The organism is Paraglaciecola sp. 25GB23A (genome assembly GCF_040012495.1).
Taxonomy (GTDB): Bacteria; Pseudomonadota; Gammaproteobacteria; order Enterobacterales; family Alteromonadaceae; genus Paraglaciecola.
This window is the reverse complement of the sequence record NZ_JBDYKM010000003.1, coordinates 115,344-346,029: the sequence shown is the minus strand read 5'-3', so window position 1 is coordinate 346,029 and position 230,686 is coordinate 115,344. Positions and strand designations below refer to the sequence as shown.

Below are 230,686 nucleotides of genomic sequence, written 5' to 3'. Positions count from 1 at the left end.
AAGATATCTCGAGTGTTTTCCCCCAGTCAGGAGGTGGGGCTGCAAACTTTTCAAGCTCTGGATTATCTGCGAATGGCTGAGAAAGTGCCACTAGATAGGTTTCAAATAAACTGAAATCCCCTTGCTCTGCTTTATCAATGACTTGTTGAGCTAAATAATTACGTAATACAAACTTGGGGTTATATTGCTTCATACTTGCACTTCGTTGCTCTTGCGGCCAATTTTGCTCAGACAATGTATGCGCTAAACGCTGTGCCCAGCGGTCAAAACGTGTTCTATCAATAAAACTATCTCGTAAACTGCTAACGCCAAGCTTAGGCTCAAAATCACATAAGAGCCTGAAGTAGACACTATAGTCTTTTTTCTCGCTTGCCAACATATCTAACCATTCATTAATGATGGCCGAATTATCAACATTATTTGGCTTTAAACCACATTTAGCCCGCATTATATGGCCATACTCAGTTAATAGATGCTGTTCGTATTGGTTCAAAACTTCAGTAATTTGTTGCCGACTTAAATAAGGGCTAAAGGCCATTGCCAAGGCATTCAAATTCCATAAGCCAACACCGGGTTGGCTATCAAACGAATAACGGCCTTGTGGATCTGAGTGATTACAAATGTAATTAGGTTCGAAGTCATCCAAAAATGCATAGGGACCAAAGTCGAAGGTAATACCATGAATAGACATGTTGTCAGTATTCATCACACCATGATTAAAGCCAAAAGCCTGCCAGCTGGCAATCATTTTTGCCGTGTCTTGGACAATCCTGCTAAGCATAAGAGCATATCGGTCTGGGCTATCTGACAATTCTGTAAAGTGGTATTTAAAGCTGTAATCGAATAGGTGCTCGAGTTTGTCAAGCTGTTGACTATGAAAGAAATATTCAAAGTGGCCAAAACGTAAATGACTCTGACACACTCTGATCATCATAGCCCCATGTTCTGATTTCTCACGATAGACCATCTCATCACTGGCGATTAGACATAGAGCACGTGAGGTTGGGATACCTAAATGAAATAGGGCTTCACTTGCTAGATATTCGCGAATAGTAGAGCGCAAAACTGCTCGGCCGTCAGCAAATCGAGAATAAGGGGTTTGTCCCGCACCTTTTAGATGCAAATCCCATCGCTCTCCATTAGGAGCGATGACTTCGCTTAATAATACGCCGCGTCCGTCACCTAAGTCGGGATTCCAATGACCAAATTGGTGGCCGCCATATTTTTGCGCGACTGAATGTTGATTTAAGGGGCTTGCAGCACTAAAAAGGACCTTTAACCACTCATCATGTGTATGCCATGGCAGACCTAATTGATCTAACAATGATTGATTTATAGTCACGACTCGCGCATTCTTTAAGGCCTGAGGTAATACTGGTGTCACCAACTCACTCAGTTCATTTGCGTAGGAATGGTCTAATCTCATTGTGTTTTGCTTTCCCAAGTAGTGTAACTAAGTGCCCAATAACCAAAAAATTAAGGTCTAAGATGATATTACATAAAAAATTAACGTTTATCGCCGCTATAGTGGCCAGTACTTTTTTTCCTACTAGTGCGTGGTCGGCCGATATTGAGGCTGGTAAAACAAAAGCGGTCACGTGTAATGCCTGCCATGGTAGCAAAGGGGTCTCGATGATCCCAATGTATCCTAATTTAGCCGGCCAAAAAGAGCAGTATTTAGTTCTTCAATTAAAAGCGTTTAGGGATGGTGAACGTAAGAATATGCAAATGTCACCTATGGCCAGTGGCTTGAGTGATGCTGATATAGCAAATTTGTCGGCTTATTATGCCAGTTTAGATCCGAGTGGAAAATAACATCGCTAAAAACACTAGTACTAGGGTAATACATGACTCAAATGGATGAATTTAAGGCCATTATTGGCTTTATAGTTGAACTTGAAAAACTAAAAACAGTAGAAAGACGAATTAAACCTCTAGGTTTAAACCGCTTTGAGAACAGCGCAGAACACAGCTGGCAAATTGCTTTGTTGGCTCTGACATTAAGTCGTTACGCTAGTGAGGCGGTGAATGAACTTACCGTAGTCACTATGCTGCTATTGCATGATGTGGTAGAAATCGACACAGGCGATAAGTTCGCTTACGACGCAAATCACGATGACTATGCAAATGAACATGCTGCCGCAGTGCGTTTGTTTGCCTTATTGCCAGACGAAACAGGCGCTCGCTTTTTGGCTTTATGGGAAGAGTTTGAGCAGGCCAGCAGCCCTGAAGCCAAATTTGCAAAAGCCATAGATCGCTTGATGCCCATAATACAAAATTTGCATAATGGTTGCCAAAGTTGGCTTGAACATCACATTACCGTGAAACAAATTTTGACTAAAAATGCAGCGATAGAAAATGCTAACCCACAATTATGGGCGTGGGTAAAAGAGCAGGTTAATGAAAAAGGCTTAGCGGTAGGCTTAGCGCTTGAGTAGTGGCCGCTTTGGTCTGTTTTGAACTGAAATGCGTAAACATGAATATTAAAGATTAAAAGGAAAATTTATGATTGTCGTCCACCATTTAAATAACTCTCGTTCACAGCGCATTTTATGGATGTTAGAAGAGCTTGAATTGCCTTATGAAGTCAAACGCTATCAAAGAGATGCGGTGACTAATCTGGCACCCAGAGAATTGAAGCTCGTTCATCCGCTCGGTAAATCGCCTGTTATTAGCGATGGCGAGATAACGGTTGCTGAATCAGGGGCGATAATAGAGTATCTAGCCTTCACTTATGGCCAAAAAAATATGCTACCCCCCCAAGGAACGGAGGCCCATAGACAATATACATATTGGTTACATTTTGCCGAAGGTTCGCTTATGCCACCTATGGTGGCGAAATTAGTGTTCGATAAAGTGCGAACTAACGCTAAGCCGTTTTTTGTTAAAATGATTGCTAACAAAATTGCAGATAAAGTGATGGGCGGTTACTTTGGACCCAATATCACTGCAAATATGCAATTTATAGAAGAGCACCTAGCAAACAATCCGTGGTTTGCCGGAGATCAAATGACTGGGGCAGATATTCAAATGAGTTTTCCTTTGGAAGCAACAGTAGCCCGTGGCGCTGCTCTACAATATCCTCACATCGCCGCTTTTGTTAAAAAGATACATAGCCGAGCAGCCTACAAGGCAGCTTTGGCCAAGGGCGGCCAATACGATTACAGCTAAAGGGTTGGTGATTATCAAAGCAACTTTGCATAGTATTTGCGGCTTATTTGGCCGCAAATATTGCCTCTGACGATTACCTCTTTTTAATCTATCTCGCCATCCCCATCACCATCAATTTCAAACCCTTTTTCAAGCATTTGTCGGCGGGCTTCTTTGGGAATGTGCTGATCGTTGTCTTTACCTAAATCATCATCATCTGGCAAAGGTTGCCCAGTAAAGGCATGTAAAAACGCTTCACACAATAACTCTGAATTTGTCGCATGCCGCAAGTTATTAACCTGACGACGGGTGCGCTCATCGGTTAAAACTTTCAAAACTTTGAGTGGAATTGATACTGTCACCTTTTTAACTAGCTCACTTTTTTTACCGTGGTCAGCATAAGGATGAATATATTCGCCATTCCATTTTGTTGAATTTGCCATTTTTACTCGCTTTTATCTTTCTTATACGCGGAAATTCTAACTAATACGGGCTAAAGGTCAATGATAGACTGCTAAACATCTTGACGGCTTTACGTACAAAGTTTAGTTTAGACGTCTAAACGGCTAAATATTATATTGGAGTTAACATGGTGTCATATGCACAAGGCATAGATGCATTAAATCAGTCTTTATCAGAAGTGAAGGGGATTAATGTTTCGTTTGAGTTTTTCCCGCCTAAAACAGATGCCATGGAACGCACTTTGTGGAAATCAGTAGAACGTTTGGCGCCTTTAAAACCGGCCTACATGTCGGTTACTTATGGTGCAAACAGTGGTGAGCGCGATCGGACTCATGATGTGGTAAAGCGTATTCAAGCAGAAACCGGGATCGCTGCAGTGCCTCATTTGACTTGCGTCGACGCAACAAAAGAAGAGCTAATTCAGATAGCCAAAGACTATTGGGCAAGCGGTATTCGCAAAATTGTCGCTTTACGGGGAGATTTACCTCCTGGCGTAGAGAAACCGCAGTCCTATGCATCAGATTTAGTGAGTTTACTGAAAAGTGTTGCAGACTTTGATATTGCGGTTGCGGCATATCCGGAGAAACATCCAGAAGCGCCAAATAGTCAATTTGATTTATTAAATTTAAAACGCAAGGCGGATGCGGGAGCAACTGAGGCTATTAGTCAGTTTTTCTTTGATGCTGAAGTTTTTTTACGTTTTAGAGATCGTGCTGCCGCCGCAGGAATTGATTTAGATATTGTGCCCGGTATCTTGCCTGTAACAAATTATCAAACCTTGCAACGCTTTGCGGGTTTCACCAATGTGCATGTGCCTCAATGGTTACATAAAATGTATGATGGCTTGGATCAAGACGACCAGACTACACGCAATCTAATGGGCGCCAGTATCGCCATGGACATGGTTAAGGTATTGGCAAAAGAAGGAGTGAGAAACTTCCATTTTTATACTTTAAATCGCAGTGAGTTGAGCTACGCAATTTGTCATATGCTTGGAGTAAGGGCTGACAATTAGTTACACTATCGTTTGTTTCATACAAGTTCGCCACAGGCATTGGCAAATCAAACAAGCAGGATAGTGAGAATTAATGGTAAATGTAATTCTATGGCAGGATAAACTGAAACAGGCCGCTCGACATATTGATGCCGTATTCCGTTTGTTTATAAGCCATTGTGCTCAGGATAAGATTACCGTTTCGGCCGGTCATTTAGCTTATGTTTCACTACTGTCTTTAGTGCCATTTATTATGGTTTTTTTCACTATATTATCGGCTTTTCCTGCTTTCGCTGAAGCTCGTGGTGACTTAGAATCTGTGATATTTGGTAACTTATTGCCCCAAGCAAGTGAGCAATTACAACAGTATATGGCCAAGTTTATTGGTAACGCGTCTGGAATGGGGGCGGTGGGTATTGCATCACTTGTGGTGGTGGCTTTACTGCTCATATCAAATATTGATAAAACCTTAAACCTGATTTGGCAGGCGAAAAGTGAACGTCCGATGATATTTACCTTTGCAATTTATTGGATGGTATTGACCCTAGGACCCCTGCTAATAGGCTCAAGCGTGTTGGTGAGCTCTTATCTTGTCAGTTTAGCCACGTATGCTGACGAATATACACCGGGCTTAGCCACTATTTTACTTAAAACAGTACCGTTTCTGGCATCGATTAGTGCATTCTTCTTGGTTTATATGTTGGTACCCAATAAACGGATTAAACCTCAATATGCTTTTACAGGTGCTTTTTTCGCAGCTGTTTTATTTGAGCTGTCTAAAAAAGCTTTTGCATTTTATATTACAAGTTTCCCTTCCTACCAATTAATCTATGGTGCCTTAGCTGTTATCCCCATTTTGTTTTTATGGGTCTACTTATCTTGGATTGTGGTGTTGGTAGGTGCTGAATTGACTCACGTACTTGAAGTATATTTTTACCAAGAGCCAGAAGAGTTATTCGAAGAAGTGAGCAAAAAGTAAGTTTTGCTCACTTCCCTTGCTTGTTACTCTTTTTGCATATTGGCAATAAAAGTATTTGACTCTTTAATGGCTTTATTCATTTCAATAATCAATTTTCCGATATTATTTTTAATGCCATTGAACTCACCTTGCAAGGCGCCAATCGCATTAGCATTTAAGTTATGTTTTAAATACAACACGTTGTCTCGCAAAGCATTGAGCACTGGCGGCATTTTTGCCTCTGCTTTGCGCATAGCTGTCAGTAGGCTTTTGTAGCGTTTTTGCGTATCCCGCAACTTAGCTTGGCTGTCTCGTTTTAAAGTAGCATTAGAGTACTGTTCAAGTTCGTCTTGCCACTCGGTAAATAATGCTTCAGCAACACTTTCAACTTTATCAATTCGTGCTCTCACCTCCGATGCGGATGCCTCACTGGCTTCAAACTCATTTTTCAGCGCGTCATAAACGCCTTGTAACTCACCACCATCAAACTTTATCAGCAAACTTAGTTGTTCAAGGGCAGAGCTAAACTGCTCTTGAGCCTCCTCTTGCGAGTCTTTTGCATTTTCAACACGGTCAACCAATATGTCACGTTTTTCAACCCCCACTTTTTCCCATGCTGCATAATAAGCACTCTGGCAAGAAGAGAGGCAAAGGAAAATACTAATGACGATAAGTTTTTTCATGTTTATGCCTTAAATCGAGCTGCGTCAATAATGGCCCAAATATGGAAGATAAAACCGAACAAAGCCATAAAAAATAATATGCCTGTTGCGGCCAGAGAGTAGTTTACTGTAACCAATAAGAAGAACAGAATTGCTGCTAGAATTCTTCCTTGAACCAACTGGCCTAAGCCAGGAATAAAAAAGCTACAAATTGCGGCTAATACGTTTCCACCTGAACCTTGTCCTGCCATTTTTTAACTCCTAATGTGTTTTTGGGCTGGTATTTCTTAGTTAACTTAAATCATAATCGTTGAATTGACAAACCTGAAGTGTAAATTCCTATGAGCGAACTTTATCCTGCGATAAAACCATATGACACCTTAATGTTGTCTGTCAGTCACGGTCACACTCTTTTTGTTGAGCAGACCGGTAATCCAAAGGGAATACCAGTACTATTTCTGCACGGTGGTCCTGGCGCCGGTATGGGCCAAGATTATCGGCGTTTTTTTGACCCACGCCAGTATCGAATTATTGGATTTGATCAACGAGGCTGTGGTCAATCCAAACCCTTTGGTTCAATTCAAAATAATAGTAGTGAGTTACTGGTCGAAGACGTATTTGCTATACAGCAACACCTTAAAATTGAGCAGTGGCTATTATTTGGTGGTTCGTGGGGTTCCACACTTGCTCTGCTGGTGGCAATCGCTAATCCAAAGGCAGTCAGTGGACTTATTCTAAGGGGAATATTTCTAGCTCGACAACAGGATTATGACTGGTTTTTAGCCGAGACAGGAGGGGCTGCACAGCTCTTTACCGATTATTACCAAGAATTTTTGCAGCCAGTAAAAGACCAGTTGAGACACAGGAGTCTAGTTGAGGCTTACCATGATCTATTTGTCAGTGACGATGAAGTCAGCAAGATGGCCGCAGTGAAAGCGTGGTACTTATGGGAGGCTCGGATTAGTCGCTTGCATGCTCAATTTGAAGAAGAGCACTTGATTAAAGACGTGCATGGTGCAATCAGTTTGGCCATATTGGAATGCCATTACGTGAAGAATCAGTGTTTTATCTCTGAAAATTTCATTCTAAATCAGGTGGATAAGATTAAGCATATTCCGACCAACATTATTCATGGCCGTTACGATAGTGTTTGTAAACTCGAAGCCGCTTATAGTCTTCATCAAGTAATGGATAATAGTCAATTGACTATCGTGCCTGAATCAGGCCACAGTGCATTTGAAGCTAAAATTGCTGCAGCCTTGTGTATTGCCACAAAAGCCATGGCCAACTTTTTACTGGAAGCAAAATGAAAGGGTTAATTCAGCGGGTAAAACATGCCAAGGTAGAAGTGAATGGCGAGCTTGTTGGTGAAATTCAACATGGTTTATTAGTATTGCTGGGAGTTGAACTGCATGACACTCAACAAAGTACTGAAAAATTATGTAAAAAAATACTCAATTATCGTGTTTTTGCCGATGAATTTGGCAAGATGAATCTTAATGTTCAACAAGTACAAGGGCAGCTACTCATCGTTTCGCAATTTACCTTAGTTGCAGATACTCAAAGTGGTAACAGACCCAGTTTTTCCTCTGCTGCTCCGGCAGCCTTAGGTAAAAAGATGTATGACTATTTTGTCAGTCTGGTAAAGCGCTCCCCCATAGTTTGTCAAACAGGGGTTTATGCCGCTGACATGCAAGTATCTTTACAAAACGATGGTCCTGTGACCTTCATGTTACAAGTATAATTTGCCGAACAACGATTATTAGGATTTAATGTTCGGCTAGCTTTGCTCCATCTGGGGCCTAGTAGATTGCCATATAAGAGAATTTAGGAACTATGTATAAAATTGAGACGCCGATTAGCGAAGCAGATTTTGCACAGTACTTTGAAATGCGTTGGAAAATGCTGCGTAAACCTTGGAACTATCCACTAGGTTCAGAAAAAGATGAATATGAGCAGGTAAGCCAGCATCGCATGATCCGCAACCAAGTGGGCGAAGTGGTCGCAGTTGGTCGTGTGCATATGAATTCATCTGATGAAGCCCAAATACGCCATATTGCGGTGGAAAAAGAATATCAAGGAAAGGGCTTAGCTAGTTTAATTATGGCCTCACTTGAAGCCGTTGCTCGAGATGAGGGTGCTATTAGACTGGTAACTAACAGCCGTCAGATCTCTATACCGTTCTTTGAAAGTGCAGGGTTTGAAATTGAGCGAGAAGCGTCGAATGAGTTCGGCAAATTAAAGCGCCAACAAATGGTAAAAAAGCTAAGTGCGCCGAATACCATACTTTTGCACCCTAAATGGTGTAAATCGCTGCAAAGTACCTGGTATGAAACCATTCCAATTAGCGAACAAATGGGGATTAAAATTTATCAGTATTCGGGTAGGACTTTAGAGACTAGAGCGTCACTTAATAAGAATATTAATCTGCATGGCACTATGTTTGCGGGGAGCATATTTTCGTTAGCCACACTAACCGGTTGGGGCATGATTTACTTGCAGTTGAAGGAAAAAGGTTTAGAGGGGGATATCGTATTGGGAGATGGCAATATTCATTTCCATAAACCTATTACCATGCAGCCCCGAGCACTATGTAATGTAGAGTCCTTTAGTGGCAAATTAGATGGCTTAGTCAAAAATAAAAAATGTTTTATAAAATTACAAGTTGCCATTTTAGACGGCGATACGCCTGTAGCTGAGTTTTCTGGTTTGTTTGGTGTGTTACCTATCGTTGATGACAACGTCGAGCAAGTGAATTAAAAAGATTAAGTAGAATTCTTCAGACATAAAAAAGCACGCTTAATGCGTGCTTTTTTATTAGTCAATCATTTAACGATTAAGCCGCTGCTGACATCGCGCTTTGTAACTTTTTCATCGCATTTTTTTCTATTTGACGGACGCGCTCAGCGGAAACTTGATATTTTTCAGCTAAATCTTGTAAGGTGATTTTATCATCAGACAACCAGCGTGTTTGAATAATATATTGGCTGCGCTCATCTAAGGTTTTAATCGCAGAATAAAGTTTACCTGAAGCATTTGAATCCCAATTGGCATTGACCACATCAGATTCAACATCAGCGCTTTTATCTTCTAAGAATTGAACGGGTGCAAAAGTACTGCTTTCATCTTCATCAGCTGATAGGTCAAAAGCCTGATCTTGACTACTCATCCGAGCTTCCATTTGTAGCACTTCTTTGGTGCTTACACCTAAATCTTCAGCAACTTGTTGCACTTCGGCATGAGTAAACCAGCCTAAGCGCTTTTTATTTTTGCGTAAATTAAAGAACAACTTGCGTTGTGCCTTTGTAGTGGCCACTTTAACAATGCGCCAATTTCGCAGCACAAACTCGTGGATTTCAGCTTTAATCCAATGCACAGCAAAAGAAACTAATCTCACGCCCATAGTCGGGTCAAAGCGTTTGACTGCCTTCATCAAACCGATATTGCCTTCTTGAATTAGATCTGCCTGTGGCAAACCATAACCTGAATAGGACTTGGCGATGTGGACGACAAAACGCAGGTGAGACATAATTAGTTTTCTAGCCGCCTGTAAGTCGTCATCTTGCTGCAAGCGCTCGGCTAAGCCACGCTCTTCATCCGCGCTGAGCATACTGATACCACTTACTGCCTGAACGTAAGTTTCGATGCTTCCAGTCTGCGGGACTGTCAATGTCAATGTGCTTAAATCTGAACTCATAATAACCTCGTATTACACAATGGGCGCTAGCTTATCAAAAAGCTGTTAATTGTGCGACCGTAAATCTATTGTTTACCTGCCTAATAGACCGTGGAATTTGTAAAAAATTGCATCTACGCTGATAAATAGTGTTTTAAAAACGATTATCAACCTTTGAAGCCAAATATAAAATTCTAATAACCCTTTTTTTACGTTAATCTGGCAGCTAAAGTTCACTCGATGGAGAACATTGTATGTTTAGTTATGTTGCTCGCCAAGCCATTTTGGACAGTAAGAAAAATCTGTATGCGTACGAACTACTTTTTAGAGAGGGTGAGCAGAACTTTTTTCCCGATATTAATCCTGATGAAGCCACTTCAAAAATATTAACTAACAATCATTTAGATATCGGTCTGGAAGATATCACCGGTGGTAAACTGGCTTTTATCAATTTTCATCAAGATACCTTGCAACACCGTTTTCCTACATCTTTGGATAAAAATCTTGTTGTCATTGAAGTTGTCGAAACAGTACAACTAACCCCTGAGCTGGTTCAGGCATGCATTAATATTAAAGAGATGGGTTATAAGTTAGCCCTTGACGATTTCGACTTTGCTCCTAAATGGGATGTTTTGTTGCCCTATGCAGATATTGTGAAGGTCGATATTGTTGAGTGCGATCAAACATTGATGCGCAGTAATATTGACAGGCTTAAACAAGCTAAAATAAAACTAGTAGCAGAAAAAATAGAAACGTATGAAGAATTTGAAGAGTATAAAGCCTTGGGTTTTGACTACTTTCAAGGCTACTTTTTTGCTCGCCCTGAGGTGGTTAAACAAAAAAGTATCCCAACGAGTAAGCTCGCTCTCATTGATTTAGTTTGTGCCAGTGCAGCCACTGACTTTAACTTAGCCAGAGTCAATGACATTATAGAGCGAGATGTCTCTTTGTCGTACAAACTACTGCGTTTTATCAATAATCCTTTAATTAACAAAAGTAATAAAATTAGTAGCTTACGCCATGCTCTAAATTATATGGGCGAAATTGAAGTCAAAAAATTTATTGCTCTCGTTGCCTTGGCTAATTTAGGTGATAGTAAAACAATTGAATTACTTCATTTATCGTTGATGCGTGCTAAGTTTTGTGAGTTAGTCGGTAAAGCGAGGAAACTCGCCGACAATCCGCCAACTGGCTTTTTACTTGGTTTATTTTCTTTGTTAGATGCAATTTTAGATATTAAAATGCGCACTGTTGTGGAAAAACTGCCACTGGGTGAGCAATTGAAAGGCGCCTTGTGTGGCGAAAAAAATGAACTGCAAAGCTATCTGAGCTTAATTAAAGCTTACGAGGTTGGTTATTGGCAGAGTATTACCCGAGATGCCCAAAAGTTAGATATTGAACTAGCTATGACACAAGGCTTTTACAATGAGGCAATAAAATGGGGACATGCCATGAAACAACTTATTAAAGATTAGTTTTAAGCCTAATATGCCAACTTGTTTGAATATTTATTGAACAGTTTGTAGATTTGATTTGCTAGTTTGCGATACTATTTTAGTTTAAGTGATATCGTTTTCCAAAAGCTATTGAGCTAATGGTGTAACTCGGTAGCTAATAAAATAAATACTCATATTTCATAGGAAGATCATGTTTGCGTTTATCGCTCGGCAACCGGTTTTAGATAGAGAAAAAGAAGTTTTTGCTTACGAACTACTTTTTCGGGATGGAAAAAATAACTGCTATCCTGATATTGTCAGAGATGAGGCCACGACAAAACTTATTGCCAGAAATTATTTGACACTGGGTTTGGACGATATTTCTTGTAACAAGAAATCGTTTATTAATTTCCAAGCAGAAACTGTCTTACACGGCTTCCCGCCTAATCTTGATCCTGAAAACGTCATTATTGAATTATATGATGGTGCTTTTAGTCACGATAGTTTGTTGAGTCTATGCAAACATGTGAAAAATATGGGCTTTAAGTTAGCGATTGAAGGGCACCGTTTAAATCAAAAATGGAATGACTTTGTTCCTTTTATTGACATGGTTAAAGTGAATACCACAAAAGACGATTACGATGGTATTGCCAAAACAGTCAGTATTTATCAAGATTCTGATGTGCAGTTAATTGCCGAAAAAATCGAAACACAACAAGACTTCGCCATTTACAAAGAAATGGGCTTCGATTACTTCCAAGGCTACTTTTTTGCTCGCCCAGAGCTAACTAATCAAAAACATATTCCTACCTCTAAACTCACTTTAGTTGAATTAATGGGCGCCAGTTCTAGTACCTCTTTTGATATTGATAGCATCAATGGAGTGATTGAGCATGACGTCGGTTTGTCTTATATGTTGTTGCGTTTTATCAACAATCCGGCCATCAATAAACGTTATAAAATAACCTCACTCCGCCATGCATTAAATTACATGGGTGAAGTTGAAATTAAGAAATTTATTGCTCTGCTTGCCTTAGCTAATTTAAGTGATGACAAACCCAGCGAACTGATTCATCTATCGTTGGTTAGAGCGAAGTTTTGCGATTTGGTCGGGGTTGAGAAAAAACTTGGGTCTAACCCACCATTAGGTTTCTTAGTCGGTTTATTTTCGCTATTGGATGCCTTACTTGATCAAGATATGAAAACATTAGTGGAGAAATTACCGCTAGTTGATGAGGTTAAAGTGGCGCTATGTGGTGGTCAAAACGATTTATCTATGTATTTGCTTTTAGTTAAGGCCTTTGAGAGTGGTAACTGGCTCAAGGTTATTCGTATTGCGAAAATTTTAGAGGTCGACCAAAAACGTTTACACAGTCTGTTCAATGAAGCGATTGTTTGGGGTAATGGTGTAAGGAAATCTATTTCTCCACACTTTCCCGAAAGTAAAGCCTGATCCCTTCAATTTGAAACCACTTTAAAAGTCTGTGAAAGGCGCGATGAACCAATTTATTAAAGATTATCTTGTGGTCGCACAAAATGCCTCTGGGCGTAATATGAATGTGCCACTTTACCGGTTTATCGGCTCACAACCTGGGCCAAAGGTATATATTCAAAGCTCAATTCACGGCGCTGAAGTTCAGGGTAATGTGGTTATTTATCATCTGGTTCAATGGTTTAAAACCCTGCCAATACGCGGTGAAATTATTCTGGTACCAAACTGCAATCCAGTGGGGACCAACATTAAAGCCGGTGAATACACCTTGGGGCGCTTTGACCCCGTCAATGGCACCAATTGGAATAGGGGGTATTTTTTCGATGCTCAGTTTGTGCATCAATTTGCACAACAGCTCAATGAAGGTGATTCGATTGCCCAAATTAAGCAGCAATTTCGCCAGCAAATAAAGCAACAAATTCAACAAAAACTTGAGCAAGAATGGGGTTTGGGTTTAGCCCAACGTTTAAATCTGAAACTTCAACAGTTAGCCTTTGATGCAGACTATGTAATAGATTTACACAATGGCCCAGTCTCAACTCGCCATGTTTATGTGCCTGAGTATGCGCGTGCTTCAGCCCTAAAATTTAATATCCCTCATGTCATCTTAATCCCTAATGTGTTTTCTGGGGCACTGGATGAAGCCACTTTTTGTCCTTGGTGGACGCTCAGTGAGTTACTCAGCGCTCGACGCCAAGAGCCAGTTGATTTTGCTGTTGAAGCTTTTACCTTAGAAATGGGCAGTCAAGAGGTGATTAATTTTAGTGAAGGTGAATATGATGCCAAGAGTATATTGACCTATTTAAGTGCCAAAGGTTGTCTTTTGCAGGAAACTATAGAGCCACAAGCGATGCGTCGTATCGCCGTCACCTTAAACAATTATAAAATTTATTACACTCAACAAGGAGGCATTGTTGAGTATCTTGCAAAGCCAGGCGAGTATATAAAAAAGGGCGAGCTACTGGCACGTATACTTAATGTAGATAAATTAGAAGATGACCGAGCCACCACTAACATTCTTGCTCCATGTGATCTTGTTGCCATTTTGCACTTCCCTTCAGCCTCGGTGCTAAGTGGCACCCAATTGTATAAGTGCTTTACCAATTTTTTTGAACTTGAGGCGCTGGATGTTTCCTGAGTAAAGACCTATTAAGTAGGGTCGGTATCAAACGTTAGGCAGGGTATTACTTCTCGAATGTTCGTAAACCAATGCGGTTTCTACATGGCTGACTTCGCTGTGTGCGGTTATCTGGTTAAAGACGAAATCGCGTAAATGAGAGGTATCAGCAACACTCACATGCACAAAAAAATCAATGTCCCCACCCATGTGATAAATGCTCAATACTTCCGCTAGGGTTAGCCATTGTTTTTGTAGTCGGTCAACGGTCGCACGATTGTGATCTGATAATTTTACCGAAATCATCGCCTGAATATTTCCACCCAGAGTCTGTAAATTAACCTCCAGCTTTGAACCCAAGATAATATTGTCTAGCTGTAACTTTTTTATTCTTTCTAAGCACGACGAAGGAGCAAGTCCAACTTGCTCGGCAATGTCTTTGTTGTTTAAACGAGCATCTTGGTATAACAGAGCAAGAATGGCTAAATCAGTTGTGTCTAATAGACGACGTTGGTTCATCCTATTTTACCTGGACAAAACATACCAAGTATGGCGTCCCTTTTAGCACCAGTGACACTGGCTAGGCTGCCATCAAGCTTGTTATTGTGGGCGTAAGCCAACCAAGCAAATGCCATGGCCTCAACTGCATCAGGCGCAATACCCAGCTCATCTGTGGTGAACAGTTCACATTCATGTAATCGCGATTCTAAACATTCCATTAAGAACTCATTTTTGGCTCCACCACCACAAATATAAACTTGCTCAACATCAGGAAAATGTAGGATTTCATCAGCAATCGTTTGACTAGTAAACATGGCTAAAGTGGCTTGCACTTCTGCTGGGCTAACTGACTTAGCATGAGTGACAAGTTGTTGTTCTAGCCAAGTTAAATTAAATAATTCTCGACCTGTACTTTTAGGAGCTCTGGTAGCAAAGTAACTATGTCGACACAGCTCCTCGAGCAGCGTCGATGAGGGAGAGCTCTGCGCTGCCCATTCTCCCTTAAAGTCAAAAGACTGGCCTGTGTGTTTTTGGCACCACATATCCATCAAGGTATTGCCAGGGCCAGTATCATAACCGAGTACCTTACCTAAGCCTGCTTTAGGTAAATAGGTTAAATTTGCAATGCCGCCAATATTTACCACTATGCGTGATTGCTTAGGGTGACCAAATACTGCTTGGTGAAATGCAGGGACAAGAGGCGCACCCTGGCCGCCTAAAGCTATATCTTTGCGACGAAAGTCAGCTATAACATCAATACCTGTTGCTACAGCTAGCGTATTTGGATCACCAATTTGCAAAGAAAAACTATGTTCGCCAAATGGAACGTGTCGAATTGTTTGACCATGAGAGCCGATGGCGCAAACTTGTTCGGGGCGAATATAGTTGTTTTTAAGCACACTTAAGGTGGCTTGCGCGAAGACCTCAGCTACGGCTCTGTCAGCACGACCCATTAAAACTATTTCGTTAATACTAGGCGCGCACAGTGTATGTAGTTCTTCTAATAATGCCGTAGGGTAGGGGAAGGATTGGCAGTCTAACAAATGCGGGTGAAGACCAGAAAAATCTACAAGGGCGACATCAACACCATCCATGCTAGTGCCTGACATCAACCCTATATATAACTGCGACACAAACTACTCCTGTTAGTTCATCGCCAACATGATACGTTTGTTATTGTTTAGTTGTAATAGCCTTTCTTGGGCAATACTAGCAAACGCTTTTGCTTCTGATGGTTCAATGGGTAGAGCTTTAGGTAAGGCTACCGTGCGTGGGTTACGATGCACGCCATCAACTAAAAATTCATAGTGTAAATGAGGGGCTTCAGCCATACCTGTTGCGCCTACATAACCAATCACTTGTCCTTGTTTCACTTTGGCGCCATTTTTTACCGCCGTTTTAGAAAAGTGCAAATACTTAGTAACATAGGTTTCGCCATGTTGAATAAATACGTAATTACCATTAAATCGATTGTAACCCGCCTCAATCACTTTACCATCTCCGGCAGCGACTACAGGAGTACCTTTGGCAGCTCGGTAGTCTATACCATTATGTGGTTTGTAGCGTTTCTGAATCGGATGAAAACGGTTGGGATTGAAATTCGAGCTGATGTATTTGAAGTTGACTGGAGCACGCAAAAAGCTTTTGCGTAAGCTGCGCCCTTCAGGCGTGTAAAAAGTTCCGTCAGAATGGCGTATGGCAGTATAGGTTTCACCTTGATTGATAAACTGTGCGGCAACAATATCGCCATTTTCAACAAATTCACCATCGATAAAATGTTCTTCGAACATCACTGAAAAGCTGTCTCCCGCCCTCAACTCTAGAGCGAAATCGATATCCCAACCAAAAATATTAGCCAAATTCATAATCTGACTTTCACTCAAATTAGCTTTAAGTCCAGCGTTCCAAAAACTATTAAAGACTTCGCCCTGAGTATAATTCAGTCTTGTCTCAACAGGTTTTGACTCTACATGTCCAGAAAAACCATTATTTTCATTTCTGTTAATAATTAAGGTTTCAGTGGGGGAATACATATAGCTGATTGATTTAAGTTTGCCTTCATTATCAATCTCTAAACCGAGCGACTCGCCTGGCAATAAATTTATTAGCTTGTCTGCGTGGTCTTTCATTTTTGATACGCGGTAGGTTTCCTGAGGTGTCAAACCAGCACGATTGAATATTTTGGCTAAATTGTCCCCTTTTTTTACCTTAACCATTTTGCGCTCTACCGCAGAATCAAAGGCTGTTATTTGTGCTTCGGGCAGATTATCAAAGTCAACGGCTAAATCATAACGCTTACCCAATTCCAATACAGGAACGGGCGTATTCTTATAAGCACTGACAGGTTCAGAAGGAACAAAGACTAACACTAATAAAATACCCGTCAGGAAGGTTATTGTCCATTTGTGAGGTTTGGGTAAGTGTTTGAAGGAAATTTTGGCCACGAAGAAATATTACTCTGACTAACTACATTTGAGCAGAATATACTGAAATTAGGCAATTTTCTAGAGGTAGGTGGTTTTTTGACCACTTTATCTTCGATATTAACTAGATTGGCCCAGCGATAAAAATGCTCTTACCCTTTCAATGCGCGCAGTAGACACGTAAAATGCTCGGCTAATTTAAGAAATTAATGATAAATAGCAAGGTACTGAACAATGGTTGACTGGCAAAGTGCGCTAGCAGAAATTCAACGAGGTGCAGATGAGATTCTTCTGCTTGACGAGCTTGTTGTTAAATTAAAAGAAGGTAAACCTTTAAAAATAAAAGCGGGCTTCGATCCCACCGCGCCTGATTTACACTTGGGTCATACAGTTCTGATTAATAAATTACGCACATTTCAGCAATTAGGTCACGAAGTTATCTTTTTGATCGGTGATTTTACCGGCATGATTGGTGATCCAACTGGTAAAAACATCACCAGAAAACCTTTGACCAAAGAAGATGTATTAGCCAACGCTGAAACCTATAAAGAGCAAGTTTTCAAGATACTCGATCCGAAATTAACCACAATTCGATTTAATTCCGAGTGGATGGAGCAACTAGGTGCTGCAGGTATGATCAAGTTAGCTGCCAACCAAACTGTAGCAAGAATGTTGGAGCGAGATGATTTTAAGAAACGCTATGCTAATGGACAACCCATTGCGATCCATGAATTTTTGTATCCATTGGTTCAAGGTTGGGACTCGGTTGCCCTCAAAGCTGATATTGAACTGGGGGGAACCGATCAGCGCTTTAACTTACTGATGGGGCGCGAGTTGCAAAAGTCAGAAGGACAACGCCAACAAACTGTATTAATGATGCCGCTATTGGAAGGTCTTGATGGTGTGCAAAAAATGTCAAAATCATTAGGCAATTATATCGGTATTACCGATGCTCCTAACGATATGTTTGGTAAAATCATGTCAATTTCTGATGATCTGATGTGGCGATATTATGAGTTGCTCAGTTTCTTACCAAAAGAGCTTATTACTCAGTTCAAACAGGACGTTGCTGACGGTAAGAATCCAAGAGATATTAAAATTGACTTAGCCAAAGAGCTTATCGCCCGTTTTCATTCAAGCGAGCAGGCCGAGGCTGCTCATCAAGAATTTATCCAACGTTTCCAGAAAAATGCTATTCCAGATGAAATGCCGGAATTTACCCTCATGCTAGGTTCAGAAGGTTTAGCCGTTGCCAACGTATTGAAGGAAGCAGGATTAGTTACTTCTACGTCTGAGGCCATGCGCATGATCAAGCAAGGTGCGGTAAAGCAAGATGGCGAAAAAGTAGAAGATAGTCGATTGGTTTTTAATACTGCGGCAGAATATGTTTTTCAAGTAGGTAAGCGCAAATTCGCGCGTGTTTACTTGAGCTAAGCGCTCTAGCCTAAGCTTAACTTTCGTTTTGAGTTCAGGCAGACTGACTCAAAATGAAAGATTATTTGGGCTTTTTTCCGAGTGGTATATTCAAATGGCTTAAATGCATGTCTAAGGCTTGCACCGATATTCTAATCTCTCTTACCGATAGCCAAAGAGAATAGAGCAGTAACACCAAACTAAACGCAAATATGGAACTGCCGACGGTTTGATAGTCAGCATAAACCGCTAACATAGACAAAACACATAAAAAGAAACTTGCTGCACCCGCTTCTTGCATGCGTTTAATCAATATAATACGAGAACGTAAATTGGCAATTTGTGCTTGGGCATTATCGTTTTGATGTTGTAAATCAAAATTTCTGATGACTGAAGCCAAGGTTAAAAAACGATTGGTATAGGCAAGCAATAGCAGAGATATTGCCGGAAATAACATTGCTGGTGTGGTTAAAGTAATATTCATTGGGCTCAAATATAGTTATTGTTGGTCTTCAAAACAGAGTGTAGGAAGTCGATACAGCCTTTATTATTGTTAAAAATGCGTTCACTTATATGGCCTGTTATCCCCAGCGCTTCGCGAAATTTCTGTGATTGGCTGATCAATAAAGGTGAGCTAATCTGGTAAGCATCTACCACGCAACCCCGAGTTATACCAAATTGATGTGAGCCTTTAATACACTCTGCGGCCTCTTTAGTATAACCATCGCAAGCGGACAAATCGGCACAATAAGCCCAAGGCTGCACGGCCAGCGATTCAGCTAATTGACAAAAATGTTGGTCGAAGTGTTTTGCTACCGTTTCGCCAATCACACCATGAACGATGCAGAATAAAATTTGACCGTCTGTCCATATTGAGTAATGGCCATATTTATCTTGATAACGGAGGGTCCCGAGCATAGCGTCTCCAGTTTCAGGTCAAATGTTTTAAAATAAAACACTGATTGAATAAATAGCACAAAATAAGATTTAAAAACCATTAATTTTTTTACACATTGAACTCAAGCCATCAATTAAGCGTGGGGTGAAACGATGTAGTTCGTCCGGATTGACTACTAATACCGGCGCACTCAACAGTGTTGCTGTAGATTGCCAATATTGTTTCGCTTCGGCAACTGTGATGTTCATAGCCGCAATTAATAAACTGGGTTGACGGCCGATGACCTGCTCCTTACTCACTTCAGGGTAGGGGATGGGCGAGTCATCAAATATTTGTGTGGCTCCACAAATATGAATAAGTTTGCTCGCCCATGCATCCGCCCCGATGGTCATTAATGGTGCTGTCCATAAATAATAAAAAACCTGTTTTTTGCTCTGCGTGCTATATCGTTGCTTAATATCTGCTAAGGCCGAATCGTATTGCTGCGCGACTATCTGTGCTTGTTGTTCTTGGCCGATGATTTTACCAAGTTGAATAATATCTTGGCTAATGTCAGCTGGAGATTGAGGCGCTGATGCGTAAACATTGAAGCCCAGTGAAACAAGTCGAGCAAGATCTTGCGGTTTATTACCTCCTTGCCAAGCCACAATGAGATCAGGCTTGAGTCGCATAATGGCTTCGATGTCTATGCCATTATGATTGGCAACGGAAGGAAGGCTTGCCGCTGCTGATGGATAGTCACTGTAATCACTGACCGCCACAAGCTTGTCACCCGCTCCAAGTGTGTAAATTAATTCAGTAGTATGGGGAGCCAAACTGATAATGCGTTCAATGGCATTACTGTTGCTAGAAAAAATTAAACTCGTGAGAAAAAAAAGTGAGAAAAAATTAATTTTAAAGACAGATAAATACAATTACTTTCCTATGCTCAGCATCAAACTGACGATAAAACAAAGTGTTAAAAATACCCAACGAGCTTTTTTTAGCCCGTGAATGGCTCGAGTAATATCGTCTAATACAATGACGCGTGGCCCGCCACATTTTGCTAGGCGACATTTACTTTCATTGTAGTAAACAGGACCACCCAGCTCGATGCCTAAAGCGGCACCTTGTAAATTCAATAAAAAATAGCGGCTACAAGTTAGACTTGAGCCATTTTTTAATGCAGCGAAGCCCTTAATTACATTTTGACCAATAACAAAACACACTACAGCAATTCTCAAGGGGAGCCATTGAACGAACTTTAAGGCCAAACGAACAGGCTGGCCAAAGTAATTAAATTTTGCCTGTTTAGCATTCCAGCTATGTGAAAACTCGAAAAGTAATCTATAGCTAAGCGCCAGGATGCCTCCACCGATTAAATATAAAATAATTACAGTGCAATACTGCAAAGCGAAGCGCAGCATCAAACTTTCTACTGCTGCTTTAGCAATACCAAAAGGCGACAGCGTCCCCGCTTTTCTTAATACAATTGATTGCAATTGTTGCTTTGCTAAGGTCTTTTTGTCTTGTCTTAAATAGCGTTCTATCTTTTTGACGGTATCAACTATAGGTTGAAATCTCAGAGCAATAAACAACAACAAGCTATCAAAGAAAATGGGGTATTCAGATAAGTAAATAAGTACACCAAGCAAAAGCATTAGCGGAATAAGTAGTACTAGTGGTGCTAATGTTCCGGCCGTAATTTGTTGTACTTTATTGCCTGGGTTACGATTGTGCACTCGAAAAACTATGCGCTCAGCCATAAGCTTAGCAAAAGTGAGTGGATGAAACTTATCCGCTACTTTGAGTTGTTTTTCCAACAACACAACTATCAAAACAGAGTAAATTGGCAGTAGATAAATACTGCCAAAGTGGTGCATCAATTCAATCAATCAAACCGTCTTTTTAGTGTTTGTAGTGGGGCAATAAGGCAATGGTTTGCATTACTATTTGCGCCGAATGTTTAGCTGCTGTCTCTAAATAAGTTTGAAAAGACACGGTCGAAGTGACACCTGCAATATCAGATAAGGAACGAATAACCAGAAAAGGTACATTCAATAAATGGCAAGTTTGAGCTATCGCTACTCCTTCCATTTCTACTGCACTAATTCCAGGAAAGTTTTGCCTAATAGTCGCCGCCCCTTCATCACTGCCTATAAAGGCATCGCCAGAACAAATTAAGCCAGTTTCAAAACCAATATTATCAATACTTTGCATCGCTTGCTGCGCGCATTCAAGCAAAACTGCATCACTATCATATTTGGCCGGCATCCCCGCACATTGGCCTAATTCATAACCAAAAAATGTCAGATCCGCATCATGATGACGCAGTTCTGTGGCTATTACGATGTCGCCGATAATTCTATCTTTTGAAAAACCGCCAGCCGAACCGGTGTTAATTACATAATCAGGTTTGAAATCCATAACAACTAAGGTGGTTGAGACCGCGGCCGCAACTTTACCAATACCGCATTTAACTAAGGCCACTTCAACGTTACCCAATGTACCCAAATAGACGGTTAAATGTGCTATCTTTTTTTCCACAGCGCCTGAAAGAGAAGCCAGTAATAAGCTGATTTCTTCATCCATCGCACCCAATATTGCAATTTTCATCTACACTTCATTTAGTCAAATTAATCTGCCGTCAGTTTATTACGAAATAAAGTTTTTATAAACCATATGTCACACGCCATTTAAATTAGTCACTATAGTCGCAACAAATTATCTGTTTGCTCTGGTTAAATAATGGGACATGCACCATGTTTAAATATTTATTTATCAGCTTGTTATTGATTTTTTTGGTCGCTTGTCAATCTTTTGAAATGACACATTTGCGCCCGAATGAGGTATTCGCCGATAAAGATTTTATAGGCTTTGAGCAAGTGCCTATTGAAAACAGCGGTGAAATTTTCCGACTGCAAGAAGATGCTAAACTTTTTGCTAAAGCATCCATTGCCGGCGTGCGTGATCCACAAGAACAGATCAAAGCCTTAGTTAGCGCGATATTTAACCGCTCAGATTTCAACTTATTATATCGAGCTGATGCTAATTCGGTTGCGCAAACAACCTTTGAAAATAGGTCAGCAAACTGTTTGTCGTTGTCAATTATGACTTATGCATTAGCTCGAGAATTGGGGTTTGGAGCGCGTTTTCAACATATTGAAATTCCAGAGTATTGGACAAGACGAGAAGGTCAACGTCTTTTAAATTCGCATATTAATTTACAAATTTTACCCAAACAAAATAGAGCTTTTGTAGAGTTAACCAGACAGGGATTTGAAGTTGACTTTGATGCCCAAGCCATCAAAAAACATGATAAGAGAACCTTACTCAGTCAGTCGCAAGTAGTAGGACTGTTTTATAACAACAAAGGCAGTGATGCCCTTTTGCATCGCCAAGATAAACGGGCTTACGCCTATTTTCGAGCTGGGTATCTTGCCGATCCAAACCAAGCCCATTTACTGGCAAACTTAGGCTACCTTTACCGACTGAACGGTCTTTATAAGTCGGCTGAACGGGTTTATCTACAGGCCATTGAAGTGGATGAAAATAACTTAACCGCGTGGCAGAATTTAGCTTTTTTATATCGCCATACTAACCAGCACGATAAAGCCCTGACGATCTGGGCACGGTTAGCTCGTCAACGCGCCAACAATCCATTTTATCATCTGAGCTTAGGTGACGAGGCTTTTGAAAATCAGGATTGGCCAGCCGCCTTAAGCTACTATCGCAAAGCATTAACTCTGGATAAAAGTCTGCACGAAGTTTTTTTTGGTTTAGCAAAAACGTACTATGAAATGGGGCAAATTAAACGCAGCGAACATTTTTTAATTTTAGCGAGAAAAAAGTCTCGTAGCCAGGCAGAGCAGGACATTTATGCGGGCAAGATAGAGTTCTTACGACGTCGAGTCTTGGATGATTCAGCAAGTTAGAGTAGCGATTATTTGCGATGACTCAATTCGCAAAGTTGCTAATTCGATACTACAGTTTTGACAGCGATTAGGAGGTGCAGTGATGTCGTTGACTAAATTCGGTAGAGTTTGTTGTATTAATTTAACGTTTGTATTTGGACTATTGGGCTGCCAATCAGTTACTTATCGTCAAATAGAAGTTAATTCTATTTTATATGATGAGGGCTTTGCCGGTGTTGAGCAGATTAACATCGAAACTGAACAAGATATTTTTCATCTAGAAGAGGAGGCCAAAGCATTTGTTAAAAAAGCAGTAGGCAAAACAGGTAAGCCCTTAGAGCAAATAAAATCCTTAGTCTATGCCTTGTTTGACCATGCTGATTTTAATTTATTATACGACGGAAATGCCAATACCACGGCTAATGAAACATTTGTCAGCAAAGCGGCTAATTGCCTTTCTTTATCTATCATGACTTACGCTTTGGCTGAAGAAGCCGGTTTTAATACTCAATTTCAAGATGTCGATATTCCAGAGTATTGGACACGTAAGCAAGGTTTTAGCATGCTCAATGGTCATATTAATCTGCGTCTATCACCTAAATTTGACTCTAATGTTAATCAATACAGTAATAAAGGCTTCCAAGTCGATTTTGACCCACTTTCTACTCGTAATCATAAAAAACGTTTGGTAGCTAAAAAAACGGTGGTGGCTATGTATTACAACAATAAGGGGGCTGATGCCTTAGTCAATGAGCGGCTTAACGAAGCCTATGCTTATTTTCGAGCCGCCTTAATAACAGATGATGAATTTGACTCTACGGCAATTAATTTAGGCCTCTTGTACCGCTTAAAGGGGTATTTGCAGCAGGCTGAGGACAGTTATAACTATGCTTTGAATCTTAATCCCAATAACCTGACAGCTTGGGAAAACTTGGCTTATTTATATCAAACCTCAGACCGCTTAGATAAAGCTAATAGGATATTGGCTAAGGTCGAAGCGCAACGAAAAACTAATCCCTATTATTATATTAATCTGGGCGAGCAAAAGTTGGAGGCGGATCTCTATCATGAAGCCTTAAGTTATTTCAAACAGGCATTATCATTGGATAGAGAAAGTCATGAAGTTTATTTTGGTCTGGCTCAAGTCTATTTCGAATTAGGTGAACTCGATCTGACTCAACATTATCTGGAACTTGCTAGAGATTTTTCGTTTAGTCTAAGCGATGAAAAGCGTTATAAAAGTAAATTAAGTTTTTTGTCTAGTCTGCATCATACCGCGAGTCTTAACTAAGCCTCTTGCGCGGTTTGGTGGAAGGCTGCTGTCTACAAAATCTCCACCTGAGTGTAACTTAAGCTGATGGCTAGATTGCAATGGCATGAGGGATATGAGGACGCAGTGATACTTACTTATAAGATAGCGCCGACTCAGACTAAAGTCGGCGTTTATTCGTTACTACGATTATTAGGCAACGCCTAGTTCGCGTAGCCTTTCTTGTAGATAGCTTTTGGCTGTATGGCGCTCAGATAAAACAACCTGTGGATTTGGGTGCAAAAACAAGGGCAAAGAAATACGTGATTTACTTTGGTCACTGCCTTGAGGATTAATCACTCTGTGAGTGGTCGATGGAAAATATCCAGCAGAAGCTTCTTGCAACATATCGCCTATATTCACAATTAGATTGCCAAAATCACAGGGCACATCAATCCAATCATCGCCAGTGCCCTTTACTTGCAAACCAGGTTCATTTGCTGCAGGTAAGATAGTTAATAGATTAATATCTTCGTGGGCTGCCGCTCGAATCGCTTCAGGCTCTTCTGACCCCGTTAATGGCGGATAGTGTAAAATACGCAATAACGTTTGCTCACTATTTTCAACCATAGAAGACAGTGATTGGGAATACAGGGCTAACACCTCTGGTGGTGAATATTTCTCGACCCAAGAGAGCAGTTCAGAGGCTAGGTCGTTTGCTGCTTTGTAATATTCAACCGCTTGCTGTTTAAGTTCTGCTGGGCATCTGCCCCATGGATAATAATGAAAATACTCTTTGATATCTTTTTTCTTGTTACCTTTGGCTGTTTCTGACACTTGGGTGGAGAAAAAACCATCATGGGTGGCCTTGTCGTAAGCAAAGTCATTTTTATCTTCACTATTAAAAAAACTTTGCCAATTTTTATAAATTTGCGACACAACACTCTGCTCAATTGGATGGTTTTTTAATACGCCAAAGCCAGTTTTATGCAGAGATTCAACAAATAAACGATCTGCATCGGGCGCTTTATAATCAATCGCAACTAATTCCAACATGTATTATTACCTCTTCATCTAAATCTGGAATACAAAACTACAAACTAAGGAAAAATCCTGCCAAGGCGGCACTCATTAAGTTGGCCAAGGTCGCCGCTAGAACGGCTTTGAGACCTAGTTGAGCTATCTCTTTACGACGTGTCGGTGCCAAGGCCCCGATTCCGCCCATTAAAATGGCGATAGACGAAAAGTTAGCAAAACCACATAATGAAAAAATAATGATCGCTTGGGTATGAGGAGACAAGTCGGCTTGGTATTTTAAAAAGTCCAAATAGGCAACAAACTCGTTTACCACCATTTTTTGCCCGATAAAACTGCCGGCTATATTGGCTTCATCCCAAGGAACGCCGAGTGCCCAAGCAAGAGGCTGAAAGGCATAGCCCAATATCATCTGTAAAGTTAAATCTTCAGCGCCAAACATACCGCCGGCCCAGCCAATTAGACCGTTTAATAATGCGATTAGGGCAATAAAAGCCAGCAACATGGCGCCAACATTGAGCGCTAATTGCATGCCCGATGCTGCACCGCTGGCGGCTGCATCAAATATATTAGCGTATTTTTCGTCACTACCCTCTAGTTCTTCAAGCTCATTTTTTGCCGTATTGGTCTCAGGCATAATGATTTTAGCCATCAATAATCCACCGGGTGCGGCCATAAAACTGGCGGCTAGCAGATATTTCATCTCTACCCCCATACTTGCATAGCCGGCCATAACTGAACCTGCGATAGAGGCCAAACCACCCACCATAACGGCAAAAAGTTCCGAACGGGTCATCTGTGGAATAAAAGGCTTAATTACCAGCGGCGCTTCAGTTTGACCAACAAAGATATTAGCCGCAGCCGACATCGATTCTGGTCGACTGGTTTTCAGGGCAAATTGCAAAAAACCGCCAATTAAACGAATTACCCAAGACATTATGCCGACGTGGTATAAAACAGTGATCAAGGACGAAAAGAAGACAATTACGGGTAATACATTAAAGGCAAAAATAAACCCAAGTGACTTATTGCCGACAGGACCAAAAATAAAATCAATGCCCTGTTGGCTATAAGCCATGATGTTTTCAACGTACCCGGTTAATGCCAACAACATTTTTATGCCCGGTGGAAAATACAATACAAAAGCGCCAATACAGGCTTGGATAGCAAAAGCGCCACCGATAGTGCGCCAATTAATAGATTTTCTATGAGACGAAAGCACAAAAGCAATAACGAGAAGCAGCGCAACGCCAAATAAGCTGATCATATTGAGTCCTTTTTATAGTTATATTTTTGGGTATATTTTCAGTCTATGGCAATAAACTTTGTTGAATATGTGATTTTATAACATCCAACGCAATTCTATTTTTGCCACCTTGAGTCACAATCACATCTGCCGTGAATCGACTTGGCGCAATAAATTGGTGATACATCGGTTTCACCGTTGATTCGTATTGTTTTGCGACCGAGTCTAAAGTTCTGCCTCGTTCTGCTATATCGCGTTTCATTCTGCGTAACAGACAAATATCTAAGGGCGTATCAACGAAAATTTTAATATCAAACAAGGCTAATAAAGGCGGACTGGCCAATAGCATAATGCCTTCAATAATAATGACCGGCGCTGAGTTAAGTGTTTGGGTCTGTTGCAAGCGTGTGTGAGTCTTATAACAATAATGTGGATATTCAATAGGCTGCCACAGTTTTAAGGCTTTTAAATGTTCAACTAACAACTCATGTTCAAACGCCTTGGGATGATCGTAATTATTCTTCTCTCTTTCCGCCATGGGAAGATGATCTTGTGCCCGGTAGTAATGATCTTCGCGCAAGATTTGTACTTGCTTGCCTTCTTCAGAGAATTCTTTCAACAAATTCTCGGTAAACAGAGACTTTCCAGAGCCTGAAGCACCTGATATTGCAATAATTAAAGGGGAAGACATACTGCTCCAAAACGTAATTTATATAATTGCAGGAAAGATACCAGTGAACGGCATAAAAGTCAGTTTAACAGATGCAATTAAGCGCCATTTTTAGGCATTAATTTTATTCTCAAAGCAGTCTTTTGCGTTTTGCCTTACTTAATAAACGCACATTACGATTAATGGACCATTTGGTCAAGAAAAGACAAGGTGTAAATGTATAAAAGTTGTAAACACAAAAATGTATCAACTATTTACCGATAAATTCAACCAACTCAGGTTGCTGATTGATAATGGCATAATTATGCATTTTTGAGCGTGAACCTTCACCTTGGGCCTTAGGCGGGTAAAATTGTTCTTTCATTTCGGAGTTGTGTTTAAAGGCCTCGTCCAGAGCAGAGCGTATTTCACTGAGGGTTTTATCTAAGTTGGCACTAAAGTCTGGACGCTTGCGTTTTGTATGACCTAATTCAATCAAACGATAAAAATACTTATTGGCAATCAACAATAGCTCATTTGGTACTTCATTATTGTGTTTTAGATTAGGTAGGTCCGTTTGGCTGCAATAGTCGACCAAAGCGGCATAAAAGCAAAAGGGTTTGTTAGGTAGCAAAATTGGCTCACCATGGGTGCCAAATTTTATTGATTTGTCTTTTAAGTTGATAATCAGTTTTTGAATAACCGGCTCAGGGATAATGGCTTCCAACATTTTACGGTTAGACTTTTTAACAGAGGGATATTGATAACGCAATCCACTGACCAGTAGCGCAAATAATGGCGCAACTAGAGTTAAGCTTGCCCACCAATTGATTGGTATAAGCTGAACTTCAATACCGACATCTTGCTCAGGACTTTTTAATACTCTTTGCTTAGTTGCCTGACCCACATTTTTATCCTTAATACTTATGTCTTGTAAACTCACCACTAGTACCGAAGAGTCAATTTGCTGCAACGTTTCATTCATATCGTGTAAATATTGTTGAATTGATGTTGGATCTGCCGCTGTGCGAAATTTTTTGTTAGCTATTTTTAAGCGAGATAAATCTAATGCAATTCGGGTTTCAATACTGGCAATAGTGCGTTCATTGTTCAGCGTATTTTGATAAAACAGTCCAATACTAAAGGCTATTTGAAACAACAAGCATAGGCCGAGAAACAATAAAAATGCCGCAAGTTTACGGTTCATTTTGCGGACCCTTCAATTCAATCCCTTCATTGGCAAGGCAGCCAAATGAAGGGAGTTTTAAGCTACTGTAATATTGAGAATGTATTTCATCTGAGAGTTCAAATAGAGATTGTTGCAGTGCACAGAGTAGGTCAGTGTTATTGGTCGGCATTTTTAAATACCATTTACTACCACTGACTTGAGTTTCAATCGGTGTAATGTAGTTGGCTGAAAATCGCTCAGTATCCTGCACTTGCCAAAAGCTTGAAATAAGATCAACCTGACCTGAGGCAAGCAGGTCTCGCAGGGCTTCGTGTGATTTCACATAGGTAATTTGCATGTTGTCATCGCCAATACCTAACTCTGTTAGCAGTCTCTTCGGTACAATATGTCCAGAGCGGCTACTTGGATAATCGAGTAATCCTAGCCGTTTGCCCCATAAATATTGTTTAGTGAGCAGGGGTTTTTCCTTTAAAGAAAATAAGTAGGCGGAATAATCTTCATATTGAGCAATTATTTTGTAGCCATGAGTGACTTGGGTAGCAAATGCCTGCATAACGTTTTCTTTAACAAGGGCTAAATTAGCAATACCTTTACCCACATATTGCGATATTTCTTGTTCATTGTGACTCCAGTGGACCTCCACTTTGCCAAACTGGCGATTGATCACCGGATTGCTACACAAGTTGCTTAGTAATTGCCGAGCCATTGGCTGATCAGTAATAAAAGCCTCAAATTTTTCGTTATTTGTGGCAGAATGTGTCACGCAGGCAATGGATTCAGTAATTAAATTGGGAATTTCAATAATTTTTTTTTCACTATTAACATAACCTAAATAGCCACACAACAAGGCTAGAAAGGTAGTAATAAGTATAAGATGATACTTGCTTAGATAAACTATTTTTAACGCCATGGTTTTTGGATGTTTTTACCGGTTGAGCTAATTTGACCAGTTAGTCTTACTTATTGCAATAGGTAAGTTTACTGGTAAGAGTTAACTCTTTGAATTTTAAACACTATTGATAAGTAGTTATGAATGTCGATAAATGCTTTTTATTTAGTGCACGATCTGCACACTAGGCACGAGAAAATTTGCATCGTCGTAAATGAACTGATCCTTCGGTCCGAATTTTGTTGATAAGTTCCGTAAGTGTTTAACGATGAACAAAAGTTTTTTCGCTGACAGGGTTAAGTTGGTTGTTTATTGACCGGCAAAGTAATATAAATGCAATAAAAAAAACAAATAATACGCAGCACGTAAACTAATAAGATAACCACAACACTTAGGAAACACACACAATGCTAAGAAATACAAAACTCAATCGCATCGCGATCGCAGTTGCCATGTCTATCGGCATGTCGACGGTAGCGATGGCACAGGAAACCTCATCAGGTATTACCGGTAAAATCGTCGGGCCGCAGGGCGCGCCTGCTGCAGGTACTGTTGTTACTATTACTCACATCCCTTCAGGGACGACTAAAACGACTACTGTTAATGAAACGGGTCAGTTTTCTGCTAAGGGTTTACGTGTTGGCGGTCCTTACAGCATTAAAGTCGATTCTGATAAGTTCCAAGATACGACCATCAACGATGTTTACCTAAACTTGGGTGAGTCGTTTGGCATGGACTTGTCTTTGGAAAATGAGCAAGCAATGGAAAGCATAATTGTAACTGCATCAGCCGTGAGCACATCTGTGTTCGGTGATACAGGTCCTGCTGCTAACTTTAATCTAGAAGATTTAGAAAACGCGCCGTCTATTAACCGTGATATAAACGATGTAATTCGTGCCGACCCACGTGTTTATATCGATGAAAGTTTTAATGATGCAGTTCAGTGTGCTGGTGCCAGCCCTCGTTACAACAGTTTAACTGTTGATGGTGTGCGCATGAACGACAATTTCGGTTTGAACAGCAACGGTTACCCCACTGAACGTATGCCTTTCTCTTTTGATGCGATTGAGCAGGTTACAGTTGAATTAGCACCATTTGATGTGCAATACGGTGGTTTCACGGCTTGTAATATCAACGCGGTAACTAAATCTGGTACTAATGAAGTTCACGGCAGTGCATTTTTCGACTACACCAGTGATTCGTTAAAAGGTGATTCGGTAGAAGGCGAAAAACAAGATAACGGTAATTATACTGAAAAACGTTATGGTGTTAACGTTGGCTTCCCACTTATCAATGACACATTGTTCTTCTTCGGGTCTTATGAGAAGGTCGAAGGTGTGCAGTTGTACAACTACGATGCATTAGGTCGCATAACCCAAAGCGAAGTTGATCAGGTTACTGAGATAGCACAACGAGTTTATAACTATGATGTTGGCGGCATGCCAGGCAGCGCTCCAGTTGAAGATGAAAAAATCTTAGTTAAGTTAGATTGGAACATCAACGAAGATCACCGCGCAACATTTTTGTACAACTGGAACGATGGTTTTAGCTTGAGCCAATCTGATACCGGTTCTAGTCGTTTGTCTTTGTCAAACCACTTTTATGAACGCGGTGCAGAATTAACCAACATGGTTGTATCTGTTTATTCAGACTGGAATGCCGACTTCAGTACTGAAGTACGTATTGGTAAATCTGAATTAATTAACCGTCAGAATTCTTTAGATGCTGCATCTGGTTTTGCTGAAGCATCAATTAACACTGCGGGTAGCGGCACAATTTATATTGGTCCAGATGACTCACGTCAATCAAACAGCTTGAATTACGATACTGATACCTTCAAGTTTGCAGCCACTTACTACATGGGTGACCATAAAATCACTGGTGGTATTGAATACGAAAAATTAGACGTATTTAACTTGTTTATGCAACACACTGTGGGTGAATACCAGTTCAACTCACTTGCTGATTTTGAAGCGGGCAAACCTAACCGTATTTATTACAACAACTCAGCCGGAACCAACAATCCAGCTGACGCCGGTGCAACATTCGCTAATACCACCACGACTTTGTATATTCAGGATGATTTTGATCTAACTGATGATGTGCAATTAATGGTTGGTGTGCGTTATGACAAGTTCAATACAGATGATACTCCTACATTGAACCAAAATTTCCAAACTCGCTATGGTTTTGCTAATACCGGTACTGTAGATGGTATGGATTTGATTCAGCCGCGCATCGGTTTTAACTGGCGTGTTCAAGATAACCTAGAAGTATTTGGTGGTGTGGGTCGTTACTCTGGTGGTAACCCTAATGTTTGGATTTCAAACTCTTACTCTAATGATGGTGTAACCAACATTGGTGTACGTGAGAATGCAATTGCAAGTTTTGATACCTTATTTAATACAGAGCTTACAGGTCAAGGTCGACCTATCTATGACATCCCTCAAGCGATGTTTGATGCTGTTGCCAATACGTCTATTACCTCTGGTGATGGCGGCGTAAACGCAACTGACCCAGACTTTAAGATGCCTCATGAGTGGAAATTGGCTCTAGGTGGTAAATACATCACTGAAGATGACTATATATTTAGTGCAGATTTGATGTATACCAAGAAAAAAGACTCACCTATCTTGGTTGATCTTAGCTTAAGTGACTCTGGCGCTGATGCACCTGACGGTCGTCCACTTTATACCTCAAACGGTCGTTTCGAAGGAAATGACTTAATGTTGACTAACGTAAAAGGGTCTGACGGCGATTCTAAAGTGGTATCTTTTGCAGTACAAAAGGATTACGACTTTGGTCTAGATGCAAGCTTGGCCTATGCCTTTACACGCTCTACAGACGTAAGCCCAATGACCAGTTCAACAGCTGGGTCTAACTTTAATAACGTCGCTACTTCTGACTTGAATAATCCAGGTGTATATACCTCTGATTATGAAACTCGTCACCGCTTTACTTTGAGCTTAAGCTACAAGCAAGAGTTCATTGACGGACTTGATACGAGGTTTAGTTTGTTTGGTTCAGCTAACGAAGGTAAGCCAATTTCTTATACTTTCAACAATGCTAGAATGTTTAATGATTCTAATGATTACAGAAGCTTGATTTATGTACCATTGGAAAATGATCCTTTAGTTGTTTACGGTGATGATTTTGATCTTGCTGGCTTCAACAAGCTAATCGAAGATGAAGGCCTTACTCGTGGCGGTATCATGGATCGTAACTCTTCTTCTGCCGATTGGTGGGTGAAGTTTGACGTTCGTGTTGAGCAAGAGCTTCCTGCGTTTTATGAAGGCCACAAAGCAAGTGCTTTCTTGGTTGTGCAAAACTTGGGTAACTTATTGAATGATGATTGGGGTGTATTCCGTCAAGGTTCATTTGTTGGTGATGATGTCATCTCAGCAACGATCAATGACCAAAACCAATATGTTTATTCAGATTACAATGCATCTGAACAAGGTATCAACCGTGGCGCTTCATTATGGGAAGTGCGTATGGGTGTTAAATACAAGTTCTAATATCAAGCTAGTTTGATAACGCTAAAGCCGATCTTTTGATCGGCTTTTTTTTTACTGAGATTACTGCTGGAATCGTTTATGTTGAAACTATTATTATCAGTGTTGTTAGGAACGTTTATGAGTTGTGCTCTAGCCCAAACCCTGCGTATTGCTACTTTCAATGTCAGTATGGAGGCTGGAAATTATGCACCAGCCGACAGTGCGCTCAGTGGTAATGAACTTTTTGCACAGTTGGCCAGTGGTAAAAATCAACAGATCAATAATATTGCCCATATTATTCAGATAGTTAGACCCGATATTATTTTATTAAATGAGTTTGACTACACAGCAAATGACGAAAAAGGCATTAAAGCCTTTCTCACAAAGTATCTTAATGTGGCTCAAGACCAAGCCAAAGCCATAAATTATCCCTATTTTTACAGTGCAGCAGTCAATACAGGGGTGGATTCAGGCTTGGATTTAGACAAGGATGGCGTAGCTAGTGGTAAAGGTGGTGATGCCTTCGGATTTGGCCTATACCCAGGACAATACGGCATGGTGATACTTAGCCGCTATCCAATTGATAAAAACGCTGTACGTACTTTTCAACATTTTTTATGGCAAGACATGCCAGACAACCTAATGAAGACGGTCAAAAATGAGCAAGGCCAGGCTTGGTATTCCGCTGAAGCACAGAGCGTCCTGCGCTTATCGTCTAAGTCCCATTGGGATTTACCCATCGATGTAAATGGCAGAACTATTCATCTGCTGGCCAGCCACCCAACGCCGCCGGTGTTTGATGGGCCTGAAAATCGGAATGGCAAACGTAATCATGATGAAGTACGTTTTTGGAATGACTATGTAGATGTACAGAAGGCAAGCTATATTTATGATGATAAGGGCTTACATGGGGGCCTTACACCGTCTTCGCGTTTTGTGATTTTGGGTGATCTCAATAGTGCTGTGGACAATGGCGATAGCATGAAAGAGGCAATATCAGCCTTAGTTTATTCGTCTAAGGTGATTCAAAATATTCCTCATAGTGAAGGAGGGCGTTTACACCGGCCAACAGATATAGCTGCCAGCACTTATACCGCAGATTGGGGCTTGCGCGCCGATTATGTGCTGCCGTCGACCTATGGACTTAGCTTGGTGGATAGTGGCGTATTTTGGCCTGAACCTGACTCCATACTAGCACCACTGGTTAAAGACCGCCAAGCCTCGTCAGATCATCGTTTGGTATGGGTTGATGTTACCCTAGAGCAATAATAATGGAATAGGCTATATCACTTAGGTCACCTAGAAAAACGTCGCTAAACTATTTATAACGCTTGCCTTTGTGACCTCTGTGTTAATTCGTTTTAGTTTTGTTCTAGTAGCTAGTTACTAGTAAATAGTTAGTAGACTCAGACGTTGTCAAAAAGAGCTTCTACTTTTTCGCGGATTTCTTCAATTTTGGTAATGTCAGATGGGGCGATGAAAATAGTATCGTCACCTGCAATAGTGCCAAGAACCCCATCTTTTTTACCTAAAGAATCAAGTAAACGAGCAATTAATTGAGCGGCACCCGGGCTGGTACGAATGATCACCATGACATTGTTATGGACAATATCCAATACAAGCTGTTTTAAGGGGCTTTTGGCTGTTGGCATACCCAACTCAGGGGGAAGGCAATAAACCATGTCTCCTCGGGCATTACGCGTCCTTACAGCGCCAAACTTACTGAGCATTCTTGATACTTTCGACTGACTGATATTGTCGAACGCTTGCTCTTTTAGTGCATCAACAATGTCACCTTGAGAGCCAAAGTTCTCGGTGTTCAATATATCTTTGAATGCTCTAATTAACGCTTCTTGCTTAATAGTGGCCATAGCTTCCTCGATTTTTGATGGGTATTTTGCCGCATTGCTGCAGTTTAAGCAATTTGCCTGTTGTTTCAGTGAGTAATCGAGTTACAAAAAAAACAACGAGGTAGTATGATAGGCGTTTTCCCCAAGCCTTGAATATAAATTCCTTATAATCAAGGTAAATTACTTAGCAAATCGCTTTACACAGGAGAGAATTATGAAAGTAGCTGTACTTGGTGCTGCAGGTGGTATAGGTCAGGCATTGTCATTGTTGTTAAAAACACAATTACCAGCCGGTTCAGAATTGTCATTATATGATGTTGCTCCAGTTGTTCCTGGCGTTGCAGTTGACTTAAGCCATATCCCCACTGACGTAAAAGTCGCAGGTTTTGGTAAAGACAACCTAGCCGATGCGTTGACAGGATGCGATATCGTATTGATTCCTGCAGGTGTTCCACGTAAGCCTGGTATGGATCGTTCTGACTTGTTTAACATCAATGCAGGTATCGTTAGAAACTTGATTGATGCTATTGCAGACACCTGTCCTGAAGCTTGTATTTGTGTGATTACCAACCCTGTCAATACGACGGTTGCTATCGCTGCTGAAGCATTGAAAGCTAAAGGTGTATATAACAAAAATAAATTGTTCGGTGTAACAACTCTAGATGTTATCCGTGCTGAAACTTTTGTAGGCAATTTGAAAGGTTTAAATCCAGCCAACGTGCACGTGCCAGTTATTGGCGGCCACTCTGGTACAACCATTTTACCTTTGTTATCACAAGTTGAAGGTGTTGATTTTACCGATGAAGAAGTAACAAGCTTAACGACTCGCATTCAAAACGCTGGTACAGAAGTTGTCGAAGCTAAAGCCGGTGGCGGATCAGCTACTCTATCTATGGGTCAAGCGGCAGCTCGTTTCTGTTTGTCTTTAGTCGCAGCAATGCGTGGTGACAATGTGGTTGAATATACCTATGTTGAAACTAACAGCGCTGATGCGGTATTTTTCTCTCACCCAGTGCGTTTAGGCAAAAATGGGGTAGAAGAAATTCTATCTTATGGCGAATTAAGTGCCTTCGAGCAAAATGCCAAAGAAGCTATGTTAGACGGTTTACGTGGTGACATCCAATTGGGTGTTGAGTTTGTAAAAGGTAAATAAGTCGCATCTGGCTTACATAAAAAACCAGCTTATTTAGCTGGTTTTTTTGTATTTGTTTTCCTTACTACCCAACGCGAATTACGCAGCGATAGGATTACGTCCTACCGGGCGAGTAGGTTTGGCCTTTTGTTTTAACTCATCTGGCAAATTCAAAGTGCCCTGCATGATAGGCGGTTTTAATTTTTGAGGCCGTCTGTTAGGTAACTTGGCCTCAATACATTCTTTTATCTCTTGCGCTTGATAGCCAGAGCGTACTTTAATTCTGACATGAGGAATATTTGCTGCATCAAGCGAGCCCGTTACAAACCAATCTTTTTGCTTTTTATAACCCTCTTTACCATTGTCGTGCACCAGGTCTACTGCGATCACTGGCGTCATATCGTCTTTTGAACACAAAACAAAATCTAAGTAACGCGAGTTAGCTCGGTTTACGGCATTTTTGCTGGTTTTTCTGTCAGTACTTTGACGCACCGCCAAAATATCGACTAATTTTACTCGACATAAAATACGGTAATCTCTGCCCACTGCCTCTTCGATTAGCATTAAAAAGCTCCTTTCGACCGGAGTAAAAAGGCTTGGTTTCTTTTTAAAAGGAAAGGCTAGGGCAGGCTCGTTAAGTTTTATGGCCGCTACAGCCACTATGATCAGCAAAATCATTAAAATAATGACTAATTCCATTTTTTCTCCTGCTCTGCCACTTTATTGGCAACGTTAGATAGTATGAAGTTGATTTAGCAAGGAGAGTGCCAACAGCTGTATTGGCTAACGAATGGTGTTGGTGGGAGTCTATGTTGTGCAGATCTAATCGACCTTATAGGGCGGGATCCGCTTAATGCAGTGTAAAGAAAGCCTAAGTTGGCTGGCAATAAACTATAAAGTTAACGGTTATTTATCTTTGAGCAGTACGTCAATCTGACTACCAATTCCATCAGGCGAAATGACAATCGTTAATTGGCGGTCTTGATAGTTCAATAGGTTACGGCCTTTTTCCATTACGTCTTGGTTTGGTGTACCAAGTGCTTCTAGGTAAAAATCTTTAACTGCAGCTTGGTTTAAATTAGCAAAATAAGACATGCTAGCAGGTAATTCTTGATCGAAAACCTGACAGAAGCCTGCGGATGGCGCTAAGGGAAGCTCATGAAATTGAGTCGGGCATGACATTGACGTAGAGTGTGCCATAGTACTTAAGCCCGAATAGGCAATAGTGATAATAAAACAAGAAAAACAACGTAGGCCTTTGGAAAAATTAAACAAAGCTAAGCACTCATAAATAATGTTAGGTTTTACTATAGAAGCTCAGTGAAACTGCGGCAACCTTATTTGTACTTAAATAGGTATAAAGCTTTACGCTAGGGTATATCCTCAATATGAAAATAATTAAAGACTATCTGCGCCTTATTGTATTTTCTGTCGGTTTGTTGGTTGGTGTCCAGCTGCCGGCGGTAGTTGATCAATATGCTAAACGCGTCGATGCAAAGTTATTGGAATCACAGCAAAACCTAGCTGGATTTCAACAAACGGCCGAGCGTTATTTTGCTGGTGATATAAAAAAATTAGTGGCTCACTATTTAGCCAGTGACGATGTGGTGTTTAAACAAGATGCGAATAATATTCAATTTATTGTGCAACGAGTGGCTTTATTAGCAGAAGAGCTCGAACTATTGCAGCAAGGCGCATTAATCGGCACTTTTCATGTGGTGTTTAAGCATGATGATGCCATTATGCGCGAAACCTTGGCCCAGTATACCTACGTGCTTATTTTACAGCCGAGCGCCTTACTGTGGGGCATAACTATCGCTTTGTCGCTGAGTATATTGATTGAGCTTATTTTTACGGCATTGTTTAGTGTCATTAGGCGGGTGAATCGACCTAAAAAAGTGCAGATTTAAGCGCAATCTCCTTGGCTAATTTGCCTAGCGCAATGTGACCATAAAGTGAAAAGAATAAACCAAGTTAATGGGAGTATTTAATAAATGAAAAAACTGAAAATTGATATTGTGTCAGACGTTTCCTGTCCTTGGTGCATTATCGGCTATAAAGGCTTAGAGCAGGCTTTGACCGAGTTACAAGATGATATTCAGGCTGATATTAGGTGGCAGCCTTTTGAATTGAATCCGCAGATGCCGAAAGAGGGGCAGGAAATCACCGAGCACATTACCCAAAAATATGGCATTAGTGCGCAGCAAGCCGACAATAATCGTGAGATGATCAAACAACGTGGTTTAGATGTGGGTTACGCTTTTGGGCAGCGTGGGGGCGGGCGTATTTATAATACCTTTGATGCCCATCGATTGTTGCACTGGGCAGAGTCCCAAGGCAAGCAAACTGAGTTAAAGTTGGCCTTGTTCGACTTGTATTTTAAACAAGGCGGCGATCCCAGTGATCATCAACAATTATTAGATGTCGTAAAAACGCTAGGACTAGACGTAAAAGCGGCACAGAATGTTCTGGAGTCTGAGCAGTTTATTCAAGAAGTACGCGCGGCTCAGCAGCACTTTCAAAGCGCTGGGATAACGTCGGTTCCCGCGGTTATTGTTAATGATAAACATCTCATTAGCGGCGGACAACCTGCGGCCGTTTTCGCCCAGGCCTTAAAACAAATAGCAGATGAAAGTGCATAATTAAAAAGGGAGCCTAGGCTCCCTTTGATGATCTTATTTTAATGTGGAGTATCTTGATTACACGCCAATATAATCCAGTATACCTTCAGCAGCCTCTCGCCCCTCAAAAATGGCCGTGACCACCAAATCTGAGCCTCTAACCATATCCCCACCTGAGAAGATCTTTGGATTCGAGGTTTGAAAAGCAAACTTACCTTTTGCTGGAGCTCTGACTCGGCCTTTTTCATCTAACATTATGCCGAACTCACCAAACCAACCGGCAGGACTAGGCTGGAAACCAAAGGCAATGATGATGGCATCTGCCTCAAGTACATGTTCAGAGCCTTCAATCACGACTGGACTGCGGCGGCCTTGTGCATCAGGCGCGCCCATTTCAGTTTTGACAAGTCGAACACCGATGGCTTGGCCATTTTCATCGACTGCGATATCAAGAGGCTGTAAGTTAAATTTAAACTCAACACCCTCTTCTTTGGCGTTAACCACTTCTTTGCGTGAACCAGGCATACTTTCTTCATCACGGCGATAAGCACACGTAACACTGGTTGCACCCTGACGAATAGAGGTTCTGACGCAATCCATGGTGGTATCACCACCACCTAATACCACCACTTTTTTACCTTGCATATCGATAAAATCACTAGGATCTTTTTCTAAACCCATATGACGGTTAATATTAGCAATTAAGAAAGGTAAGGCTTCGTGCACACCAGGGGCTTTCTCATGGGCAAAACCACCCTGCATAGGTTTATACGTGCCCATGCCTAAAAATACTGCGTCGTATTGATCCAATAACTGTTGGAACGGCATATCCTTACCAATATCAGTATTGAGTACAAACTCAACGCCCATATCAGAAAAGATTTGTTTGCGCAGCTTGATCACTTCTTTTTCTAATTTAAAAGCAGGGATACCAAAGGTCAGCAAACCACCAATCTCTGGGTACTTATCATAGACAACAGGTTTCACGCCGTTACGCACAAGTATATCTGCACAGGCTAAACCGGCCGGACCAGCGCCAACGATAGCCACCTTTTTATTGGTTTTAACCACACCTGACATGTCAGGACGCCAGCCCATCTTAAAGGCCGTATCGGTAATATATTTTTCAATGCTACCAATAGTCACGGCGCCAAAATCGTCGTTTAAGGTACAAGCCCCTTCACACAACCTATCTTGCGGACACACTCTTCCACAAACTTCAGGCAGGCTGTTGGTTTTATGGGAAAGCTCAGCCGCTTCAATTATTTTGCCCTCGTTAGCTAGAGCTAACCATTGCGGAATAAAGTTATGTACCGGACATTTCCATTCACAATAAGGATTACCACAATCTAAACAACGGTCAGCTTGCCCTTCTGTTTGGCTTTGAGTTAACGGTTGATAAATCTCAGCGAACTCTTCCTTGCGCAACAAAATCGGCTTTTTAGGCGGATCGATGCGTTCCACATCTACAAATTGATAAACATTCTTAGCCATATAATTTAATCCTACTGCTTATTGAGCTTGCAAACGCAGCTCAGCGGTTGAGCGACTTATGTGGCCCAGCAAATTCTTAACATCACTTGTTTTGGGTTTTACCAATCTAAAGCGTGGTAATTCCTCGGCAAAATGTGTAAGTAAATTCAATGCATGTTCACTGCCAGTTAGTTCGTAATGTTGATTAATTAAACCGCGTAAATGTTCGGATAAGATAACTTTATCGCCAATATCGAGAATCTCGACCAGCTCCTTGTTAACGCGATTATCCAAGTCGTTTAATTCATCTAATATGTAAGCAAAACCGCCTGTCATACCTGCACCAAAGTTAACCCCAGTAGAGCCCAGTATCGCTACAATGCCTCCTGTCATGTATTCACAGGCGTTGTCACCGGTACCCTCAACCACCGCAATGGCACCTGAGTTACGTACCGCAAAACGTTCACCTGCTCGGCCCGCAGCAAATAATTTGCCGCCAGTCGCACCATAAAGACAGGTATTACCCATAATCGCACTCACATGAGGATCGAAGGTAATATTACGTGGTGGATGAATAACCAATTGGCCACCGGTCATGCCCTTACCTACATAGTCGTTAGCATCACCGACCAAGCGCATTTCTAAGCCGCCAGCGTTCCATACACCAAAACTCTGGCCTGCTGTTCCTGTGAAGTGAATTTGAATAGGCGCATCATGCATCGCATGGTTGCCGTGCACCATGGCAATTTCGCCCGATAAGGTTGCGCCGACAGAGCGATCCGTATTACGGATTGGATAACGTAAGTGAGCCCCTTTACCTGAGACGATAGCGTGTTTAGCGTCGGCTAATATTTGTTGGTTTAAGTCACCTTTGTCGAGCGGCGCATTGGTGGTTTGCGAGCAGAATAAACTCGTGTGTGAGCCCGCTTTAAATTTTGCCAACAAAGGACTTAAGTCCAGTTTATTTTGTTTAGCAGTTAAACCACTCAGGGTTTTTAACAACTCTGTGCGTCCAATAATATCATCGAGTTTTTGCACACCCATACTGGCCAGAATTTCACGTACTTCTTGAGCAATAAATTTGAAATAATTCATGACCATATCGGGTAAACCGATGAAGTAGTTTTCGCGCAACTTTTCATCTTGAGTCGCGACACCTGTTGCACAGTTATTTAAATGACAGATGCGCAAGTATTTACAACCTAATGCCACCATTGGACCGGTTCCGAAGCCGAAACTTTCGGCGCCCAGGATGGCGGCTTTAACTACGTCTAAGCCGGTTTTTAAACCACCATCAGTTTGTACTCTCACCTTGTGGCGTAAACCATTTTCTACTAAGGCTTGCTGAGTTTCAGCTAGACCTAATTCAAAGGGACTGCCGGCATATTTGACTGAGGTTAGTGGACTTGCACCCGTGCCGCCGTCATAGCCTGAGATCGTGATCAAATCGGCATACGCCTTGGCTACTCCAGTCGCAATAGTACCAACGCCCGGTTCAGAAACTAACTTGACCGATATAAGCGCTTTAGGATTAACTTGTTTCAAATCAAAAATTAGCTGGGCTAAATCTTCGATTGAATAGATGTCGTGGTGTGGCGGTGGAGAAATGAGTGTCACACCGGGAACAGAAAAACGCAGCTCTGCAATATAGTTAGTAACTTTATCTCCGGGTAATTGACCGCCCTCACCAGGCTTAGCACCTTGTGCGACCTTAATCTGAATAACTTCAGCATTAACCAAATAATGCGGCGTTACACCAAAACGGCCAGAAGCGACTTGCTTGATTTTTGAGTTCTTTTCAGTCTTAAAGCGCTTAGGATCTTCACCTCCTTCACCAGAATTAGAACGACCACCCAAACGGTTCATGGCGATGGCTAATGCTTCATGGGCTTCAGGACTTAAGGCGCCAATCGACATTGCTGCAGTATCAAAACGCGGAAATAAATTTTCGGCGGGTTCAACCAAGCTGATATCTATAGGGGCGTTTTCTGGATTTAAACCGAGCAAATCACGGAAGTGAGCTGGAGCCCTATCATTAACCAGAGTCGAAAAGGCTTTGTAATCTTCGTACTTGCCACTTACTACGGCCTTTTGTAAGGTCGTTACTACATCTGGGTTATAGGCGTGATACTCACCGCCGTGCACATACTTAAGTAAACCACCGTGAGAAATCGTTTTACGTTTCAACCAAGCAATACGCTGTAAATTCATCTGGTCTTGCTCAAAGTCATCAAAACCGGCGCCTTGAATTCGGCTAGGTATACCAGCGAAACATAGCTTAACTACATCTTTGTTGATGCCTACGGCTTCGAACAGCTTAGAACTGCGATAACTCGCGACGGTGCTGATGCCCATTTTAGACATGATTTTGTACAAACCCTTATTAATCCCTTTACGATAGTTTAGGGTGGCTTGCATGGCATCAATTTCGAGATCACCTTTCTCAACCATCTGTTCAATGGTCTCATACGCTAAAAAGGGATAAATTGCCGTGGCACCAAGACCAATTAAGACGGCAAAATGATGAGGATCACGTGCAGAAGCCGTTTCAACTACAATATTAGCGTCACAGCGCAGCGCTTTATCGATCAAACGCTTCTGCACTGCGCCAACCGCCATCGCTGCGGGTATGGGCAATTTGTTGGCTTTTATTTCACGATCCGACAAAATAACAAAGGTAGCACGCTTGGTTTTAACCAAGTATTCCACTTCATTACAAATACGTTCGATGGCTTTTTTCAAACCTTCTTCTGGCAAGTAATTCAAATCTACTTTTTCAGAATAGTAATGCTCTGAATCAAATTCGCGTAATTGTTTCAAATCGGTATAAACCAAGATAGGCGAATCAAACAATACACGTTGGGCATAACCAGAAGTTTCGCTAAATACGTTTTGTTCACGACCTATACAGGTAGCCAATGACATCACGTGATTTTCTCTTAGTGAGTCGATCGGCGGGTTAGTCACTTGAGCAAACTGTTGACGAAAATAGTCATATATAATGCGTTGTTTGGAGGACAATACGGCCATGGGCGTATCATCGCCCATTGAACCAACTGCTTCTTGGCCATCTTTCGCCAGTACCTTAATGATCTGCTGCATTTCTTCATATGAATAATTAAACAGCTTGTGATACGTCGCCATCATGTCATCACTAAAGACTCTTTTACCAATACTGCTTGCATCACATTGTTCGATAGGGGCTAAACGTTTGATATGTTTATTGATCCACTCCCGATAGGGATGGCGTTCTTTTAATTCGTTATCGATTTCAGTGGAGCGCCAAATTTTGCCTGTATAGGTATCTACGGCTAACATTTCACCGGGGCCAACACGGCCCTTTTCAATCACATCTTGTGGTTCGTAATCCCAAATCCCGACTTCAGAGGCCAAGGTAATTAACCCGTCTTTAGTCAATACATAACGGGCGGGACGCAGGCCATTACGATCTAGATTACAGGCCACATGGCGACCATTGGTTAATACGATACCGGCAGGGCCGTCCCATGGTTCCATGTGCATTGAGTTAAACTCGTAAAAAGCACGCAGATCGTCATCCATGGTTTTGTTATTTTGATACGCTGGTGGCACCAGTAAACGCATGGCACGGAAGATATCCATACCGCCGGCCAAAAATAGTTCCAGCATATTATCCAGTGAAGACGAGTCTGAGCCTTCAAGGTTTACAAAAGGGGCTGCATCCTGTAAATCTGGCAATAAAGGAGTAACAAATTTATTGCTTCGTGCTCTCGACCAATCACGATTACCACGAATGGTGTTAATTTCACCATTATGAGCTAAAAAGCGGAAAGGTTGAGCCAAGGGCCAACGAGGTAAGGTGTTGGTAGAAAAACGTTGGTGGAATACGCATATAGCTGATTGCATGCGCTCATCGGCTAGGTCTAAATAGAATTTAGGCAAATCGATGGGCATCACTAAGCCCTTATAAATCGACACCAAACCAGACAAACAAGCCACATAAAAATCTGGATCGGTAGTTAAGCGTTTTTCTGTTCTACGACGAGCCATATATAGGCGGCGTTCGACATCACGTTTACGCCATCCAGAGGGGGCATTGACAAATACTTGCTCAATTTGAGGCACACCCGTAGCAGCCAAGTCACCCAATACAGAGTGATCAGTTGGCACGATACGCCACCCGACAACATTGAGGGTTTCTCGCTCTAATTCTTCGTTTAATACAGAACGAGCTGCCTCAGCTAATGCCTTGTTTTGTGATAAAAATACCATCCCGACGGCATACTTTTTACTTAACTTCCAGCCATTCTCGCTGGCAATTGCTTGAAAGAAGCTATTGGGTTTTTGCATCAATAAACCACAGCCATCGCCGGTTTTACCGTCTGCGGCAATGCCGCCTCGATGTTGCATACGATCCAGTGCATGGATAGCTGTACTGACTATCTTGTGGCTTGCTTCACCGGTTGTGTGGGCGATTAGGCCGAAACCACAATTATCCTTTGAATCATTGGGATGATATAAACTCATTACCTTAACTCCTTCAATTATCGACTGGATGTAACTTATTATGTCAGCTGCTATAGAGATGGCATTTGATGCACGTTAATACGTGGAATGACTAAAAAAAGCCAACCCAAATGCCTATTTTTCGTTCGTAATTATTATTGGAGATACCAGTCGAGTATCGAATATTTATATTAAGCAGGGCATACAAAATACCGAGTCTCGATTTATAAATCAATTGCCAAGTGTGTCATTCGTAATATATTTATTTGCATGTTGCGTTTGATGCTTGATAAATCCATATAAAACAGATGCTTAGTTATTTTCATTGACTTGGTTATAAGCTATAAATAAATTAGAAATTACACTGATAAATGTAAAAAAAAAGTTAATTCACATCGAGTTAAAACAAAAATGATTTTTTGCGAATAGCATAATAATGCATAAAAAATGCATAAACTGTGTTGATTCTCGACAGTGGTTAAGCGATCTACAGCTTATTGTTCGAATATTCAGTTGTTCTGACCATTGCTTTGTTGACCCAACCCATAAACTTGCTAGCATGTCTGCCAGCAAACTTAATCCCACCAGCTTGAAGAGAGCCATTCATGCCTTTAAATCAGACTCCCGAAACTTGGGCTATTCGTTTAGCGCAAAAAATTCATCGTTTTGGTGCTATGAAAGCGAGCATACTTTTTGTGATTTTTACGCTTTTGTTCACCCTAGTGGGTTCTTACTTATTCCGTATTGCCATTAATGATCGGGCTAATATTGAAGATTTTATAAGTGCCATCTTTTTAACGATGTTAAGTGCGCCTTGGGTATTATTCTTTTTCAGTGAATTAGTTAAACAACTTGAGCAATCAAGAGAGCATTTAAAAGATGTGGTGGCTCAGCTTGAACGCTTACGTGAAGAGGATGTGCTGCTTAACCAAACTTTGCAGAACAATATCAAACAGCTTAACTACGAGATTGAGCAACGCAAAAACGCGCAGCTGGAACGAGAAAGTGTGTTTACTGATCTTGAGCATGAAATACAAGACCGCTCAGAAAAAGAACAGCAGGCTTTGCGCTTGTCAACCTTACTGCGCTCTATCATCGATGCCTCACCGGATCTTATTTACTACCGCAATGAAGAGGGGCAGTTTGCCGGATGCAACCGTGTCGCTGAGCAAATGACCGGTAAAACCGAACAAGAGCTAATTGGTTTAACTCCCCATCAAGTGTATGACGAGGAACTGGCTCGCCAAGTGGTAGAGAGTGATCACTATATTCTTGAGAATAATGTCAGTATTACCGAAGAATTGTGGCTGCGTTTTGCTGATGGTAAACGACGCTATTTTGAAATGCGTAAGGTGCCATTTTTTGGTGCTGATAATAAACGCCTGGGTTTGTTAGCCTTTGGTCGCGATATAACAGAACGTAAACAAGCAGAAAATGCAGTAGCTAAAGCCAGTAAAGACAAAACTGCTTTCATTGCAACTATCAGTCACGAATTACGCACGCCACTGAATGGTATTGTCGGATTAAGCCGCATGTTACGAGATACTAAATTAAACAGTGAGCAATATGCTTGGGTGAGCACTATTTATGCTAGTGGCATCACCTTAGGTAACATTTTCAATGACATTATTGATTTGGATAGACTAGACCGTGACCGCTTAGAATTATCTCTAAAAACCATTTCGTTAAAAGATTTTACCAGTGAGTTGGGCAGTATTATTGAATTACTCACTGATGATAAAAGTCTGCAATTTGAAGCAAAACTAATTGAACCATTGCCTGCCTTAGTCGAGGCAGACGGTACACGTTTGCGCCAAATACTCTGGAACTTATTGTTTAACGCTGTCAAATTTACTCAAAAAGGCAAAGTGTCTTTGCATATCCAAGCCCAAACAATAGACAGCAATACCAGTATGGTAACCTTTAAAGTCTGTGATACGGGCGTGGGAATTCCACAAGATGAGTTAGCAAAAATCTTTGCGATGTATTACCAAGTCAATTCCCCTGAACATCAAAGTGCCACTGGCACAGGGATAGGTTTGGCTATTTGTCAGCAAATGGTGTCATTAATGAAAGGCGATATTTCAGTCAGCAGTGTGGTGGGCGAAGGAACTTGTTTTAGCGTAAATTTACCGTTGGCAATTAGTAAAAAACCCATACAGGTTGAAGAATTAAAAGTCCTTGGTTTACAAATTTTGTTAGTTGAAGATATTGAACTGAATGTCATGGTGGCTAAAGCCTTACTAGAAAAATTAGGTCAATTTGTTGATGTGGCAATGACGGGCAATGAAGCCATTGATATGGCGCGTAACAAACAATATGACTTGATATTACTTGATATTCAACTGCCCGATATTAATGGATTTGAAGTGGCCAGTGTATTGCACAACGAAGGGCTTGTTGAGCAAACAAGCATTGTTGCTTTGACCGCCAATGTGGTTAAAACACGCCAAGAATATTTAGATAATGGTATGGATGATGTTATCGCTAAGCCGGTTAAAAAGAGCCGCATTATTGAAGTATTTAATAGTTTGTTTACCGATGAACCGACTAAAACCGCCCAGCCTTTTGAAGAACCCAAAGGCGATAAGTTAGAAGCCATTTTAGACTTAGATTTACTGCAAATGTTAGTTGATACTATCGGCCATGAAATGGTTAGAACCAGCGTCAAAGTTTTCCAAGAAAACATACCTGACTATCTCGAAATATTGCAACTCAGTTTAAGTGCCAACGAAAAGGATGAAGTCTGTTCTCAGGCCCATAAGATAAAAGGTGCAGCGGGTTCGGTCGGTTTAGCGCGGGTACAAAAAATTGCCAATCAAATCCAGCAAGGTGACCATCCAGCATGGTGGCAAAACGTGCACGACTGGGTCGAAGAACTCAATCATGCTGCTAGCCAAGACCTCCAAAAATTGATCAATTGGGTGGGCCAGCAAGATATCGACGACTAAGGTCAGTCTTCAGGTATAAAACAAATTAAAATACTGACAATTTAGTATTTTAATTTTAAAGTTTGTATATAAATACTATAATATGATTTATCGAATCGTTATTGTTAAAATTTGAGTTGTACTTATGTCTAAATTTGACCCCATTGATCATTCACATCGTCGCCGTAATCCTCTGACCGGAGATTGGGTACTTGTATCGCCTCACCGTGCTAAACGTCCTTGGCAGGGTCAGGTAGAAAAACCACAATCTACGCAAAGTCAGGCTCATGATCCTGATTGTTATTTGTGCTCAGGCAATACGCGCATCAATGGTGAAGTTAATCCTAATTACCAAGGTACCTTTGTTTTTACCAATGACTTTGCTGCCTTGATGCAAGACACACCAAAGTCTGAGCAAACAAATAATGATTTATTTACCTTGCAAGCCGCTCGGGGAACGAGCCGAGTCATTTGCTTTTCCCCTGCACATAATCTTACTCTGCCAGAATTGCCCGTATTGGCTATTAAAGGTCTGATTCAAACTTGGCAAGAGCAGGTCGCTGAGTTATCCAAAGAGTATGTCTGGGTGCAAGTATTTGAAAACAAAGGTGCTGCTATGGGCTGTTCTAATCCCCATCCACATGGACAAATTTGGGCTAATGATTTTATTCCAAATGAGGTAGCAAAAGCGGAAATAAACCAAAAAACTTATTTTGACAAACATAATAGTGCCTTGCTACTGGATTACGCCCAAAAAGAATCTGCCGATGGCAGTCGCACGGTGGTTGAAACTGAGCACTGGATCGCGGTTGTACCATATTGGGCCGCATGGCCTTTTGAAACCTTATTGATGCCTAAGTTTAAATGTGCACGTTTAGTGGATATTAGTGCTCAGCAAAGGGCTGATTTAGCCGTCGCCATCAAAGAATTAACAAGCCGCTATGACAACTTATTTCAATGTTCTTTCCCTTATTCAATGGGCTGGCATTGGGCACCTAACGACTTAAGCGAAACTGATCATTGGCAGGTACATGCCCATTTTTATCCGCCCTTATTGCGTTCAGCAACAGTGCGTAAATTTATGGTCGGTTATGAAATGATGGCTGAGCCACAGCGAGATTTGACGCCAGAACAAGCAGCCGAAAAACTGCAACAAGTCAGTAAGCTACACTACAACGAACAAGCAGGAAAATAAGCATCATGACAAGCATATTAAAAACGAGAATTAACACGCTTGATGCGGTTTTTACCGCCAGTTTTGGTTATGCGCCGGGTCGACACTTTCAAGCACCTGGTCGCGTTAATCTGATCGGTGAGCATACCGACTACAATGATGGTTTTGTATTGCCTTGTGCGATTGATTATCAAACCTTAGTCGCGGTTTCGCCCCGCGACGATATGACAGTCCGAGTTGTTGCCCTTGACTATGAAAATCAACAGGACGAATTTAGTCTTGATAGTGAAATTCTGCCTCATAGCTCACAACAATGGAGCAACTACGTGCGTGGTGTGGTTAAGCACCTTCAACTGCGTGGTATGGTCATTGGCGGGGCAGATTTAGCTATAACTGGGAATGTTCCTCAAGGTGCAGGTTTAAGCTCTTCAGCGTCCTTAGAGGTGGTTGTTGGCGAAACATTTAGGCAACTTTATCAGTTGGCCATGAGTCAGTCTGATGTGGCATTAAACGGCCAAGCGGCGGAAAATCAGTTTGTGGGTTGTAACTGCGGCATTATGGATCAGATGGTCAGTGCCTGTGGGGCCGAGCATCATGCCTTGTTGTTAGACTGTCGCTCGCTTGAGACTCAATTGATTTCGATGCCTGAGTCATTGTCTGTCATGATTATTAATTCCAATGTTAAGCGCGGCTTGGTCGACAGTGAATATAATACTCGTCGCCTGCAGTGCGAAGAAGCAGCTCGAATTCTAGAAATTAAAGCCTTACGTGACATTAGTTTAATTGAGCTACAGCGTCAAAAAGACAAAATGCCAGCTTTAGTTTATAAGCGTGCTCATCATGTTGTTTCTGATAGTGAGCGCACACTTTTAGCAGCTGAAGCATTACGTAATAACGACCTGAGTGCCTTGTCGGATTTAATGGCCGCATCACATATTTCGATGCGAGATGATTTTGAAATTACCGTCGAGCCAATTGATTATATTGTTGAATTGTTGTCGTCTTACTTAGGTCAAAATGGTGGTGTGAGAATGACGGGCGGTGGCTTTGGTGGCTGTATTGTTGCACTTATGCCTCATGCTTTGGTGGATGGGGCAAAACAATTGATAGCACAAAAATATCAAGTTAAAACCGGCATTAAAGAAGATATCTATATTTGTAAAGCCAGCAATGGAGCCGGTGAATTGTAAAAGTTAAGGCTGATGACGAATTTGTCGTCATCAGCAAAAGTAGCTATATAAAGCTTAATTTATGGTCTCGTGCGGCAGGTTTTGTAATCTTACAAGGTCATCATGTAGCCTAGTTGCCCACTGTTTGAATACCCTGCGCCAAGCGTAATTTTGTGAGGACTTATTATTACTCTGGGTTTGTAAGGATAAATCGCCAGTTATTATTGTCATATTACCGGTATTTACTTCCATTCCATCTTCAATAATAGCTAACAGTTCAGCAGTTTTTGAATCTGCAATAACGACTTGAATAGTAATGCTGCCGGTGCCTTTTTTATTTGCACTTACGCCCACGGTATCCATGCTTGAATCTTGGTATCGTTTACCATAAGGCATAAAATTAATAAGGCGAAATTCAATTGCCAAGACATTCTCACCTCCTTGATTCGTTGGCGTTAAACCTTGGCGCTCGGAAAATATTTTCAAAGCAAAGTCATCAAAGTATTGGCAAATTTGATCCATTTCTTGCCAATTAGAATCGCTCCAACTATCTACCAACTCTTGTTCCGCACTGTTATCAATTGTTAAACGGTCGAACTGCATGGGAAAAAAAATCACTTGTTTATATTTACTGAATACCGCTGGATCGGAGATAACAAAGCGGTCAAATGAACTGTCGGTAATTTGCACTAGATTAGAATCGGCAATAGCTTTAAAGTTCGCCACATTAGATTTATTGGAAGTCGCGCAGCCGGTGATTATGAGTAGAATAAGTGCAAGGTATATTTTTAACATAATCTCATCCCGAGTTTGTTGGGAGCCCAATATAACATGGGGAATTTATCGGTCTTATTATGAAATATGTTTACGTTAAAATAGAATTTCTGAAGGATGCCGTTATTCGATTAAGCGGGAATTTTTTGTTTAAACTGTGATAGGAGTACCAACAAAATACCGCCCAAAATGAGACAAGAAGATAGTAATAGATGCCAAGTAATCCCTTCATGAATAAACAAAATACCGCCTAAGGCAGCCCAGATGGGCACAGAGAGTTGACTGACTGCGGCGACACTTTTATCTAGTTTGGGTAAGACTTTATACCACAAGCTATAACCTAAACCGGAAGCAAGTGCACCGGAGGCAACACTGTAAACGAAACCTAGGAAGGTAATGTGAGTATCACCAAAGAAGTAGGCAACAAACAAAGCCAAGACACAAAGGGGAACAAGGCGAATGAAATTGCTACTGGTATCGAGCAGTGGTGATACCGATTGACTCCCTATCAGGCTGTACATACCCCACGCTATTCCTGCCACGATCATAAAGATGAAAGTCAAGCCATTGGGTTTATCTAGTTCAGGATAGACAAAATAACATAGACCCATTAGTGAGATGGCAATGCCGATACTTTCCAATACGGATAAACGTTTACCACTTAGCAGTGCAGCACCAAGCATAGTAAATTGAACTGCGGCAAAAAGAATCAAAGCACCTGTTGCTGTGCTGAGTCCTACGTATGCGTAAGAAAAACCAAGCACATAGATAAGTAAATTTACCGCCCCTTTACTGCTACCATATTGCATAAAAATTTTTGCAGAATGGGCGTTTTTAGCCACCAATAAGAGCCACAAAATAATGGCGGCTGATAAGAGCCGAATAATTGAGAAATCTAAAGGGTCAACCCATTCAACTTTAAGGGCCAATCGACATAAAATAGAATTGGCAGCAAAAGCGAGTAAAGCAATTAGGGTGAATAGAAATAGTTTTTTAGTCGACATTTTTTAAATCAGCAACCAGCTTGCGGTACCTAAAAAAGCGAAAATGCCTACGACATCGGTAATAGTAGTGAGTATTACACTGCCAGCTAGGGCCGGATCAATACGCAACTTTTTCATGATCATGGGTAAGGTAGCACCAGCGAGGCCAGCAGCGACCATATTGATTAACATGGCAAAGGCGATAACCGCCCCGAGCATTAAGTCTTGTTTCCACAACGCGATTACCGAGGCAATTAATACCGACCATATCACACCATTCAAAAAGCCGATGGCGAGCTCTTTGCTTATTAACCATTTTGCGTTACTCGCACGCACGTGGCCCAAGGCCATGCCACGTATCACCAAGGTCAGTGTCTGGTTGCCGGCTACGCCGCCCATGCTCGGCACTATGGTATTAAGTATGGCTAATACAGCCAATTGGCTAAGAGCCGCTTCAAATAAATCACTCACTGCCGCCGCCATTAAGGCAGTAAATAAGTTGACACCTAGCCAAATAGTACGCCTTTGAGTACTTTTAAAAACTGGTGCAAAGGTGTCTTCTTCATCATCTAAACCGGCCATACTCATCATGGAATGTTCAGCATCCTCACGAATAATATCAACCACATCATCAATGGTGATACGGCCTACCAGATGATTATTTTCATCCACCACAGGGGCAGACAACCAATCGTAGCGCTCGAATAAGCTGGCCACTTCATTATCTGGCATATTGACCGGGATGGCTTCTGAACTTTTTATTAATGTATGCACTTTAGTGTCGGAGGCGGCTGTGACTAAAGTAGTGAGAGAAACGCCCCCTATCAACTTATCGTCGCGATCGACCACGTACAAAGTATCAGTATTTTCTGGAATTTGACCTTTAAGACGAAGATAGCGCAAAAACACTTCAACACTAATTTCAGGACGCATGGTGATAGTGTCGGTGTTCATAATGAAACCGGCGGTTTCTTCACCGTATGACAAACCCTGCTGGGCGCGGAGTCTGTCTTGCTCATCCATGGAAGCTAGTAAATCTTGTGAAACGGCTTCCGGTAAACCACTGAGGGTTTCGACTAAATCGTCGGTGTCCATTTCCTCAAGAGCGTCAGCCAGTTTTTCTGGTAACATTTGACGGATGATGCCGTTACGCACATCTTCTGATAACTCTTCAAGCACATCACTGTATGAATCTGGTTCAATCAATTGCCAAATTTCAGTTCTTATGCGGCTGCGGCTCGACTCTAATAACAAAGCTACGTCACAGGGGGCGACACTGCGTAACATCGCTTGCACTTGCACAAAATCACCGCTATCAAGCGCCGAGTTAATGGCCTGTAATTGAGAGTTGGTGCTTTTTGCGTCGAATGTATCAGGCATAATGGTAGACAGTTTGTCCTTAAAAATGGATTGTCGAATGATATACGTTACTAGTAGAAGGATTAATATTTAAAGAGTAAACCTAGTGAGCCTAGCAACAATGTTAGTTCAGAGTGAATAGTTTAGTTGGATTAAAACATGATTATAATGATCGAACTCAGTATCACTCTTGTTCGTTAAAACGTCCGGCTATCAACGCTTCTACTGCAGCCAAGGCTTCGACCGCATCTTCCCCCTGACTGACGACATTGAGCTCTTTACCCTGATTACCCTCCAGCATCATTAAACCTAAGACACTGTTGGCCGATGCTTGTTTGTCGCCTAAATGTAAGGTCACAGTAGCGGAAAATTTGTTAGCTAATTGCACCAACTGGGTTGCAGCACGGGCATGTAAACCAAGCTTGTTTACGATGACTATTTTTTTTTCAAGTATAGGCATAATTAGTCTGTCATATCTTCAAGGTGAAGTGCTTATTGATTTAAGGTCCGGTGCCTAATTTGTACATCAGGGTGAGAATCACTAAAGGTCTTAGCTAAGGCTTCAGCCACATACACCGAGCGATGTTGTCCACCGGTACACCCAATGGCTATGGTTACATAACTGCGATTGTTACGCTCCAAATGGGGTAACCAAGTCGCTATTAAATTTTGTATTTGCCATATAAATTTAGTCACTAAGGGTTGAGAACCTAAAAATATTTGTACCGGACTATCTAAGCCAGTCAAATGTTTAAGGTCGGGTTCCCAGTGTGGATTTGGCAGAAATCGAGCATCAAATACATAATCGGCATCCTTAGGAATGCCGTACTTGAAGCCAAAGGATTCAAACACCAAGACAAGTCTAGAGCTTTTTTTACCCAAAATTCTTTCACGCACCAATTCAGCGAGTTGATGAACCGATAATTGGTCGGTATCGAGATAAAGATCGGCGCGCTCAGCAATAGGTGCAAGTAGTATTGATTCTGCTTGAATAGCTTCGGCTAGTGATTTATTTTGTTTCGAAAGAGGGTGCAGACGACGGGTTTCACTGAACCGTTTGACTAATATGTCATCACTCGCATCGAGATAAAGAATTGTCATATGCCAAGTGGATGGCAGATAATCGAGTATCTCCACCAAATCATTCGGGTCTTTGGGTAAGTTGCGTACATCGATACTGACAGCCACTTGATCATACTCGTCAACCACAGTGTGAGTCAGAGTGGGCAATAGATTGACGGGAATATTATCGACACAATAATAACCGAGATCTTCCAATGCTCTTAAGACAACAGATTTGCCAGAACCAGAACGGCCACTAATAATAATCAGTTTCATATCAGTTCATCACCTTAAATAATTCTTCATCGCTTTGAGCTGCACGCATTCGATTTAAGGTGTCTTTATCAGTGAGTTTTGCTGCAATAACTGACAAGGTTCCAAGATGTTCATTCGCCTGTTCTTCTGGAACCAATATTGCGAAAAAGATATCAACGGGTTGTTTATCGATTGCATCGAATTCGATGGGCGTATCATTGGTCATAACCACAGCAACCACTTTTTTGAGATCTTTTAAACGGCCATGTGGCAATGCAATTCCATTACCGATACCGGTACTGCCCATTTTTTCTCGGTTCATTAAACTGGCGAGTATCGTGGCCTGATCAATATCGACAATATGCTTACTCGCGATATTGCTGATAAGTTCGAGGATCCGTTTTTTACTGGTACCCTGCACTGCACATAAAGTGCAGTCAGGGTGAAGAACGTCTTTAATTTCCATTATTTACTGAGTCACTTAATGGCGTTTAGCTTTTTCCTTGTGCTTAATCACTTGTCTATCAAGCTTATCGATTAAAGCATCAATGGCGGCATACATGTCTAAATGTTCAGCATTGGCGAAAACTTCTGCGCCACTAAGGTGAAGGGTTGCTTCAGCCTTCTGATTCAGCTTTTCAACATTTAAGATGACATGTACATTATTAATATGATCATAGTGTCGTTCAAGTTTAGTAAATTTTGAATCGACATAATCGCGTAGTGAATCGGTAATTTCTAAATGATGACCAGTTAGGTTTATTTGCATATCGCCTCTTCCTTTTTTAATTTGCCTATAAAAGACTCTTACGTTGGTTAGACGGAGGGATCAATAAAGACTCCCTATATTTTGCTATTGTTCGCCGAGCCACGACTATGCCTTGGTCAGCCAACAGTTGAGCAATCTTACTATCACTCAGAGGTTTACTGGGTTTTTCGGCTGCGACTAATTTTTTAATCAATGCCCTAATTGCTGTTGAGGAGCATTCTCCTCCCACATCTGTGGCAACATGACTAGAAAAGAAGTACTTGAGCTCAAATATACCTCTGGGGGTATGCATATATTTTTGGGTTGTCACACGTGAAATAGTTGATTCATGCATATCCACCATTTCTGCGACATCATTTAACACCATTGGTTTCATCATTTCTGGACCATGTTCAAAAAAACCAATTTGCTGCTGTACAATGCAATTGGATACTTTGAGTAAGGTCTCATTGCGACTTTCAACGCTTTTAATAAACCATTTGGCTTCTTGTAAATGCGAACGGATAAATTGACTATCAGTACTATTTTTTGTGCTCTTGCTCATGGCCGCATATTGCTGATTGACATTGAGCTTGGGCAAACTGTCAGGGTTGAGTTCAACCATCCAACGGCCATTTTTTTTAGTCACGGAAACGTCAGGGATTACATACTCGGGTTCGCCGACAATAAGCGCGCTACCCGGCCTTGGATTCAGAGTTTGCAGAAGTCGCATTGCTTCACGCAACTCATCTTCTTTTAGACGAGTCTTACGCATTAAGGTACGGTAATCTTTGCTACCAATTAAGTCACAATAATCGGTAATAAGCATCTTGGCTTCAGCTAACCAAGGTGTTTCGATAGCAAACTGATTTAATTGGATCAATAAACATTCTTGCGGACTGCGTGAACCAGAACCGATAGGGTCAAACATTTGAATGCGTTTAAGTACACACTCCACTTCATCTAGTTCAATTTCTTCATCGTACAAACTAGCGAGGACTTCGTCCGCACTAATAGTCAGGTAACCTGACTCATCAATAGAATCAATAATGGCCATGGCGATAGAAATATCTGTATCACTAAAATGCGTGAGGCGCATTTGCCATAACAAGTGTTCTTGAATATTGTCGGTGGTTTCTCCCTGAAAAACTTGGTCGTCATCAACACTAAAGCTGCTTGAGGACATAGAGGGAGCTGATGACGCGCTAATGTATTCGTCCCAGGTGCTATCTAAGGGCAAATCTTGAGGAATATCATTGTTTTGTAATGCATCCCCAGTCTCAATAGTTGCAGCATCCACTTCGACCCGGTCGTTTGAGCCATCAGAACCAAAATTAGTTTCTAAAGCACTATCACCGGTGGGATTTTCGAAGGGGTCAGTTACTTCTAATAATGGGTTAGAATCTAAAGCCTCTTGAATTTCTTGTTGTAAATCCAAGGTAGAAAGTTGCAATAGCCTAATCGCTTGCTGCAATTGAGGCGTCATCGTGAGTTGTTGGCTAAATTTTAACTGTAAAGAGGGTTTCATTTACTTCTTATGCTTAGTCCGTTGGGGTTAATTTAACCGTGCGAAATATCATGCCATGCCATAGCTTTACTATAGCCTGAATTGCTCACCAAGGTATACATCTCTTACACGTTGATCACTTAATACTTCTTGTGAGGTTCCGGCAGCAATGAGTTCACCATGGCTGACGATATACGCTTTTTCGCATACATCGAGGGTTTCTCGCACATTGTGGTCAGTGATCAGCACGCCTATACCTCTATCGCGCAAATGTTGGATAATCTTTTTGATATCATTAACCGATATGGGATCCACTCCAGCAAAAGGTTCATCCAATAAAATAAATTTTGGCTCAGCCGATAAGGCCCTTGCTATTTCAACCCGACGTCGTTCGCCGCCTGACAAACTCATGCCTAAGCTGTTGCGAATATGATTAATATTAAATTCATCTAATAGTGCATCAGCCTGCATTTCTCTTTGTTCAGTTGAGAGCTCTTTGCGCGTCTGTAGTATGGCCATTAAATTTTGATATACCGTTAATTTGCGAAAAATTGAAGCTTCTTGCGGTAAATAACCAATACCTTGCCTAGCGCGCACATGCATTGGTTGCAGTGTGAGTTCCTGTTGGTCGATAAATATTTCGCCCTTATCTAAGGGGACCAAGCCTACAATCATGTAAAACGTGGTTGTCTTGCCCGCCCCATTAGGGCCGAGTAAACCAACAATTTGCCCAGACGATACTTCTATACTGACATCCCGCACTACTTGACGTGATTTGTAGGATTTTGCCAAATGGGTCGCTTTTAGAATGGCCATTATGGTTGTGGATCCTGTTCAGGAATGGTTTGGGTTTTGCTGTCTTTAGCTTCGGGCTGTAAAATCGTTATAACTCGGCCACTACCTTGGTCTTGACCTTGTGCCATGATTTGCTCAAGTTCCATGTTAAAAATAATCGAGTTGCCTTTGACACTACTACTATTTTGTTCTACTTCAGCATTCCCCTCTAGAGACAAGGTCCGTGTTTGGCGGTGATATTCAATTTTATTGGCTGTGGCATGCACCATTTTGCCATTTTCCTGACGTTGGGAATATTTAGCGGGTGAGCCCATCGCCACAAACACTTCTTTATCTTGACCTTTGCTGGCATCAATCTCCATTTCATCAGCTTGCAGCACCAATGAACCTTGAGTGATAAGGACACTGCCTTTGTAAATTGACTTTTTGGCAATTCGATCCAAGAACGATTGCTCAGACGCGATTTCGATGGTTTTAGAAAAATCATCTTTACCAGCATAACTTATGGTTGAATAACCAACCGCAAGGCTGATACTAATGCCTAGTAGTAGGTTGGAAAACGGTTTTAACATGATCAAATAACTCATATTGTTGGGTCTCAAGGTTGGCCTTAAAACCATTGCTGTTAATGACATAATTGGGCCCAGTGATATTGACATATTGGTCTGAGCTCATGGTTTTGTCACTTAAATTTATTTCTACAAACTGAGTATTAACCTTCTGAGCCAGATTATCGTCGTCAACACCTGATATTTCGACGTCTGTCTCAAATTGCAAACGTTGATCGTCGTACAAAGTACCTTCATTTGCGGTGATGTTCCAAGGTAGCCCCGTCTCAGAAAACAGCTTATATTCAGGGCGTTTAAACAAAGTAAAGCCCAGTAAATCAAAGTGCTCCATTTTCTCAGCGGAGACCTGCTGACTCATTTTTCCTTCTTTATCATACAAGGTACTTCGCATAGTCAGTGCTTGATAATTAGGCACCCATGCTTCTTCAGTTTGAGCTTTAGGCTTTATTTCTTCTTCATTCAACCAATTGGGAACACTTAAGCCGAGCGCTAATAGAAATAATAAGCTGATGCAAAGTGTTACTCTATTCATATGCTAGCACCATAGTTGGCATTCAGTTTACCTTTTGCCAGTAAAATTAAATCGCAAATTTCACGCACAGCCCCAAACCCACCACTATGTTGGGTGACATAAGTGGCTTGTTGTTTAACGCTGGGATGGCCATCGGTCACGCTAAAACATAAGTCGCTTAATTCAAACATGCCTAAATCAGGAATATCATCGCCCATGCTGGCAGTATATTTAGCTGAAATATTGAGTTCTTTCTGCAATTCAGCCAAAGCTGAATGTTTGTCTTCACAACCTTGAATAATATGTTTCACGCCAAGCGCAGTCATGCGCTGTTCAACGATATTGGAACGTCGTCCGGTAATAACTGCTACCTGCACACCAATACTTTGCAAGGCCTTTACACCGTATCCGTCTCGCGTGTGAAAGGCTTTGAGTTCTTCGCCCTGTTGTCCAAGGTAAATACGGCCGTCTGAGAATATACCGTCGACATCACAAGCTAGTAGCTTCACGCGGGAAAATAATTTCAAGGTATTCTGTGATAGTGGCCCATACAAGGTATCTATTGATGCCATTAAATAATTCCAGCCTGTAATAAAATTTGCATATTAATTGCGCCGATGGGATGTCCGGCAATATCTACCACAAATAAGGAATTAATTTTCCTTTTCTCCATGATTTTTAACACTTCTGCTGCCAACATACTAGCCGGAGCCGTCACACTATTTATGGTCATCACGTCTTTTATGGCAACGTTATGTACGTCAATTCTGGCGTCTAATACTCGACGTAAATCACCGTCAGTAAAAATACCGATCAATTCACCCTCGTCGTTAATAATACCTGCCATACCAAGGCCCTTGCGAGATATTTCTAGCAAAACTTGGCTTAAGGACTGATTGGGAGTGACCAAAGGTAATCGTTCGTCAGTGAGCATTATTTCATTGAGAGTTAACAATAATTTACGACCCAAAGAGCCACCAGGATGAGATAGGGCAAAATCATCACTAGTGAAACCTCTTGCATTTAATAGCGCAACCGCCAAGGCATCGCCCATCACTAAGGTGGCTGTGGTACTAGAAGTCGGTGCTAAACCCAAAGAGCAGGCTTCTTGTTGCACTTTTATGCATAAGTTAACATCAGCATAACGGGCTAGGGTATTGGACGCGCTGTTTGACATGGCTATGATGGGTACGCCTAAACGTTTAACCACAGGTAATAAGGCTAATAATTCAGCCGTTTCGCCAGAATTAGAAATAGCCAATAGGATGTCTTGTTCGGTTAACATGCCTAAATCGCCATGATTGGCTTCGGCGGGATGCATGAAAAAAGCGGGCGTGCCGGTACTGGCCAAAGTAGCCGAAATTTTGTGACCTATATGACCTGATTTGCCCATGCCGCAAACCACTACTTTTCCCTTGCAAGCCAATATACGTTCGCAGGCAGCGACAAAGTTTTGGTCAATATACTGACTTAGATCAGCAATAGCCTGTTGCTCTATAGCGATAACGCTTAAAGCGGATTGTTTGAAATCTCGATTAGTTGCTTGCATGTCGATTAACCAAAAAGAATGATTTGATAGGCAACAAAACAAGCCACTAAAGCGAAACCTTCATAGCGGTTTATTCGGCGTACACCTCTAAAATTAAAGCTCAAGAGTATGAGTACCACATTGAGTCCCAGCATAATATAAATGTCCCGATGAGCGGCTAATTCGTCAATGGCTCCAGGCGCAATCAAACCAGGCATCGCCATTACTGCGAGTATATTAAAAATATTAGAACCGATAATATTACCTAAGGCCATATCATCTTCGTTTTTCAGCACACCAGCAATACTAGCTGCAAGCTCAGGCAAGCTTGTGCCAATTGCGATAATAGTCAAACCAATAACCAAATCACTAAGTCCCAGTGTTTTGGCAATAATTACCGCGGAATCAACCATAAAGCTGGCACTTAATGGCAGTAAAATAAGTCCAAGCACTAACCAAAACAGGGCTTTGCCTGTGGGTACATTACTAGGTATTTCGCTTTCAGTTTCGGCAATAAGTGGATCACTGCTTTCTAGATTAAAAGACATCCAAATTAAAGCACCGATAACAGCAAAAAAGAAAACAATCAGAATAACACCCTCTATGCGACTCAAGTTTAAATCGGACAACATATAGGTTGCTAACAATGAGAAAAATAACAACACGGGCATTTCGCGCTTTAGCGCCGATGATGCAATAACCAATGGCTTTAACATGGCGGTTAAGCCCAATACCAATGCAATGTTGGTAATGTTTGAACCTATTGCATTACCAATGGCGGTATTTATATTACCGTTAAACGACGCAGTTGCGGAAACCACTATCTCTGGAGCAGAAGAGCCCATGGCTACAATAGTTAAGCCGATAATCATGGGAGAAATACCAAAGTTCTTAGCCATGGCAGCCGCACCATATACAAATCGGTCTGCGGCGAAACTGAGCACGCCTAACCAGACGAGAAAGAGAACAACTTCAAAAACCACGAACACTCACTTATTAAAAAATACGAACAAGATTGTCGCAAAATCCAAGCTTAATTCCTATGACCTGCTTATATTAATTAACTGGCAACTTTTTACTTTTCCATCGGTCTACAGATACAAGCTTAATATTGTAATCTTCTTTCGATGCTAAGTGTATGTAAATTAAGCCTATTTGCCGAGAAATCTAAGTTTAAAGTTTGATTCGATAAATTCGAATATAACTTGTTACTTTTTCTCTTTGTTATTCGGCCTTGAAAAAACGTAAAATAGTCACAATTTAGCGGGTCTTGGTATTTTCCACGTCTCAAAATTTATAGGAATCTTGTCCATTAAATGGAAAATTTGATAGAGATCGACAATTTGAGTTTTAGTCGCAGTGGGCGTTTGATTTACGACGACATCTCATTGCGCATTCAAAAAGGTAAAACCACCGCCATCATGGGCCCAAGTGGTATCGGCAAAACGACCATGTTAAGGCTTATGGGGGGACAACTTGCACCTGATAGTGGTGACATCCGTTTTAAAGGGGAGTCTATTCCACAAATGCGCCGCAAGCGTTTGTTTGAAGTCCGCCGGCAGATGAGTATGTTGTTTCAAAGTGGCGCCATGTTTACTGATATGACTGTGTACGACAATATCGCCTTTCCATTGCGAGAGCACACAACATTGTCTGAAGATTTAATTAGTACTGTTGTGCAACTCAAACTGCAAGCTGTGGGATTGCGCGGAGCCGCACATTTAATGCCTGCCGAATTATCCGGTGGTATGGCACGTCGAGCTGCACTTGCTCGTGCGATTGCTTTAGACCCAGAGCTCATTATGTATGATGAGCCTTTTGCCGGGCAGGATCCAATTTCAATGGGGGTATTGGTGAAGCTAATTAAAGCGCTTAATGATTCGCTTAAGCTTACCAGTGTCGTAGTTACCCATGATGTAACAGAAGTACTTACCATTGCGGATTACATTTACATATTGGCAGAAAGAAAAATTATAGGTAGTGGTACACCCGCTGAAATCAAAAACAGTGACTCACCTTTAGTCCAGCAGTTTTTGCAAGGGCTAGCAGATGGTCCAGTGCCGTTTCATTATCCTGCAGGTGATATTAAACAAGCCTTTTTAGGTAAAACAGCATGAATTGGTTAGCAAGTATTGGCAAGGTGACCATTGGTAAATTAAGCTCTTTCGGGCGCGCTACCTTGATGCTGTTCGGAGCGATCGTTGCCAAACCGCAATTTATCAAAAATGTGCCTCTTACCATCAAGCAAATCTATGCTGTTGGCGTTCAGTCTCTGCTCATAGTTGTTGTGTCAGGCTTGTTTATAGGCATGGTAATGGCTTTACAAGGTTATACTATTCTCGTTGGTTATGGTGCCGAAGGTAGTTTAGGCCCAATGGTCGCTTTATCCTTATTACGTGAACTTGGCCCTGTCGTTACCGCTTTGCTTTTTGCTGGTCGAGCAGGTTCAGCGCTAACGGCTGAAATTGGCTTAATGAAAGCGACCGAGCAGTTAAGCAGCCTTGAAATGATGGCAGTAGATCCCTTACGGAGAATTATCGCGCCACGTTTTTGGGCGGGCATGATTTCCATGCCCATGTTAGCCATTATTTTCAGCGCTGTGGGCATATTAGGCGGTCATGTGGTTGGCGTTGATTGGTTGGGTGTTGATTCAGGCAGTTACTGGTCAATTATGCAATCAACGGTTGATTGGGACAAAGACGTCGTTAACGGCATTATAAAAAGTATCGTTTTTGGCTTCGTTATTGTGTGGATTGCAACGTACAAAGGTTACGACTCTATTCCAACATCGGAAGGGATAAGTAAAGCGACCACTGAAACAGTGGTCTATTCATCTCTGGCCGTTTTAGGTTTGGATTTTGTGTTAACAGCACTTATGTTTGGAATTGAGTAGGAGAAAAAAATGAATTCTAGGAAAGCAGAAATTCTAGTGGGTGGTTTTGTGGTTTTAGCGTTTGCAGCAGGTTTAATGCTGGCGCTAAAAGTAGTTAATCAAAATATGTCTGGTCAGTCAGAAACATACACCTTAAATGCAAAATTCGATAATATTGGCGGCTTAAAAGTTCGCTCGGCAGTTAAGGTGGGTGGTGTTACCGTGGGACGAGTAGATAGTATCACCCTGAGCCCTAAGGATTTTACACCAGTGGTCAGTATGAGTATTTCTAAAGAGTATGATCAATTTCCCGAAACAAGTTCTGTGTCTATTCTCACATCTGGTTTGCTTGGAGAGCAATATGTTGGCTTCCAACCGGGTTTTGAAATTGAAGGTATAGAGAATTTGTCTGAAGGTGACTATATCGAAGATACCAAGTCAGCTTTGGTATTAGAAGATTTGATTGGTCAGTTTTTATTTAGTAAAGGTCAATAAGCCAATCATTGGCGAGGATGTAAAGTGAAAATTAAAATATTGCAGGCTATAGTTATCGGGGTTTCTTTGTTTTTAAACAGTGCAGCTCAGGCTGAAGAAATAAATCCGTATGATATGTTAGAGCAAGTTGCGACTAAGACTTTTAATCGAATTAAAACTGAGCATTCGCAAATTGAAGCCAATCCAGAACTATTAAGAACAGTAATGGAAGAAGAGTTGCTGCCGTATGTCGATTACAACTTTGCCGCCCTCAAAGTTTTAGGTAAGCATTTTAGAACTGTACCAAAAGAAAAAATTCCTGAGTTCATCAAGGTGTTTCGTTCTTACTTAATTACGACTTATGCCTTAGCACTGTCTTATTACAATGGCCAAGAAGTCATTTTTCAACCAAGTAAAGATGTTGGAGATGACAGTACTGTTACCGTGCGTGCAATCGTTAAGGAGCCTGGACGTCCTGATATTAATATTGCATTTAAGTTACGTAAAAGTAATAAAACGGATGAATGGAGAGCCTATGATATGGTTGCTGAAGGTATTAGTTTGTTATCGAGTAAACAAAGCGAATTCGAAAGTATTTTACGCCAAGATGGCATTCAAGCTGTGATTGATTCGATGAATAATACGATCAGTCGACCCATAAATTTAAATCCAGAAGCAAAAGGGTAATCTGTGCAGGTTTTAAAAGTTTCTAATGAATCTGCCAATGTGTTTTTACTCAGTGGGGATTTAAATCGTATAACGGTTAATAGTGCTTGGCCCAATAGTGTTGAGGAGATTAAGCAGGCTGCTGATAAACAGCCTGTGACACTTGATTTGAAAAAAATTGAGCACGTTGATACTGCTGGATTAGCTTGGGTAATGAACTTACTTCGTGATTGTTCTGCGCAAAATGTCGCTTTTACCTTGAAGCATGTGCCACAAACTTTAATAAATTTAGCAAAAATAAGCGACGTTGAAGAGTTATTACCGCTACAATGAGCGCCACTTTTTGTGTTTGAGAGGTAATATGGAAAACCAACAAATTGAAGCGCTACTTAAAGACTCACTTGGTCTTAATGAAGTGCATGTAACAGGTGATGGTTCGCATTTCCAAATTATTGCAATAAGCGACCAGTTCGCAGAGATGAGTCGGTTGAAAAAACAACAATTTGTTTATGCACCACTTGCAAGTGTCATTGCAGAGGGAAGTATGCACGCCGTCTCGATAAAAACGTTCACAGTGTCACAATGGAAACGTGAAAAATTATTTAATATGCCGCAATAAGCCGCTTTGTTTTTCCTCCTTTTTAGTCCTATTTCCTCCGTCAACCTAGAGCCTGTTTATGGATAAATTAATTATAGAAACTAGTCCACCATTGAGTGGTAGCGTAAACATTTCGGGCGCAAAGAATGCTGCCCTGCCGATATTAATGGCAAGTATTTTAGCCGACTCGACTTGTTATTTTGACAATGTTCCAGAGCTTCGAGACATCCATACTAGCTTATCCTTATTAAACGAAATGGGCGCAAAAGCTGAGCGCATGGATGGCCAATCTGTGGTGATCGACCCGAGCCGCATCAATAACTTTACTGCTTCATATGAATTAGTAAAAACCATGCGTGCCTCCATTTTAGTGTTGGGGCCATTATTAGCCAGATTTGGGCAAGCAAACGTGTCTCTGCCGGGCGGCTGCGCGATTGGTGCACGACCTGTTAATCTGCATTTGACCGGTTTAGAACAAATGGGGGCAAAGATTAATGTTGACGCAGGTTTTATTCGAGCCTCGGTAGAGGGAAGACTAAAAGGTGCCCACATCGTTATGGATGTTGTAAGCGTAGGCGCAACTGAAAATCTGATGATGGCAGCCAGTCTAGCGGATGGTGAAACCATTCTCGAAAATGCTGCCCGTGAACCTGAAATTGTCGATTTAGCCAACTGTTTAAATGCTATGGGTGCAAAAATCACCCATGCAGGCACTGATCGTATCGTTATCCAAGGGGTAGCCACTTTACAAGGTTGTCGTTATAAAGTCTTACCCGACCGTATTGAAACCGGCACTTTCTTAGTTGCTGCAGCGATGACTGGTGGGCATGTACGATGCGAGAATGCTGCGCCTAATACCCTTGATGCAGTGTTAGACAAGTTAACCAAAGCAGGTGCATTGATCACTACTGGTGACAATTGGGTTGAGCTTGATATGCGCGGTAGAGCGCTTAAGAGTGTTAATATAAAGACTTCACCACATCCGGGTTTTCCTACCGATATGCAGGCACAATTTGTCGCTTTAAATTGTATTGCTGAAGGTGTTGGCGTTATAACAGAGAATATTTTTGAAAACCGTTTTATGCATGTACCTGAATTGCAGCGCATGGGCGCACAGATTACCTTAGAAGCCAATAGTGCAGTGTGTGATGGTGCGTCTAAGTTAAAAGGTGCACAGGTTATGGCCACTGATTTGCGTGCCTCAGCCAGTCTCGTCATTGCCGGTTTAGTCGCACAGGGGCAGACTATAGTCGACCGCATTTATCATTTAGACAGAGGTTACGAGCATATTGAAGCTAAGCTTAATGGCTTAGGAGCTAATATAAAACGAGTTAATTATTAAGTCGTTGTTGCTCGATTAAATGGCTTGTAGGTGTATTGAAAACACCTACGTCAATTCCGCGACAACTATCTTTATGCTCAGCAGATTGTTGTTGCGATTGACTTGCAATTCCATGGTTTTGCCCGGAAGTGTATTGCTGATAAATTCTAGGGTTTTTCTTAGGTCATTGGCCGCCAAACTGTCTACTGACGTTTTTACTGAAACGACAATATCACCCACTTGTAAGCCTGCCGATTCTGCTGGGCTACCTGAGGTAAGTGATGTTACGAGGATACCGTCGCCCAGCGGGTTTTCTTCTCCGCCAAAACCAAGTACACCACGGGTAACCTTGCCATTGGCAATAATTTCATCCATCACTTTTTTAGCCAGTGTGTAGGGAACGGCGAAAGAGACCCCATCGACTTCTTTCACTCTGCGACGACTATCTAAGGTTTTAAAGTTGGCGTTGTTAATACCGACCAAATAGCCATTGCTGTCAACTAAGGCGCCACCTGAATTGCCCTCATTGAGCACGGCATCGGTTTGAATGTAGTCAAAATACATTGCGAGGGAGCTTTGACTAAAACGGCTAACAATACCTTGCGTAATGGTCTGGCCCAAATCGTAAGGGTTGCCAATCGCTAGTACGACATCACCTACGCGAAAATCTATTTCGTCTTGTTGAGGAATGACGTGTAGGTTATCTGCTGTTATGCTCAGAACAGCTAAATCAGTTATTGGATCTTTACCGATAATCTGCGCCTCGACTCGGCGGCCATCTTGTAAACCAACTAATATACTATTGGCATTTTCGATGACATGCTGGCAAGTCAGTATGTAGCCCGTTTCAGTCATAATAACGCCAGAGCCAATACTGATACGCTCTACAGGCTGGCGACGATTGAAGCTAACCGTATTATCGATACTTTGGCTATAGATATTCACGACAGCCGGACCCGCTGCATTAACAGCATGGTTAAAAGAGAGTTTTTCTTGAGTTATTTTTTGAGGACTAAATAAAGCCCATGAAATTTCACTGCCTTTACGTAAATCAGGTACCAATAATAAAATGATGCTTGAGACAACAACACCGATAAGAATAGATTTGACAACAAAGGAAATTGATTTTAGCACTGACAGATAATTTTATTTTTTTCATAGATGGGCGAAGAATAGCACTGAAATCAGTGAGTTGATAGCAATCTACTGATTACTATCAACTCACTATCACTTATCTTATAACTAGGTACAAAGATGAATCGCCGCGTATTACGCTCAGAGCGATGACACCTTTTGCACTATCTAGTGCGCCGCGCAAGGCTACTACGTTATCCACTTTTTGACGATTCACACCAATAATAACATCTCCGTCTTGCAAACCAATCATAGCGGCGGGTGAGCGAGCAGCTATTTCTGAAGTAAGCACACCTTGATCACCTCGTTTGGTTTTGCCATTGGTTAAAGTTGCACCTTCTAAGGCTGGATGTATTTCTTTGGCAGCCACTACCGCTTGAGTCGCATCGCCTAATACCACATTAACAGAGACTTTTTTGCCTTTACGTAATAGGCTTAACTCAATTTTGCTGCCGGCTCCCTTGCTGGCAACTTTAGCGCGGAGTTCTTGGAAACTAACAACTGCAATACCGTTAATTTCGGTAATGATATCACCGGCTTGAATACCGCCTTTTTCAGCGGCTGAGTCTGGCGATACCTCACTAACAAAGGCACCTTTGCTGACATTGAGATTCATTGCTTCGGCCAAACCTGAATCAACATCTTGACCAAGTATGCCCAATAAACCACGACGGACTTCACCAAATTCAATAATCTGATCAACTAAACTTTTCATCATATTGCTCGGGATAGCAAAACCTATGCCTACATTACCGCCGTTTGGTCCAAAAATAGCTGTATTGATACCGACCAGCTCGCCTCTCAGGCTCACTAATGCACCACCCGAGTTTCCTCGGTTGATAGCCGCGTCGGTTTGAATAAAGTTCTCATAACCCCCAATATTAAGCCCTGAACGACCCAAAGCACTGACAATGCCCGAGGTCACAGTTTGGCTGAGGCCAAAAGGATTACCAATTGCTACTACAAAATCACCAACGCGAACTTTGTCCGAATCGGCTAAAGGTAAGGCGATTAGATTCTCTGGTTCTATTCTGAGAAGCGCAATATCGCTTTGGGCATCAGCTCCCATCTTTTTAGCGATGAGCTCGCGACCATCAGTTAGGGTAACAGTGATCTCAGTGGCATTCTCGACAACGTGATTGTTGGTCACGATGTACCCTTTGTTAGCATCAATAATGACGCCCGAACCTAAACCCTTAAATGGCCGTTCTTGCACTTGCTCTTCAGGTGCACCGAAAAAGCGCTTAAACACTTCAGGTACCTGCTGGCGGGATACTTGTGTGCCCTCTACCGATATGGTTACGATGGCTGGAGTTGCTTTGTCCAACATGGGCGCCAAACTGGGCACTTCCGCTTTATCTTCCGAAAAAAACGGTAGGGCGGCATTGGCTGACGTTTGCATGGTAAGTGTTGATGTCATCACGAGACAGACAGCAAACATACGATTAACTACTTTATTCATCGATTAAAATCTCCAATTTAGCCTTAATTTAATAACACTACAGTGACTCTCTGGCTGATAAAAAAGTTCACAACCTTAATTACTGGATTTATTCTCTTTAGCTCCTGAAAACAAACCGGAACCTTGGGATGCAAAATCTAAAGGTTGAAAATCAGTAAGGGTTTTGTCTTTGCTAGGCGTCTTACTATTTTGGCGCAAGTAGGCATCAGCTTGTTCGCCAAAATAGTTAAGTGAAGTCGCTGTTTCTGTGGTGTTCAGGTTAACAATGAGCTGCTCATAATCATTAATTTGCTGGGTAAGTGCTGCCGCTTGCTGGGTCAGTTGTTGCACGGTTTGCTTAGATTCGTTAACGTGAATAGTCGCTTGTTGGATCATTAACTCCTTTAAAGTTTGCTCATTTGCGGCATCTTCATTGGTTAATAATTTTCTCTCATTGACAAACTTTGCAACAAAATAGCCAATAAGCCCACCCACTAACAGTAATAAAATACTAATCAACCATTCCATCTTAACTCCTTAACGATTAACAAATTTTGCATCAAACTCTGAAATTCATCAGATGTATTTAGTAACAAACTGTCCTAGGCCTGATTGCTCAGAAACTAGTTCATGTTGTTTTTTCACTAACTTTGCGGTTTAGGTATATTATACGCTCTGTCGTTTTAATGCGGTCATTTTATTTGTTATCAAGTATGCATTTTTGGTCAATAACGGAAGTTCAAAGGAAGTAGATTGCGCTATGTTAAATGTGAGTCCCTGGCAAAAATATCAAAATGATTTAGAGGAAGAAGGGTTTCATTACGATCCTGCGCAAGAGTATGCGGTAAAAGAATTGCAACGCTTGTATGAAGAGTTAACCCAACCAGAAAAAAAACTGACTTGGCGAGTAAAGTTACAAACTGCTTTTGGTAAGAGTTTGAAAAAGCCAAGTATCCAAGGTCTGTATTTTTGGGGCGGAGTGGGTCGAGGTAAAACCTATTTGGTTGATACCTTTTATGAATGTTTACCTTTTGGGCGTAAATTACGCATTCATTTCCACCGCTTTATGCATCGGGTTCATCACGAACTAAAGGGCTTACATGGTCAGTCTGATCCCTTAAAAATCATAGCCAAAAAACTGGCTGCGGAAACACGAGTTATTTGTTTCGATGAATTCTTTGTTTCAGATATCACCGATGCGATGATCTTAGGTACTTTGATGGAAGAATTATTTAGTCACGGTATTGTATTGGTTGCGACATCGAACATTGTACCGAATGACTTGTATCGTAATGGATTACAGCGCGCCCGCTTTTTACCGGCGATTGAACTTATTAATCAAAATACCCGTGTTGTTAATGTAGACAGCGGTATTGATTATCGTCTCAGAACGTTAAAACAAGCAGAAATTTACCACTTTCCAGCAGACGCGCAAGCTATGGAAGATTTGCATTTGTATTTTAGGCAACTCGCCCCGGAGCAGGGCGTCGAGCGGCAAAGTATTGAAATTGAAGGACGCCTAATTCCAACCATACAATTTGCTGATGGCGTAGTCATGTTCGAATTTAGAGCCATTTGTGACGGACCACGCAGTCAGTCAGATTATATTGAAATTAGTCGTTGTTATCATACTGTCTTGGTGGCGAATGTTGAACAGATGGGGCAAGCGAGTGACGATGTTGCGCGGCGTTTTATTGCTATGGTTGATGAATTTTATGAACGTAACGTAAAGCTGATTATGTCAGCCGATGTTGCCTTAGAGTTTTTATATTCAGAAGGACGACTAAGCTTTGAATTTAGACGTTGCTTAAGCCGTTTAAAAGAAATGCAATCCCATGAATATTTAGCCACTCAACATATTCCTTAACAAGTAATTACTACTGAGTATTGGTATAAATGCCGATCCCCCTTTTTTGCTTTTGTACTCTGGGCTGAAAGTGGGTAAAATCCGCGCCAAATAGTATTAAATAGCTAATTAGCAGAGAATCTTATGGGAAGAAAATTCGAAGTTCGTAAAGTGGCAATGGCCAAAACGGCCGGTGCTAAAACTAAAGTTTATTCAAAGTACGGTAAAGAAATTTATATCTGTGCTAAAAATGGTGGGGCAGATCCACAAGCCAACTTAGCATTACGCCGATTAATGGATAAAGCTAAAAAGGATCAGGTCCCTAGTCATGTCATTGAAAAAGCCATCGATAAAGCCGTCGGCGGCGCGGGTGAAGATTTTGTTCCCGCGCGCTACGAAGGGTTTGGCCCCGGTGGCTGTATGGTGATAGTTGATTGTTTGACGGACAATAATAATCGCACCATTACTGACGTACGTAATTGTTTCACCAAAACTAATTCTAAAATTGGGGCGCCTGGCACCGTAGGCCATATGTTTGACCATCAAGCCATTTTTGCCTTCAAAGGCGATGATGAGGATGCGATACTCGAAGTATTGATGGAAGCTGATGTTGATGTGACAGAAGTTGAGTGTGAAGACGGTGTTGTGACTGTTTATGCACCCCATACTGAATACAACAATACCAGAACTGCCTTGAGTGAACATAACCCTGACATTGAATTTGATGTAGAAGAAATTATGTTTGTACCGCAAACAGAAACCATTGTAAGTGGAGATGATGTAGCGGTATTTGATAAATTTATGGATATGCTGCAAGACTGTGACGATGTGCAAGACGTATATCACAACGCGACTGTGGAGCGTATCGAAGAATAAGTTTAATGAGGATTACAGCCAAGAGACTAAGCAAAAAACCGAGTAACGATTAACTCGGTTTTTTATTGTTAGTACCTAGTACCTAGTACCTAGTCTTAGTCACTTTCTGGATAAGCTAGTACAATCTCATCCAACAAACCTAAAAGTAACTTTGCTCCGGTTCCTGAAGCGATACCATCAAATACATTTTCAACATTTTTTCCTTGCTGACCCCCAGCTAAATCGCTGATAGAGCGAATGACTATCCAGTCTACGTCATTGACAAAACAGACTTGGGCGACGGCTGCTGATTCCATTTCAGTGACTTGAGCGTTATACACTCTTTGTAACCACTGACGATATTGCGCGTTATCTAAAAATACCGAGCCAGTTACGCCATTACCACCCACTTTAATATTAATAGGGTGGCCAGAAGGCATTAAAATAGGTTTGATATTTTTAATAGCTTGTTGGCTTAACTCAATTAATTTGGGAGTTGCGCTGAAATAGGGCATTTGCTGTGGCTCATCCCAGCCTTGTTTGATGACTGCCATTTCTTCTGGATGAATATAACCAAAGTTTTCGTAGGCAGGAGAGTTAGGATCTTGCTTTCTACGTTCTTTATAACTCTCTAATGCGGATTCATAATAGTCGGGTAGCACAAATTGACCGGGATTTTTCTGATCGGGATTAACATATACCGACTCGTCATGGAAATACCATCGCTCTGGAATTGCAATATCCCCTGGATGAAATTCTGGGTTAACCGCACCCGCTATACCCATCATAACAACCCGTTCAATAGGAAAGTAATCGAGGGCCATCTGGATTGTCATGGCTGCATTAGGCACACTTATGCCCGTGGTAAAGATGACTATGGGTTCACCTTTATAATGACCTAATTGATACTTTACCCCCTTAAACGTTAAGGTTTGCTCAATTTTTGCGTCACTTAATTGGCTAATAGCGGCATCTATGGCTTTTATTTCTGGTTCATAGGCAGCGACGATGGCCGTCCATTTATTTGTGGTTGAGAAGGTCTTAGGGCCATATTGTTCGACGCTTTGTGCCTTGAGTGCCGGACTCAGGGTAATCATCAAAAATAATAAGGGGCTTATAGCGTTTTTTAGTTTTGCTTTCATCTGTTTATACTTCTCATTGCTGCGACTGAATTGCCCCTTTTGGGTGCAAAGTATTAGATTGGTGCTTTGATTATTTGGTCAAGCTGACCGAATGGTCAGTTTTGGGCAATAAACCTCAAAGTAGCTCTGCTTATGATAGAAACATGCCAACTTGCGCTCAGGTTTAATTTTGAATATTTTCTTATTTGCCAATTAAGCGCAAAAATTCATCTCGTGTGGCGGCTGAGCGGCGAAATGAGCCTAACATTACCGATGTCACCATTGATGCGTTTTGCTTTTGCACGCCTCTCATCATCATACACATGTGTTTACCTTCCATAACAACCCCAACACCTAAAGCTCCGGTGACTTGTTGAATGGCATCAGCTATTTGTTTGGTTAGACCTTCTTGGATTTGTAAACGGCGGGCATACATGTCGACTATTCTGGCAAACTTAGACAAACCGAGGACTTTACCCTGTGGAATATAGGCAATATGACAGCGACCAATAAAGGGCAGAATATGGTGTTCGCACAAGGAATAAAATTCAATATCTTGAATGATCACCATTTCATCCGTATCGGCTTCAAATATCGCACCGTTGACAACAGTACCGAGATCACTTGCATAACCATTGGTCAAAAACTGCATGGCCTTAGCGGCGCGTTGAGGGGTGTCAATGAGACCGTCGCGATTAACATCCTCACCTAGAATGGACAATATTTCGCTATAATGTGTGGCTAATTTTTCTGACATGAAACACTCTCAACTAAAAAAAGCATAGTACTTGCTTGATGAAACTTCGCGATGTGACATTGGTCGCATACGAAGTTAGATCTCCTACTGTGCCACAAAAATGCGATTACATTGATTAACTAACGAACTCTTGGCTTTTTTTCTAAAGCTAAGCGCATTTCTGTTACATAGCTGTCCAATGCATATTTTGCTTGCTCATAATTCAGAGCACAATCATCTGAGTTAGGCTGCTCTTTAAGTAATTTAAAGGCATTATCCGTATTTTTTAACAATAATCTTAGTTGGTACTGGGAGACATCCATATCTAATCTCAACATAATAACTATAGGTTAATAGCAAAGTATCACAGCTTTTTGTTAACACAAAATTAACTATAACAATGCTCAGTATAAGCGCTACTTAAAACGTTTTTACTATGGCCAAACAAACTATAGCGAGCAAAACCAATACAGGTGCTTCATTTAATACTCGATAGAAACGACTTGAATGTTGGTTGTTATCCACTGCAAATTGTTTCAATAGTTTTAACAAATAAAAATGGTAGCCATACAAAGCAACAACTAATAACAGTTTGATATGCAACCAAGTTGATATTTTAAACCACGCCAAACCATAGCTATAAATAAGCCAAAGTCCAAATATTAAGGTGAGAAAGGCAAAAGGTGTGACAAACCACCAAAGACGACGTTCCATTATCTTGAACTGGTCTCTCACACTTTGGTTGTCTGTTTGAGCATGATAGACGAACAATCTTGGCAAATAAAAAATCCCTGCCATCCAAGCTATCATAAAAAACACATGTAAGGCTTTTATCCATAATATCGACATAAATGTTTATGATCCCTTGTTAATAAATCGCTTGATGTAAGTAGTTTCGCAGTTTATGCCAAGTGATCACACCAATTATATCAGCGGGTACATGGTTAAATACAAAGACGGCGCCGTCTCTTGAAGCCTGCAATATTTCATACACTTCAGCCAAGGTTGCTTGTCCGCTAACGCCCTTGATTTTAGTGTAAATTAAGGCTTCTGAATTTTTTTCCAGACTGACATTAAAATGCACCAGAGCATACTCAATATCAATATTTGAGTCAGTACAATGCACAACAGGGTGAGTTGGTGCGTCTTGTAAAAAAGCTAAAATTTTCGATTTTTCTGCGTCTTTAAACAATTGAAACTCATTATCCATTACCGCCAATACGCCGGTTTTTTGCAGAGATTCCAGCACTGGCGAAGTGGTATAGGGGAGTTTTTGATAATCTAACTGGCGGATAAAAATAGAGCTATTGCCTAAATACTGGGTAGAAGTAACGTAGGCCGGTACGATAACTAAAATCGCCGGTAGTATGAGCTCAGGGCTAAAGGACAATTCCATCACGGCAGATAAAGCGGCTAATGGGGCATGCACAACCGCCGCCATTAAGCCTGCCATACCGAGTAATGAAAAACTGCCTGTAAGTTCACTACTATCGACCATAAACAAACCCAACGGACTTGAAAGCAAAGCTCCACTTAACATACCAATGACAAATACCGGTCCCATAACACCACCCGGCACACCGAGACCGATAGCGACAATGGTGAGGATGAACTTGGCGACCAATACGGCAATTAGTACCGAATACTGTTGGTTGGAGATTAAGCTGTCTGTGTTTCCAAAATGAGCACCTAAGGCTTCAGGCAAATAGAAACCAACAACACCTGTCACCGCGCCTGCAATAAGTAGGCGTTTTATCATGTTAAAGCGGTTAAAGCCGCGAATAATGTGCATCAATGAATTATTGAATACTGAAGCCAAGCCCCCGAGTACGATACCGCACAAAATTAAATACAAATAAATCCAATGACTAAATTCATTGAATTGAATAAAAGATAACTCATGGGTGCTACCGAATACCAAACGGGTCATAACACTGCCACACGCTGCCGCCAGCATTATGGGAATAAAAATATGAATTTTGTATTCACGCAACACCACTTCCATTACAAAAATAACCGCGGCAAAGGGAGTATTAAACGAAGCGGAAATACCCGCTGCAATACCACAACCTGATAAAATACGAATACTGTTGTAAGGTAATTTCAACCATTGACCAAAAAAGCTACTACCTGCGGCACCCAAATGCACTGAAGGGCCTTCGCGTCCGACCGAAAACCCTGAGGCTAAGGCGATAGTGCCACCAATAAACTGGTTGATTGTGGTACGTGTGGGTATTTGTCCAAAATAATGTTTTACCCGATGTATAACAAAGGGAATGCCCATGCGGTAATGTTTGAAACCGGTTAGATAAGCAATGAAAATTATCGCAACGGCAGCAATAACGGGCATTATTAAACGATGTATGGGCGACAACTCTGCGAAGTTATCTACTTCAGTTAAATAGAGTAGTTGCAGCCATTCGATGCACAAACGAAAGAGGATAATAAGGGTTGCGGCGCTGATACCACCTACAATGCCTAATAAACACAGTTGAATGGAGGTGCGTGGATAAGCCAATTCTTTTCGAAACGCTTCTAGCGTTATCATGCCGTTACCATTTTCCTTAGTATGAATGGATGATTTTATCACAACATATTGTAATAATTGATGTTATGCAAAATTTTAGCTAAATGTTGATGCATCTACTCAATCATTTTGCTCCTTATTATTGACAAGGACTTTCTCATGTTGCATACCCTTAACTTTGACATTAGCTAATTTACATTGATCACTTTGCCATTTAAATAGGAAGTAAGTCTTGAACTTTTCACAATTGAAATTGAAATGGGGAGCCTTTAATTCCTATATTTTTATACTCATTACTAGCGCAGGTTTAATTTATCTCGGTTTCTGGATGGGGAACTATGTTTATAGTGAGCAACAAAAAGAAATCACCAGTTTAAAAAGTAGTTTGAACAACGTTAAAGTTGAAAATGAGAGAGTAAATAAGCAACTGAATATTTTGCAAGTTGAGTTCGATGTGCTCAACTTGGCTCAGCAGAAATATTTTACTGAAATAAAACAAGGCATAGATCGGGAAAGCACCTTACAAAAAGATCTGGCATTTTATCAGCAGGTCATGGCACCAGAGTTGACTCAGCAAGGTTTTATTATTGATGCATTTAATGTCGAAAAATCACTTAGTGATCGTTCTTATCGTTTTGAAATTGTCCTGTTGCAAAGAGATAAAATTAAAAATACCTTAAAAGGTAATCTTGATATTACCTTGGTTGGCAGTGAGGCTGGGCAGTCAAAACAATATAGTCTACATGGCTTATTAGTTAATCCTGAGCAGCAGATGACTTTTAGTTTCAAGTACTTTCAAGTTGTGGAGGGCGAGTTGCAACTACCCGAGAACTTTCAAGTTGAAAAGGTGTTGATACAGTCCGAAATATTTCAATTTAATCGCAAAAAAGGGGAACTACTTTCTAGTTTTGACTGGTTGGTGACTAATACTAGTGAATAGTTGACCAAATTACTCAAGTACTGGATAATAGGCCTATGTTTTATTATATACCAAAGAGTTGAGGCTAGTTATGTCGGCGCAAACCGCTTTTCCTATTGAATTCTCCGACGCTGCTGCCAAAAAAGTAAAGGCTTTAGTTGAGGAAGAAGAAAACCCAAACTTAAAACTTCGGGTTTATGTAACTGGTGGGGGGTGTTCTGGTTTTCAATACGGTTTCACTTTCGACGAAAAAGTCAATGAAGGTGATACAACGATCGATAACAATGCGGTGACATTGGTCGTCGATCCCATGAGCTTACAATATTTAGTGGGTGGCAAAGTCGATTATACCGAGGGATTAGAGGGCTCACGTTTTTTAGTGAATAACCCCAACGCAACAACAACCTGTGGTTGTGGTTCGTCCTTTACTGTTTAGGTACTAGTAGATAGTACCTTCAATAAAAAACCCGCTTATCAGCGGGTTTTTTATCAACTTGAGAGCTCAGATTACATAGTAATACTGGCATTAGTGCTTTCAAAAATTTTGTCCGCAGAAGCGGCTACAAAACCTCGATAGAGCTGGCCGTTAGCCATTGGGTAACGCTGAGCAAATTCATAAAAGCAGCTGGGCACGCTCAGTTCTGCATCATTTAATGTTACCGACACTTTATCTGCCATAGTTGAAGATTGGGCTAACAATACCTCTGGTCCACCTTTAATTTCACCACCGGATTGATTCAATACGAAACCTGCTTTGGTCAAGGCTAAATTTAAATCGGCTAATTCAGTAAAATGAGACAGATGATTGACACTGACGGTAAAATGGTTTGCTCTGAATCCCCAAATCGACATCCAAGCTGCATATTCAGACTCTGCCACTAAGCTTGCATAATCTGCAGATGATATCTGCCAATGGGCGCCAGAATATAAAAAGTCAGCTTGTTCAGCAGCGTCACTCGCTACCGCTTTTACCATGTTGTAGATAATTTTTTGCACGTTTTCAGGCATCTCTTCCACTAATAACTCGCTGATAAAAACCTTGGGTAATGTATCATCAGGATGTTCAAAGTGTTTAGCGACTAATTTTTTTTGTTCAAAAACATATTGACCTTGCTCGGTATAACCTAAAGCCAAAAAGTGTTGGGCCAGCTTGTGCAAATTAATATGAGCAATATTAAAGGTACGCAGGGCAATATGATCATTAATGATCGCTACTTCGCCAGCGTTATGACTTGCTTCAAATGAATTTAACAAATCATGGATCTTCTCTGCAGAAGGGGTAATTGCTACATAGTTTTGCCATAAATTGGCAAATAAGTCATTAACATTGGTATGCATAAGAGTGCAATCTCACTTTAAAATTAAATATGTAAACCCGGGCTCAAACTGCTGGGTAAGGCCACTTTATCCAATTCCACCGAAGCAACTGGATAGGCACAATAATCGGCAGCATAAAAAGCGCTCGCACGATGATTACCACTCTCACCAATTCCACCAAAAGGCGCTGCACCACTGGCGCCGGTGATAGGACGATTCCAATTCACAATGCCCGCTCTGATGCGCTGATAAAAGTGTTCATAATCTGCTTTGTCGTCTGCCAGCAAACCAGCTGAAAGGCCAAAACTGGTATTATTGGCCTCATCTATCGCTAAATCAAAGTCATCGTAGCGGATCACTTTGAGTAAAGGACCAAAATGCTCCTCATCAGGCAGGGTATCCAGAATGTTGCTCACATCAACGATGCCAGGGCTCACAAAACCGGATTCAATATCCACATGTTTTAGTTCAACTAAGCTTTTAGCACCTAGATTGAGCAATTGTTGCTGCGCTTTGACCATTAAGGCTGCGGCATTTTTTGAGATCATGGCGCCCATAAATGGCTGGGGTTGTGCGTCATATTGCCCAACTTTTATGGCCAGCGTCACTTCGATAAGTTTGGCTAAAATTGCGTCACCTTGGGCGTTGTTTGCTAAAAACAAACGTCTGGCACAGGTGCAACGTTGACCAGAGGTCACAAATGCAGATTGAACAACATCGTGCACTGCGGCATCGATATCCGTCACGTCTTTAATAATGAGTGGATTATTACCGCCCATTTCAAGGGCGAGGATTTTGCCAGGATGACCTGCATACTGTTCGTGTAATATTTTACCGGTGCGAGAGCTGCCAGTAAAAAATAAACCATCAAGACCGGGGTGAGCCGCTAAAGCTTTACCCGTTTCAACTTCACCTTGCACAAGGTTCAATACGCCATTAGGTAAACCGGCTTGCTGCCACAGCTCAACCGTACGCTCTGCAACTAAAGGTGTAAGGTCACTGGGTTTAAACACTACCGTGTTGCCAGCTAGCAAGGCAGGCACAATATGACCATTAGGCAGATGACCAGGAAAATTATAAGGCCCAAAAACTGCCACAACGCCGTGAGGCTTATGCCGAATAAAGGCTTTGCCAAGTGGCATCGGGTTTTCAGTGGTACCGGTACGTTGTAAATAGGCTTTTTCTGACAAGCCTATTTTTCCTATCATCGAGGCAACCTCGGTGATTGTTTCCCACTGAGGTTTGCCAGTTTCTTGTGAAATGGTAAGAGATAGAGCCTCTTTGTTGGCCGCTAATAACTCGCCAAATTTACTTACTATCGCCAAGCGCGCCTCAAAACCGAGTTGACTCCAGCTGATAAACGCCGAGCGTGCCGCTGTCACGGCCTGATCAACCTGCTGTTTATCTGCGCTAAGCGCTTGCCAGATAGTTACTTTTTTAGCCGGGTCAATAGAGTGAATAGGATGGCCAAGGCCAGCTAGCCACTGACCGTCGATAAAATGGGTATGATTATTCATTTTTATGTCCTGAATGTCGTTGGTGCGAAGCGGATCTCTTCACCGTTGTCTATTCCGAGGGCTTGTGCGGCCGCTTGACTGATAAAAGCAAGGTCATTTTCATCATCAATACTCAGTCGTGTGCAGACACCTCTGACATCTGCTACTTTGGTATTGATGGCAAAATATTCACGCCCTTGAACCGCTAATTTGTCATTGATCTTAATCGGTAATTTGCAACTCGTTTGGGCAGTGCGAATGTGCTTCAAATTAGCTTCTACGGTTGGACCTGCATCAAAAATGTCCACATATCCACGGCAAATAAAGCCTTCTTTTTCTAACATCTGTAAAGCGGGGCGCGTTTTTTCATGCACTTTACCAATAACCGCTTGTGCTTGCTTACTTAGCAAACTGACGTAAATAGGGTATTTGGGCATGAGTTCTGCGATAAATTGCTTTTGACCAATACCCGTTAAATAGTCAGCTGTGGGGAAGTCCATTGAAAAGAAATGTTCTTCTAGCCATTGCCAAAAAGGTGATTGGCCGTTTTCGTCACTAATACCACGCATTTCGGCGATAACCGTATCTGAAAAACGCTCTGAGTGTTCCATCATAAATAAAAAACGAAACTTAGAAAGCAATCTGCCGTTGTTACCTTCACGAGCATTTTGGCGCAAAAATAAAGTACATATTTCAGATACGCCCGTGTAGTCATTGCACAAGGTTAGTATGTCTACCGTATTGTAAATATTTAGTTCACGCGAGGCATGCACCACCTTGCTTAAATGATAATGATAAAACGCGTCATCTAAACCTACGGTAGAAGCAATACCACTTGTACCTACAACTTCTGCGGTTTCTGTTTCTTCCATCACAAACAGATAACTCTCGTCACAAGGTTCCGTAATTTCTTTAGCAAAGGAGAGTTGCGACTGCTCAATTTTGCGCTTTAATAATGCTTCATTGACCGGCAAGGAGGTAAACCCGATGCCGGATTCATTGGCAATATCAAATAATGCAGCATAATCATTGCTTTGAATTGGTCGTATAACTTTCATGTTCGCATACTCACTTGATTGTTACTTAAGCATTAACAACTTTCGCGACAGCGCGTTCAAATCGGGCTAAGCCTTCTTTGATATCTTCATCAGGAATAATTAAGGATGGCGCAAAACGTATAACATTGGCACCTGCAATTAAACACATTAGCTGCTCTTCGGCCGCAGCTACAAGAAAGTCTCTTGAACGACCAGCGAAGGTTTCATTCAGCGCACAACCCAGTAATAAACCTTGGCCACGTACTTCACTAAAACAATGGTATTTTTGATTTATCGCTTCAAGTCCTTGACGGAACACTTGCTCTTTGTGCTTGACGCCATTTAGCACTTCAGGCGTATTAATAATATCAAGTACGCGTTCAGCAACAGCACAGGCTAAAGGATTACCGCCATAAGTGCTGCCATGGGTACCTACTTTTAAATGTTCAGCAATTCTTGTTGTAGTCAACATTGCACCGATGGGAAAGCCGCCACCCAGTGATTTTGCTGTTGTCAGAATATCAGGTTCAATACCTAGGCCCATATAAGCATAAAGTTCACCTGTACGACCTACGCCAGATTGCACTTCGTCATAAATCAAAAGTGCATGATATTTTTCACATAAAGCCTTAACGCCTTTGGCAAAATCATCAGTTGGACTGATAATGCCGCCCTCGCCTTGCAGAGGCTCCATCATTACAGCGCAGGTATTATCTGACATAATTGCTTCAAGTGCGGCTAAGTCATTAAACGCAACATGATCTATGCCACCCGGCTTTGGACCAAAACCATCAGAATAAGCGGCTTGTCCGCCTACCGTAACAGTGAAAAACGTACGACCATGGAAACCCTGTTTAAAAGCAATGATTTGTTGTTTATGTTCACCGTACACATCTAAGGCATAACGACGTGCTAATTTTAAAGCCGCCTCGTTTGCTTCTGCGCCCGAGTTAGCAAAATAAACCCGTTCTGCAAAAGTAGCGTCAGTTAATTTTTTGGCTAGACGCAAGGCAGGTTCGTTGGTCAGCACATTACTCAAATGCCACAGTTTGTTACCTTGCTCTGTTAAGGCTGCTACTAATTCGGGATGACAATGCCCAAGTGCGTTCACAGCAATACCACCAGCAAAATCAATGTATTCTTTGCCCGTTTGGTCCCATATTTTAGAACCCAGCCCTTTGACGGGGATCATTGCTGCTGGATTGTAATTGGGTACCATTACTTCATTAAATAAATCGCGAGTGACATTCATAGTGCTACCTTTAAAATTGCGGCCGATTGGCTAAAAAAAAGTGCTGTAGTATTACAGGAAAAACACAGTTTGTCTTCCCCTTGAATAAGAGCAACTCCTTATATTTAAAGGCTTTCATGTAAATTTGCAGTAATAGTGAATAACTATTTAATAAGCTGCATAGAATGTGTGTCGAGTGATTATGATGAACCCTTCATTCGTCAAGTGAATGAGGGGTTTTAGCTTAAAATTGTTGGGTTTGAATGATTATGCGGAAAAAAAATTATTTATTTAGTGTAACTAAATTCAATGTGCGTATATCGGTGGTCTTTAATAACTCTAGCGCCCCCTTTGGCAGGCTTAACTCGCGGATAAATGCTTTTGCTTCGTCAACATCAATTAGGCTATTCATTTTCAATAATCGGTAACGACTATACCCACGAGCTTGTTTTAATGCCAATCCCAGCGGAGATATCTCCTTTATTTCCTCTTTACTGGCTACTTCTTGCATAGCATCAGCGATAAATACCCGTTTTAAATTCATCATTTTGATTAAGTCAGCACTGGTAGATAAGGCGTAGCTGTCTAACAATTGGTTTAAAAACTCACCAGAAGGTTCTAAACGCGATATGGCATTGTGTTGATCATGCAGTTGCGCGTTTTGTGCCTCTACCAAAGCTTCTCTTTGCACAAGGTCAAATAATCTAAAATATAATCTTACAACAACAATTGACCCCATCATTTGCAACATACCGACACTAAAGGCATTGTTCTCATCAATTTCATACAGCGAGGCTAACTTACGCGACACTATGGCGGTTGCCAGAGATTCTTCCCAAATCCTGTTTTTAATCTTGGGGTAGGGGTCGGTAATTTGAGGAAGCCACCGTCGAATCGACAAGGATAGGACTACGGGATTGAGATTTTCAATGCCAAACATATTTAAAGCAACCCGCAAACTATCAATCAGTATGGTTTTACCCTTAGTGTCTGTTCGGCGGTATTTAGGTTGATTAGCCAGTTTTAGCAATTCCTGATAGAACCACGGTATTTCGCTCGCTAGAGACTCAATGCGAGAAATAGTAGCTGCTTTTACACTTAATAAGTCGATGAGTTCAGGAATAGCATTTTCAATACCAATAACCTTTTGATAAATGTTTTCGGTATTCTTCAACTCTTCAACCAAACGCTGTTCAATTTTTATATTCAACAGGTTTAGGTTTTCTTTCAGAAAATTGATAGTTTGTTTTTGATTGAGGTCTTTTTCTCGAATTGCTTGTTTTTCGACTCTTAATAGACTCCGCACCGTTTTACTTTGCTCAATCTCTATAACGCTCAAGGTTGGCTTATCTACATTAAGTAAATTAGCCTGTGCGGTCTTAATATCTAAAAAGAAGCCATGATATCGTTGGTTTACTAGCGCTTGTATAGTAGAGATGTCAGTCATTTTATTATTATTTTTTAAAGTCATTAAAAGAAAAGTTGTCAGGCAATAAATTTTATCTAACGGGGCATTGTGCTAGAAAAGTACCTTAACTAAAAGCTTTTAGTGTCACTGAGCTTAAGAAAGTTAGCTAGAATCTGATGGCCGAATTCAGTTAGTAGGGATTCTGGATGAAATTGCACTCCCACAAGCGCTAATGAATGGTGCTCTATTGCCATAACTTCGAGCGAATTATCTGGTTCTTGGCACCAAGCGCTAATATTGAATTCTGTTCCAATGCTTTGTGTTTCGAGTATTAAAGAATGATAACGAGTGGCTATAAAACTGGGGGGAATATCTTTGAATAAGGCACTACCATTATGCTGAACCAAGGATGTTTTGCCGTGTTTAATATTCTGCGCACGGCTGACTTGACAGCCAAATACTTGACCAATCGCCTGATGCCCTAAGCACACGCCTAGCAAGGGTATTTTACCGGCAAATTTTTCTATCGCTGCCAAGCTAATACCGGCCTCGTCCGGGGTACATGGCCCAGGTGAAATAACCAAGTAGTCTGGGTTTAACTTAGTGATGCCCGTGCAATCAATCTCATCATTTCGAATGACGCGCACTTCTTGACCTAACTCAACAAAATATCGCGCCAAGTTGTGAGTAAAGGAATCATAGTTATCGATCAACAGTAACATCGGTGATTAGCCTAAAATTTCCTAGGTCGAGTGTTTAGTTTATACAAACCAGTCTTTTTGCCCTCACCACCTAAAACCTTAATTGAATCCATGTTTTGGTGGTGCAATTAATATGCAGATGATTTTACAAGGGGCGGGGTACAAAACCCACTGCTTCATAAACTTTAGCTAAGGTTGCTCCTGCTTTACTTCGCGCTTTTTCAGCGCCACTTCGCATTATTCTGTCTAACTCTGTCCTATCGTCACGTAACTCCGCATAGCGTTGTTGAATAGGCTCTAATAGTGCGACAACCGCATCTGCGACATCGGTTTTTAAATGACCATACATTTTGCCTTCATATTCAGGTACTAATGAATCGATAGAGCGGTTGGTCGAACACGAGAGCAAACTGAGTAAATTAGATACGCCGGGTTTTTCGGCAACGTCAAAATAAATGCGTGCTTGTTCATCTGAATCCGTCATGGCGCGTTTGATTTTTTTGCTAATGGTTTTTGGGGCTTCTAATAAGCCGACAAAATTATTCGGATTGTCATCTGATTTCGACATTTTTTTGGTGGGTTCTTGCAAGCTCATTACACGAGCACCAAATTCTGGGATATAGGGATCGGGTATGGTAAAAATTTCACCGTGTATATTGTTAAAGCGGGTAGCGATATCCCGAGTGAGTTCTAGATGTTGCTTTTGGTCTTCGCCAACCGGTACTTTATTGGCTTGATATAACAGAATATCTGCTGCCATCAGTGCCGGATAACTATAGAGCCCAACGTTGATATTACTAATATTTTTAGCTGACTTATCTTTAAACTGTGTCATGCGATTGAGCTCCCCCATTTGCGCATAACAGTTCATTATCCAGGCTAGTTGAGCGTGTTCGGGCACGTGGGATTGAATAAAAATGCTGCTTTTAGCCGGATCAATGCCGCAAGCAATATACAAGGCAAGGCCATCTAAACACGCTTTGTACAATTCCTTTGGCTCTTGTCTAACCGTAATAGCATGTTGATCGACCAACATATACAAACACTCGTTGTCGTCTTGCATGCCAACCCATTGGCGCAGCGCACCAATATAATTACCAATAGAAAGTTGTCCGGATGGCTGGCAGCCGCTTAGTACGATAGGTTTAGTCATAATAGCTGTATCTACAATAGTTGATGAATATTAACAAAAATTTGCTTTTGCCAAGGATAGTTCGTGGCGCATTGCTTGGATTACCTGCTGATAATTTGGCTGGTTAAAAATCGCGGAGCCGGCTACAAACATATCCGCACCCGCCTCAGCGATGCTGCGGATATTATCGACTTTTACGCCACCGTCAATTTCTAATCTGATATCAAAGCCAGATGCTAGGATCATTTGTTTAATTTGTCTGAGCTTGACCAAGCTGTGAGGGATAAATTGTTGACCGCCAAAACCAGGGTTTACTGACATCAGCAAAATATGATGCAGCTTATGCATAACATCCTCAAGACAGGTTAATGAGGTTGCAGGATTGATAACTAAACCGGGTTTACAGCCTAAATCGACAATTAACTGTAGGCTGCGGTCCAGATGTTTCGATGCTTCTGGATGGAAACTAATCATGTCGGCGCCGGCAGCAGCAAAGCTTTCTATTAAAGAATCAACCGGTTCAACCATCAAGTGCACATCAAGTTGTGCGGTGATGCCATAATTTCTGAGCGCCTTACACATCATGGGTCCAAAAGTGAGATTGGGCACGTAATGGTTATCCATTACATCAAAATGAATGATATCAGCACCTGCTGCTAATACGGTGTCAACTTCTTGGCCAAGTCTAGCTAAGTCAGCCGATAAAATTGAAGGCGCAATCAAAAATTCTTGCATACATATTCTCTTTACCAATAAAGCCTATACTTTACAGAAAAAAAGCCTTTTAACATAGAGTTAGCGGTCGCACCATTAGGGCGCGTATGGTTTAAAATGGTGCAAAAAAACACAGATTGCTCTCAATGGTTTCGCTAATGAAAAACTATAAAATAAAAATAATCCTTATAAAACAATAGCTAAAGTATTTTTTGTGCTTCAATTACAGTGTGCTATTTTTAGGCATTAGATTTGCGTTATCTGTGACATAAAACTATAAAAACAACGACAGAATCTTAAGTCAACACACTTAAAATATTATAAATAAAACTGGAGTACACATGAAAACTTTAAAATTAAGCGTTATCGCTGCATCCGTCTTAGCTGTATCTGGGTTTAGTTCGTTTGCCTCTGCTGAGGTAAGTGCTAACTTTGGCGCAACCAGCAACTATTTGTGGCGTGGTGTTACACAGACTGGCAATGCTCCTTCATTGTCTGGTGGTTTAGATTATTCAGATGAAAGCGGTGTGTATGCAGGCACTTGGGTAGGGACCATTGATTGGACTGATGAAACATCTGATGCCAAGGGTGCTGAAGTAGATTTCTATGCAGGTTATGCCGGTGAGTCAGGTGACTTTGGTTACGACGTAGGTTATATCTACTACTACTATCCATCAACAGGTTATGAAGACAGTAATTTTGGTGAACTATATTTTAACGGTAGTTTCGGCGCATTTGGATTTGGCGTGGCTTACACTATTAACAGTGAAGCTGACAACGATGCCCCTTTTGGTACAGGTGACCTATATTATAACGTGAGCTATGGTTTTGACTTACCAAATGAGTTTGCTCTTGGTTTAACTTACGGTTATTACGACTTCGATACCCCTACTAGTGAATCTGACTATGGTCATTTCCAAGTAGATTTAAGCAAAGGTGACTTTACCTTTTCTTTGTCACAAGCGGACAAAGAATCTGGCAGTGATGATACTAACTTTGTCGTTAGTTGGGGCACAAGCTTCTAATTTGCTTATTTAGCTAATAGTTCGAACCTAAAAAAACCAGTCACTAGACTGGTTTTTTTTATTAAATCTCTATGTATTGCCCATTTATGGGATTTTTTAACTGAACATGAGATGAATGGTGATACTTTTGGGTTAAAGTTGTCTTGTTGTAGTGTAGTACATCAGTATAATGCAACAAATTATGTCAAACGAAGATACCACTATGATCAGGAAGTCAAAAAAGTTGTTTCTATTCGGTGGCAGCATTATGGCTGTAATGCTTACTTATGCGCAATTTCCAAAGGATGAAGGAAGCGTATTTTGTAGTTGTTCGCAAGGCGTTGCTTTTGCCACAGAGCTCCCGATGAGCCACCCCATAAACCGATGTGCTGCAACTGGGGTTGCCCAAGTGAGTTGGACATCTTGGGTTAGTGGCCGTTCAAATTCTTACCAGTTTCACTTCTTAGATTTATTAGAGCTTTTAACTCGTCATTCTGAAGCACCCAAAAACAAGTCCGTGTCTTAAGTGATTTATGACTGAATCAAAAAAACCAAATAAACCTTCCATACTTGATATCGTGAAAAGTGTCGCTGCCAGTGCTTTTGGTGTGCAAAGTGCTAAAAATAGAGAGCGTGATTTCCAACAACAGTCTATCGTGCCTTATATCGTGGTTGGAGTTGTATTTGTCTTACTCTTTATCGCAGGGTTGATTGTGTTGGTGTCGCAAATTGTGCCTAGTTGACATAAGTGTCAATTATAAGGTTAATTTGTTTTTCTTTTGTCTTAAAAACAAAAGCGACTAATTATTCAAGGTGATACAAAGCTAATAATTCACCTACCTTATTTCGTGTCCCCCCATTTTGACTGATAAAGCGGTTAACCTGTAACTCAGTCAGCTGCGCCTCTTGGTATATTTCACGGGTAAATTGCGTATCGTGATTACTAATTAATACTGGGATTTTACGTTCAAAGGCAGTTTTTTCAGCTAATTGTGCTAATAAGCTCTGGCTGCTGATTGAAAACCCGCCACTGGAATAACTATTAAACTTGGCCGTCTCGCTAATGGGGGCATAAGGTGGATCGCAGTATATGACTGCCCCTTTTCTGGCTCGAGTGAATACCTGTTCGAAAGATTGACAGGTGAATGTAGCTTGCTGTGACTTTTCGGCAAAAAACAATATTTCTTTGTGCGGAAAGTACGGTGCTTTATAGCGACCAAAAGGGACATTAAAAATTCCCTTTTGGTTATAGCGGCATAGTCCATTGTAACCAAAGCGATTTAAGTACAAAAATATAACCGCTCTTTCATAAACATCGTTACTTTGGTTAAACTTTTCACGTAAGGCGTAATAACGTGCCTCATCGTTATTCGCCGGAACAAATAAACTGGCACTGTCTGTGATGTATTGATCTGAACGTTTTTGTAGAATTTTGTAGAGATTGATCAAATCAGGATTGATGTCATTGAGCAAATATTTAGGGTATTGAGTATTTAAAAATACCGATCCTGCGCCGACAAAAGGCTCAATGAGTTTATTCGCCTTAGGTAATTTAGCCGTAATTGCTTCAATTAAACTGTATTTACCACCTGCCCATTTTAGGAATGCTCTATTTTTTTTTAAGGCCATAGGGACTAATACAACTACCTAACAAGGAAAAGGATATACCGCGCCGAATTGTAACGAGCATCTGGCGAAACACCAATAATTTATCGCATGTTTGTCGCTATTTCCTGTTGGATTGTATTTGCAGACTTAACAAAGGGCGATTGTGCCAATAAATTAGCCGGTAGGACATCAATTGCTGCTTTGGCTGCAGCGAAACTAGGATAACTCTGCTCTAACAATAACACATGCCAACTACTACCGAATCGTTGTGTCTCATAAGTCCAAGATTGCTCGGAGATTTTTTGTTCATTAATATTTTGCTGCAGTAAGGTATTATCGGCCATCGCCAGCAGTTGAATATAGTAGGTGCCTTTCTCTAGCGTTACGGGCAGTGGTGCTTGCAAGCTTACTTTTGACTGAGTTGCTGCTCCTAGTCCGAGATCACTTGGCGCTATTTTGTCATCTACTTCGCTTATCGTTTGTGCGGCTAGGTTTTCAATGATAGTGCTTGTTTCGATTGATTGGTTTAATTCATTACTGTCATTTTTAAGCGCTAGCTCAGATTTATCCTGTAAGAATTGAGCCGACTTTATTTCAACTTGCGCAATAGCACTTTGCCAGTCAGTTACCAGCAGATCAGCCTCTGACTCTGGCAATGCTTGTGCAACAATTTCAGGTACTAGCAAAGCTGGGAGAACTTCGGCCTTTATCTCAGCTGTTTCCTGCTCGTCTTGTGCGCTTGAAATTGCAAGCTCCTTTGCTTGGGTTTCTTTTACGCTCTGTTGTGGCTGATTAACTGTAAGGGAGCTTTGTTTACCCTCTATTAGTGAGCTAAATTGTTCGGGATATTGCCAGCTAAGAATGGCAATAAACAATGATATGAAAACTAAGATAAAAGCAGCAATCACACTTTTACGTTTTAAAAAGACGATTGGCGTTGGTGGCTTTTGGGCTCTTTGTTGTAGGCGCTCAGCGAATTTTTTACGTTTCGAAGCAATAAGCTTATCAAGGTCTGAGTTTAATTCAGTTTGCAGAGAATCCGCGCTTGTGAGGGTATTGATCAGTAGCGGTTTGTCACCGGATTTACTGCCCAATAGTCGCTGGGTGTCCCGTGCCCATGGTCCTTGGGCAAATATTAATACATTGAGATGTTGTTTATTGTTGTTAAAGCGGCTTTGCAGTACTAAATCCCATAATTCTTTGACTAATTTATTGGGTAAGTTCTCCCCTTTAGTAATACTAATGATTATGGGGCCGTCATGATGATTTAAGTCGGCTAATAGTTGATTTAGGGGCCGATTAAAGTCTGCAGATTGTGTCTTGCTAATCAGTTGTTGATAAAGTTTTTCTCGGTACTTAGCAAGCGGGGTGGTAGTAACTGCAGCGAGTAAAGCTACCTCAATCTGCTCCGTTGACTGCGCAATGAAACTATCGAGTATGTTTGACTGACGAGCAACATCTGAGCTAATAAACATAAGCTGCGAAGAGTAGCTTACTAAATACTCTAATCGGTCTTGTAAATCGGATGCCGCCATAATGTTCTCATTAGTAGTCAATTAACCCCCTTGCGAACAAGGGAGAGCAATTTACTAAGACAGAACGGCGCGCAAAATCTCTTCAGAAATTTGGTTGGTGACTTTTGCTTGCCCAATACCCGTTGGAATAATAAAGTTTAATTTACCTGCCTGAACTTTTTTATCATGCCGCATGTGTTGCATGAAACTTGTGTAGTTCATCTCTTCTGGCGCTTTTACTGGTAAATTAAAACTGCGTATTAAGGCCTCAATTCGTCGGAAATCTGACACTTCAAGCCAATCCATCTTAGTAGCTACTTCACTAGCAAGAACAATGCCTGTTGCAACAGCTTCACCATGCAGCCAATTGCCGTATCCTTGCTCTGCTTCAATAGCGTGGCCAAAAGTATGCCCTAAGTTGAGTAAGGCGCGCAGTCCCGACTCACGTTCATCAATAGCCACTACTTCAGCTTTTATGGCACAACAACGTGCTATTAAGTACTGCAAGGCCTCGGTATTTTTTGCTTTTATTAGCGTTTGGTTCTGCTCTAACCAAGTAAAGAACAGGGCATCATAAATCACGCCATACTTGATGACTTCAGCCATGCCGGCAGAAAATTCGCGTTCTGGTAACGTTAATAAGGTATTGGTATCGATAAATACGGCTTGCGGCTGATAAAAAGCCCCGATCATATTTTTACCCAGCGGGTGATTAACTGCTGTCTTGCCACCAACTGATGAATCTACTTGGGATAAGAGGGTAGTAGGAATTTGAATAAAGGGTATGCCACGTTGAAAACAAGCGGCAACAAATCCGCTGAGATCTCCCACTACTCCGCCACCTAGCGCGATAAGTGTGGTGTCACGTGCTGCAGATATTTCCAATAATTTAGATGTTATTAATTCGAAGGTAGCTAAGTTTTTATGCTCTTCACCGTCGCTTATAACAATTTTGCTGACTTGGCAGCCCTTTAGTGCAGACAAAAGTAGGGGGTAATAAAGTGGTTCAACAATATTATTGGTAACCACTACCACCGTTTTCGTTTTTAGATATGGAAGTATTAATTCGGGCTGCTTTAATAAATCAGCGTTAATAAAGATGGGGTAGCTACGCTCACCCAACTCAACAGAAATTGTTGTCATAAGCGTAGCTCTCTATTTTTTTATCGAATTACAGACCAATTTTCTCAATAATCTGATTAGCAACTGCTCTTGCGCTTTGGTCATCAGTATCAACTACATAATCGGCAGCATCTTCATACATTGGATTACGTTCTTCCGCTAGTCGACGCAATACTGCTTCAGGATCGTCATTTTGTAGTAGTGGACGGCGTTTGTCTCTTTGCGTTCTGGCGACCTGTTTATCAATTGTCGTTTGCAAATAAACCACAATTCCGCGGGCTGAAAGACGGTTTCTTACCGCTTTACTAACCACAGAACCACCGCCAGTAGCGAGAACAATGCCTTGTTTATCAGTCAGGTCATTGATCACTGTTTCTTCACGTGCACGAAATCCTTCTTCACCTTCGATATCGAATATCCAAGCGATATCAGCTCCAGTGCGTTTTTCAATTTCTTGATCTGAGTCGAAGAACTCTAAATGGAGCTCATCTGCGAGATGCCTACCGATGGTGCTTTTACCAGCTCCCATGGGGCCTATTAAAAAGATATTACGTTTTTCAGCCATTTTTTGCTTTATTCACAATTATGTTTATTTAAGGGGTAGAAATGGTTTGTGCGGCTACCCTTTTATGGATTAACCAGACCTCGTTGAATTTTCGAGGGCGTGATTATCTCAGTTTTACCCCGAATTTTGCAAGCTTTGTTAATTTACCATTAAAAAAGCTGTCTAATCATACGCTTAGACAGCTTGTTTGGTCTCTTTTTATGATAAAAATTTAATTTGTAACAATAAACTATTGAGTACGTAAATTATCAGTCAATATTTTAGGTGTTACAAAAATAAGTAATTCACGTTTTTCACTGATCACTGAAGTATTTTTAAATAGGTGGCCAAGTATCGGTAAATCACCTAAAAGTGGAACTTTACTAATATCATCAGCAGTAGTCTGCTGGAAGATACCACCCAGTACAATAGTTTCGCCATTTTCGACCAATACTTGGGTGCTTATTTCTTGCGTATCAATGGCTACTGCTGGACCGGTTGATGTAGACACTGTCTCGCCGCGGGTATCTTGGGTAACAACTAAATCTAAGATGATCCGGTTGTCTGGCGTGATGTGGGGTGTCACTTTCAAACTCAATACAGCTTTTTTGAATTCTACCGAAGTGGCTCCACTTGACGTTGATTGCACGTAAGGTATTTCAGTTCCTTGTTCAATATAGGCTTCATGCTGATTAGCCACAGTAATACGTGGGCTTGCAATCACTTCGCCTTTGTTTTCCGATTCTAGGGCGGATAATTCTAAGTCTAATATGGTGCCGTCAACTAATCTTGCTACTTGTAAGCCAATTCGACCTGCTGGATTAGCCACAGGCAGATTAACGTTTAATCTGTCTGTTAACGAGGGAATACTTCCTCCCGCAATAGTTTCTGCACCTGTCAGAGAACCAGAAATACCATTGTCATCTTGTCTGTCACTGAAGCCCCAGCGCACACCAAGTTGTTCTCCAGCATTATCACGCACTGTGACCATTCTTGATTCGATAAGCACCTGTTTAATTGGAATATCTAAAGCCTTGATCAAGGCCTTTGCTTCATCAATCGATAATTGAGTATCACGCAATAACAAGGTGTTCGTGCGGTCATCTACTGCTACGGTTCCTCGCGGAGTTAATACGGTATTTTCAGCATTTTTTAGTATGGTGGCCATATCAGCTGCTTTGGCGTAATTAATTTGAATGTTGGTTGATATAAGTGGAGCGAGCTCAGCAACTTGTTGCTTGGCTTGCAGTTGTTGGGTTTCTCGAGCGGTCAACTCTTCAGTTGGAGCGATTAATAGAATATTACCTTCTAAACGTTTGTCTAAGCCCTTGATTTTTAAAATCATATCTAAGGCCTGATCCCAAGGAACGCCTGATAAGCTGATGGTCACATTGCCAGTCACAGTATCAGTGGTCACTAAGTTGAAACCGTTAACTTGGGAAATAATTTGCAATACCTGTCTGACAGGGACATCTTGGAAATCTAAAGATATAGGCTCGCCAGCAAAATTGTTATTGTCAGTGGTGACAATTTTTTCATTTATCTTTTCAATGTTAATGATCAGGCTATTGTCAGACTTTTGATGACGAAAAGTGACCTCATCTAATAGGGCAAATTCCACTTTACTGCTGGCATTTTGTTGGTAGGTTTCCAACATAGAAACGGGCGTGGCAAAGTCGATAACATCGAGTTTATAAAGTTGCTCTTTGGCCAATTGTGTGGCCGGCAACAGCAAAGTGAGTTTGTTATTAACTTTACTCAGTTGCATCTGAAATTTATTGTTGTTAAATACTAAAGTAGTTTGTGCTCCACCATTAGGCATGCGTTTAAATTGGATATCTTTTAGTTCAGAACTAAACACCTGACTTATTTGTTTGTCAGGGTCAACCAATGCAACACTCGCTTCCTGACTCACTGCACTAAAAGCGCACAAAGAAACAGCTAAGCCCAATGTCCAATTCAATAAAAGATTTTTTTGGTTTTTATAAATATAGCGTTTAGACATTTTTTTCTCCTGCCTTTGACAGCATGGTGAGAGTGGCCTGCTTTTTTTGCCAACAGCCAGCACCATCGGGCAGCATTTCAGTAAACGAAACTATGCCATTGTTGATTGAATCAATTTTCCCAAAGAATAAACCGAGGTAGTCACCCTTAGTCACTTTGAATAAACTGCCAGTATTAGATTGAATTAATGCCCATCTTTTACCGTTCGAAGTGAAGACACCCATTACGGATAAAGCGTCGATACCAAATCTTTCAAGCGCTTGTTTACTGCGAGAAAAATCGGGTTGAGGACAGTTAGGTTGAGAAACTTGTTGCACCTCTACTCCCATATTTCTTGGATGTTGAAATGGACTTCTTAACTCAATGGCTGAATAAATAAAGGTAGGTTTTGCCTCAAATTGTGGATAGGGCTCAATACTTACCGGCGTCTCTTGTTTTACTTGAGTAATGTACTGTTGTAAATCTCCTACACCAGCATTACAGCCGCAAAGAACAATGGTAAGGGCAGAAACTGCGATTAATTTCATTATTTTTACCCCTTGCCCTTAGTCGCGGTTTGCGCGGTGTCGTTATCACCTTTAGCTGTGCGATAGGTTTTAGCTTGTAATTTCAACTTCAGGGTATTCGCTTCTTGGCTAATTTCAAAATCATGCACTGTGACGATACGCGGTAAACCCGCGATTTCCGAGGCAAACTGGCCAAAATTATGATAACCACCGGTTACTTCCATTTGTATGGGTAATTCTGTGTAGAACTCTTTTGGTACTTCTTTCTGCCAATTTAGTAATCTGAATGTGAGTCCGGCTGATGTACCCACTAAGGTAATGTCGTCTAGTAATCCTGGGGTTTCATTACTGGTTGGTAAAGATTTTAACATCGAAGAAAAGTCACTTTGTAAACGAGCAAGTTGTTCTTCATAGGCACTGAGGTTGACCGCAATGCGATATTTAGCCTGATAATTCTGTTTTAACTCCGCTTCACGGTTTTGTGCCGCTTCTAATAGCGGCAATTTCGATTTAACTAAGCCGTAGTAACCGCCAACCAAACCAATAACAGCAACAAAGATCGCCACCACTGTTTTGACTTCAAATGGCCAAACTGCAACTTGTTCAAAGTCGAGGTCGTTGATTTCTTTTAATTTATTGACATCAAACTTCATTTTTTAGGCTCCACGTTTTCAGTAGAAAACTCTGGTGCGACACTCGGATTGATCGTAAAAGTTAATTTGAAATCACTGACCGCTTCGAGTGCCGATGTATCCGCTACTATGGAAGATAAGACTCCGCTACTAAATACCGTTGATTGTTCAAGCTGTCGCATAAAATCGGCAAGCCTATTATTCGACTCACTGACGCCTAATACCTCAACTTGATTACCCTTGCGTGAAAAGCTGCGAAAAGATAAACCTGGTGGCACTAATCGCACAAGCTCGTCCAAAACACGTGGCACTGCGTTACGACTTGCTTCGAGCTGCTCAATCAGAGCCATACGTTGTTCGATAGCTTGTTTGTCTTTTTTGATATTTTTTATTTTTTCAATTTGAGCATCTAAAGTCACAATCTCTTGCTCAATAAATTGATTGCGCTGTCCTTGGTTGGTGATCATCGTGTCAACAACAGTACCGACACCAAACATCAAACCAAATCCGACGATGGCGATCCCAGCTAACATGGTTAGATAATTACGTTTCTCTTCAACTCTTTGAGCCTCACGCCAAGGCAGTAAATTTATATGTGCCATGGGCTAAAACTCCTACAAGCTAATCCTGCAGCTATGGCAAGTTGCGGTGCAAAAGAGGCCAACTCAGAACTTTGTATGGCTTCTGACAGGGTCATATTGGCAAACGGATTAAACATTTCTACTTCTATGGCCAACTCACTTGCCAAGTCTTCAGCAATGGTTGACACATGACATGCCCCACCACAAATAAGTAATTTGCTCGGACGTTTAGTGCCAGTTGCACTGACAAATACTTGTAATGCACGGCTAACTTGTTGTTGCAGATTAGCTAAAAATATCGGGTAGGAATCTAATTTCCAATTATCCGGCAAACTACCTGCTTGCAGCTGCTTTTCGATATGTGAGCGTTCTTCGTTATACAAGATCACCAAATCTTGGATTAAAGAATCCATACCAAAACTATGATCTTTGGTATAGCTGACCTTGCCATCTTTAACCCAACATAACTGTAAATACGTTGCACCAATATTTAAACAACAAACACCGTCATTGCCATCAGTTGCATAAAAGTGACTTACAGCTGAACCCAAAGAATAACTCTCTACATCAACTATTTTCGCTTCATAGCCCACTTCGCCTAACAAGGTGATGCGGCGATCAACGATATCTTTGTGCACAGCACTTAGCAGCACTTCTACTTTATTGGCAGTGGTCGTACTGTTTTCTATCTCTTCAAAATCGATATAGACTTCTTCCAAGGGATAAGGAATGAGGCTGTCAGCTTCAAGCTCTATCTGTCCTTCTAATTCATAATCAGAAAGTCCTGGCTCCATGTACACAATCTTATTGAGTACAGTTGAGCCTGATACGGCTATAGCCACATACTTGTTTTTGGTTTTAAGCGCAGCCTTCACTTTTTTCAAAGCCTGACTCACTGCTTCAAAATCTTTAATTTCTCGTTCAGCAAAAGCATTGCCTATGATAGGTTCACAAGCGAAGGCCTGCAGGCTGAATTGGTCATTAGTTTTTTCGAGCACGACCGCTTTTACAAAGCGAGAGCCTATGTCTAAACCAATCATTTGTTGGGCTTTCTTTTTAAATAGGTTTGTCAACACATTCCTTTCCACAACAATAAGTTAATCATTATTGGATTATTATTACTTAAAAAACTGTTATTTATGGATCTAATAACAGTACATAGGTATAAAATGTAAGTCATTTTGTTAAATTTATCTTGGTATTCTTAGTCTGTGAAGTATTTAAAACCAGTATTAATCAGTATTTCTGTCATGTGCCTACTCGGCGTAGCCCTTGTTATGGGTACATATTTCTATATCAAAGCTGATTTGCCCAGTATAGAAGCATTAAAGGATGTTCGCCTACAAACACCTATGCGAATTTATACATTAGACGGCAAACTGATTTCTCAGTATGGCGTTAAAAGACGAATTCCGCTTAATTTGTCTGAAGTTCCGCAAAAACTCATTCAAGCCGTCATCGCCACAGAAGATAGTCGCTTCTATCAACATCCCGGTATAGATCCTATCGGCATGATGCGTGCTTTGGTTAATTTAGTTGTAACCGGTGAGAAAGGTCAAGGGGGCAGTACCTTAACCATGCAGCTTGCGCGCGACTTTTTTCTTACCCGAGATAAAACATATATTCGTAAGATCCGCGAGATAATCATTGCTTGGCATATGGAGCAACTGCTAAGTAAAGACGAGATTTTAGAACTGTATTTGAATAAAGTTGAACTCGGCCATCGTTCCTTTGGATTTGGTGCTGCCGCTCAAGTTTATTATGGTAAAACGGTTAATGAGCTAAGTTTAGCCCAAATTGCTACCATTGCTGGTTTACCTCAAGCCCCCTCGGTGTTGAACCCTATTAGTCGTCCGGATCGAGCGATTGTGCGTCGTCGTATTGTATTATTACGTATGCTTGATGAGGGTTATATTACTCAAGCCGAATTCGAAGAAGCGGCGGCAGCGCCTATTTCTGCCAAAAAACACGGGGCTGAAATTGAGTTAGATGCTCCCTATCTCGCCGATCACGTTTACAACGAAATGATTGCCTTATATGGTAAAGATGAAGCAGAAACAGGCGGGTATCAGGTCTTTTCTACAGTACCTTCGGAATTACAAATGGCAGCCCAAAAGGCTTTGCGTCGCAATCTACATGATTATGATGAACGTCACGGTTATCGGGGCCCATTGCAACAATTGTGGTTGAATGAAACGCCAGAAGAGCAACAGAAGGGTGAGAGTGACTCTGAATCCTCTGCTCCAAATCAACAATGGTCTGAGCAAGAAATGCTCGAATTACTTAATAATTACCCTACTTATGAGACTTTACAAGCTGCGATTGTGGTGAAGGTAAATCCTCAAGATATCTCTGTGTTTGATCAAAACGGTCAATACCGTACGATTGACTGGGATGGCTTGGATTGGGCCAGAGCTTATATCAACGATAATAAACAAGGGCCTGATCCTAAGGTCGCTACTGATATTGTGCAAGCAGGTGCCTTGATTTTAATCCGCCAACGCGAAGATGATAACCATTGGCAAATAGCTCAATACCCGCAGGCGAGTAGTGCGCTCATTGCCTTAAACCCGCACAATGGAGCAGTGCAATCGGTTGTGGGTGGGTATAGTTTTTATCAGAGTCAATTTAATCGAGCGACGCAAGCTAAGCGCCAGGTTGGCTCGAATATTAAGCCTTTTATTTATTCTGCTGCTTTGGAAAATGGCTATACTTTAGCCAGCATCATCAATGATGCTCCTATTACTCAATGGGAGGCTGGTACGGGGACTGCGTGGCGACCTGAAAATTCACCAGCTGAGTACGATGGGCCTATTCGTTTGCGAGTGGCCTTGACGAAATCTAAAAACGTGGTGTCAGTGCGTTTAGTTCGTGCACTTGGATTGGATACAGTAAGACAGTATTTAAGTCGTTTTGGCTTAGCCTTAAGCGATATTCCCAACGATGAAACGGTTTCTTTAGGTTCAGGTTCACATACCCCACTTGAAATAGTGACCGCTATGGCAACTATTGCCAATGGCGGATTTTTGATTCAACCTCATTTTATTCAACGCATCGAAGACGACTACGGTAAAAATCTGTGGCAAGCAAACCCAACTTATGCCTGCGAACCTTGTGATGTGGATTCATCCGAAGAGGAGTCTGCTCGCTCTCAAGACTTGAGTAATGCCGATATTGATGCCTTATTAGCCGCTGAACTTAGTGCAAATCCAGTGAAAAAAGTGCCAATAAAACGCTCAGCCCCAAGAGTCATTACTGCAGAAAATGCCTATTTAGTGGCTGAAATGATGCGTTCAGCGGTACAGATTAATGGTAATTGGGATAACAGAGGTACGGGGTGGCGAACGGCTTTATTGCTTAACCGTGATGATGTATCGGGTAAAACAGGTACCACTAACGATGTGCGGGATACTTGGTTTAGTGGCTTTACACCTGATTTAGTGGCTACTGTGTGGGTTGGTTTCGATGATAGCAATCGTCGTTTAGGTAGGGCTAGCCGCAATCAAAACTTAGTTAATAAAAATCCGCAAAAGTACAATTACATAGGCAACGCAATGGCAGAAACAGAATCTGGTGCAGTAGCTGCTCAACCTGCTTGGATACGCTTTATGCAGGTAGCCTTAGATGGCGTACCTGAGCATCAACTGCCAATGCCAACTGATTTAGTCACCATGCGCATTGATAAAAATAGCGGAAAATTGACCAATCGAACAGATAAAACTTCGATGTTTGAATATTTTAATGAAGGGACCGAACCGCAAGTCTTCGTCACAGAAAGTGAAATCGTCGAAGCTAAAGACGGTGAGAGCAATAAAAAGGCGGAAGAAGAAATATTTTAGTTAGGGTAGCAAAGGTCGGAGCTTTATCTGCTAATAAGTCGCTTATACTACAATGCTAATATTGCTCCACCTTGATAATACGCCAAGAAACTTGAATTTAGGCCAGCGAGTAGCCCACGATTTTGAAAAGTGTCTATGTAGCAGATATAGACACCTCAACTACTTTAATGAAAGTGACACAACAGGACACATCAATGACAGATAAAGCAGAAAAAAATGCTTTGTACATTCCACATGCGGGCCCCGCATTATTAGAAACTCCGCTCTTAAACAAAGGTAGTGCTTTTAGCACAGCAGAGCGGGTCGCTTTTAATCTAACCGGCTTGTTACCTCCGCGTTATGAAACTATCGATGAGCAAGTTGATCGCGCTTATATGCAGTACTCTAGTTTCGAAGAGCCGATAAACAAACATATTTATTTACGGGCAATTCAAGACAATAACGAAACACTCTACTATCGCCTGATTAAGCAGCATATTGATGAAATGATGCCAATTATTTATACCCCGACTGTGGGTGATGCTTGTGAACAGTTTTCTGATATTTACCGCAGTTCTCGAGGTCTATTTATCTCCTACTCAGAACGATATCAGATGGATGATATACTGCGTAATGCCACCAAGCGTAAGGTCAAAGTTATTGTCGTGACCGATGGTGAGCGTATCTTGGGCTTAGGCGATCAAGGTATTGGTGGTATGGGAATTCCTATTGGAAAACTGTCTTTATATACCGCGTGTGGCGGTATTAGTCCTGCTTATACTTTGCCCGTGATGTTAGATGTAGGCACCAATAATGAAAAATTGTTGGCTGATCCTATGTATATGGGCGCACGTCACAAACGTATTGGTCAAGCAGAGTACGATGAGTTCATCGAGTTATTTATTAAAGCCATTTATCGTCGTTGGCCTGAAGTCATGCTGCAATTTGAAGATTTTGCTCAAGCTAATGCGATGCCTATATTGGAGCGCTATCGCCATCAAGTCTGTTGTTTTAATGACGATATCCAAGGTACCGCATCAGTCACAGTTGGCACTATTTTAGCCGCGTGTAAAACTAAAAAAACCTCTTTGTCATTGCAAAAGGTAGCCTTTGTCGGTGCGGGGTCAGCCGGATGCGGTATCGCCGAACAAATCATCAAACAAATGTGCAGTGAAGGGATTACTGACGCACAGGCCCGCAGTCAGGTATTCATGGTTGACCGTTATGGCTTGCTGGTGGACGGTATGCTGGGCTTACGCGATTTCCAACAGCGCTTATGTCAGAGTGTCGATTCTTTGCAAGAGTGGTCATACAGTGGCGAATATCCGTCATTAATGGATGTCATTAATTGCGCCAAACCTGATATTTTAATAGGTGTATCTGGCCAAACTGGTTTGTTTACTGAACAAGTTATTCGCGGCATGAAACAGCATTGTGCTTTACCGATTATTTTTCCTTTAAGTAATCCCTCAAGGCAAGTTGAAGCGACCCCGCAGCAAGTTATTGAATGGACAGAGGGTGAAGTCATCATTGCTACTGGCAGTCCCTTTAAGCCTGTGCACTATGCTGGAAAAACTTATGTTATTGCACAATGCAACAATAGTTATATTTTCCCAGGTATTGGTTTAGGGGTTATTGCCGCTAAAGCCAGCTTGATCAGTGATGAAATGTTAATGGCAACCAGCGCGACTTTAGCCGATGCCTCACCGTTGGCAGAAACTGGACAAGGAGCCTTACTGCCGCCTCTACAAGATATAGCTGAGCTTAGTAAAAAGATTGCTTTCGCTGTGGGTAAGGTTGCTATGGCGCAAGGCCTTGCTTTAGAGGTATCAGATGAGGTTCTGCGCGAGCGCATTGAAAAACACTTTTGGATGCCTGAATACCGCCCTTATAAACGAGTCAGTATTTAACATTGTTGCTAAAAAATCCGAAATATTATTATTTCGGATTTTTTATGGATAAACCTTTATTGCAGTATTTTCACTGTTTCAATTAATGGTCTAATTGGGCTTGGGTTTTCGCCTAAGCGATAATCTAATTGGACCAATAAATTATGTTGGATTTGTGCTTGTCCACCGATGATTTGTGGCTTGTACTTCCACTTTTGTAATGCAGCAATAGAATTCTTAGTAAAAACATTCTGTGGTTCAGCCTTAATCATTTTGATATTGCTGGTACTGCCATCTTCTGTAATATCAAATTGTAGTACTACCGACCCCTCTATTTTTTGTTGAGCGGCTTCAATGGGATAGCTAGGCTCAACTCTCAAAATGGGTGTCGCTTCGTTTACTTTAGTGCTATCCACCACCTTACCTTGTTGGTTGGCCATTGCTACTGTAGTCAATAAACCTAGGCCACCAATTGCAGCGATTAATAGGTTTCGCTTTTTAATAACAGTTTGATTTTTAATGCGTTGTATACGTAATAACATAGGGTGTTTTGCTCCATATTGTGAGTAGACTGAAAGATGTGGACCGCTTGTTTGTGTGCAAAGTAATAAGGCCTTGCTGTAGTTTATTTTTTCGAGTTGGCTTCTGTTATTTAATACAGCTGCATCACAGGCGAGTTCCTGACTATTGCGGAATGCGCTATAAGCTAACCAAATAAGAGGGTTAAACCAAAAAACTGCAACAAACATTATTGCAATTAAGTTGCATAAATTATCTAAGCGGCGAAAGTGCACTAACTCATGTTGTAAAATAAGTTGCTGTTGTTGAACGGTAAATCTGCTTTGAAAATCGTCGGGTAAAATCAAGGTTGTTGGCCAAATACCTGCTATTAGTGGGGCCTTAATCAAGTTTGACTCAACTACTTTTAGTCGCTTCGGCAGGTTTATAGGCAACTGACTGGGATCAACACTGCATTGCTGACCCCGATATATCTGCCATTGGGCTTTAAGCGCAATTATTACGACTCCAGTTGCGCCTACAAACCACAAGATTTTCCAGCTGAGTAAACTTCCCGCCACATAAGATGTTTGGTTTACTTTTACAACATACTGATACAACGCCATATTATTTATAGGCAAAAGGTTGCTAGGTATGTTGTTTGCCATCAATACTAAGGGCACAAGTAACCACAAACTGTAGATGCCCTTTGCTCCAAGGAATGAGACGCCCTTCTTCTCGGCAATAAGTATGACAATCAAACTCATACTTAATATGACTTGTTGTGCCAATATCCAGTTACTCATTGTCTTTCTCCCACTGAGCAATCAAGCTTTTCAACTCGTCTACATCTTGGCGAGAAAGGCTTTCTGAATGAGCAAACCCGGCAACTAGAGGTGCGACTCTTCCAGAAAACAAGCGACTAACTAAATTACTACTTTCTTTAGCGACATAGTCAACCTTGTCGATTAAAGGGAAATATAAGTAACTACGTTGCGCTTTATCAAAATCTATAGCTTGTTTTTTTACCAATCGATTTAATAAGGTTTTAATGGTTTTTTCATGCCAATCCTTACTGTTATTCAAGCGAGCAATAATGTCACTTGCAGTGGCTGGATAGCCTTCCCACAACGCATTTAATACTTCAAACTCAGCCTTGCTAATGTCACTCATAAAACCTCCGATTACACATGTAGTCAATTGCTTTAGATTACGCTTGTAATTTTTGTTTGCAAGTTTTTTTGAGGTTTTTAATTCATAAGTCAGTGGGTAGGCAGGGGAAATATCTTTAGATATCGTTTTAATGAATATTTAAGTTCTCGGAGCGAAGACAGGGGAGGACTAGAAATAGTCAGTAAATTTCTCATTAATTTGTCTATAAAATCGATATGATAGTGTGAGGCCAATGCAGTATTAGAATGACGTGGTGAAAAAATTTGAGCAAATTGACTTGCAATAATGAGCGTAGACAAAAAGGCCGAATTAAGCCGAGTTTGCTGCTTTGGCTGGCCCTAATTTTTATGGGTTTGCCAGTCTTATTGTATTTGTTGAGAAATGTATTACTCAAATCGAGTATTGAATATTTTGCAAGTGAGCAGCAAGTGCAAATCAATTGCCTCGAGGTGGATGTCAATTGGCAATTTGATGTCCTTATTAATCGCGCATGCTTCACCACACCCAATTTTACTCTAGCATTACAAGACGCCGTTTGGATGCGCAGTAGCAAGCAAGTGATGATTAAAAACGTTCAAATTAAGCAACAGCTGCAAACCTCAGATAATAAAAAACTAACAACAAATTCAAACCCTAGCCTCAGCCTCACTGAGTTGCCTGAAAACTTACCCTTTATTCGTATTGAAAATATGAGTATTGAATCTCCCCTTTTGGCAGATACCTTACATATTAGTCTAGAGCTGCAAAACGCTAAGAAACTCACTTTGCAGGGAGATATAAATGCGTCACTGTTGCTAGAAAACAATTCTATCAATGCTCAGATAGAGTGGTCAGCTTTTGATTTAGTGCATTTTTTTCCAGCGGCAAGTCAATATGTTGCACAAGATCCTGCTTTATTCACTGACAAACTGTTGCAGGCAGCAAACATAAAAAGCACCTTTAGTTTCGATGGGCGTCTTGTACAAAGTCAGCATAATATTGATTTTAATGAACCTCTTCACTTACCCGGCTGCCAATTGGGTTTGTCTTTGCGTGGTACCACTTCAATAACTGTGTCTGAGCCACTGACTGCTCAATCAATCGAACTTGACTTAAGTACTTTAAACATTGGTATCGACTTAAGCACTTGTGAACAAAGTCCGCAATTTATGGGTGATTGGCAAGTCGATAAGTTTTTAGTGAGCCTGCCGCGGCTTGTGCAATTGAGTCCCACTGAATTAACTGTTCCTGAGGTTAACTTAAGGCAGGTTGCCAGTGATTCTGATAGTTCTTCCTTGCTTAATATACAGTTACGAAACTCAAGTTATGCTAAGCAAGAAGGCCAACTTCAAAGCGACTATAAGTTGGACCTTAAACAAAATTTAGCCATGCATTCTGCTCTAGAAGGCAAACTGCAAGCGACAAGTACAGGATCATTAGCCGTAACCTTAGCTAAAAATGGCAGTGTGTTAGACAGTAAATGGCAAATTACTGGCAGTCAGAACCAAGTGCGCTTGGATTCATTCAATGCTCGTAACTTTAAATTTGATAGTGCTGAGTTACGTTTTACTCTAGAGGGTGATCAAACTCAAGGCGTCACTCTTAATGGCAGCTTGGTAGGTCAAAATGCGCAGAAAGATCAATTTAATTTAGCTAACATCACTAACCAGTTTGATTTAAAAATAACTCCCACTTTTCAGTTTACTCTAGGTCTTGTTAATGCCGTCGACGTTTGCAAATTCGATACTGTCATGGTGACAAATACCAGCGGTAAAATGCAAGTGTCAGGGGTATTTAAACCTCTCGCAGATGCTGATTTCATCAGTCAATTTCACACGATCAAATTGAGTGGTAGCTACAATTTAAGTCAGCTACAGTCAAACGCCTTAACTATCGCTAAAATAACCAGTCAGTTCAGCCTAGAGGGGGAGCAAGTCGCTCAATTAGCCTTTACTCTAGAACACCAATTAAATGGCATAAAGAGCCCTCAGATCCAGTTGGCTAAATTCAATGGAACCTTAGAAGGAACCTTACACGAGTTAAAAAAACTAGACTTAAGTGGCCAGTCTAATCTATCGGCATTCACCTTAAACTTGAACGATAAAAAAATAAATTTTGCGCCACTTTTATTACATCATAAAGCGAGCTCAGCATTTACCTTACTGAGTACTGACTCTGAAACAGGGATAATTTTGGGTCAGCAATCTATTGCAAAAATTAGTCAAAAAAGTCGTGATATTACGCTGGATTTCGAACTACAGAAAATCATTGAAGTTCAAAAGGTCATTTCGCAGTTTCTGCCTGAACTTGAACTGACACAGGGACAAATTAGTGGAGTGGTGCAGACCAGTTTAAATACCGATAATTCGCCTTTCATGGCACTTGGTCATATTAACGTTTCAGGTATTGGTGGACACCACGGCAATACCTTGTTTGATAGCGTAACATTAACCGCCCCCTTTAAATTTGATTCAGCTGGACTTCAGTTAGACAAAACTACACTGCAAGCCGGGTCAATTAATGCGGGTATACCGATAGAACAAATAACAGCTACCCTAGTGTCCGAAAAAGAAGCTTACAAACTTGAAAAAATAAGCGGCAACATTCTAGGTGGACAGTTTGTCATGCAAAATTTGTGGTTAGATCAACGTGAACAGATGTTTGATGTGGTATTGCAAAACCTTGATCTTGAAAAAATTGTTGCTTTGCAAAATCAGCCCGGCATCAGAGTTACTGGAAAAATAATGGGCTCTATTCCGATTGAAACTCACGGCAAAAATGTCAATGTTGATGACGGCAGATTAGTAAGTCAAAACGGTGGGCGTTTGACCATCGTGCATAATCCAGCTTTTGATACCATTAAAAAGCAGCAAGCCGAGTTGGGATTTTTGGAAAACTACCAGTTTAGTCAACTCAGCAGCAAAGTTACGTTCAAACCAGATGGTTGGTTGTTTTTGGATTTAGCCTTTAAAGGCCAAAATCCAGATAAAAAACAAGCGGTGAATTTTAATTATACTCACCAAGAAAATATCTTTGCTTTACTGCGCACCCTCAGAGTGGCAAACGGTATTCAAGATAAAATTGAAAAAAATATAACTCAAGGAGGTAAGCAATGAAAAAAATGATGCTCGTGCCACTTATATTGGTTGTCGCAGCTTGTACTCACACTGTGAAGGTAGAAACTAAAGAGCCAATAACGATTAATATCAACGTTAAAATTGATCATGAAATAAGGGTCAAGGTTGACAAGGAACTAGACAGTGTCTTTAGCGAAGACAGTAACTTATTTTAATTTTTGTTTTGGAGCGTTTTCTATGAAAATCAATATGTATCGCAATATTTTGCTGGTGGTCAGTCTGTTTTTTAGCAGTCTTAGTTTTGCTTTAGATTTAGATGAGGCAAAACAACAAGGCTTAGTGGGTGAGAAAGATAATGGTTATTTAGGTGTCGTTGTCTCGCAAGCTGAGGCTCAAACTCTAGTTAACGAAGTAAACCAAAAACGTCATGAAATTTATGTTGAGTTGGCGGCTAAAAACAATATTACTGTTGCTCAAGTAGAGAAGTTGGCAGCACAGAAGGCTTACGCTAAAACTTTAGTCGGGCACTACTTATGGCTTGACGGTAGCTGGCAGAAAAAATAGTCATTCTATTATTTTACTTACACGCTAAACAGAGGGTAATAAAACCATCTGTTTAGCGTGTTTGTCGCATATCGCATATCGTATATATCTTCTGCTGACCCAAATCAATGTAGCCTGTGCTGTAATTTTTGCACAATAAGACTATTTTGCTTTACACCTTGAATTGTATTCATATGATCTGCACAGTCTCATTATGCTCAATCGCGCTTTATCGGATTTAATTATTAAGGACCTATCAGTGTTCAAGAAAACTATCACTTTAAATTTCTCTATTGGGATCTTGTTGGGAATCTGTGTCTCTCCGGCTTTGGCTGACAATACTGGAGGCGTATTTGGCCCCGTGGTTAATGAAGGCCATAGGTCTTTTGAATATCGCATTGCGATTGACCCCAATGATGCGACGGGTGAAACAAGCTTTGCCCACAGAATTCATTATCAGCAAGCCATTAATGGTGATTTCCAGTGGCGTCTAATGGCCCAAGCACGAAAAACAGCTGCATCAGACAATGATTATGACTTTATTCAAGGTGAGTTAACTTGGGAGTTGGCCGGGACCGATATGCACAAAAGTGGTCTGCGCTTTGATCTAAGATTGCGTGACGAAGGGCGGCCGAATCAAGTTGGAGTAAATTGGATGAACCAATTCACCTTGGCGAATGACTGGTACAGCCGATTTTTAGTGCTTACTACCTTGCAAGTGGGCTCAAACTCAGCCTCCGGTTTGGGCTTACAAACTAGGGCAAATATATGGAAAAAATCGTCTTATGGTGACCTTGGTGTAGAAATGTTTAGTACTTATGGCACGACTGAAAAATTTAGAGATTTTTCAAAGCAAAGCCATGCTATCGGCCCCTTTTTTCAAAGAGCTATTGGTCAAGATGGTTGGCAAATTTTTGCGGGTGTCTTGTTAGGTATCACTGATGCATCGCCTGATACCGATATCCGTTTTCGAGTAACTAAAAAGCTTTAGTTATATTTGGATTAAGGACTGAGTCATTTAGCGCTTAGCTTCAGCCATTGTCTTTTATACGCACTAGATTTATGCTATCGAGCTAAATTAACTCATTACTAGCTGACCTAAATAGGGCGTTTCCCATCGTTTAATGGTGCTTAGAATTTTGAGTCTGGCGCCAATGCAAAGCACATTTATGCTGCACTACCAAGGTGCAAAATAATGGGCTTCAGCGAGCAAAAAGCTGATTTTACTTGCTTAACTTATACGATTAAGTCTACGGTTTTTCCCTATTACAGGCTAAAAAGAAAGACTCCCAGCCTTAATTGACTTATTTAGCCTAAATTTTATGTCAAAGATGGCTTATTTCTGTCTAAAGATATTTAGTGGCTCATACTTTGCTGTAGAATAATGCAATTCACCTAATTTGACCTTGTTGCTTGCGCTAAGTAGAGATAACAAATAGTCGATAACCCTCTTTTTTGGATGCCAACTTTTTCCTGCATCCCATTTTATAGTAAACAGGATTAAATATGCGAGACCTTGAATTAAGAACCAGCCTAGACCTTTATTATCAGCAAATAAAGGCGGTTATTATTGATAAACAGCACCCTATTTCAGGCCTGTTACCGGCCAGTACAGCCATTACTAATCATGGCAATTATCAGGATGCATGGGTTAGGGATAATGTTTATAGCATACTTGCCGTATGGGGACTCGGCTTGGCTTATCGGCAACTTGATAACGATGGCGGTCGAGGAATAGAACTAGAGCAACGTACAGTTAAACTGATGCGGGGTCTATTGCGCTCAATGATGAGCCAATCAGCCAAAGTTGAGGCCTTTAAAAAGAGTCGCAATCCCTTAGATTCATTGCATGCAAAATATGATACGGCTAGCGGAGAAAATGTCGTAGCCGATGACGAATGGGGGCATTTACAAATTGATGCCACGTCGGTCTTTTTATTAATGATGACGCAAATGATTGCCTCTGGCTTAACCCTTATTTGGACAGATGAAGAAGTCTGTTTTATTCAAAATTTAGTGTATTACATTGAACGCGCCTATCGTACACCTGATTACGGTATTTGGGAGCGTGGTGCTAAATCAAACAGCGGTAGTGTCGAATTAAATGCTAGCTCATTGGGCATGGCAAAAGCCGCCCTTGAAGCCTTATCAGGCTTTAATCTTTATGGTGCGAAAGGCTCACAAAGCTCTGTTATTCATGTTGTACCAGACAATATCGCGCAAGCCAATATTACGCTTACCGCGATGTTGCCAAGAGAATCAAATACCAAAGAGATCGATGCGGCGCTACTCAGTGTGATCGGCTTTCCAGCCTTTACCGTGCCTGAGCAAGGCCTCGCCAATAAAGTGCGTGATGATATCATCAGTAAGTTAGAGGGGCGTTATGGACTCAAACGCTTCTTAAGAGATGGCCATCAAACCATGGTTGAGGTTGAAGGACGTCTGCATTACGAAGAACAAGAATTAAAGCAATTTGAGCATATCGAATCGGAATGGCCTTTGTTTTATGCCTATTTATATTTAGATGCTATTTTCCGTGATGACCGTGAGCAAGTAACTCATTATCGAGCTCGACTTGACGCGGTGTTAGTTGAGCAAAATGGCTATCTTTTATTGCCCGAACTGTATTATGTGCCTTTAGAGTCGATTGAACTTGAAAAACAAAATCCAGGTTCACAAGACCGATTACCCAATGAAAACGTGCCATTAGTCTGGGCGCAAAGTTTGTTTCTATTAGGCGCCATGTTGGAAGATGGCTTATTACGCCCAGGAGATCTTGACCCCCTGGGTCGCCGCCATACTAAACCCTTAAAACAACCAGTGGTTCAGTTGATTTTCTTGGCAGAAGATCAAGAGTTGCAACAGGAATTGGCGACGTTTGGGGTAAGTACCGAAACCTTAAGTGACATTGCACCAGTGAAAGTATGTCGACCTGAAGATATTGCTAACGTGCATGCGCAGATTGGTCGTTGTGATAGCTTGGGTTTAACTGGACGGACTTATCGAGTGCCTAAAAGTCTTACCACCAGTCGAGTATATGTATTAGGTAAGTCGAGGGTGGTATGTATTACTCCTTCTTTTATGCAACAGGCTTTTTTCCTCAGCTACGATCTCGATTTTGTGGTGCGTCGTTTTAAAAGCGAATTGCGTTATTTACAACGTAATTGGACCGGTATAGGTCGCCCAACTGTCACCGTCTTACTGACTAAACAACTACTTGATGCCGATCGCTCCTCGTTTTTTGAGTTGATGAAACAGGTTGAAGGCGGAGAAGTAGACGGTATCGCGGTCAAGCATGGTAAAATGTCACAACTTTCAGCTACCGCTACCTTAGAACGTATCGAACAATTACACAGTTATACCTTGCCCGATTTGCCACTCAATCAAATGTTAGCAACCTCTTGTCGCTTAAATGTCAGTGCTAATCATATTGCGCTGTTGCCAGCAGAGGAATTGGAGATAGATCTTTGCAGCGATCTGCAGGTCTTAGTAACTCGTTTGGCGGCGGCGAATAATATTTATGAGCAAATTGCCGTATTATCGGCACTCGTCAAATTACAAAGCTTAGATGCTCAAGTGAATGTGGATAACGGCCTGTATTTGTTGCGGGATTTGATTGAAGAAGTTTATTGCCAAGCGGGTCGTTTGCGAGTTTGGTCGGTATTGCGTGCTGCATCTGGTTTGTTAGGTAAGGCTGATGGTGATTTAGGTTTGGCGGTGAGTGCCCTGCTGGTAACGCAAAAAATCATTCAAGTCGGGCGTTCTTATAGTGATGAATCGCTGATTTCTCGCCCCCTTCATGACGATGAATTACTGCTTAAAATTCAAACCTATTGTCGCGAAGATGCTCGTGACCAAATATTAACCCAAGAAGTTCTGTTATGTTTGGGGTCCTTGATCAAGGCCCGTCCTGAGTTGTTCAGTGAGCTGTTGACCATTCGAGTGAGCCATATAATTATGTTGCTTACCAGTCAGATTGCTCGCGCTGATAATATTGCACCTGATGAAGCTTACGAATGTCTCATGGGAATGCCACCCTCAGTCATTCAAGAGCGCGTAGAAGCGGTATTAGAAAATTACCAAAGTCTCGATGACTTGCCACAGAAGATGGAGAAACTGCATGCTAAGGGAGCAACAGGGCCCTTACATTGGCAGCAAAATTTAGGTTTAGAACAACTTGCTACGCCAAGCGATGGATGGTTAGTGTGGCGACAACACCAAGGCATCATTGACCGACGTTCGGCAGCCTTTAACGAACAAATATGGTTGATTCTGCATCATACCACGGGGCTGGTTATTGGTAATAAAATGGATAAACGCAACCGGATTAACTCCAGTGTAGTGCTGAGCGACATGACCCCTGGAGAGGCGGCTTTTGCCCTACTAACTGAACATATGTTAAACAATATTCAGGCGGCCGAATACCGTCAACTGACCATCGAATCACTGACGACCATGGCTAGTTTTTTTGCACAGAACCCCAGTTTAAAAGTGGATGAGGCGATAGTGGTCGATGTAGCGATTGGTCACGCAGTGAATTTAGCTTATTTAAAGCGTTTTCCAGAGCGTGCACAAAACTATAATGAACATAAGGGCCATGCGTGGGAAAGTTTTTATGCCAGTTCGCCACAAGAAACCAGCGCGTTTATTGTGTCAGCCCTAAGTAATCTGCTAACGGTACGCCCGACAGGCATCGATCCCATGCAATTAATGGGTGAGGCTGAACCTGTGTAAGCAATCTGGGCTAATTTATTTGAAAGTGGGACTAATGCCTGAAAATCCCACTTTTCTATTTACTTAGGCTAGATTGATAAAAAAATTGCAGTAAACTACCTCACTATTTTTCTGAGCGTTAAGCTTATTTTATGCCTGATTGGTCAATACTCGCAGTATTTATTCCTACCTTCTTTTTTGTTTCCATAACGCCAGGATTGTGCATGACCTTAGCCATGACTCTCGGCATGAGTGTAGGTGTGCGGCGCACCTTATGGATGATGCTAGGGGAGATGATAGGTGTAGCAATTGTGGCCATTGCCGCTGTTATGGGTGTAGCGGCTTTAATGCTCAATTACCCGCAGGTATTTAATTGGTTTAAGTGGATAGGTGGGGCTTATTTAGCTTATCTGGGCATCATGATGTGGCGTGCAAAACGTCAGCGGTTCCATACCGAACAGCTCATGCCAATACCAAGTAATTTTACATTAGCTGCACAAGGATTTATTACTGCCATTGCCAATCCTAAAGGTTGGGCTTTTATGATTTCACTTTTGCCGCCGTTTTTAACCTTAGATAAACCTATTAGTATGCAACTGGCGGTGTTGGTTGGCATTATTATGTGCAGCGAATTTGTGTGTATGTTGGCTTATGCCAGCGGCGGTAAATCCCTGAGATTATTTTTGAACCGAGGTGATAACTTAGTGTGGCTAAACCGTATTGCCGGTGCATTATTGATTGCGGTAGGTATATGGCTGGCCCTAGGATAATTTTACTGGTAAAAAGCTACAGTTTAATAGAGAGTTAAGCCCTGCGAGGTGCGCGCAAAATATGCGCCTTAGCCCAATATTGAATTGGCCAAATAGACAGTACTTAGTTTATTATTTATAACAACACGATAAGAGATTATTCACATGAACAGATTCGTCTTAATTATTCTAGCAATATTACTTCCCCCCCTCGCGGTGTTTTTGAAAAGTGGTGTAGGCAAAGATTTGCTAATCAATGTACTACTTTGCCTTCTTTTTTATATTCCGGGCATTATTCACGCAATATGGGTTTGCACTAAGTAGTTTTATCAGAACAATAGACAAATCGTCGTAACCCTCTTTTAAGAGTGGTTAGGTCTGGAAGCTTAGTATGCTCTCTGTATTTATAATCAATAGCATAATAGTAGCGGTTGTAGTGATCGTGCATTACGAATTTTTGTACCGCATCGTTTTGTATATGCCACGTCTGAATATCAAACACAGCTATACCATTGTATTTGGTGTATTTGGGGCCTTAATTGCCCATGTTATTGAAATATGGATTTTTGCAGCTGCCTATTATTTTATGAATTTGGCTGATGGTTGGGGAAATTTGACCGGTAACTTCAACGGCAGTCTGATGGACTGTGCCTATTTCTCCTTCACCGTATTTTCCACTGTTGGCTTTGGCGATATAGAGCCGGTTGGTGACTTAAGATATTTGACCGGTATTGAGTCGTTGACGGGACTAGTGCTCATTACATGGACCGCTTCTTTTTTGTATTTTGAGATGCAAAAACAGTGGAGTAAGTTATAAGACAGCACTTGCTGTCTTGTCTTAGCCTGCAAATCAACGATAAATTTACAGCTTTATTAAGCTCAGTTATCAGCGCCAAGTAACGGTGCGTAATTGTCACATAAGGTTATTCTTGTTCTAATAGCTTAAACAAGCGCACCATCGACTGGGTCAACTTATGTTTAGGCGCCATGCTGATAAGAGGTTGTTTGACTTGATGGGATTCACGCATTTTTACTGATTGACTCAGGTACTCAGGCAATACTGGAAAGCCTTCTTTTATTAGTTCATCAATAATTTGTTTGGGCAAATTGGCATTACTCATAAATTGATTGGCAATAATACCTTCGATTTCTAGCTTTTCATTGTGATCTTCGCGAATTTCTGCGAGTTTTTGCTGAAGGCTATATAAACCTTGGCGGGCAAAATCGTCGCAGTCTATAGGGATCAAACAGCGGTCAGCAGCAATTAAGGCCGACATACTATAAAAATTAAGCGCTGGCGCGGTATCAATAAAAATATACTGATAATCTTCTTTCAACGACTCCAGCGCTTCACGCAGTTTGTAAATTTTATGACGACTGTCCAGCTCACTTTCTAATTCTGCCAGTCGAGGAGAACCGGGAATAATAGACAAATTAGCGAATTGCGTTTGCTGACAAAATTCGCTAGCGGGACGTCGACGCAAATGAAAGGTAATGCTCTGTTCAAATAAATCAGCGATACTGCTGTCTGGCTGCTTGTCACTTACATTCAGGTAGCTCGTGCTATTGCACTGGGTATCTAAATCAATGATTAAAGTACTGTAACCTTGGTGTGCCGCAATAGCTGCCAGATTCACAGTTAAGCTAGATTTGCCTACGCCGCCTTTTTTGTTAAACAATACTCTAATCATTACCTGCTCAACTACTTTTAGATTTACTCATGCTCAATGCCACAATCATAACTGGTTTTGCATACAAATTGAAAAGTCTATTTTGCCAAAAAATCAATAACGGCGGAGATCGTTTGCTGTGGGTTTTCTTCTTGTGGCACATGACCCAACTGCTCAAAAATGATCACCTCGCTGCCCGCAATATCCTTGGCAAACTGTTTTGCTAATTGCGGCGGGATTAAACGGTCTTTTTGCCCCCACATAATTAGGGTAGGTACCTGTATTTCACTTATCCGCTCAGCCATTTGGCCCGGTTGCGTTTGTTCAAAGCGTTCGGCTAAGGCTTGGCGGTTACCCTTACGAGTGGTGAGATCGAAATAACGATCAATCAATTCGTCACTAACTAAACTAGGATCGCCATAGACATTTTTAACGCTGTTTTCGACTAAACTGCGTGGTAAAAAACCTGTCATAATTTTATTGAGTACTGGCGTGCTCGCTATTTTAAAGGCCAGAGGCAGTGATTCCGATTCAAAAGGGTAACCACTGGGATCAACTAATACTAAGTTTTTAACCCGTGAAGGGTAGATCACAGCTGTTGCCCATGCGATGTAGCCGCCTAGTGAGTTACCGGCCAAAGTAGCATGTTGCACATTAAGTGAATCCAATACCTTAATCACTGTTTGGGCGTAACGTTCAATTGTATAATCATTATCAGGCGCTGGGCCAGTGAGGCCAAAGGCAGGAAGATCAAAACGAATAACGCGATGTTGCTGTTCAACTAAGGCCTGCGTCCAGCCATCCCAAGTGTGTAACGAGGCGCTCGTGCCATGCAATAAAACAATAGGGCTAGGATCATCTCGGGGCCCTTCATCTCTCAGGTGAACCTGTAAACCCTCTATATCTATAAATTGCGAAGGCGCTTTGGCCCATCGCGCACTTAGTTCAGCCACCGAACGGTCAGGTACGTTATGACTGATCCGATAGATAATCGCCGCAATCAATAGCACTACCAGAGAGACTGCACACCACATTAGCGTTTTTTTCATTGTCAAAAGCCCTTAGCCCCAGGAAACAAGTTAACTGTTTTAAACTACTGACTAAAATGTACCTGATCTACCTTAAGTCATCGATTTATTTTGTGAATAGTTGCTTATATTGATTAGAGCAACGAGCAACGAGCAACGAGCTATGAGCTTCGAGCATAAAGCTTAGGGAGAGAGACGTGCAGAGTGTTACTGTCACGCGCTGGAGCATGGCGAAGAGGGAGCTTGTTTTTAGCTCACTACTCGAAGCTGGTAACTCGCAGCTGCTTTTTCACATAACCCCACTCACAATCGGTTCAAAGGCTGTAAGGCTATCGAGTAACGCTGAGTTACCCAAACCGTGACGAGGAAATAAACTAGCAAACTGACCTTGTTCGCCGTGCAGTGCCATGTAGTTGAGTATCACAGTTTCGACCAATAAATTAACGTTATTGGCGGCCGGTGAGCTGGCGGTTTCTACCGAGGCATCACTGCGCATATAGCCAATTTGTTGATGTTTGGCCTGCTGGTCTGTGGTATTGCCTATTAGTTGTGGCGTACCGTTAGGGTTGTAAACTAAAAAGAATGAAGCAGCAGTTGAGGAGTTGTCCCCTGACCAGACACCCTTGCCACGACCATTGAGTGAGTCATCGATCATACCGTTGCTGGCAACCGAACCATCACTGCAGACATACATCATGAGCGGCACGCCTTTGCGCGCGGCATATTCTAGGCAGGCACCCATACAACGTCCAGCGCGCAGATCCCGTGATTCACCGGTGGCGCGGTCTGATGTGTGGTAGTCAAAACCTCCCATGGTAATGGTGCCGGCGCCTGCATAGCCATTAACTACAAGTTTAAGCATAGAGGCGGTTTTCTGAAATTCGCCCTCACTGGCAAATTCTTGTGCGCTAAAAATACCATTATCGCCAACCAAATCACTATCGAGTGAAGGATTCAATGTAGATGGATCGCCAAATCTATCCGTTATATCGGCACTTTTGACATACCCACAGTTAACCATATCTTTAAGCACATCATCAGTGGTGATTTGGCTATTAACCTTGCCGAGCTTCATGGCACTGATGCGTTGAATAGACTCCATCACCGCCACCGAGTCTTGTTGCGATAATAAACCCACTAAGTCACCGGTATCCACTAAACCCGTCACATCAGAAGGTCTGTCGATTTTAGTCGGACGTTTGCTGGGGTCTATCATCATAGCCGGCGCCATAGAGTTACCACCAGAATCGCTATTGCGTGAACCGATTAAGGTCAACAAACTGCCATCAGCACCTACTTTATTGATGCCATACATGGGGTTGTGAGGGTTGTTGCCTGTGTCATTTTCCGAACGTGCTGGGATCACTGCACCGTTCACATTGGCTCGATTGGTAATACTAAATTTATCCTGAATACCACGTAAAAAGGCACTATCAGCATGAAATGCTAAACCTAACTCGGTATTGATAAAGTCACTGAGTCCCGTGGTGGGGTTGGCAATGGGCGGCACCATGTCGCCAGGAATCCCCAATTTGCTGTAACCTGCAGTACTTAAAAAGTCGAGTTGACCGCCTCGTCCGCCAACTAATACATTAGAGCCAGCGATATTTGCACCGCCGGCTAAATCGAAAACGATAAAGGGGATCTTACCTGCGCCTTGCGAGGCAATGCCACAGCTGCTTTTCAGAGCTTCTAAATCGGGAGATAGTGAGGCATAGGCTTTGCCTGGATTGGCAAATAAACTCAAAATTGAGCCACTACATACGGTGCCTACACCGGCCATAAAACCCTGGGCAATAAAGTCGCGACGAGTCATTGGTTTAGCATGACAGGCGTGGCGCAAAGGCTCGTTTAGGGCAAAATGTTTTTTGTTTTTATTCATTATCTTTTCCTTTACGCCTATTGCATAGTAAGGGCAGCACTGCCCAAAGTGGAAGCACATAATGCTTTGACTATGGTTTGGGTATAATTTGCGTCACAGACTTTGCCACCAGAACAATCGCTTAATCTATCTGTCAGGGCATTGAGTTCGCTGTAAACTGCGTTGTTTTCGGGTTGGTTAGCCACATTTTGGCCGAGAATGCCTTGCATGATTGGCGTGAGAATAAGCGCTCTATCTTGAGTAGCGAAAGCGGTACTCGCGGGTTGACTAAAATCAAAACCGCTGAAAAAAGCGCTACGCAAACTGCTATTGGCCACTAGTTGGTCGCAGTATTTTATCGCCATTTGCGTAACTGCCATTTGATTAGATGCTAAAAAGCTATCTAACTTGGTGACCGAAGGTAGTTGTTGTTTTAGTTGCTCAAAGGCTGCCTTCACTGCAATGTTATTGGTAGGTACGCCAGTTGTGGCAGACATACTGGCATTTATTTCGGCAAAGTCACGGATGCCAATTTGGGCTTGTGGGATTAAATCACTACTGGCGGCGGGCGCTGGTGGAATGGCCTCTATGCGCACATTACTTTGCTCACCTAATACCTCAAAGGTTAAAAAGAACTCGTCCTGTTCTGCGCCTTTTTCTAAAGGAATAATAGTACCTAAGCGCGACAAAGCTTGGCCTTCATCGATTACATAGTCATTTTGATTGAGGTTGATATCGATATTTTTAAACACTTGACCCACAGCGGCCTCGCGACCATTAATACCTATTCGCATGCCTTTAAGCGGCAGGGTCGTAATAGCAGCAGTGTTGTCTAATGAGATAAAAAAGGGCTCACTAAATAAGTAGCTATAACTGTCGTACAAGCTGGTTTCTAATACAACATAGCTTTGCGCAATTTGGGTGATGTCGCTCACATCAAACAGCAAAAAGAATTTTTGGCCAATACCCACATCAAAGTTTTGCCTAATTTGTTGACCGTCTAGCACACGATTGTGGATGGCCACCATGCGAACTGAGCCAGCCCAAGGAAAATCACCAGACACTTCACTGCCTAATACAAAAGCATAGCTGTCGTTCCAGTTATTCATGTCGCTCGCTTCAATAGCATCACTGTCTTGGGTGAAAACTCCGTTGACGAATATTTGTCTACCATTGATGGGATCATAGTTGACCACCACATGTTGCAAACTAGCTTGTAAGTCTTCATCTGCATCAGCTGTAGATAGGGCGGGTTGACCGTTACTATCGGTATTGCCGGTGCGAACTAAGGCATTGTAGTTGTATAGGGTTTGACCTAAGGTGAAATTGCGGTTTTCCACACCACCTGAATAACTGATGATGCGCGCCGGACCTTCTTGTGTCACGTTAGCTGGCACTAACCAAGCTTCAATCGCAAATTCGCCGGTGGCGGTAATTAAGTCGTGGAGTTTCTTGCTACTACTGGTCGATCCTTGCGCCTTGCCATTAACCAGTTGAATGCCCCAACCGTTGATCCAAGAATACTCGCCATTTAGATTGAGGTTAATCGCCGGTTCAACACCGCTGGTATCAAAGGCGGTGCTGCCTGAGCCGGTTTTAAACTCCCATTTAGCGATCAGATCTTTTTCAAAGCGGCCGCCACCTGTGGCGAGGGTACCTTCAAATAAACTCAAGGCTTTGCTGTTTATCAGGCTGGCGTCTAACTGGGTAAGGTCAATACCGTTTGCCATTGCTTGGATGGCGGTAATGAGTTCATTGGCATCGCTTGTGCAATCGCTCCAACAGTTGTGAAATTCGTCACGTAGTCGACCGACAAATCTTGAGTTTGCTGGGGTATCAAGTTCAATACGGGCTTTAGCTGCCTGATAAGCTTCGTCAACATCACTTGAGGCAAAGTACGGTGAAATTGCAATGGTGGCGGAATTCGTATGACAATTAGCGCAATAAGTTTCTAATAAGGGGTATACCGTGTCTGCAAACAGCGCGGTATCGCTGGGAAAGTTTTTGTTGGCTCCGGGTTCTTTGGCTAAGGGGGCTTCTAATTGAATTTTGTTAGCAGTGTTTTCAATATTAGCCCAATTGCTGATCCACGTAGTCATGATATCTGCGCAGGCCGAAGCACTAGCTAACCAACAATTATGGCCGCCAGCTACTTTTGTGACTAAGGTGGAATCTTGCGCGGATTGTAAATTAACTAAGCTATTCGCGGCAGTATAAGCAAGGTTAATATCATCATTGCGCGCGAACGACGGACTTTGTTGATCTTGCACATGGCAGGCGCCACAGCGTTCTTTGCCACTAATGTTATCCCATAACGCCAGCTTAAATTGTTGCACATCGCCAGTAGACGCTACTGGACCAGAATATGTAATAGGACTGGTATCAAGCGGCGCAGGTGTCGGCGTTTGGGTAACTTGAGTGGTGCCACCGCCACAAGCGTTTAACAATATTGCGCTACAAAACAGCAACGATAGGTGAATAGGAGAGCGTAAGGTTGTAGTTTGAGACACCATGACTATTCTCCCTTACAATAATTGGCAGAGTCGGCAAAGACCTGTTTGATTTGATAGCCATTTTGCTTAAATGTTTCGGTCATGTCGCTTACCTCTGCTCTATCTTGCGCGTCTTGTGGGCTGCGTAAACACACATTTTCAAAGACCTTTGTCACCTGACATTGAGCAAATTGTTGACTGTTGGCTAATTCCCAGCCCATGGATTTTGCGCCACTTCCTGAGCCAGGTAAACTTTGCTCCCAGCCTAAATTATGATTTAAACCCTCACGCCAGTAGTTATTCCAGTTGTCGTTTTCAGTCACAAAACCAAAGGGAAAATTGTTGCTATTAATACGGTATTTTTCTTGTACACGACTGCCGGTTACAGGGTCTTGTTGGCCCGCTGCGAGGTATTGCAAACGGCCATTATTTCCTTCTGGATCGCCGTTAACGTCATATTGATAATTATAATAAGCAAAGGCCTGGACCAAAGGATCCATGCCCGAGTGACATCCAACACAGGAGTTATTAAAAATGCGGCTATCACCACCGGGGCTGCGACTAACATCCTGACGCACTCTATCTGGAGCGCGACTGGTGTCTTTTAAGCCTTCTAAGTCAGTGCATAATTGATTGATCAAAGTAAAACGGAACATGGCGCGATTAGTGCCATCTTTAAAAAAGGCTTTGGCGCCAGCACGTGTTGTCATTACCCCGGCAGTGGCGTCAACAGGTAAACCCATTTGTGCTGATTGAGTATCAGCCTCTAAAACGACTTTAAGGTCAAGACTCTGATCTTCCATTGCTTGGTACAAGGCATTGTTACTGACACTGTAGGCGGGCAAATTAAAAGCAGATTTGGCGACATACAGAATATCACCCGACAACAACTGCCTAAAATCGACATCGTCTCTGATCATGCCAATTACAGTGGCGGTGTAATCATTGAGGGGAGCAAATACATCGGCTTCTTCATTGGTCCAAGGCGTCACCCAATTTTTTAAAGTTACAGAATAGAAAGCAGGATCGTTCATGGCTAAGTAGGCTGCCTCACTTACCTGGCCTTGACTAATTAAGCTGGTCATTTGGTCAAGCACCTGGGCGCTCGGCGGTACGCCGGTCAAGCGGTCATGCATACGCTTGGCCTGTTCTCGCTCACCCGCTAAAGTTGGCGCTGACAAGGTTAACCCTGCAATCAACAGCATAATAGACGTTATTAGACCCATTACCCCTAACGAGCCAATTTGCTTGAATATGTTTTTCAAATTGAAGCTCCTGTGCAAATGAATAGATTAAAGACTTAATTTAGTGATAGGTAAATATATCCGGACAGCATTAGGTCTAGTTTGTAATACCTATCTATCTCAACTTAAGGTAAATGTGTTACTTAGCTTATTCAAACATGACCCAGGCCACTAGCACATATTGGACCAATAAATTGATGCATGACTTAGCAAGGTTTGAGGCGCCTTATATACTCTATATTAAGGTTTTTGCACTGCTGATATGTCAGTAATAATAGACTAATGCTTGAGCCTTAATCTTGATTGACATGGGCCTGGGGCTCCAAGTACTGACAATTAAAAGAATTAATATCGCAATTAAATGCTGTAGGTAAATAGAAACACAATGCAAATTTCTAAACAGCCCGCTAGTATATTTATACTAAATTTCGCTTTGATGCTGCTTTCAATCTTGGCTTGGGTATTAAATTCTATTACTTATGTTAGCCTAGATAATTGAGTCAGCATATTAAGCATGGCAGGATGTCAGCCTCTTTTATAGCTTGTGAATACTATTTGTTGCAGCTTAACGACAGTTTTAGTTCGTCATCATCGTTGTTAAGCTAAGCAGTGTTTCAGCTCCATCCATAATGTAAGCAACAGGACACAAGGCGCGAGTAAATATGTTGAATCCTTATTTTTCATTAAGCAAAGCCCTGCTCAGTCTAGTGATAGTCAGTGGCATGTTTGGCTGTGGTGGAGATAAGGTACTACCCAACGACCAAGAGCCTGATCCGGTTGTGGTTGATGTGCCTATCGCCTTTATTAAGCGTGTTTTGCCCTTGGATGAAAATGGTAATCTAATCACTCAAGATATGCGCCTTATTAATGAATTTGTGCCCGGCGCAGGCCTATATATCAAAGTCCGGGCCGCTGCGAGTGCCAGCGAACGGAATATAAGCGATCAAGCATTTTTCAGTGCGGATCAAATTGCCGCGGCCAGTCCTGAAAATCCACTAGCTGACTACGATGTAAAAGATTTGGAAGTCTCCTACGATGGGAGAACTCTCATTTTTGCCATGCGCGCACCTGAAATAGAAGGCGCGGATGACGACGAACAACCCACTTGGAACTTATGGCAATACAGCATAACCAATGACAGCTTACAACGAGTAATAGGTAATGATGCCCTAGCTGAGGCAGGCCAAGATACCGCGCCAGTTTATTTGGCTGATGGCCGCATAGTGTTTAGCTCAACCCGCCAGCAAGCCAATCAAGCGATTTTGCTGGATGAAGATAAACCGCAATACCAAGCACTTGATGAACGGCGTAATCAAACCGCTTCTGTGCTGCATGTAATCAATCCTGACGGGAGTGACATCAAGCAAATTTCATTTAATCAAAGCCACGACCTTGACCCTACCGTGTTGAGTTCAGGCAAGATCTTATTTAGTCGCTGGGACAACGCGGGTAACAACAATAGTTTTAATCTTTATCAGATGAACGCTGATGGTAGTGAGTTAGAAATTGTCTATGGTCGGCACAGTCACAGCAGTGAACGTTCAAGCCAAAGTTTGCAATATTCCCAACTGCGAGAGTTGCCCAATGGCAATATACTCAGTGCCTTACGTCCGATGACTATAAGCCAATGGGGCGGCGAGTTTGTTGAAATTAATATACAACAATATATCGACCGCCAAACTCCTGTTAGCGGTACAAATGCAGGTGACACTGCAGAAACAGCTGCGCTGTTTAATAACATTGTTATCGACGGAGATTTATCGGCGGGTGGGCGTTTTTCTTCCGTTTATCCTTTGTGGGATGATAGTGGGCGCATACTATTTAGTTGGAGCCAGTGCCGTGTATATGATCCTAATGCTGAAGTGGTCGAAGGACAGGCACGAGCGATCATTCCCTGTACTACTGCACTACTTGAAACTCCTGATATACAAGCGGCACCTCTGCTATATGGCTTGTGGATGTATAACCCTGATGACAATACGCAATTGGTTATCGGTGTTCCACAAGAGCAGAGTATGTATACCGAAGCACTTGCTATGCAAGCTCGTAGTTTTCCGGGCAATGCCCAACAAAGCGAAAATTTTGATGCCGAACTAGCTCTAGCTGAACTGGCTCAAGTGCATATTCGCAGTGTTTATGATTTTGCCGGTATCGATGCCTCGCCTCAAGGTATTAGTGTCTTAGCTGACCCAACACAAACCCCAGTAGCTGACAGACCCGCACGCTATTTGCGCATTGTTAAGGCGGTGTCTCAACCGGATGACAATACTCGGGATTTTAGTAACTCGGCTTTTGGGCGCAGTAGCGGTCAATTGATGCGCGAAATCATTGGTTATACGCCAATTGAACCCGATGGGTCAGCGTTATTTACCGTGCCCGCCAATGTTCCGTTGGCCTTTAGTATCCTCGACAGTCAAGGTAAACGTATTAGCGAGCGTCATCAAAATTGGCTGCAATTTGCACCAGGTGAAGTGCGCAGCTGCAATGGCTGTCATACACAAAGCAGCACGGCAGCTCACGGCCGGTTTGATGCTGAAGCCGGCAGTATTAACATGGGAGCCGCCAGCACAGGTTCACCTTTTCCCAATACTAATCCGGCCTTGTTTGCTGATTTTGGCGATACGATGGCGCAAACTGCGGGTCGCATTAACGGTGTGTTTTATCCCAATAACGATATTCAATTTAGCGATGTTTGGACTGATCCTACTTTACAAACTCCGGCTGATAGCAGCCGTTTCGCTTACGGTGATATGAATACGGCCATTCCGATTACACCCAGTTGTGCGACTAATTGGACGTCTTTGTGTCGTATTCAAATAAATTATCCACAGCACATTCAAGGGGTATTTGAATTAGCCCGTCCTGTACTAGCCGAAGATGGCCTAAGCCAGTTAGACGAGCACCGTTGCACTCGGTGTCATGCGCCAAGCGATGAGTTTGACCTCGCCCAAGTACCGGCGGCCCAACTGGATTTAAGCGGCACAGTCTCAAGCGATAATCCAGACCATCTCACTAGTTACCGCGAATTAATGTTTGGCGATAATGAGCAGGAAGTGGTTGAGGGTTTGTTGATCGATCGTTTAGTCATCGCAACCGACGCAAATGGTCAGCCGGTTTTTGCACTAGACGATCAGGGAGAATTGATTCTAGACGAATTCGGCCAGCCTATTCCAATATTGACCACCGTTGCCGTTACTAACACCATGTCACCCAATGGTGCACGTGCGAGCTCACGTTTTTTCTTGCCCTTTAATACCAATGGTAGTCACAATGGTTGGCTTAGTCCTGCAGAGTTAAAGCTTATTGCAGAATGGTTAGATATTGGTGGACAATATTACAATAATCCCTTTGCGGCGCCGCTAAATTAATGCTGCTACAGATACAAGGATATGGCTTGAATAGGCTTAAAAAAATTGCAACTTACCTGCTCTGGTTAAGCTTGATAAGTCTAACATGCCCTGCATACAGCGCAGAAGAAGCTGAGGTAATGGTTAAAGAGGCCTTTGTTAATATGCACTCTGGGCCAGCAGGTGGCTACCCTGTTATTGCGGTGGCAGCACAAGGCCAATGGCTGAGCATATTGAAAAGACGTACAACGTGGTTCAAGGTGCAAAACGAGCAAGGTAAACAAGGCTGGATTAGCCAAGCAGATCTGCATTTAACTCTCGATAGCAAGGCGCAGGCGGTGAAGCTGTCTGATGGCTCATTTGAGAGTTTTGCACAGCGACAATTTGAATTTGGCGCCATGGCAGGCTCATTTGAGGGGGTACCCAGTGTCAGTTTATTGGCCAACTGGATGGCCAGCGAAAATATTGCTTTGGGGCTTAATATTAGCCAAGCCGTAGGCAATTATTCCGAGAATCAATTGGCCATGCTTAACATTAGCCATAACGCCTTTCCAGAATGGCGACTGGCACCTTATTTTGTGCTTAGTGCCGGAAAAATTTGGACTAAGCCAAAAGGAGGCTTGGTGCAAAGCGGTGACGAAAAACGCAGTAATAACGTTATCTCTGCGGGTGTGGGTTTACGCTATTACTTAACACAAAAATTTTTGCTCAAACTAGAATATAACAGTTTATTGGTCAAAACCGACCGAGATACCAACGAGGAATTGGCACAATGGCAACTAGGTTTCGCAGTCTTTTTTTAATCCCATTGGCAGTTTTACTTGCCAGCCCTGTTTGGGCGCAAGAAGCTGACGTTATTGAACCTCAGCCACAGCGCCGCGAAATAACGGAAGCGAACATTGATACTGAAAATTTTGAAATCGGTATTGTGGCGGGTGTAATTAGTATTGAAGATTTTTCTAGCAGTGCCATTGTGGGTGGTCGATTGGCTTACCACATTAATGAAGATTTTTTTGTAGAGGCTGCTTATGAACAAGCGACTGCCGGGCAAACTAGCTTTGAGATTTTGAGTGGCGGTGCACCCTTGCTCACCGACGACGAACGCAACTATCGTTATTTCAACTTGGGTTTAGGTTACAACCTCAATGGCGAAACCTTCATTACCGACAGTTTTGTGATTAATTCCGCGGCCTTTTTTACCGTGGGTGCTGGCAGTACCAAATTTGGAGGCGATCAACGTTTTACCCTGAGCTTAGGAGCAGGCTATCGGGTGTTATTAACCGACTATTTTTCACTTCGAGTAGAACTTAAGGATCACCTATTTAACAGTGAATTAATTGGCCAAGAGAAAACCACGCATAATATTCAATATGGTCTTGGCGCCACCTTCTTTTTTTAATACGCACAACAGCACTAAGAGAACTCATTATGAAAGCAGTTAGTCATTCAAGTAAGTCCTTCGTCATTAAGTCAGGCATAGCCACCTTGTTAGTTGGCTTAATATTAACCACGCAAAACTTAGTTTTTGCAGGTGACAAACTAAGCCCTGCGCCGGACTTCACCTTAGCCAGTAAAAGTGATGGTAATGTGCGTTTACAAGAACAAAGGGGCAGTGTGGTTTTAATCAATTTCTGGGCTTCTTGGTGTGGCCCTTGCCGTGAAGAATTACCCCTGCTTGAGGCCTTGCAGCAAGATTATGCCGACCTAGGTTTTACTATATTGGCGGTCAATGTTGATAAAACACCGGCCAAAGCAGAAGTATTACTCAGTGATATACCGGTCACTTTTCCTGTGTTATTCGATCCCGATGCAGTGGTCAGCAAATTGTATGATGTGAGTGCTATGCCCACTACCGTGATTGTTGATAGAGATGGCAATCAGCGTTTATTGCATAAAGGTTATAAAAGTGGCGATGTGGCCAAATACGAGCACATCATTAAAACCTTGTTAAGAGAATAGGTCCACCATGAAAGTTCAATCCTACTTAGCTCAGATGTTTTTACGTTTTGTCACTGTGTTAATGATCGTTATCTTTGCTGCGGGATGTGCCTCAATTGAACCTTGGGTACAACCTTACGAACGCGAAAACCTAGCTGACCCGATTATGAGCATGAATCGAAATCCGGTTGCTATGAGCTATACCCATCATGCTTTTCAAGCTCGCGAAGGAGCAAGAGGGGCTGAAGGCGGAGCAGGAGGCGGTTGTGGTTGTAACTAAAATAGTCAATGTTCGGTGGCCGGCGGCTTTACTGCTGAGCCTGTGGTCAAGCTCAATGCTTTTTGCTGCGGTGTTACCGCAAGAGCGTTCTGATGCTATGTACCATTCTTACCAAGGCGGCGGCATGTCGATTGACGGGCCTTCAATTCTACTGCGAAAAAACATCGGTAGTAATGTGTCAGTAACCGCTAACTACTACGTTGACACTATATCTGGTGCATCTATTGACGTACTAGCGACAGCTAGTCAGTATGAAGAAGAGCGTACCGAACAAAGTGTTGGCGTGGATTATTTACATAATAAAACCCTGATGAATCTAAGTTATACCACCAGTTCTGAAAATGATTTTGAGGCTAAGTCAGTATCTTTTGGTTTATCCCAAGATTTTTTTGGTGATTTAACGACCTTGAGTCTTGGTTATGCGCGAGGCAATGACGAAGTAGGCAAGCGAGGCGACGATACCTTTTTAGAAGAAGCCGAGCGGCAAAATTATCGCCTAGGGCTTACCCAAGTAATAACTAAAAACATGATCCTCGGCTTAAGCTTTGAAAATATTGCTGATCAAGGTTACTTAAATAATCCTTATCGAGCGGTACGCTTTTTAGACGAAGGCAGTGCCAAGGGCTATCGTTTTGAAACAGAAGTCTATCCGAATACCCGCACTAGCAATGCCGCCGCCATAACGGCAAATTATTATCTGCCTTATCGTGCGTCGATTTATGCCGAAGCAAAGGTCTTTAGCGATACCTGGGGTATTGATGCCAATACTTATAAAATGGGTTATATCCATACCTTTGGTGATGAATGGATAGTTGAACTGCGCAGCCGTTTTTACCAACAAGACAAGGCAGACTTTTATCAAGATTTATATCAACGCAGTGAAGAATTTAACTTTCGCGCGCGCGACAAAGAAATGAGTACTTTTTCTAATATAGCCTTGGGGCTCAGTGTCAGTTATGAATTTAGGTTTTCAGCGGCTAACTGGCTGAAAAAAAGCAGTATCAACCTCGATTTTGACCATGTGAAGTTCAACTATGATGATTTTCGTAATGTACTCACAGACGCGCCGGTAGGTGACGAACCTTTCTATCAATTTTCTGCCAATATCACACGTTTATACGTGTCGATTTTTTATTAATCATGACGGACTCAGGTGCCCTTTTTATGACAATCAAACAAGCCGCAAAAAACGCCATGCAGACGGCACACACTTGGTACCCCGGTTTATCAAGCATGGTGCGCAACTTATTAGTGCTCTTGGCTCTCGGTGTCTTATTAGCGAGTCAGGGCGTCAAGGCCCAACAAAACGATGATACAAGCCAAACCTTGAGTGTGCAGGAGCAGTTGCAAGCGCTCAAAAAAGAAGTGATTGCCTTAAACCGCGACTTGTTTGTTTTAGAGGAAGACTTGTTGTTTCCTTCAAGTACCCAACTGGTGGTTTATTTAGCTATGGATGTTGGCACTTATTTTGATTTGGATTCGGTTGAAGTCAAACTAGATGGAAAAACGGTGACCCACTATTTATATACCGAAAAACAACAAGAGGCCTTAGTCAAAGGCGGCGTGCAAAAACTGCATTTAGCTAATCTTGCCCAAGGAGAGCATGAAATTAGTGCCTTTTTTATTGGCAAAGGGCCGCATGAACGCGAATACACTCGCGCGACCAGCTTGGTCTTTACTAAGTCTGCTGATGCCAAATTGTTAGAGTTGCGCATCGTCGACTCTAGTGCCAGTCAACAACCAGAATTTAGCGTAATTGAACTCTAAAATGCTTGCTCAAGTCGCAAAATTTAAGCTTTTACTGGACTGTTTTTACCCGCTTGGTGCACGGCTGTTGTCTAGCTTTGTGGGCCTGAGAGGTGGCGTAATATTGTTGAGTTGTTGTTTAACCTTGCCAGTGATAGCCGCTGACCGCATTGATAACGATGCGCCTTCCGAGCAAAAAGTGATGCTTGAAAAATACTATCAGCAGGCACTCTATGCTTATTTTCAGGGCGATGTATTAGCTGCATTGAGTCAATTTTCATTGTTAGAGCAGCGCTATCCACAAGGTTTAAAAAACATTCCAGATTATCTACGCAAGCAAGATATAGAGCCTGAATTACTGAAAGGTGCCTTAAGTCTGTCTTTCGGAATTGAAGACCAAGCTGCAGAGATTTTTCAACGCTTACTGGTTGATTATGATTCAGCTGAAAAGCGCACTCAAGCTTGGTTTTTATTGGGCTTAACCTACTACCGCCAAGAACAGTGGCAAAAAGCCTCAAGGTCGTTTGGGCAAATCAATGAGGCCCAAGCCGGTGACTATTTAGACGTGCAAAGCCATGATCAGTGGATTTATCTGCAAGCGCAGTTACGTAGCCTGCACCCTGATATGATTACAGAACAGGGCAATGTTCAAGACGCAGAGAGTGAGCAAAACTATTGGCAAGAGGCCTTATCGGCAGATTCAATTTATCATTATTATTTAAAATATAATCAGGCTCTCGCCACCCTACAAAGTGGCGATATGCAACTTGCCATTGGCCAATTAAAGGCGTTAATTGATAAACCCAAGCAGGGTTTTAGTCAATTTGTGAATAGTTGGTTTAGCCCTTTAATATCCGAATCAAGTTTGACCAGTGAGGAACAAGAGGTAGCGCATCAACAAGAAATTTATGGTGTGCTGGATAGGGCCAAATTAACCTTGGCATATGTATTACTCCAACAAGACCAACCCCAACAAGCTTATCGGGTATTTTCGCAAATTCGTCGTGAAGGTCTGGATGGCGAAGCCGCGGTATTGGGTTATGGCTGGGCTGCAGCCAAAAGTGATGAGTTGCAAAATGCGCTCGGTATTTGGCAAAGCCTAATTCAACAAACTCATTTTTCTGAATACACCTTAGAAGCCTATCTTGCCTCTGCCTACGCCTATGAAAAAGCTTATGCCCCGCGTCAGTCGGTGGCTATTTTAAAGACCGGTCTTAATCGTTTTGAGCAGGCTTTAGTTGAACTGAGTGAGACACGTCAGCAGGTTAGTCAGCCTGGTTTTTTACTGCAATTAGCACAAGATTTTGAATCTAGTCAGCCCGCGTTGATAAGCTCTACTGCCAATGTCGACCAAGATGGGGCTCTAAAACTGTTGGTGAATCAACTAGGCGTTAGTAATGAATTTCGTCATTACTTAGCGGCGCTACAACAAACCCAAACACTTGAATTGCGCTTAACTGATTGGCAACAGCGAATGGCATATTACGAACTAATGTTAGATGAACGCGAACAGCAAAAGTTACAGCGGGCCCAAGTGATGTTGCAAAACCAAATTTTTGCACAGTTACCTGCTCTGGTTGAACAACGTGATGCATTAGCACAAACAATGATTATGGCCGAACAGCAAGGTGATGCTGAAGCACTAATGGCAGCACAATATCAACAATGGGTAGAGCGATTAGATCAGGCTCAACAGCGCCTGCAAAAAATCGAAACCCTCAAGGCGCAATTGCAACAACCCGCCCTTAAAGCCGAATATGCCGAGCGTTTAAAGCGCATCAAGGGCACTTTAGTCTGGTTGGCCAGTGAAGCTTATCCTGACAATCGTCGTCAAGCACAAAAGGCCCTAGCTGAACTTGATCAATTACTCGACAAAGCCAATCAGCAACAAAAGCAATTATTGATTGAATTGCAAGGCCGCCCTGATTATGCAACGCAACGTCAACAAGTGGCGTCAATCGCTGTGCGAATTGATCGACAGCTACAAAAGAATCAAGGATTACAAAAAAGTTTAGTCAAAAAGTTAAACCAAGAGTTAACCCAGCTCATCGACCAACAGCAGGGCAAGGTCAATGACTATATCCTGCAAGCCCAATTGGCGATGGTGAGATTAAATGACCAAGCCTTGCAACAAAATCAAGCTCAGGGCACACAGATACCAGCTATAGATATAGGCCGTCCACCGCAGTTAGCGCCGACTGTAGATGAGGTGCAAACACCATGAAAAGAGTAAGTTCTAGCCCATCTTTGGCGATGGTTGTATCCAGTACATTACTCTGTTTAGCCTTGAGTGCGTGTAGCATATTCGAGCCCATTGTGGAGGTTAAACCCAAACCACAGATATCATCACAATCATTGGGTGAAACCTATTTTGCGCCTCTGCCTTTGGACAATCAGTTATTGCCTGAACCGAGCTTGCAGCAATTACGTCAAGAGTACGCTAATTTACTGCCGCGGGTACAAGACCCTGAAACTCTTAGAATTGTGCAATATCGTTTGGCAGATTTAACCGCAGTACTAGCTGAAAAACAGCTCGAGTCTGGCTTAGCCGTAAGTGCTAATGGCGAGAATATTCTGCAATCAGCGGTTAAACAATATCAAGATTTGCTGGTGGCTCAGCCCGCTAAAAACGAAAATATGGAAGTACTTTATCAATTGGCTAAGGCACATGAGCAACAGGGCCAGTTAGAGCAAAGTTATGCCATCTTGCAGCAGTTATTACGAGCCTTTCCGGCTAATCCTTATCTAGCGGAAGTGTATTTTCGTCTAGGCGAAATAGAATTTAACCGCAAGCAATATGTGCAAGCGGTAACGGCGTATCAGCGCGTTTTAGACCAAGGCTCGCAAAGTGCTTATTACGCTACCTCGGCTTATATGCTGGGTTGGAGCTATTTTAAACAAAATCAAAATAGCCAAGCCTTAGTGGCTTTTACAAGCTTGCTCGATAATAGTTTACCGAATGACATTATTGCTCAGCCAATGATGAGGCAAGTAGACAGTCAAGCGCAAATAGAGGCTCTGGGCTCCGGTGAAAAACGTTTAGTTAACGATACCTTACGCATCATGAGTTTGTTATTTTCATATCAAGAAAGCCAATATGAAAATCGGGCAGACAGCATCGTTGATCATTTCGAGCGAGTAGGGCCACGGCACTATGAATATGTATTGTACGACCAACTTGCTCAGCTGTATTTAAATCAAGGTCGTTTTCGAGATAGCGCCCAAGTTTATCAGCGGTTTAGTATCGTTAACGCAGACCATTTTCAAGCACCGACATTTGCTGTCAAAGAAATTGATGCCTATATCTTGGGTAAATTCCCTTCTTTGGTTTTACCGGCTAAACAATTGTTTGTGCAACGTTATGGTATTACAGGGCAGTATTGGACGGCGTGGGGTGTATTGCAACAAGAACGAGTCGCACCTTATTTAAACCAGTATTTGCAAGAATTGGCCAATTATGAGCACAACCGCGCACAGTTGTTAAGCGCAAAAAGTACTGAACTGGGTCAAGCTAAACAACCAGAAGTAGGGGCCAGTGCCAAGGCCAAAACTGAAGTCTCTGCCACTAGTGTTAAAGCTGATGCTAAGGCTGCGTATTTATTGGCTGCTGCTTGGTATCAAGAATTTATTCAAACATTCTATGCCGACCCTCTCAGCCCGCAAATACGCTTTAGTTTGGCAGAAGCTTTATTTTCTGCTGAGCAATATGCACAGGCTATTACCACCTTTGAAAATTATGCTTACGACACCCAAACTTTTCCTAAAGCTGCAGAAGCAGGGTATGCAGCGATCCTCGCGTATCGGCAAATACAGTTAGTGGGTGATGAAAACAGTCCGCTGAGTCAAGAGCAATGGTTAGATAAACAACTTATCAGCCAAGATAATTTTGTGGCGACGTTTAGCGATGATGTGCGTGCCTCAGACGTATTATATATTTCTATGCAACAACGTTTTAGTTTAGAGCGTTATTTATTGGCGATTGAAAATGCGCAACAGCTATTAACATGGCAACCCAGTATTTCAGCAGCACAAAATAGTGCTAGCCTTCTGGTTATTGCCCATAGTCAATTCGCCATACAAGATTACGCTGCTGCCGAGTCGTCTTATCAACATATTGTATTAGGTTTAGCCAACACTGATCCAAGCAAGGCCGATATTCAAGAAAAGCTAGCAGCAAGTATATATAAACAGGGTGAACTGAATATTCAACAGAACTACCTGCCATTAGCGGTCAATGACTTCTTACGGGTATTAGCGGTGACACCGCAAACCAGTATCAGGATCACGGCTCAGTATGATGCTGCTAACTATTTACTGGAAATGCAGCAATGGCAGCAAGCAATTGGCTTACTGGAAGACTTTAAACAGCGATTTGCCGCACACCCCTTGGCGCAAAATATTGACGATAAACTTATTTTTGCTTACCAGCAAAACGAAGATTGGCAGCCCGCCGCTAACAAGCTAATGGACTTGTGGAAGGCCTCACCGCAAAGCGAAGAAGGCCGCCAAGCCCTCTATGTGGCAGCGCAATATTTTAATAAAATTGGCCAAACTCAGTCGGCGTTAGAAGCGTATCGCGATTATGCCCACGCCTTTCCTTTGCCCTTAGCTGAGGCCAATGAAGCGCGTTTTATTTTAAGTGAAATGTACCGTGAGGAAAACGATGATGCCAAGCGTCGTTTTTGGTTACAAAAGTTGCTTGACGCCGATCAACAAGCTGCCGCCGACCCAGCAATTGGCCGCTCTGACCGCTCACGTTATTTAGCCGCGATGAGTTCCTTGGTTTTTGCCCAGGATAAGTTGACTCGCTTTAAACAAATTAAACTAAGCCTACCGCTGAAAAAGAGTTTAGCCCGCAAAAAAGCGGCGCAGAACTCTGCTCTGCAAGCGTTTAATCAGGTACTAGATTATAAGGTGGCGGATTACGTTACCGCGGCTAATTTTTATTTGGCTGATATCTATCATCAACTGGCCAAAGACTTAATGAGCTCAAGTAAACCGAATAATCTGAGCGTCTTAGAGTTAGAACAATATGAACTCTTGCTCGAAGAACAAGCCTTTCCCTTTGAAGAGCAGGCGATTACCTTGCATGAAACCAACGCTCAGCGTATGTGGCAAGGTAACTTTGATACGTGGATTCAACAAAGTTTGTTAGCCTTAGAAACATTGATGCCAGCACGCTATCGTAAAGTTGAGCAAGGAGTTGAGGTCAGCAATGAAATTTTTTAAGTCTAATTTTATAGTCATCATACTAAGTGGATTTTTGCTTAGTGCTTGTAGCAGTTTTAATCAACAAAAGACAACAGATGACAAGCTCGCCACTCAAACGCCGACGTTGAAAAGCAGTGTTGAATTGACCGAAAATCGCGATCCTTGGCAACAAAAAGCCACTGAATTGCAAGCCCTGCCCAATCAGTATTTAACACAAGGGACAACGTTTGTTATACCCCCTGTTGTGCAAAGCCAATTTGAACAAGGTATTGCCCTGATAAAACAACAAAAGCTAAGGGAAGCAAATAGGCTCTATGTTAACTTATCCCAACAATATGCGAACTTATCTGGTGTATGGGTGCAATTAGCCGATATCGCGCAGTTACAAGGTGAGCAGCAGCAAGCTATGGATTATGTGCAGCAGGCATTGAGTGCTAACAAGTTAAACTATATTGCGCATAATCGCTTAGCCTTATTGTATCGTCAGCAAGGCCAGTTTAATTTAGCCTTACAACACTACAATTTGGCCTTAGAAAGTTGGCCAGCCTTTGCTCAAGCGCGTTTGAATCGCGGCATATTACATGATTTGTACTTAGGTAATAAGAGCCAAGCCTTAGAAGATTATTCGGTGTATCAAGCCCTACTGGCTAAACCGGAACGGCAGGTAGTTGGCTGGATTGCTGATCTTGAACGACAGGTTCAAAGTCGAGAAAAAGCAGACAATGCCATATCGGGTTCACTGAAAGGAGAGCTGTAATGAAACGTTTAATGTTATCTATTATTATACTTTTTTCCGCGGTTAATGCCGCCGCCCAACAACAGGTGATTCAATTAGAAGACACCATTCGGGGGAATCAAGAACAACCAAAGGTGTTAACTATCGTACCGTGGCAGGCGCCCACTGTTAAGCAAGCTTTGCCCAGTCCGATATTACAAAGAATTAATCTTAAGTTTGTAGCCTTAGAGCGCGATGAGTTTAGTCGGCAATTGCAAGCGCTCAACCAACAACAAAATGTTAGTTATTCGAGCCAAAACTTAGATCCCTAATCAGATACCTAAGATGGCGTAAATTTCGGTATAGTGCAGTTATATTTACTCTGGGAGTTTTAAATAGACATGTTTGACGTAATCGTGCGGTTTTTTCAAGAAGGTGGAGCTTTTATGTTCCCCATCGCCATTGTATTAGCTTTGGGTTTAGCCATTGCTATTGAACGTTTCTTTTTTCTAAGTGTGGCCAAACGGGTGAATAAAAAAGCTTTTGCTCAGATGGAACCCATGCTTAATAAAAATAACTATGCCGGAGTGCTAAGCTTTGCTAGCACCGATACCGCGCCGATTAGTCGTATTATTGGTGCAGGTATGGCGCGCTTAAATCACAGTCAACGTCGCGAAGATATTGAATACGCCATGGAAGAAGGTTTGATGGAAACCACTCCTCGCTTAGAAAAACGTACTGCCTATCTAGCTACTTTGGCCAATATCTCAACATTGTTAGGCTTACTAGGTACTATCATTGGTTTGATTGCTGCGTTTTCAGCGGTCGCTACCGCCGATCCTTCAGAAAAAGCCAGCCTTTTGTCACAAAGCATATCAGTAGCGATGAATACCACCGCCTTTGGCTTGATTGCCGCTATTCCACTGCTAGCGTTTCATTCCGTCCTACAAACTAAAACCACCGAAATAATCGACAGCATGGAAATGGCTGGGGTGAAGTGTTTGAATTTATTGATTGCTCGTCACGAATTGAATACCCAGTCTCGTCAATCTGATCGCTCTGAATAAAGTCAAGTAGCGGGAGAGACTTATGGCAAGAACTAGCAGAGGGCGAGGGGCCAAAAAACCTGATGCCGAACTCGATATCACCTCGTTTATGAACTTGATGATAGTACTGGTGCCAGTGTTATTGATGATGATGGTTTTTTCACGTATTACGGTACTTGATTTGACCTTACCTGAATTAGGTGACGCCAGTGAAATGCCTATTGATATCAAAGATCAGCGCTTAGAAATTGTGGTTCGAGCCAACAACATCGCCGTGTATTACCCACAAGGTTACTTAGTAAAAGACCTGCCTTTGATTGACCAAGGCTATGACTATGCTGGGTTGCAAAACACCTTGAAACAGGTCAAACAAAACCTTTTGAGTCAAGATATTGATAAAAAAGCCGCCACCTTGCTGCTAGAAGAAGACATTCCTTATCAAGCTATCGTGGCATTAATGGATACTACCCGTTCCTATCCCGATGTGGTGATTGCTAGTGTGGTTGAAGCAGAGTTGTTTCCTGAAATATCACTGGGTGATGCACCAATCGATGGTCGCGTATTTGATGAAACGCCAGCACCAGCCATTCCTGGCGGCATTAATTAATATGTGCAGACTAGGATAATAATATGAAAAAATCTGCCAGAGCTATGCGTATGGCCCGTCATCACCAAAGAATGGCTAAAGACTCAAAACTGAGCTTGGTTTCCTTAATGGATATTTTTACCATTTTGGTGTTTTTCTTGATGTTAAATGCCTCTGATGTGCAAGTGCTACAAAACAGTAAAAGTGTTGAATTACCGCAGTCCAGCGCAAAACAAGCGGCAAAAGAAACCTTGGTATTGATGATCAACAATAATGAGTTGATTTTACAAGGTCGTAAATTGGTGGACGTAGCCGCCATTATGGCTCGTGAAGAAGAACAAATCGTTGAATTGAGCACTGAGTTAGCCTATCAAATCACCAAGTCGAGCAATGTCTTAGTGGATGAAAACGGTGAGCCGGTTGATAGAGCCATCACCATTATGGGTGACAAAAGTATTCCTTACGCCTTGTTAAAACGCATAATGCAAACTTGTGCTCAGGCCGGTTTTACCAATATCTCCTTAGCGGTAGAAAGTATTGAACAAAAAAGCCAAACTGCAACTGTAGCCAATGCTAACGGTGGTCAAGCATGAATGTTGCCTTAGCCACCGAGCAGCGTAAAAGTCTGCCACAGAATCCCTTTATTTCGGTATTACCGTGGTCATCAAGCGCGACAGAGGATAGACGTTTTAAGCAAATGTGTGGGCTGATTTTAGTCTTAACCTTAATATTGGCGGCATTAGTGAAATGGCAAGAATTGCCAGACAAACCCCGTGAAGAAAAAGAGAAAATACCGCCGCAACTAACCCGTTTAATTAAACCGGTAAAAGTAGAGCCACCTAAACCTATTGTTGAACCTAAACCTATTCCTGAGCCAGAAAAACCAGTGCCAGAAAAGCCACTGCCAGAAAAGAAACCACCCCCTCCTAAGGTTGAGAAACCTAAAGAAGTTAAAAAAATTGAACCGCCTAAGGTTAAAGTGCCAACACAGGCTGAATTAACCGAGCAAGCCAAACAAAAAGCCAAACAAAGTGGGTTGTTAGCCTTACAAGATGATTTGGCCAGCATGCGTGAAACGCCCAGTATTAATAATTTAGCCAATACCGATAGTATTAAAGGCGCCGGTACCAGTGACGAAACTCAACGAAAATTTGTGGGTAAAAAAGTCAGTGGTGCAAGTGGCGGTGTTGATACTACACAACTGAGCACTGACACAGGCTCAAAAGGTGAATTAGCAGAACGTAAAAATACTGAATACGTCGCCCCTAATGAAGGTTTAGCCTCCTTAGCTGCCCAACAAGCCAGTAATGAAGACACAGTAGTAGGCAACCGCAGTACTGAATCTATTCGTCAGGTATTAGACGCCAATAAGGGCGGTATTTATGCCATTTATCGTCGCGCCTTGCGCTCTGATGCAAGTTTGCAAGGTAAGCTAACCGTCAATATTCAAATTGAACCAGATGGCAGTGTATCGGATGTTAAATTGCTTATAAGCGAATTAGATTCCCCCGATTTGGAGAACGATTTGATTGCCAGAATTAAACTCATCAATTTTGGCCAACAAAACGTCAGCCTCACTTTACTCGACTACTCGTTTAACTTTTTACCTTTTTAGACACCGCACCAAAATTCAGTAGTTTGCTCCGTAGGTATGTTATTAACTGCGCGCAAACTATTAGTCTGTTGTAGGCGTTGCTGGTAAGGGGTGTTATTTAGCAGCGAACAAAAAGTGAATAGCGACAAGCAGAAATCTGCACTCCATCAAACTGTAAGGCAAGATAAGCGCAAAGCCATTACCCAAAGAGTCCCCTTTAATGAGACACCCATCTTTAAATTGAAAAATTTCCAATCTGAACTAAGCTTTAAAGACTAAACATAACCACGGATGGTCTGTTATGCCTCAGTCTCGAAAAAGCCAAATCAGCCTTATTGCTACTCCTTATTACCACTGTGTTTCCCGATGTGTTCGTCGTTCATTTTTGTGTGGCCAAGATATAATCACAGGCCAAAGTTATGAGCATCGGCGTGGCTGGGTAGAAAAGCGCTTGTTATTTTTATCTTCTGTTTTTTCTATTGATATCGCGGCTTATGCTGTGATGAGTAACCATACTCATGTGGTGTTACATGTGGACAAAAAGCAAGCACAAAGTTGGTCAATGAATGAAGTGCTTGAGTGTTGGCATCGTTTACATAAAGGCACATTAATAAGCCAAAAATATATTAACGGCGATAAGCTAAGCGAGAGTGAATTACTTACATTATATGAAACGGTTGACGTTTATCGTCAGCGCTTATATAGCATCAGTTGGTTTATGCGTAATCTGAATGAATACATTGCCAGAGAGGCAAATAAAGAAGACGAATGTACCGGCAGATTTTGGGAGGGCAGATTCAAGTCCCAAGCCTTATTAGATGAAAGTGCAGTGTTGGCGTGCATGGCTTATGTTGACTTAAACCCTATCAGGGCAAAGATAAGCAGTGCGCCTGAAACCTCCAATCACACCAGCATTAAAAAGCGTATTCAAACACTACTTAAGGGTAGGCAACCCCGCAACCTGATGCGTTTTGTCGGTAACCATCGACATAATATGCCTAAAGGCATTGCTTATAGCCTTGTTGATTATTGTGAGCTAGTGGATTGTACAGGTCGCTGTATTCGAGAAGATAAAACTGGTCACATAGATAGTCATCAACATCCTATTTTAGAGCGACTCGGTATTAATACTGAACAATGGCTTACCTTGACTACAGAGTTTGAAAAGCACTTCAGCACTGCCGTTGGCAGCGAAAATATGATGCAACAATATAAAAGGTGTACCCAGCATCAACGAATACGAGGTATGGGCAAAGCAAAGGCCTTATTTAAAAAAGCATAAATCTCATTAAGCAATAACTAGCTAGCATCAAGAGACTGTTAGCCCAGAAGGCTGCCTGCGATTTGCAAAAAACAGACATTTACAGTTTTGTTGTTTATCTTCGTGTTAATACCCAAAGTATTTGGCTGCTTAGTTAATAAAGTTTGCGTATCTCTAATGAAAAAATTGGATATTTAGCGGATTTTTGAAATGCCTATTTTACAATGGCTGTCTTTATTAACTGGTTTTTTGAAACACCTATTTAAAATGACTGTCTCAATTAATTCTAGAACAGGTGCAGGCATCGTCAACAAAGACCGAAGTAAATGGGCGACACGCTCTACAAGTTATGCCATAGAAGGTACTTTTTGCATAATGCGATGCAAGCTTATCAGCAACTCAATATGCGTGGTACCGACCAATGATCGATGGGCAATACAGTCATATCAGAAAACCGAGCCCCTTATTTGGCTAATGGTCTAACGTTTCTACTTGCTGCATTTCTTTTTCTAAGCGTTCACTTTCATCTGCTCGAGGCTTAACTAGGCGAGCTAAGGCCAAATATAATACCGGCGTCAAAAACAGCGTAAATAATACGGCAAAACCAAGGCCACCAAATACTACCCAGCCAATAGCGTTGCGTGCTTCAGCTCCTGCACCACTTGAGAGTATGAGGGGTAAACCACCCAATAAAGTCGATACTAAGGTCATGGTGATGGGTCTCAGGCGAATTAAAGCGGCTTTTTCTACTGCTTCACGCACGCTCAAGCCCTTGTCGCGCAATTGGTCAGCAAACTCCACCAGTAAAATCGAGTTTTTGGCGAGTAGACCGATCAGCATGACTAAGCCGATTTGCGAATAGATATTGATGCTGGTATTGGTTAAATACAGGGCAAATAATGCTGCTGCAATACCAAAGGGTACAGTTAACATCACGACTACTGCACTGTTGATGCTTTCAAATTGTGCGGCAAGTACTAGCAGGACAATAACAAAAGCCAAAACATAAGTGAGAGTGACTTCTCGGGCAGTTTCTTCATAGGCGAGCGCTTCGCCTAAAAAGACAATACCGACGTTGTCGGGCAGCACATCTTCCGCCATTTGGTTAATGATACCAACTGCAACATCGATGGGCATTTTTTCGGGTAGCTCTAAATCAATCTCAATGGCGCGGCGCTGAGCATGACGTTCTAACTCCGCAGCAACGCCTTCTTCGCGAATAGTAGCCAAGCTAGACAAGGGCACTAAAGTGCCGCCTTGTGACCCCACATATAAGTTTGCCAAATCAGATGGGTCACTAATAGCCGCACGATTTGCCTGCAATATTATGGGTACGGCTTGATCGCCCACGTTTAAGTCGGCCACGTCGTCACCATTAATGGCTGCGCGCAGGGTAGTGGCAATATCGTTGAGCGGAACGTCCAGTTCTTCGGCCCGTTGGCGGTCAATTTCTACGCGCAATTGAGGTTGAGTGGGCTGGTAAGAAATATTTGGTTTTCCAAACTCAGGGTATTCAGCCTCTAATTGATTTGAAAAAGCCACCGCGGCGGCAAAAATCTGTGCATAAGTTTGGCCCGTAAGGGCGATTTCTAAGCCCCCGCCTTGGCCCCGTAAACTCAAGCTATTGGTGCCAAAAGCACGCCCGGGTGCTCCGGGTATATTGCCTAATGGTCCGCGTATCTGCTCAATGATCTCCTGCTGGCTTTGGCTACGCTGTGACCAATCTTTGAGTGGTGCGGTTATAGAAACAATATTGGGGTCCCACTGGCCTACTACGGTATAGATTGAATCCATTTCACCGCTATCAACAAATGGTTGCAGAATGTCTTCCATTTGTTGGGCTTGGCGATCCATAAAATTAAGACCCACGCCGTCGGGGCCGCGTGCAAATACCCTGATTAAACCACGGTCTTCACTGGGCAATAGCTGGTTTTCTAATTGCCAGTACAAACTGGCGGCACCTGAAGCAGATAGTAAGCTGATAAAAAACACTAACCAAGCGTGATTTAAACTCCATTTAAGCGCTATTTCGTAGCCTTTAAGTAGAGTGTTGCCTAAGGCGGCAAAAATATGTTTTTTGTTTTTATCACGATTGGACAATTTAGCCGTTAACGCTGGTACCAAAGACAAGGCGACAAAAGAAGAAATAATCACCGCACCGGCTAATACGCCTCCAAATTCACGAAATAACCTGCCCGCAGTAGAGGGTAAAAAAGCGATAGGTACAAAAACTGCCGCCAACACGGCCGTGGTGGCCAGTACCGCAAAAAACACTTCACGGGTACCAATTACCGCTGCAGCTCTGCTACCTAAGCCCATTGTGCGGCGTCGTTGAATATTCTCGGATACCACAATGGCATCGTCTACAATTAGACCAGTAGCTAATACTAAGGCCAATAAAGTAAGAATATTGATGGAAAAACCTAATGCCCAAATAACGGCCAATACCCCAATTAACGATACGGGGATAGATAACGCGGGCACTATGGTGGCACGCCACGAGCCAATAAATACCCACAAGGTAGCCACAACTAGCAGTATTGTGAGCAATAAAGACGTTAAAACCTCTGAGACCGAGCCACGAATAAACTCGGCATCATCAGAGGTAACCTGAATTTTTAAATCAGAAAAACGTTCATCTAAAGTCGCCACTAAAGCCAGAACTTCATCAGAAATTTCGATGGTATTAGAGCGTGCTTGACGAATGATCTCTAAGCCAATGACCGGCACGCCGTTTAAGCGCACCAAGTTACGACCATCGGCAGGACCGAAATATACGTCAGCCACATCACCAATTCGAGTGTCGCCGTCGATAATGATATCTTTGACTTGTTGTGCTGTTACCGAGGTGGCATCGGCTCGCACGATCAACTGATGATCGGTGGAGCGAAAGCTACCGGCTGGCACATCAAAAGGGGCTTGGCGCAAAACACTGGCCACTTGGGATACGGTCAAGCCGTAACTGGTTAAACGCAATGGGTCGAGCATTACCCTCAGTACCCGTTGTCGGTCACCATTTAAACGCACGTCGGCAACCCCAGGAATACTTAAAAATAGCGGGGCTAAGTCTTTATCTACACGCTCGGTCATGCTTTCTAAATCAAGTTCACTGCTCGAAATAGCGAGGCTTACCACCGATTCAGCGTCATTATCAGCTTTTATTACCGAAACCTGTTCTACGTCATCAGGTAGCTCACGTTGAACTCGGCTGACTGATTCACGTGTTTCATTGGCGGCATCATCTAGATCAATACCGGGGCGAAACTCCACCACAATGCGTGAACTATTTTCTTCACTTTGCGCGCGTATGGATTTTACCCCACTGACTCTTGCGACCGCACCTTCGAGGCGGCTGGTGATTTCAGTATCGATTGTTTCTGGCGAGCCACCCGGCAGCACTGCACGAACCGTTAGCACTGGACGGTCAACATCGGGTAATTCACGCACTTCTATGGCATTAATCGCGGCAAGCCCCGCGATCATGACTAGCAGATTCAATACAATAATTAGAATCGGTCGACGAATCGACAAAGAGGGTAAGTCGTTGCTAAGTAATTGCATATTGAGTTTCATAATGTGCCCTTAGTTAGCTGGTTGGTAAGTGACTGCTTGGCCTGAACGCAAGCGCTGGATCCCTTCGGCAATAAGTAGCTGGCCTTCGGTTAGTTTGCCGTCTACTAATATTCGACCCGCCAAACGCTGCTTTATTGCTACATCGATCCGCTGCGCTTTTTGTTGTTCAACTACCCAAACATAGGCTCCAACCGCATCCCACATCAATGCTACTTCAGGAATAGACGCAAAACGTTGGCCTTCGAGCAGTAGCTCAACTCGGAAACTCATGCCGGGGCGAAACTTATCTTCTTTGTTGTCTAATAAGGCCCGTACTCTAAATGAACGACTGGCTATATCAATACGCGAATCAACCTGACTAATCACAGCGTCAACTGGGGTTTGGGCACTTAGCCACGGCCGCAAGGTTAATGTAGGTTTGCCACTGAGCATGGGCAGGGCAATTTCAGGCGCAGTAAAATTAACAAATAATTCTGTGCGATTATCTAAGGTGGTTATTGGGGTTTGAACAGTGATCCGGTCGCCTACTTCAACATCGGTAAAGCCGACAACGCCTGCAAAGGGAGCGCGTACCACTCGATCTTGTAACTCAACTTCAGCCTCTTGCACGGCTACTTTGCTTAAGTTGTAGAGAGTAATGGCATCATCTAATTCATTTTGAGGCACAGCACCTGAGGCTCTACTTTCCTTTAAGCGTGTGACGGTGCGTTTAGCGTCATCAAGAACGATTTGCCCGCGTTCTAAGGCAACTCGCTGACGACGGTCGTCTAAGTGCACTAATATTTGGTTTTTTTCGACGCGATCGCCTGGGGCAAATAACACCTCTATTACACGGTCAGCCACTGCAGGGAAAAGCACTACAGAATAAATAGCTTCAGCAGTGCCAACCGACTGAACACGCTCTCTATCATTTTCGAATTGGATGGGACTGACAATTACATTAGCTGGGGGGCTTTCACCGCGTTGTTGGGCTGACAACTGAAATGCACAGGTGATGAGTAAAAGAAACGCCATCCTGAGTTTTGGCTTTATGTTGTTTATCATTAACGTCCCTTATAAAGATTCTTTGCGCCTCCTAAGTGGAACGCTATTTAGATCGGTTTGTAGATAGAGCATATTTTGAAGTTGTTATACGCTTACAATAACAAATTTGATCAACTAAGTCGTCGATATAAGGTGAGCACTACTAACTGTTTGCTTGACTCGCGTGCTTAGCAAGGGGAAAGCTTCTTACGCAGCGCAAGGCGTGGTTCTGAGCTCAGACTTTGCTGCTATTTAAGCTATGTAAAGCAATTAAGTAGTTAGGCCATTTACGCAGACACCCATCCTAATTCCTTAATTAATGTAGAATTAAACAACGGTTCTGTTAGTTGTCAGCTAAGCAAAAAAGCTATGCTCAATCATTGTATTAATTATATTTGTTTTAGCTTGGCAACCTGCGTAGAATCCGCGACCGGAGTTGGCCAGGCAATCGTCGCTTATCGGGCATTCGTGTGTTGATAAGGGGAGGAAAGTCCGGGCTCCATAGGGCAGGGTGCCAGGTAATGCCTGGGCGGCGCAAGCCGACGACAAGTGCAGCAGAGAGGAGACCGCCTGTTGGTTATTCGTAACCAATCGGTAAGGGTGAAAGGGTGCGGTAAGAGCGCACCGCGCCGCTGGCAACAGTGTGTGGCAAGGTAAACTCCACCCGGAGCAAGACCAAATAGGATCTCATATGGCGCGGCCCGCGCTTGGGATCGGGTGTGTTGCTTGAGCCAGTGAGTGATTGCTGGCCTAGATGAATGATTGCCCTCGACAGAACCCGGCTTATCGGCCAACTCCGACTTATTGATTTTAAAGCATTTTTTATGTTTTAAAGAGTTTAGGGCTACAAAAATTGCTACAGTGAAATAAGGAATACTTATGCTTGCTGTAGCTAATTTCCCCCCTCTTTATTGTCGTAACCGACGCAACTAATTAACACTCAAACATCACTAAAGCAGATTTTCTTAAAGACTAAGACTGTGTCTCAATATTAACCGTTCGTGTCACAATTCAAATCACTGCTATTCACTACCTTAATGGTTGCCAAAATACAGTTCATTTAACTTAAATTACGCAGACACCCATTGCAATGTCATAAAATTTTTGAAAGGTATGACAATGATTACATTGGGTGTCTCATTAATTTTTTTTTGTCGTAATCGACGCAATTCATTAACACTCGAACATCACTAAAGCTGATTTTCTTAAAGATTAAGACTACGTCACAATCTTAACCGTTCATGTCACAAATCAAATCATTGCTATTTAATAGCTCAATGGTTGCCAAAATACAGTTCATTTAACTTAAATTACGCAGACACCCATTGCAATGTCATAAAATTTTTGAAAGGTATGACAATGATTACATTGGGTGTCTCATTAATTTTCTCATTTATAATCTATGATCTTGTAGGAATTTGCTCCGCAACGGAGTGGTTAGCTTTGAGCAATCGATTGACTATTTTTGATTGGAAAGATGCGCGAGATGGGTTTAGACTGATTTTAGTTTTAAAGTAAGTAGGACTAAAGTCAGTCAGATTACTCAATTATGGGTATGCGTTGCGCAAACTTTAACATAACGTTTTTTATTTAAGACTTTTCAATATTCGAAATCAGACAAGTGCTGGTCAGTGATTATCAGTTCATTGTATTTTCAGTTATCACTAGGTAGCAATGCATGACAAGCAAGAAGAACAAGCAGCCCACAGATCCGCTGAAAACTGAAAAAGTCGGCAGCGATCCTAAATTGAGTTCGAACATACCGGTAAAAGGCAGTTTCCCAGTTATTGGTATTGGAGCTTCTGCCGGTGGTTTGGCGGCGTTTGGTGCTTTTTTCTCTGGCATGCCTGCCGATAAAAGTATGGATATGGCGTTTTTGCTCGTGCAGCACCTTGCGCCAGATCACAAGAGTATCCTGACAGAATTATTACAGCAATATACGCCCATGACTGTAATTGAAGTTGAAGATGGCGTCACGGTGCAGGCAAATTGTGTTTACGTTATTCCGCCCAACCGCAACATGGCTTTTATTGATGGTACATTGCAATTACTTGAACCAGTGGCACCTCGAGGCCATCGTTTTCCCATCGATTTTTTATTTCGCTCTTTAGCCCAAGATCTGCATGAACAGGCGATATGTATAATTCTTTCTGGAACAGGAAGTGATGGTACGCTTGGCCTGCGTGAGATTAAAGGTGAGGGTGGTATGGCCATGGTGCAGAGCTTAGAATCTTGCGGTTTTGATGGCATGCTAAAAAACGCCATCGATACTGGCTTAGTAGACTATGTATTGCCGCCCGAGGACATGGCGGCGCAATTACTTGCCTTCACTGCACATGCCTTTAGCCGACCACGGGTACCTAACATTAATCCGCAACCCCAAACTGATAGTTTATTGAAAAAGTTATTTGTGTTGTTACGTGACAAGACCGGCCATGATTTTTCTGGGTATAAACAAAGTACTATTATTAGGCGCATTGAACGGCGGATGGCTGTGCATCAAATCGCAAAGCTTGATGGCTATGTTAAATATATGCAGCAGACGCCAAAAGAAACTGAGATGTTTTTTCGCGATTTGTTGATTGGGGTAACGGATTTTTTCCGCGATCCTGAAGCATTCGCCGAACTTGAGAAAGTGATCGATTCAGGCTTGTTTGACAACAAAGACAGCGGCAGTGAATTACGCGTTTGGGTGTGTGGTTGTTCTACCGGCGAAGAAGCTTATTCTATTGCCATTTTGCTACAGGAAAAGCTCGAGTCACTGTCTCATCAAGGTCTTCCTAGCGGATTTAAGGTGCAACTATTTGCCAGCGATATTAATCAACTGGCGATTGAGCAGGCTCGGCAAGGCTTTTTCTCAGAAAGTATAGCCAAAAATGTAACACCAGCTCGTTTAGAGCGTTATTTTAGTTTTGATGCTAAAACCAAGACGTATCGTATTCAAAAACGAATTCGCAATACTATTATTTTTTCTGAACAAGACGTTATTAAAGACCCACCCTTTTCTAAACTCGATCTGATCAGTTGTCGTAACCTGATGATCTACATGGGGCCAACACTGCAAAAGAAAATGATTTCCTTGTTTCACTTTGCTTTAAATCCGGGTGGTTTTTTGTTTTTAGGTACGTCTGAAACTATTGGTGAGATGACTACGTTATTTACTATGCTGGATCGTAAACAAAAATTGTATCAGCGTAAAACCGATGGTCATATCGCTAAACATCCCTCATTGGCATTGTCTTTGCCGCTTATTGCAACAGCCCGGCAGAGCAACCCAAAAGTGTTGCCATACAATGTTTCTCTGCAAGAGTTGGCTGAAAAAGCGCTACTACAACAAGTGGTTCAAGCGGGTGTTTTAGTCAACCGTAAGGGTGATATCCTCTATCTACATGGTCGAGCTGGAATGTATTTGGAGCCCGTTACTGGTGGGCTCGATTCTTATAATATCTTGAAAATGGCGCGTGAAGGCTTACAAGCTGAGTTAGTGGTCGCATTACACCAAGCGGCATTAGATAATACTATTGTGCGCCGCTCAAGTTTGCGGGTTAAAACTAATGCTCATTTCAGCACGATTAATCTAACTATCAGTCCCGTAGAGGCTGGCCTTGCTGCAGAATCTGCCAGCACGCTGTTTATGGTTGTATTAGAAGAAGCAGCAAGCCAGCTTGAAAGTTCGACAAATGTTTCTACCACGAGTGTAAGTCCCGATAGTAATGCACAGATAGTCAAGCTTGAACAAGCCTTGCTGGAAAAAGACAGCTATATTCAAAGTGTCAGCGAAGAACAACAAGCGGCCTTCGAAGAGCTTAAATCAGTAAACGAAGAGCTACAGTCGATCAATGAAGAGTTGCAATCGACCAATGAAGAACTCGAGACTTCTAAGGAAGAGCTGCAGTCGGTGAACGAAGAGCTAGCCACGACCAACGCAGAGTTACAAAACAAAGCACTTGAGTCGTCGCATCTCAGTAACGATATGAACAATCTTATCGTTGGGACCGGCATTGCCACCATATTTGTCGATTTAGAGCTTAAAATATTGCGTTTCACCCCGGGCTTAACCAAGATCATTAGTCTGATTGAGTCAGATATTGGTCGCCCCTTAAAAAACTTTACCTCAACTATAAGCGTTTATAATCAGCTAGAGAATGACTTGCAGTCGATGTTGCATAGCCTTATCCCTCGAGAGCTTGAAGTACAAACTATAGACGGTAACTATTACATGCTTGGTATGCTGCCTTATCGCACCACCGATAACCGGATAGAAGGAGCGGTAATTAATTTTATCAACATTACTGAACAGAAACAGGCAGAGATATCACTTAAAAAAGCCAACGATCAAATGCGTTTAGCAACAGTGGTGCGCGATGCCAATGATGCCATTTTACTGCAGGATCTCGATGGTAACATTATGGCTTGGAATGGGGCGGCACAAAAATTATATGGGTGGAGTGAAACAGAGGCCTTGGCGCTCAATATCGCCAAACTAGTACCCGCCGACTTACACAAGAAAGAGTTAAGTCGTATCAAGCAGTTAAGTCAAAAAGAGATTCTAGAAACCTATGAAACCAAACGTCTAACTAAAGACGGTTTGGTTATTGACGTATGGCTGACCGCCACAGGACTAATCAATAAGACGGGCGAAGTTTATGCCATTGCGACCACTGAGCGACATAATAAAAAAAGTCTAGGGCGGAAGCTTAAAGCATGACAGAGCGACCCACTCAAACGGATCAAGAGCTGCACCAACGCGCTGAACGATTGCTTGAATCCAACGAAGATGCAGACTCACTAACTGCTCATGCTTCAGATCCCCAGCGACTGCTGCATGAGCTGCAGGTGCATCAGGTCGTGTTAGAAATGCAAAATGAAGAGCTGCGCACTGCCCAGCAGCAACTAGAAGTGTCGCAGGCCCGTTATTTTGATCTCTATGATTTAGCGCCTGTTGGCTATTTGACCCTTGATAAACATCTATTAATTCAGGAATGCAATCTGTTCGCTGCCGGTATGATGGGCATGGATCGTAAGAAGTTGGTTAAAACGCCAGTCAACAAAATACTGCTAAAAGCAGACCGGATTATTTTCTATGACAAGCTTCAAGCGTGTGTTGCATCGGATATGCCCCAGCATTTTGAAATACGTCTGGTACGAGCCGACAAAGGGATTTTCTGGGGACTGCTGCAAGTGGTTGCTATGGACGAGGGCGAATACTGGTTAACGGTAACCGATATTTCCCGCAATAAACAAATACAAGCTCAGTTGCAGGAAAGTAATAGCAAGTTTAGTAGCGTTTTTGAGCAAGCCGCGGTGGGTGTGGCGCGGATAGGTCTAAATGGATCATGGTTGGAGGTGAATAAAAAACTGTGCGCTATTGTCGGCTACTCGCAACAAGAGCTCTTAAGTAAAACGTTTCAAGATATGACCCACCCAGAAGATTTAGGCATGTATCAAAACGCCTTTAATCAGCTTATTAATAATGAGATCAGCACCTACTCGAATGAAAAGCGTTGTTTAAATAGTAGTGGTGACATCGTTTGGGTCAATGTCACCATGAGTTTGGTAAAAGACAGCAATAATGCAGCGGATTATTTTATTGCCATCATTGAAAATATCACCAGCCAGAAAAACGAGGAAGCTAAGCAAATCAGCTTAACTGAGCAACTCCATCAAGCGCAAAAAACCGAAGCGATTGGCAATCTAGCCGGCGGTATTGCCCACGATTTTAATAATATGTTGGGCGTGATTCTTGGGCAGGCAGAACTGGTCATGAGCAAGTTGCCACCAAGTCATCCGCTGATAAAGCATATAGAAGCGATTACTAAAGCTGCCACTCATTCCGCTAAGCTTACTCGGCAACTACTCACCTTTGCCCGTAAACAAAACATTGAGCCCAAAGTACTGAATTTAAATGGCTCAGTATCAGCCATGATAGATATGCTGAATCGCCTGATAGGCGAGAGTATTCAATTGGCGTGGCAGCCAAGGGAAAACCTCTGGCCGGTTAAAGTGGATCCGACTCAACTTGATCAAGTCTTGGTTAATTTATGTATTAATGCCCGCGACGCGATTGCTGGCTCTGGGATCATTTCTATTAGTGTAAGCAACTGCATATTAGATGAGAACGATGAGGCAAATAAAGCCTATAATGTTCCGTCAGGCGAGTATGTAAAACTCTCTGTGAGCGACGATGGTTGTGGCATGGATCAAGCCACGATAAAGCATATATTCGAACCCTTTTACACTACTAAAGCGCCTGGTTCGGGTACGGGTTTAGGGCTGTCCTTCACCTTTGGTGCCGTTAAAATGAACGACGGCTTTATTAACGTTTTTAGCCAACCCGGACAGGGAACCACATTCAATACCTATTTTCGCAGAGTAGAGACCGTCGAAGACAGCGACCCAAAAAGCAAGCCAGCGCCAATTTCTCAGGCGACTGAAACCATACTTCTGGTCGAGGATGAGGAAATGTTACTCGAAGTTGAAACCGCTATGCTGGAAAATAGCGGCTACACAGTGCTGGCCGCGCCCTCTGGCATTATTGCCGAAGCCCTGCTTCGTGAGCACTTGTGTGAGATTGATCTATTAGTGACCGATGTCGTGATGCCTGAGATCAATGGTATCGATCTGGCCCTTAAATTAAGAGCCCTTTGCCCTCAGCTAAAAGTACTCTTTATGTCGGGCTATGCTGCCAGTGCGCTTGGCAAACAAGCTAATTTTGAACAAGGTTCTCATTTCTTACAAAAACCGTTTTCGCTTGAAGCACTGACGACTAAAGTTAGAGAGGTCTTGAACACAGAACTATAAGAGCCTCCAGTTCGATTTTTGCAATTTGTGCGCTGGTTTGGCTGACAAACTACATTGATAAGCGAGTAACACGCCTTAATTTTATTAGCACAAATGAGCACTTAATTGATGGGCCTATTAACTTATGACACAAGTTCAGAACTAATTGGCGAATAATAACAGTAGTATCGGTAGGTAAAAAAAAAGCTTCGCAGTAGCGAAGCTTTTTGGTGTATGAATTATATATACTCTAATTCATCTTCCGGTGTCATGCCCAACTCACTCAATTCTTGTCTTAGTCTTTGACGGTCATGAATGGCTTCGATCTCTCTCCATTTTCGTTTTGCTGATTTAGTTTTAGCGGAGCGGTTTTCTGTATCTATCATTGAAAATAAATCGGACTTATCCATTTGGCATCCCCATTATTATTTTTAGCGCAATAGTCACTGTATTATATTGAAATCGATGAACTTTTCCGCAGTTCTGCGATAAAAGCTCACTGCTCTTTTACCATAACTAGGCTTAGAATAGAATAGATAGTTGAATTTTTTATTAAGCGTAAGTGAATTATTTGTTACGTTAGACCGAGCTATGCTGAAAATTTTCATTCCGCAGGAAGAGGTTGATCAGTACTGGTCTCTATGCTTTTTTTCACCAGTAATAAGGCGGCTTCGTGGCGAGCATGCACAAAAGAGTGAATAGCTAAGCCTGACAAAGCCAGTTGCTCGTCACGACTGTTAACTTTGACCACTAAATTAGCCTGAGGGTAATAATCGAGTACGGCTTGGCAAATGATTTTTTTCGTCAACAAGGTATTCATGGTGATGATAACACTAGCCGACTGCTCAACCTTGAGAGACTCAAGTACAGGGAGTTTTTCTAAATGGCCAAAGTAGGCCATATAGCCCCGTTCTCGGGCAAGTAAGACGTGTTGTAAGTTGTCAGAAATAATGACGAAATTTCTACCTTCTTTGCTTAACTCACTAGCGACAATGCGCCCTACGATGGCAAAACCACAAATTATAATGTGATTGTTAGCCGCTATTGGGGTGATTTTGTCAGATTCAAAAAACTCGACCACAAAATAGGAGGCCAACTTATAAATATTATTGACCATAAAGGGTGTGATGATCATCGACAGCACCGTGACCAGGATCAGAAAACTGCCTAACTCTTCGCTAATAATATGTTGGCTGGTGGCGAGGGAAAAAATGGCAAAAGAAAATTCACCAATTTGACAAAGAGCGATAGCAGATTTAATCGCATCACTCTTGTTGGCTTTACGCCGAATAACCAAAAAAATAATCAGGGCTTTGACTAACATCGCCAACAGCAATACCGCTAAGACTAAAAAGAACTCTTGGTAAAAATAGTAAATATCGATTTTGGTGCCAATAGAGAAGAAAAACGCGCCGAGCAAAATGTCTTTATAAGAGGCGATATCCGATTCAACTTTTACATGATAATGGGTTTCAGCAATGATCATACCAGCGATAAAGGCGCCCAGTGAGTAAGTGAAACCCATTTCGTGGGCAAGCAAAGAGGCCCCGATAACAATGGATAGAACCGAGCCTAAAAACAGCTCCTCAAGTTTGGCATTAGTAGAAAAATGCAATAGCCACTCAATCAGCTTTTTACCCAGGGTAAACATAAATAAAATGACGACACAGGCTGATAACAAGGTCTTTAGCAAGATCTCCTGCATAGACAGCTCGTTGTTAGCTAAGAAGCTAATCAATAATAAAATCGGTATCACTGCTAAGTCTTGAAAAATCAGAATGGCCACCGATTTCTCGCCATAGGGGGTGATTATATCTTTTGATTTTTTCAGGTAAGTCAGCACGATTGCGGTAGACGACAAACTAAAAGATAAAGCTATAATGATGGATGAAGTGGCGTCGAGGGCAAAGATATAATGAGCAACGGGGTAGATAACCAGCGCGCTCAGTACTACCTGACTTGTACCATTAATAAATACAATTTCACGCATCTTTTTCAGTTTGGCAAAAGACATTTCTAAGCCGATGGTAAACATCAAAAAGACAATGCCAAACTCACCGATTAACTCTAAAGAACTCAGATTTTCACTGCCATTAAAATCAAAAATAGTGCTAATGATAGTGCCAGTGATGATGTAGCCAATGATGTGCGATATAGCGAATTTTTTTAAGATGATATTAAGCACAGTGGCAATAGCCAGAGAGATAAAAATGATGGGAAGAATAGAGTCCATAAACGCCGTGCAGTCCTGAGAACTTTAACAAAGTTATAACAAAAAGAGTTGGTTTTTCTGTTTAATTAGTTTTTAGATTATAAGTAGAATAAGCATTGCTTGCTACTAAGTCCAATCATTCTATTGCCCAGTCAATGTTAGCCCTCTTTGAAAAACCATATGAAATAGTCTAACGTACCCTTTGAGTTACTGGTCCTTCGTTCGGAGTGTTTTCGACTCGTAATATTGTCAGGTTAATTTATATGCAGGCACGATACTATGATCCAGTGATTGGGCGGTTTTATTCGAATGATCCTGTTGGATTCCGTGATGTGCATAGCTTTCATCGCTATGCTTATGCGAATAATAATCCATATAAGTATATAGATCCGACTGGAATGGCGTCGAGAACGGCTACTGGGAAGGAGTTTGAAAGGAAAAGGGGTAAGCAGACTGGGTGTGACGCTGAAGATAAAGCTAAAAAATCTAAAAAGCAGGCTGATGCATTGAATATTGTGTCTAAAGTTTTACCTGACCAAGATTTACCCCCACTACCCAGCAGGGGTGATCAATTTTCTCAAAGTGGTTGTGCGAGAAATGCTGTATATGAGAAGTGCAAAGCAAATGCACAAGGCTATATAGATTTGCTCGAAGGCGCTCGTGGTAAGCTTGAGAAGACACCTCTCACATTTGCTACAAAGCGATTAATAGTATCTCTTGCAACAACAAGCGCTTGTATACAGTATTGTGGATTCCCTAAGAATGGCAAGAGTCACCCTGATCCTGACTTAGTTATTCCGCCAGTATCACAGGAAATTAAAGATTTAATTGAGGGGATAAAAAATGATTAAAATATTTTTCACAACCTTTATAATATTGGGACTTGTCGTTTTTAATGTTAATGGAAATGAGCAAATAACTAGAGGGTTTCATTCTCCTTGGAACCCTCCAACACCATATTGTGAATTGGCTCAATTTCACGTTGAACTGTCGGTTCGTAATGCTGGTATGGCTGCCCAACTTACAAATGCTGGAAGCTGCAAGTATTTTAGCGGTGATACTGATACTGCAATCGAGCTGTGGGCAGAGGCTTATATTTTGGGAAGAACTGAAACCCTAAAGCCTCTTGCTAGGGTTTCAAGCCTATTAGATTCTAAAACCCAACGAGCATTAGGAATGTCACTCCTACAAGCATACAGTAAGCAAAACAGCTCCTATCGATATCAAATACCATTGTTTAAAGCGCTTCAAATAATGGCCTTCGAGCCAAAAACTAAGGCAAATAACTCGTTGGTCATCGATAATTTGGCAACGGCTTTTCAGCTAGAGGCAGATGATATTCCGTTCGAAACTTTTCAATTCATTTCTTATTTAAAAAGCATAAAGTATTTTCAGGACAACCTCGAAGAAGCTGCAAATTTGTTTTCGAAAATAGAACTTTGGGAGAAGGAAATTAAATTTTCAAATTGTTATATTTCAGAAGCTTTAGAGTTCGATATGTATAAATTGCCTTCAGATCACATATTAAATGAGTATTTCAAAGAGAAGTGTATTTCGGAAAATAATATAAAAGATTAAAAGCAGCTTAAAAAGGGCACCCAACATAATTTGACTACATTTTGCACCAATCTAAAGGGACAATTTACAGGAATTTACAAGGACTCCCATCTTTTTTTGAATCCAAAGCCTCGCCCTCGCGGGGCTTTGTTTTATCCAGCATTGGGGGTTGCAAATCCACCTCCTAAAGCTATGCTGTAACCCACTGTATTAATTAAAAATTATCATCATTAATTAGTGTTAGTAGTCCGTACTAATTTATATGCAGGCACGATACAGAATTAAAAAGACACCCATGATAACAATTGGGTAACCGAGCTTTTTTACAGTTATTGCAATGGGTGTCTGTTTAATTAGTTTGAATTAGAAAGACACCCATGATAACAAATGGATAACCGAGCTTTTTTACAGTTATTACAATGGGTGTCTATTTAATTCAGCTCTCTAAGAGAGGTAATGCATTTGCATTACCTCTCTTTTGCGCTTAAAATAACCACTATTAGCTAAGTTTAACTTGTGGAGATCACTATGCTTACACAAATTGCTTTAGAAGCAGAGTCAACATTAACAGACCGTTTCCAAACAACGGTGCCAAGCCCTGTTCGTCAGGCGTTACATTTGGGTAAGAAAGATAAGATTAAATACGTCATCCAATCTGACGGCAGTGTGCTGATGCAGCGCGTCGAAGCAGTGGAAGGTGATCCTGTGCTTGACCAGTTTTTATCCTTTTTGGCTGTTGATATGCAGAAGCATCCTGAAAAACTGCAACCACTGACGGCCAGTATGCGTCAGAGCGTGGCATCGTTGGTTGCGGATGTCCATATTGACTTCGATGCACCGCTGTCTAATGAGGACGAATAAACTTGCCTGATAATGATCCGATGGTGGTAAATGGTTGGACGCTATTCACCCATCCTCTTTTTGCTGAGCAGTATCTAGCACTCAAAGCTAAAGTAGAAGTTTTAAAGACAAAAGATCCCCAAGGTTACACCAAGAAAAATGACACTAAACGGTTAGCGGCTATTTATAAGCTGGCCTGTAATATTATTCCTCAAGACCCAACGTTACCGGATTACCGACAAGGGAAGACATTAGGCGATAATAATAAGCATTGGTTTCGGGCCAAGTTTTTTCAGCAGTACCGACTGTTTTTTCGATACCACCTCGAATCCAAAATTATCGTTTACGCTTGGGTCAATGATGAAGGAAATAAGCGAGCCTATGACAGTAAGACGGATACTTACAAAGTGTTCGCGAGGATGCTAAAGTCGGGTAATCCCCCGGATGACTGGGATGCTCTTTTAAAAGTTGCCAAGGACGCGCCATTCTCGCCTTAAATATCTAATGCCTTCTTTTTCAAAAGAAAATACTCTGGATCGTATTTCGGATTATTTTATATGCAGTCACGATACTATGATCCAGTGATTGGGCGGTTTTATTCGAATGATCCTGTTGCCACAAATGGACAATTAAGTCTGGTGATCGTGTGCATGGGTTCAATTGATATAAATATGCGAATAATAACCCTTACAAGTTTGCATATCCTAATGGCCAAGATAGTGTTAATGGAACTTTAACAAGCCATATAAATAGACGGATTTTTACAGTTATTACAATGGTGTCTGCTTAATTCTATGTCGTTCAACCACTATTTAGATGATAAAAATAGCCACTATAAATATACTGGTCCGGATAGAAAATTTATTTACTTAGCGGTTCCGTTAATAGTCGATGGCTTTATCGGAGCAGGCGCAGGAATAATAGGTGATGTAGGTTTGGCTGACAGAATGGTCGGAGCAAGTAAAAGAGTGCATGATTTGAACAATGCAGATAATTCCTCTGAGATATCGGGTCCTGAACCTTGGAAAATTGTTATTGATTGCGTTTTTTTTCGCAGTTCGTAAGGTTAAGAGGCGATAGAATAATGACAAAACTGACTATAGGCACTACTACTTTCACTGTGTTTTTGACTGTTACTGTGGTTGTATTTTTACGTTTATGTGAATATGTGCTTGTCTACTTTGGGGTTACTGAGTTTTGGATAAGTCTATTTGATGTATTAGTAGTTGCAGGTGCTATTACATTTGCATTTGGTAAATTAAATCCAAATCTGTTTAAGTAATAATCATAGAATTACCCTCAACGTCAGTTGAATCAAGGCTAACAGCTTTAGGTATAGGGAGTTTATAGCCTCATGATAAAAATAAAATGTAATAGTTGCAAAAAAAATGGGATCAAGGTTTTTGATTCTTTGTTGAATTCAGTCAATGGCAATACTCACTGCGAAAATTGCCACAGATATTCAAGTTTAAGTAAAGATGCAAAATTTCTGTACAACATATTTGAATATGTTGTTGGAGGTTTTCTCATACTGATTTCAATTTATTTTTTAAGTTTTTTGATAGCTTTATCAATTGTGCCTTTTTTTGTTTTAACGAGGCTTTTTTGGGTACCTAAATTTGCTAGAGCTTCAAATGAAAATAAGAAATTTATGTGAAACTAAGAAGTAAAAATAGGAACGGGCTTATTCTCTGTAAAAATTGGAGAATGTATTTAGGCTTTTAGTTGTTTTCAAAGTATGTGTTAATGTTGGTGTCAGAATTATAGATAAAAATGCCTTAAATGACTTTACCTAATGGGAATAGGAAGGCGCGAATTTTTAAAGCTCTTTGGAGCTGTAATCGCCACCGCAGCATCAACCCCACTTCAAGCTATCATCGTTAGCAATGATTTATACATTAATAGGGCGCTTGGCCTCGCTTATAAAAAGCCTAGCGGGTGGCATTTTCTATCACTTGAAGCCTTTGCAGACATTAAGGTAAAACAACAATTACTGGATAGTGACACAACTGAAAAGTTGAAAAGCGGAGATGATCCTATTGCGATGATCTGCCAGTACCCAGAATCTTCAGGAGTTACTTTTTCACCTTCTATTACAATTTATGTCGAAAACTTTGAGTTGTTGGACGGCGAAAATTTACAGGAACTTGTATCAACTCTGGCTGACACATACTCAAAAGCGTTAATGAATTATAAATTTGTGGTGCCACCACAACTATTATCCGTATCGGGATGTGAAGCATCTGAGTATGTATCGACCTTTATTCATCAACAAGAAGATAAAGAGGCTCTGTGTAGGCATAGATCGATTGCAATTATTCGAGACAAACAAATGTATACAGTTAATATGTTTGATTATCCAGCCCTAGGCAGAACTGTTGATCAAGAATATGTTGAATTCAAGGAAGCTTTTAAGCTGGTGTGATACTTGGTTACGTTGAATCCAAAGCTTTCCAGTAGCGGGACTTTTATCACCAATGAGTAATTTCGGAATTGAAGAGACAGACATAATAATAAATTGGTAATCAAAATCTTTTTTTGCAGTTTTTACAATGGGTGTCGCCTTAATTAGTAATATGGTAAACGACGCTTTTGCTCCTAATTCAGGTTTAACAGTATCGATGCAGCCTTTAACCAAAGATCTTGGTCAATTCGATCCATTAAAACCAAATGGCATTATACTTATTGATGTTCTTTTGGCTGCTTTCCAAGATGGACAGAAGGGTGCCCAAATCCTTCTTGACTCAACTGTTGAACACAAAGTTGTTCACGCACTTGATTTTGCAAATGGTGATAATTATAAAAAGGATGGCGGAATCGAAGAAGGTAAAGAATATGAAAAAGCTGTATATGGTTCAGATCTTCGTACTTTTAGGGAAGCGAGAGACTATGATAACAAACAGGATTAAAATGAAGTTACTTCTAATAATGTCTTTAGTTAGTTCTTGTTGTTTTGCAAGTGTGACATCTGGACTTAAATTAGAACTGAGTAAAATTACAGATTCTGAAATTAGGGTCTCTTTACTTAATAATTCAGCTATGAGTGTCTATATGCCAACCATACTTGAATATGAATATTATCTTTTCTTTAAGTTTAAGGGGGGCGTTGAACCAATAAATTTAGGAGTAGATCACAGTCGAATAGATACTAATTGGGATTATGTTAGACTTCAACCTAATATGAGTGTTTCCCAAAAGATTACATTGCCTGAATGGTATAAAATACCTTATGGAGAATGTTATCATTTATGGGCAACTTATCAGGTTCCACTTATTGAAAACGAAAAGCTTTGGGATGGTATGTTTGGGAAGGGGGTGACTTTTTGGAGCGGGAAGATAGATTCTAATAAAATTGAAATTTGTTTCTGATGCGATAGACAATATGCCTTCCAAAAATTTTGAGTTTCTAAGTATAACTTAGACTCCTTCTTTTTTTAAGCCCCTCCAGTTATCTGGTGGGGCTTTTTGTTACCAACCTAAAGTTCGAGCTGAACCGATTTGAATCCAACCTACATCGCCTCGCCCTCGCGTTTTTTTAGCAATTAAAGAGACACCCATGATAACAAATGGGTAACCGAGCGTTTTTGCAGTTTTTACAATGGGTGTCTGATTAATTCTCGCAGGTAGCGGTCACCGCGCTTGGTAATGCCGCCCATTTTATTCATGTTGCCGGAGGCATGTTGTTTTGGCGTCAGCCCCAACCACACGGCAAACTCTTTGGGGTTATTGAAGGCTTGGCCTTTGTCGATAGAGGCCAACAACGCGGACGCATTGATAATACCAATGCCCAATTAAAGAGACGCCCATGATAACAAATGGGTAACCGAGCGTTTTTGCAGTTTTTACAATGGGTGTCTGATTAATTCTGACTCGAATCATTATTGAGCTACACTGCTATCGTGTGTTGAAACTGGCTTGGTCTTAAATGGATAAGGTTATGGATAGAAAATTTTTTAGTAATACTTTAGTCGTCATTATCTTTTTTTCTATTGCTGTTATAGCGACAGCGACATCAGCGCTGGGAAAAGAAATAGACCATGATTTTTTTTCAAATAAGTTGCAAGAATCCAGACATTTAACAGTGACCTTGCCTGAAAATTACGCTGATAACTTGGGGGTGACATATCCTGTTTTATATGTGTTAGATGGTAGGCAGCAACTCCCACATACTGCCGGTATAGCCAAAACATTGCAGGTCTATGGAGAAATGCCAGCCCTTATCATTGTCAGTGTTGATAGTACAAATAGAATGAGAGATTTAACACCAAAAATGTTTCCGGGTGTCGAGAATTCGGGTAAAGCAGATGCTTTTTTAAGCTTTCTTGTCGAAGAGTTAAGACCCTTTATAGATCAGAATTATAAAACCAATAATTACAACATGTTAGCTGGCCATTCACTGGGTGGTTTATTCGCTACATACAGTTTAATCGTCGACCCTGACGCTTTCCAAGCAAGATTTGCGTTTAGTCCAAGTTTACGATTTCTCGGTCCAGAACTGTTCAAAACGCTAAATAGTGTCGTGGCAAAGAAGCGAACGAGTAATGTGTATTTTTATATGAATGTTGGTGCAGAGCAGGCCCGAGTGCTTGATGCGTTTCACACGGTTACAACTATTTTAAACGATTCGTCGGAAAAATTGAGTTGGACAGCAGATGAGTTACCTGAGGAGACGCACTTTACAACACCTATAATAGGTCAATTCAAAGCATTCCGGCATTTATTTGGAAACTGGAAATTAACTCTTCCTCTTGTGGAGCAAGGCATTCCTGCGGTAGAGGCGTTCTATCAATCGCTTTCTAGCCGATTGGGATATGCCGTTGTTCCGGAAGAAGCACAAGTAAATAGTGCGGCATACGAAGTCCTTGATGTTACTGATAACACCGATTTGGCTAGCGCACTATTTGAACTCAATTTGCGTAACTATCCTAGTTCACCTAATGCATTTATTGGCCTTTCAAGAGTGGCGAGAAATCAGGGGGATTTTGTGCGAGCAAGTGAACTAATGGAAAAGGCCTTAGGCTTAGTTGATACAACAGACAGCAGATATACCGTTCTTAAAAATCAATTGGCAACCTTGCAACAATCGATACAAAGCAGCGATTAAATTCAAACTTAACAAACCAAGTAAAGGGACGAGAAACTATCTGTCTATCGTCCCTTTGAACGGACCAATTAAGGGTTAGCTTTTCTGAATTTACTAATCAATTGGTTGGTTGAGGCATCAAAGTTAAGTGCTGCATCGCTATTCACTAATTTGTCTAAAACCTGATTGCCTAATTCTTTGCCTAGTTCCACGCCCCATTGGTCGAAAGAGTTTACGCCCCAGATTGCGCCTTGCACAAAGACCTTGTGCTCGTACAACGCCACTAAGGCGCCCAAGGTGTGAGGGTCCATCTTATCGAACAAGAGGGTATTACTGGGTTTATTACCCGGCATGGTTTTATGTGTAGCCAAGGAGTTTAGTGCCGATTCAGCTAAGCCTTTACCGGCTAAATCAGCCTTACATTCTTCAAAGGTTTTACCTTGCATCAAGGCCTGAGTTTGGCCAAAACAGTTTGACGCTAACATGGCATGATGAGTGTTATCTTGATTCTCTACGCTAAGTGGCAACATAAAGTCAGCAGGCACTAATACTGTGCCTTGGTGAATAAGTTGGTGGAATGAATGCTGACCATTGGTGCCTTCACTGCCCCAAATAGTAGGGCCCGTAGCATAGTCGACCACAGTATGACTACCGGCGATACGCTTGCCGTTGCTTTCCATATCGAGTTGTTGCACATAAGCTGGGAAACCGCGCATATAGTGGTAATAAGGCAACAATACATGACTTTGGGCATCAAAAAAGTTGGTATACCACACACCAAGTAGTGCCAAAATCATCGGCAGATTTTGTTCAACTGGTGCCGTTTGAAAATGCTCATCCATCGAATATGCGCCTTGCAGTAAGGCTTCATAGTTGGCATAACCAATTGTTAAGGCGATAGGCAAGCCAATGGCTGACCAGAGTGAATAACGACCGCCGACCCAATCCCACAATGGGAATATATTGTCTTCTGCCATACCAAATTCGGTGGCTGCTTTGATGTTTGATGAAACCGCTATAAAGTGTTTAGCAATGTCTGCTTGACTGCCACCTGCCTTTAAAAACCAGGCTTTGGCGCTCAGGGTGTTTTGCAGGGTTTCTTGGGTGGTGAAGGATTTAGATGACATCACCACTAGGGTTTCTTCGTGATCCAGTCCGCTCAGTACATCGTGAATATGAGAACCATCGACGTTAGCCACATAGTGCACTTTTACCCCTGCGAACCAATAAGGCTTGAGGGTTTCAGACATGATTTTAGGGCCTAAAAACGAACCACCGATACCAATAGCAACAATTTGAGTTAAGGCCTTGCCCGTATAGCCTTTGCGCTCACCACTATGCACACTGGCGACAAAGGATTTGATTTTTTGTTGGCAGGCTTGCACTTCTGGCATCACGTCTTGCCCATCAACCAACACAGCTTTACCTGAATAGTTGCGCAGTGCGGTGTGTAAGACCGCACGTTTTTCGGTGTGATTGATGATTTCACCAGCAAACATGGCGTGGCGTTTTTGCTCAACTTGGCAGTCTTTTGCTAGTTGCTGCAGGGCGGCTAATACCTCTGTATTGATGAGATTTTTTGAGTAATCGAGTTCTATGCCGCAAACGGCAGTGGTGTATTTTTCAGCTCGTTTAGGATCACCAGCAAACCAATCGCGCATATGTTGTGTTTTTACTTGTTGAGCAAGCTCAGAGAGTTGTTGCCATGCTGGCGACGTCGTTAGTGCTGTCATAATAAGAGACTCATCTTGTTTGAGTTTGAACAAATAAAAAAGCGCCTAGGGTAGACGCTTTTTATGTAATGTAAGTTTAGGCTTAGAAGTAGCCTCTAAGCAAGGTTTCCAGTTTGACTTGGTCAATGGCAAAGTTGCGAATACCTTCAGATAACTTTTCAGTTGCCATGGGGTCTTGATTCATTTCCCAGCGGAACTGGGCTTCAGTTAAACGCGGTCCTGGTGTAGTTGTCGCGCCACTGTCTTTTAATTTAAGCGGCAGTGGATTTGTATTTTGTGAAAGCTCTTCAAGTAGACCTGGACCGATAGTTAAACGGTCACAACCGGCTAGTTCAGTGATTTCATCGGTATTTCTGAAACTGGCGCCCATGACGACAGTTTTGTAACCATGCTGTTTGTAGAAATTATATATTTTAGTGACTGAGCGTACACCGGGATCTTCCGAAGGTGCATAACTGGCTTTACCTGTTTTGGCTTTATACCAATCTAAGATACGACCAACAAAGGGTGATATCAAAAACACCCCAGCTTCGGCACAGGCTTGAGCCTGAGAAAAACCAAACAACAAGGTCAGATTGCAGTTAATGCCTTCTTTTTCAAGTTGTTCTGCGGCACGAATACCTTCCCAAGTAGAGGCGAGTTTAATCAAAATACGTTCTTTTTCGATACCCGCTTCTTTGTATAGGGCAATCAATTTGTGGGCTTTTTCGATACTGGCCTCAGTGTCAAAAGATAAACGCGCATCAACTTCGGTAGAAATTCGGCCAGGTACAATATTGACAATATCGGTACCGATGGTGACCGACAATTTGTCACCGGCATCAATTATTTGCTGCTCAGAATCGCTAGATTGCTCTTTAGCCCACGCTACTGCTTGTTCTAAGTGGGTTTTATATTGAGGCATCTCGGCTGCTTTTAGCAGTAAAGAAGGGTTAGTCGTGGCGTCCACGGGTTGATATTTCTTTATAGCTTCAATATCGCCGGTATCTGCTACCACTGTGGTAATCGCGCGTAATGCTTGTAACTGATTTGACATGAGATCCTCGTAAGTGCTCGTCTTGAACGGTGTTATCTTTACAAAAAACAGGGTTTATGCAAAGAATTAAGATGAATACTATATGTTTAGAACGTTAGCTTTTTATGGCTAAACCGATTGTTGCTATGACAAATTTTTAAATCAGGCCATAGATTATAACCGATGAGTGACAGACGCCAGTAAAACCCACTGATTAACTAACAAAGATAAATACAAGATAAAGAGTCGTAATACCAAGAAAAGGCCGAGTGATAGGGGCTTAAAATTGTAAGGTCAATTGGGCGCCATAAAACACATAGGCTTCACTTTGCCAAAACTCACTGTCGATTTTACGTGCTCGTGCAGAGAATTCTATGCGAGCTCTATTTAATTGAAAGCCAATACCTGCTCCGGCATAGCCGTCTGGACTATTATGCTGGTCGTAGTAGTCGTAACAACAATCATCATTACGATTGTCGTTTAATAAGCTTTCAGACAGATCGATGCCCGCTTCGACATAAACAGAGATATTTGAGAAATAGCCAAATTTTACCCCCACTTCCCAAGCCATAAATTCTTCTAAATAGCCTTCCTCAGTTATGACCTCAGCATAACTAATATTGGTGGTGGCTTCTGCACCCATATCGCTATACGCAAAACGGATACGCTGTGCTATGCCCACGCTGCTGATCTTGTCTGTGGCGTTAATTTCGTGTTTAACAAATATACTCATGCCTTCTGGTGTTTTAGCCTGCGTGGTAAAACACAACATTAGGGCTGACAATAACAGCAGGCTTTTTTTCACGAATATTCCTTGTAAAATGAATTAGTTATATTGAGCAAATCGACGGGCGGCGCGCACCAAGTCAACTTGTGCTTCTTGTGACTGTTGCTGCAGTGTTTCTTGCTGTAGGTAAAGATCGTCTAGGGTGCTTTTGAGCAACTCTATATCTTGTCTGATTTTTAAACGCTCTTCGCGTATCAAGCCATCCGCAATGATAAGTTCATTTTGTTGTTCAAGCTGTGCTTGTACGCTGTCAATTTGTTCAGCATTACTGGCTAAACGTTTGTTCGCTTCATCTAGCACTGACTTAATGGCAAACATGGCCTCGCCATCACGAAAACCGGCCAAAAAGGCTGGAGCCAACGATTCAGGACAATTGTTTTGGTATGTTTTACCTGCACTGCCTTGTCTAAAACCCATTTGATTAGTACAAAAAAGCATTGAACCTGCGTCATGGCCCTGACGATAAGCGCTCAAATCTGGGCTTACGCCATGTTCAGCGCAGTCTTTTCGGTGTTGAGCAATTTCAGTTTGCGGCCTACCAGCAGCGCCATCTTCAAAGCCTATGTTTTGCCAGTCGGCACTTAAACACATGGATTTATTCATGTTGGCGCAGCCACTTAGCACTAGGCTTAGGCCAAAAATAATAAAAGTCAGTTTGAACATCGTTATCCCTATTGAGCAAAGGGTTAGGAGTTTAAGAGCATTTATAAGCTAATTAAGATTAATCAAAGCTGAATACTCGGTGAACTGCTATTTTGGATGGCAATGAGGGGCTTAACAAGGATTAATTGTAACATCCAACTTGTAATTTGTGTCGTACCCCTTATATCTGCTCCTGCTTTTGCCTTAAGGATTGTTTATGTTAGTTGTATTGTCTCCCGCCAAAAATCTCGATTTTTCGACGCCTGCTCATCTGGATGATTTTACCCAGCCACAGCTGTTGGAGGATTCAGCTGAGCTGATAGAACGCTGTCGAGACTTAAGCCCCGCTAATATTAGTTCCCTGATGAAAATCAGCGACAAACTGGCGGGATTAAATGCCGATCGGTTTGCGAGTTGGCAAACTCCATTTACGCCAGATAATGCCAAGCAGGCGGTACTTGCCTTTAACGGTGATGTATATGGTGGTTTAGATGCAGGTAGTTTTTCTGCTGAAGATATGTCCTTTGCCCAACAACATTTACGCATTCTCTCTGGTTTGTATGGGGTATTGAAACCGCTCGATTTGATGCAGGCTTATCGTCTTGAAATGGGCACAAAATTGGCAAATCAAGGCGGCAAAGACCTTTATCAATTCTGGAATGACAAAATTACTCTGGTGCTAAATGAAGCCATTAAAAAGCAAGGTGACAACGTATTAGTGAATCTTGCTTCGAATGAATATTTTAAATCAGTCAAAGCTAAAAAACTCAATGCACAAATTATAACCCCTACCTTTTTAGATTGTAAAAAGGGGCAATACAAAGTCATTAGTTTTTTTGCTAAAAAAGCCCGTGGTTTGATGGCACGTTTTATTATTCAACAGCGTGTTGCTGAAGTGGCTCAATTAAAAGAGTTTGATGTTGCAGGTTATGGTTTTGATGAAAACAGAAGTACTGCAACAGAGCTGGTATTCAGTCGAGCAGAAGTGAATTAAGCCATCACTTATCGAAGGCAGGACGGCTATCTGCCATCAGCTTGTCTAGCGCGCGTTGCGCTTTTGCGGGATGTTTGAGGTCATCTTCTTCAAGCATCTCGCACTCATCGTTGAGCATCTGCTTAATCGTTACGGGGTAAGATTTACAATCATCGGGGCGGTCGAAATAAATATCGCAGGTATAAATGTTTTGCTCAGGGACTTTGCGTAAAAAAGGACATAAACTCAGTTGCTTTCCGGTCTGAGGACTCATCCAAATCAGCCCAGCTTTGACATACTCAGCAATGTCTGGTCGAAAGAGTTGCCACATGTTTATTTCATCATCACTGGCTGACAAACCACCATCGCTATATTTGGTGCAGCATTTTCCACATTGTGTGCATTCTTTCATATTGACTTGAATTAGCGTCAGAAGGTCTCAGCATACAACATTGTGCGCCACACACCTCAGTTTATTCAACGTTTTAGCATTGTTACTGATTAGTATACTCCGTATGATATGTAGCTATAACTAAACAACGATTAGTCACTCATGACAGACAATAATACGCATTTTTCTACTTTTTTAGCCGAAGCTAAGTTAAGCCAAACATTTTGGGCCTTGCAAGATAAGACGTCTGAAGGTTGGGTTATTTTAGATTCAATTAATTTTGAAAATACCGATGTTATGCCCTTGTGGTCTAATAATGCACTGGCTACTAGTCATTGTATTGACGAGTGGCAAGACTATATACCAGTGCAAATTAGTGTTGGTGACTGGTTAGAGTTTTGGGTTGAAGACTTAGCGCAAGATAACATTGTGATTGGGGTTAATTGGCAAGGTGAAGACGAATACCTAGAATTAGAATTGGCTGACTTTAGTCAAAAGTTAGCCGAAATAGAACGTCTTTAACGCTCTAGTAAGCGCAGCATTTTTGCATTGTTAAAAAGTAGCTTAGGCTGCTTTTGCTTTTTTCGAGGATTTCAATTACGTCTTTGGCGCAATCTTCATGCTTGGCCCGTTACTCGCTCTTTGTTATGCAAGCCAATACCTAAGTATCACCTCGTAGATTTTTTAATCAGTTCAATTAGGCTTTAATAGCTCCATCGAAACGCGGCAACTATCAGGCAACGTTTTAAACTAAACCCTAACTAATTAAAACTGTATTGAGGAATTGACCATGTTGAAAATCGTTAAAACTTCTATCGCTTTAGCCGCCGCTTCTTTCATTGTTGCTGGACACGCCAAGGCCGATATCAACGAAGCACTACAAAATATCTGTACTATCGTTAAAGCTGACGATAAAGGCGAATTACGCAAAAAAATGAAAATGGTCCAGTCTGACTACCGTTTACAACTACAAGATTATTACTCAGGTATCTCTTGTGGCGGCGAAAGCTTAATCCGCACCGCGATGTTAAACAACGCAGTTGAAACAGGTACCTTGATGGTTAAAAAGATGCCTAAGGGCGACTTAAGCTCACCAGAGTCAGATGGTAAAACCATCTCTGCATGGGCCACAGAAAAAGGCTTAGACAGCTCACCTATCGTGGCAGCCCTTAACGAAAGAATTTAAAAGATAGCGGCGAGCTTCTAGCCGCGAGCCACGAGCAAAAGAATAAAGCGTTTTAGTCTTATCTTTAGCTCGCCACTCGTAGCTCGCTACTCGCAGCTGTCGAACCACAGAATTACGCCAAGGTCTTTTAGACTTTAGCTCGCAGCTCGATGCTAATGGCTCGTCGCTGCTCTACAGTTCAACATGGTGGGTGAAGCGTAACACCTTCTCCTAAGAAGACGGCCTCAATTGAGGCCGTTTTTTTATGTGCGACTCCTAGCTTAATCTTATCAACCTTGCTCAAAGCTAGAATCTAGCAACTAGCAACTAGAACCTAGTTACTAGCAGTTTACTCCTTCATGCCTTTGCCCGTGGCTGCCCAATATATGCCGCCATAGAGATGTTCGATAAACGCTTTATTGCTATAAGAAACCCCCATGTGGCCTAAAGCGGTATAAAAAGAGCGCCCACCATCATAATTTTGGTACCAAGATACGGGATGAAACTTGCCCATACCGTCACCTTTAACTCGGCCCCAATCGGCCTTAGGATCATAAGTACTTTCGTCCACACTCAATAGATAAGTTAAATTAGGGCTTAATTCTTCACCAAATTCATACCACTCTTCTGTCCACAGGCTATTTTCAGGAAAATACTCCAAGCCCGGAAATGAGGTGTTAATGACAGATAAACGTGCCGTTTGAATCTGTGGATGAATATGAAAGTGTCGACCGACTAATTTACCAAACCACGGCCAGTCATATTCAGTATCGCTGGCACTGTGCACCCCAACAAAGCCCTTACCTGATTGAATAAAGCCTTCCAGCGCCTGTTGCTGTTGTTCGTTTAGTATATCGCCGGTGGTTTGTAAAAAGAGCACGACATCAAATTTGGCTAAATTTTCACTGTTAACCAAATTGGCGTCTTCTTGCCAATCCACCGTGAAATGGTGATTTTCTGCCATGGCCTTTAAGGCCGTCACTCCCTCATTGATAGACGTATGATGCCACCCTGCAGTTTTACTGAAAATCAATACCTTAAATTGTTCAGCCAGCAGACGTGCACTAAACAAACTGAGAATTAAGGCAGACCACAAGACCACATTTTTTATCTTCATAATTTTATTCCTTTTGTTACCAATTAAACATTGAACCGTCTTCAAGACGGTTGATGGGTAGATATGCTCTTTTGTAGGGGTACTTCGCGGCCAATTCTTCATTAATATCCGAGCCATGGCCCGGTTTTTCACCAATCATCATGTAGCCTTGCTCAAAGTGATAGTCATGAGGAAACACTTCTTCACTCAGTTCAGTGTGCTGCATGTGTTCCTGAATTCCAAAGTTAGGTACCCAAGTATCAAAATGCAAGGCACAGCCCATAGTAATAGGCGACAAGTCTGTCGCTCCGTGAAACCCCGTTTTGACATGATATAAATCGGCTAAAGCGGCTATTTTTTTTAGGTGAGTAATACCCCCGCCGTGCACAATTGTTGTGCGAATATAGTCAATTAATTGCTCGGTAATGAGTTGCTGACAATCGTAGATTGATGAAAACACTTCACCCACTGCAATAGGGGTAGTGGTATGTTGGCGGATTAGCCTAAAGCCCTCTTGCAGTTCAGCCGGCACAGCATCTTCCATCCAAAATAAACGATAAGGCTCTAAGTCTTTACCTAATCGTGCGGCTTCAATAGGGCTTAAGCGGTGATGTACATCGTGTAACAGATGGGGCTCGTCGCCATATTGCTCACGTAGTTTTTCAAACAAGGACGGAATGAAGTTTAAATATTTGCTGGTCGACCACAAACTTTCCGAAGGTAAGTCAGCATCCGCAGGTTCGTAAACCCCTTTGACTTTAGACACCCCATAAGTGCCATCTAGTCCTGGAATGCCCGATTGAGCACGAATGGCTTTGTAGCCCATATCGATGTGGCGTCCCACTTCATCCACAGTTTCTTCAAGATCACGCCCGTTTGCGTGAGCATAAACCAGAATCCCCTGACGACTTTTACCACCTAGCAATTGGTATAACGGCATATTCGCTGCTTTAGCTTTTATATCCCACAGTGCCACATCGACAGCTGCGATGGCTGTCATATTGACAGAACCACGTCGCCAATAGGCACCCTTGTAAAAAAATTGCCAAATATCTTCGATTTGTGAGGCATCTCTGCCGATCAGGCAAGGAATAAGATGATCTTGCAAATAACTGGCGACAGCCAATTCTCTGCCATTTAATGTGGCATCACCGACGCCATAAAGTCCACATTCTGTTTCGATTTTAAGGGTAACAAAATTTCTACTGGGGCAAGTCACTATGACTCGAGCAGCCCGAATTTTCATCTATAGTGTCTCCTGTTAATAAATTGTTGCCACTTCACTTGGGCGAAAAAACCAAATCGAGGTTGGAATAAGGTGTATTTTTGCTTAAAAGTGGCCAACTCAATACCCCTAAGTACATAAACGTAAGACTATAACAACATAATGTAATGATGGATTGAGCGGACTATTTTGTAACATCAACATAACAAGTGCGCAGTTGCTGGATAAACAAGGACTGTGCGGTATTGAAAAATATGATGATGACAGGCTTCAAAAATGAAATATAGGTGCTTGCAATGACGGTAAAAAAGAACGTTTCCTGGTTTAGCTGCAAGGTTTTGCCAAGAGCTGCGGTTGGTCTCACTATCGCCTTGTTATCTCTAGTATCGGTAGTCGTTCAGTCAAAAGAGTTGAACGCCAATTATTTTTATTTTTTTGATGGTAAGCCAATAGCCGGATGGGGTCTTACCTTAGGCGATGAGGCAAACTGGGTCTTACCAGTTAATGATGATGTTAAGGTGTCTGCCGGAAAACAAATTGAAATTAGTCGTGCTGACTACAAGGGTAGCGGTGATGCGCTGAACCTTAAGTGGTCTCGGTCAAAAGGTAAGGGACAGTTTGCCATATATGGTTCACCCATAAATTTAACTCAGTTGGAAAATAGGGCCGCTCTAACCATGGAAATAAAAATTATCAGAAAACCTAAAACAAACGTTTCTATCGGCATGGACTGCGGTTATCCGTGCCGCGGAGAAATGAATATCCATAAAATGCTGCGTGAAATGAAAATCGATGAATGGATTATGTTTCCCATTCCGATTAATTGTTTTGCGATTAAGGGGGCTGACCTTAGTAAGATTAATAGCCCTATTTTAATTGCGTCTGAAGGGCAATTTGAACTGCAAATTGCCAATATTAGGCTCGAGTTATTACCAGAAGGAGCACCGACCTGTGCCACATAAAAAAAGATTTAGTCGTATCATGAGACAACAATTTGCTTTACTTACGATCACGGCTTTGGCTGCGAGCACGATGTTGATTTCATGTAATGAAACGGCAATACATCCCCGTGAGACCTCTACTGCATCCCTTGAAACGCCCGATAAGCTCCCTAAAATACAGATTAATCAGGTTGGATTTCTTCCCCAGGACAATAAAGTTGCAGTAATCACCGAGCAGCAGCAAGGTACATTTAAGGTTTTTTCACTAGCAACTCAACAAGTGGTATTTACTGGTCAGTTGCGCGACAAGGGACGATGGCCTCTTTCTGATGAGGTCGTTAGTTTGGCCGATTTTAGTCAGGTAACACAGGCTGGTGATTATCGACTGGAATTAGATGAGGGTCGTCAATCAGCTCTGTTTTCAATCAGTCCGCTGGCCTACAGTGAGATACATGATGCCAGTCTTAAGGCTTATTATTTTAATCGTGCAAGTATGGCCTTGAGTGCTGAATATGCAGGGCAATGGGCAAGGGCAGTTGGTCATCCAGATACTCAAGTTATGATCCACGCGAGCGCGGCCTCAGACCAACGTCCAGAGGGCACTTTTATTTCAGCACCCAAGGGCTGGTATGACGCCGGTGACTACGGAAAATATGTGGTCAATTCAGGCATATCTACCTATACATTGCTACTTGCTTACCGTCAATTTAGCGATTTTTATGCCACCCGAAGTGGTCATATACCAGAATCAAATGACGCTGTACCTGACATTCTGAATGAAGTTAAATGGAATCTTGATTGGTTGGAAGCCATGCAAGATCCAAATGATGGAGGGGTTTACCATAAACTCACTACCTTAAATTTTAGCGGCAGCGTTATGCCAGATAAGGCGATAGAGCAACGCTATGTGGTACAAAAAAGCACAGCAGCTGCACTGAACTTTGCGGCAGTAATGGCCTTTGCCAGCCAAGTGTATAGCGATTATGAAAACGCCTATCCGGGTAAAAGTGCGGCATATAGCCAGGCGGCGCTTAAAGCATGGAATTGGGCCAAAGCCCATCCTGAGGTTTACTATCAGCAACCCGATGATGTGAAAACGGGAGGTTATGGCGATAAATATCTTGCTGATGAATTTGCCTTTGCTGCCGCGCAATTGTTTGTTTTAACGCAAGACCCATACTACTTAGACGAATTTCTGCGCTTAGATCAACCTTTCAAAGTAGCAAATTGGGCAAGCACTGCAGGTTTGGGCTATTTCACCCTAGTCAGTTTTGCGCAAGATTTAATGTCTGCTGAACAATATCAACAAATTGCAGATAAATTAATTAAGCAAGCAGAGTTGATCGTCACACAGTTAGAAGAGTCTGCCTATCAGGTGCCATTAATAGAAAGTGATTTTGTCTGGGGCAGCAACGCGGTAGCGATGAACAAAGCAATGGTCTTATTGATTGCCAATCAACATAAAGTCAATCCGCAATTTCGTCATGCTGCCGTGGCCTTGAGTGACTATGTCTTAGGGCGCAATCCGACAGGCTATGCCTATGTGACCGGCTTTGGTCAACAATCGCCCCTGCATATTCATCATCGTCCTTCAGAGGCTGATGGTGTCGTGGCACCGGTGCCAGGCTTTGTTGCAGGTGGCGCGCAAAATGGCTGGCAGGATAAATGTACTTATCCCTCCAAAATGCCAGCAGCATCTTATGTGGATGATTTTTGTAGTTATTCTACCAATGAAATCGCGATTAATTGGAATGCGCCGCTGGTGTATGTATTGGCGGCCCTTCAGGCAGATTCGGCCTCTCGATAAAATGGTCAAGAATGGTCGCCTTAATGAAAAATTTCACCGTGTATAAGGTTTTAACTCGTTTGTTCTTTGCTGTGCTGTTTTCAGTCGCGTCATTGTGTAATGTGTACGCGCAAAGCTACATAACGCAGCTTAATACTAACAACAACTTACTGTTAGCTAATAAAACTGGAGCAGCGGCCATCTACCTTGAGCAAAACGAGGCTGAGGGACTAAGACTGGCGGTGCATAATCTGCAACAGGATATCTACAAAGTCAGTCAACAACGCAGTCAGATTATCGAACAAATTGTACCGAGCGATACCTTAATTATTGTCGGTACTTTAAAAAATAGTGCCATCATTAAGCAATTAGTAAGCCGCGGGAAAATCGAGCTAACTGAGCTGCTAGGGCAATGGGAAGCCTTTCAAATTCAAACCGTTTCAGATCCTCTGCCTGATGTTAAGCAGGCTTTGGTTATTGTGGGCAGCGATATGCGTGGGGCTATTTTTGGGGTCTATGATCTAAGCGAAAAAATCGGTGTTTCACCCTGGTATTGGTGGGCTGATGTACCCGTTAAACAGGCAGATTCACTGTACGTAAAAGCCAATACTAAAGTGCGAGAGCAAGCCAAAGTGCGTTATCGTGGTATTTTCTTGAATGATGAAGCCCCCGCTTTATCAGGATGGGTGCATGAGAAATTTGGTACCTATAACAGTGATTTTTATCAACACGTTTTTGAATTGCTATTGCGCTTGAAAGCTAATTTTTTATGGCCAGCCATGTGGAATAATGCCTTTAGTTTAGATGACCCGAATAACTCGCAACTGGCTAATACCATGGGCATAGTGATGAGTACCTCTCATCACGAACCAATGATGCGCGCCGATAAAGAATGGCACACGTCTGTTGATGGTAAATGGGACTATGCGGTCAACCCAGAAAAGCTCTATCAGTTTTGGCAAGAGGGGGCCAAGCGTCATCGTAATCTTGAAAGCGTTTTCACCCTTGGTATGCGTGGCCAAGCGGATGAACCGATGGGCGAAATAGAGAACATCGCTTTACTTGAAAAAATCGTTGCAGACCAGCGACAAATTCTCAGTGATACCTTTGGTAAAGACAAACTGACAGAGGTTCCCCAAGTCTGGGCTTTGTACAAAGAGGTGCAAGGCTATTACGAAAACGGCATGCGCGTGCCCGATGATGTGACCTTGTTATGGTCGGATGATAATTGGGGCAATTTACGCCGTTTACCTACTCTTGATGAACGCAAGCGCTCTGGCGGCGCTGGGATCTATTATCATTTTGATTATGTGGGCGGTCCGCGCTCTTATCGTTGGATTAATACTGTGCCCATTGCCAAAATTTGGGAACAAATGAACTTGGCTTATGAATACCAAGCCGATCGTATTTGGCTAACCAATGTGGGTGATTTAAAACCCATGGAGTTGCCTACCGACTTCTTTTTACGTATGGCTTGGGATCCCACCCACTGGACCGCCGATAGTTTGCTTGAATATGGACAGCAATGGGCCGCACAGCAGTTTGGTGAACAATATGCAGTGGAGATAGAGCAACTGATCTCAGGTTATACGCGGCACAACGGCCGGCGCAAGCCAGAATTAATGACGCCAGATACTTACAGTCTTATGCATTATAATGAAGCTCAAAGTATCTCAGAAGAATTACAAGCTTATGTGCAGCTTGCTGAAAAAATATATCAACAGTTACCCGCAGCCTATCAAGACGCTTTTTTTCAACTGGTGCTTCATCCAGTAAAAGCAACGGCCACTCTTTATGAACTAAATTATAGTGTTGCACTAAACAAGCTGTATGCCCAGCAAGGTAGAGCGAGCACTAATGACTATGCCGCCCGTGCTAAGGCATGGTTTTTAGCCGATAAAACCCTTGAAAACGAATATCATTCTCGATCTCAGGGGCGTTGGGCCCACTTTATGTCCCAGCCTCATATCGGTTATACCCATTGGAATAATCCCCCTGCTAACACCATGCCTGCTGTTATGGTCAATGAACCTATTGACGCTGCAGATATGGGGGTCGCTATTGAAGGACAAGTGGATGCGTGGCCAGCAACAGCCAATCTGAGTCTTGATTTTGATTATTATGGTCAGCAGCAACGTTATATCGAGGTCTTTAATAAAGGTACTCTACCTTTTAAAGCTCAATTTAGTTTATCAGCACCTTGGCTCATATTATCTGAATTACCAGCGCAAATTGAGCAACAACAGCGCATTTGGGTCAGTATAGACTGGACAAAAGTGCCAAATTCCCAAGCAGTTGGCACTGTTACCATAAAGGGAACGGGATGGGGAGGGGCTACTATCAAAGTCCTAGCTACTAAAGCACTTGACAAAAACATTCATGGTTTTGTCGAGGCTGACGGATATATAGCCCTCGAAGCTGCTAGCGCCAAGACCATGCAACAAAATATCGATGCCAAATGGGTGGAGATATCTCGACATGGACGCACGCATTCTTCGATGACGGGTTTAATCCAAGCAGAAGATAATTTTCTTAAGCACATCAAAACGGCGCCCTATTTAGAATATGACCTGCATCTGTTCTCATCGGGTGTAATTACAATTAATACTTATCTGGCACCTAGTTTAAATTTTGCTCCCGGCAGAGGCTTACGTTTCGCTATTAGTCTTGACGGTGAAGAACCGCAACTGATTGATGTACTTGCTGAAAATACTAATGCTAAATGGGAAGAATCGGTTAAAAATGGTGTGCATAAGGTAAGCAGTAAACATGTGCTAAGCACGCCCGGAGCTAAAAAACTGCGGCTATATCTAGTTGAATCAGGCATTACTGTGCAAAAAATTGTAATCGATACCGGTGGATTAAAGCCAAGTTATTTAGGGCCACAGCAAAGCCTGAAATTACCTTAGAGCTTGCTGTAGGCCTAGTATACTTCAAATCATATTTAGCAGTGAGTTAGAACTTTGCCAACTCAAGAGCTATTGCGTTGATTAGTCACTATTTTTTTTAACATGTTTGCAAGGAAGCAAGTATTTGTTGTTAATTTTATGTTGCGAAATATCGTTTCATTTTTCAGTTTTCTCCTACCTTGATTGACTGTAAAGGCACAAAAATCCATAGTGATTTGGTCATTTAGTTTCAATGTGACTAAATAAATTTCACTTTTGAAACTTTGATTGTTAATGAAATGTTGACTGTTCTTGACAAGGAAGACATAATTAATGAAAACGTTTTCAACTAATAATACTAATGAACGTTTTTACAATTAATGTCTATAAGGGTTATTTGTGCCGATACCAGGGGCTACAGATGACTTTAATCACACCATAGAGGTAAGTCGTAATGGCTACAAATACTAGATCACATGTACCAAAATTTCGTAAGTCCCTATTAGCTTTAGCTATGATGGGCGTCTGCGTTTCTGCTTTGGGTCAAGAAGCAGAGCAAGTAGCCCCAAAAGATGCGGAGGAAGAAGGTGTTGAGTTAATTGAAGTGCGTGGTATGCGCGCTAACTTAATTAACGCACAAAATTTAAAACGTAATTCAGATACGGTAATTGATGCACTTACCGCTGCTGATATTGGTGCATTACCCGATCGAAGCGTATTAGAGGCTATTCAACGTTTACCCGGTGTTTCAATCGAACGATTTGCTGGACCAGATGATCCTGACCATTTCAGTGTAGAAGGTTCTGGCGCAATTATTCGTGGTATGACACAAACTCGTTCTGAATTTAATGGCCGTGATTCTTTTTCTGCTAACTCCAGCCGTGGCTTGTCATTTCAAGACGTATCTCCCGAATTGATGGGTGGTGTAGACGTATTTAAAAACCAAACTGCTGACATGATTGAAGGTGGTATAGGCGGGACAATTAGCTTACGTACTCGCAAGCCTTTTGATGCTGCTGGCCAAGTATTTGCCTTTAACGTTGACTATTCCTATGGTGATATTGCAAAAGAATGGACACCTACATTATCGGCTCTATATAGCAATCGTTGGGAAACTGGTGCGGGTGAATTTGGCGTATTACTTAACTATGCAGATTCAAGGCTAATGGGAGCGTCGCACGGCATACAAAGTGATGCTGTAGTTGAATATTATGCTCGTGATTTAGTCGGCGCCGAAGCCTTTTTAGGTAGCGATAATAACGGGACAGTCTGGGTACCTCAGGCCTCAAACTTACTGCAAAAAGAAGATGACCGTAAACGTAAAGGAGCAGCCTTAGCCTTACAATTTGAAAATACCGATGAAACCTTTTTAGCGACTTTCCAATATTTACGTTCAGAAGCAAATTTGGCGTGGAATGAAAGAGCGGTTAAATATCAGGGTGGTTATCAAGATATCGATCGCCGTACTATGCGTGGATTAGAAGGCACAGAGTTTAGCTTTAACGAAGATGGTGTGTTTGAGTCAGGTACTATGGTGCAAGGCACTGATGGCTGGCGTTCAGGCGACAATAACGCTAATCGTATTCCACGTGCGTGGGGTGATAACTCTGCGGGACAATGGGGTTTAAATACCCAAATGGACAGCCGTGTTAACCAAACTGATTCACTTGTTGAAGATTTTTCACTCAACTTTAAGTGGAAAGCCAGCGACAATTTAGAATTGATTGCCGATATGCAATATATTAAAGCCGATGCACAAAATGATGACTTGGCGGTGCATTTAAATACTTGGAGTATTCAGCAATATGATGTCAGTGGTACGACACCTACCTTGACCTTGATTGACCCTTGGAATGGCGCCCGTGATGCCAATCCTGATGCCTATCAAACGTATCCTGACGGGGCGACGAGCTCAGATTTACATGATACTTATCCTGGATTCAGCGGTGATCCTGCTGGAGATAGCAACTATTTTGCTGATCCCAATAGTTATTGGTTACGCTCTGCGATGGATCACTATGAACGTTCTGAAGGTGATTCAAAAGCTTTCCGTCTTGATGGCACATATTATCCTGAAAGCGACGGTTTTATCACTGCGGTCAAAGCGGGTGTTCGTTATGCAAAACGCGAACAAACCGTGCGTCGTACAGGTTGGAACTGGGGTTCATTGGCACCAGAGTGGGCGAGTGGTACTGGCTGGTTAGATCAAATTGATCCAAATGGCGAGATTTATGAGACGGTTGATTGGTCTGATTTTCATGGTGGAGACGCTGCATTTATTTCGGGCAATACAACTTTACACGCCAGTGAAAACTTTATTCGCACATTAATGGGGGCCAGTCCCAGTAATAATTATACCGATTTTCAATCGACCAGCGGTTCGTGGACACCTTATCCGAGCAGAAATGGTGTTGATGATAAATATGGTGTATTTACCCCAGGTGAAATTAATGCCACAACAGAAACCAATAATGCTTTTTACATCCGTGCGGATTTTGAAGGGGAAAGTAAGTTTCGATACACCGGTAATATCGGTTTACGTTATGTTAAGTTAGATAGAAGTTCTTTAGGATCAGTAACCTTCCCAGACTTCGTCCCTGATTTCGCAGCGCCATCGGACATAAATACCCCCTTAACACCTAGTTCCATTATCAACTATTTACAAGCTCAAGTTGACGCAGGCACTTTTGCTGATTTAAATGAAGCCTTAGATGCTGATGGTTCTGACGGTGGTCTGGATAACCGTTGGGCGAAAGATCGGTATAATTATTTAACGGATGATGAGCGCGCTTATGGTGATGATTCAGAAGAGTTATTAACGGCTAAAACCACCTATGATGCTTGGTTACCTAGCTTCAACTTAAAAGTTGAACTCAGTGATGATTTAGTGGGACGTTTTGCTATTGGTAAGGCGATTGCTTACCCAGATATGGGCGATGTACGTAATCGTGTAGATGTAGGAGCTTTGTCTCTTGAAGAAACGCGAATTCAATTGCCGCCAGAAGTGGAACCCACTGCTGAAGAAAGATTGATCCAGGGTGTTAGTGTGTCAGGATGGACAGGAAGTGGAGGTAATCCTTACTTAAAACCAATGGAATCTATTCAGATGGATATCGCTTTGGAATGGTATTTTGCTGATGTAGGCCAATTAAGTGCCACTTTCTTCCATAAAGACTTAAAAGAGTACTTTATCCAAGGAACATCTCTGCAGAAAATCACCAATCCTAATTCTGGTATTAGTCAAATTGTTGATGTTGCCGCAACCCGCAATGGTGGAAAGGCGACAATGGATGGGGTTGAACTGTCTTATCAACAATTCTTTGATATGTTACCCGCACCGTTTGATGGTTTCGGTATTCAATCTACTTATACCTATATTGATGCAACTGGTGCTCCAAATAACAAAATTGATATTGAAGATGAAGGATTTATTGGTGACGATTCTACCGATACTGGTATACGTGTTGATTTAGATGTTATTCCTCTGCAAGGCCAATCTAAACATACCTTCAACTTAGTGGGTATGTATGAGAAAGAAGAATGGAGTGCGCGTTTAGCCTATAACTGGCGTTCAAGATACTTACTGACTACCCGTGACGTCATCAGTAAAGCGCCTTTATTTTATGACGATCATGGCCAGTTAGATGGCTCAATCTTCTACAAAGTGAATGACAATATTACTGTGGGTATTCAAGGTACTAACCTGACCAACTCGCAATCAGAAACCATTATGTTATTAAATAATGATTATTTGGAAGCGGGTCGCTCTTGGTTTGTGGCTGACCGACGTGTGGCATTAGTGGCAAGAGGCAACTTTTAATAACTAGGCTGTAATCTGTAAAAAAGCGCTGGATGAGAACCCAGCGCTTTTTTATTTTAGTACCAGATTTTTGCTGAACGAAGGTTACATTAAAGGCAAAGAACTTGGTTATTGAAAATAGATCGTTTAGCATTTTTGTCATTGTTAACGGATTAATTACTTTAAATAGGCCAGCAGCAGTATGTCGACCACACAAAACAAAACTCGCCAACAAGTTGTCATTTTGGGAGGAGGTAGTTCTGGCTGGATGACTGCTGCCAGTCTGGCTCGATTTCTTTGCCCGCATCACTATTGCATCACCTTAATTGAATCAGAACTAATTGGTACGGTTGGGGTCGGCGAAGCAACCTTACCTCATCTGCGTAGTTTCAATCAGTTATTAGGGATTGATGAAAACGAATTCATGCGCGAAACGGGGGCTACCTATAAGCTAGCTATACAATTTCCCGGTTGGGGGGCCAAAGAAAACAGTTATTTCCATCCTTTTGGCCTAAGTGGCCAGGACATTAATGGTATTGATTTTCATCAGTATTGGTTGCGTTTGCGCCAACATGGTAAAGCCTTACCATTTGACCAATATTCCATAGCAGTGCAAGCCGCTAAACAACAAAAATTTAGTTATCCCAGTGATAACCCTCAAGATTTGCGTGCTGATTATGGTTATGCATTTCATTTGGACGCAACGTTATACGCTCAATATTTACGTAAATATGCGGAACAACGAGGTGTGCAGCGTATTGAAGGTAAAGTTGCTGAGGTACGCCGTCATGAGCACGAGACTTTAGATGCTAAACGAGGGGACATAGCCTGTTTAGTCATGGAGTCAGGTCAAATCATAGGCGGTGACCTATTTATTGATTGTTCAGGTTTTGCAGGGGTCTTGATTGAGCAAAATCTCAAGACAGGATATGAAAACTGGACACATTGGTTACCCTGTGATCGCGCCATCGCAGTGCCCACAGAACGTATCGAAAATCCTCCTCCATATACACGCGCTGCTGCAAAATCAGCCGGTTGGCAGTGGCGTATTCCACTGCAACATCGCACAGGCAATGGCATTGTGTATTGCAGTGGTTATTTAAATGATCAACAGGCACAAGACATCCTGTTAAAAGACATCGAAGAGCCACCAACGGCTGGGTTGAATAAGCTTCGCTTTACAACGGGTAAACGTAAGGCCACCTGGCAATATAATTGTGTCGCTATAGGTTTGTCTGCTGGATTTTTAGAACCACTTGAATCCACCAGTTTGTATTTAGTGCAAATCGCTATCCAAAAATTATTAGAACATTTTCCTAGTCGCACCATTGGGGATGTAGAGCGAGATAGCTATAACCGCCAAATGGACAATGAATATTTGCGGGTCAGAGATTTTATCATTTTGCATTATAAGGTTAATCAGCGCCAAGACTCTGATTTTTGGCGTTACTGTCAAAATATGGCAGTACCCGATTCATTAGCAGCCCAAATGGAGTTGTTTAAAGAAGGGGCTCGTATCAGTGAATACCGCCAAGGTCTGTTTTTACCAGCAAGTTGGCTGGCAGTCTATTTGGGGCAGGGTATGTTACCTAAACGTTATGATGGACGGGTAGATTTGGCGCCATTAGATTCTTTAGAAAACTATTTAGCAAACTTCCATCAACAATTAGTAAACGCGGTTAATCTTATGCCCTTACATAGCAATTCAATTAAGTTAACTAAACAAATGGCACCCAGTTTATATCCTGCTGCTCCACGAAGTTTGTATGGGATAAATGCATGAACACAACCATTAAGCATATTACCATTATGGGCTCTGGCATAGAATTGTATATGACTGCAGCCATACTTTCGGTCGCGTTGCTGCCTTTTGGTATCAACATTAAAGTACTCGCGTTACCAACAACAGATGTTGATGCTTTAGTCGAAACCACGGGGCCGGAATTTTCCGCCTTGTGCAACATATTAGGCTTGGTTGAACGAGATGTTGTGCGGCAGTGTTACGGGACATTTCGATTGGGAAGTCGCTATTTAGCCAATCATCACGATTGGTTTGTACCATTTGCTCACCTCGGCCTTAAAGCCCAGCAAGATGACTTCGAACAGGGCCTATTTCAAGTATTAAAACCAACAAATATCAATAATTTAAATCCTTGGTCTCCAGCGTCTTCTGCAGCGATGTCGGGGAAATTTGCCATTGCTGGTAAAGACCGCCCAGATTTACAACAGGCATTAGACTATGGCGTACATCTTGATGCAGCCCAATACCGCCAAATCCTCGCCACTTTATGCCAAAAACAAGGGGTTGAATGGCGAGAATTGACCAGTTCTTCGCTGCAAGTAGACCGTGATGATTTGGGTAATATCGGGACGGTTGTAGTTGATGGAAATCCAATAAAGGCAGATTTTTGGTTTGATTTAAGAGCCGGACGAAGTCATATTGCATGGCAAGATTGGCAAAGCTATCTACCTGTTACTTTTTATGCGCAATGGCAAGCTTTACCCACTCAAACACTATCACCTTATAGTCAATTGCAGCAGTTGCAAGGTGGATGGGTAAAGACCAGTCCTTTGCAAAATGGCAAGGTCGTACAAGTATTCTCCCACCAGAAACAATGTGACTTAGCACAAATTGAACAACAATTAATTACTCTTGGGCTGGCGCCCCAAAGCACTATAAGCTGGAAAGCTGTGCGGTGTCATGTACTTGAGTCGCCTTGGCAAGGTAACTGTTTATCCTTAGGCGAAGCGGCCATCGATCTAGGCGGATTGGTTTTTTCTAAGTTGCAATGTGTACAAACTGCACTGGTGCAATTCATTGATCTATTTCCAGATTTACCCATTGGTGAGCATAATCGCCAGCACTATAACAATGTCTGGCAGTGTTTTGTGCAAGATGCTCTTGACTTTAGCGCAGCGCATTATTTGCCTCAGTCAACGTCATATTCCAACTGCTTAAATGATTTACCAAAGTCTTTATGGCAACGTTTACAACTATTTGAACGACTAGGCCGCTTAACTCCCATGCACAGTGACGCGGTCAGCGAAAGTCAATGGTACCACTTGTTGTTTGGCCTGGGTTTGCGCCCGCAATTAAATTCTGTGGTGTTATCCTCAATGACTGAACAACAGGTGCAATCAGCAACCCAACAAGTTAAACAATCTATCGCAGCTTTAGTCGCTGGCATGCCTAGCCATGAGCAATATTTAGCGCGTTTTTATCCCCCCCTTAATCAGTAAAAATATGAGTAGTTCAATGAAAGAAAAACGCATAAAAAAAATAATTATCGTTGGTGGAGGCACTGCTGGCTACATGGCTGCGGCCGCTTTAACCAAAGTATTATCTAAACAGAATTGTGAAGTGAAGTTGATTGAATCAGAACAGATCGGCACTGTTGGTGTAGGCGAAGCGACCATCCCACAAATTCAATTGTATAATAAATTATTGGGTCTGGATGAAGATGATTTTGTCCGTCGTACAAAAGCCACGTTTAAGCTTGCTATCCAGTTTAAGGACTGGGACAAGATAGGTCATAGCTATTATCACGCCTTTGGTGACGTAGGCAAAGATATGGAAGGTGTTCAGTTCTATCATTACTGGTTGAAAATGCGTCAGCTCGGCAAGGCGGGTGATATTGATGATTACACTCTGACTTCGACTGCCTGTAATCAACAAAAGTTTATGCGCTCCATAGATGCTGGTAATTCTCCTTTATCCAATATTGCTTATGCTTTTCATTTTGACGCTGGACTTTACGCCATATATTTACGTGAACTAGCGGAAAAATCTGGTCTCATTCGTTTAGAGGGGAAGGTGATAGAAACCCAATTGAATGAGCAAGGGTTTGTGCAATCAGTACAACTTGAAAACGGTGATATTCATGCAGCAGATTTTTTTATAGATTGTTCAGGTTTTCGGGGTTTGTTAATCGAGCAAGCCCTAAAAACAGGCTACGACGATTGGACTCATTGGTTACCCTGTGACAGTGCAGTTACTGTGCCGTGCGAGAGCGCCGGAGAGCCTTGGCCTTTTACCCGTTCTACTGCGCAAAAAGCCGGTTGGCAATGGCGTATACCTTTGCAGCACCGTATTGGCAATGGGCATGTTTACTCGAGTAAATTTATGAGTGACGAAGAGGCCAAACAAATATTGTTAGATAACCTCGACGGCAAACCTTTAGGTGAGCCTCGAATTATTCGCTTTACCACAGGTAAGCGCAAAAAATTCTGGAATAAAAACGTACTGGCCCTAGGTTTATCAGCTGGCTTTATGGAGCCACTTGAATCTACCAGTATTCATTTGGTGCAAGCGGCCTTATCTAAACTATTTACCTTTTTCCCCACCTTGTCGTTTGACCAAGTTGATATCGACGAATATAACCGTCAATCCAGTTTTGAGTGGGAGCGTATTCGCGACTTTCTTATTGTGCATTATCACACCACAAAACGTGATGATTCGCCTTTTTGGGATTACTGTCGAACCATGGATATTCCTCCTGAACTGCAACAGAAAATAGCTCAGTTTAAGAAGAATGGTAGGGTCGCGCGAATCGATAGTGAAATGTTTAATGAGCTAAGTTGGTTTGAAGTAATGTATGGCCAGGGGCTGCACCCGGAGTCCTATCATGCATTGGTCGACAACTTCCCTGAGGACCTATTAGAACGACGTTTAGAAAGTATCCGCAATGTGATGATTAACTCGGTTGATTATATGCCAACTCATCAAGAATTTATTAACCAACATTGTAAGTCTGAGTAATGTTGAAGGCCACAGAGGCGATATGCTAAATGCACAAATGCGCTATCAACTCACACATATGGGTAGTGAAAAACAACCTTTGTTGGTGATTGATAATTTGGTAAGTGAGCCGCAAAGCCTGGTTGATTATGCCATGGAACAACAAGATGTAATGCCTGCTAGTGGCCATTACCCGGGTTTGCGCTCTGCCGCCCCAAAAGTCTATGGGGATATGTTAGTCGATGGTCTGACTGACTTATTGTGTAAGGTTTTTTCTTTAGTACCGGCCAACCTCAACAAGGCGGATAGCTACTATTCCATGGTTAGTACCCCAGTGGAGCACTTGAGTATTATTCAACAGCTACCTCACTTTGATCAACCTAACCCAAATGAACTAGCGGTGATCCATTACCTTTGTAATGAGGCTCACGGCGGCACATCTTTTTATTGCCATAGAGGCACTGGTTATGAATATATTGATCAGTTGCGTAGTGCAAATTATTTTACCACTTTAGAAAACGAAATTAAGCAGTATGGAATGCCTCGCAAACCGTGTTATATTAACAATGAAAACGTTTTCTTTTCTAGGGTAGTTTCCGTACCTGCAAAATTTAATCGGGCAGTAATATATCGTTGTTCAAGTCTGCACTCTGGGGATATTTCGCCGGACTATAAATTTGACCTGAATCCAATGAGCGGACGCTTTACTATCGCGTCGTTTATTCATAGTTGAGCTTGTTTGGCTCGTATACGTTAGTAATTCATAGGTAAAATATGACAAAAAATATACTCCTTTTATCACTCATTGGGGCTATAGCCGGGTGTAATGGCTCAACAGCACACTCCTCTGGTGACAAAACTTCGACGGTGAGTGCGCCAGCAGAAAGTCAACAGCAAGGCAAAATTCATCCAGAAATTTGGCCAAAGCAAGAATCTCCGATTAGTCGCGATCCTCAGCGAGAAGCGCGGATTGTCGAGCTGTTAGCAAAAATGACTGTGGAAGAAAAAGTCGGACAGGTCATTCAGGCAGATATTAACTCTGTTACCCCTGAAGAGGTTAAACACTATCATTTAGGGTCTGTGCTAAATGGCGGTAATTCAGCTCCTAATAAGGACAATCATGCTCCCGCTAGCGAGTGGTTAAAACTTGCAGATAAATTTTGGTTGGCCTCAACTGATATTTCTGACGGTGGAGTCGGTATACCCACGCTGTGGGGAATCGATGCCGTACATGGCAACAATAATGTAAAAGGTGCCACTCTTTTCCCACATAATATTGGTTTAGGGGCGGCGAATGATCCTGAACTAATGCGCAGAATTGGTGAAGTGACCGCTAGAGAGATTTTGGTCACTGGCATTGATTGGACATTTGCCCCCACTATCGCAGTTGCACAAAATGACCGCTGGGGTCGTACTTTTGAAAGTTATTCGGAAAATCCTGAAATCGTTGCCAGTTTTGCAGGCAAGGTTGTTGAAGGGATTCAAGGTCGAGTTAATAGTGAGCAATTTTTAGATAATGACCACATCTTGGCCAACGTTAAACACTTTCTGGGTGATGGTGGTACAAAAGATGGTATTGACCAGGGTGAGACTTTAGCCACTGAAGAGCAACTGCGTGATATTCATGCTGCGGGTTATCCACCTGCTATTCAGGAAGGCGCATTAGTGGTCATGGCTTCGTTTAATAGCTGGTATGGCAAAAAGATGCATGGCAATCGTGAATTATTGCAAGACGTACTAGTTGAACGCATGGGCTTTGATGGCTTTGTTGTAGGCGACTGGAATGGTCACGGTCAAGTGGCTGGCTGTACTAATGTTTCCTGTGCAAAAGCGTTTAATGCCGGTTTAGATATGTTTATGGCACCGGATAGCTGGAAGAATCTGTATAAAAACACCTTGGCGCAAGTGAAATCTGGTGAGATCACTATGGCACGTTTAGATGAAGCGGTATCGCGTATCTTGCGAGTAAAGCTTATTTCCGGTTTATTCGAAGCAGGTTTACCTTCTTCTCGGACATACGCTGGTAAATTCGAACAATTAGGCTCCGCGCCCCATCGTGCGCTGGCCAGAGAAGCGGTACGCAAATCATTGGTTTTACTCAAAAATACTAATCAGTTATTGCCCTTGATGGCGAAATCTAAGGTATTAGTGGTAGGCAGTGCGGCAGATAATATTGGCCAGCAGTCTGGCGGCTGGACATTAACGTGGCAGGGTACGGGGAATAAAAACTCTGATTTTCCTAATGGCGAATCCATTTATCAAGGCATTGCCTCTGCGGTTACATCGGCTGGGGGGCAAGTTGAGTTAAATGAGCAAGGCCAATATTCCACGCGTCCCGACGTGGCGATTGTGGTTTTTGGTGAACAGCCCTATGCCGAGTTTCAGGGTGATGTGGCTGATTTAGATTTTAAACCGGAAGATAGTTTAGTTATTTTAAAATCATTGCAAGCGCAAGGTATACCGACGGTTAGTGTGTTTTTATCTGGACGACCTATGTGGGTTAACCCAGAAATTAATGCTTCCGATGCGTTTGTAGCTGCATGGTTACCTGGCTCTGAGGGCGGTGGTGTGGCTGATTTGCTGTTTCGCGATGTGCAAGGTCAAGTACGGTATGACTTTAGCGGCCGTTTGTCATTTTCGTGGCCAAACACGCCTTTAGATGTTGAATTGAATGTTGGCAACGCTGAATATGATCCTTTGTTTGCTTATGGTTTTGGCTTAAGTGTGAATGAGCAGGTACAACTTGCCAATTTAAATGAAACCCTTGATCCCGCGGTATCGGCGCACAATGATAATCGTTTTTTGTTTGCGGGTGATGCGGTGCAACCTTGGCGCTTGGTACTAAGTGATAGTGGTGGCGATACACAAGTGACCAGCAATGGCCAAGTCAGTGCTGCAGGCAGCTTAAGTATCAAAGCGGCCGATTATTTAGCGCAAGAAGATACAGTAGAAGTTAGTTGGCAGAGTAAGGCACAACTTTCTATACAAGGCAGTCCGGTTGATCTTAGTCGTCAATCTACCGCCGATATGGCCATGCAAATTGATTACAAAGTGGTCAAGCTAGGCTTAGGTTCAACGCAGTTATATTTAGATTGCGAGGGCTGTAATGCGCAGTTAGATATCAGTGAAGCGTTGCAACAACAAGTCAGTCAAGGTTGGCAACAGGCACAAATTAAACTTAGCTGTTTTGCTTTGTCTACCGCACAGCTCAGTCATATTTCAGTGCCTTTTGGTTTGCGGTCAGATAAAGGCACGGTGCTGCAACTCAAAGACGTTAAATTGGTGTCTAATGAAGGTCAAGCAAGTTGCGCTTTGTAATCCTTAGGTCTGTTTAAACCAGCTAATTTGCAAGGCTTCACATTATTGTGAAGCCTTTTTGCATAGAGCCCAAAAGATGATAGGATTGCAGCCTAATCAGGGGTTTTAGCTAATTAGCATGGGAACATTGTTGCTTAGAAGTGTAGTGTTATGTATCTGGCTCCTTTGGCATGCCGCTGCTTGTGCACAGGCAAGTCAAATGACAGCGCTAAATGAGCCGTTTTCTGACTATGCAAAATTAGTTATCACTGATCCTCAGGCTACCCTAGACCAGCTATTAGCCTCGCCGTTAGCCGACTCCCAAGACAATATTACCCTAGTGCAATATCACCTGCTCCTTAGTCAGTGCTACTATAATTTAACCTACCCGCAAAAATCTTTAGAACATGCACAACTCGCGGTTCAACATGTCTCAGCACAGCAGCAACCTTGGCTTTATCATAATACTCAGTTGACTTTGGCGAATGCCTTAGAAATAGTTGGTCGCCCAGCAGAGTCTCTGCCGGGTTTAAACACTGCTATTCAGTGGGCAAAACAGCACAATTATCAGCAGCTATATCTACAAGGGATTTTCTCGCGCGGCATCATAGCCACTAATATGGGCGATTATGTTGGGGCACTGGGTGACTTTCAACGAGCTTATTCATTGGCCACTGATGATCCAAATAGCTTAAGCAAGGCTCATGTTGCGGCTATGTTGGCGCAGGTATATGAATATCGGCACGAAGATAGTTTATCTATTCCTTATTTTGAAGAAGCCGTTGCAGCCCATCGACTCAATCATGCCGATTTTGATTTGAGTATCGCTTTATTTGGCTTAGGCAGAGCTAATCGCAGTATTGGGCAGCTTGAACTGGGAAAACAGCAATTACTGGAATCTAAGGCGCTGGCGGAAAAAGTTGATGATATTCAGGGCGTTGCTTATGCTTTAAAGGAACTGGCAGACATCGAGGTGAGTGAAAAAAATTACTTACAAGCGGAGCGTCAACTGCTCGAAGCAGCTGTTATTTTTAAACAGGCTGAAAATCATCAGATGAGTTATAACGTTAGCATTGCCTTGGTCAATCTGTCGCTCAAGACTAAGCAGATAGATAAAGCGCAAGTTTATTTGCAGCAAGCAAAAGCCTATCTTGGGCGCTTCGATATGCCCATACATAGCATAGGTTTTGACGAAATACATGCGAGTTTACTCTATCAACAACAAGATTTTCAGAGTGCCTACGACGAATTAACCAAAGCTTTTGCAACGTATCGACAGTATCAAAACACCCATAGTACCGAGCGACTACATGAATTGCGTTCGCGTTTTGAAATGCAATTAGCCCAGCAAGAAAATGAAGTGCTAGCGCAAAAAAATGCAATTCAACAGTTGCAAATCAATAACGAAAAAAGCGCAAAGTTACAATTGATGCTGATCATCGCTTTTACCTCAATTGCCTGTTTATTATTAGTGTTGATTATTTACCGCAGTAAAGTCTATAAACGAAAGCTTGAGAAACTGGTGACCCTAGATGAGCTAACCGGATTATACAATCGTCGTCACACCTTAGCCTTGTTAGAACAACACATAAAGATGGCAAGCAGACATCAAAAAGGACTATGTATTGCCATGGTCGACTTGGATTGGTTTAAGCAAATCAATGATTCTTTTGGTCACTTAGTCGGAGATAAAGTGCTAAAAGAGTTTGCTCATGTTTTTCGTCAAGGTTTGCGTAGCTCTGATGTGATTGGTCGTATAGGCGGAGAAGAGTTTTTGCTTATTCTAAACTACTCATCCAGTGATGATGCTTACGCGGTATTAACAAGTCTGGCTAGCAAGTTAAGTCATATTGGCCAGACAGTGGGAGAACCTAAGATCGATTTGACTATCTCAGCCGGCTTAGTGGCATTACAGCCCCATGATACGGTAGAAAGTATCATGGCATTAGCTGACAAGGTATTATATCGCGCTAAAGATAGTGGTCGTGCACAAGTTGTGATTGCGGACAGAGTTGAAGACGGCCAATCACCAGCCAATATTCAATCAGTTCAGTAATATGTTGCAAGAAATCGCAGGTTTTATATTAACTATTCACGCAATAGAGCAGCAGGGTGAAACCTATTTAGAGTTTTGGTTGCTCAGTGACAAGGGCGTGGTCAAAGCGACTACTCCAGCCCAGCAGTTACTTTTTTTTATCAAACAACAACAGGCCAAATTGGCCCAGTCTATTTTAGCTCAGCATAATATTCGTTTTCAATTTCAAGACTTGGCCTTGTCTACCTTTGAACACGAAGCAGTAGGCGCGCTATATTTTGCAACGCCGGTACAAAGTTACTTAGCAAGAGATAAGTTAAAACAGCAAAATATCAGGTGTTTTGAAGATGATGTGCGTCTCACCGAACGCTTTTTAATGGAACGTTTTGTCTATGGTAGTGGGCAATTTGTTGGGCTAATGGATGAACTTGATAATGAACTAGGTTATGGGCAAATGGATCAAGCTAAGGTCAAATCAGGACACTATCAGCCAACATTTAAGCTACTTTCTCTCGATATTGAATGCAGTGAGCAAGGCGAGTTGTTTTGTATTGGTTTGATGTCGCACCAGCGAAAATGCGTATTGATGATTGGTGAACCCCAGTCTAGTGAACCTTGGCTTCACTGGTTAAACGATGAAAAGGCTTTGCTGCTAGCGTTGGTGGAACAAATTCATCAATTCGACCCCGATATTATCATTGGTTGGAATGTGGTCAATTTTGATTTTCGTCTACTCATTAAACGGGCCGCCCTGCATAAAGTTAATCTCACTTTGGGTCGCGGTCATCAGGCCATTTCTTGGCGTGATGCGCGCAATGAAGTTAATTTAGGTTATGTGACCATGCCGGGTAGGGTGGTAATTGATGGTATCGATGCACTCAAAACCGCCACTTACCAATTTGCGAGTTTTAGTTTGGAGGCGGTTGCCCAAGAGTTGTTAGGTGAGGGCAAAGAAAGCGAGGATATTGATAATCGTTTAGCACAAATAGAGCATGATTTTCAGTTCGATAAAATTAAGTTGGCTCATTACAATTTGCAAGATTGTGCCTTAGTGTTAAAAATATTTGCGCATACTAAAGTCCTCGATTTTTTGACCTTACGCAGCCAATTAACGGGCTTAGAACTCGATCGTATGGGGGGCTCGGTGGCGGCATTTAGTAACTTATACCTACCGAAGTTGCATCGCGCTGGCTATGTTGCTCCCAATCGCCCTGTTGATGGCGGGTTGGCTAGCCCGGGCGGTTATGTGATGAGCTCTAAACCCGGTTTGTATCGACATGTTTTGTTGTTGGACTTTAAGAGTTTGTATCCGTCGATTATTCGTACATTTAAAATTGATCCCTTGGGTTTGGTTGAAGGCTTAAAATCTCCAGAAAATGCCATCAGCGGCTACCGTGGTGCAATCTTTGACCGTGAAAAACACTTTTTACCCGATATTATTACCTCCTTATGGCAACAGCGAGATCAAGCCAAAAAAGATCAAGATTCGGTTCGCAGTCAAGCGATTAAGATACTGATGAATTCGTTTTATGGCGTGCTGGGGTCCGGAGGCTGTCCTTTTTACGATACTCGTTTAGCCAGTTCAATCACCTTGCGCGGTCATGACATTATGCAAACGACAGCAGGTTGGATTGAACAGGCAGGTTATGAAGTTATTTATGGTGATACTGATTCTACTTTTGTTCATTTACATGGCATTACCAGTGATGAACAAGCCCAATTGATTGGTCATCAACTGAGCAAGAACATCAATCTAAAATGGACTGAACTCATCGCTAAAGATTATCAGTTAGACAATTATCTTGAAATTGAGTTTGAAAGCCATTTTGTGCAATTTTTGATGCCGACTATCCGCGGTTCTGAATTAGGCAGTAAAAAACGCTATGCCGGATTAAAACGCAGTGCTAAAGGTGATGAGCTGGTTTTTAAAGGCCTAGAAACTGTCAGATCAGATTGGACACCATTGGCTAAGGGATTTCAACTTACCTTGTATACCTTAGTATTTGCTCAGCAAGACGTTAAACAGTTTGTTAAAAAAACCATAGCAGATGTAAGGGCAGGTCGCAGTGACAAAGACTTAGTCTATCGTAAGCGGATCAGGCGACGGTTAGATCTCTATGTCAAAAATGTTCCGCCCCATGTCAAAGCTGCGCGCTTGGCTGATGAGCAATATCGTGCTCGCGGTAAATCGGCTCGTTATCAAAATAAAGGCTGGATACATTATGTAATGACCACTAATGGCCCTGAACCCTTAGAATTTTTGAATTCAGCCATTGATTATGAACACTATGTGGATAAACAGATCAAGCCTATCGCCGAAGGTATTCTACCTTTTATTGGTCTGTCGTTTAGTGAGTTAACCAGTAGTCAGCTTGATTTATTTTTTGCTTCTTAAGCGAATCGGCTTTCGTGGTCCGTTGTGATGTCAATACAGTGTTATCGATATGCGGCGCGGAAAATAGCTTGTGTAAATTCACCGTAAATAATAGTGATCTGATAGTTTTAAGTTTGGCAAAAAGCGCTATTTTTAGTATTCTGCATGAAGACTGCGTATACAGATGTCGGACATCGGATATCGCATAACCTGAGCATCATTGTAATATTAAGTCACTTAAAGGACGGGCCAGTGTACAATTACAATATTGTAATAATAGATGATGATCATGTCATTCTAGAGTTACTCGGGATCATATTAGAAGATATGATTTCAGGCGAGATAGTCAGTTTTTCTGACAGTAATGAGGCCTTAGCCTACATTAAAAGTGACAAGATGAGATCAGTCTCGCTTGTCATATGTGATTGGTTGATGCCCGATGTGAGTGGTTTAGATATTTTGGCTGCACTACGGCAGCAGCACAAGGATTGTCCTTTTTTAATGGTGACAGGTAACGCAACCCAAAAATTAGTGGTTGATGCCATGCGCCTCGGCGCCTCTGATTTTATCGTTAAACCTTTTGTTAGCTCCGACCTCTCTGCTAAGGTTGAAAGGCTCATTCATGATGTGAGTATTGACTAATTCCAAAGCTAAGATAAGTGAACTCAAAGCTGTTCTCTAAATAAAAACCAGTGAAACGTATTATCTATGCAGATAAATTGCAGCAAATTTATTTTCCCTCACATGTTTTGCGTGGCCATAGCCCAAATAGAAAATACCGTAGAAGGCAGCATTGTCCTTATTCAGTCTGCACATGCTATTGTTAGTAAAATAAAAGGGATGCCAATGATTTTACTTGGGGGTAACCATTGACTCATTTTTCTGAACCTTGCCAGCAAGCTTTACATGCGTATCTACAGAGCGAAAAAAATCCACATTTTTGTCTTGAGCCTGAGACTATTTTTGGCTGTATATTTGCGGTAGCTGCCGCACCAGAAATTCCCTTACCTACGACGTGGCTACCTTGGATATTCAAGCCGCCCGTTGACAGTCGAATGACACAGCAAGTGGATAAAGTCAGTGAATTAGCAATGCTGTGTTTGCAATGGCAGTTAAAACAGATGCGTGACGGAAATACTCGCTTATTAGACGAATTGCCCCTGCCGCCAGCTCCTTATAATGACAACGCTTTGGCACATTGGATGCGCGGATTATTGTTGGCTCATAGTCATTTGAATGATATTTGGCAAAAAGCATGGCGAGCCATGTTAACAAAACAAAGCACTGAAGTGACAGAGCTACAACGAGATTTAAAACACTGCTTAGCTATGTTTAGTACCTTTGCCGATATTCCCTTTGCGCTACAACAAGCTCGCAGCAAAGGAAACACTCAGTTAGAAACAAACCTAGCGACAATTTTTCAATCACTACCGCATACATTAGGTATCTACGTAAAAACTTCGGGTAAGTTAGTGGATTACCTACCCAATCAATTCGAAACCTTTGTCAGTCAAAATCCATAACGTTAAGTTAAACTAGCATGCAGCGATAATCTTGGTAGCCGCAAGCGATGTTTAATAAGCGCAGCACATGTATATGTCGCGCAGATTGGGTTTTTGTTTGGCTCGCAGCTCGCAGCTGCTCTGCCTAATTAACCTTCTTTTTGTTTATTAGCTGCTGTAGCTCGTAATCAAATTCTTGTGCTGAAATAACTAATCCTTGTTCGTCTTCGCCGGGAAAGACTGCAATAGCAACATTGTCACCTTCAAGGCCATAGGTCCAGCGAGTACGCCAGGTTTTTAGGTCAATGGCGATGGCTTTGCAATCAGCCCATTCACCGGTTGCCCATCCTTGTGCAAAGGCTTCACTTGGCCAAACGGGCGCACAATCTTCATCGTCGGTATTGAGCATTACGCAACCGTCGTCATCGGTCAGGATCCAAACTTTTTGATGTTTAACAATTTCTTTGACTAAGTAGTCAAGACGCTGCTCGGGGGAATATTGGGCGACATCGGCCAATAGCTTAGAAGCGGAAGAATCTGTCATGGTATTTCCTATTAAAGAGAAGGACTAATAACTAGAATAATGCACAAATCCCCGTTAGTCTTTTATTGTCAGTTAAAAATAGCTAAAACTTGATTGAATGCTTATTAATTAAACAACTACTGGTTGCCTATAGTGGCATCATAGTTCGCTAGACACTACTAGGATGTATCACTTTTTCGGGTTAATATACCCATGGTTTTGACCTAAAATTAATATTTGGCAGTAAAAGGTAATGGGTATGGTGTGTAAAGGAATCGTGCATGTTTGAACACGGTGATTACGTGGTAGGTGTCAACCAACAAGTGTTGTTGTTTGTTGGCCAAGGACCATGGAATGATGAAGCGATGTTAGTCGGTGCCAAAAAAATGGGGCGACAAATTAGTTTGTTGGATCACTCTAAACCATGGGCACAGTTGAGCTGCTTAGTGGGTGAAAGCTTAATGCCGCCTTCAACTTTTAATGCCTTTGTGCACCACAGTAAAATTCGTAAACAAAAAGGCTTAGTGTGTCTCGCCATTGTGATTCTGGCATCTGAGGTGGCCAATACCATTAAACAACAATTATCTGCTGCTTATTTGCAAGCAGATATCGAACATCAGTTTTTCCCTTCTTTTGAGCTCGCGATTGAGTGGCTGGCACAACGGCAGTTCGATATAGATCGCCCTGAATTAAATGCCTTTTTAAAGCAATGTGATTTTTTACCCTCACGCTAATTTGTAGCGGTTTGCCTCGCTGCACCGTCTAAGCTCATTTTAATAAGCATCCCTATTATTATTGGGAACTGACACGCGGGTGGTATTTTGCAAACATATGTTGCCAAATTGTTAACTATTTTTAAATATAATTAGTCTGTATCGACTTTTTAAGTAATTATATTCGGTATATTCTACGTTAAACAATTTTAATGTGGTTTATTTATGTCAACACCTACTACTCTTGCTCACGCAAAGATGCTCTCTCCCCTACGTAATACCTCTGTGGCAACTTCCGTCGAGGCGCTATCCCAAGAACAATTACTCCACTTTGGGATTGAGCCACAAAGCGAGTATGGCCAGGCACTTAGCAGTCTAACTCAGCATCTATATCATGCACAAATTGATGTACAACAATTATGGAAAGTCACCAGCGAGACCCTAGCTGGCTTGAGTAAGCAAGATAAAGTCGCCTATTTTAATGCCAAAAAATTTCTCTCTTTCCAAATTGCAAAAATATTAGATACCTTACAAAATCCGTTTCGAGCCACATATCAAAGTTTAACTAAGCAAAACGGCTCGCAGGTCAGTAAAAGTCACTATCCTTTGTTTGATAACGTCACTGCGTTATTTTCTGCCACCCCAGTTGTGGTGCGCACCGCGACTTATATTTATGCCTGTACAGAATGGGTTGATGATGCCTTTCAAGGCAAAGAGTCAACCCATCAGATTTATTCGCGTTTACTTAATCCCACCAACATATCTTTAGCTAATGCCATTGTTGATTTAGAAGCGGGTCCATATTCAGCTGACTATTTAGCTTGGAATTTTAATTCAGGCATGGCGGCCATTGATGCCCTGCTATCTAACGTATTAGCCCGTGGCGATATACTAATTGTATCGCGTAATGTTTATGGTGGTGTTTATCAGCTATTGCATGATTATTTTGCTCGGGAGAACCGTTTAAACTTACAACTAGAATGGTTTGATGGTTATAGCGCTGATGAGTTTGCTGAATTTTTGGCCGCAAGCCGAGCGAAACATGTTGATAGATTAGCCGAAGGTAAGTCCTTACATGTGTATCTTGAGTCACCTTGCAACCCACATGGTTATGTTTTGGATGTTGCTGGCATAAGCAAACTTGCCCATGAGTATGGCCACTTGGTGATGTTAGACGCCACATTAGCTACGCCGATATTACATCAGCCCTTACAGCGGGTAGATAAAGCAGAGCGCCCCGATTATGTTATGCACAGTTACACCAAGGATATTTGTGGCAGTGGTGCGACAACAGCCGGTGTAGTGATTGGTGAAAGTTATCGTATGTTCCAAGGTAAGGGAGATTGTGCCAACGGTTATGATTGGTCACGCACTATGTTTTGGGATGTTTATTATATCAAGGGGGCTTTTCTTGATTCCGAAAAAGCCTTTGATGTACTCAACGGCATGAAAACCTTAGAAATGCGTGTAATGAATAAGGTAATTAATACCACGGTATTCAGCCAGTTTTTAGCCTCTCACCCTAGTTTAAATGTCAATTGCCATGCGATTGAAGGACATGCGAATGCTGAATTACGCCGTAGCCAACTTCGTCATGGCTGGCCTTGTGCTTTGTTTACGGTGGATATGGAAAATGCCCAAATCGAACGCAATACCTTTGTGCGCTTTTTTGATGCGCTAGAGCCCGCCTTCAGCCATCAAGTAAGTATTGGCCAAAATAATACGATTATTTTATGCCCGGCATTAACCTCTCACAGTGAATTAGATAGTGGAGCGCAGAAAAAAGGTGGTATTTATTTAACCACCATGCGTGTGGCTATGGGCACCGATAATGTGAAAGAGCTTATTGCCCATTTTATTAACAGCGCTAGATTACATATCGATCCTGTTATACCCGGTTTTAGTGAGCAGTTTATGCATGCTGAGCAAATTGATGATCTGTATATGCAAACCTGTCGCAGAGTAAGCGAACAGCATTATGCCAGCTCAGGGTCCATTAAAGAGATGTTAGTGTAGTTCAAAGTCATGTCTTACAAGCGAGTGATAGTAAGCTACTATCACTCGCTGTTAGCGGGTAGCCACTCACTTTTTTCTTCTCCTCAATCTACACTCCCTCGTTTTACACATAATGTTATGATCGTCGCCTATTTTTATGGGAAATACTGCAGTTATGGCTGATATTGAATTTTCACAGGCGCAAAAAGATGCCTTAGTGGATAAGTTACAACGTTATATGGATAAAGAACTGGATCTTGAACTCGGGCAGTTTGATGGGGAGTTTTTATTGGACTTCATCTCTAAAGAATTTGGCAACATTTACTATAACCAAGGTTTGTATGACGCGCAAACCGTGTTGAGTGAGCGGCTCGATACCTTGACCGATGCTATCCTACAACTTGAAAAATAGCCTAGTTAATCTATGTTACATACAAGCCTTTTTATTCAATCACGACAAGGATAAGTTATGAACGATAAGCCCGCTTCTTTTTCAATGCCGTCACCGCCATCCTCTTTAGGGCCTGAGCAATACAACGCGACTTTACAGCAAACTTTTGGTTTTGCGTCTTTTCGTCACGGTCAACAACAGGTTGTTGAGCAACTACTCAATGGCCATTCAAGCTTAGCTATTTTTCCTACTGGTGCGGGTAAGTCTTTGTGTTATCAGTTTGTCGCTACCCAATTGCCGCATCTTACTTTGGTCGTTTCGCCTTTATTGGCCTTGATGAAAGACCAATTGGAGTTTTTGCACAGCAAAGGTATTGCCGCCGCTAGTATTGATTCAACCTTGAGCTTTGCACAAAACCAACAAGTGATGCAGGACATCAGAAGCGGTGCATGTAAAATTTTAATGGTGTCAGTTGAGCGTTTTAAAAATGAACGTTTTAGGCAGTTTATTCAAAGCGTGCCTTTATCGATGTTAGTGGTCGATGAAGCTCACTGTATTTCTGAATGGGGGCATAATTTTCGGCCTGACTATCTAAAGCTACCGTCTTACCAACAAGAGCTCAAGATACCCTTGGTGCTGTTACTCACTGCGACCGCCACTAAAAAAGTTAAATTGGATATGGCCAAACGTTTTGCTATTGGGCCGGAACAAATAGTACAAACGGGTTTTTATCGCTCTAATCTGCACCTGCAAGTATTGCCGGTGGTCGAAGCGGATAAAAACGATTGCCTACTCGACTTGCTTAAACAGCAAACTGGAGCGGGAATTGTATATGTGACCCTGCAAAAAACCGCCGAAGTGGTGGCTAACTTACTCATCCAACAAGGGATGAGTGCTAAAGCCTATCACGCTGGTTTAGACAGTGAGTTACGCCAGCATATTCAGCAAGATTTTATGCAGCAAAAAATCCAAATCGTGGTGGCCACCATTGCCTTTGGTATGGGCATTGATAAGTCAGATATTCGTTTTGTTATACATTATGATTTGCCTAAATCCATCGAAAACTACAGTCAGGAGATTGGCCGTGCCGGCCGTGATGGACAAGACTCAAGCTGCACAGTATTGGCTAATCTTGATGGCCTGACTACAGTTGAAAATTTTGTTTACGGCGATACCCCAGATACCAGTGGCATTGCACAGGTAATTGACAATATCAAACAAAGTGCCGATGCAGCACAGCCCGCTCAGTCTTATTCGTGGGAAATGCAGATTCATGAATTGTCTAATCTCAGTAATATCCGTCAACTGCCACTCAAAACCTTGTTAGTGCAACTTGAATTAGCTCAGCTAATCAAACCCTTGTATGCTTACTTTGCCGAATTTAAATTACGCTTTAATCGTGATAGTAATAGCATTCTTGAGCTATTCGAAGGTGAGCGGCGTGAGTTTCTGCGCTGTGTTTTTAGTGCCACAGAAATGAAAAAAGTCTGGGGTGTGGTCAATTTTGACGCATTATTTCAGCAGTATGCAGCGCCTCGTCATCGGGTGGTCAGTGCTCTGGAATATTTGGCAGAGCAGCAGTATATTCAACTTGAATCTCGTTTAATCACCGATGTCTATCAGGTAAGTTCAAGTGCCTTGTTAACTAATGAATTGGTTGCGCAACTGAGTGCCTACTTTAGTGATAACGAACAAAAAGAAATAAAGCGTATTGCTGCTATGATCCGCTTTTTCGAATTAGACTCGTGTTTGAGTTACAACCTTGCCCGTTATTTTGATGATCACAATGCACCGCTTAAATGTGGTCAATGCAGTGTGTGTTTAGGCCAAAGTGCAAAATTAACCCGCAGTCAGATTGCGGCCATGCCTGCGCATCTAGCGATTAGTGAAGCGATGGGGGCATTGTCACAACATCTGCACAGTAAGGCCGATATTGAATTGAGCGAAAACATCTATTGCCGCTTTTTAACCGCTATGAGTATGCCTATATTTACCCGTTTCAGAGTGAGTAAAGTTTCAGGTTTCGGCTTATGTGCACAGCAGCCTTATGCCCAAGTCAAAAGCAAGGTGATAGACATTCTTCACAGCATTCGTTGAGTGCTGTGGACGGGTTGAAATAAGTCACAAAAATTCTGCTTTGTTTGCATCTGGTAACAAATTTATCAGCCGATTGCAGCGCTTAATACTCTTTATTGTCAGCAAAAAAGGGTAAATTACCGCCATTAATATTTTAATGGACAACTCATGAGCACAGCAATGACTAAAATTCGACAACAACCGGCGTGGATTGCCCTCGCCATTGTGCTGCTGCTGGTGCTGTGGATTGCCTCAGGCATGTTGTTTGCCGATGATAGAGTTAATCCAAATCAAGTAGATAAACATCATGTTTCGCCCTTGGCTAAGGTAACGGTCACCCGACTGAATGCCAGTGAAGTTAACCGTGAGATTAACTTGTATGGCCGCACTGAACCCGACCGAGTAGCAACCTTGCGTGCCGAAGTAAAAGGCATGGTCGAAGAAGTATTAGTGCGTGAAGGACAATTTGTGACCCAAGGACAAAAGTTACTCAAACTAGAAAATACCGATGCAATTAATCGTTTAGCTTCAGCAAAGTCAACGTTAAAACAACGCGAAATAGAATTGGATGGTGCCAAATCTTTGGGTAAACAAGGTTATCAATCACAGGTCAATTTGGCTCAAGCTGCGGCTTACCTTGAAGCCGCCAAAACTGATGTAAAAATTCTAGAATTTGCTGTGGCTAAATCTGTGATCATTGCGCCCTTTGATGGGGTGATCAATGAGCGGTTTGTTGAGGTTGGCGACTTGCTCAAAGACGGGGATAAGATTGCCACTGTGGTTGATCTTGACCCCTTGGTTATTACGGCCAATGTCACCCAAGGGAATGTGGCGGGCTTACAATTAGAGCAGGCCGCAGCAGGACGTGTGGCATCGGGTGAAATTCTGCACGGCAAGGTGCGTTATATCTCTAGTGTGTCAGATCAGGGCACCAATACCTTTAAAGTTGAAGTGGCAGTGCCCAATCCTGGTCATAAACAAGTGGCTGGCATGAGCACTGAGTTAGCCCTACCCTTACAAAAAACGTGGGCGATGCGCATCACCCCATCGGTTATGGCGCTAGATGAACTGGGTAATTTAGGGGTTAAAACCGTGGTTAACGAACACGTTAAGTTTATCCCCATTGACATTGTTAAAAGTGATAGTCAGGGTGTTTGGTTAAGTGGTATGGGCCAACAAGCTGAAGTGATTACGCTGGGTCATGGTTTTGTCCGCGATGGTGATAAAGTTGACGTAGTTTATGCTGACCAACGTAGTGGGCAGGACATTCAATGAAAGCCCTAATTGAAGCGGCGTTGGGGCGCAGCCGTACCGTATTAATGATGTTTGTCTTGTTGATAATCGCGGGTGCTTATACTTACGCCACGATTCCACGAGAGTCTAATCCAGATGTGCCTATTCCAGTTATTTATGTATCGATTGTACACGATGGTATTTCACCTGAAGATGCTGAACGTATGCTGGTTAAACCCATGGAAAGAGAGCTGCGCTCAATCGATGGGGTAAAAGAAATGAAGGCCACCGCCGGAGAAGGTTTTGCCAACATTACCTTAGAATTTTTTCCTGGTCTTGATTCCCAAGCCGCCCTGGCTGACGTGCGTGACAAAGTCACCGTTGCTCGCGCTAAATTACCCACCGAGACTGAAGAACCTACCATTCATGAAGTGACTATGGCCGGTCAACAAGCGGCGATAACTGTGGTATTAGCGGGGCCCGTATCGGAGCGAGCCTTGCTGACCGTTGCACGGGAGTTACAAAATCGTTTGGAAAGCCTCAGTGAGGTACTCGAAGTTACTATGGGTGGCGACCGTGAAGATATGGTCGAAATCGTGGTGGATCCTCTGTTGATGGAATCTTACGGTCTCGATCAGAACGATATTTATAACTTGATATCACGGAATAACAAATTGGTGCCGGCCGGTACCATGGACAACGGTAAAGGTAGTTTTGCCGTAAAAGTGCCTTCGGTGTTTGAGTCAGTCAAAGACGTGATGGAGCAACCCGTTAAAGTGCAGGGTGATAGTGTGATTACCTTTGCTGATGTGGCACAAGTTAGGCGCTCCTACAAAGATCCCAGTAGTTTTGCGCGCTTAAACGGCGAAGCTTCTGTTTCACTGGAAGTGAAAAAACGCCCGGGCGAAAACATGCTCGATACCGTTGCTAAAGTAAAAGACTTGATCGAAGCGGCCAAAGCGTCACCAATCTGGCCCGCCAGTATTTTTGTCACTTATACCGGCGATCAAACCGTTGATGTGAACATGATGCTCAACGATCTGCAAAATAACGTATCCAGTGCAGTGATTTTAGTTGCTGTGGTGATTGTGGCTATTTTGGGTTTGCGCACCGCCTTGCTGGTGGGTATTTCTATTCCAGGCTCATTTTTAACCGGCATATTAATCATTGCCATGTTTGGTTATACCTTGAATATGGTGGTGTTGTTTTCACTTATTATGGCAGTGGGCATGCTGGTGGATGGGGCCATAGTGGTGACCGAATATGCAGACCGATGTATGAGTGAAGGCATAGACAAGAAAAAAGCCTATGGACTGGCCGCGCAGCGCATGGCTTGGCCGATTACGGCTTCAACTGCCACTACTCTGGCGGCTTTTGCTCCCTTGATGTTTTGGCCGGGCATGATGGGTGAGTTTATGAAGTACTTACCTTTTACGCTTATAGCCGTTTTGTCAGCCTCTTTATTAATGGCACTGATCTTTGTGCCGGTATTGGGCGGAGTGTTTGGTAAACCGCGTTACGTAACGCCAGAGGCAAGACGCCAGTTAATCGAGGCTGAAAGCGGTGATATTCGCCATCTTTCTGGCTTTACGGGTAAGTATGTCAACCTGCTGGCCAAAGCGATTGAGCACCCGTGGAAAATTCTTGGTGGGGCCATCGTTATTGCCATTTTATCCTTTGGCGCATTTTATTTGTCTGGTTTAGGTTTACAGTTTTTCCCCCATGTGGATAGTCCGGGCATCAATATTACCGTGCGCTCTTCTGGCGATATGTCGATTTATGAAAAAGATCAGATAGTACGCGAGGTTGAAGATAAACTGATCGATATGGAAGAAATCGAGACCTTGTATGTGCGCACTGGTGGCCGCGATCAGCTCGGGTATTTGCGCTTGAATTTAGTGGATTGGCATTATCGAGCCCATTCAGATGATGTATTAAAAGAAACCCAGCAACGTCTTAAAGGCATGCCGGGTTTGGATATCGAAATTACCCCAGATCAAAATGGACCCCAATCGGGTAAAGATTTACAAATTCAGCTGTCGTCACGCTATCCCGAATTGCTCAACGATGCGGCCTTAAAAATCCGCACTGCCTTAGATAACAACGCCAAATTTACTTCTATTAGTGATACGGCTTCAAAGCCAGGAATTGAATGGCAACTTAAGGTCAATCGTAGTGATGCCGCGCGTTTTGGTGCCGATGCCACCTTAGTGGGCAGTACGGTTCAGTTTTTGACTAACGGCCTTAAATTAGGAGAATATCGTCCCGATGATGTGGACGACGAACTGGATATTCGAGTACGTTATCCTGTGGAATCACGCTTTATCGGCAAGCTCGATGAGCTGCGCATGAAAACTTCGAGCGGCATGGTGCCCATTAGTAATTTTGTAGAGCGTAGCGCCCAACCAAAAACTGATTTGATCCGCCATATCGACAGCAACCGAGTGATCACAGTAGAAGCCAATATGGTGCCAGGGGAATTGCTGGGTAAAGAGTTACCACTGTTACAAGCCCAGTTGCCCGAGTTAGATTTAGACCCAAGGGTAATATTGACTATTAAAGGCCAAAACGAACAACAAGATGAATCGACTGCCTTTTTAGAAAATGCTTTTTTGGTTGCCTTGTTTGTTATGGCGATTATTTTGGTCACTCAATTTAATAGCTTTTATCAGGCTTTTTTGATTTTAAGTGCGGTGCTTTTTTCTACCGTCGGGGTGTTTTTAGGTTTGGTTATTTTCCAGAAACCCTTTGGTGTGGTGATGTCAGGCATAGGTGTTATTGCTTTAGCTGGTATTGTGGTAAATAACAATATCGTCTTGATCGACACTTATAATATTCTGCGTAAAGAAGGCTTTGAGCCGATGGAAGCCATATTGCGTACCGGCGCTCAACGCTTGCGCCCGGTGATGTTAACGACAGTGACGACTATCTTAGGATTGTTGCCCATGGTGGCTGAAATCAACATTGATTTTATCGGCCGCAGTATAGATATCGGTGGACCGTCAACCGAATGGTGGTCACAGCTTGCCACTGCAGTCGCGGGTGGCCTAGCGTTTGCGACCTTACTAACCTTAGTCTTAACCCCTTGTATGCTGGCCTTAAAAGCTCGAAGCGAGATCAAAAAACAAGCCCGCCTCAATGCCAGACTTGCCCAACATGTCGATTCTGAGCAGACAAACACAGGAAAATTAGCTTAGTATCTGAGCGAGCAGCCAAGACCTCTTCATGACTCAATATGCTTGAGGTCTGCGCTACATTCAAAGTACATTACTGGGCATCTGTCACACAAACGTCCTTAAACTGAAATAAATGATTCAAATTCACGTGCTAGTTTTAGTCAAACTTGCTGTGAATGAGTTCTAATGAATCAATCTGTTGTTGTTTACACTTTTGCCTTAGTTTTTCTGTTTTTTGTCCTCGCCAGAGTGCGGGTGCGCTTGCAATTGTCTCGCGCTAAACATCGTTCTTTACGAGGACATAGCAAGTGGTCACGGCGCATGGCGCGCTTAGTGCCTTTTTTCAGCTATGACGATAATGTGTTTTTTGTCAGTGATGGCGCACCACCAAACATAGGTCAGCAGCGACGACTCGCTTTAGCTACCCTTGAAAAAGCGATCAAAACACGCTGTGCCAAGACCCTAACTCAAAGCGAGTTGCTCGAAAAGAGCGTAGCTGATGTGCAGTTTACCAGCCAATATCGAGTACCTTTTCCCTATCGTACTATGTTACCGCAGAGTTTTAGACTGGGCTCCATTGCCGATGAAACCAAAGGTTCAAAAATTAAAGACTTAGATGGTAACTGGCGCTATGACCTTTCTGGCTCTTATGGCGTGAATGTATTTGGTTATGATTTTTATAAAGAATGTATGGCACAGGGCATTGCGCTTACTCAGCAACTTGGCCCTGTACTTGGCACCTATCATCCGCTTATTACTGAAAACGTGCAGATGATAAAGGACATTTCTGGATTAGATGAAGTCTCTTTTCATATGTCGGGCACAGAAGCCGTAATGCAAGCAGTGCGCCTCGCTCGATACCACACGGGTAAGAGTCATTTAGTGCGTTTTTGTGGTGCTTATCATGGCTGGTGGGATGGGGTGCAGCCGGGCGTTGGCAACACTCGGGTAACCAACGATGTGTATACCTTAGCCGATGAAAGTGAACATAGTTTAGCGGTACTCGCGACTCGCAAAGACATAGCATGTGTATTGATTAACCCCTTGCAGGCCTTTCATCCTAATAACGACGCCCCGTCTGATACGGCCTTAATCGCTAGTGAGCGTAGTACCGGATTTAATAAAGAACACTATAGCCGCTGGTTAGCCCGTATTCGCAAAATTTGTAGCGAGCGTAATATCGTGCTGATCTTCGACGAAGTTTTTACCGGATTTCGCCTAAGTTATCGCGGTGCCCAGGGCTTTTACGGCATTCAGGCTGACATGGTGACCTATGGTAAAACCTTGGGCGGTGGTTTACCGATTGGCGTGGTAGCCGGTACCCATAGTTTAATGAAGCGTTATAAAGCAGCGCAACCAGCGAATGTATCACTGGCGCGCGGCACCTTTAACTCTCATCCCTATGTGATGGGCGCCATGAATGTCTTTTTAAAGCGTATTCAAACAGCAGAAATTCAAACTCAATATCAGCAGTCTGAAGCCTTATGGAATAAACGAGTGGCGCATTTTAATCAGCGCTTAGCAGATGAGCAACTCCCCCTTAAAGTTACTAATATCCATTCTATTTTGTCGCTGGCCTATACCCTACCAAGCCGTTACAACTGGATGCTGCAGTTCTATTTAAAAAACCACGGTATTGAACTGAGTTGGACAGGCACAGGGCGCTTGATCATGAGTTTTAGTTTTAGCGATGAAGACTTTAATGAGGTGGTGGAGTGTTTTGTCAGTGCTGCCCAACAAATGCAGCAAGACGCATGGTGGTGGCAGTCGCCACAGCTGAGTAATAAAGCCATTAAACGTCAGTTTTTATCTGACCTGCTCACGGCAAAATTTCCCTCCATAGCAGGCTTGCTACCTAGGCCTTTAGTGGCTTATCAAGGAGCCCAATCTGCAAGTTCAAAACTCAATGAAGCAAACAACTTAAGCAAGGCGGGTTGAACATGTCAGTGCACTTACTTAGTAAAACCGAACCTGAATTCCGCCAGTCATTAGAGCAAGAATTCACTGCGTTTCTGGGCCAGCAGGCTGAGCGATTTAACCCTAACAATTGTTTGAAGATCGACTTTCATTGCCATGATCATAACAGCGATGTGCCAGATGAATTATGGGGTCGCATCCTACGTTTACCTGAAACTTGGTTAAAAACCAAAAAGTTGGTATCGACTTTAGTGGCAAACGGTAACTCGGTGGTGACTATCACTAATCACAATAACGCCCGTTCATGCTGGGAGTTAAAAGATAGTGGGGTGGACGTATTAGTCGGAGCTGAATTTACCTGCTACTTTCCTGAATATGAGCTATTTATTCACGTGTTGACCTACGGTTTTAGCCGTGAGCAAGAGATGATACTGAATAAAAAGCGTCAAAATATTTATGATTTTCTGCGCTATGCAGCCTGTGAAGATATCCCGGTCATTTTGCCTCACCCGCTGTATTTTTATACCCGTAATGAAAAAATCGATTTATCGTTATTTGAAAAATTAGCGGTGATGTTTTCGCGTTTTGAAGTATTAAACGGCCAGCGCGACCTGTGGCAAAGTGTTTTGACTCTCAATTGGGTACAAAGTCTGACACCAGAAAAAATCAATGAATATGCCAGACGACACAACCTCAATCCTGCCACCTTTGGTGTGGATCCTAAACAAGCTAAAGTGATGACCGGTGGTTCTGACGACCATACTGGGATTTTTGCTGGACAATGTGGTTCGTGGTTGTATGTGCCTAATTTACAAGAAAGACTCAAAACCCAAAGCCCGGCTGAGTTGGCGCTAGAAGCCTTGAAAAAAGGAAATATTGCACCTTTTGGTCAAATTGCTGAAAACCAAAAATTGAATATTTCCTTGCTGGATTATTTCTCCCAAGTAGCGACAAAAATTAAAGACCCCGGTCTACTGCGTATCTTGCTACACCGTGGTTCTACTTGGGACAAAATTGGCTGTTTTGCAGTGAGTAACGTTATGCTTGAAATGCAGAAACATAAAAAAACCATGAAGTTTTTTTCCTTTGTACACGATGCACTGCAAGGCAAAAAACCGAACAAATTACTTAAGTGGCAGGTATCGAAAGACTATAAGTTTTGCATTGCCCAATTAGAGCGCATTGCGGATGCCAAACGTAATAATCCTCAAGGCTATATTGATACGGTCAATAGTGCCATGAATGAGTTGTTTACTCATTTAAATCAGTTGATTGCCAAGCGCATTGCCAGCGCAATCAACAGCCATCAGGGCATATTGTTAGACGGTTTTTCAACGGAAGAATTGACCCGTAAGTTAGAAATACCCAGTCAATTGACTGCCTTGTTTTTAGGCGATGGCAAACGTCAGGACAACATGAGTAACGTTAATATGGGTAAGTTGTTCGATAACTTGTCTTTCCCAGTACTCATTAGCGTGATACTCGCTGGGTCTAATTTAGCCTCGACTCGGGTGCTTTATCAAAATCGTAACTTACTCAATCAATTTGCTCAGCACTTGGGTAAAAATCAACACAGTAAACGAGCTCTGTATCTGACCGATACATTGTTGGATAAAAACGGCGTATCGACTTCGTTATCAGGCAAGCTGCGTGAAATTCAAAAAGCCGACCTACCGATCGATTTTCTAATTTGTCATAGCGAGGCACAAGCTGAGGCGCATTTGCATGTGGTTAAACCCATTGCTGAGTTTGAGGTGCAGCGCTATGGCGAGCAACAAATTCGTATTCCCGACATTATGCAGATTGCACGGATCTTTTATGCCGGAGGCTACGATCGCATTGTTTGTTCTACCGAAGGACCGATGGCGGTAGTTGCCCTGTTTCTACAACAGATGTTTAACGTACCCAGTTACTTTTTTATGCACACCGACTGGATTGATTTTATTAAACACACCACCGACTTAAACCAATACGAACGTGATCGCGTTCGTCGTTTGATGCGGGCTTTATATAATCGTTTCGATGGTATATTTGTGCTAAATCAAGAGCATAAAGCCTGGCTCACGGGCCATGAAATGCTACTAAAAAAGGAGCAGATTTTTTTAACTGCTCATCATACTCAAGCCCGTGATTTGCTAGTGCAGCGGGTACACAAAGATATATTGATCCCCGGCGCCACTGACGATACACCGGTATTATTTATCGCTTGTCGACTCAGCCAAGAAAAAGGCATTTTTGACCTGCCTAAGATTATTACCCTGGCGAGACAACATCTGCCTGAACTTAAAATAGTCATTGCGGGTTCTGGCCCGGCGGCAGAAAAGCTTAAACAAAAACTACCCGATGCGACTTTTTTAGGCTGGCAAAATAAGAAGCAACTAGCCGCCTTGTATTTAGGCCTTGATTTATTTGTTTTTCCGTCGCGTTTTGATACTTTTGGGAATGTCATACTTGAGGCATTCGTGCACGGTATGCCGACTCTAGCGTATAACTGCAAGGGCCCTAAAGACATTATTCAACACGAAGTAAATGGCTACTTAGTTGATGACATGCAAGGCATGGCCGATAAAATAGTGGCATTTTTTGCCAACCCCACTAAGCAAGAGTTGATGCGACAAAAAGCGCGGGAACGGGCGAATGAATATCAAGCTGAGCCCATCATGCAGCAGTTTTTAACTGACTTAGGCTTGGACTGTCCGCTTATTTATAATCAACAGCGCACGGTTGCTTAAGAATGAAAGCCAACGTACAAGCCTTAACTAAACAAGAACAGCTTAATTTTTTACTGACTAATCGCATTCCTAGACGGTGGTTGACACTTTTTATGGGCTGGTTCAGCCAAATCCACAGTCCCTTACTCACTCAATTGTCCATTAAGATTTGGCAATTGTTTGCCGAAGATTTACGTTTACAAGACGCCAAAAAACAGAGTTTTAATAGTCTTGGTGAGTGTTTTACCCGTCAACTCAAAGATGGTTTGCGGCCTATTGATCAGCGTGCAGAAATAATATCGAGCCCATGTGACGCCATCGTCGGCGCTTGTGGCAGGGTAGAGGGCAGTAAAGTATTTCAAGCCAAAGGCTTCCCCTATGATCTAAGCGAACTCATTCCTGATGCGAGAATTGCACAACAATATCGCAATGGGCTGTTTGTGACCTTAAGGCTTAAATCCAGCATGTATCATCGCTTCCATGCGCCTGTCGATTGCCAAGTAAAACAGGTGAATTATATCTCGGGCGATACTTGGAACGTCAATCCCATTGCTTTAAAGCGGGTTGAAAAACTATTTTGCTTAAATGAGCGAGCGGTGGTGGAATTAAAACTTGATACCCCTCAAGCCAGTATTACCTTGGTGCCGGTTGCAGCTATTTTGGTTGCTAGTATGAAATTCCACTTTTTACCCCAGGTGCTCGACTTGCGTTACAAGGGCGCCAATATAATTTCCTGTGATGCTAGGTTTCAGAAAGGCCAAGAAATGGGCTATTTCCAGCACGGCTCGACCATCATTGTATTTGCAAGTGAGCACTATCAATTGTGTGCAGACATAGAGGAAGGAAGACCCATTAAAATGGGGCAAGCTTTATTGCAGGGACATCCCTTCGAACACGTCACTTCATCTATGCCTGATGCAGCGGCTTAATTTTTTTAATAACATTACTTACCAAGGATCTAGCCATGACATTTTTTCAAGAATTAAAAAAACAACGTTGGGATGACCACCGTTATTATCACCACAATCGCATCAATCAGTTTCTACACTTACTCAGTGCCAGTTGCTTTTTAGTTAGCTATGTATTGGTATTTTACTATCCTGCCGCGGCGGCTTTAGTGGGTTGGTTATTAGCCATGGTATTGCGTCAAACGGGGCACTTTTTCTTTGAACCGAAAACCTATGATGAGGTCAACAAGGCTTCACATGAATATAAAGAAAGCGTAAAAGTGGGTTACAACCTTAGCCGTAAAGTGGTGTTATTGTCGATTTGGGCATTGGTACCCCTTGTACTATTTATAAAACCAGACTTTTTTGGTGTGTTCACCCCAGCGACTACTTTTATGGCTTTTATCAATAACATGGCTATTATTTGGTTGCTGGTAGGACTGGGCGCTATCGCCTTTAGAACTCTGCATTTGTTTAAATTGATGGGTATACAGTCGGGCTTAGTATGGATGACAAAAATTATAAGCGACCCCTTCCACGACATCAAAATTTACTGCAAATCACCCTACTACATTATGAAGGGTGAGATGTATGACAATATGGATGATTGGTACGAAGATGTCTCTTTCGACAATCAAGGGATGAAGCCTTAGTCGTTAGGAGCCCATTTTTATCAGGCCAGCCCGCTCATTAGCGGGCTTTTTAATATCTTGAAACAGCAGATGCTAGATACTAAATACGAGATACGAGATACGAGATACGAGCAAAAGCATTCCACCACAGACACCTCGGTTACGTTGACACTAATAAAAATAAAATTCAGAAAAATCATAGCTAAGACCCTGAATGCTTATAACGTCAGCGTTTGTATTTCTTAAGCAATCATAGCGTTGCTTTTCTCCGTGGGCGCAGCCTCTGTGCAGCGCAGCGCAGCGCTCTGTGGTGAGATATCTTTTTCTTAAGCCAATCCATAGCGTTGCTTTTCTCCGTGCGCGCAGCCTCTGTGCAGCGCAGCGCTCTGTGGTGAAATATCTTTTTCTTAAGCCAAACCATAGTGTTGCTTTTTTTCCGTGCGCGCAGCCTCTGTGTAGCGCAGCGCTCTGTGGTGGAATATCTTTATCTTGTGCAAAGAGTGAGTAAATATGTTAAAAATGGGTAATATTAATATGCAGTGAAGTGCGTTTTTACATGCGGCGTTGTCTTTCGACTGATTAAGCGGCAAAGTTAAAATGTGAGAACCAAAATTAAATAACACTATCTATTAGATTACCAAATTGTTTGGTTTTTTTAAGTCTGAACCGCAAGTCATGGACGCTGACGCTCTGCCTTGTATATTGTCCTTATTTTAAATGGAGTATGTATGAAAATATTAAGTTTATTTCTCGTGTTACTGGTATCTGCATGTACCTATTCGGCTGGCGATAATGGGGTTAATCGCCAAGATTGTTCTCAGGTCGAAAGGGTATGTATTCACGGAGTATACAGTGAATGGTTTCAAGAAAATGGTGATCTAGCCTGCACTTGTGTAGGAGGCTAAATCTCAAACAGCAGTTTACCCAATGGTCTTCGACTAAAAAAAACGGGTGATAGTTATTAGGACAAAATATGCAAAATCTAATTATTACTCTATTTTTAGTCTTCTCATGTCACCCATTTGCTGGTGAAAATATATAACAAGTCATGTTGGTTGATATTTTTGTTGAGGATTTAGTGAAAGTATAAAAGTGCTGATGTTGGCCAATAACCGCCCTGAAATTAGGAGTAGTCAGGGCAGCATGTTAATTAGCCGCTTAAACTTTTATTCAAAGGAGCCTTTTACAACAGCTTGGCCCTTATCGACCATCAATCGGCCCATGGCAAACACTTTATCAATGGCTAAATCTGTTTTGCTCATTATGACTAAGTCGGCATCATAACCTACCTGAAGATGTCCTTTGTTTTGCAGTTTTAATATGTCGGCAGGACTAGTACTGATGCTGGCAATAGCCAATTCAAATGGCACCTGATAATGATCAATGGCCTGTTTGAAACTGTTATAAAGGCTGTTTACTCTACCCACTTCTAGTCCTACCAAGTCACCCTTGTCATCGAATACGGGTAAACTGGCATTGCCATCAGAACTCATGGTCAATTGACTAATATTCACTCCTTGTTTTAAGCCGTATGCTAGCGCCCCTGCGGCGGGAATTTCGCCTTGATCTAAAAACTGTTGGTTGGTACTCGTGGTGAAATCGATACTCCCTCCTGCTTTAGTCCAGTTAATACCTGCGTCGAGTAGTGATTGATTGCGATTCATATGCGTTGGGTAAAACTGCCGTGCAGGTAAATCGCTTTGCTCAATGACCTGATGTAACAGTCTTAATTGCTCGTCGCTGTCGCCTACATGAATACTGACAATGCCACCTTTACCCGACAACATGCCACCCACGCGTGACTCTGATGCCACTCTGGCTAGTTCATTTACGCTGGGTTGAGATGAGCGATGATCGGCAATAGCCACTTCACCAATGCCAATAAATTTATCAATTAAGATTAAGTCATCGGTAACCGAACCCGTCACAGTGCGCGCCGGTAATTGGTAAGAGCCAGTATAACAATAGGTAGATAAACCTTCGTTGCTCAAACCTCTGGCTTTAGCCAGCAAATCGGCGTGACTGCGTGTTGTAGCGTCAGTCCCTAGGGCACCTATTACGGTAGTTACCCCTGCAAGTGTTGCTTCAGTAAGCTGCATTTCAGGCGTGCGGGTATGAAACCCTCCCTCACCACCACCACCGCCAAAGTGCACTAGACTATCAACAAAACCAGGGGTGACAAGGCAACCATCGGCGTCGATATGCACCACATCTTTACCGGTAATTTCAATCGAAGGTGCGATGTTTAAAATCTTGTGTCCACTTAGAAGAATATCCTGTTGCCCAAGAGGCTGTGGCGCATAAACGTCAGCGCCCTTTATCAAATAGATCATGTAATATCCAAAGTTGTAGAATTTTGGTAAGGCTTAACTGTAACCAGTTAGTACGGCTGTTATGATGCTCAGTACAGCGGCGCAAAGTAGGAATACAATCGGCTTCCAGATAAATTTCAGCCAAGTCGACCAATCAATACGTGCCACCCCTAGACAGCCGATCAGTGACGCTGAGGTTGGTATAATAATATTGGTTAGACCGTCGCCGAGTTGAAAAGCCAGTACTGAAATTTGCCGTGATACCCCAACCAAATCAGCTAAGGGTGCCATGAGTGGCATAGTGATGGCGGCTTGTCCTGAACCAGACGCCACAAAGAAGTTAAATACTGCTTGAAAAACAAACATCAAGATGGCGCTAGCAGTTGCCCCCAATTCACCAATAGACTCACTGGCGTAATAGAGCAGAGTATTGAGCACTGACGCTTGGCTTGGATCTGAACCACCGAGCACCAGTACAATACCTTTTGCCATCCCCACTATGAGAGCCGCTGGGAGTAAATCTTTAGCCCCTTGTTGAAATGCCGCCGACACTTGGTTCATGGTCATACGTTTACCAAGTACCGCAATCGTTCCTACTACAACGCCCAAAGTGAAAAATTGGGTGGCAATTTCGGGAATGTAATATTGATATTGGGTGACACCCCAAATGACCCAAATAATGCCGAACAAAAAAGTAAGCAAGATAATGATGTCGGTCTTGTCAAATTTAACCTCAAGATTCAGCTGCTTCTGACGGAAAAAATGATCGGTTTCATGACTCAAAGACGCTTCAGGCTTGGCTTTGATTTTCTTGGCATAACGTAGCGTGAAAAACAGGCCTAAACTAGTAAAGACGCACCACAAAATCATCCGATATGATTCACCAGAAAACAGTGGAACATCTGCAATTCCTTGGGCTATAGCAACCGAAAACGGATTCATCCACGAAGTGGCAAAGCCCAATTGTGTCGCGACATAGGTAATTAAGACCGCCGTTATGGCGTCATAGCCCAAGGCAATCATCAACGGGACTAGCACAATACAAAAAGCAATCGCTTCTTCGCCCATACCAAAAATGGCGCCGGCCAGGGAGAACAGCACAAACATTAAAGGTATGATGACGGACTTCGCTTTGCGACTGTTTTGAATCAAGGCTAGTATCCCGTTGTTGATCGCACCCGACTCCATGATGATGCCAAAAGCACCACCAACGATAAGAATAAAGGCAATAACACCCACTGCTGAGCCCCATTTATCACCAGAAACTAAGCCTTCAAAAGCATAATTCATGATGCCAATGTCACCGCCAGACGCAAACCAACTTACCTGTTTCTCACTGGTTTCAACAACCTTAAAACTACCCGCTTTGAGTTGGGTACGAGTATCAGTCTGTCCGTTGGTGTGTATTTCAATTTGTTCCGTTTCAAATTGCCCCGCTGGCAGCATGTAGGTCAATGCTCCCGCTAATAAGATCACAAAAAACAGAATGACAAAAGCATCAGGCATGGCTTTGAACATCGTTTTTGGGGGCGAAAAGGGAGCATGGGTTTGCATAGTAAATCGTACCTTACAACAGAGAAGTAGTGCCGCTGATAAAAAAGCGGGTAAGGCATTACACCTTGCCCGCTATGACCTTAGTTTAGAAAAAGTAACTTAAGGACAGATTATAGGTGGTACCGTAAGCATTGTGATTATAAGAATCAAAACCACGGCTCGAACCATAAGCAATGGGCGCGGCACGATCAAATAAGTTATCGATGGTGAGTTTCAGTGTCGCATTCTCAAAATAATACCCTGCACTGGCTCGCACTGTGGTCCAAGCACTGATATCGCGCTGTTCACTGTCATTAATGGCCCCAAGATCGAATAACTCATCAATTTCTCGCCCACGCAAACGTTCAATATCATCTTCGTAGCTGCTGGTATAATAGGCCGTCAAACCAAGATAATACTTTTCTTCATCCCAAAACACACTCAAATTGGCGATGTCTGCTGGATAACGCCATGTGCCGATTAACGATTCAATTTCATCCGAGCCCGGTTTGTTGCGTTCAAAATCAAGATAGTGAGTGGCGTTTATGGCAACCGTCAAACTGGCTGTATCGAAATCAAATTTATGATCAAACGCCAAATCTACTCCACTGACTTCTTGACTGCCGGTGTTTTGTAACTGCAGCACATGATCACGATATAAAGGTAGCTCGACAAAACGGGGTTGGTCAAAAGCATCCCATTCAGTAAGAATTTCACTTAAATTGGCACCTTGCTCTTCGATGGTTAAACCGGCTTGGTCTGTTACTAAGCAAAGATCAGGATCATAAGAAACGCCCACTTGACCCTCTGGCACTAAGCCACAAAAACGCACGGAGGCATCGCTCATTGCACGGTCTAACAAGGCTGTCATATCGGTATCAACAATATCTTGATGATCAAAATACCAATAATCAACAGTAAGATTAGTGTTTTTAGTGGGGCTATAACTAAAGCCAGCGCTAATGGATTCTGATTCCTCTGCCTTAAGCTGTGGATTCCCCAGCTCTAATACATTATTACTACGCACCGAGCTTTCACCTTCACAATACAGTGCCGCTACCCCTTGGTTAGCTGAACAATCAAACGCTGCCGTTGTAGTGCGTAATTTTACCCCTACTTGAGTGAGAGAGGGAGCACGAAACGATGTGGCCCAAGAAGCACGTAGTACCAAGTCGTCTGTCGGTCTATAAGTCAATGCAACTTTGGGATTAAAGGTGCCGCCAAAATCATTATAGTGATCATAACGGCCTGCCAGTTGCATTTGTACTTGCTCGCTTAACGGTACATATAATTCAGCAAATGCCCCCCATTGACTGCGTGATGCCTCAGACAAACTCGAGCCAAAACCTAATACGTCAACCAAATACTCATTACTAAAACGTGCACGAGAGTTTTCTGATGGCACATCAGTGATTTTTTCTTTACGTGCTTCAAGGCCAAATGCGCCTTTAATTACGTCCTGGTTAAACTCAAACAAATCGCCCGTGGCACGAAAATCCCAAGCATAAACCGTACTTTTGCCGTCTCGTGTCGGTTGGGCTTGACTCAAGCTGAGTATGGCTTCGTTGGTCGCATCGTTTTGTAAAAAGGGGTTATACATACCAGCTAAGCTGCCGCCCGCACAGTTTAGTGCATTACCATCGTAGCTAGCTAAACTACCATCTGTGCAGAGTTCTCCTGCAAGAGATGCATGGTATTTGTAACGGTTGTAGATACCCGCCACGCCTACTTGCTCTGATTTAGACTGGGACAAAGTAATGGCTGATTCCCAATCCCAATCATCATAACTACCGGATAAGGCCGAGACTAAACGAAAGGCATTACTTTCGATATCAATGGTACGCGGCGTAGCAAAGCGCCCATCAAATTGAAAACCATAAAGCTCTTGGCCAGCCTGAGTATCAAAGGGATCGATGTAAAGATTATCGAGCAAACTATCGCGTATGGCATCGGGGTAAATATTCAAAGCCGTTTCGTCGACGAATGGACCTTCGGAGTCATCAAGTTGGTTGATTGGCGATGGACTAGAATAGGCCGTCGATTGGGTGCGGGAATAGAAAAAGTCAGTACTCCAATTTAGCTCACCAATGTCTTTATTGAACATAAAACCGCTTGAGAAACTCTTAAACGGGGTGTCTAAATAATCATCTTCGTTACCATAATACGCACAAATCTGCTCACCAAACTCTGTGGTGACTAATGGCGTAGCACAATCAGGGCTGCCAATTTCATTGCCATCTCGCGCCGAGTTATAGTAAATATTTGGTGTGCCCTTGGGTAAATAAGAATAGCTGTTAGCTAACAGCGGTTGGCGGGTTTCTGCTCGGTCGGTCGCTTTAAATGCATTACGCTCAAAAAAGTCTGCAAAAACGGTTAAATTACCACCGCCAATATCGGTGCCATAGGCGAAATTAAGATTGCTCTTACCCTCATCACTGCTTGCTGTACTATTGCCATAAGAGGCATTAATTTCAGCTCCGACATAGTTTTTCTTTAAGATATAGTTAATAACACCTGCTACTGCATCAGCGCCATAGGTAGCGGAAGCACCAGTAGCCAAGACTTCAATTCTGTCTATCGCAGCTAAGGGAATACTATTGATATCCACAAAGTTTTGCGTGCCCGCGGCAAAAGAACTAGCGGCAATTCGCCGACCATTGATGAGGGTTAACGTTGAAGCGGGACCTAAACCACGTAATGAGGCTGCGGCTTGACCACCTGGAGTCGATGTTGATGTTGCACCGCTTTGTGCGGTAGAAAACGAACCTTCACCCCCTCGAGTTTGGCCAAAGGTATTCATTAATTCTGCAATACTAGACGCGCCAGAACGTTGAATCGCCTCAGAGTCGATAATTGTTAGCGGTTGTGCACCTTGTAAATCAACACCTTTAATGTATGAGCCCGTAACGTTGATGACTTCAACATCAGCGGTTTCCGTTTCTTGAGCTTGAACGTGTAAAACCGTGCTTGCAAAACACAAGGCAGCCGCAGACGTCATTGCAGACGCAATTCGATTCAGTTTCATGATGAACTCCTTCAAAAGCCACGTGTGAGCGCAGCAAAATTTCTAGTTTTAAATTTTTATTATTTAGTTTTTGGGTTTTGCTGTGGGCACAAACAAAATTTGCGACAAGCAAGGATGCACGGACTTAGCTAAATAAGTCTGTGAGAGGAGATTTTATTCGTCGAACCACTCCGACAAATAAAAACTTTTATAGTGGTAGGTGCCAAGATTGGCGGCTTTTTTAATCATCGTAATTTGTGTTTTTTATGCAAATACCGTTGTGATTTCAATTTAGTGCTGTGCATTGACAGTGACCAAGATTTAACACTAGGGTTTGCAAAAGTCAATAACCAAATTAGGTCATATTTAATGCGTCATTTGTTTTCACTAAATAGTAAAAAGCCCAAACTAAGCTTGCTAAAAATCAGTTCTTTTTTTATTTTTTCTTGTTCAATTTCAGTTAGTTATGCTAGTGAAGATAAACCTCGTTATGAGCTGCTTTTGGCAGGTGGAGGACTTCAAACCTGCTCAAGTATGGCGGCTGAAAATTGCACAACAAAAGTATTTGATAGTGAGATGAAAACCGAAGATTTGTATCAAATAAGTCAAGAAAACCTGAAAAAATTATCACAGACCCAAGGTTTTTTAACTTTATCAGCGACGGATAAGCTGCAAATTAATGATGTTATCTTGAATATATATGCAAAATATCCTAACGAAGTAGTAAGCCGCCAAGGGCTGCGCGAGTTGTTTGAAAAGTACCGTGGTTTGCCTTTGTACCGCTCTTTAAACGATGCCGCTTATTATGCTTTGTTAGATAGTTTTGAGTATCGTCAGATGGACGCAAAGGGTCAGCGCAAGCGTGAAGTAACACGTTTACAACACAATAAAAACACCAGTTCGGTAAAAATATACCAAGCTTTTGTAGAGCAAGCCGCGCTACGCATGCCCAAAGAGCAACAAGTACCTCATATTGTGGTGATTACTGCATCCTCTAGGGACCCTTTTGAAGTAGCTGACTTTTACGTATCAGTTTTTTCTGAGGCTGGGGCAGAAACTACGTGGCTACCTTTAGACAAAACCTATCAGCAAGCGCGGGCTTTAGAGCTAAATAGTGGAGATGGATGTGCCCAGTTAAGGCAATTACGCGCCAACAATAATAGCTTTTATCGAGAGGATATTTATCCCAATCGAACTGCCTTGCAAAGCCAGTATTGTCAACAACCAGAAAAAATGACCGCGGCATTAATTGATGCCCAAGGACTATTTATTAATGGCGGCGATCAAAGTTTGACTTTGGCTGCGTTGCTTAACCCAGACGGCAGTGACAGTATTGAATTACGCTTGGTAAAGCAGCGCATACAAGCAGGGCAATTGATTGTTGGCGGCACGAGCGCCGGTACAGCAGTGCAAGCAGGTGGTGTGTTTGAGCAGATGCCAGTTCCGATGATTACTAATGGTGATCCTGAACATGCAATGAAACGGGGGGCCTTTGCCAACAACCCACCCAGCGAACGCTGCTCGAACAGTGGCTTGTGTAAGCAAAAATTATTGTCAAATGACCTAAGCTACAGGGCTGATGGAGGAACAGGATTGTTTGAACTGGGCTTACTTGATACCCATTTTTCTGAACGTGATAGAGAAACTCGCCTGGCTATTTTTGCCGCTGAAACTAAACAACGTTTCGCTTTTGGTGTTGATGAGACCACTGCACTGCTAGTGAGTAGCCACAACAGTACTAATAAATTGCAATTAGCAGTGCTCGGACAAAATGGAGTGTTTATTGTGGACCGCAAGCTTGGCTACTATTTTCAAGGGGTGGCACCCGGATGGACTGCGAGGCAGTCTATAGTGACGGGCATGAGTCATTACTTAAACGACGGCAGTCTAGCTGAGTTCGACCGCGATACCGGTAAATTAAGCTTTAGCGTTGCGGGTGCAAAAACAACTCATACAACTAAGTTGCAAGAAGTTGGTAGAGGCATCTGGCGAAATCAAGTAAGGAAACATTGCGGCGCTAATGAAAGTATCAAGTGGTCGTTATTTGATAATGACTATGAACTGGCCGTATCTGATCTAACCGAGTTTTATTATGCGCCAACCACAGACCACTGCAGTTATACCAATGTGCCCTTTATTATCACAGGTGCTAAGACTAAATTGTAAACCTAAGTGAGTTTAAAAACGGCTAATGTAGTTTAGTTGGTGAACTGCGGCAGCCTTGTTTGCTTTTGCAGCCCAGTGTTCAAGGCTAAATATTCAATTATTTTTGATTCAACATACTGCTTGGCAATAAAGCGGTAATGTCCAACGCTTGGATCATGCCTTTAGTATTGCCAATTTCTTCCGTTAAGGTTTTGTAACGATGAGTGGCAAAGCTTTTAATGTAATTAAGTTCGTCATGATAGTAACGATTAAATTCGTTGCGAGTGGGGTTAAGTTTGAGTTCGTATACTCTGACCTTTCGACCTTTAAATTGCGCAAACTTTACGGTACGAGCAAGTACCTCAGTACTGAGTGTATTTAAACGGAATAGGGAAACCTTGTGCACGGTTTCAATATTATTTTGGAAACTGGTTGAAAGAATAAGTACAGCTTGTTGAGTGGTTTTTTCGGCCGCCGCATCACGGGCCATATGTTGCAATTCTATACGTATATCTTGATTGTAGAACCAAGCTCTCACCGTGGATTTTAAGTTAGTCGCCCGCTTATTATCTTCTTGAATTGCAGCCCAGGTTTTGGGTACAGCAATGCTATTTAATACCAAACGGGCCTTGAATGAGCTATAAAAAAGATTCACTGTTGGGGTATTACTCGCCGCTAAATTGCGCATTGCACGGCTTAGTCCATAGGCTTGCTGCTCTCGCCCTTGGACTTTTAATTGATCTAATTTATCTAGTATGAATGCCAACCAAAAAGCACGGCCATCATGATTACTAAAAGCTTGATTTGACGCCCGTAACACACCGTCTTTAAAACCGACTACGGTATATTTACAAATTCCCAGAGCATATTTGGTGCTGCGTTCTGCAAAATCATCAAAACTAACCGTGATGATAGTGCCCACATTAAAATGTGAATCACCTTGAATATGGCAGCTTAATCCTAACGAAGAAATAGTTTCTGATACGGCAGTACAACTAGATTTCAAATGAGTCAAGGTCAATGCGGTTTGATAATAAAATCTATCTTCTGTGCGCCCGTCATTTGTTTCAGGCATGATAGTATGAAAGGTAGAGGCTAAATTACTGAGTGGTTTTAATACGTCTTTAACTCTGGGTTTATAGGCCTCTTCGCTAAAGTGCATGTTAGCCAAAATTCCATTAGAAACAGGAATAATAGAGATTAAACGCTCAAACTGAGCAACAATGTTTTCAGTTTGTTGAGAATAACGATGAATGCGCTGGGTTCCATAATTGGCTTGCGCTTCTTCGGGTACCGTCGAGTTTAATAAAGCCCGCTCACTTTCTACATCATCCAGTCTCAGTTTAAATATACGAGCGCTGATACTGCCTTTAAAATGCTGGAGTAAGGTCTGCACTTCAATTTCGTTGTTGATAATGGTGCTGAAAAAAACCACTTTCTGACTTTGTTTTTGTTTAAGGCGAACAACAAAATAAAAGCATTCTTGATGTTCGATTAAATGCTCGACCACTTTGTCTTTATCAAACAAGGCACTTAAAAAATTAATTTCTGCAAAAATAAAAGGCTGAATAGTTTGGCGCTTAATATCACTTAATACATGAGTGATAGCATTCTCATCATTAATATAAAGTGCCAAGGCATCAGTTAAGTCGATGTAATACTGCTCATAGCCTTTACCTTGAGCCGAAGTATAAATCGTATCTAGATCAACTTTATATTTATGTTTATGACTAAAAATAAGGTTTTTTACATAGTGGCTAAACTCATCATTGGCTGCAATGCCCTCTAACTTTAACATCGAGTCGTAGACATCGCCTTTAGTGTTATGTTTACACACCATTACTTTATAAATAATGAGGTTTTGTTTAAAGACCAACTCTTTTTCCATGTCATCAAAGGTAATAATGACAAGTTGTCCACGTTTAAATTTTGTTTTCGCTTTTATTTTCAAACCATGTTGACTGATATTAGACGTAGTGACCTGAAAAGCATCCTTCAACATATTCGCTTTAGGGACAAAATCAGGACTTAGCTCTGTTTCTGGCAGTGTGTAAAGGCTTGCAGAGATCGCCAAGTTCATGCGTTCTTCGCTGCGATATTCCGTTTCATTAAACCTAACGATATTGATGTCACGTTCGTTGAGTCGCTGAGATAGAGCTAGGTCTGATTTATTTTTTTCAAAATAAGCCTTAACGTTTTCATAAACACCTATAGTGTAGGATTCGCCAAAGCGCTTTATTTCATCCAACAATAAACGTTTAGAATTATCTTCAAGAAAATGGGTTACACCCAAAAAATCAAAACGCTCAATCGTTAAGTTATCTTCTTTGTAGCGCAAATCGATGGGACGATCACATTTATTCCAAAGGTGCTCAACCTCACGGACTAATTTTTGTACAATAGGCGCAGGCAGGCTACTAAAGAGGCCTTCAGTTTGCATTAGTTTTTTTAGTGTTTGTGGTTTGGTATATTTGACCTTTTCCAACAACTCAAAAAACTGCTTATCGTCTACCTTATTGCTGTTCAACTATTCATCCCATTTATCAAGTAAACCATTCTGAACTCTTGCAATACCTGTGTAAACGCTTAACCCTAGTGACATACTGAGTTGTCGGATTTGAGCAAAAATAAGGTCCATAGTCATATTTTGATATCGACTATTGATGGTGATGTTAATACCATCTAGCCAGACGCCCTATTTATTGCTTGACTCTACCACTTTTTTGGTCGAATTCAAAAGTCTAAGTTGATGATTTAACTTCTAATTAAGACTCAATTTTAGAGACAATGTCTATATCTCTGGGGACCATATCTTTTTAGCGCGAGGCCGCTTTATTGGGCAACTAGATTTATCACAGAGTTACTTTATGGACTAGGGGGGCGGCCTTAAAAAGCATGGGAATATTAATCAGTGTTTGCTTCGTAACTGCCATTATCGGGGGCTTGTGCAGAGCAATAAGATCCCGTGGATTTTGCCTTACCAAGCAACAAAATGCTTGTTTGTACAGCTAAACTCGCCTAGCTCTCTTTTCCAAGAGAGTTGAAAATAGTATAAAAACAGATTGCTGCAGTACTTTTTAATTTAAAAATGAGTCATATCAGTTGAGATGCTTCAGGGATGGGATGAATTAACTTTGAATAAAAAGCTATCTCCTTGATAGTATCCACATTATGTTTTTTAGTCTTTATCAGGATTATCTATGGGATCTAAACCTACCTTATTTTTGTGCATGCTCGTAAGTCTCCTTACAGTAAGTAATCTAGCCTCGGCCACTCAAGAACCTAATTTATGGCCTAATACTCAATACGAAAAAACAATACCCACCCATACACAAATACTGGGCTATAAAGTGGGGGAGCGCATTACTAACCATGCTGATATGTTGCGCTTTTTTGATGCTCTTGAAAAAGCCGCACCAACGCGGATTAAAGTATTTGAATATGCTCGCTCATGGGAAGGACGCAAGCTCATTTATGCGGTTATTGGTTCGCCAGAAAATATTGCTAAATTAGATGAGTTTGCCGTCGGTATGCAAAAACTGGCTGATCCTCGTATTACCAGCGAAAAAGCAGCGAAGCAACTAATCGATACTTTGCCCGCCTCTGTTTGGTTAGAGCATGGTGTGCATGGTAATGAAATCAGCAGTACCGATGCTGCTATGATGACGGCTTATCATTTGTTGGCTGCACCAAATGAAGCTACTAACAAAAAGATCTTAGCTAACACCCTAGTTTTTATTGACCCCTTGCAAAACCCTGATGGCAGAACCCGTTTTACCAGCCGTTATTATGCCACAGTCGGTATGCTGCATAGTGGCGACCGTTTAAGTGCAGAGCAAAACGAACCTTGGCCCAATGGCCGCAGTAATCACTATTTGTTTGACATGAACCGTGATTGGTTGGCTATAACTCAACCTGAAACTGCTGGTAGAGTGAACATTCTCAATTATTATAAACCTACAGTGGTGATTGATTTACATGAAATGGGTGGTGATCAGAGTTATTTTTTCCCGCCAGCGGCTCAGCCCTTAAATCCGCACATGAGCAAAGCCCAATTAGAGAATACCGCATTGATAGGGCGGAACATCGGGGCTAACTTTGACACCTTTGGTTTCGACTATTTTACCCGTGAAATCTTTGATGCTTTTTATCCTGGGTATGGCGATAGCTGGCCAACATTTTATGGCGCCTCTGCTGCCACTTATGAAGTCGCCTCAAGTCGTGGTGAAGTGTTTCAAACGGCTAATGGTAAAACCTTGACCTATCTTGACACCATAAAACGCCACTTTGTCGCCTCAATCGCAACGGCTGAAGCTGTGGCAGAGCATCGTGAAAAGATTCTGCGTGATTTTTATCGTTATCAAGAAAACGCCATTATCGATGGTAAAAATGATAAGAACGAGCGCGTATTTGTCTTACCTAATGTGCGTGACAAAGCGGGTACGCATCGACTTGCCACTTTAATGGCACAGCACGGCGTTGAAGTTAAACAAGCAACTGAAGCCTTTAAAGCGTGTGGAACAAGCTATGCTGCTGGCGCCTACTTTATTGATACCGCTCAGCCAAGGGGCCGTTTTGTTAAAACTACCTTTACTCAACAAGTTGATATGTCGTCTGATTTTATTAAAGAGCAAGAGCGTCGTCGTGCACGTAAATTAAACGACGAAATTTATGATGTGACGGGATGGTCGTTACCCTTGATGTTTAACATTGATACTAATAGCTGTGGTAAAGCAATAGATGTGGCGTTTGACCGAGTAAGTGCAGACACACCATTGAAGGGTGAGGTGAGCAATACACAGGCCAAAGTTGCCTACTTGGTGCCTTGGGGCGATATGGCCGCAGGCCGTTTTCTAAGCGCAGCCTTGCAGGCGGGTTTAACAATCAAAAGTGCCGATAAGGCCTTTGTCTTAGACAATACCACGGCTTTTACAGCAGGCACTTTAATTATTGAAGTGAAAGCGAATGATGACAAACTGGCCGCTACAGTTATTAAATTAGCTGAGCAAACTGGCGCTAAAGTAGTAGGAGTAGATACCAGTTGGGTTACCGATGGCCCCAGTTTTGGCAGTGGCTATACTGTCAATATGAGTGCGCCTAATATTGCCATGGCGTGGGATGAACCCACCAGTTCATTAAGTGCCGGGAATACACGTTTTGTTATCGAACGTCAGTTTAATTATCCGGTGACGGCGATCCGCTCAAATCAATTAGCGAGTGCTGATTTGGGTGCTTACCAAGTGCTTATTTTACCTTCTGGTAATTATACGCAAACGCTTGGTACCGCTGGAGTAGAAAATATTCAGACTTGGATTAATCAAGGTGGGGTATTAATTACTCTCGGTGGAGCCACACGTTTTGCTGCCCAAGCTGAAGTTAACTTGTTAGATGTACAGCGAGAAAACTTATTTAAAACAGATCAAGTGGCAAAGCCTGAAGAAAAAACATCCAGCGTAGCAGGGCAGTTAATTACCACTAAGGCAGAGTTACTCAAAGCGACAGAAAACAGCGAGGAAAGCCCAGACTATGTTGCCGGAATTCTAGCTAATGTTGAAGTGGATCAAGAGCATTGGTTGACCGCTGGGGTAAATTCTAAACTGGTGGCTATGGTTGTCGGTAACAGTATTTACACACCGATAAAATTAGCATCAGGTAAAAATTTAGCGTGGTTTGCCGATGAGAAAAATGTCTTAGCTAGTGGTTATCTATGGCCTGCCGTGACTCAGCAATTAGCCTACAAACCCTTTTTGATTCATCAACCCAGTGGCAACGGTATGATTATCGCCTTTACCCAAGAGCCTACTAGTCGAGCTTATCTTGATGGTTTGAATGTACTGTTAATGAACAGTATTTTTAGAGCAGCCGCCCATGCTGAACCTTTGCCTTAAGCGTTTTGCTTAGTCTCTTTATTTATCTCAAGCCACGGTGGTTATAATCGTGGCTTTTTTTATGGACCACGCTTAGCTAATGGATGCTAAGGCATGGTATTTTGTGGCACTGTCGCTTAGTTTGCAGGCTAATTTGAACCAGTATTGAATAACGAAAAATCCTTGAATTTGCTTAATCTGGCTCTGCCTCTTTTATGTTGGGTATCTAAATTTGTTACATTTACCAAGTACCAAAACAAAAAAACACCAATCATTACGATTGATGTTTTCTAGAATCAAAACTTAAAAGGTTTATTAAGATTGTTTCTTAAATCTACGTGCTGCTAAACCAAGTAAGCCTAAGCTCAATATAGCAAGTGTTGCAGGCTCAGGTACTTCTGTATGATTTAAACTTACATCATCCCAATTTACTTGTCCGCCACCATAATTGGTTAATTGAATAGAAAGTGCCTCTCCAAATCCATTAGTGCTTTGATTTACATCGACACTAAAAGAAATTTCACTCCATTGACCATTAGCAGGTGAACCAGAAGAGGCTCCTATTAAAACACTACCTGCATATAAAGCAGCTTGATGCTGTGGTAAGCCCTGATCCCAGCGATTTCCTACCATTACAGAGAAGTCGTACATTCCACTTAATAAGTTAACATTTAGGGCTTGAACAAGATCCCCTCCGTTACTATAAGCACTATTAACACCTTCAGGAGTCGCATCATTTGCACCGAAATAGCTACCACTGCCACTTGTTCCAGCTGGATTGAATGTTCCTGCCTCACCGCCTGATATACTCCAACCTTGAATGACATTAGGGATCCAAGTAGAAGTAACAGTATCTTCAAAACCAGCGTTAGAAATAGATATTAAACCCGCGTTCGCCATATTGATAAAACAAGTTGACGATATTACTAACCCGACCAAAGTAGATTTCAAAAATTTAAATTTCATTTGATATTCCTCTTAATTCCTTCACAACCGTTTTGGAAGGTAACCGCTAAAAGTAAAACTTCATCACTTACTTTGGGTTTAGCACGTATCATGCCAGTACTGTTATTTCTATATATTACAGTTGGTTATTGGTTTTTTGCGAATTTTAATATTGGTATGTGTAAAATTAACTGACGCTAAAAACGTATTATGTGTTGGATAAATGACATAAAATTAAGCGCACGACTGTAAGTCGAATAGTTATAAAAGCAGTAGATTAGGCTTCACATCTTTATTTAAAGGAGGATTAACAAACAGGAGAGCGAGTTTTAAGCTAAAACGCTGTGCTACTATTTAGAACTATCCGCTTCGCTCAAAGAAAAAGTTAACGAAAAAAATAACATTGACCGCTAGCTAGGTAAATCGATCTTAATTGGAAGTTTAATGAACGATGCCAAATATCAGAATGCGGACCGTTGCTAAGTTATAAGATTGCTTGCCGTTTGAGCTACTATGTAGATGTTCTATTTACGTCAAGTTGAGATGATTTTTCTATCTCAACTAACATCGGTGAAAACTCCTTTTCTAATTGCTATGGAAACTACTCCGTGGCGGTTTCCTCGGGAGATAATTCAGCATCAAGTGTTGAGGGCGAGCACTCTATAGCTTTAGTTTCAGGTTTGAAATCAAAGGCGAAGGCAAAAAGAGGTCTGCAATAACCATTGCTCACAGAAATAAAGACAACGAATTGATTCATATTCGCAGTGGAATCGCTGGTAAAGATATTACAGAGTATGTTTGGTACACACTTGATGAGAATGGTGAGTTTATTGAACAAATTTAAGACTTAATCAGAGATCCATGTCTCATTTTCTTAGTTGATGGTTCAAGCCACTTGCCACTGCATTTATCTGCTTTTTAACCTTTATTGTCGATAAACCTTGTTGCGTGAGACAATATAGCAATAATCGGCCTAAGTTTTATTTGTGAGTTTATAGAGTGCAATTATTAGCAGTAGAGTGTCTAGGTAAAACACTTAAGTTAGAAGGTTCGATGGCTGGGTGGCAACAACTTTTTTGGGGCGAACAATGCGTTTCGCAAATTAGTGCCAGTGCCGACAACGATAACTTTTCACATCAATTTTCCCTACAAAGTGAGCAAGGCGAGTTTCAAGTCAAGCTCAATGGTGCTTTGCAATGGCAGCCTTTTGAACTGCAATTTAAGCTATTGGTTAATGACAAGCTATTGCATGAAAATACACTGACTGAAAAAGACATCGAGCAAAGGCAAGTGATCCAGGGTGAAAAGCAAGCGATGAAATTTAGTGTCGTTGGTTTGGCAGGGCTGGGTTTAAAACTATTTAAAAGTGCCAAGGTCATTAAAGTGTTGTTTGCTGCGGGCAGTTTAGCCGCTTATAGCTGGTTGTTTTCTATTGAGTTTGCCATTGCTCTGATATTTTGTTTGGTGTTTCATGAATACGGTCATATCAAGGCGATGAAGTACTTTGGTTTGAAAACCAAAGGTATTTACCTTATTCCTTTTGTTGGAGGTTTAGCGCTCAGCGACGACAAAATTAATACCCGCTGGCAAGATATTGTCATTTCGATAATGGGGCCATTTTTTGGCTTGATATTGTCTATTGCTTGTTTAGTGGGGTATTGGTTTACCGATATAGAAATACTCGCAGGTTTAGCAGTATTTAATGCCTTGCTCAATTTATTTAATATGTTACCTGTACTGCCTTTAGATGGTGGGCATGTGCTTAAAAGTATCGCTTTTTCAATTAACTCTCGGGTGGGTATTATCGCCTGTGCAATAGGCGCCATGTTAGGTGTTTATATCAGTTATCACTTTGGTTTGGCTTTGTTAGGTTTTTTACTTGCTATAGGCAGTGTGGAAATATTGTTTGAATATAAACGCCGTCACCTAAGCGAGTTATTGCCCCTTAACCGTTATGCTCAAATTGTGTCTATTTTGTGGTATGTGATCACTTTGGGTGGCCTGAGTGCCATTATCTGGCTTATGGGTCAAACAGATAACGGTGCCTTGTCATTACCTCTGAAAATATTGAGTAGTTAAACTGACTCCATTTGGGGCCTGTATGCTCAGGTTCGTTGAAATCAATATCTGTAAGACCTGACACGTGATTGACAACTGCTGTTATCTGGAGAAGGGTATTACCTGCTTATGGTACAAAGGGTTGATTGGCTAATAGCTGATGTAGATGGGGTATACTTATGAATCTCATTTTGCCTATTTCTAGCTATTGTTGATGTTATACGATGCTTGGTGCGTATCTACAGTAAAGGGGGCGTGTTTAAACAGTAAGGCTTGTAATTGATTAAGCCTTACTCAATAAGAACTCCATAACTGATTGTAACAATTGCTGTTTAATTAGTTTCTTTCACCACAATGCTTTGGCTATTTCCGTTGTTTTCAGAAAACTCGTAGGCTGGTTGCAAGTCGTCGTAATATCCAATTTGGTCAGCAGAAAATGGCGAGAGTAAACTCGGATCGTTTAAGTTACTGCGCTCATCGAGGGCTATTGAGAGCATATTATGTGGGTCAGTTTTGACTTGCCCAATGTCTTTCCACATATATAAACCAGCTGTGTATAGAGTAGGGTAGCCAAGTGGATAAATAGTATTGCCTAGCACGGTTACCATTCGTCCCTTGCTGAAAACTCGCGGTTCAACATATCCAGGCACTATTGCCACAAATTGTCCGATACTTAATAACTCGGTTTTAGGGCGACCGTTAGGAGCACTTGGATAATAAGATATAGTGATTTTTGAGAATTTTTGATTATTCTGCACACTCACGATTTTACCAGCCCAACGGGCTTTTTTATCGAGCAAGGTTTCATCTGTATAGACTGCGTCACCTGTATTTTGATTTAGTAATTCGTAATTCAGCAATATATCGCTGTCTTGCACTGCAATTGAGCGCGGCCCACTGGTACAAGCACTTAGCAAACTAATTAATAATATTGTTACTACAACAACGAGCGGTTTAAGTCTGTAGTTGAATATTGGCTTCATAAATAATCCTTTACGTTTACTAAATGTTTACCTTAGTGGTGTTTTTTATACCCTAAGGGTAAAGAAAGCGCAAACGGATTGGCAGGTTATTTATCCAACATGTTAAGGCTTTACTATTGTCTCGTTGATACTAATGACACTGTTACAATTCAATATTATAGTGCTTGCAGTAAGTTGTTTTCTAAAAATAAAAAAAGCCAGATTAACTTTTTAACAAGCTAATCTGGCTAGTTTGTAAGACTAATTTTTTACAAGCCTAAAGCTTATTACTTCACTTCAGTTACAAAGTTTTCAGTTGAACGACGCACTTTTTTCAAGTTAACTAACCAGTCACCTTCGTCAGCTCTGTAACCTAAAGGTAACAGCACAACTGAACGTAGTCCACGTGCTTTCAAACCTAAGATTTCATCTACTTTTTCTGGGCTGAAACCTTCCATTGGTGTGCTATCTACTTTTACGTCAGCGGCCGCAATTAAAGCCGTTCCTAAGCCGATGTAGGCTTGGCGAGCAGCATGTTGATAGTTGGCTTCGGCATCACGTTGCGGATATGTTTTAAGTAACATTTGGCGATAATTTTCCCAGCCTTCGTTTTTAAATCCGCGCTTTTCATTAACCAGATCAAACATCTCATTGATGCGTTCAGTGGTGTAGTTATCCCACGCAGCAAAAACCAATAGGTGCGAGCCATCTGTGATTTGGCTTTGATTCCACGCATGAGGCACAATTTGGGCGCGCACATCAGGGTTGGTCACTACAATAACTTCATAGGGTTGCAGCCCGCTAGATGTTGCAGTCAAGCGGATTGCTTCTAAAATAAAGTTGACGTTTTCTTCGCTGACAACTTTTTCAGGATTCATTTTTTTAGCGGCATAACGCCATTGCAAATTTTGCAATAATTCAGACATGTATTGTTCTCTGCTGGGTTAATGAAAGTAAAACTAACTTTGGACTACGCGGGTAATTCTAAATTAATTCGTCGTCCACAGTGATGTAGGCGCGCCTCGCTATTATCAACTCAAATTTAAAAATTCTTTTTAGTGGGCGCTATTCAGCTAGGTTCAGCTTGCTTGGCTAAATCGTTGCTAAATATTTCCGCAGGGAACCCAAGGAAGCTTTTGAAATCAATACACTAAATTGCAAAAGCACACTAAGATAAAGGTGTGGTTTTATATTCAAAAAAGGCTCTATCATGTTAAAACTTTATGGCTCAACAACCTCTCCTTATGCCCGTCGTTTGCGTATATGGCTGGCAAATACTCAACACGAATTTATTAACCTGAAAATTTTTGAAAAACAAGATCGTGAAAAGTTGATGGTATTAAATCCTACCATGAAGATTCCTATGTTGGTGGACAGTGAAGGCGAACATGAACAGGCTATTTTTGACTCTAGAGTGATTTATCGTTACCTCAACCAAAAGTTTGCTGATCCCGTATTAACCTGGGAGCAAGAAAACCAACTTACTTTAATTGATGCCGCTAATGATTCCTTGGTGCAAATGTTTATCTTGGCTCAATCTGGTATTCAAGCAGACGAAAGTTTACTGTTTTTTAAATTACAAAAAGAGCGAGTGAATGCGGTATTAATTCAATTGGACGAACTAGTCGCACAGGGGCATTTCACTGCTTGGAATTATCCGGCCATTAGTTTGTTTTGCCTAATCGACTGGGTTGAATTCAGGCAGTTACATAATCTGAAAGGTTTGACAGACTTGTTAGCATTTCATGAAAATAATGCTCAACGTATTGAAGTTACAGCTACTGACCCCAGAATATAACCTTGAGCACTATTTAACGGGAAGAACAATGAATCAACAGCAAAAAACCGAGGCCGAAGCCGCCGCGTTTAGACAATTAGTCAAACATTTTGATGAAAATAAAGATGTGCAAAATATCGATTTAATGAATCTTGCCGATTTTTGCCGTAATTGTCTGTCTAAGTGGTATATGGCTGGCGTTAAAGAGCAAGGCCTTGAGATGGATTATGATCAGGCCAGAGAAGCCATTTATGGTATGCCCTTTAGTGATTGGAAAGCCAAGTACCAACAACCTGCCACCGAAGCACAGCTAGCATTGTTTAACCAACGTGAAGCCGCTAAAAAATCGACCTGCTAGATTGAAAAGTCGTTGCGGCTGATGAAGCCGCAACGATGAACTGTTTTTGCTTATATGGCCATTGGCTTAAAGGGTAGATCCCGATAACGCTTACCCGAAGCTGCAAATACAGCATTGCTTAAAGCTGGAGCAAATGGCCCTAAACCAGGCTCACCCAATCCTGTTGCTGCGTAGTCATTTTCCATAAAATAGGCATGTACTTTGGGCATTTCATTGATACGTAGTACCGGATATTGATGGAAATTACCATTTTGCACGGCACCATTTTTAAACACGATTTCAGTGCGTAAGGCATACGACATGCCCATGACTACTGCACCCTCCATCTGCGCGGTAGCGCCATCCGTATTAAGTACCTGCCCACAGTCAATGGCAGAGTGGACTTCTAATACTTTAATGTCGTCACCGTTGACTTCAACTAAGACAGCCATCGCTGCATAGGTATTAAAACTATAATGCACGGCAATGCCTAGACCCTGATTACTGGGTAATGCAGCGCGTGAGGCCCAGCCCGATTTTTCTGCTGCAAGAGCTAATACGCCTTTTGAGCGCGCTACTTGTTCAGCTTGTTTGGGATCGGTGTTGCTATCGTATAAACGATTTAAAAATGCCACCGTATCTTGTTTACTTTGCTGAGCCAGTTCGTCGGCAAAAGAGCCAAAGGCAAAACCGTAGAATATGGCATATACCGCGCGGTACCAGCCTATGCGAGTGTGAGCTGGAGCTTCACCACTTTCACTGCGTAAGTTAGCTATGCCAAAGGGATGTTCTGCTACTACTGCAACATCGCCGTCAGTAGCACGGTCTTGGGCAGGGTTAAACAAAGACGCGATAGGTGGAAACGCAACACGATGCAACCAGCCAGTAACATTACCGTCTTGATCCATGGCCGCTTCAATGTGCTGAGCATTAATAGAGTGGTAATAACCAGTACGCATATCTTCTTCACGTGACCAGGTGAGCTGCACGGGTGCTTTTACTTTTGCTGATAATACGGCCGCTTCATGCACGTAATCACATTTAAACTTACGGCCAAAGGCACCGCCGGCCATAGTGACATGCACGAGAATATCTTTGGGTTCACGTTTGAAATATTGGCCTAAGGTTTTTTGAATATCCGCTGGGCTTTGAGTGGCCGCCCATACTTCACAAGAATCATCTTTAACCCATACTACACTGGCGTTGGGTTCAAGGGGGGAGTGGGATAAATGACCACCGGTATAACTTGCTTTTACTACTTTTGCCGCTGCGCCAAAGGCTTTTTGCAGATCGCCACGCTCACTGACTAGCTGAGCTGGGTTTTCGACATTTTTAACTAACATGGCTTTGTAGGCTTTGGTATCGTAGCTTTGATTTTTACCCAAGTCCCACTCTATTTTGAGTTGCTTTAAGGCTTGTTGCGCTGTCCACGTATTGTCAGCCACCACGGCTACTCCACCGATTGAGCCAAAGGGCACATCAAATCGGGGAATTTCAACGATATCTATCACGCCAGCTATCTGCATGGCTTGTTCTTTATTTGCCACCGACTTTAATTTACCACCCAATACGGGGCAATGGGTGATAGCCGCATATTTTAAGCCGGGTAGTTTGGTGTCTACGCCGTAAGTCAGTTTACCGGTAACAATTTCGCCTTGATTGTGTCTGGCGAGGTCTTTACCGATGTATTTATATTGACCTTTAGTTTTAAGGGTAGGCTGAGCCGGTACGGGCATATCTGCCGCTAAACTGGCCAATTCACCGTAACCCAATTTTTGTTGGTTTAGGCTGTTGATAACAAAATGTTTGTCCGCTTTACAATCGCTAGGTGATACACCCCACGCTTTGGCTGCTGCAGCAATAAGCATTTCTTTAGCTGCTGCTCCGGCTTCACGCATTGGAATATACATAGTGCGAATACTGGCTGAACCGCCAGTGGCCTGCGAGCCATATTTGTCTTCGTCGCCATCGGCTTGTTTGACCGTCACCCTTGACCAATCCGCTTCTAGCTCATCAGCTACGGCGGCAGGTAAGGCGGTGCTAATACCTTGGCCCATCTCACAGCGGCCACAATAAATTAAGGTATCGCCATTGGGGGCAATATGAATAAACGCATTAGGATTAAAGTTGTCGTCGGCATTAACGTCAAACTGCGCCATAACAGGGTGAGCTACGGTTACGCCGAGCATCAAACCACCGCCTATTACGCTGGTTTTTTTCAGGAAAACACGACGACTTTGGTTGAAATCTGCTGAGGTGTTGTTTTGCATAGTAGTCATCTTATACCTCCTTCGCCAATTCGTAAGCGGCATCGGCCACTGCGAGTTTGATGCGTTGATAGGTGCCGCAACGACAAATATTACCTTGCATCGCATTATCTATATCGTCACTGCTGGGCCGTGGTGTAGTAGCTAAAAAGCTTGCCGCATTCATAATCTGACCCGCCTGACAATAACCACATTGTGGTACTTTATGTTTCAGCCAAGCTTTTTGCAGAGGATGATTGCCATCTTTTGACAAACCTTCGATGGTAGTAATAGATTTTCCTGCAACAGCAGAAACGGGCATAACACAAGCGCGCACAGCTTGGCCGTCAACATGCACCGTGCAAGCACCACATAATCCCATTCCGCAACCATACTTTGTGCCGGTTAACTCTAATTTATCGCGCAAAAACCACAGCAGAGGCATGTCGTCTGGCACA

Annotated in this window: 197 protein-coding genes, 1 other RNA gene and 1 pseudogene (2 of these 199 only partly in view); 108 read left to right on the top strand and 91 right to left on the bottom strand. The window is 42.1% G+C overall.

Annotated elements, in window-relative coordinates:
* Nucleotides 1-1,426: the 5' portion of a protein adenylyltransferase SelO gene (locus ABKW31_RS08810; protein ID WP_348615957.1), read on the bottom strand. Its footprint begins 11 nt before the window's first position; 1,426 of the gene's 1,437 nt are visible here — the first part of the coding sequence; it begins with the start codon at nucleotides 1,424-1,426; its stop codon lies off the left edge, out of view.
* A 62-nt stretch (nucleotides 1,427-1,488) separates the two neighbouring features.
* On the opposite strand from ABKW31_RS08810, the gene ABKW31_RS08805 reads away from it, so the two are divergent.
* The 3 genes from ABKW31_RS08805 (at nucleotide 1,489) to ABKW31_RS08795 (ending at nucleotide 3,171) form a co-directional block, all read left to right on the top strand.
* The gene (locus tag ABKW31_RS08805; protein WP_348615956.1) at nucleotides 1,489-1,815 is read left to right on the top strand and encodes a cytochrome c; all 327 of its coding nucleotides are present in this window, start codon (nucleotides 1,489-1,491) and stop codon (nucleotides 1,813-1,815) included.
* 32 nt (nucleotides 1,816-1,847) lie between these two features.
* A complete protein-coding gene (locus ABKW31_RS08800; protein ID WP_348615955.1) occupies nucleotides 1,848-2,438 on the top strand; it encodes an HD domain-containing protein in 591 nt (196 codons plus the stop codon).
* A 67-nt stretch (nucleotides 2,439-2,505) separates the two neighbouring features.
* Nucleotides 2,506-3,171, top strand: a complete 666-nt coding sequence (locus tag ABKW31_RS08795; protein WP_348615954.1) for a glutathione S-transferase — start codon at nucleotides 2,506-2,508, stop codon at nucleotides 3,169-3,171.
* 83 nt (nucleotides 3,172-3,254) lie between these two features.
* Here the strand turns inward: ABKW31_RS08795 and metJ are convergent, their stop codons facing one another.
* Nucleotides 3,255-3,593, bottom strand: coding sequence for a met regulon transcriptional regulator MetJ (metJ, locus tag ABKW31_RS08790; RefSeq protein WP_348615953.1), 339 nt, complete (start codon nucleotides 3,591-3,593; stop codon nucleotides 3,255-3,257).
* Nucleotides 3,594-3,739: 146 nt separating this feature from the next.
* Here metJ and metF point away from each other — a divergent pair, with 146 nt between their 5' ends.
* Nucleotides 3,740-4,627, top strand: coding sequence for a methylenetetrahydrofolate reductase (gene metF / locus ABKW31_RS08785; RefSeq protein ID WP_348615952.1), 888 nt, complete (start codon nucleotides 3,740-3,742; stop codon nucleotides 4,625-4,627).
* A gap of 73 nt (nucleotides 4,628-4,700) precedes the next feature.
* On the top strand, nucleotides 4,701-5,585 hold the full coding sequence (locus ABKW31_RS08780) for a virulence factor BrkB family protein (RefSeq protein WP_348615951.1): 885 nt from the start codon (nucleotides 4,701-4,703) through the stop codon (nucleotides 5,583-5,585).
* 23 nt (nucleotides 5,586-5,608) lie between these two features.
* Here ABKW31_RS08780 and ABKW31_RS08775 read toward each other — a convergent pair whose 3' ends face one another.
* Both ABKW31_RS08775 and ABKW31_RS08770 read right to left on the bottom strand, forming a co-directional pair.
* Nucleotides 5,609-6,247, bottom strand: coding sequence for a DUF2959 domain-containing protein (locus ABKW31_RS08775; protein WP_348615950.1), 639 nt, complete (start codon nucleotides 6,245-6,247; stop codon nucleotides 5,609-5,611).
* A 2-nt stretch (nucleotides 6,248-6,249) separates the two neighbouring features.
* Nucleotides 6,250-6,477 (bottom strand): hypothetical protein, encoded by a 228-nt coding sequence (locus ABKW31_RS08770; protein ID WP_348615949.1) that lies wholly within the window; start codon nucleotides 6,475-6,477, stop codon nucleotides 6,250-6,252.
* Between the two features lie 90 nt (nucleotides 6,478-6,567).
* Between ABKW31_RS08770 and pip the strand changes: the two genes are divergently transcribed.
* The 3 genes from pip (at nucleotide 6,568) to ABKW31_RS08755 (ending at nucleotide 8,986) form a co-directional block, all read left to right on the top strand.
* On the top strand, nucleotides 6,568-7,536 hold the full coding sequence (gene pip, locus ABKW31_RS08765; RefSeq protein ID WP_348615948.1) for a prolyl aminopeptidase: 969 nt from the start codon (nucleotides 6,568-6,570) through the stop codon (nucleotides 7,534-7,536).
* The gene (dtd, locus tag ABKW31_RS08760; RefSeq protein ID WP_348615947.1) at nucleotides 7,533-7,970 is read left to right on the top strand and encodes a D-aminoacyl-tRNA deacylase; all 438 of its coding nucleotides are present in this window, start codon (nucleotides 7,533-7,535) and stop codon (nucleotides 7,968-7,970) included. Before pip ends, dtd begins: the two co-directional genes overlap by 4 nt.
* 92 nt (nucleotides 7,971-8,062) lie before the next feature.
* The gene (locus ABKW31_RS08755) at nucleotides 8,063-8,986 is read left to right on the top strand and encodes a bifunctional GNAT family N-acetyltransferase/hotdog fold thioesterase (protein WP_348615946.1); all 924 of its coding nucleotides are present in this window, start codon (nucleotides 8,063-8,065) and stop codon (nucleotides 8,984-8,986) included.
* Nucleotides 8,987-9,062: 76 nt separating this feature from the next.
* Here ABKW31_RS08755 and rpoH read toward each other — a convergent pair whose 3' ends face one another.
* A complete protein-coding gene (gene rpoH / locus ABKW31_RS08750) occupies nucleotides 9,063-9,923 on the bottom strand; it encodes an RNA polymerase sigma factor RpoH (protein ID WP_348615945.1) in 861 nt (286 codons plus the stop codon).
* Between the two features lie 233 nt (nucleotides 9,924-10,156).
* Between rpoH and ABKW31_RS08745 the strand changes: the two genes are divergently transcribed.
* The 3 genes from ABKW31_RS08745 to ABKW31_RS08735 all read left to right on the top strand — a co-directional run bounded on the left by ABKW31_RS08745 (nucleotide 10,157) and on the right by ABKW31_RS08735 (nucleotide 13,968).
* Nucleotides 10,157-11,377 carry an EAL domain-containing protein gene (locus ABKW31_RS08745; RefSeq protein ID WP_348615944.1) on the top strand — a complete coding sequence of 407 codons (1,221 nt, stop codon included), beginning with the start codon at nucleotides 10,157-10,159 and terminating at the stop codon, nucleotides 11,375-11,377.
* Between the two features lie 172 nt (nucleotides 11,378-11,549).
* Nucleotides 11,550-12,791 (top strand): EAL domain-containing protein, encoded by a 1,242-nt coding sequence (locus ABKW31_RS08740; protein WP_348615943.1) that lies wholly within the window; start codon nucleotides 11,550-11,552, stop codon nucleotides 12,789-12,791.
* Between the two features lie 43 nt (nucleotides 12,792-12,834).
* Entirely contained in the window at nucleotides 12,835-13,968 is a 1,134-nt protein-coding gene (locus ABKW31_RS08735; protein ID WP_348615942.1) for a succinylglutamate desuccinylase/aspartoacylase family protein, read from the top strand.
* 27 nt (nucleotides 13,969-13,995) lie between these two features.
* Here the strand turns inward: ABKW31_RS08735 and ABKW31_RS08730 are convergent, their stop codons facing one another.
* The 3 genes from ABKW31_RS08730 to ABKW31_RS08720 are packed head-to-tail and all read right to left on the bottom strand — an operon-like array spanning nucleotide 13,996 to nucleotide 16,892.
* Nucleotides 13,996-14,466 (bottom strand): Lrp/AsnC family transcriptional regulator, encoded by a 471-nt coding sequence (locus ABKW31_RS08730; RefSeq protein ID WP_348615941.1) that lies wholly within the window; start codon nucleotides 14,464-14,466, stop codon nucleotides 13,996-13,998.
* Entirely contained in the window at nucleotides 14,463-15,581 is a 1,119-nt protein-coding gene (locus ABKW31_RS08725) for an anhydro-N-acetylmuramic acid kinase (RefSeq protein WP_348615940.1), read from the bottom strand. The genes ABKW31_RS08730 and ABKW31_RS08725 overlap by 4 nt, the downstream gene beginning before the upstream one ends.
* A 12-nt stretch (nucleotides 15,582-15,593) precedes the next feature.
* Nucleotides 15,594-16,892, bottom strand: coding sequence for a peptidoglycan DD-metalloendopeptidase family protein (locus tag ABKW31_RS08720; RefSeq protein ID WP_348615939.1), 1,299 nt, complete (start codon nucleotides 16,890-16,892; stop codon nucleotides 15,594-15,596).
* Nucleotides 16,893-17,105: 213 nt separating this feature from the next.
* Between ABKW31_RS08720 and tyrS the strand changes: the two genes are divergently transcribed.
* Nucleotides 17,106-18,305 (top strand): tyrosine--tRNA ligase, encoded by a 1,200-nt coding sequence (tyrS, locus tag ABKW31_RS08715; RefSeq protein WP_348615938.1) that lies wholly within the window; start codon nucleotides 17,106-17,108, stop codon nucleotides 18,303-18,305.
* A gap of 61 nt (nucleotides 18,306-18,366) precedes the next feature.
* Here tyrS and ABKW31_RS08710 read toward each other — a convergent pair whose 3' ends face one another.
* From ABKW31_RS08710 to ABKW31_RS08690, 5 genes are all read right to left on the bottom strand, one after another.
* A complete protein-coding gene (locus ABKW31_RS08710; protein WP_348615937.1) occupies nucleotides 18,367-18,768 on the bottom strand; it encodes a DUF2721 domain-containing protein in 402 nt (133 codons plus the stop codon).
* Between the two features lie 5 nt (nucleotides 18,769-18,773).
* Entirely contained in the window at nucleotides 18,774-19,202 is a 429-nt protein-coding gene (locus ABKW31_RS08705) for a hypothetical protein (RefSeq protein ID WP_348615936.1), read from the bottom strand.
* Between the two features lie 69 nt (nucleotides 19,203-19,271).
* The gene (locus ABKW31_RS08700; RefSeq protein ID WP_348615935.1) at nucleotides 19,272-20,096 is read right to left on the bottom strand and encodes a cobalamin-binding protein; all 825 of its coding nucleotides are present in this window, start codon (nucleotides 20,094-20,096) and stop codon (nucleotides 19,272-19,274) included.
* Nucleotides 20,097-21,056 carry a cobalamin biosynthesis protein gene (locus ABKW31_RS08695; protein ID WP_348615934.1) on the bottom strand — a complete coding sequence of 320 codons (960 nt, stop codon included), beginning with the start codon at nucleotides 21,054-21,056 and terminating at the stop codon, nucleotides 20,097-20,099.
* 13 nt (nucleotides 21,057-21,069) lie between these two features.
* Nucleotides 21,070-21,777 carry a 5'-methylthioadenosine/adenosylhomocysteine nucleosidase gene (locus ABKW31_RS08690; RefSeq protein WP_348615933.1) on the bottom strand — a complete coding sequence of 236 codons (708 nt, stop codon included), beginning with the start codon at nucleotides 21,775-21,777 and terminating at the stop codon, nucleotides 21,070-21,072.
* Between the two features lie 146 nt (nucleotides 21,778-21,923).
* On the opposite strand from ABKW31_RS08690, the gene ABKW31_RS08685 reads away from it, so the two are divergent.
* Nucleotides 21,924-23,096, top strand: a complete 1,173-nt coding sequence (locus tag ABKW31_RS08685; RefSeq protein ID WP_348615932.1) for a tetratricopeptide repeat protein — start codon at nucleotides 21,924-21,926, stop codon at nucleotides 23,094-23,096.
* A gap of 82 nt (nucleotides 23,097-23,178) precedes the next feature.
* Nucleotides 23,179-24,366, top strand: coding sequence for a tetratricopeptide repeat protein (locus ABKW31_RS08680; RefSeq protein ID WP_348615931.1), 1,188 nt, complete (start codon nucleotides 23,179-23,181; stop codon nucleotides 24,364-24,366).
* A gap of 171 nt (nucleotides 24,367-24,537) precedes the next feature.
* On the opposite strand, the gene ABKW31_RS08675 is transcribed toward ABKW31_RS08680, so the two are convergent.
* The 5 genes from ABKW31_RS08675 to ABKW31_RS08655 all read right to left on the bottom strand — a co-directional run bounded on the left by ABKW31_RS08675 (nucleotide 24,538) and on the right by ABKW31_RS08655 (nucleotide 29,353).
* Nucleotides 24,538-25,377, bottom strand: coding sequence for a 2OG-Fe(II) oxygenase family protein (locus tag ABKW31_RS08675; RefSeq protein WP_348616037.1), 840 nt, complete (start codon nucleotides 25,375-25,377; stop codon nucleotides 24,538-24,540).
* Between the two features lie 40 nt (nucleotides 25,378-25,417).
* Nucleotides 25,418-26,626, bottom strand: a complete 1,209-nt coding sequence (locus ABKW31_RS08670) for a NupC/NupG family nucleoside CNT transporter (protein WP_348615930.1) — start codon at nucleotides 26,624-26,626, stop codon at nucleotides 25,418-25,420.
* Nucleotides 26,627-26,669: 43 nt separating this feature from the next.
* Nucleotides 26,670-27,296, bottom strand: a complete 627-nt coding sequence (gene udk / locus ABKW31_RS08665; protein ID WP_348615929.1) for a uridine kinase — start codon at nucleotides 27,294-27,296, stop codon at nucleotides 26,670-26,672.
* A 229-nt stretch (nucleotides 27,297-27,525) separates the two neighbouring features.
* Nucleotides 27,526-28,461 (bottom strand): hypothetical protein, encoded by a 936-nt coding sequence (locus ABKW31_RS08660; RefSeq protein WP_348615928.1) that lies wholly within the window; start codon nucleotides 28,459-28,461, stop codon nucleotides 27,526-27,528.
* Nucleotides 28,451-29,353, bottom strand: coding sequence for a PhnD/SsuA/transferrin family substrate-binding protein (locus ABKW31_RS08655; protein ID WP_348615927.1), 903 nt, complete (start codon nucleotides 29,351-29,353; stop codon nucleotides 28,451-28,453). Before ABKW31_RS08655 ends, ABKW31_RS08660 begins: the two co-directional genes overlap by 11 nt.
* Before the next feature lie 386 nt (nucleotides 29,354-29,739).
* On the opposite strand from ABKW31_RS08655, the gene ABKW31_RS08650 reads away from it, so the two are divergent.
* Together ABKW31_RS08650 and ABKW31_RS08645 are read left to right on the top strand one after the other, a co-directional pair.
* Nucleotides 29,740-32,850, top strand: a complete 3,111-nt coding sequence (locus ABKW31_RS08650) for a TonB-dependent receptor (RefSeq protein WP_348615926.1) — start codon at nucleotides 29,740-29,742, stop codon at nucleotides 32,848-32,850.
* A 78-nt stretch (nucleotides 32,851-32,928) separates the two neighbouring features.
* The gene (locus tag ABKW31_RS08645) at nucleotides 32,929-34,098 is read left to right on the top strand and encodes an endonuclease/exonuclease/phosphatase family protein (protein ID WP_348615925.1); all 1,170 of its coding nucleotides are present in this window, start codon (nucleotides 32,929-32,931) and stop codon (nucleotides 34,096-34,098) included.
* 137 nt (nucleotides 34,099-34,235) lie between these two features.
* On the opposite strand, the gene argR is transcribed toward ABKW31_RS08645, so the two are convergent.
* A complete protein-coding gene (argR, locus tag ABKW31_RS08640; protein ID WP_348615924.1) occupies nucleotides 34,236-34,700 on the bottom strand; it encodes a transcriptional regulator ArgR in 465 nt (154 codons plus the stop codon).
* Nucleotides 34,701-34,893: 193 nt separating this feature from the next.
* On the opposite strand from argR, the gene mdh reads away from it, so the two are divergent.
* Nucleotides 34,894-35,832 (top strand): malate dehydrogenase, encoded by a 939-nt coding sequence (mdh, locus tag ABKW31_RS08635; RefSeq protein WP_348615923.1) that lies wholly within the window; start codon nucleotides 34,894-34,896, stop codon nucleotides 35,830-35,832.
* Between the two features lie 78 nt (nucleotides 35,833-35,910).
* On the opposite strand, the gene ABKW31_RS08630 is transcribed toward mdh, so the two are convergent.
* The gene (locus tag ABKW31_RS08630; protein WP_348615922.1) at nucleotides 35,911-36,510 is read right to left on the bottom strand and encodes a DUF2726 domain-containing protein; all 600 of its coding nucleotides are present in this window, start codon (nucleotides 36,508-36,510) and stop codon (nucleotides 35,911-35,913) included.
* Between the two features lie 207 nt (nucleotides 36,511-36,717).
* Entirely contained in the window at nucleotides 36,718-37,086 is a 369-nt protein-coding gene (locus ABKW31_RS08625) for a hypothetical protein (protein WP_348615921.1), read from the bottom strand.
* Nucleotides 37,087-37,199: 113 nt separating this feature from the next.
* Here ABKW31_RS08625 and ABKW31_RS08620 point away from each other — a divergent pair, with 113 nt between their 5' ends.
* Nucleotides 37,200-37,721, top strand: a complete 522-nt coding sequence (locus ABKW31_RS08620; RefSeq protein ID WP_348615920.1) for a DUF2937 family protein — start codon at nucleotides 37,200-37,202, stop codon at nucleotides 37,719-37,721.
* 84 nt (nucleotides 37,722-37,805) lie between these two features.
* Nucleotides 37,806-38,453, top strand: coding sequence for a DsbA family oxidoreductase (locus tag ABKW31_RS08615; RefSeq protein WP_348615919.1), 648 nt, complete (start codon nucleotides 37,806-37,808; stop codon nucleotides 38,451-38,453).
* A 57-nt stretch (nucleotides 38,454-38,510) separates the two neighbouring features.
* Here ABKW31_RS08615 and ABKW31_RS08610 read toward each other — a convergent pair whose 3' ends face one another.
* Both ABKW31_RS08610 and gltB read right to left on the bottom strand, forming a co-directional pair.
* Nucleotides 38,511-39,926, bottom strand: coding sequence for an FAD-dependent oxidoreductase (locus tag ABKW31_RS08610; protein ID WP_348615918.1), 1,416 nt, complete (start codon nucleotides 39,924-39,926; stop codon nucleotides 38,511-38,513).
* Between the two features lie 18 nt (nucleotides 39,927-39,944).
* Complete coding sequence (gene gltB / locus ABKW31_RS08605; RefSeq protein WP_348615917.1) at nucleotides 39,945-44,411, bottom strand: glutamate synthase large subunit; 4,467 nt, start codon at nucleotides 44,409-44,411, stop codon at nucleotides 39,945-39,947.
* Nucleotides 44,412-44,995: 584 nt separating this feature from the next.
* Between gltB and arcB the strand changes: the two genes are divergently transcribed.
* From arcB to galK, 3 genes are all read left to right on the top strand, one after another.
* Nucleotides 44,996-47,341, top strand: coding sequence for an aerobic respiration two-component sensor histidine kinase ArcB (gene arcB, locus ABKW31_RS08600; RefSeq protein WP_348615916.1), 2,346 nt, complete (start codon nucleotides 44,996-44,998; stop codon nucleotides 47,339-47,341).
* Between the two features lie 124 nt (nucleotides 47,342-47,465).
* Nucleotides 47,466-48,515 carry a UDP-glucose--hexose-1-phosphate uridylyltransferase gene (locus tag ABKW31_RS08595; RefSeq protein WP_348615915.1) on the top strand — a complete coding sequence of 350 codons (1,050 nt, stop codon included), beginning with the start codon at nucleotides 47,466-47,468 and terminating at the stop codon, nucleotides 48,513-48,515.
* Between the two features lie 5 nt (nucleotides 48,516-48,520).
* A complete protein-coding gene (gene galK / locus ABKW31_RS08590) occupies nucleotides 48,521-49,684 on the top strand; it encodes a galactokinase (RefSeq protein ID WP_348615914.1) in 1,164 nt (387 codons plus the stop codon).
* 54 nt (nucleotides 49,685-49,738) lie between these two features.
* On the opposite strand, the gene ABKW31_RS08585 is transcribed toward galK, so the two are convergent.
* The 14 genes from ABKW31_RS08585 to ABKW31_RS08520 all read right to left on the bottom strand — a co-directional run bounded on the left by ABKW31_RS08585 (nucleotide 49,739) and on the right by ABKW31_RS08520 (nucleotide 60,737).
* Nucleotides 49,739-50,458: a hypothetical protein gene (locus ABKW31_RS08585; RefSeq protein ID WP_348615913.1), complete on the bottom strand. Its 720-nt coding sequence runs from the start codon at nucleotides 50,456-50,458 to the stop codon at nucleotides 49,739-49,741.
* 110 nt (nucleotides 50,459-50,568) lie between these two features.
* A complete protein-coding gene (locus ABKW31_RS08580) occupies nucleotides 50,569-51,441 on the bottom strand; it encodes a DMT family transporter (RefSeq protein WP_348615912.1) in 873 nt (290 codons plus the stop codon).
* A 3-nt stretch (nucleotides 51,442-51,444) separates the two neighbouring features.
* Nucleotides 51,445-52,800: a magnesium transporter gene (gene mgtE, locus ABKW31_RS08575; protein WP_348615911.1), complete on the bottom strand. Its 1,356-nt coding sequence runs from the start codon at nucleotides 52,798-52,800 to the stop codon at nucleotides 51,445-51,447.
* A gap of 163 nt (nucleotides 52,801-52,963) precedes the next feature.
* Nucleotides 52,964-53,239: an HPr family phosphocarrier protein gene (locus tag ABKW31_RS08570; RefSeq protein WP_348615910.1), complete on the bottom strand. Its 276-nt coding sequence runs from the start codon at nucleotides 53,237-53,239 to the stop codon at nucleotides 52,964-52,966.
* A 32-nt stretch (nucleotides 53,240-53,271) separates the two neighbouring features.
* Nucleotides 53,272-54,117 (bottom strand): RNase adapter RapZ, encoded by an 846-nt coding sequence (gene rapZ / locus ABKW31_RS08565; RefSeq protein WP_348615909.1) that lies wholly within the window; start codon nucleotides 54,115-54,117, stop codon nucleotides 53,272-53,274.
* Nucleotide 54,118: 1 nt separating this feature from the next.
* Nucleotides 54,119-54,562 carry a PTS IIA-like nitrogen regulatory protein PtsN gene (gene ptsN / locus ABKW31_RS08560; RefSeq protein ID WP_348615908.1) on the bottom strand — a complete coding sequence of 148 codons (444 nt, stop codon included), beginning with the start codon at nucleotides 54,560-54,562 and terminating at the stop codon, nucleotides 54,119-54,121.
* Between the two features lie 15 nt (nucleotides 54,563-54,577).
* Nucleotides 54,578-54,865 (bottom strand): ribosome hibernation promoting factor, encoded by a 288-nt coding sequence (hpf, locus tag ABKW31_RS08555; protein WP_306021849.1) that lies wholly within the window; start codon nucleotides 54,863-54,865, stop codon nucleotides 54,578-54,580.
* Between the two features lie 25 nt (nucleotides 54,866-54,890).
* On the bottom strand, nucleotides 54,891-56,372 hold the full coding sequence (locus tag ABKW31_RS08550) for an RNA polymerase factor sigma-54 (RefSeq protein ID WP_348615907.1): 1,482 nt from the start codon (nucleotides 56,370-56,372) through the stop codon (nucleotides 54,891-54,893).
* 69 nt (nucleotides 56,373-56,441) lie between these two features.
* Nucleotides 56,442-57,167 (bottom strand): LPS export ABC transporter ATP-binding protein, encoded by a 726-nt coding sequence (gene lptB, locus ABKW31_RS08545; RefSeq protein WP_348615906.1) that lies wholly within the window; start codon nucleotides 57,165-57,167, stop codon nucleotides 56,442-56,444.
* Nucleotides 57,167-57,718 carry a lipopolysaccharide transport periplasmic protein LptA gene (gene lptA / locus ABKW31_RS08540; protein ID WP_348615905.1) on the bottom strand — a complete coding sequence of 184 codons (552 nt, stop codon included), beginning with the start codon at nucleotides 57,716-57,718 and terminating at the stop codon, nucleotides 57,167-57,169. Before lptA ends, lptB begins: the two co-directional genes overlap by 1 nt.
* Nucleotides 57,681-58,247 carry an LPS export ABC transporter periplasmic protein LptC gene (lptC, locus tag ABKW31_RS08535; RefSeq protein ID WP_348615904.1) on the bottom strand — a complete coding sequence of 189 codons (567 nt, stop codon included), beginning with the start codon at nucleotides 58,245-58,247 and terminating at the stop codon, nucleotides 57,681-57,683. The genes lptA and lptC overlap by 38 nt, the downstream gene beginning before the upstream one ends.
* Nucleotides 58,244-58,798 (bottom strand): 3-deoxy-manno-octulosonate-8-phosphatase KdsC, encoded by a 555-nt coding sequence (kdsC, locus tag ABKW31_RS08530; RefSeq protein WP_348615903.1) that lies wholly within the window; start codon nucleotides 58,796-58,798, stop codon nucleotides 58,244-58,246. Before kdsC ends, lptC begins: the two co-directional genes overlap by 4 nt.
* Entirely contained in the window at nucleotides 58,798-59,775 is a 978-nt protein-coding gene (locus ABKW31_RS08525) for a KpsF/GutQ family sugar-phosphate isomerase (RefSeq protein ID WP_348615902.1), read from the bottom strand. Before ABKW31_RS08525 ends, kdsC begins: the two co-directional genes overlap by 1 nt.
* Nucleotides 59,776-59,780: 5 nt before the next feature.
* A complete protein-coding gene (locus tag ABKW31_RS08520; RefSeq protein ID WP_348615901.1) occupies nucleotides 59,781-60,737 on the bottom strand; it encodes a calcium/sodium antiporter in 957 nt (318 codons plus the stop codon).
* 333 nt (nucleotides 60,738-61,070) lie between these two features.
* Here ABKW31_RS08520 and ABKW31_RS08515 point away from each other — a divergent pair, with 333 nt between their 5' ends.
* The 7 genes from ABKW31_RS08515 to murA are packed head-to-tail and all read left to right on the top strand — an operon-like array spanning nucleotide 61,071 to nucleotide 65,706.
* Nucleotides 61,071-61,871, top strand: a complete 801-nt coding sequence (locus ABKW31_RS08515) for an ATP-binding cassette domain-containing protein (protein WP_348615900.1) — start codon at nucleotides 61,071-61,073, stop codon at nucleotides 61,869-61,871.
* Nucleotides 61,868-62,647: a lipid asymmetry maintenance ABC transporter permease subunit MlaE gene (mlaE, locus tag ABKW31_RS08510; RefSeq protein ID WP_348615899.1), complete on the top strand. Its 780-nt coding sequence runs from the start codon at nucleotides 61,868-61,870 to the stop codon at nucleotides 62,645-62,647. Before ABKW31_RS08515 ends, mlaE begins: the two co-directional genes overlap by 4 nt.
* A gap of 9 nt (nucleotides 62,648-62,656) precedes the next feature.
* Nucleotides 62,657-63,121 (top strand): outer membrane lipid asymmetry maintenance protein MlaD, encoded by a 465-nt coding sequence (gene mlaD, locus ABKW31_RS08505; RefSeq protein WP_348615898.1) that lies wholly within the window; start codon nucleotides 62,657-62,659, stop codon nucleotides 63,119-63,121.
* A 36-nt stretch (nucleotides 63,122-63,157) separates the two neighbouring features.
* Nucleotides 63,158-63,787 (top strand): ABC transporter substrate-binding protein, encoded by a 630-nt coding sequence (locus ABKW31_RS08500; RefSeq protein WP_348616036.1) that lies wholly within the window; start codon nucleotides 63,158-63,160, stop codon nucleotides 63,785-63,787.
* Between the two features lie 3 nt (nucleotides 63,788-63,790).
* Nucleotides 63,791-64,099, top strand: coding sequence for an STAS domain-containing protein (locus tag ABKW31_RS08495; RefSeq protein WP_348615896.1), 309 nt, complete (start codon nucleotides 63,791-63,793; stop codon nucleotides 64,097-64,099).
* Nucleotides 64,100-64,127: 28 nt separating this feature from the next.
* Nucleotides 64,128-64,385 carry a BolA family protein gene (locus ABKW31_RS08490; RefSeq protein WP_348615895.1) on the top strand — a complete coding sequence of 86 codons (258 nt, stop codon included), beginning with the start codon at nucleotides 64,128-64,130 and terminating at the stop codon, nucleotides 64,383-64,385.
* 58 nt (nucleotides 64,386-64,443) lie between these two features.
* Nucleotides 64,444-65,706: a UDP-N-acetylglucosamine 1-carboxyvinyltransferase gene (gene murA / locus ABKW31_RS08485; RefSeq protein ID WP_348615894.1), complete on the top strand. Its 1,263-nt coding sequence runs from the start codon at nucleotides 64,444-64,446 to the stop codon at nucleotides 65,704-65,706.
* Between the two features lie 45 nt (nucleotides 65,707-65,751).
* On the opposite strand, the gene ABKW31_RS08480 is transcribed toward murA, so the two are convergent.
* From ABKW31_RS08480 to ABKW31_RS08470, 3 genes are all read right to left on the bottom strand, one after another.
* Nucleotides 65,752-66,819 (bottom strand): trypsin-like peptidase domain-containing protein, encoded by a 1,068-nt coding sequence (locus ABKW31_RS08480; RefSeq protein ID WP_348615893.1) that lies wholly within the window; start codon nucleotides 66,817-66,819, stop codon nucleotides 65,752-65,754.
* Between the two features lie 97 nt (nucleotides 66,820-66,916).
* On the bottom strand, nucleotides 66,917-68,281 hold the full coding sequence (locus ABKW31_RS08475; RefSeq protein WP_348615892.1) for a DegQ family serine endoprotease: 1,365 nt from the start codon (nucleotides 68,279-68,281) through the stop codon (nucleotides 66,917-66,919).
* A gap of 75 nt (nucleotides 68,282-68,356) precedes the next feature.
* Nucleotides 68,357-68,788 carry a DUF1043 family protein gene (locus tag ABKW31_RS08470; RefSeq protein WP_348615891.1) on the bottom strand — a complete coding sequence of 144 codons (432 nt, stop codon included), beginning with the start codon at nucleotides 68,786-68,788 and terminating at the stop codon, nucleotides 68,357-68,359.
* 232 nt (nucleotides 68,789-69,020) lie between these two features.
* Here ABKW31_RS08470 and zapE point away from each other — a divergent pair, with 232 nt between their 5' ends.
* Together zapE and ABKW31_RS08460 are read left to right on the top strand one after the other, a co-directional pair.
* Entirely contained in the window at nucleotides 69,021-70,127 is a 1,107-nt protein-coding gene (gene zapE, locus ABKW31_RS08465; protein WP_348615890.1) for a cell division protein ZapE, read from the top strand.
* A 123-nt stretch (nucleotides 70,128-70,250) separates the two neighbouring features.
* Nucleotides 70,251-70,982 (top strand): YebC/PmpR family DNA-binding transcriptional regulator, encoded by a 732-nt coding sequence (locus tag ABKW31_RS08460; RefSeq protein WP_348615888.1) that lies wholly within the window; start codon nucleotides 70,251-70,253, stop codon nucleotides 70,980-70,982.
* Between the two features lie 95 nt (nucleotides 70,983-71,077).
* On the opposite strand, the gene ABKW31_RS08455 is transcribed toward ABKW31_RS08460, so the two are convergent.
* From ABKW31_RS08455 to ABKW31_RS08435, 5 genes are all read right to left on the bottom strand, one after another.
* The gene (locus tag ABKW31_RS08455) at nucleotides 71,078-72,058 is read right to left on the bottom strand and encodes a 5'-methylthioadenosine/S-adenosylhomocysteine nucleosidase (protein WP_348616035.1); all 981 of its coding nucleotides are present in this window, start codon (nucleotides 72,056-72,058) and stop codon (nucleotides 71,078-71,080) included.
* Nucleotides 72,059-72,284: 226 nt separating this feature from the next.
* Nucleotides 72,285-72,839, bottom strand: coding sequence for a GTP cyclohydrolase I FolE (folE, locus tag ABKW31_RS08450; protein ID WP_348615887.1), 555 nt, complete (start codon nucleotides 72,837-72,839; stop codon nucleotides 72,285-72,287).
* 119 nt (nucleotides 72,840-72,958) lie between these two features.
* Nucleotides 72,959-73,156, bottom strand: coding sequence for a hypothetical protein (locus ABKW31_RS08445; RefSeq protein ID WP_348615885.1), 198 nt, complete (start codon nucleotides 73,154-73,156; stop codon nucleotides 72,959-72,961).
* A gap of 82 nt (nucleotides 73,157-73,238) precedes the next feature.
* Nucleotides 73,239-73,667 carry a CopD family protein gene (locus ABKW31_RS08440; protein ID WP_348615883.1) on the bottom strand — a complete coding sequence of 143 codons (429 nt, stop codon included), beginning with the start codon at nucleotides 73,665-73,667 and terminating at the stop codon, nucleotides 73,239-73,241.
* Nucleotides 73,668-73,686: 19 nt separating this feature from the next.
* Complete coding sequence (locus tag ABKW31_RS08435; RefSeq protein WP_348616034.1) at nucleotides 73,687-75,363, bottom strand: chloride channel protein; 1,677 nt, start codon at nucleotides 75,361-75,363, stop codon at nucleotides 73,687-73,689.
* Between the two features lie 214 nt (nucleotides 75,364-75,577).
* On the opposite strand from ABKW31_RS08435, the gene ABKW31_RS08430 reads away from it, so the two are divergent.
* Together ABKW31_RS08430 and erpA are read left to right on the top strand one after the other, a co-directional pair.
* Nucleotides 75,578-76,285, top strand: a complete 708-nt coding sequence (locus ABKW31_RS08430) for a DUF6776 family protein (protein WP_348615882.1) — start codon at nucleotides 75,578-75,580, stop codon at nucleotides 76,283-76,285.
* 70 nt (nucleotides 76,286-76,355) lie between these two features.
* Nucleotides 76,356-76,700: an iron-sulfur cluster insertion protein ErpA gene (erpA, locus tag ABKW31_RS08425; protein ID WP_348615881.1), complete on the top strand. Its 345-nt coding sequence runs from the start codon at nucleotides 76,356-76,358 to the stop codon at nucleotides 76,698-76,700.
* A gap of 71 nt (nucleotides 76,701-76,771) precedes the next feature.
* On the opposite strand, the gene ABKW31_RS08420 is transcribed toward erpA, so the two are convergent.
* The 8 genes from ABKW31_RS08420 to rpe all read right to left on the bottom strand — a co-directional run bounded on the left by ABKW31_RS08420 (nucleotide 76,772) and on the right by rpe (nucleotide 85,321).
* Nucleotides 76,772-77,602: a DUF1338 domain-containing protein gene (locus ABKW31_RS08420; protein ID WP_348615880.1), complete on the bottom strand. Its 831-nt coding sequence runs from the start codon at nucleotides 77,600-77,602 to the stop codon at nucleotides 76,772-76,774.
* 23 nt (nucleotides 77,603-77,625) lie between these two features.
* Nucleotides 77,626-79,098 carry a succinylglutamate-semialdehyde dehydrogenase gene (gene astD / locus ABKW31_RS08415; protein ID WP_348615879.1) on the bottom strand — a complete coding sequence of 491 codons (1,473 nt, stop codon included), beginning with the start codon at nucleotides 79,096-79,098 and terminating at the stop codon, nucleotides 77,626-77,628.
* 2 nt (nucleotides 79,099-79,100) lie between these two features.
* Nucleotides 79,101-80,135: an arginine N-succinyltransferase gene (gene astA, locus ABKW31_RS08410; RefSeq protein ID WP_348615878.1), complete on the bottom strand. Its 1,035-nt coding sequence runs from the start codon at nucleotides 80,133-80,135 to the stop codon at nucleotides 79,101-79,103.
* A gap of 25 nt (nucleotides 80,136-80,160) precedes the next feature.
* Nucleotides 80,161-81,366, bottom strand: coding sequence for an aspartate aminotransferase family protein (locus ABKW31_RS08405; protein ID WP_348615877.1), 1,206 nt, complete (start codon nucleotides 81,364-81,366; stop codon nucleotides 80,161-80,163).
* Nucleotides 81,367-81,628: 262 nt separating this feature from the next.
* Nucleotides 81,629-82,792, bottom strand: coding sequence for an HDOD domain-containing protein (locus ABKW31_RS08400; protein ID WP_348615876.1), 1,164 nt, complete (start codon nucleotides 82,790-82,792; stop codon nucleotides 81,629-81,631).
* 89 nt (nucleotides 82,793-82,881) lie between these two features.
* Complete coding sequence (locus ABKW31_RS08395; protein WP_348615875.1) at nucleotides 82,882-83,475, bottom strand: aminodeoxychorismate/anthranilate synthase component II; 594 nt, start codon at nucleotides 83,473-83,475, stop codon at nucleotides 82,882-82,884.
* Nucleotides 83,476-83,599: 124 nt separating this feature from the next.
* Nucleotides 83,600-84,607, bottom strand: a complete 1,008-nt coding sequence (gene trpS, locus ABKW31_RS08390; protein ID WP_348615874.1) for a tryptophan--tRNA ligase — start codon at nucleotides 84,605-84,607, stop codon at nucleotides 83,600-83,602.
* Nucleotides 84,608-84,637: 30 nt separating this feature from the next.
* Nucleotides 84,638-85,321: a ribulose-phosphate 3-epimerase gene (gene rpe / locus ABKW31_RS08385; RefSeq protein WP_348615873.1), complete on the bottom strand. Its 684-nt coding sequence runs from the start codon at nucleotides 85,319-85,321 to the stop codon at nucleotides 84,638-84,640.
* Between the two features lie 320 nt (nucleotides 85,322-85,641).
* Here rpe and ABKW31_RS08380 point away from each other — a divergent pair, with 320 nt between their 5' ends.
* The 3 genes from ABKW31_RS08380 (at nucleotide 85,642) to ABKW31_RS08370 (ending at nucleotide 87,047) form a co-directional block, all read left to right on the top strand.
* Entirely contained in the window at nucleotides 85,642-86,325 is a 684-nt protein-coding gene (locus ABKW31_RS08380) for a TorF family putative porin (RefSeq protein WP_348615872.1), read from the top strand.
* Between the two features lie 202 nt (nucleotides 86,326-86,527).
* Nucleotides 86,528-86,830 carry a hypothetical protein gene (locus tag ABKW31_RS08375; protein WP_348615871.1) on the top strand — a complete coding sequence of 101 codons (303 nt, stop codon included), beginning with the start codon at nucleotides 86,528-86,530 and terminating at the stop codon, nucleotides 86,828-86,830.
* Between the two features lie 7 nt (nucleotides 86,831-86,837).
* Nucleotides 86,838-87,047 (top strand): DUF2970 domain-containing protein, encoded by a 210-nt coding sequence (locus ABKW31_RS08370; protein ID WP_348615870.1) that lies wholly within the window; start codon nucleotides 86,838-86,840, stop codon nucleotides 87,045-87,047.
* Between the two features lie 61 nt (nucleotides 87,048-87,108).
* On the opposite strand, the gene ABKW31_RS08365 is transcribed toward ABKW31_RS08370, so the two are convergent.
* The 9 genes from ABKW31_RS08365 to pilM all read right to left on the bottom strand — a co-directional run bounded on the left by ABKW31_RS08365 (nucleotide 87,109) and on the right by pilM (nucleotide 95,888).
* Nucleotides 87,109-87,933, bottom strand: a complete 825-nt coding sequence (locus ABKW31_RS08365) for a Dam family site-specific DNA-(adenine-N6)-methyltransferase (RefSeq protein WP_348615869.1) — start codon at nucleotides 87,931-87,933, stop codon at nucleotides 87,109-87,111.
* 80 nt (nucleotides 87,934-88,013) lie between these two features.
* A complete protein-coding gene (locus tag ABKW31_RS08360; RefSeq protein WP_348615868.1) occupies nucleotides 88,014-89,468 on the bottom strand; it encodes a DamX protein in 1,455 nt (484 codons plus the stop codon).
* 33 nt (nucleotides 89,469-89,501) lie between these two features.
* Nucleotides 89,502-90,569, bottom strand: a complete 1,068-nt coding sequence (aroB, locus tag ABKW31_RS08355; protein WP_348615867.1) for a 3-dehydroquinate synthase — start codon at nucleotides 90,567-90,569, stop codon at nucleotides 89,502-89,504.
* A 28-nt stretch (nucleotides 90,570-90,597) separates the two neighbouring features.
* Nucleotides 90,598-91,113 (bottom strand): shikimate kinase AroK, encoded by a 516-nt coding sequence (aroK, locus tag ABKW31_RS08350; RefSeq protein WP_306021813.1) that lies wholly within the window; start codon nucleotides 91,111-91,113, stop codon nucleotides 90,598-90,600.
* A gap of 229 nt (nucleotides 91,114-91,342) precedes the next feature.
* On the bottom strand, nucleotides 91,343-93,097 hold the full coding sequence (locus tag ABKW31_RS08345) for a type IV pilus secretin PilQ family protein (protein WP_348615865.1): 1,755 nt from the start codon (nucleotides 93,095-93,097) through the stop codon (nucleotides 91,343-91,345).
* Nucleotides 93,090-93,623, bottom strand: coding sequence for a pilus assembly protein PilP (locus tag ABKW31_RS08340; protein WP_348615863.1), 534 nt, complete (start codon nucleotides 93,621-93,623; stop codon nucleotides 93,090-93,092). Before ABKW31_RS08340 ends, ABKW31_RS08345 begins: the two co-directional genes overlap by 8 nt.
* A 5-nt stretch (nucleotides 93,624-93,628) precedes the next feature.
* The gene (locus ABKW31_RS08335; RefSeq protein ID WP_348615862.1) at nucleotides 93,629-94,255 is read right to left on the bottom strand and encodes a type 4a pilus biogenesis protein PilO; all 627 of its coding nucleotides are present in this window, start codon (nucleotides 94,253-94,255) and stop codon (nucleotides 93,629-93,631) included.
* A complete protein-coding gene (locus tag ABKW31_RS08330) occupies nucleotides 94,252-94,836 on the bottom strand; it encodes a PilN domain-containing protein (protein WP_348615861.1) in 585 nt (194 codons plus the stop codon). The genes ABKW31_RS08335 and ABKW31_RS08330 overlap by 4 nt, the downstream gene beginning before the upstream one ends.
* A complete protein-coding gene (gene pilM, locus ABKW31_RS08325; protein ID WP_348616033.1) occupies nucleotides 94,824-95,888 on the bottom strand; it encodes a type IV pilus assembly protein PilM in 1,065 nt (354 codons plus the stop codon). The genes ABKW31_RS08330 and pilM overlap by 13 nt, the downstream gene beginning before the upstream one ends.
* A gap of 138 nt (nucleotides 95,889-96,026) precedes the next feature.
* Between pilM and ABKW31_RS08320 the strand changes: the two genes are divergently transcribed.
* The gene (locus ABKW31_RS08320) at nucleotides 96,027-98,654 is read left to right on the top strand and encodes a penicillin-binding protein 1A (RefSeq protein ID WP_348615859.1); all 2,628 of its coding nucleotides are present in this window, start codon (nucleotides 96,027-96,029) and stop codon (nucleotides 98,652-98,654) included.
* 194 nt (nucleotides 98,655-98,848) lie between these two features.
* Complete coding sequence (locus ABKW31_RS08315) at nucleotides 98,849-100,543, top strand: NAD-dependent malic enzyme (protein ID WP_348615858.1); 1,695 nt, start codon at nucleotides 98,849-98,851, stop codon at nucleotides 100,541-100,543.
* Between the two features lie 56 nt (nucleotides 100,544-100,599).
* On the opposite strand, the gene ABKW31_RS08310 is transcribed toward ABKW31_RS08315, so the two are convergent.
* Complete coding sequence (locus tag ABKW31_RS08310; RefSeq protein WP_348615857.1) at nucleotides 100,600-101,826, bottom strand: M56 family metallopeptidase; 1,227 nt, start codon at nucleotides 101,824-101,826, stop codon at nucleotides 100,600-100,602.
* The gene (locus ABKW31_RS08305; protein WP_348615856.1) at nucleotides 101,819-102,193 is read right to left on the bottom strand and encodes a BlaI/MecI/CopY family transcriptional regulator; all 375 of its coding nucleotides are present in this window, start codon (nucleotides 102,191-102,193) and stop codon (nucleotides 101,819-101,821) included. The genes ABKW31_RS08310 and ABKW31_RS08305 overlap by 8 nt, the downstream gene beginning before the upstream one ends.
* A 263-nt stretch (nucleotides 102,194-102,456) precedes the next feature.
* Between ABKW31_RS08305 and ABKW31_RS08300 the strand changes: the two genes are divergently transcribed.
* The 8 genes from ABKW31_RS08300 to ABKW31_RS08265 all read left to right on the top strand — a co-directional run bounded on the left by ABKW31_RS08300 (nucleotide 102,457) and on the right by ABKW31_RS08265 (nucleotide 112,071).
* The gene (locus tag ABKW31_RS08300) at nucleotides 102,457-105,288 is read left to right on the top strand and encodes a YdbH domain-containing protein (RefSeq protein WP_348615855.1); all 2,832 of its coding nucleotides are present in this window, start codon (nucleotides 102,457-102,459) and stop codon (nucleotides 105,286-105,288) included.
* A complete protein-coding gene (locus ABKW31_RS08295; RefSeq protein WP_348615854.1) occupies nucleotides 105,285-105,464 on the top strand; it encodes a YnbE family lipoprotein in 180 nt (59 codons plus the stop codon). Before ABKW31_RS08300 ends, ABKW31_RS08295 begins: the two co-directional genes overlap by 4 nt.
* Nucleotides 105,465-105,486: 22 nt before the next feature.
* Nucleotides 105,487-105,813: a YdbL family protein gene (locus ABKW31_RS08290; protein ID WP_348615853.1), complete on the top strand. Its 327-nt coding sequence runs from the start codon at nucleotides 105,487-105,489 to the stop codon at nucleotides 105,811-105,813.
* Between the two features lie 238 nt (nucleotides 105,814-106,051).
* Nucleotides 106,052-106,783: a hypothetical protein gene (locus ABKW31_RS08285; RefSeq protein ID WP_348615852.1), complete on the top strand. Its 732-nt coding sequence runs from the start codon at nucleotides 106,052-106,054 to the stop codon at nucleotides 106,781-106,783.
* 515 nt (nucleotides 106,784-107,298) lie between these two features.
* On the top strand, nucleotides 107,299-110,526 hold the full coding sequence (locus tag ABKW31_RS08280) for a glycoside hydrolase family 15 protein (RefSeq protein ID WP_348615851.1): 3,228 nt from the start codon (nucleotides 107,299-107,301) through the stop codon (nucleotides 110,524-110,526).
* A 131-nt stretch (nucleotides 110,527-110,657) separates the two neighbouring features.
* The gene (locus tag ABKW31_RS08275; RefSeq protein WP_348615850.1) at nucleotides 110,658-111,275 is read left to right on the top strand and encodes a LysE family translocator; all 618 of its coding nucleotides are present in this window, start codon (nucleotides 110,658-110,660) and stop codon (nucleotides 111,273-111,275) included.
* A 138-nt stretch (nucleotides 111,276-111,413) separates the two neighbouring features.
* Nucleotides 111,414-111,578, top strand: coding sequence for a YqaE/Pmp3 family membrane protein (locus ABKW31_RS08270; RefSeq protein WP_348616032.1), 165 nt, complete (start codon nucleotides 111,414-111,416; stop codon nucleotides 111,576-111,578).
* Between the two features lie 67 nt (nucleotides 111,579-111,645).
* A complete protein-coding gene (locus tag ABKW31_RS08265; protein ID WP_348615849.1) occupies nucleotides 111,646-112,071 on the top strand; it encodes a potassium channel family protein in 426 nt (141 codons plus the stop codon).
* A 106-nt stretch (nucleotides 112,072-112,177) separates the two neighbouring features.
* Here the strand turns inward: ABKW31_RS08265 and ABKW31_RS08260 are convergent, their stop codons facing one another.
* The 5 genes from ABKW31_RS08260 to ABKW31_RS08240 all read right to left on the bottom strand — a co-directional run bounded on the left by ABKW31_RS08260 (nucleotide 112,178) and on the right by ABKW31_RS08240 (nucleotide 119,570).
* On the bottom strand, nucleotides 112,178-112,945 hold the full coding sequence (locus tag ABKW31_RS08260; protein ID WP_348615848.1) for a ParA family protein: 768 nt from the start codon (nucleotides 112,943-112,945) through the stop codon (nucleotides 112,178-112,180).
* A gap of 77 nt (nucleotides 112,946-113,022) precedes the next feature.
* Complete coding sequence (locus tag ABKW31_RS08255; protein ID WP_348615847.1) at nucleotides 113,023-113,973, bottom strand: alpha/beta hydrolase; 951 nt, start codon at nucleotides 113,971-113,973, stop codon at nucleotides 113,023-113,025.
* Nucleotides 113,974-114,241: 268 nt separating this feature from the next.
* Nucleotides 114,242-115,834, bottom strand: coding sequence for a hypothetical protein (locus ABKW31_RS08250; RefSeq protein WP_348615846.1), 1,593 nt, complete (start codon nucleotides 115,832-115,834; stop codon nucleotides 114,242-114,244).
* A 17-nt stretch (nucleotides 115,835-115,851) separates the two neighbouring features.
* The gene (locus ABKW31_RS08245) at nucleotides 115,852-118,326 is read right to left on the bottom strand and encodes a LamG domain-containing protein (RefSeq protein WP_348615845.1); all 2,475 of its coding nucleotides are present in this window, start codon (nucleotides 118,324-118,326) and stop codon (nucleotides 115,852-115,854) included.
* A 2-nt stretch (nucleotides 118,327-118,328) separates the two neighbouring features.
* Nucleotides 118,329-119,570 carry a hypothetical protein gene (locus tag ABKW31_RS08240; RefSeq protein WP_348615844.1) on the bottom strand — a complete coding sequence of 414 codons (1,242 nt, stop codon included), beginning with the start codon at nucleotides 119,568-119,570 and terminating at the stop codon, nucleotides 118,329-118,331.
* 641 nt (nucleotides 119,571-120,211) lie between these two features.
* On the opposite strand from ABKW31_RS08240, the gene ABKW31_RS08235 reads away from it, so the two are divergent.
* The 16 genes from ABKW31_RS08235 to ABKW31_RS08160 all read left to right on the top strand — a co-directional run bounded on the left by ABKW31_RS08235 (nucleotide 120,212) and on the right by ABKW31_RS08160 (nucleotide 137,294).
* A complete protein-coding gene (locus ABKW31_RS08235) occupies nucleotides 120,212-122,917 on the top strand; it encodes a hypothetical protein (protein WP_348615843.1) in 2,706 nt (901 codons plus the stop codon).
* 26 nt (nucleotides 122,918-122,943) lie between these two features.
* A complete protein-coding gene (locus tag ABKW31_RS08230) occupies nucleotides 122,944-123,699 on the top strand; it encodes an SH3 domain-containing protein (RefSeq protein WP_348615842.1) in 756 nt (251 codons plus the stop codon).
* The gene (locus ABKW31_RS08225; protein ID WP_348615841.1) at nucleotides 123,669-124,295 is read left to right on the top strand and encodes an outer membrane beta-barrel domain-containing protein; all 627 of its coding nucleotides are present in this window, start codon (nucleotides 123,669-123,671) and stop codon (nucleotides 124,293-124,295) included. The genes ABKW31_RS08230 and ABKW31_RS08225 overlap by 31 nt, the downstream gene beginning before the upstream one ends.
* 29 nt (nucleotides 124,296-124,324) lie before the next feature.
* Complete coding sequence (locus tag ABKW31_RS08220) at nucleotides 124,325-124,855, top strand: TlpA disulfide reductase family protein (protein ID WP_348615840.1); 531 nt, start codon at nucleotides 124,325-124,327, stop codon at nucleotides 124,853-124,855.
* A gap of 7 nt (nucleotides 124,856-124,862) precedes the next feature.
* The gene (locus ABKW31_RS08215) at nucleotides 124,863-125,114 is read left to right on the top strand and encodes a DUF4266 domain-containing protein (RefSeq protein WP_348615839.1); all 252 of its coding nucleotides are present in this window, start codon (nucleotides 124,863-124,865) and stop codon (nucleotides 125,112-125,114) included.
* Nucleotides 125,101-126,252 carry a DUF3570 domain-containing protein gene (locus ABKW31_RS08210; protein WP_348615838.1) on the top strand — a complete coding sequence of 384 codons (1,152 nt, stop codon included), beginning with the start codon at nucleotides 125,101-125,103 and terminating at the stop codon, nucleotides 126,250-126,252. The genes ABKW31_RS08215 and ABKW31_RS08210 overlap by 14 nt, the downstream gene beginning before the upstream one ends.
* A gap of 26 nt (nucleotides 126,253-126,278) precedes the next feature.
* Nucleotides 126,279-126,881 (top strand): hypothetical protein, encoded by a 603-nt coding sequence (locus tag ABKW31_RS08205; protein WP_348615837.1) that lies wholly within the window; start codon nucleotides 126,279-126,281, stop codon nucleotides 126,879-126,881.
* Between the two features lie 67 nt (nucleotides 126,882-126,948).
* Entirely contained in the window at nucleotides 126,949-129,084 is a 2,136-nt protein-coding gene (locus ABKW31_RS08200) for a hypothetical protein (protein ID WP_348615836.1), read from the top strand.
* Entirely contained in the window at nucleotides 129,081-132,089 is a 3,009-nt protein-coding gene (locus ABKW31_RS08195) for a tetratricopeptide repeat protein (RefSeq protein WP_348615835.1), read from the top strand. The genes ABKW31_RS08200 and ABKW31_RS08195 overlap by 4 nt, the downstream gene beginning before the upstream one ends.
* A complete protein-coding gene (locus tag ABKW31_RS08190; protein WP_348615834.1) occupies nucleotides 132,076-132,828 on the top strand; it encodes a hypothetical protein in 753 nt (250 codons plus the stop codon). The genes ABKW31_RS08195 and ABKW31_RS08190 overlap by 14 nt, the downstream gene beginning before the upstream one ends.
* On the top strand, nucleotides 132,828-133,118 hold the full coding sequence (locus ABKW31_RS08185; protein ID WP_348615833.1) for a hypothetical protein: 291 nt from the start codon (nucleotides 132,828-132,830) through the stop codon (nucleotides 133,116-133,118). Before ABKW31_RS08190 ends, ABKW31_RS08185 begins: the two co-directional genes overlap by 1 nt.
* Nucleotides 133,119-133,181: 63 nt before the next feature.
* Nucleotides 133,182-133,853: a MotA/TolQ/ExbB proton channel family protein gene (locus ABKW31_RS08180; RefSeq protein ID WP_348616031.1), complete on the top strand. Its 672-nt coding sequence runs from the start codon at nucleotides 133,182-133,184 to the stop codon at nucleotides 133,851-133,853.
* A 22-nt stretch (nucleotides 133,854-133,875) separates the two neighbouring features.
* Entirely contained in the window at nucleotides 133,876-134,439 is a 564-nt protein-coding gene (locus ABKW31_RS08175) for a biopolymer transporter ExbD (RefSeq protein WP_348615832.1), read from the top strand.
* Nucleotides 134,440-134,462: 23 nt separating this feature from the next.
* Nucleotides 134,463-135,011 (top strand): biopolymer transporter ExbD, encoded by a 549-nt coding sequence (locus ABKW31_RS08170; protein WP_348615831.1) that lies wholly within the window; start codon nucleotides 134,463-134,465, stop codon nucleotides 135,009-135,011.
* Nucleotides 135,008-136,033: an AgmX/PglI C-terminal domain-containing protein gene (locus tag ABKW31_RS08165; RefSeq protein WP_348615830.1), complete on the top strand. Its 1,026-nt coding sequence runs from the start codon at nucleotides 135,008-135,010 to the stop codon at nucleotides 136,031-136,033. The genes ABKW31_RS08170 and ABKW31_RS08165 overlap by 4 nt, the downstream gene beginning before the upstream one ends.
* A 280-nt stretch (nucleotides 136,034-136,313) precedes the next feature.
* Nucleotides 136,314-137,294 carry a transposase gene (locus tag ABKW31_RS08160; protein WP_348615829.1) on the top strand — a complete coding sequence of 327 codons (981 nt, stop codon included), beginning with the start codon at nucleotides 136,314-136,316 and terminating at the stop codon, nucleotides 137,292-137,294.
* Between the two features lie 450 nt (nucleotides 137,295-137,744).
* On the opposite strand, the gene ABKW31_RS08155 is transcribed toward ABKW31_RS08160, so the two are convergent.
* Both ABKW31_RS08155 and ABKW31_RS08150 read right to left on the bottom strand, forming a co-directional pair.
* The gene (locus ABKW31_RS08155; protein WP_348615828.1) at nucleotides 137,745-140,846 is read right to left on the bottom strand and encodes an efflux RND transporter permease subunit; all 3,102 of its coding nucleotides are present in this window, start codon (nucleotides 140,844-140,846) and stop codon (nucleotides 137,745-137,747) included.
* Nucleotides 140,847-140,855: 9 nt separating this feature from the next.
* Nucleotides 140,856-141,890 (bottom strand): efflux RND transporter periplasmic adaptor subunit, encoded by a 1,035-nt coding sequence (locus ABKW31_RS08150; RefSeq protein WP_348615827.1) that lies wholly within the window; start codon nucleotides 141,888-141,890, stop codon nucleotides 140,856-140,858.
* Nucleotides 141,891-142,301: 411 nt separating this feature from the next.
* Between ABKW31_RS08150 and rnpB the strand changes: the two genes are divergently transcribed.
* The 3 genes from rnpB to ABKW31_RS08135 all read left to right on the top strand — a co-directional run bounded on the left by rnpB (nucleotide 142,302) and on the right by ABKW31_RS08135 (nucleotide 148,670).
* Nucleotides 142,302-142,671: RNase P RNA component class A (gene rnpB, locus ABKW31_RS08145), an RNA gene on the top strand.
* Between the two features lie 876 nt (nucleotides 142,672-143,547).
* Entirely contained in the window at nucleotides 143,548-146,577 is a 3,030-nt protein-coding gene (locus ABKW31_RS08140) for a chemotaxis protein CheB (protein WP_348615826.1), read from the top strand.
* Nucleotides 146,574-148,670 carry a PAS domain S-box protein gene (locus tag ABKW31_RS08135; protein ID WP_348615825.1) on the top strand — a complete coding sequence of 699 codons (2,097 nt, stop codon included), beginning with the start codon at nucleotides 146,574-146,576 and terminating at the stop codon, nucleotides 148,668-148,670. Before ABKW31_RS08140 ends, ABKW31_RS08135 begins: the two co-directional genes overlap by 4 nt.
* Nucleotides 148,671-148,888: 218 nt before the next feature.
* Here the strand turns inward: ABKW31_RS08135 and ABKW31_RS08130 are convergent, their stop codons facing one another.
* Nucleotides 148,889-149,059, bottom strand: a complete 171-nt coding sequence (locus ABKW31_RS08130) for a DUF3545 family protein (RefSeq protein ID WP_348615824.1) — start codon at nucleotides 149,057-149,059, stop codon at nucleotides 148,889-148,891.
* Nucleotides 149,060-149,253: 194 nt separating this feature from the next.
* Complete coding sequence (locus tag ABKW31_RS08125; protein WP_348615823.1) at nucleotides 149,254-150,882, bottom strand: cation:proton antiporter; 1,629 nt, start codon at nucleotides 150,880-150,882, stop codon at nucleotides 149,254-149,256.
* Nucleotides 150,883-151,124: 242 nt separating this feature from the next.
* Here ABKW31_RS08125 and ABKW31_RS08120 point away from each other — a divergent pair, with 242 nt between their 5' ends.
* The 10 genes from ABKW31_RS08120 (at nucleotide 151,125) to ABKW31_RS08075 (ending at nucleotide 156,627) form a co-directional block, all read left to right on the top strand.
* Nucleotides 151,125-151,712, top strand: coding sequence for an RHS repeat-associated core domain-containing protein (locus ABKW31_RS08120; RefSeq protein WP_348615822.1), 588 nt, complete (start codon nucleotides 151,125-151,127; stop codon nucleotides 151,710-151,712).
* On the top strand, nucleotides 151,705-152,439 hold the full coding sequence (locus ABKW31_RS08115) for a hypothetical protein (protein WP_348615821.1): 735 nt from the start codon (nucleotides 151,705-151,707) through the stop codon (nucleotides 152,437-152,439). Before ABKW31_RS08120 ends, ABKW31_RS08115 begins: the two co-directional genes overlap by 8 nt.
* A gap of 507 nt (nucleotides 152,440-152,946) precedes the next feature.
* A complete protein-coding gene (locus ABKW31_RS08110; RefSeq protein ID WP_348615820.1) occupies nucleotides 152,947-153,279 on the top strand; it encodes a type II toxin-antitoxin system PrlF family antitoxin in 333 nt (110 codons plus the stop codon).
* A 20-nt stretch (nucleotides 153,280-153,299) separates the two neighbouring features.
* Entirely contained in the window at nucleotides 153,300-153,755 is a 456-nt protein-coding gene (locus ABKW31_RS08105; protein WP_348616030.1) for a type II toxin-antitoxin system YhaV family toxin, read from the top strand.
* Between the two features lie 60 nt (nucleotides 153,756-153,815).
* Entirely contained in the window at nucleotides 153,816-153,995 is a 180-nt protein-coding gene (locus tag ABKW31_RS08100) for a hypothetical protein (protein WP_348615819.1), read from the top strand.
* A 57-nt stretch (nucleotides 153,996-154,052) separates the two neighbouring features.
* A complete protein-coding gene (locus ABKW31_RS08095; RefSeq protein WP_348615818.1) occupies nucleotides 154,053-154,322 on the top strand; it encodes a hypothetical protein in 270 nt (89 codons plus the stop codon).
* Nucleotides 154,323-154,342: 20 nt separating this feature from the next.
* Nucleotides 154,343-154,540, top strand: a complete 198-nt coding sequence (locus ABKW31_RS08090) for a hypothetical protein (RefSeq protein ID WP_348615817.1) — start codon at nucleotides 154,343-154,345, stop codon at nucleotides 154,538-154,540.
* A gap of 513 nt (nucleotides 154,541-155,053) precedes the next feature.
* Complete coding sequence (locus ABKW31_RS08085) at nucleotides 155,054-155,683, top strand: hypothetical protein (protein WP_348615816.1); 630 nt, start codon at nucleotides 155,054-155,056, stop codon at nucleotides 155,681-155,683.
* Between the two features lie 127 nt (nucleotides 155,684-155,810).
* On the top strand, nucleotides 155,811-156,167 hold the full coding sequence (locus tag ABKW31_RS08080) for a hypothetical protein (protein ID WP_348615815.1): 357 nt from the start codon (nucleotides 155,811-155,813) through the stop codon (nucleotides 156,165-156,167).
* Nucleotide 156,168: 1 nt separating this feature from the next.
* Entirely contained in the window at nucleotides 156,169-156,627 is a 459-nt protein-coding gene (locus tag ABKW31_RS08075; RefSeq protein ID WP_348615814.1) for a hypothetical protein, read from the top strand.
* Nucleotides 156,628-156,860: 233 nt separating this feature from the next.
* Here ABKW31_RS08075 and ABKW31_RS08070 read toward each other — a convergent pair.
* Nucleotides 156,861-157,046 (bottom strand): annotated as a pseudogene (locus ABKW31_RS08070) (IS110 family transposase); the annotation flags it as partial.
* A 149-nt stretch (nucleotides 157,047-157,195) separates the two neighbouring features.
* Between ABKW31_RS08070 and ABKW31_RS08065 the strand changes: the two are divergent.
* Nucleotides 157,196-158,362: an alpha/beta hydrolase-fold protein gene (locus ABKW31_RS08065; protein WP_348615813.1), complete on the top strand. Its 1,167-nt coding sequence runs from the start codon at nucleotides 157,196-157,198 to the stop codon at nucleotides 158,360-158,362.
* Between the two features lie 68 nt (nucleotides 158,363-158,430).
* Here the strand turns inward: ABKW31_RS08065 and pgi are convergent, their stop codons facing one another.
* From pgi to ABKW31_RS08045, 4 genes are all read right to left on the bottom strand, one after another.
* Nucleotides 158,431-160,074 (bottom strand): glucose-6-phosphate isomerase, encoded by a 1,644-nt coding sequence (gene pgi / locus ABKW31_RS08060; protein ID WP_348616029.1) that lies wholly within the window; start codon nucleotides 160,072-160,074, stop codon nucleotides 158,431-158,433.
* A gap of 82 nt (nucleotides 160,075-160,156) precedes the next feature.
* Nucleotides 160,157-161,110, bottom strand: coding sequence for a transaldolase (gene tal, locus ABKW31_RS08055; RefSeq protein ID WP_348615812.1), 954 nt, complete (start codon nucleotides 161,108-161,110; stop codon nucleotides 160,157-160,159).
* 259 nt (nucleotides 161,111-161,369) lie between these two features.
* Nucleotides 161,370-161,894, bottom strand: a complete 525-nt coding sequence (locus ABKW31_RS08050) for a hypothetical protein (protein ID WP_348615811.1) — start codon at nucleotides 161,892-161,894, stop codon at nucleotides 161,370-161,372.
* 21 nt (nucleotides 161,895-161,915) lie between these two features.
* Nucleotides 161,916-162,539 (bottom strand): DUF2799 domain-containing protein, encoded by a 624-nt coding sequence (locus ABKW31_RS08045; protein WP_348615810.1) that lies wholly within the window; start codon nucleotides 162,537-162,539, stop codon nucleotides 161,916-161,918.
* 196 nt (nucleotides 162,540-162,735) lie between these two features.
* On the opposite strand from ABKW31_RS08045, the gene yaaA reads away from it, so the two are divergent.
* The gene (yaaA, locus tag ABKW31_RS08040) at nucleotides 162,736-163,512 is read left to right on the top strand and encodes a peroxide stress protein YaaA (RefSeq protein WP_348615809.1); all 777 of its coding nucleotides are present in this window, start codon (nucleotides 162,736-162,738) and stop codon (nucleotides 163,510-163,512) included.
* A 4-nt stretch (nucleotides 163,513-163,516) separates the two neighbouring features.
* On the opposite strand, the gene ABKW31_RS08035 is transcribed toward yaaA, so the two are convergent.
* The gene (locus ABKW31_RS08035; RefSeq protein WP_348615808.1) at nucleotides 163,517-163,903 is read right to left on the bottom strand and encodes a YkgJ family cysteine cluster protein; all 387 of its coding nucleotides are present in this window, start codon (nucleotides 163,901-163,903) and stop codon (nucleotides 163,517-163,519) included.
* 141 nt (nucleotides 163,904-164,044) lie between these two features.
* On the opposite strand from ABKW31_RS08035, the gene ABKW31_RS08030 reads away from it, so the two are divergent.
* Together ABKW31_RS08030 and ABKW31_RS08025 are read left to right on the top strand one after the other, a co-directional pair.
* Nucleotides 164,045-164,404 (top strand): DUF2750 domain-containing protein, encoded by a 360-nt coding sequence (locus ABKW31_RS08030; RefSeq protein ID WP_348615807.1) that lies wholly within the window; start codon nucleotides 164,045-164,047, stop codon nucleotides 164,402-164,404.
* Between the two features lie 268 nt (nucleotides 164,405-164,672).
* Entirely contained in the window at nucleotides 164,673-165,068 is a 396-nt protein-coding gene (locus ABKW31_RS08025; RefSeq protein WP_348615806.1) for a DUF3718 domain-containing protein, read from the top strand.
* Nucleotides 165,069-165,396: 328 nt separating this feature from the next.
* Here the strand turns inward: ABKW31_RS08025 and ABKW31_RS08020 are convergent, their stop codons facing one another.
* Entirely contained in the window at nucleotides 165,397-166,164 is a 768-nt protein-coding gene (locus ABKW31_RS08020) for a ThuA domain-containing protein (RefSeq protein ID WP_348615805.1), read from the bottom strand.
* A 16-nt stretch (nucleotides 166,165-166,180) separates the two neighbouring features.
* Entirely contained in the window at nucleotides 166,181-167,389 is a 1,209-nt protein-coding gene (gene manD, locus ABKW31_RS08015; RefSeq protein ID WP_348615804.1) for a D-mannonate dehydratase ManD, read from the bottom strand.
* A gap of 275 nt (nucleotides 167,390-167,664) precedes the next feature.
* Between manD and ABKW31_RS08010 the strand changes: the two genes are divergently transcribed.
* From ABKW31_RS08010 to ABKW31_RS07950, 13 genes are all read left to right on the top strand, one after another.
* A complete protein-coding gene (locus tag ABKW31_RS08010) occupies nucleotides 167,665-168,330 on the top strand; it encodes a putative glycoside hydrolase (protein ID WP_348615803.1) in 666 nt (221 codons plus the stop codon).
* Entirely contained in the window at nucleotides 168,320-170,116 is a 1,797-nt protein-coding gene (locus ABKW31_RS08005; protein WP_348615802.1) for a glycoside hydrolase family 9 protein, read from the top strand. Before ABKW31_RS08010 ends, ABKW31_RS08005 begins: the two co-directional genes overlap by 11 nt.
* A gap of 23 nt (nucleotides 170,117-170,139) precedes the next feature.
* Nucleotides 170,140-173,004 carry a glycosyl hydrolase 115 family protein gene (locus ABKW31_RS08000; protein WP_348615801.1) on the top strand — a complete coding sequence of 955 codons (2,865 nt, stop codon included), beginning with the start codon at nucleotides 170,140-170,142 and terminating at the stop codon, nucleotides 173,002-173,004.
* A 433-nt stretch (nucleotides 173,005-173,437) separates the two neighbouring features.
* Nucleotides 173,438-176,803, top strand: a complete 3,366-nt coding sequence (locus ABKW31_RS07995) for a TonB-dependent receptor (RefSeq protein ID WP_348615800.1) — start codon at nucleotides 173,438-173,440, stop codon at nucleotides 176,801-176,803.
* A 181-nt stretch (nucleotides 176,804-176,984) separates the two neighbouring features.
* Nucleotides 176,985-178,565: a tryptophan halogenase family protein gene (locus ABKW31_RS07990; RefSeq protein ID WP_348615799.1), complete on the top strand. Its 1,581-nt coding sequence runs from the start codon at nucleotides 176,985-176,987 to the stop codon at nucleotides 178,563-178,565.
* Nucleotides 178,562-180,022 (top strand): tryptophan 7-halogenase, encoded by a 1,461-nt coding sequence (locus tag ABKW31_RS07985; RefSeq protein ID WP_348615798.1) that lies wholly within the window; start codon nucleotides 178,562-178,564, stop codon nucleotides 180,020-180,022. Before ABKW31_RS07990 ends, ABKW31_RS07985 begins: the two co-directional genes overlap by 4 nt.
* A gap of 16 nt (nucleotides 180,023-180,038) precedes the next feature.
* A complete protein-coding gene (locus tag ABKW31_RS07980) occupies nucleotides 180,039-181,541 on the top strand; it encodes a tryptophan halogenase family protein (protein ID WP_348615797.1) in 1,503 nt (500 codons plus the stop codon).
* A 22-nt stretch (nucleotides 181,542-181,563) separates the two neighbouring features.
* Nucleotides 181,564-182,253 carry a DUF6445 family protein gene (locus ABKW31_RS07975; RefSeq protein WP_348615796.1) on the top strand — a complete coding sequence of 230 codons (690 nt, stop codon included), beginning with the start codon at nucleotides 181,564-181,566 and terminating at the stop codon, nucleotides 182,251-182,253.
* 41 nt (nucleotides 182,254-182,294) lie between these two features.
* On the top strand, nucleotides 182,295-184,838 hold the full coding sequence (locus ABKW31_RS07970) for a glycoside hydrolase family 3 N-terminal domain-containing protein (RefSeq protein ID WP_348615795.1): 2,544 nt from the start codon (nucleotides 182,295-182,297) through the stop codon (nucleotides 184,836-184,838).
* Between the two features lie 199 nt (nucleotides 184,839-185,037).
* Nucleotides 185,038-186,873 (top strand): diguanylate cyclase, encoded by a 1,836-nt coding sequence (locus ABKW31_RS07965; protein WP_348615794.1) that lies wholly within the window; start codon nucleotides 185,038-185,040, stop codon nucleotides 186,871-186,873.
* A 1-nt stretch (nucleotide 186,874) separates the two neighbouring features.
* Nucleotides 186,875-189,247 carry a DNA polymerase II gene (locus tag ABKW31_RS07960; RefSeq protein ID WP_348615793.1) on the top strand — a complete coding sequence of 791 codons (2,373 nt, stop codon included), beginning with the start codon at nucleotides 186,875-186,877 and terminating at the stop codon, nucleotides 189,245-189,247.
* Between the two features lie 231 nt (nucleotides 189,248-189,478).
* On the top strand, nucleotides 189,479-189,868 hold the full coding sequence (locus ABKW31_RS07955; RefSeq protein WP_348615792.1) for a response regulator: 390 nt from the start codon (nucleotides 189,479-189,481) through the stop codon (nucleotides 189,866-189,868).
* Nucleotides 189,869-190,095: 227 nt separating this feature from the next.
* Nucleotides 190,096-190,749 (top strand): UPF0149 family protein, encoded by a 654-nt coding sequence (locus tag ABKW31_RS07950; RefSeq protein ID WP_348615791.1) that lies wholly within the window; start codon nucleotides 190,096-190,098, stop codon nucleotides 190,747-190,749.
* 124 nt (nucleotides 190,750-190,873) lie between these two features.
* Here the strand turns inward: ABKW31_RS07950 and ABKW31_RS07945 are convergent, their stop codons facing one another.
* Complete coding sequence (locus tag ABKW31_RS07945) at nucleotides 190,874-191,272, bottom strand: DUF2750 domain-containing protein (RefSeq protein ID WP_348615790.1); 399 nt, start codon at nucleotides 191,270-191,272, stop codon at nucleotides 190,874-190,876.
* A 260-nt stretch (nucleotides 191,273-191,532) separates the two neighbouring features.
* Here ABKW31_RS07945 and ABKW31_RS07940 point away from each other — a divergent pair, with 260 nt between their 5' ends.
* The 11 genes from ABKW31_RS07940 to ABKW31_RS07890 all read left to right on the top strand — a co-directional run bounded on the left by ABKW31_RS07940 (nucleotide 191,533) and on the right by ABKW31_RS07890 (nucleotide 207,947).
* A complete protein-coding gene (locus ABKW31_RS07940; RefSeq protein ID WP_348615789.1) occupies nucleotides 191,533-191,985 on the top strand; it encodes a hypothetical protein in 453 nt (150 codons plus the stop codon).
* 204 nt (nucleotides 191,986-192,189) lie between these two features.
* Nucleotides 192,190-193,980 carry a PLP-dependent transferase gene (locus ABKW31_RS07935; RefSeq protein WP_348615788.1) on the top strand — a complete coding sequence of 597 codons (1,791 nt, stop codon included), beginning with the start codon at nucleotides 192,190-192,192 and terminating at the stop codon, nucleotides 193,978-193,980.
* Between the two features lie 154 nt (nucleotides 193,981-194,134).
* Nucleotides 194,135-194,371: a DUF2164 domain-containing protein gene (locus tag ABKW31_RS07930; protein WP_348615787.1), complete on the top strand. Its 237-nt coding sequence runs from the start codon at nucleotides 194,135-194,137 to the stop codon at nucleotides 194,369-194,371.
* Nucleotides 194,372-194,455: 84 nt separating this feature from the next.
* On the top strand, nucleotides 194,456-196,447 hold the full coding sequence (locus tag ABKW31_RS07925; RefSeq protein ID WP_348616028.1) for a RecQ family ATP-dependent DNA helicase: 1,992 nt from the start codon (nucleotides 194,456-194,458) through the stop codon (nucleotides 196,445-196,447).
* 147 nt (nucleotides 196,448-196,594) lie between these two features.
* A complete protein-coding gene (locus ABKW31_RS07920; protein ID WP_348615786.1) occupies nucleotides 196,595-197,701 on the top strand; it encodes an efflux RND transporter periplasmic adaptor subunit in 1,107 nt (368 codons plus the stop codon).
* Nucleotides 197,698-200,856, top strand: a complete 3,159-nt coding sequence (locus ABKW31_RS07915) for an efflux RND transporter permease subunit (RefSeq protein ID WP_348615785.1) — start codon at nucleotides 197,698-197,700, stop codon at nucleotides 200,854-200,856. Before ABKW31_RS07920 ends, ABKW31_RS07915 begins: the two co-directional genes overlap by 4 nt.
* 165 nt (nucleotides 200,857-201,021) lie before the next feature.
* Nucleotides 201,022-202,773 (top strand): aminotransferase class III-fold pyridoxal phosphate-dependent enzyme, encoded by a 1,752-nt coding sequence (locus ABKW31_RS07910; RefSeq protein ID WP_348615784.1) that lies wholly within the window; start codon nucleotides 201,022-201,024, stop codon nucleotides 202,771-202,773.
* Nucleotides 202,774-202,775: 2 nt separating this feature from the next.
* Nucleotides 202,776-205,484: a glycosyltransferase gene (locus tag ABKW31_RS07905; RefSeq protein ID WP_348615783.1), complete on the top strand. Its 2,709-nt coding sequence runs from the start codon at nucleotides 202,776-202,778 to the stop codon at nucleotides 205,482-205,484.
* Nucleotides 205,485-205,486: 2 nt separating this feature from the next.
* Nucleotides 205,487-206,392, top strand: a complete 906-nt coding sequence (gene asd, locus ABKW31_RS07900; RefSeq protein WP_348615782.1) for an archaetidylserine decarboxylase — start codon at nucleotides 205,487-205,489, stop codon at nucleotides 206,390-206,392.
* A 35-nt stretch (nucleotides 206,393-206,427) separates the two neighbouring features.
* A complete protein-coding gene (locus ABKW31_RS07895) occupies nucleotides 206,428-207,063 on the top strand; it encodes a hypothetical protein (protein ID WP_348615781.1) in 636 nt (211 codons plus the stop codon).
* A 707-nt stretch (nucleotides 207,064-207,770) separates the two neighbouring features.
* Nucleotides 207,771-207,947, top strand: coding sequence for a hypothetical protein (locus ABKW31_RS07890; RefSeq protein ID WP_348615780.1), 177 nt, complete (start codon nucleotides 207,771-207,773; stop codon nucleotides 207,945-207,947).
* Between the two features lie 261 nt (nucleotides 207,948-208,208).
* On the opposite strand, the gene iadA is transcribed toward ABKW31_RS07890, so the two are convergent.
* The 3 genes from iadA to ABKW31_RS07875 all read right to left on the bottom strand — a co-directional run bounded on the left by iadA (nucleotide 208,209) and on the right by ABKW31_RS07875 (nucleotide 213,885).
* Complete coding sequence (gene iadA, locus ABKW31_RS07885; RefSeq protein ID WP_348615779.1) at nucleotides 208,209-209,375, bottom strand: beta-aspartyl-peptidase; 1,167 nt, start codon at nucleotides 209,373-209,375, stop codon at nucleotides 208,209-208,211.
* 33 nt (nucleotides 209,376-209,408) lie between these two features.
* Nucleotides 209,409-210,908: a putative basic amino acid antiporter YfcC gene (gene yfcC / locus ABKW31_RS07880; protein ID WP_348615778.1), complete on the bottom strand. Its 1,500-nt coding sequence runs from the start codon at nucleotides 210,906-210,908 to the stop codon at nucleotides 209,409-209,411.
* An 85-nt stretch (nucleotides 210,909-210,993) separates the two neighbouring features.
* Complete coding sequence (locus ABKW31_RS07875) at nucleotides 210,994-213,885, bottom strand: TonB-dependent receptor (RefSeq protein ID WP_348616027.1); 2,892 nt, start codon at nucleotides 213,883-213,885, stop codon at nucleotides 210,994-210,996.
* Between the two features lie 375 nt (nucleotides 213,886-214,260).
* Between ABKW31_RS07875 and ABKW31_RS07870 the strand changes: the two genes are divergently transcribed.
* The gene (locus ABKW31_RS07870; RefSeq protein WP_348615777.1) at nucleotides 214,261-216,057 is read left to right on the top strand and encodes a cyanophycinase; all 1,797 of its coding nucleotides are present in this window, start codon (nucleotides 214,261-214,263) and stop codon (nucleotides 216,055-216,057) included.
* Between the two features lie 97 nt (nucleotides 216,058-216,154).
* Here ABKW31_RS07870 and ABKW31_RS07865 read toward each other — a convergent pair whose 3' ends face one another.
* On the bottom strand, nucleotides 216,155-218,563 hold the full coding sequence (locus ABKW31_RS07865) for a hypothetical protein (protein WP_348615776.1): 2,409 nt from the start codon (nucleotides 218,561-218,563) through the stop codon (nucleotides 216,155-216,157).
* A 703-nt stretch (nucleotides 218,564-219,266) separates the two neighbouring features.
* Between ABKW31_RS07865 and ABKW31_RS07860 the strand changes: the two genes are divergently transcribed.
* Nucleotides 219,267-221,924, top strand: coding sequence for a M14 family zinc carboxypeptidase (locus ABKW31_RS07860; RefSeq protein WP_348616026.1), 2,658 nt, complete (start codon nucleotides 219,267-219,269; stop codon nucleotides 221,922-221,924).
* Nucleotides 221,925-222,218: 294 nt separating this feature from the next.
* On the opposite strand, the gene ABKW31_RS07855 is transcribed toward ABKW31_RS07860, so the two are convergent.
* Complete coding sequence (locus ABKW31_RS07855; protein WP_348615775.1) at nucleotides 222,219-222,869, bottom strand: PEP-CTERM sorting domain-containing protein; 651 nt, start codon at nucleotides 222,867-222,869, stop codon at nucleotides 222,219-222,221.
* A 978-nt stretch (nucleotides 222,870-223,847) separates the two neighbouring features.
* Between ABKW31_RS07855 and ABKW31_RS07850 the strand changes: the two genes are divergently transcribed.
* Nucleotides 223,848-224,927: a site-2 protease family protein gene (locus ABKW31_RS07850; protein WP_348615774.1), complete on the top strand. Its 1,080-nt coding sequence runs from the start codon at nucleotides 223,848-223,850 to the stop codon at nucleotides 224,925-224,927.
* A 311-nt stretch (nucleotides 224,928-225,238) separates the two neighbouring features.
* Here the strand turns inward: ABKW31_RS07850 and ABKW31_RS07845 are convergent, their stop codons facing one another.
* Together ABKW31_RS07845 and ABKW31_RS07840 are read right to left on the bottom strand one after the other, a co-directional pair.
* A complete protein-coding gene (locus tag ABKW31_RS07845) occupies nucleotides 225,239-225,889 on the bottom strand; it encodes a Slp family lipoprotein (RefSeq protein ID WP_348615773.1) in 651 nt (216 codons plus the stop codon).
* Between the two features lie 266 nt (nucleotides 225,890-226,155).
* Nucleotides 226,156-226,794 (bottom strand): NAD(P)H-dependent oxidoreductase, encoded by a 639-nt coding sequence (locus ABKW31_RS07840; RefSeq protein WP_348615772.1) that lies wholly within the window; start codon nucleotides 226,792-226,794, stop codon nucleotides 226,156-226,158.
* 284 nt (nucleotides 226,795-227,078) lie between these two features.
* Between ABKW31_RS07840 and ABKW31_RS07835 the strand changes: the two genes are divergently transcribed.
* The gene (locus tag ABKW31_RS07835; RefSeq protein WP_348615771.1) at nucleotides 227,079-227,666 is read left to right on the top strand and encodes a glutathione S-transferase family protein; all 588 of its coding nucleotides are present in this window, start codon (nucleotides 227,079-227,081) and stop codon (nucleotides 227,664-227,666) included.
* A 28-nt stretch (nucleotides 227,667-227,694) separates the two neighbouring features.
* Nucleotides 227,695-228,003, top strand: coding sequence for a DUF1244 domain-containing protein (locus ABKW31_RS07830; protein ID WP_348615770.1), 309 nt, complete (start codon nucleotides 227,695-227,697; stop codon nucleotides 228,001-228,003).
* 50 nt (nucleotides 228,004-228,053) lie between these two features.
* Here ABKW31_RS07830 and ABKW31_RS07825 read toward each other — a convergent pair whose 3' ends face one another.
* Both ABKW31_RS07825 and ABKW31_RS07820 read right to left on the bottom strand, forming a co-directional pair.
* Nucleotides 228,054-230,261, bottom strand: a complete 2,208-nt coding sequence (locus ABKW31_RS07825; protein WP_348615769.1) for a molybdopterin cofactor-binding domain-containing protein — start codon at nucleotides 230,259-230,261, stop codon at nucleotides 228,054-228,056.
* 1 nt (nucleotide 230,262) lies between these two features.
* Nucleotides 230,263-230,686, bottom strand: partial view of a (2Fe-2S)-binding protein gene (locus ABKW31_RS07820; protein WP_348615768.1) — the 3' portion only. The gene runs 44 nt beyond the window's last position; 424 of the gene's 468 nt are visible here — the last part of the coding sequence; its start codon lies beyond the right edge, outside the window; it ends in the stop codon at nucleotides 230,263-230,265.

Excerpts from the sequence above, each read along its gene's own strand:
- ABKW31_RS08805 (WP_348615956.1), top strand. The coding sequence starts at position 1,489 with ATGATATTACATAAAAAATTAACGTTTATCGCCGCTATAGTGGCCAGT.
- ABKW31_RS08800 (WP_348615955.1), top strand. The coding sequence starts at position 1,848 with ATGACTCAAATGGATGAATTTAAGGCCATTATTGGCTTTATAGTTGAA.
- ABKW31_RS08795 (WP_348615954.1), top strand. The coding sequence starts at position 2,506 with ATGATTGTCGTCCACCATTTAAATAACTCTCGTTCACAGCGCATTTTA.
- metJ (WP_348615953.1), bottom strand. The coding sequence starts at position 3,593 with ATGGCAAATTCAACAAAATGGAATGGCGAATATATTCATCCTTATGCT.
- metF (WP_348615952.1), top strand. The coding sequence starts at position 3,740 with ATGGTGTCATATGCACAAGGCATAGATGCATTAAATCAGTCTTTATCA.
- ABKW31_RS08780 (WP_348615951.1), top strand. The coding sequence starts at position 4,701 with ATGGTAAATGTAATTCTATGGCAGGATAAACTGAAACAGGCCGCTCGA.
- ABKW31_RS08775 (WP_348615950.1), bottom strand. The coding sequence starts at position 6,247 with ATGAAAAAACTTATCGTCATTAGTATTTTCCTTTGCCTCTCTTCTTGC.
- ABKW31_RS08770 (WP_348615949.1), bottom strand. The coding sequence starts at position 6,477 with ATGGCAGGACAAGGTTCAGGTGGAAACGTATTAGCCGCAATTTGTAGC.
- pip (WP_348615948.1), top strand. The coding sequence starts at position 6,568 with ATGAGCGAACTTTATCCTGCGATAAAACCATATGACACCTTAATGTTG.
- dtd (WP_348615947.1), top strand. The coding sequence starts at position 7,533 with ATGAAAGGGTTAATTCAGCGGGTAAAACATGCCAAGGTAGAAGTGAAT.
- ABKW31_RS08755 (WP_348615946.1), top strand. The coding sequence starts at position 8,063 with ATGTATAAAATTGAGACGCCGATTAGCGAAGCAGATTTTGCACAGTAC.
- rpoH (WP_348615945.1), bottom strand. The coding sequence starts at position 9,923 with ATGAGTTCAGATTTAAGCACATTGACATTGACAGTCCCGCAGACTGGA.
- ABKW31_RS08745 (WP_348615944.1), top strand. The coding sequence starts at position 10,157 with ATGTTTAGTTATGTTGCTCGCCAAGCCATTTTGGACAGTAAGAAAAAT.
- ABKW31_RS08740 (WP_348615943.1), top strand. The coding sequence starts at position 11,550 with ATGTTTGCGTTTATCGCTCGGCAACCGGTTTTAGATAGAGAAAAAGAA.
- ABKW31_RS08735 (WP_348615942.1), top strand. The coding sequence starts at position 12,835 with ATGAACCAATTTATTAAAGATTATCTTGTGGTCGCACAAAATGCCTCT.
- ABKW31_RS08730 (WP_348615941.1), bottom strand. The coding sequence starts at position 14,466 with ATGAACCAACGTCGTCTATTAGACACAACTGATTTAGCCATTCTTGCT.
- tyrS (WP_348615938.1), top strand. The coding sequence starts at position 17,106 with ATGGTTGACTGGCAAAGTGCGCTAGCAGAAATTCAACGAGGTGCAGAT.
- ABKW31_RS08710 (WP_348615937.1), bottom strand. The coding sequence starts at position 18,768 with ATGAATATTACTTTAACCACACCAGCAATGTTATTTCCGGCAATATCT.
- ABKW31_RS08705 (WP_348615936.1), bottom strand. The coding sequence starts at position 19,202 with ATGCTCGGGACCCTCCGTTATCAAGATAAATATGGCCATTACTCAATA.
- ABKW31_RS08690 (WP_348615933.1), bottom strand. The coding sequence starts at position 21,777 with ATGAAAATTGCAATATTGGGTGCGATGGATGAAGAAATCAGCTTATTA.
- ABKW31_RS08685 (WP_348615932.1), top strand. The coding sequence starts at position 21,924 with ATGTTTAAATATTTATTTATCAGCTTGTTATTGATTTTTTTGGTCGCT.
- ABKW31_RS08680 (WP_348615931.1), top strand. The coding sequence starts at position 23,179 with ATGTCGTTGACTAAATTCGGTAGAGTTTGTTGTATTAATTTAACGTTT.
- ABKW31_RS08670 (WP_348615930.1), bottom strand. The coding sequence starts at position 26,626 with ATGATCAGCTTATTTGGCGTTGCGCTGCTTCTCGTTATTGCTTTTGTG.
- udk (WP_348615929.1), bottom strand. The coding sequence starts at position 27,296 with ATGTCTTCCCCTTTAATTATTGCAATATCAGGTGCTTCAGGCTCTGGA.
- ABKW31_RS08660 (WP_348615928.1), bottom strand. The coding sequence starts at position 28,461 with ATGAACCGTAAACTTGCGGCATTTTTATTGTTTCTCGGCCTATGCTTG.
- ABKW31_RS08655 (WP_348615927.1), bottom strand. The coding sequence starts at position 29,353 with ATGGCGTTAAAAATAGTTTATCTAAGCAAGTATCATCTTATACTTATT.
- ABKW31_RS08650 (WP_348615926.1), top strand. The coding sequence starts at position 29,740 with ATGCTAAGAAATACAAAACTCAATCGCATCGCGATCGCAGTTGCCATG.
- ABKW31_RS08645 (WP_348615925.1), top strand. The coding sequence starts at position 32,929 with ATGTTGAAACTATTATTATCAGTGTTGTTAGGAACGTTTATGAGTTGT.
- argR (WP_348615924.1), bottom strand. The coding sequence starts at position 34,700 with ATGGCCACTATTAAGCAAGAAGCGTTAATTAGAGCATTCAAAGATATA.
- mdh (WP_348615923.1), top strand. The coding sequence starts at position 34,894 with ATGAAAGTAGCTGTACTTGGTGCTGCAGGTGGTATAGGTCAGGCATTG.
- ABKW31_RS08630 (WP_348615922.1), bottom strand. The coding sequence starts at position 36,510 with ATGGAATTAGTCATTATTTTAATGATTTTGCTGATCATAGTGGCTGTA.
- ABKW31_RS08620 (WP_348615920.1), top strand. The coding sequence starts at position 37,200 with ATGAAAATAATTAAAGACTATCTGCGCCTTATTGTATTTTCTGTCGGT.
- ABKW31_RS08615 (WP_348615919.1), top strand. The coding sequence starts at position 37,806 with ATGAAAAAACTGAAAATTGATATTGTGTCAGACGTTTCCTGTCCTTGG.
- ABKW31_RS08610 (WP_348615918.1), bottom strand. The coding sequence starts at position 39,926 with ATGGCTAAGAATGTTTATCAATTTGTAGATGTGGAACGCATCGATCCG.
- gltB (WP_348615917.1), bottom strand. The coding sequence starts at position 44,411 with ATGAGTTTATATCATCCCAATGATTCAAAGGATAATTGTGGTTTCGGC.
- arcB (WP_348615916.1), top strand. The coding sequence starts at position 44,996 with ATGCCTTTAAATCAGACTCCCGAAACTTGGGCTATTCGTTTAGCGCAA.
- ABKW31_RS08595 (WP_348615915.1), top strand. The coding sequence starts at position 47,466 with ATGTCTAAATTTGACCCCATTGATCATTCACATCGTCGCCGTAATCCT.
- galK (WP_348615914.1), top strand. The coding sequence starts at position 48,521 with ATGACAAGCATATTAAAAACGAGAATTAACACGCTTGATGCGGTTTTT.
- ABKW31_RS08585 (WP_348615913.1), bottom strand. The coding sequence starts at position 50,458 with ATGTTAAAAATATACCTTGCACTTATTCTACTCATAATCACCGGCTGC.
- ABKW31_RS08580 (WP_348615912.1), bottom strand. The coding sequence starts at position 51,441 with ATGTCGACTAAAAAACTATTTCTATTCACCCTAATTGCTTTACTCGCT.
- mgtE (WP_348615911.1), bottom strand. The coding sequence starts at position 52,800 with ATGCCTGATACATTCGACGCAAAAAGCACCAACTCTCAATTACAGGCC.
- ABKW31_RS08570 (WP_348615910.1), bottom strand. The coding sequence starts at position 53,239 with ATGCCTATACTTGAAAAAAAAATAGTCATCGTAAACAAGCTTGGTTTA.
- rapZ (WP_348615909.1), bottom strand. The coding sequence starts at position 54,117 with ATGAAACTGATTATTATTAGTGGCCGTTCTGGTTCTGGCAAATCTGTT.
- ptsN (WP_348615908.1), bottom strand. The coding sequence starts at position 54,562 with ATGGAAATTAAAGACGTTCTTCACCCTGACTGCACTTTATGTGCAGTG.
- hpf (WP_306021849.1), bottom strand. The coding sequence starts at position 54,865 with ATGCAAATAAACCTAACTGGTCATCATTTAGAAATTACCGATTCACTA.
- ABKW31_RS08550 (WP_348615907.1), bottom strand. The coding sequence starts at position 56,372 with ATGAAACCCTCTTTACAGTTAAAATTTAGCCAACAACTCACGATGACG.
- lptB (WP_348615906.1), bottom strand. The coding sequence starts at position 57,167 with ATGGCCATTCTAAAAGCGACCCATTTGGCAAAATCCTACAAATCACGT.
- lptA (WP_348615905.1), bottom strand. The coding sequence starts at position 57,718 with ATGTTAAAACCGTTTTCCAACCTACTACTAGGCATTAGTATCAGCCTT.
- lptC (WP_348615904.1), bottom strand. The coding sequence starts at position 58,247 with ATGAATAGAGTAACACTTTGCATCAGCTTATTATTTCTATTAGCGCTC.
- kdsC (WP_348615903.1), bottom strand. The coding sequence starts at position 58,798 with ATGGCATCAATAGATACCTTGTATGGGCCACTATCACAGAATACCTTG.
- ABKW31_RS08525 (WP_348615902.1), bottom strand. The coding sequence starts at position 59,775 with ATGCAAGCAACTAATCGAGATTTCAAACAATCCGCTTTAAGCGTTATC.
- ABKW31_RS08515 (WP_348615900.1), top strand. The coding sequence starts at position 61,071 with ATGGAAAATTTGATAGAGATCGACAATTTGAGTTTTAGTCGCAGTGGG.
- mlaE (WP_348615899.1), top strand. The coding sequence starts at position 61,868 with ATGAATTGGTTAGCAAGTATTGGCAAGGTGACCATTGGTAAATTAAGC.
- mlaD (WP_348615898.1), top strand. The coding sequence starts at position 62,657 with ATGAATTCTAGGAAAGCAGAAATTCTAGTGGGTGGTTTTGTGGTTTTA.
- ABKW31_RS08490 (WP_348615895.1), top strand. The coding sequence starts at position 64,128 with ATGGAAAACCAACAAATTGAAGCGCTACTTAAAGACTCACTTGGTCTT.
- murA (WP_348615894.1), top strand. The coding sequence starts at position 64,444 with ATGGATAAATTAATTATAGAAACTAGTCCACCATTGAGTGGTAGCGTA.
- ABKW31_RS08475 (WP_348615892.1), bottom strand. The coding sequence starts at position 68,281 with ATGAATAAAGTAGTTAATCGTATGTTTGCTGTCTGTCTCGTGATGACA.
- ABKW31_RS08470 (WP_348615891.1), bottom strand. The coding sequence starts at position 68,788 with ATGGAATGGTTGATTAGTATTTTATTACTGTTAGTGGGTGGGCTTATT.
- zapE (WP_348615890.1), top strand. The coding sequence starts at position 69,021 with ATGTTAAATGTGAGTCCCTGGCAAAAATATCAAAATGATTTAGAGGAA.
- ABKW31_RS08460 (WP_348615888.1), top strand. The coding sequence starts at position 70,251 with ATGGGAAGAAAATTCGAAGTTCGTAAAGTGGCAATGGCCAAAACGGCC.
- ABKW31_RS08455 (WP_348616035.1), bottom strand. The coding sequence starts at position 72,058 with ATGATTACCCTGAGTCCGGCACTCAAGGCACAAAGCGTCGAACAATAT.
- folE (WP_348615887.1), bottom strand. The coding sequence starts at position 72,839 with ATGTCAGAAAAATTAGCCACACATTATAGCGAAATATTGTCCATTCTA.
- ABKW31_RS08445 (WP_348615885.1), bottom strand. The coding sequence starts at position 73,156 with ATGTTGAGATTAGATATGGATGTCTCCCAGTACCAACTAAGATTATTG.
- ABKW31_RS08440 (WP_348615883.1), bottom strand. The coding sequence starts at position 73,667 with ATGTCGATATTATGGATAAAAGCCTTACATGTGTTTTTTATGATAGCT.
- erpA (WP_348615881.1), top strand. The coding sequence starts at position 76,356 with ATGTCGGCGCAAACCGCTTTTCCTATTGAATTCTCCGACGCTGCTGCC.
- ABKW31_RS08420 (WP_348615880.1), bottom strand. The coding sequence starts at position 77,602 with ATGCATACCAATGTTAATGACTTATTTGCCAATTTATGGCAAAACTAT.
- astD (WP_348615879.1), bottom strand. The coding sequence starts at position 79,098 with ATGAATAATCATACCCATTTTATCGACGGTCAGTGGCTAGCTGGCCTT.
- astA (WP_348615878.1), bottom strand. The coding sequence starts at position 80,135 with ATGAAAGTTATACGACCAATTCAAAGCAATGATTATGCTGCATTATTT.
- ABKW31_RS08405 (WP_348615877.1), bottom strand. The coding sequence starts at position 81,366 with ATGAATGTCACTCGCGATTTATTTAATGAAGTAATGGTACCCAATTAC.
- ABKW31_RS08400 (WP_348615876.1), bottom strand. The coding sequence starts at position 82,792 with ATGACTGACATCTCTACTATACAAGCGCTAGTAAACCAACGATATCAT.
- ABKW31_RS08395 (WP_348615875.1), bottom strand. The coding sequence starts at position 83,475 with ATGTTACTGTTGATCGATAACTATGATTCCTTTACTCACAACTTGGCG.
- trpS (WP_348615874.1), bottom strand. The coding sequence starts at position 84,607 with ATGACTAAACCTATCGTACTAAGCGGCTGCCAGCCATCCGGACAACTT.
- rpe (WP_348615873.1), bottom strand. The coding sequence starts at position 85,321 with ATGCAAGAATTTTTGATTGCGCCTTCAATTTTATCGGCTGACTTAGCT.
- ABKW31_RS08380 (WP_348615872.1), top strand. The coding sequence starts at position 85,642 with ATGAAAACTTTAAAATTAAGCGTTATCGCTGCATCCGTCTTAGCTGTA.
- ABKW31_RS08375 (WP_348615871.1), top strand. The coding sequence starts at position 86,528 with ATGATCAGGAAGTCAAAAAAGTTGTTTCTATTCGGTGGCAGCATTATG.
- ABKW31_RS08370 (WP_348615870.1), top strand. The coding sequence starts at position 86,838 with ATGACTGAATCAAAAAAACCAAATAAACCTTCCATACTTGATATCGTG.
- ABKW31_RS08365 (WP_348615869.1), bottom strand. The coding sequence starts at position 87,933 with ATGGCCTTAAAAAAAAATAGAGCATTCCTAAAATGGGCAGGTGGTAAA.
- aroB (WP_348615867.1), bottom strand. The coding sequence starts at position 90,569 with ATGACAACAATTTCTGTTGAGTTGGGTGAGCGTAGCTACCCCATCTTT.
- aroK (WP_306021813.1), bottom strand. The coding sequence starts at position 91,113 with ATGGCTGAAAAACGTAATATCTTTTTAATAGGCCCCATGGGAGCTGGT.
- ABKW31_RS08345 (WP_348615865.1), bottom strand. The coding sequence starts at position 93,097 with ATGTCTAAACGCTATATTTATAAAAACCAAAAAAATCTTTTATTGAAT.
- ABKW31_RS08340 (WP_348615863.1), bottom strand. The coding sequence starts at position 93,623 with ATGAAATTAATCGCAGTTTCTGCCCTTACCATTGTTCTTTGCGGCTGT.
- ABKW31_RS08335 (WP_348615862.1), bottom strand. The coding sequence starts at position 94,255 with ATGAAGTTTGATGTCAATAAATTAAAAGAAATCAACGACCTCGACTTT.
- ABKW31_RS08330 (WP_348615861.1), bottom strand. The coding sequence starts at position 94,836 with ATGGCACATATAAATTTACTGCCTTGGCGTGAGGCTCAAAGAGTTGAA.
- ABKW31_RS08315 (WP_348615858.1), top strand. The coding sequence starts at position 98,849 with ATGACAGATAAAGCAGAAAAAAATGCTTTGTACATTCCACATGCGGGC.
- ABKW31_RS08310 (WP_348615857.1), bottom strand. The coding sequence starts at position 101,826 with ATGAGTAACTGGATATTGGCACAACAAGTCATATTAAGTATGAGTTTG.
- ABKW31_RS08305 (WP_348615856.1), bottom strand. The coding sequence starts at position 102,193 with ATGAGTGACATTAGCAAGGCTGAGTTTGAAGTATTAAATGCGTTGTGG.
- ABKW31_RS08295 (WP_348615854.1), top strand. The coding sequence starts at position 105,285 with ATGAAAAAAATGATGCTCGTGCCACTTATATTGGTTGTCGCAGCTTGT.
- ABKW31_RS08290 (WP_348615853.1), top strand. The coding sequence starts at position 105,487 with ATGAAAATCAATATGTATCGCAATATTTTGCTGGTGGTCAGTCTGTTT.
- ABKW31_RS08280 (WP_348615851.1), top strand. The coding sequence starts at position 107,299 with ATGCGAGACCTTGAATTAAGAACCAGCCTAGACCTTTATTATCAGCAA.
- ABKW31_RS08275 (WP_348615850.1), top strand. The coding sequence starts at position 110,658 with ATGCCTGATTGGTCAATACTCGCAGTATTTATTCCTACCTTCTTTTTT.
- ABKW31_RS08265 (WP_348615849.1), top strand. The coding sequence starts at position 111,646 with ATGCTCTCTGTATTTATAATCAATAGCATAATAGTAGCGGTTGTAGTG.
- ABKW31_RS08260 (WP_348615848.1), bottom strand. The coding sequence starts at position 112,945 with ATGATTAGAGTATTGTTTAACAAAAAAGGCGGCGTAGGCAAATCTAGC.
- ABKW31_RS08255 (WP_348615847.1), bottom strand. The coding sequence starts at position 113,973 with ATGAAAAAAACGCTAATGTGGTGTGCAGTCTCTCTGGTAGTGCTATTG.
- ABKW31_RS08250 (WP_348615846.1), bottom strand. The coding sequence starts at position 115,834 with ATGAATAAAAACAAAAAACATTTTGCCCTAAACGAGCCTTTGCGCCAC.
- ABKW31_RS08245 (WP_348615845.1), bottom strand. The coding sequence starts at position 118,326 with ATGGTGTCTCAAACTACAACCTTACGCTCTCCTATTCACCTATCGTTG.
- ABKW31_RS08235 (WP_348615843.1), top strand. The coding sequence starts at position 120,212 with ATGTTGAATCCTTATTTTTCATTAAGCAAAGCCCTGCTCAGTCTAGTG.
- ABKW31_RS08225 (WP_348615841.1), top strand. The coding sequence starts at position 123,669 with ATGGCAACTAGGTTTCGCAGTCTTTTTTTAATCCCATTGGCAGTTTTA.
- ABKW31_RS08220 (WP_348615840.1), top strand. The coding sequence starts at position 124,325 with ATGAAAGCAGTTAGTCATTCAAGTAAGTCCTTCGTCATTAAGTCAGGC.
- ABKW31_RS08215 (WP_348615839.1), top strand. The coding sequence starts at position 124,863 with ATGAAAGTTCAATCCTACTTAGCTCAGATGTTTTTACGTTTTGTCACT.
- ABKW31_RS08205 (WP_348615837.1), top strand. The coding sequence starts at position 126,279 with ATGACAATCAAACAAGCCGCAAAAAACGCCATGCAGACGGCACACACT.
- ABKW31_RS08195 (WP_348615835.1), top strand. The coding sequence starts at position 129,081 with ATGAAAAGAGTAAGTTCTAGCCCATCTTTGGCGATGGTTGTATCCAGT.
- ABKW31_RS08190 (WP_348615834.1), top strand. The coding sequence starts at position 132,076 with ATGAAATTTTTTAAGTCTAATTTTATAGTCATCATACTAAGTGGATTT.
- ABKW31_RS08185 (WP_348615833.1), top strand. The coding sequence starts at position 132,828 with ATGAAACGTTTAATGTTATCTATTATTATACTTTTTTCCGCGGTTAAT.
- ABKW31_RS08175 (WP_348615832.1), top strand. The coding sequence starts at position 133,876 with ATGGCAAGAACTAGCAGAGGGCGAGGGGCCAAAAAACCTGATGCCGAA.
- ABKW31_RS08170 (WP_348615831.1), top strand. The coding sequence starts at position 134,463 with ATGAAAAAATCTGCCAGAGCTATGCGTATGGCCCGTCATCACCAAAGA.
- ABKW31_RS08165 (WP_348615830.1), top strand. The coding sequence starts at position 135,008 with ATGAATGTTGCCTTAGCCACCGAGCAGCGTAAAAGTCTGCCACAGAAT.
- ABKW31_RS08160 (WP_348615829.1), top strand. The coding sequence starts at position 136,314 with ATGCCTCAGTCTCGAAAAAGCCAAATCAGCCTTATTGCTACTCCTTAT.
- ABKW31_RS08155 (WP_348615828.1), bottom strand. The coding sequence starts at position 140,846 with ATGAAACTCAATATGCAATTACTTAGCAACGACTTACCCTCTTTGTCG.
- ABKW31_RS08150 (WP_348615827.1), bottom strand. The coding sequence starts at position 141,890 with ATGATAAACAACATAAAGCCAAAACTCAGGATGGCGTTTCTTTTACTC.
- ABKW31_RS08140 (WP_348615826.1), top strand. The coding sequence starts at position 143,548 with ATGACAAGCAAGAAGAACAAGCAGCCCACAGATCCGCTGAAAACTGAA.
- ABKW31_RS08135 (WP_348615825.1), top strand. The coding sequence starts at position 146,574 with ATGACAGAGCGACCCACTCAAACGGATCAAGAGCTGCACCAACGCGCT.
- ABKW31_RS08130 (WP_348615824.1), bottom strand. The coding sequence starts at position 149,059 with ATGGATAAGTCCGATTTATTTTCAATGATAGATACAGAAAACCGCTCC.
- ABKW31_RS08125 (WP_348615823.1), bottom strand. The coding sequence starts at position 150,882 with ATGGACTCTATTCTTCCCATCATTTTTATCTCTCTGGCTATTGCCACT.
- ABKW31_RS08120 (WP_348615822.1), top strand. The coding sequence starts at position 151,125 with ATGCAGGCACGATACTATGATCCAGTGATTGGGCGGTTTTATTCGAAT.
- ABKW31_RS08115 (WP_348615821.1), top strand. The coding sequence starts at position 151,705 with ATGATTAAAATATTTTTCACAACCTTTATAATATTGGGACTTGTCGTT.
- ABKW31_RS08110 (WP_348615820.1), top strand. The coding sequence starts at position 152,947 with ATGCTTACACAAATTGCTTTAGAAGCAGAGTCAACATTAACAGACCGT.
- ABKW31_RS08105 (WP_348616030.1), top strand. The coding sequence starts at position 153,300 with ATGGTGGTAAATGGTTGGACGCTATTCACCCATCCTCTTTTTGCTGAG.
- ABKW31_RS08100 (WP_348615819.1), top strand. The coding sequence starts at position 153,816 with ATGCAGTCACGATACTATGATCCAGTGATTGGGCGGTTTTATTCGAAT.
- ABKW31_RS08095 (WP_348615818.1), top strand. The coding sequence starts at position 154,053 with ATGTCGTTCAACCACTATTTAGATGATAAAAATAGCCACTATAAATAT.
- ABKW31_RS08090 (WP_348615817.1), top strand. The coding sequence starts at position 154,343 with ATGACAAAACTGACTATAGGCACTACTACTTTCACTGTGTTTTTGACT.
- ABKW31_RS08085 (WP_348615816.1), top strand. The coding sequence starts at position 155,054 with ATGGGAATAGGAAGGCGCGAATTTTTAAAGCTCTTTGGAGCTGTAATC.
- ABKW31_RS08080 (WP_348615815.1), top strand. The coding sequence starts at position 155,811 with ATGGGTGTCGCCTTAATTAGTAATATGGTAAACGACGCTTTTGCTCCT.
- ABKW31_RS08075 (WP_348615814.1), top strand. The coding sequence starts at position 156,169 with ATGAAGTTACTTCTAATAATGTCTTTAGTTAGTTCTTGTTGTTTTGCA.
- ABKW31_RS08065 (WP_348615813.1), top strand. The coding sequence starts at position 157,196 with ATGGATAGAAAATTTTTTAGTAATACTTTAGTCGTCATTATCTTTTTT.
- pgi (WP_348616029.1), bottom strand. The coding sequence starts at position 160,074 with ATGACAGCACTAACGACGTCGCCAGCATGGCAACAACTCTCTGAGCTT.
- tal (WP_348615812.1), bottom strand. The coding sequence starts at position 161,110 with ATGTCAAATCAGTTACAAGCATTACGCGCGATTACCACAGTGGTAGCA.
- ABKW31_RS08045 (WP_348615810.1), bottom strand. The coding sequence starts at position 162,539 with ATGTTCAAACTGACTTTTATTATTTTTGGCCTAAGCCTAGTGCTAAGT.
- yaaA (WP_348615809.1), top strand. The coding sequence starts at position 162,736 with ATGTTAGTTGTATTGTCTCCCGCCAAAAATCTCGATTTTTCGACGCCT.
- ABKW31_RS08035 (WP_348615808.1), bottom strand. The coding sequence starts at position 163,903 with ATGAAAGAATGCACACAATGTGGAAAATGCTGCACCAAATATAGCGAT.
- ABKW31_RS08030 (WP_348615807.1), top strand. The coding sequence starts at position 164,045 with ATGACAGACAATAATACGCATTTTTCTACTTTTTTAGCCGAAGCTAAG.
- ABKW31_RS08025 (WP_348615806.1), top strand. The coding sequence starts at position 164,673 with ATGTTGAAAATCGTTAAAACTTCTATCGCTTTAGCCGCCGCTTCTTTC.
- ABKW31_RS08020 (WP_348615805.1), bottom strand. The coding sequence starts at position 166,164 with ATGAAGATAAAAAATGTGGTCTTGTGGTCTGCCTTAATTCTCAGTTTG.
- manD (WP_348615804.1), bottom strand. The coding sequence starts at position 167,389 with ATGAAAATTCGGGCTGCTCGAGTCATAGTGACTTGCCCCAGTAGAAAT.
- ABKW31_RS08010 (WP_348615803.1), top strand. The coding sequence starts at position 167,665 with ATGACGGTAAAAAAGAACGTTTCCTGGTTTAGCTGCAAGGTTTTGCCA.
- ABKW31_RS08000 (WP_348615801.1), top strand. The coding sequence starts at position 170,140 with ATGAAAAATTTCACCGTGTATAAGGTTTTAACTCGTTTGTTCTTTGCT.
- ABKW31_RS07995 (WP_348615800.1), top strand. The coding sequence starts at position 173,438 with ATGGCTACAAATACTAGATCACATGTACCAAAATTTCGTAAGTCCCTA.
- ABKW31_RS07990 (WP_348615799.1), top strand. The coding sequence starts at position 176,985 with ATGTCGACCACACAAAACAAAACTCGCCAACAAGTTGTCATTTTGGGA.
- ABKW31_RS07985 (WP_348615798.1), top strand. The coding sequence starts at position 178,562 with ATGAACACAACCATTAAGCATATTACCATTATGGGCTCTGGCATAGAA.
- ABKW31_RS07980 (WP_348615797.1), top strand. The coding sequence starts at position 180,039 with ATGAAAGAAAAACGCATAAAAAAAATAATTATCGTTGGTGGAGGCACT.
- ABKW31_RS07975 (WP_348615796.1), top strand. The coding sequence starts at position 181,564 with ATGCTAAATGCACAAATGCGCTATCAACTCACACATATGGGTAGTGAA.
- ABKW31_RS07970 (WP_348615795.1), top strand. The coding sequence starts at position 182,295 with ATGACAAAAAATATACTCCTTTTATCACTCATTGGGGCTATAGCCGGG.
- ABKW31_RS07965 (WP_348615794.1), top strand. The coding sequence starts at position 185,038 with ATGACAGCGCTAAATGAGCCGTTTTCTGACTATGCAAAATTAGTTATC.
- ABKW31_RS07960 (WP_348615793.1), top strand. The coding sequence starts at position 186,875 with ATGTTGCAAGAAATCGCAGGTTTTATATTAACTATTCACGCAATAGAG.
- ABKW31_RS07945 (WP_348615790.1), bottom strand. The coding sequence starts at position 191,272 with ATGACAGATTCTTCCGCTTCTAAGCTATTGGCCGATGTCGCCCAATAT.
- ABKW31_RS07940 (WP_348615789.1), top strand. The coding sequence starts at position 191,533 with ATGTTTGAACACGGTGATTACGTGGTAGGTGTCAACCAACAAGTGTTG.
- ABKW31_RS07935 (WP_348615788.1), top strand. The coding sequence starts at position 192,190 with ATGTCAACACCTACTACTCTTGCTCACGCAAAGATGCTCTCTCCCCTA.
- ABKW31_RS07930 (WP_348615787.1), top strand. The coding sequence starts at position 194,135 with ATGGCTGATATTGAATTTTCACAGGCGCAAAAAGATGCCTTAGTGGAT.
- ABKW31_RS07925 (WP_348616028.1), top strand. The coding sequence starts at position 194,456 with ATGCCGTCACCGCCATCCTCTTTAGGGCCTGAGCAATACAACGCGACT.
- ABKW31_RS07920 (WP_348615786.1), top strand. The coding sequence starts at position 196,595 with ATGAGCACAGCAATGACTAAAATTCGACAACAACCGGCGTGGATTGCC.
- ABKW31_RS07915 (WP_348615785.1), top strand. The coding sequence starts at position 197,698 with ATGAAAGCCCTAATTGAAGCGGCGTTGGGGCGCAGCCGTACCGTATTA.
- ABKW31_RS07910 (WP_348615784.1), top strand. The coding sequence starts at position 201,022 with ATGAATCAATCTGTTGTTGTTTACACTTTTGCCTTAGTTTTTCTGTTT.
- ABKW31_RS07905 (WP_348615783.1), top strand. The coding sequence starts at position 202,776 with ATGTCAGTGCACTTACTTAGTAAAACCGAACCTGAATTCCGCCAGTCA.
- asd (WP_348615782.1), top strand. The coding sequence starts at position 205,487 with ATGAAAGCCAACGTACAAGCCTTAACTAAACAAGAACAGCTTAATTTT.
- ABKW31_RS07895 (WP_348615781.1), top strand. The coding sequence starts at position 206,428 with ATGACATTTTTTCAAGAATTAAAAAAACAACGTTGGGATGACCACCGT.
- ABKW31_RS07890 (WP_348615780.1), top strand. The coding sequence starts at position 207,771 with ATGAAAATATTAAGTTTATTTCTCGTGTTACTGGTATCTGCATGTACC.
- iadA (WP_348615779.1), bottom strand. The coding sequence starts at position 209,375 with ATGATCTATTTGATAAAGGGCGCTGACGTTTATGCGCCACAGCCTCTT.
- yfcC (WP_348615778.1), bottom strand. The coding sequence starts at position 210,908 with ATGCAAACCCATGCTCCCTTTTCGCCCCCAAAAACGATGTTCAAAGCC.
- ABKW31_RS07875 (WP_348616027.1), bottom strand. The coding sequence starts at position 213,885 with ATGACGTCTGCGGCTGCCTTGTGTTTTGCAAGCACGGTTTTACACGTT.
- ABKW31_RS07870 (WP_348615777.1), top strand. The coding sequence starts at position 214,261 with ATGCGTCATTTGTTTTCACTAAATAGTAAAAAGCCCAAACTAAGCTTG.
- ABKW31_RS07860 (WP_348616026.1), top strand. The coding sequence starts at position 219,267 with ATGCTCGTAAGTCTCCTTACAGTAAGTAATCTAGCCTCGGCCACTCAA.
- ABKW31_RS07855 (WP_348615775.1), bottom strand. The coding sequence starts at position 222,869 with ATGAAATTTAAATTTTTGAAATCTACTTTGGTCGGGTTAGTAATATCG.
- ABKW31_RS07845 (WP_348615773.1), bottom strand. The coding sequence starts at position 225,889 with ATGAAGCCAATATTCAACTACAGACTTAAACCGCTCGTTGTTGTAGTA.
- ABKW31_RS07840 (WP_348615772.1), bottom strand. The coding sequence starts at position 226,794 with ATGTCTGAATTATTGCAAAATTTGCAATGGCGTTATGCCGCTAAAAAA.
- ABKW31_RS07835 (WP_348615771.1), top strand. The coding sequence starts at position 227,079 with ATGTTAAAACTTTATGGCTCAACAACCTCTCCTTATGCCCGTCGTTTG.
- ABKW31_RS07830 (WP_348615770.1), top strand. The coding sequence starts at position 227,695 with ATGAATCAACAGCAAAAAACCGAGGCCGAAGCCGCCGCGTTTAGACAA.
- ABKW31_RS07825 (WP_348615769.1), bottom strand. The coding sequence starts at position 230,261 with ATGACTACTATGCAAAACAACACCTCAGCAGATTTCAACCAAAGTCGT.